This window comes from Leucobacter sp. wl10, from assembly GCF_003569785.1.
GTDB lineage: Bacteria > Actinomycetota > Actinomycetes > Actinomycetales > Microbacteriaceae > Leucobacter.
In genome coordinates this window covers 172,745-345,984 of sequence record NZ_KZ983988.1, presented here as the reverse complement: position 1 = coordinate 345,984, position 173,240 = coordinate 172,745, and the positions used below count along the sequence as shown (strand labels likewise).

The following is a 173,240-nucleotide window of genomic DNA, read 5'->3' as shown; positions in this document are numbered from 1 at the left end:
CTTACGAGGTCTTCGCTCTATCCGGGCGTACTCACTGCCCGCCCTACACCCTCGATTCCGATGAGCCGGAAAACAGAACGACGGTCGAGATCCCCCTCGGGTGAGATACTCAACAAATTAGGTAGAGTTCAGCTACACCGATTTGTCGTATACTCGGCGCATGGGGAATATCTCGAGACGCCAGGCCCTACGAGCCGGCGCGTGGTCAGTCCCGGTAATCGCTGTGGCTGTAACGGTGCCCGCGGCATCCGCGTCAACGATTGGCCCGTCCGTATCGCTGACCGTATTCGCGGCCGACGCAACCTTCGACCAGATCACCGTGACGACGAAAAACGCCGCTGGCGAAGGCGTCAGCGCGCCCTACGCACTCTCCGCCTTCTGGGAATCAAGCCAGCAATGGTACGACTACGGTGCAGCATCAACCTACGCGGACGGCACGTTAGTCATCCGGGTCCTCAGCAGCCCCAACGTCACGATGTACCGCGTCGTCGCAGTCATCGAGGGGCAGACCACGCAGGCCGTTATCCCTGCTCCCGCCCGCTAGAAACGGAAGCAGAAATACCTGGTCAGATCTTGCTTCTGCCCGGGTATTCCACTGGCGCGCCCCGAGGGATTCGAACCCCCGACCTTCTGATCCGTAGTCAGATGCTCTATCCAGCTGAGCTAGGGGCGCACGTCGGTTTCCCAACCCGAAAGACATTACACGACTCCACTCGAAAACAAAAATCAGCGCGGCCCGGGCGCGGCCCGAAACGAGGTACCCTGGAACGCGTGCCTGAGCAGAGCCCGCAGCCGAACACGCCCCTCGCCGGATCGAGCGCCGAGCTCCGGCGAGCGGAGTCTCTGATCCTCGAGATCCCGGACTATCCCGCGAGCGGGGTCCTGTTCCGCGACATCACCCCGCTCATCGCCGACGGACCCGCCTTCCGAGCCACCGTCGAGGCTCTCGTCGCGCCGTTCCGCGGCGCGTTCGACGTGGTCGCGGGCCTGGAAGCGCGCGGGTTCCTGCTCGCGAGCGCCGCGGCGTACGCCACCGGAGCCGGGCTCATGCCGATCCGCAAGGCGGGTAAGCTGCCGAGGCCCGCGGCGAGGGCGGGTTACTCCTTGGAGTACGGCGTCGCCGAGATCGAGGCGCACGCCGACTTCCCGCGCGGATCCCGAGTGCTGCTGATCGACGACGTGCTCGCCACCGGCGGCACGCTCGTCGCGGCGCGCGAGCTGCTGCGCACGCTCGGCTACGAGGCGGCGGGCGCCGCGGTGCTGTTCGAGATCGAGGGGCTTGGCGGGCGGGACAACGTGGGCGATCCCGAACTGCACACGGTCTTCCGCAGCTGAGGGGCGACTCGATGCTGCGCCGAGAGTGTCCGACCCCGGCGCTAGGGTCGAAGCATGAGCGATAAACGCGGCGGATCGGGCCCCACGGGCGGTCCGCCGCCCGCACCCGATTTCTTCGATCTCGAGGGATCGGATCCCGAGCTGCTCAACTCGGGGCGTCTTCCCGATCCGCAGCCGCAGCACACCCCGCTGTTCCGGTGGCTCGCGCGCCTGCTCACCTCGGTCGAGGCGCGGCTGCGGGCCCGAGGAGATCGCCTGCTGCGGAACGCCATCAGATTCGTCTGGGTGCTCGTGGCGCTCGCCGGAGCCTTCCTGCTCTTCGGCCCGATCATCAACAAGCCGCTCAACATCGACGACGTCCTGGACTCGGCCAAGGTGAGCGAGGTCGACTGGATCGCGACCGACGCCGTCATCGACTACACGCTCGAGCGAACCGCGGATCGCGGTTTCGCCGCCCGGGTCTCCGAGCGGTACACGGCCAACTTCACGAACGGGCCGGAGAGCGTCATCGAGCGGAAGTTCGTCACCGAATTCCAGGGGCACGACACCGGCTTCGAGGTGCGCTCGGCCACGATCGACGGCGTTCCCGCCGAGGTGACCGTGGATCGCGGCGCGACGGTCACCCGGGTGGCGATCTCGCGAGCGGACGGCGCGAAACTGGAGGGCGAGCAGGAGATCGCGCTCGACTACTCGATGCGCGACCTCGTTACGACCGAGGAGGACGCGGCGACGGGACGCCAGATCGACAGCTGGTCCTGGCCCGTCCTCGGACCGAGCTGGCCGCAGGGCACCAAGGGGGTCCAGGTATCGCTGACGCTGCCTCCGGAGCTGGACGATGCGCTGGTGCGCGCTCCCCGCGCCTACGTGGGCTGGCTGCTGCTGGGTGCAACCGAGTGGCTGACCCCCGAGGACCGGACGGCCCAGGGCGTGCGCTACTCCTTCAGCAACGACGATACGCTGCCGCCGTACCCCGATCTCCTCATCGACACGAGCTTCGAAGCGGGTACGTTCTCGCAGCCGCCCACCACGACGCTGTTCTGGTGGCAGACCTGGGGGCCGCTGTTCCCGCTCGCGCTGCTCGCCGCGATCCTGCTGTTCGCGCTCGCCGCCCGCCGCGTCGTCTGGGCCGACAGCGTCGGCGAGCCCTGGTACCTGGTGCGCGCCGAGGTTCCCGACGGTCTCTCGCCCGCCGATGCGGCCCAGCTGCTGGGCCGGCCGTGGCACGCCGAGCTGATCTCGGAGCTGGCGGGCGTAGGTGCGGCACCGAATCGGACGAGACCGACGAAGCCGGCTGCCGAGCGCAAGCAGACCAGGCTCGCCGCCATGGGCGCTCGCGCTCGCGAGCTCTGGTTGACGGCGGTGGCCCGGGCCGGCATGCGCGCGGGCAGGATCGGCAATCTCCCGAGCGTGGTGCTTCAGCGGCTGCGCTGGTCCAGGGCCGACCGGCCGGTGCAGGACGGGCTGCGCTGGGTGCCCGACAGCTACGTGCGAGACACCTTCATCTTCGGCCCCCTCGCGATCGCGCTGCTGCAGTGGGGACTGCTGCGGCAGCTCTCGCAGCAGGTGATCCTGAGCGTCGTGTGGTGGCCCGGCCTGTTCGTGCTCGCATCGACCGTTCTTGCGCTCTGCACCGTGGGAGTCGTGCTCCGCCCGCGCCCGCTGACCCGCGACGGCGCCCTCGCGGTGCAGCAGCTCAAGGGCATCGACGCGTACGCGCGGGCGACGCGGCTGCTCGACCGCGGGCCCGTCGACGAACCGCTGCTGCCGTACGCGGTGCTCTTCGAGGGTCCCCGCCGCGCGGGCCGGAAGGTCGCCGAGCACGCCGGGCGCGAGGCGGGAGACCGGCGGCTCGGGCGCGGCTGGCGCACCGAGCACTTCCTCTCGCTGCCGGCGATCCTCGCCCTCGTCGCGGCCATTGCACTGCTGGCGGGGTCGATCCTCACCGTCGCGACGCGGCCCACCCCCTACACCGAGGCGGACTTCGTCACGTGGCCGGGGTCAGGGCCGTCGGGAACGATCTGGTCGCAGATCGAGGGCTTCGAGGTCGACGCCGAGCTGCAGCGCGACAAGAGCGGAGGCGCGCGCCTGAGCGTCGTGGAGCGCGACACGGTGCGGTTCACGTCGGGCGGTGCCTCGGTTCCGCAGCTGGCCAGGGAGTGGCCCCGCGAACGGCTCGGCCAGGATCTGGGGCTCGAGGTCGAATCCGTGCGCGTCGACGGTGAGGACGTGCCGTTCCGAGAGATCGACGGCCCCCAGAGCGTCGCGATGACGACGCGGATGTCGGACGTGCTCGACGGGCTGTACGAGGTGGAGATCGCGTACACGCTGACGAGCCCCGTCGTCGACGCGCCGGGCGGACCCGACTCGCTGCAGCAGCTGCGGTGGACCGCCTGGTACGACTTCTGGAAGGAGACCTTCTACACGAACGCGGCTCGCCCGTCCGACGGCACCGCTCCCGTGCGTCCGATTCGCCTGCAACTCACGATCGCCCCTGAGATCGCGGACGAGATCCGGTCCGGGGGGTGGATCGACTCCGACGTCGACCGTGATCGGGTGCCGTACGAGCGCGGCAACTGGTACCGGCCCTGGCAGTACGAGAACCGCATCTACATCGGCGGCGACCTCGAGACGTCGCGAGCCTACGATCTGCGGATCGGCAGCGAGAAGAGGCTCGACGACGGCGCGCTCGTCGTCTCGGTCGACGCAAACACCGTCGAATCCCGCGAGGCGGAGGACTCCGCCGAGGGGAAGCCGGCGGGGCCGTGGCAGGTATCGGAGAAGATCAACGGCACTCTCGAGAAGTACGAGCTCAACCTGAATAACGACCTCGGTGCTGTGCTGAACTTCTCTCCCGGCACGTTCTCCGGGGTCGACGCCGGCGCCTACGAGCGGTACCGCACCGAGTACGCGCTGCCCTACGCGACGGTACTCGCGCTCGCGGGTGCCGTCACGGTTTCGTCACTCGGTGTGCTCGTGTTCGCGCTCCGAGTGCGCCGCCGGCCGAGCGCGTCGCTGCGCACGATCGCGTTCGGAGCGATCCCGCTCGCCGCCGTCGCGCAGAGCGTGCTGTTCGGCTGGGCCGTGATGAGCATGGACGGTGACGACGCCCGCGGCTGGGCCGCGATCGTGATCGGAGGGGTCATGCTCGCGGCCGTCACCGCCGAGATCATCGCGCTCGTGCGGCGGCGCAACGGCGGCGGCGCACGAGCGAATCGGAGGCGTTTCGCGAGGGGACGGGCAGAATAGAACCCATGACCCGCATCGACCCCACCGCAGCCTTCCTCGCCGCCAGGGACCAGCTGCTCGGATTCGCCGGAGATCCGGATCGCGCCCGCGCCGAGTTCCGCTGGCCGGACGTCGGCCCCGAGTTCAACTGGGCGCACGACGTCTTCGACCGCCTGGCCGACGGCAACGACGCGACGGCGCTGTGGATCGCCGAGGAGGACGGCAGCGAGCGCAAGCGCAGCTTCGCGCAATTGAGGCAGCGCTCCGATCAGGTCGCCAACTGGCTTCGCGGCATCGGCGCGAAGCGTGGCGACGTCGCCATGCTCATGCTCGGCAACCGGGTCGAGCTGTGGGAGATCATGCTCGCCGCGATGAAGCTCGGCGTCGTGATCCTGCCCACCTCCGTGGTGCTCGGCGCGCACGAGCTCGAGGACCGGGTCGAGCGGGGCCGCGTTCGGTGGGTGTTCGCCGCGGCCGAGGACGCCGTCAAATTCGCGGAGGCGCCGGGCGACTATCGCGGCGTCGGCGTGGGCTTCGACGCCGCATCTCAAGACCATCGCGCGCAGCTCTTCGACTGGCTGCGCTACGAGGAGTCGAGCGCCGCATCGCTGGCGCCGACCCCCAAGACCACGGCGAGCACCGACCCCGCGCTGCTCTACTTCACCTCCGGCACCACGAGCCGGCCCAAGATCGTGGTGCACTCCCACACGAGCTACCCCGTTGGGCACCTCACGACCCTGTCGTGGATCGGCGTGCGCCCGGGCGACGTCCACCTCGTCATCAGCGCGCCCGGCTGGGCCAAGCACGCCTGGTCGAGCTTCTTCGGCCCCTGGCACGTGGGCGCCACGATCTTCGTGGCGAACTACGCCCGCTTCGACGCCGAGTTTCTGGTCTCCGAGCTCGACCGGGTCGGCGTCACCACGTTCTGCGCGCCCCCGACGGTGTGGCGCATGCTGATCCAGAAGCGTCTCGACCGCAAGCCGCGCGCGCTGCGCGAGGTCGTCTCGGCCGGTGAACCGCTCAACCCGGAGGTCATCGCGCGCATTCGCGACTGGTGGGGCCTCGACATCCGCGACGGCTACGGGCAGACGGAGACCACCGCGCTCATCGGCAACATGCCGGGCGACCCGGTCGTACCCGGTGCGATGGGCAGGCCGCTGCCGGGCGTCGACGCCGTGCTCGTCGACCCGCTGACCGGTGAGGAGGTCGAGGAGGGCGAGATCTGCCTGCGGCTGGGTGGCGCCCTGCGGCCGGTCAACCTCATGCCGGGCTACTTCGGCGATCCCGAGGCGACCGCGAGGGCCACGGCCGGCGGCTTCTTCCGCACTGGGGACGTGGCGCAGCGCGGCGAGGGCGGCGTGCTCACGTTCGTGGGCCGCACCGACGACATCTTCAAGTCGAGCGACTTCAAGGTCTCCCCGTTCGAGGTCGAGAGCGCACTCATCGAGCACGAGCACGTGGCCGAGGCCGCCGTGGTGGGCGCCCCGGACGACACCCGCCTCAACGTCGCCAAGGCCTACGTCGCGCTCGCGGGGGGCGTCGAAGCGTCCGCGGAGACCGCCCGCGCCATCCTCGCCCACGCCCGCGTCGCCCTGCCGCCCTACATGCGCGTGCGCCGCGTCGAGTTCTTCGAGCTGCCCAAGACCACCTCCGGCAAGATCCGCCGCGTCGAGCTGCGGCAGCGCGAGGAGGCGGCGTTCGCCGCGGGGGAGCGCATCGGGGCGGAGTGGCGCGAGGAGGACTTCCCCGGGCTCAAGGGTTGAGCGGGCGCGCGCAACCCGGCGTCATGCGATTCACCGCCGCCCCTTCGCAGTGACTAGGATCCGGAGCATGATGCGCATCGAGACCACCACCGCAGGCAGCCTGCCCCGCACGCAGGCTCTGATCGAGGCCAACGCGGCCCGCAGCTTCGAGGACGACGGCTTCACCCTGAAGACGACGCCCGAGTTCGAGGCCCTCGTCGCGGAGGCCGTGCGCGACGTCGTCGAGCGCCAGCGCGAGCGGGGAATCACGCAACCCGGCGATGGCGAGTTCGGCAAGGCGATGTCGAACGCCGTGGACTACGGCGCCTGGTGGACCTACTCCTTCCAGCGCAACTCGGGGCTCTCGCTTACGGGCAAGGACATCTTCAGTCAGCAGCCGGTGCGCTCGCAGCCCGGCGACGTGCGTCTCACGACCTTCCCGGACCGCCGGGACTGGACGCTCTTCGCCGAGGCCTATCAGGATCCGGAGAGCGGAATCAGCGTCGGCAAGAACGCGACGGCCTTCCCCGCGACCACCGGTCCGATCGCCTACACCGGCCAGGATGCGATCGCCGCCGACACGCGCAACCTGAAGGCGGCGCTGCGGGAGGGCGAGCGCGGCTTCCTGACCGCGATCGCTCCGGGGTCGGCCGCCCGCATCGAGAACGACTACTACGCCTCGGAGCAGGATCACATCGACGCCTGGGTCTCGGCCCTGCACGAGGAGTACCGGGCCGTCACCGACGCGGGCCTCGTCCTGCAGCTCGACGACCCGTCGCTCGCCGAGAACTGGGATCAGATCAATCCCGAGCCGAGCGTCGAGGACTACCTGGCGTTCACGCAGATCCGCATCGAGGCGATCAACGCCGCGATCGAGGGCCTGCCGAAGGAGCGGCTTCGCCTGCACCTGTGCTGGGGCTCGTGGCACGGCCCGCACACGACCGACATCGAGCTCAAGCACATCCTGAGGACGGTGCTGGGTGCGAACGTCGGCCAGATCTCCTTCGAGGCGGCGAACGCGCGTCACGAGCACGAGTGGGCGGTGTGGGAGGAGCACCGGGATCTCATCCCCGACGACCTCATCCTGGTCCCGGGCGTCGTCGGGCACTCCACCAACCTCGTCGAGCACCCCGACCTCGTCGCGCAGCGCATTGAGCGCTTCGCGCGGATCGTGGGCCCGGAGCGCGTCATCGCCGCGACCGACTGCGGCCTCGGCGGCCGGGTCCACCCGCAGATCGCCTGGGCCAAGCTCGAGTCGCTCGGCGAGGGCGCGAGGCGCGCGGCCGCGAGGGTCTGAGCGCCGGGCGGGATCGGGCCCGGGGCGCGGTCGGGTTTCCGGCTGCGATGGTCCCCGACGTCCCGCCGTCAGCGGGGCGCGGGCATGGCCCGCGCGGGCGCGCTCGGTTCGGGCGCGGCCGGTGCGAGTGGCACGATCCGTTCTCCCGCGCGCTCCCAGGCCGCGATGAGCCTCGCCGACCCCCACGGGGCCTCGTACGGCAGCAGGTGCCCGCGCTCGGGGAACACGTGGAAGTCTCCCTCGGACAGGCCACTGCCCTCGGGCGTGCACGCGGCGACCGGGGAGAGCGGATCCCGATCGCCGCCGAGCACCAGCGTCGGGCGCGTGAAGGCCCCCGCGAAGTCGGCGACGGTCGATGTCGTCGACGCTCGGAACGCCTCGAGCACCGCGCGTCGGGAGGCGAAGGCGCCGGCCTGTCGTCGGTGCTCCCGCACGATCCACCGACGCAGCGCCGGGTCGCGGGTCGTGGTCATGAGGCGCCCGCCCGCGGCCGCGATCGCGCGGCTGCCGAGCAGCCGGATCGCGTGCCTCTCCGGGAGCAGCTCCGCCAGGGCGTAGTAGGCGCGGGCCGCCGCGGTGGCGATCCTGCGCGGCCCGTCGAGTGGCGGGCGCAGGATCGGATTGACGAGCACCGCGCCCGCGTGCGTCGCGCCGCGCGCGATCGCGGAGGCGACCACGACCGTGCCGAAGGAGTGCCCGAGCAGCAGCCGCGGCGCGAGCGCCCCGGCCAGCTCGAGCAGCCAGCGCCCATGCCCCGCGAGGTCGTGGGGCCCTCCCAGCGGGGAGGAGGCCCCGGCGCCCGGGAGGTCGGGGACGAGCACCCGGTACCCCGCTGTCGACAGCGCCCGCGCGAGAGGCTCGAGGCCGGAGTGGGAGCCCCGGAAGCCGTGCACGGCGAGGATCGCGGGATCCCCGTCGCGGCCGTACCGGTGCACGACCGTACGGGAGCCCAGGATCTCGACGATCAGCGGCGCCTCACGCCGCACGACGGCCTCCGACGAGGGCGGGGATCTCGCGCGCCGCGCCCCCGCGGGCGCGATCCCGCAGCAGACCCCGGTAGAGCGCCTCCGCGCGCGCCGTCAGCCGGCTCTGCGCGAACCGGTCGGTGGCCGTGCGCTCCGCGGTGCCGGGATCCCGAGCGGTGCGCGAGACGAAGGCGGCGAGCGCCGCGGCCAGGGCCCCGACCCCGGTGTCGGCCGCGGTGTGGCGCAGCGGCTCGGGCAGATCCCGCGCGAGACCCCGATCCCGCAGGATCACCGGCGTCCCGACCGACACGGCCTCGTACATCGTGAGCCCCTGCGTCTCGTACCCGACGGAGCTCTGCACCACGGCGTCCGCGCCCCGCATCGCGCGCAGCACGACGTCGTGCGGCACGCTGCCGAAGAACCGCACGCGCGGAGCGACGCCGAGCTCGTGCGTGAGCCGCCGCACCCGCGGGAGCTCTCTCCCCGAACCGTAGACGTGCAGCTCGGCGTCGGCGCCCGATCGGGCGAGGGCCTCCAGCAGTTCGCCGAGCCGCTTCTCGGGGCTGATCCGGCCGGGCCACAGCAGCACCGGTCGCGCGCGGGGCGCGGGTGCGGGAGCCCTCCGGATCGCCGCGAGCAGATCGTCGTCGACCCCGGTGGGCAGCACCTCGATGCGGCGCTCGACGCCGTAGCCGCGCAGCCGCTCGGCGAAATGCGTGCTCGGCGCGATGAGCAGGTCGGCCCGCTCCGCGAACGCGCGCGCGTACTCTGCGACGCTGCGGATCGGGCCCGTGCCGAGGAAGCGCTGGTGCGCGGCGAACAACAGGCGGAACATCGCGCCGGGGAACGGCAGGATCGCGGGCAGCCCCGCCTCCACGTCGGTGTGCATGGTGTGCACCACCGGCAGGCCGTGCCGCCGGGCGAAGCGGTAGCCGTTCCAGGCGCCCCAGACGTCGGCCTGCACGTGCACGACGTCCACGGGCGGGCGGTTGCGGCGCGCGGCGAACGCGGCGTCGATCACGCGGTCGAAGCGCTCGCCCGCCAGGGTGAAGGAGTGCTCGCCCGCCCGCGCGGCCCGCAGCAGCACGTCGTGGGCGCGCGCGTACTGCGGGGACGGCGTGCGCCGCGCGCCGGGCGCGCAGACGGTGACCGTGTGGCCGAGCCGCTCGAGGTGCTTGCGCTGCAGCCCCAGGGAGGCCTGGAGGCCGCCGAGCGTGGCCGGGTGCTGGTCGCTGAAGAAGGCGATGTGCATGGTGGGTCCTCACTGGTCGGGGATGGCGCGCGGGGCGGGAGCGTCGGGCGTCGGCGGAGGGTCGTGCTCTCGGGCGGGCGGCGCCCGCCGCCGGATGCGGCTCACCCCGACCACCCCCGCGCAGGCGGTCGCGCCGAACGCCAGCAGGCCGGCGGCCACGGCCCAACTCGGGCGCACCTCGCCGAGCACCGAGATCCCGATCACCGCCGCCGTCAGCGGGTCGACGATCGTGATCGCCGCGACCACAACCGGTGCGGGGAAGCCGCGGTGCGAGCGCTGCAGCAGCACGTTCGCGACGACGCCGCCCGTCGCGACGACCCCGAGGGCGCCGAGGGCGGCGGGATCGCCGAGCGCAGAGGCGGAGCCGCGATCCAGCACCAGTTCGACGAGCGTCTTGAACACCGTCGTGACGCTGCCGAACACCGCGGCGGCGGCGACGAGGCCCATCAGTCGCACCCCCTCGCCCTCGCGTCCCCGACCCGTGAGCGTCGCGGCGAGGCCGACGGCGGTGAGCGCGGCCAGGATCGCCGTGGTCGCGAGGAGCTGCGCTCGGGGATCCGCCTGGCCGCCGCCCGGAGCGCGGTGGGCGGCGACGAGCGAGACGAATCCGAGGATCCCGACCGCGCATAGCCCGATGGACAGCACGGCGCCGCGCGTGACGACGACCCGGCGGGTCGCGGCCCCGAACGCAGCCGAGGCCGCGAGCGCGACGATGCTCACCGACTGCACGGCGCTCACGGGCGTCAGTGCGAGAGCGGCGAAGTTCGTGCCGACGGCGGCGCCGAGCAGCGCGAGCCCGGTCAGCCAGCGCGGCGAGCGCAGGAACGACCGCCACCGCCCGCCGGCCGCGAGCACCGCCTGCGACTGCAGCTCCGAGCCCGCGGCCATCACCAGCGCGCCGCCGAGCGCGATCGTCAGCCCGAGCAGAAACGCGGGGCTCACTCGCCGCGCCCCGGAGCATCGAGCACCCGGCGCATGACGGGCGACGTCGCGGCGACGCCGGCGCGGATCAGCAGCAGCCCGAGCAGCAGCAGGACCACGACGGCCGCGACGAACAGCGGCGCCACGACGACCGCGATGAACAGCAGCGCGGCCCCGAGCACCGCGGCCGCCGTCGAGGCGCCGACGACGGCGACGTTCGCGGCACCGGTGACGCGCAGGCGGCGGGCGCGATCCAGCTCCGCGCGGGGCATCCCGATCCGGTCGAGGGCCACGTACAGCTCGTGCCGCTCCAGCACCGCGGCCGTCTGCGTGATCGCGACCTGGCAGGCCACCACCAGGAACGACACCGCCACGAGCGCGATCAGCATCGTGCGCGCGTCGCCGAACAGCAGCAGCTGGTCGCGGGTCATGATGGCACGGCTCTTGCTGCGCTGAATCGCGTCGAGGTAGCCCAGCAGGCTGCCGGCCGGGATGAGCACGAAGCTGGCGAGCGCGACCGCTGAGACCTGCCGCCACGCGGCGCGGGGGTCGTCGAGGATCCCGCGGGCCGCGACGAGCGCGGCCGCGTTCGAGGTGCGGGCGGCCCGGGACCGGGCGAACAGCGTCACCGCGAACGGCCCGGCGACCCCGAGCACGGCCGAGACGCCGATCACCGCGACGGTGAGCGCTCCGAAGACCACGGTGAGGCCCCAGTCCGGCGACACGAGCTGGGTGACCAGCACGGCGGCGGCCAGCACCGCTACCGCGGCCACGAGGCGCAGCCGGCTCATGCGGGGAGCGTCCTGCCGGGTGCGCACGCCGAGCGGGCTGAGCACCACGCGCCGCAGGCCGAGCAGCGCGCTCGCCGCCGCGACCGCGACGAGCAGCGGCGGGATCGCGGCGGAGGCCCACCACGGCAGCCACAGCTGCGCGGGATCGAGAGGCTCGCCGTAGACGGTGAGCGGAGCGCCGAGGACGCCGAGGAGGCTCAGCGCGAACGGCAGCCCCGACGCCAGGAGCGTGCCGGCCGCGACCCCGACGATCGCGAGGAGCGCGATCTCTGCGACTGCGGTCCTGCGGACCCGCCGGGCGGAGGCCCCGAGGAGCCGGAGGGTGGCGAGGCGGTCGTCGCGGCTGCGCGCTGCGAGGCGGGCGGTCGCCGTGCCGAGCGTGACGAGCGGCACGACGAGCACGCCGACGAGGCCGATCGCGAGCACCCGGTAGCCCTCCTCGGCGGAGGGCACGCGCCAGAACGCGGCCGCGAGCATCGCCACGGCGAAGGCCAGCAGCGCGGTGACGGCTGAGGCGGCGAGCTGCATCCAGGAGAGGGCTGCCGAGCCGCGGCGGGGCCGGACCAGCATCCACACGGCGCTCATCGGGGATCCCCGATCGGGATCGGGTCGGTGCCCGCCGTCTCCTGGATCCTCCCGTCGCGCAGCCGCACCACGCGATCGCAGCGCGAGGCGACGTGCTCGTCGTGCGTCACCACGACCAGCGCGCTCCCCGGCCCGCGGGCCGTCGCGAGCAGCGCGGTGAGCACCTCGTCGGCCGTGCGGGAGTCGAGCGCGCCCGTGGGCTCGTCGGCGAAGATCAGGCTGGGGTCGGCGATGAGCGCGCGGGCGATCGCGACCCGCTGGGCCTGGCCGCCGGAGAGCTGGCCGATCCGGCGCTCGCCGAGGCCCGCGAGCCCGAGCGCAGCCAGCCGCTCCTCGGATCGACGCGCCGCCTCGGCGCGGGGAACCGAGCGCAGCAGCAGCGGCAGCGCGACGTTCTCGGCGGCCGTCAGCTCCGGCAGCAGCAGCCCCTGCTGGAACACGAAGCCGAAGCGGCTCAGCCGCAGCGCGGAGCGCTCGTCGTCGCCGAGCGAGCCGATCTCGTCGGCGCCCGCAGCGCCCTCCCCGCGCCGCAGCAGCACCCGGCCGCCGTCGGCGGGGATGATGCCGGCGAGCACGTGCAGCAGCGTCGACTTGCCCGAACCGCTCGGACCCATGATCGCGACCGCCTCCCCGGCGCCGATCGTCAGCGAAGCGTCGATCAGCGCACGCGTCTCGCCGTAGGATTTGCCGACGCCCTCGGCGCGCAGCAGCCACTCGTCGGTCATCCGGTTCTCTCCGTCTCTTCCGTCCCTGCCGTATCCGGCCTCCGCAGGACCGAATCGCGCGAAACCGCCTACCCGATCGCGGACCTCCGACCGAAACCGCGCGGGCGGCGAATCGGCCCCGGAACCCAGCATCGAGGGGCCGCTGCTCCGGCGACACCATCCGCGGTACGAAACCCCTCCACCCGCGGGTGGTGGTCCGTGTCGCCGGCCCGCGAGAGAATGAGGACGGAGGAGGGAGGCGCGCATGAGCGGAGGCGATCGCACGGGCGGCGTTCGCGCGCGCGGCCTCGAGGCGCCGAGCGCCGTGCCCGGCCTCCGGTCCCGCCGCCCCCGCATCGTGCGCCGGCTCGCCGACCGACCCCGCATCGGCGACGCGCTCGTGATCCTCGCCTGCACCGTACCGATGGGGTTCGCGATCTACTTCCTGCGGCCGCAGCCCCTCTGGCTCGCCTGCGCCAGCGTCGCGGGCGTCGCGGTCGCGCTGTGGTGGCGCAGGCGGCACCCCTACCTCGTGCTCGTCGCCGTCATGCTCCTGGCTTCGGTCAACCCGGTGCTGACGCCGGGGGACTTCCCCGTCTTCGAGAACGCGTTCGTCATGTACACGATCGCCGCGCGGGACCGGTGGCCGCGCGTGCTCGCGGCCTACGCGGCGAGCATCGCGATCCCGGCCTGCGCGGGGATCGCGAGCACGCTGCTGACGGGTCGCGAGGCCGCCATCACCGGCCTGGTGCAGCCCGTCACGATCGCCGCCGTGGCGATCGGGATCGCCGTGCGCGCCTCGGCCGCGCGCCGCGAGGCGCTCGAGAGCGCGATCGCTCTGCGCGAGGAACGGGCGGCGCTCGCCGAGCGGGCCCGCATCACTGCCGAGATGCACGACGTGGTCGCCCACTCCGTGACGGTGATGATCGCGCTCGCCGGGGGCGCGCGGGTCGGCTGGGAGAAGCATCCCGAGCGCGCGCGGGCGGCGCTGGAGCAGCTGGGAGCGGTGGGCGCACAGGCGCTCGAGGAGATGCAGCGGATCCTGCGCGTGCTGCGCGACGGGGATCGCGATCTCGACGCCGCGCTCGAGACGTCGGGTTACAACCTGCCGCCGCTCGAGGACCTGGTCGAGGTGTTCCGGGTCGCCGGGCTGCCGGTCTCGCTGCGGCTGCAGGGGGAGGTTCCGCCCGACCCGGCCCTGCAGACGACCGTGTACCGGGTGGTGCAGGAGGCGCTCACCAACGTGCTCCGCCACGCCGCGGATCCCACCAGGGTCGAGGTCGAGGTCGTGTGCCGGGACGGCGAGCTCGCTGTGTCGGTGACCGACGACGGGACGGGAGGGCCGGGAGCCGGTGCGGGTGCTGGTGCTGCGGGTGCGGGTGTCGGTCTGCGGGCGATGCGGGAGCGGGCTAATGCGTTCTGCGGCAGTCTGGAAGCGGGGCCGGCGGCGGGGCCGGGCGCGAGAGGCCCGGGATCGGGCGGTCGGGCCGGGGACGGGTCAGGATCGCCCGGATCCGCCCCGCCCCGGCCCGGCTGGCGCACCCGCGTCTCGCTGCAGCTCCGGGCGGAGGCGTCCGCGTGACCGGCGACGAACACCGGATCGAGCCCCTTCGCGTCGTCGTGGTCGACGACCAGCCGCTCGCGCGCACCGGCAACGCGCTGATCCTGGACTCGGCCGAAGGCCTCGAGGTGATCGGCGAAGCGGGGAACGGGGAGGAGGCGATCGAGGCGGTCGCCCGCCTGCGCCCGGACGTCGCGCTGATGGATGTGCGGATGCCCGGCATGGGGGGCATCGAGGCGACGCGGATCATCGCCGACGCGCATCCCTCGACCCGGGTGATCGTGCTCACCACCTTCGACCTCGACGAGTACGCCTTCGGCAGCCTCCGGGCCGGGGCGAGCGCGTTCCTGCTGAAGAGCATCGGGCCGGAGGGGCTCGTGGACGCCGTGCGCACCGTCGCCTCGGGCGCCGCCGTGGTGGCGCCCCGGCTGACGGCGCGCCTCATCGAGCACTACCTCGCGGCACCGGCCGCCGCTGCGCCGCCGGCGCCCGCCGCGCCCGCGGCCCTCGACGTGCTGAGCCCCCGCGAGCGCGACGTGTTCGAAGCGCTCGTGCGCGGGCTCAGCAACGGGGAGATCAGCGCCGAGCTGCACCTCGCGCCGTCCACCGTGAAGTCGCACGTCAACGCGATCTTCGCGAAGCTCCACCTCCGCGACCGTGTGCAGGGCGTGATCCTCGGCTACGAGCTGGGCCTCGCCCGGTCCTGATCCCGACTCCGCTCGCGCGGACCGCGTCAGTGCGCGGCGCCGACGAGCCTCGCGTAGCAGCGGGTGATGCGGTCCCGCCACCAGGCCGCGCGCTCGGGGGACGCCGCGTGCCGGCGCAGCGCCTCCGGGTCGAGGGTCGGCCGGCGCATCGCGATCCCGCCGCCCTGCGGCACGAGCGGATCGGCGGTCACATCGCCGTCGAGCAGCGCCGCCGTGCCGAGCCCGCAGGCGCCGTCCAGCGCGCCGTCCGGCAGCGCCGCGGCGAGGTGCAGCCCCATCGCGATGCCCGCCGAAGTGTCGAGCGCGCTCGAGACGATCACCGGCAGCCCGGCCTCCGCGACGATCCCGAGCGCGCGCCGGATGCCGCCCAGCGGCTGCGCCTTCACGACGAGCAGATCGGCCGCGCCGGCCCGCGCCACGGCCAGCGGGTCCGAGGCCTTGCGCACGCTCTCGTCGGCCGCGATGCGGACAGCGCCCGCTTGGAGCAGAGCATCGCTCTGCGCGTGCGCTGTCCCCGGCCCGTCCTCGGGCCGGGCTCCCAGCCGCCGCCGCACCTCGACCAGCTCGTCCACGCCCGCGCACGGCTGCTCGGCGTAGTCGAGGTCGAACTCGGCGAGCGCCCGCAGCGCGGCGACCGCCTCCTCGACCGTCCAGCCGCCGTTGGCGTCGATCCGCACCCGCGCGTCGCCGCCCAGTGCCTCGCGCACGGCGCGCACGCGCGTCACGTCGTCGGCGAGCGTCTGGCCGCGCTCGGCGACCTTCACCTTCGCGGTGCGGCAGCCGGGGAAGCGGGCGAGGATCGCCGGTACCTCCTCCGCCGCGACCGCGGGCACGGTCGCGTTCACCTCGATGCGGTCGCGCAGGATCGCCGGCTGCTCGTGCCAGCCGAAGTCGAGCGCGGCCGCCAGCCAGGCCGCGGCCTCCGCGTCGCCGTACTCGGGGAACGGCGAGAACTCGCTCGCCCCGCGGGGCGCGTCGAGGATCGCGGCCTCCCGCACGGAGACGCCCCGGAATCGCGTGCGCGCGGGGATCGCGACGACCCGCGTCACGGCGAGCACCTCGGCCAGGGGCGGGAGGGCTGCGGGGCGAGGTTGCGGGTGGTGCGCGAGTCTCATGATCCTGCCCTGCTGCCCGGTTGCTGCGCCTGCAGAAGGTACGGGATCTGCAGAACATATGCCGGATCAGAGTCTATCTGCCATATCTTCTGCAGATCCCGTACCTTCGGGGAGGCCGAGAGGCGGGAGGCGGGAGGCGGGAGGCGGGAGGGGGCACGCGCTGCGAGCCCCGGGCGGAAGTAGGCTGGATCCCATGACGCAGCAGGTTTCAGAGCTCTTCGATCCGGCCGAGTGGGAGGTCGCCCCCGACGCGGAGGGATACACCGACATCACGGCGCACCTCAGCCGCGACGGCCGCATCGCGCGCGTCGCCTTCGACCGGCCGGAGGTGCGCAACGCCTTCCGCCCCCACACGGTCGACGAGCTCTCCGACGCGCTCGAGCGGGTGCGTGTCAACCCGCGGGTCGGCGCCGTGCTGCTCACCGGCAACGGGCCGAGCCCGAAGGACGGTGGCTGGGCGTTCTGCTCGGGAGGCGACCAGCGCATCCGCGGCCGCGACGGCTATCGGTACTCCGACGATGCGGATCCTGCAGAGAAGGCGAAGCCCTCATCGCAGGATGCGATGCGGTCGCAGCCGCATGCCGGGGCGCAGCCGGCCGCCCGGGCGCGCGCCGCACGTCTCCACATCCTCGAGGTGCAGCGGCTCATCCGCTTCATGCCGAAGGTGGTCATCGCGCTCGTGCCCGGCTGGGCGGCGGGCGGCGGCCACTCGCTCAACGTCGTCTGCGACCTCACGATCGCGAGCCGCGAGCACGCGAGGTTCAAGCAGACCGACGCCGACGTGGGCTCCTTCGACGCGGGCTACGGCAGCGCCTACTTCGCGCGCCAGGTGGGACAGAAGAACGCGCGCGAGATCTTCTTCCTGGCGCGCGAGTACGACGCGGATCGGGCGCGCGAGATCGGGGCGGTCAACGAGGTCGTGCCGCACGAGGAACTCGAGCGGACGGGCATCGAGTGGGCGCGCGAGATCCTCGGCAAATCGCCGACGGCGATCCGCATGCTGAAGTACGCGATGAACGCGGTCGACGACGGGATCGCGGGCCAGCAGATCTTCGCGGGAGAGGCGACGCGTCTCGCCTACGGCACCGACGAGGCCGTCGAGGGGCGCGACTCGTTCCTCGAGAAGCGCGAACCCGACTGGAGCCCGTTCCCGTACTCCTACTGAGCGCGGCTCCGCGGCCTGCGCGGCTCCGCAGATCGAAACGCCACGGAAGCTCCGAGACGCCACGATTTTCGCGCAAGTATCGTGGCGTCTCGGGAGAACGCTGCGTTATCGGCGTGCGAAACCGATGGGAGGGGGCGGTGACCGCGCGGCGGGGACTCGCATTCTTCGGGAGGGCGACCCGAGTACCCTGGAACGGTGACTGCGCCCAACGGACTCCGCGCCATCCCCACCGATGACCGCGCCTGGCTCATGGCCGCGCTCGCCGACGCACTTGCCGGCGGTGCCCCGGTGCTGCCGTTCGCCACGGAGACGGCGGGGGATCCCGCACCCGAGGCGGTCGCCGCTCTGCAGCGCGAGACGCTGCCCGAGGACACCGCGGTCGTGGTGCGCACGTCGGGTTCCGGCGGCGTGCCCAAGTCGGTCGCGCTGAGCGCCGAGGCGCTGCGGGCCGGCGCGGAAGCGACCCACGAGGCGTTCGGCGGCCCCGGCCAGTGGCTCGTCGCACTGCCGACCCAGCTCATCTCGGGGCTGCAGATGCTGGTGCGCAGCGAGACCTCGGGCATCGCGCCGGTCTTCTTCGACGGCGGGGACGGCGGCTTCGATCCGAAGCGCTTGCTCGAGAGCGCCGACGACCTCGAGCACGAGCGCCGTTACGTCTCGCTGGTGCCGGTGCAGTTCTCGCGGCTGCTCGATCTGGCCGAGCGGGATCGCGGAGCCGCCGACGCGCTGCGCCGCTTCGACGCCGTGCTGGTGGGCGGCCAGGGCGTGCCGCTGGGCCTGCGCCGACGCGCGCACGCGCTCGGCGTGGCGCTGAGGCGCAGCTACGGCATGACCGAGACGGCGGGCGGCTGCGTGTACGACGGCGTCGAGACCGGGGACACCCGCGTGCGGATCCGGGACGGCGAGGTGCAGCTGGCCGGCTCGACCCTCGCGCTCGGCTACGTCGGCGATCCCGCGCTCACCGCGCAGCGGTTCATCGACGACCGCGACCGCGACGGCTCCGCCACCCGCTGGTACCGCACCGGCGACGCGGGCGAGCTGCTCGGCGGCATGCTCACGGTCACGGGGCGCCTCGACCGCGTGATCATCTCGGGCGGGGTCAACGTGTCGCTCGACGAGGTCGAGCGGGTCGCCAGGGACTTCGCGGGCTGGGGCAGCGCGGTCGCGGTCGCGGCGGCGCACCCGGAGTGGGGGGAGCGCGTGAGCCTGGTCGTGGAGACCGAGGAGGGCGCCGCCGGGTTCGACGAGGTGCGCGCCGCGATCCGGGATCGCCTCGGCGCCGCCGCCGCACCCGAATGGGTCACCGAGGCCGAGGAGATGCCGCGCCTCTCGGGCGGCAAGCCCGACCTCGTCGCGCTCGACGAGTGGCTGGGGCGGCTGCGGGCCGGCTTCCGAGAGGTGCGACGGGTGCACGAGGACGCGAAGGAGGAGCGGTGAGCGCGAGGGATCGGCGCAGGTCGGGCAACCCGGCCGTGCGGGCCGCGGCGAAGCGGCAGGAAGCCGCCGGCGAGCCGCCGAGGGTCACGTGGCGCAACTGGGTCGCGGGCGCGCGCCTGCGCACGCTGCCGCTCGCGGTCGCGCCCGTCGCGGCGGGGACGGGCGTCGCCCAGATGGTGCGGGGCTTCTCGCTGCCCCTCGCCCTGCTCGCGCTCGCCGTCGCGGTGCTGCTGCAGATCGGCGTCAACTACGCCAACGACTACTCCGACGGGGTGCGCGGCACCGACGCGTTCCGGGTGGGGCCCGCGCGGCTCACGGGCTCGGGGCTCGTGAATCCCAAGCGGGTGCTGGCGACCGCGCTCGTGTTCTTCGGGCTCGCCGCCGTCGCGGGGCTCGCGGCGGTCGCGCTGAGCGGGCGGTGGTGGTTCCTGGCGCTCGGCGCGCTCGCGATCCTGGCCGCCTGGTTCTACACGGGCGGCAAGCGGCCGTACGGGTACGCGGGCCTGGGCGAGGTGATGGTGTTCATCTTCTTCGGGCTCGTCGCCACGGTCGGCACCGTGTACCTGCAGACCGAGGTGCAGACGCAGGAGGCCTGGTTCGCGGGCGCCGGCGTGGGGTTCTTCGCGGTGGCCGTGCTCGTCGTCAACAACCTGCGCGACATCCCGACCGACCGGCTCGCGGGCAAGAAGACGCTCGCGGTGCGCATGGGGCGCCGGGCCTCGCAGATCCTCTACATCGCCTGCGTGCTGCTGCCGTTCGCGGTGCCGGCGATCTTCGGCCTCGTGAACCCGGGCATGGTGCTCGTGTGGTTCGTGCTGCTGATCGTCGCACCGTCCGTGCTCATCGTGCTCACCGCCAAGACCCCGCGCGAGCTGATTCTCGTGCTGCAGCTCACGAGTCTCGCGGCGCTCGCCTACGGGGCGCTGCTGGGCATCGCGTTCGCCTTCTAGGAAGTACCCGCCGGGGCGGATCAACCGCGGCAGCAGTGGCCCTCTCCGCGCTGAGCTCGATCCCGTTCTCGCGCCGAGGCCGGGACGGTCCCGCGCGACCGTTCGCTCACCCTGGACAATCGATGACGATCCCGCGTTGCCGCGCCGCCCGGACCCCACCCCGGCCAGTAGTTCTGGCGTATCTCGCCGCCGTCCCAGGTCACTTCCAGCCCTGTGATGCGTTCGAGGAGCGATGCGGGGATGGGCAAGGCGCGCAGATACGTCTCGGCCTGCTCCATCCTCCACCACCCCGGGGTGCACTTGGACACGCTGCATGCGATGACACGGGGGGTCGAGTTTCACTCCGAGAGCCCGCGCCGGCCGGACCGTCCCTCGGCCCGATCCTGGCCTGGTGCTCGCCGGGATCGTGCTTGCCTCCCCGCGGCGGTCCGTTCAGATGCTGTTCATCGGCTTGAGCCGCTATCGAGGTAGTGTCCGTCGCTCCGGACGCGGTCTCGCATGGGGAGGGGATCCGTGAACCGCTCGTCATGTCCATGCGCCCGACCGGCGATCTCTAAGGAGACGAGGCCGTCATCCACCTTGATCTGCGGGTGACACGGCCCGATGGCACGACGTTCGATGCCGTGCGAGAGCCGCCGGTTTCGAATGCGGGGCCTCCCGGACTGCAGACCGCCTCGCTCGTGCATCGACGCGAAGCCTCCCGCCACTGCTACGGAGGGCGGGATCGGCGCACTAGGGTGGAGTCGACATGTCGAATTCCACTCGGGCGCTGCTGTGGCGCATGGCCCCGAGCATCTACGGGCCCACGATCCTGTTCTCGCTCGGCCAGTACGCGATGCTCCCGGTGATCCCGGTGATCGCGGTGGGCATGGGAGCCGGGCTCGGCATGTCCGGCTTCATCGCCTCGGCCGCCGTCGTCGGCCAGCTCGCGGGGAACCTGCCCGCGAGCTGGTTGGTCTCGCGGGTCGGTGAGCGCGTGGCGATGCTCGCCGCCGCCGGCGTCGCCGTGTTCGGCGCGGCGGGTGTGGCCCTCGCCCCGAACCTGGCGGTGCTGGGGCTCTCCGTGTTCGTCGTGGGTTTCGCGGCGGCCACCGTCGCCCTCGCACGGCACTCGTTCATGACGACTCGCGTGCCCGTCGCGTTCCGCGCCCGCGCTCTCTCGCTCATCGGCGGCTCGCACCGTCTCGGGCGTTTCGCGGGGCCCTTTCTCGCGGCCGGGCTGCTCGCCGCCACCGCCTCCTCGGCCGCGCCGGTATGGGCGTTCGCGGTGTGCCTCGGGCTCGCCGCGCTGCTGCTCGGCTTCGCTCGGGACCCGGAGCGCGTCATCGCGGTCGTCTCTGAGCGCGATCCTCGGCGCACCGAGGAAGCGACCGAAGACGTATCTGAGGCGCGGCGAGGCGGAGTCGTCGCCGCGATGCGGGCGGGCCGCGGGGGCCTGCTGCGGGTAGGAGGATCGGCGGCCGCGCTCGCCGGTCTGCGCGCGGCCAAGGACGTGCTGCTGCCGCTCTGGGGCGTCTCGATCGGAATGGACGCCGCGGGCGTCGCGCTGGTGGTCGGCATCTCGGGCACCGTCGACTTCGCGCTGTTCTACGTGAGCGGGCAGGTGATGGACCGCTTCGGGCGGTTGTGGGCCGCGCTGCCCGCGACCATCGCGATGGCGCTGAGCTTTCTGACGCTGGCGTTCACCCACGACCTGCCCGACGCCGAGGCGTGGCTGATCGGCTGCGCGGTGGCGATCGGCATCGGCAACGGGCTGTCGAGCGGCATCAACCTCACGCTCGGGTCGGATCTCGCACCGCGGGGCGATCCCGCCCCGTACCTCGCCGCGTGGCGCACCATCACCGACTTCGGCGGGGCGACGGCGCCGCTCGCGGTGTCGGCCATCGCCGCCGCGTCGATGCCGCTCGCCAGCGCGGCCACCGGGGTGCTCGCACTGCTCGGGATCGCGGGCTTCGCGCGCTGGATCCCGCGCTACGTGCCGAGAGAGCGGGACGGGCGCGAGCCCTAGCCGCGCTTCGCTCGCAATCGGTCATCGCTTGCGACTCTCGCGAGTCGTCCACATTCTTCGTTTCCGGCCGCGATCGGCGGTTTCTCGTCGAGCATCAGGACGAGAAATTCGCGCGCCTCGGGAAGCGGATCGAGGGGCTCGACCGCGAGGTGCGGGCCGTCTCCAAGCGGGCGTTCCCGGAGTGAGCCGTGTCGGCGTTGCCGGAGCAGCCGGGAGCGGGGAGGCGCGAAGCTGCGGCGCCCCGAGGCGGTTGCGCCTCCTTCCAGAGGCCGCTGCATAAACTAGACGGCGTCCGCCCACCGGCGCACGCTCCCCGACCGAAGGACTCCCGCACACCGTGAGCACCACCGATCGCCAGGCCCCCCTCCGCGTCCTGATCGGATGCGACACCTTCTTCCCCGACGTCAACGGTGCCGCGCGCTTCGCCGAGCGGCTCGCCGCCGGTCTCGTTCAGCGTGGGGAGGACGTGCACGTGGCGGCCCCGTCGGTGCGGCACAATCGCACGGGCAGCTTCGTGGAGACCATCGAGGGCGAGCACATGACGGTGCACAGATGGGCGAGCTGGCGCTGGTACCCGCACGACTGGCTGCGCTTCGTGCTGCCCTGGCGGGCCCGCGGCTACGCCCGCAGGCTGCTCGACCGGGTGCGGCCCGACGTCATCCACATCCAGTCCCATATCGTCATCGGGCGCGCGCTCGCCATCGAGGGGGCGAAGCGCGGTATCCGCATCGTCGCGACCAACCACGTCATGCCCGAGAACGTGCTCGACTTCACGCTGCTCCCCGAGCGGGCCAAGCGCGTCTTCGTGCGCTGGGGCTGGGGCGCCGCCGACCGCGTGCTGAAGCTGGCCTCCGCCGTCACCACCCCCACCCGGCGCGCCGCCGACTTCCTCGAGCGCAGCACGCACCGCCGCGGCGTGCTCCCCGTGAGCTGCGGGCTGCGCGCCTCGAACTACACGGCCGACTTCGCGCCTCGCACCGCGAACAGGCTCGTCTTCGTGGGCCGCGTGACGCTCGAGAAGCAGATCGACGTGATCCTGCGCGCGATCCCGCGCATCGATCCCGGCCTCGACGTCAGCCTCACCGTCGTCGGCGACGGCGACCAGCGCAGAAACCTCGAGCGGCTCGCCGGCGAACTCGGCATCGCGCAGCGCGTGCACTTCACCGGTCGCGTCACCGACGAGCGGCTGCGCGCGCACCTCACGGAGGCGAGCGTGTTCGTCATCGCGTCGATCGCCGAGCTGCAGTCGATCGCCACCATGGAGGCCATGGCTTCCGGGCTGCCGATCGTCGCCGCGAACGCCATGGCGCTGCCGCACCTGGTGCGCGACGGCGAGAACGGCCATCTGTTCCAGGCGGGCAACGACCGCGAGCTCGCCGATCAGATCGAGAAGGTGCTGCGGCGCTCGCCCGAGGAGTACGAGCGCATGCAGCGGGCCTCGCTCGAGGCCGTGCGAGTGCACGACATCGACCGTACGCTCGACACGTTCCAGGCGCTCTACCGCGGAGAGCCGGTCGCGCGCTGATGCACGTCCTGATCGTCACCGACCAGCACCCCGAGTCGCTCGGCGGCGTGCAGGTGGCGCTGCGCCTGCAGCGGCGCTACCTCGAGCGGCTCGGGCACCGGGCGACCATCGCCGCCCCCGCGATGCACCGCCGCCGGTACGCGGTCGACCCCGATGACAGCGAGGCCTACGTCGACCTCCCCTCGTTCCCCATCACCCGGGATCGCGAGTACGGGCTGAGCTGGCCGGGCGCGCGTACGGATCGCGCGCTCGCCCGGGCGCTGCGGGAGCTGCCGCCCGTGGACCTGGTGCACGTGCAGGGGGACTTCTGGGGCGCACTGATCGGGCTGCGAGCCGCGCGCGGGTTGCGGGCGCCGGTCGTGATCACGATGCACAACCACGTCGACGAGGGCACGCGGGCCGTGACCCCGCTGGCTCCGCTGGCGTTCCGGGGTCTGCGTCTCTGGCGCCGGCTGGCGCTGGGCCGCCCCCGGGGGCCGGTGGCGCGGGGCGCCCGGGGCGCCTGGCGGTACCTCGCGGAGCTGGCGGCCGAGGCCTCCGCGGTGACGGCTCCCTCGCGGCACTTCGCGGACGAGCTGCAGCGGCACGGGGTCGCGGCCGAGGTGCTCGTCACGCGCGGCGGGGTGGACGACGAGGCGATCGCCGAGGTGCGCGCTCTGCCGCGCTCGCCGAGGCGCCGGCCTCGGCTGGTGTGGCTGGGGCGCATGAGTCACGAGAAGCGCGTGCTGGAGTTCGTGGAGGCCGTGGGGGAGTCGGGGATCGACGCCGACGTCGTGCTGCACGGCGCGGGGCTGCTGCTGCCGCGGGTGCGGGATCGCGTCGCCCAGCTCGGGCTGGGCGATCGGGTGAGACTGGCCGGGCCGGTGCCGCACCGGGAGGCGCTCGCCGCCCTGCACGACGCCGACGCGCTCGTGCAGACCTCGGTCGGCTTCGAGACGCAGGGGCTCACACCGTTCGAGGCGGCCGCGCTGGGCACCCCGACCGTGTTCTGCGACCCGGAGATCGCCGACGATGTGGCCGTCTCGGCGGGGTGGCGGGTCTCCGACGGCAGCGTTTCCGCACTCGCGCGCACGCTGCGGGGGGCGGTCGCAGCCCTGGCCGCGGATCCGGCCGCGCACCGCGTCCCCGCTGAGGAATCCGGGGGATTCCTGCAGTCCGCGCAGACCGAGACCATGCTCGGCGTCTACGCGCGGGCGCTGACCGGGCGGTAGCCGGAGGGTTCTGCCCGCACCCGATCCGTCGCAGCCCGTTTCCGTCGCGAGACGATCCGCGGCCGGACCTGCGGGCCGTACGTCGAGCGGGGTGCCCGAGGGCGACGGTGGCTCGGGGCGCGGTCGTCTCCGCTCAGAGCACCTGGGACATCAGAGCACCTTGGACAGGAACTGCCGGGTGCGCTCGTGCTTCGGCGCGGTGAAGACGAGTTCGGGGTCCCCCTCTTCGATGATGGCGCCCTCGTCCATCACGACGACCCGGTCCGCCACCTCCCGCGTGAAGCCCATCTCGTGGCTCACCACGATCATGGTCATGCCGGCGGCGGCGAGGTCTTTCATGACCTGCAGCACCTCGCCCACCATCTCCGGGTCGAGCGCCGAGGTGGGCTCGTCGAAGAGCATGAGCGCGGGCCGCATCGCGAGGGCCCTGGCTATGGCGACGCGCTGCTGCTGCCCGCCCGACAGGGATCGCGGACGTGCATCGGCCTTGTCGGCGAGATCGATTCGTGCCAGCAGCTCCCGGGCGTAGGCGATCGCCTCGGACCTCCGTTCGCCCTTGACCCGCACCGGCGAGTGCCAGATGTTCTCGAGCACGGTCATGTGCGGGAACAGGTTGAAGTGCTGGAACACGAAGCCGATGTCGGCACGCTGCCTGGCGAGCGCTTTCTCGGAGATGGACGCCGTCTTCCCGTCGTCGCGCTCGCGCTCGCCCATGCGCTGGCCGTTCACGTAGATCTCGCCGCTGTCGACCGGTTCGAGACGGTTGAGCGTGCGCAGGAACGTGGTCTTCCCCGCGCCCGAGGGCCCGACCAGCACGACGACCTCGCCGCGTTCCACCGAGACCGAGACGTCGGTGAGGATGTGACGATCTCCGAACCACTTGTTGACACCGACCGTGCGAACGATCGGTCCGTCTGCGGTCGACACCGGCGCGGTGTACTCCATGCCGCTCATGCTGCGGCTCCTTCCAGATCACCGAGGGGGTTCTTGGGGGCGACTCGATCGCGCCTGCTGCGCATGCCGAAGAGGCGCTTCCAGACCGATTCGGCCCTGGGCAGGCCGGCCTTGGCGTTGAGCCAGTTCTCGATCCAGGTCTGGATCACGGTCCAGACCGTTGTGAGCAGGAGGTAGTAGAGCGCCACCACGATGAAGATCTCGAACGCCTTGAACGTGGACGAGGCCATCGTGCTGCCGATTTGGAACATTTCCGCGACGCCGATGATCGAGAGGATCGATGTGCTCTTCATGAGCCCGTTGAACGAGTTGCCGAGCGGGGGCACCATCACCCGCACGGCCTGGGGCACGATGATCCAGCGCATGGCTGCGAGCGGCGTCATGCCGAGCGATAGCGCGGCCTCCGTCTGCCCCTTCTCGATCGATTCGAGTCCGCCTCGCACGATCTCCGAGATGTAGGCGCTCTCGTTGAGCATGAGCCCGACGATCGCCGCCTGGACAGCGCCTTTGATGAGCACGCCGATCGTGACGTCCTCGAAGCGGAAGACGTTCGCTGCGGCGAATCCGGTGTAGAGGATGACCAGCTGGACCAGGAGCGGGGTGCCTCGGATGACCCAGATGTAGAGGCTCGCGATGACCCTCAGGGGGAGGAAGCGGCTCCGGCCCATCAGCGCGATGATGAGGCCCAGGATCAGCGCCAGCGCCATGGCGACGACGGAGATGAGGACGGTGAGGGAGAGGCCGTTGAGGAAGCTCCGGTTCGGGGTGAGCAGCGCCCCCCAGAAGTAGTCCCAGTCGAATATCATGTGGTGTTGTCCTTATGCTCTATCTAAGCGCGGCGGGACGCGCGGGGTGCCCCGCCGCATGGTGCGCTACTCGGGCTGGGTGACGTCGTTGCTCTGAACGCCCCACTTCTCGAGGATCGAGCGATAGGTTCCGTCGTCGATGAGCTTCTGGAAGGCCTTGTCGAGCGCGCTGTTGAGGTCGGCGTTGGCCTTCAGCGTCGCGGCGCCGATGCGGATCTTGCCCACCGGGTCGCCGGTCATCACGAATGCGCCGTTGGACTGCTTCTCGTAGAAGCTCATGATCTCCGAGGTGTCGACGAACACGTCCACCTGCCCGGCGAGCACCTGCTGCACGGCCGAGGCCGCGTCATCGACGAGCGTGATGTCGAGGGGTTTCTCGCCGTCGGCCTCGCACTTCGCCGAGAGCTCCTCGGCCGCGCCGCCGCCGGTCGCGCCGGTGATCGCGATCGCCTTCGTGCCGCAGAGGCTGTCGTCGAGGCCGGTGAACTTCTTCCGGTTCTCCTTGGCGACGCCAACGCCCGTGCCCGAGTAGAGATAGGGCACGAAGTTCGCGATCTCCTCGCGCTCGGGCTTGATGTAGAGCGAGCCCATGATGACGTCGCACTGCTTGGCTTGCAGCGCCGGGATCAGGCCGGAGAAGTTGTACTCCTCGAGCTTCGTCGTGATCCCCAGCTGCTTCGCCAGGGCGTTCGCGATGTCGATCTCGACGCCCTGCAGCTCGTTGTTCTCGTCGTAGAAGATGTTGGGAGGGCTGTCGCCGGTGCACACGGTGAGCGTGCCGTCCTTGATGATGGCCGGGGGCGCGACCGATGCGGACGGCCCCGAACCGCCGCCCTCGGGCTGCGACCCCGCGGAGCTGCAGCCGGCGAGGGCCAGCGCCATGCCTGTGAGGAGCGCGGTGAACGCCCCGGTGAGAATTCTGGGGGTGGAGTGAGAGGGAGCCACGGTGGTCTCTCCATTCGGTCGGGGATTGAGGTCGCTCCGCTGCGGCGGAGGAGTATGCTGTCGTCAGTGGTAGATGGTCTGACCAACCGACTAAGCTGTGATGGACGATACCCCGACGCCGCGGGTATCGTCAACTGCGTAACCGAACTGGAACAGAAGATTCCGAACCGCGAGTCGGTGAGGCTCCTGCTGTGGGGTTCCGGAGAGGGCAGAATGAAGACCCGGTGACCGAGCCGGTCGAAAGGAGCCGACATGGACTGGGAAGCAGTGGGGCGCGCGACGACCCTTTCAGTGCCCGACCGTCTGTCCGTCGATCTCGAACGATTGATCCTGGAGGGCAAGCTCGCACCGGGGGAGAAGGTGCCGCCGGAGCGCGAGCTCGCCGAGTACTTCGGAGTGTCCCGCCCGTCCATCCGCGACGCATTGCGAGAGCTCGAGAATCGCGGTCTCATCGACCGGAAACCGGGCCGCGGCACGATCGTGCTCGCCCCGGGCGAGCGTGCGAACCTGCCCGAGGATACGCTGGCGATCGTCGAGTCGCTGCGTCCGGAGCTGCACGACATCATGGAGCTTCGGGCGATCATCGAACCGCCGATCGCCAGGATCACGGCGGCCCGGGCCACCTCGCGAGACCTTGCGCAGCTGCGCGAGCTGGTCGAAGCGATGGAGAAGGACGTGACGAAGGAGCGCTACGCCGAGCTCGACCGCGCCTTCCACCAGGCCATCGCGCAGTACGCCCACAACCCGCTGCTCGCGCTCATCAACGAGCAGATCGCACAGCAGATCGCCCCGAGCCGAGCCAGTCGATACCAGACGAAGGCGCGCCGGAAGGCGTCCAGCGCCGCACACCGCAGCATCTACGAGGCCATCGCGGCGGGCGACGGAGAGCTCGCCGAGCAGCAGGCCCGAGCGCACGTGCTCGACATCAGCAAGCAGATCGCTCTCGCGGCGCTCGCCGCCAAGCCTCACGACGAAGGACCGAAATGAACTCCACCGTCAGGCCCCGCGGGGCGATCTCGACGTCGCACCACCTCGCCACCGAGGCGGGGGCTGCTGCCCTCGAAGCGGGCGGCACGGCCGTCGACGCGGCGCTCGCCGCGGCCGCGACGCTCTGCGTGGTGTATCCGAACAACGTGGCGCTCGGCGGCGATCTCGTCGCGCTCGTGCGCAGCCCGGAGGGCGAGGTCCGCTTTCTCAACGCCACAGGCACGGCGCCCGCGGCCCAGACGCTCGAGGCGCTCCGGGAGAAGCACGGCGAGCGGCTGCCCCTGCGGGGCGTCGACACGGTGACCGTGCCGGGCGGGGTGTGCGGCTGGAACGCGCTGCACGGGTACGGCGCCCGGCTGAGCTGGGAGACGCACTTCGAGGCCGCGATCCGGCACGCCGAGCGGGGCTTTCCCAACTCGCGCTCCGTGGCCGCCGCGCTCGTCGAGGACCGCGACTCCCTCTCGCAGGATCCCGGTGCCCGCGCCGTCTTCTACCCCGGCGGCGAACCGCTGGCCGTGGGGGCCCCGCTCGTGCAGCCGGCGCTCGCGGCGACGATGCGCCGTCTCGCCGACCGGGGCTCGGCCGAGTTCTACGAGGGCGAGACGGCCGACCGCTGGATCGCCGGCCTGCGCCGCCTCGGCTCGAAGATCGGGAGGCGCGACGCCGTCGACTACTCGGCGTACTGGGGCGAGCCGCTCGAGGGCGCGTTCGCCGGCCTGCGCGTGCTCACCGGACCTCCCAACACCTCCGGCTTCATGCTGCTGCGGGCGCTGAACGCGGTTGCGGCGGGCATCGAGGATCCGCTCGGCGCGGGCGCCGGGGAACTCGCCCGAGCCTTCCACGAGAGCAACTCGGTGCGCGCGGCCGCGCTCGCCGACCCGGCCTTCGGCGGGGCGTCGGGCGAGCGGCTCGTCGCGATGGAGACCCCCCGGCACCCGATCCGCGGCGCGGCGCGCGCGAGCGGCGACACCGTGGGTCTGAGCGCCGTGAGCTCCGACGGCTGGGCGGTGTCGCTCATCAACTCCGTCTACTGGGGGTTCGGCGCCCACATCCTCGAGCCCGACACCGGCATCGTCTTCCAGAACCGGGGCACCTCCTTCTCGCTCGACCCCGGCTCTCCCAACGCCTTCGCGCCGGGCAAGCGGCCGCGGCACACGCTCATGCCCGTGCTGATCCTGCGCGGCGACGAGCTCGCGTGGGTGCCGGCGACGATGGGCGGACCGGCCCAGCCGCAGATCCATGCCCAGCTGCTGCTGCGGTCCCTCGACGGCGCCGCGCCGCACGAGGCGACGCACGCACCCCGCTGGATCGTCGACGAGGCGGCGGGCGACGGCCCCGTCGCGGTGACGATCGAGGAGGACGTGCCGGAGGCGGCGCGCGCCGCGATCGCCGACGCCGGCTTCGAACTCGCGATCGTTCCGGCGTGCACCGAGGACCTCGGTCACTCGAATCTGATCCGCGTCACCGCCGAGGGGTACGATGCCGCGAGCGACCCCCGCTCCGACGGCTCCGCGATCGTCGTCGCCGATCCCGGCTGATCCCGATCCGCTCCGCCTCCCGATCATCCACGAACCGCAGAATCGATCGCTCAATGACTCACTCCGTCCGACCCTCCATCCTCGTGCTCGCGCTCCTCGGCTCCGCGACCGGGCTGCTCTCCGGCCTCTTCGGCATCGGCGGGGGCGTGATCCTCGTGCCCATGCTGGTGATGTTCCTCGGCTTCCAGCAGAGGCTCGCGGCGGGCACCTCCGTGGCGGCGATCCTGCCGGCAGCGGTGGTCGGCGGCATCGGCTACGCGGTGCAGGGCAACGTCGACTGGATCGCGGCGGCGCTGCTCGCCGCGGGCATCGTCGTCGGAGCGCAGATCGGCAGCTACCTGCTGTCGCGGGTGCCCACGGGCCTGCTGCGCTGGATGTTCATGGTGTTCCTGCTGGGCGTGGTCGTCAGCCTGTGGTTCGTGGTGCCGCAGCGCGACGCCGCTATCGACGTCACGCTGCTCACCGGTGCGCTGCTCGTGCTGACGGGCCTCGTGACGGGGGTGCTGTCCGGGCTGCTCGGGGTGGGCGGGGGCGTGATCGTGGTCCCCGTGCTGATGTTCTTCTTCGGCGCGAGCGATCTGATCGCCAAGGGCACTTCGCTCATCATGCTCGTCCCGGGCTCGATCTCGGGCACCTTCGGCAATGCGCGGCGCCGCAACGTCGATCTGCGCTCTGCGGCGGTGCTCGGGATCGCGGCGAGCGTGCTCTCGCCGCTGGGCTCGGTGATCGCCACCCGCATCCCGCCGTTCTGGTCGAACGCGGCGTTCTCGCTGCTGCTGGCCTTCGTGCTCGGCCAGATGCTCTTCAAGACGCTGCGCGGCTCGAAGAAGTAGCGGCGGGTCCGCCTCCGTCGCGAACCGGGGGACCGGGGCGCCGGATCAGGGCGCGGGGCCGGCGGGAGGCAGGACGACGTCGCTGCGCTTGTACATCGTGAGCAGGGGCTCGACGGAGAACTCGATCTCCGGCCCCGCGAACCGAGCTGTCAGCGAGGCGATGGTGTCGGTGACGTCGCGCTGATCGCGGAAGGCCATCAGCGCCCTCCCGGAGTAGTCGGTCGCCGTCTCCGCCGCCCAACGGCTGTGCGAATCAGCCGCGAGCAGTTCGGTCAGGTCGTCGAGTCGGTCGAGCGGTACGCGCGCCGTGACGTAGGCCTCGTAGGGGAAGCCGAGGAGCGCGGGATCGAGCACGGCGCGGATGCTCACGTGGTCCGAGCGCTGCATCGACTGGATGCGCTTGCGCACGGTCGCCTTCGCGAGTCCGAGCTGAGCGGAGATGGCGTCGATGCTCATGCGCCCGTCCTGCCCGAGCAGGTCGAGGATGCTGAGGCCGACCGCGTCGAGCTCGTGCGGCGGGCTCTGCTCCGAGGCGATGAGCGCCGACCGCTCGTCCTCTCCCAGAGCGGCGAGCTGCGCGTCGTCGAGGATCCCCGGCTGCCACCCGCGCACGGTGCGCCGGTAGTGGTGGATCGGCGAGAGCGAGAAGTCGCGGATCGGCAGCCGTGACAGCTCCCCCTCGATCAGCGCGGAGCGATCCTCAGGCCTGATGAAGCACTCCGCGAGCACCGCGCTCTCCGTCAGGAGCGTCGTCACCCAGAGCGTCTCGGGGCGGTGCGCCAGCCAGCCGGCGACCTCCGCGAGGTGCTCCGGCGCGCAGGAGAGGCGAGCGAGGACCGGGTCTCCCCGTCCGGCGAGCAGCGGGTGCGCGAGCGCGCTGACCCGGACGAGCCCCTGCTCGAAGAGCCGCGTCGCCCGGCGCGACACCGTCCGCTCCTGGAGCCCGGTCACCTGGGCGATCAGGCGCCACGGGGCGCGGCCGTTGCGGAGGAGCGCCGCGCAGATGTCGCGGTCGGTGGGCTCGAGTATCGGATTCATAAATCGGGGCCAGTGTATCGCGGCAGCGGTTGCGAAGGGTTCCGAGAGCGGGCGCGTCCGAGACGCGAGCTTGACAAGCTGGTCACATCGAGGGACTATTCTTTCTGTAATCGACAGTAATTCGATCTAAATATTTCTATCTACTCATTCAAAGGGGAATTGATGGCTGAAACCGACTCGACGGTCACCCGTTGGACCGCGCGCGAGCAGCTCGGCGCGATGCGGCGGGGGGAACTCGGTGCGGTTGAGTTGCTGCGGGAGACCCGGGCGGCCCACGAGCGCGTGAATCCGCGCATCAACGCCGTTGTCACCGTCGATTGGGATGCGGCGGAGCGCACCGCCGTCGAGTCCGATCGGCGCCGCGCCGCCGATGAGCCGGTGCGACCGCTGGAGGGTCTGCCGGTCGTCGTGAAGGACCTCGAGGACACCGCCGGCATGCGCACCACCTACGGTTCGAAGCTGCACGAGGAGCACGTGCCCCGGCGAGACTCGCTCGTGGTGGAACGGATGCGGCGAGCCGGCGCAGTGATCTACGGCAAGAGCAACACCCCTGAGTTCGGCACCGGATCCCACACGTACAACGGCGTGTTCGGCACCACGACGAACCCGTACGCTCCCGAGCGCAGCGCCGGAGGCTCGAGCGGCGGGGCCGCGTCCGCGCTCGCGGCGGGTCTCTGCTCGGTGGCCGACGGCTCGGACATGGGCGGCTCGCTGCGCAATCCGGCGGCGTTCTGCAACGTGGTCGGGCTGCGGCCCTCCATCGGACGCGTGCCGAACTGGCCCGTGAAGGACGCCTGGGAGTCGCTCGCGACGAACGGCCCCATGGCACGCACCGTCGACGACGTCGCACTGCTGCTCTCCGTGCTCTCGGGCGAGGACGCCCGTTCCCCCACCGCCTTCCCCGACGCGCTCGAGCCGGAGATCCCGGAGCTCGCCTCGCCGCTGCGCATCGGCTGGAGCCGCACCCTCGGCGGGCTCGACATCCAGTCGCGGGTCACCGACGTGCTCGACGGCGAGGGGCTTTCCGTGCTGCAGCGCCTGGGGCATTTCGTCGTCGATGTCGAACCCGAGCTGTCGGAGGCCGATCCCGCCTTCCGCGTGCTGCGCGGCCTCGGGTACGCGCGCGGCTTCGGCTCCCTGATCGACGAGCACGGCGACACCCTCAGCCCCGAGCTCGTGACCAACACCGAATACGGTCTCGGGCTGACGCTCGACGACCTCCACCGGGCGCGGGAGCAGCGCACCCGCGTCTACAGCGGTATGGTCGATCTCTTCGCGGGGATCGACGTGCTGGCGGCCCCCGTCACCACGGTGCTGCCGTTTCCGGCCGAGCAGCACTGGCCGCGCGAGATCAACGGGATCGAGCAGCCCGACTACCTCGAATGGATGCGGGCGAGCTGGCGCATCTCGGTCACGGGCTTCGCGGCGATCAGCGTGCCCTGCGGCTTCAGCCCTGAGGGCCTCCCCGTCGGCCTCCAGCTCATCGCCCCGCCGCGCGGCGAACGGATGCTGTTGTCACTGGCCCGCCGGTTCGAACGCGAGCACCCGGTCTGGCGCCGGGTGCCGGCCGTGCTCGCCGACTGACCGCCACCGCCACCCCTTGCAAAGGAGCAATATGAAAGCCAGACTACTGACGCCCGGACGGGCTGCGATCATCGGCATCCCGATGATCGGCTTCTTCTCGACCCCGTTCTGGCCTTTCGCCCAGGATCCCACCCTGTGGTTCGGGCTCCCCGCCGTGCTCGTGTGGATCACGATTCTGGTCGTCCTCACCGTCGCGAGCATTCAGATCGTGGAGACCCTCTACCAGCGGAACGGCGGCCGTGAGAGCGACCGTCTCGATCGCGAGCGGCTCGAGACGGAGCAGATCCAGCAGCTGCGCGCGGAGCGCCTCGCCGCCGAGGAAGAGGAGGGCATCCGATGATCGTCACCGTCGTCATCATTCTCGGGATCGTCGTCATCGGCGCGCTGGGCGTCGCCAGCCGGCGGCGCCAGACCAGCGCCTCGCACTGGGTCGTCGGAAAGCGGGACATCCCGAAGTGGACCACCTGGTTCCTGCAGGCGGGCGAGTCCCTCACCACCTTCAGCTTTCTGGGGCTCGCGGGCATCGCCTTCGGCGGCGGCGTCAGCGCGGTCTACGCGATCGGCTACCTCACGATGGCGTGGCCGCTCAACTACTTCGTCGCGCCGCGCGTGCGCGAGCTCGCCCAGCGCCGCGGCTACCTCACCATGGCCGACTACTTCGAGGACCGATTCCGGGCACGCTGGCTCGGCAAGGTGGTCGCGGTCATCGGCGCCATCACGCTCATCCCCTACCTGCAGCTGCAGATCACGGGCCTCGGCATGATCGTCGAACTCGCCACCGGCAGCTCGGAGGCCCGCGGCCTGAGCATGGTCATCGCGAGTATCCTCGTCGCGCTCTTCGTCGCCTGGTCGGGCATCAAGGGCATCGCGCGGGTCGCGATCTTCAAGGATGTGCTGATGGCCCTCGCGCTCCTCGTCGTGATCGCCGGGGTGGTCATCAGCTTCAACGGCATCAGTCCCGTGTTCGCCGAGATCGCCGACAAGACGCCGACGCTGCTCACGGTGAACGCCGAGGGCTTCGGCACCGTGTGGTTCGTCACCTCGATGCTCGTCACGGTCATCGGCGCCGGCTTCGCGACGCTCCCGCACCTGTGGCCCCCGATGCTCGCCGCGAAGAGCGGCGAGGTGCTGCGGAGCAACGCGAAGTGGCTGCCGATCTATCAGCTCCTGCTCTTCATCCCGATCATGGTGGGGATGGCCGCGGTGCTGAAGCTCCCTTCGGACACCGTCGGCAACGCGGTGCTGCTCACCATGACCGGTGAGACCGTGCCGAACTGGTTGCTCGGCGTCGTCGCGGTGGGCGGCGCAGCCGCGGCCATGGTGCCCGCGGCCGGCATCGTGATGGGCATCTCGACGCTCGTGAGCACCAACGTGCTGCAGAACGTGCGCCCCGCACGCAAGATGACGGTCAACTACGTGGTCATCGTGCTGGCCCTCGGGCTCTCGCTCGCCTTCGGTCTCGTCCGCTCGGACATCGGCGCCCTGCTGCTGCTCACCTACGGGGGTACGACGCAGCTCGCACCGGGGATCGTGCTCGCCCTCCAGAAGCGAGTGCGCGTCGGTGCGTGGCCGGTGGGTCTCGGCATCGTCGTCGGCGTGCTCACCGTCGCGACGATCACCTTCGGCAACATCCCCACCGGCGGCATCGACTCCGGGCTCATCGCGCTCGCGCCGAACGTCATCGTGCTCGTCGCGGCCGAGGCCGTTCGCCGCAGACGGGGCGGGAAGGATGTCGAGCAGGTCGAGTTCGAGGAGGACGCGATGACCCTGGCCGCGAAATGACCGCCGCGCCCGCGGCGGCGTCCGGAGACGGCGCCGCGGGCGATCCCCACCGCTGAACGAAGGAGCCCCATGCTGGACACGCAACTGACCGACGCCGAACGGGCGGCGCTGCACGACACCTACCGGCACCTGCATCGCAACCCCGAGCTCTCGATGCAGGAGCACCGCACCGCGGAGTTCATCGAGGAGCGGCTGGAAGCACTCGGCATCGAGCACTTCCGATGCGGCGGTACCGGTGTCGTGGGGATACTGCGCAACGGAGACGGAGCGGTCGTCGGATTCCGCGCCGATACCGATGGACTCCCGATCGAGGAGCAGACCGATGCGGAGTACCGCTCGGACGCGACCGGCACGCTGCCGAATGGCACGGTCGTCCCGGTCATGCACGGATGCGGGCATGACACCCACGTCGCCGTGGCGCTCGCTGCGGTCGCATCGATGGTGCGTCAACGCGCGGAATGGGCGGGCACTGTGGTCTGGATCTTCCAGCCAGGCGAGGAGACAGCCGCGGGAGCTGCGGCGATGGTCGCCGACGGAATCTGGGATCGAGCGCCCCAGCCCCGAATCGTTCTCGGGCAGCATGTGTTCCCGGCTGCTCCGGCAGGCAGCGTAGCTCTTGCGGAGGGAACGGCGATGGCGATGGCGGACTCGCTGCGGGTTACCGTGCTCGGCAAGCAGTCGCACGGCTCGCAGCCGCAGGACTCGATCGATCCGATCGTCCTCGGCGCGCACATGGTCACTCGTCTCCAGACCATCGTTTCCCGCGAACTCCGGCCGCAGACGCCTGCAGTCGTGACCTGCGGCACGTTCCATGCCGGATTGAAGGAGAACATCATCCCCGAAAGCGCGGAGTTCACGCTGAACATCCGAACACTCACGGAAGACGTGCGCGAGCAAGTGCTCGGCTCGATCACCCGGATCGTGAACGCGGAGGCTCAGGCATCCGGCGCTCCGCAGCCGACGATTGAGGAGATCTACCGTTTCCCGCGGCTCTATAACGATGACACGGAGACCGAGCGGGTGCGCGCTGCGCTGCGTGCGGAACTCGGGGACGAGCAGGTCCGTGACATCGCACCGGCGATGGGTTCGGAGGACTTCGGACATTTGCCCGACAGCATCGGCGTCCCCGGGGTCTACTGGTTCTTCGGCGGATTCTCGAGGGAGAATCCGCCGCCTAATCACTCACCGTTCTTCCTTCCCGAGCTCGAGCCGACTTTGAGCACCGGGGTCCGAGCTGCGTTGGCGGCCATCGGGGACGCCCTCGAACCGAACAGCATCGACGAACCCGACGAGGACTGATGACGTCCCCTCGAACAGGAGAGGAAGACATGATGAATCAAGGCTCGCTGGACGGCGTGCTGGTGGTGGATCTGTCGCGCGCGCTGGCGGGTCCGCACGCGGGGATGGTGCTCGGCGATCTGGGCGCCCGGGTGATCAAGGTCGAGGCCCCGGGATCGGGCGACGATACGCGATCCTGGGGGCCGCCCTTCGTGTCCGGCGAAGACGGTGAGCCGTATTCGACCTACTTCCTGTCGTGCAACCGCAACAAGGAGTCGATCGCGCTCGATCTGAAGAGCGAGGACGGCCGCCGGGTGCTGACGGAACTGCTCGCTCGGGCCGACGTGCTGATCGAGAACTTCCGCACCGGGGTGATGGATCGCCTCGGCTTCGGCACCGCGGTGCTCGCCGAGCTGAACCCGCGCCTCGTGCAGCTGTCGATCACCGGTTTCGGGCACGACGGCCCCGAGGGCGGGCGTGCGGGGTACGACCAGATCGTGCAGGGCGAGGCGGGACTGATGTCGATCACCGGCTCGGGCCCCGACGATCCGCAGCGCGTGGGCACCCCGATCGCCGACCTGTTGGGCGGTCTCCACGGCGTCGTCGGCGTGCTCGCGGCGCTGCACGAGCGGGAGCGCACCGGCAAGGGCCGCGTGGTGCGCACCTCGCTGCTGTCGTCCATCGTGGGGGTGCACGCCTTCCAGGGCACCCGGGTGACGGTCGCCGGGGAGACTCCGGTCGCGCAGGGCAACCACCACCCGTCGATCGCGCCCTACGGGCTGTTCCGGTGCCGCGACGGCGCCGTGCAGATCAGCGTGGGCAACGAGCGCCTGTGGCAGGCGCTCTGCGCCGAGTTCGATCTCGACCCGGCCGCACCGGGGCTCGCCTCGAACCCCGAGCGCGTCGCGAGCCGGGGCGAGACGATCGCCTTCGTGGAGGCCGCGTTCGCCGACTCCGACGTGGCGCCGCTGCTGGAGCGGCTCCGCGGTGCCGGGATCCCGGCGGGCAAGGTGCGCGACCTCGGCGAGGTGTACGCGTGGGACCAGGTCGTCTCCCAGGGGCTCGTCATCGATGTGGAGCACGCCGCGCTCGGGCGCATCGCGCTGCCCGGCCCCGCGATCCGGTTCTTCGATGTCGACGGCGGGGGCGAGACCGAGCGCTCCCGCACCGTGCACGCGGCCCCGCCCGTGCTCGACCAGCACGGCGACACGATCCGCGCCTGGCTCGAGGCGGACGCGTGAGCGGCGCGGCCCGAGGCCCGGCCGCATCGATCGCCGCGGCCGCGAAGCCGCGCCGCCTGTCGGCGCACGACCTGATCGGACTGATCGCGGATCCCGACAGTTACGTCAGCTGGGACGCCGCGCCCGTCGAACCCGACCTGGGCGACGCCTACCGCGAGGAGCTCGTGGCGGCGGCTGCCAAGAGCGGTGTGGACGAGTCGATCATCACGGGCGAGGCCGTGATCGACGGCCGCCGCGTGGTGCTCATCGCGTGCGAGTTCTCGTTCCTCGCCGGCTCGATCGGCGTCGCCTCGGCGGAGCGCTTCGTGCGGGCCATGGAGCGCGCCACGGCGGAGCGGCTGCCCGTGCTCGCCTCGACGGCGTCGGGCGGCACGCGCATGCAGGAGGGCACCGTCGCGTTCGTGGCGATGGTGAAGATCGCGGCCGCCGTCGCCGCCCACCAGGGGGAGGGGCTCCCGTACCTCACCTATCTGCGCCACCCCTCGACCGGCGGCGCGCTCGCCTCGTTCGGGTCGCTCGGGCAGGTCACCGTCGCCGAGCCGGGCGCGCTCGTCGGCTTCCTGGGCCCCCGCGTCTACGAGGCGCTCTACGGCGAGAAGTTCCCCGTCGGCGTGCAGTCGGCCGAGAACCTCGCCAGGCACGGCATCATCGACGGCGTACTCCCGCCCGAGGGGCTGCGCGACGTCATCGCCCGCACCCTGCGCCTGCTCGAGCGGCCCACCCACGCCGAGCTCGCCGCCCGCGCCGCCGATCCCGGAACCGCGAGCGATGATCCCGCCGGATCGGCCGACACATGGGCATCGATCACCCGCACCCGCGACCGGCGCCGCCCCGGCCTCCGCGAGCTGCTGCGGCACGCCGCCACCGACGTCGTGCCGCTCTCCGGAACCGGTCAGGGCGAGCGGGATCCCGGCCTCGCGCTCTGCCTCGCCCGCTTCGGCGGGGTCCCGGCCGTCGTCGTGGGCCAGGATCGCCGCGCCCAGCGCGCCCACGCGCCCCTCGGCCCGGCCGCCCTCCGCGCCGCGCGTCGCGCCATGCACCTCTCCGAGGAACTCCGTCTGCCGCTCGTCACGGTGATCGACACGCCGGGCGCGGCGCTCTCGCGAACGGCCGAGGAGGGCGGGCTCGCCTCCGAGATCGCGCACTGCATCGCCGACCTCGCCACACACCGGGGGCCGACGCTGTCGATCCTGCTCGGAGAAGGCACCGGCGGCGGTGCTCTCGCGATCCTGCCCGCCGACCGCACCCTCGCGGCCGAGCACGCCTGGCTCTCGCCGTTGCCGCCGGAGGGCGCCTCCGCGATCGTGCACCGCGATACCGACCACGCGGCCGAGCTCGCCGAGCAGCAGGGCGTCGCCTCGGCCAGGTTGCGGGCGAACCGCATCGTCGACCGCGTCGTCGCCGAGCGGCCCGATGCCGCCGATGAGGCCGTCACCTTCTGCCGGCGCATGGGCGACGCCGTCGCCCAGGAGCTCGCCGCATTGCAGCTCACGCAGCCCGATCGGCGGCGGGTGCTGCGGCACGAACGCTACCGGCGGCTCGGGCTGTAGGGCGCCGGCCGACTCGTCGTCGACCGGCAGACCGGTGCTGCCCGGGCCGCCGACCGCGGGCTCTACTCTTCGAAGACCTTCTTCGCGATGGCCTGCACGTCGCGGTCGAGGTTGTCCACCCGGGTTTCGAGACGCTCGAAGCGCACCCCCATCTCCGTGCTGAGGGCGTCGATGCGGGCGTCGAAAGTCTCCAGGCGCGCATCGAAGACGTCCAGGCGCGCGTCGAAGGCGTCCATGCGCGATTGCAGCTTGGCCTCGACAACCTCGACCTTGGTGGTGATCTGCGCCGTGTGCGCGGAGAGGGAGCGCATGAAGGACTGGCTCATGAAGGTGAGCATGCCGAAGAGCGCGGCGGCGAAGACGCCGATGATCGTCCAGATCTGCGGATCGTTCAAAGCGCTCACGCACCCATCTTCTCGTGGAATCGGCCGGGGGTACAGCCGATGTTGGCAGAGGTGTCGGGGTTGCGTTCGCCGGGAGGCAAATTTGTGGATAAGTGGCTGAACAGCCCTTTTAATTCGGGATTGTGAGCGAAGTTAGACGGCAATTCTGTCGTATCCGTGGGTGGGTAGATCGTGCTGGGTGCAGGACACGCCGCTCCCCACTCCAATGCACGATCGTGCAGCATCGTGACCGGATTCTCGCCGCGATCGAGCACAGGCTCNTCAGGCTCCTCACGAGGATCGCGTTCGGGTTCCGCTCCATCGATGCGTTGATCGGGCTCGCGATGCTCACCCTCGGCGGTCACCGGCCCGGGTTACCAGGGCGGTAACCCACGGATACATCATAAGAGCCCTTAATTATCTCATTTAGGGATAATTGTGGTTCAATGGGCGCATGACCGATGACGCCCACTCGCTGAAGATCGCCGTCTGGCAGGCCGCGAGCGCGCCGGCCGACGTCGAGGTCAACCTCGCGGCGCTCGACTCGGCCGCGAGTGCGGCGAGCAGCAGGGGAGCCGAACTGCTCATCACGCCCGAGATGTACGTCACCGGCTACAACATCGGCGATCGGGTGCGGCAGCTCGCGGCGGAGCGACCGCTCGAGCGTGTGCGTGGCATCGCGCGGCGCCACCGGATCGGGATCGTCGCAGGCGGGCCGGAAGCGCCGGGCGATCCCGGTCTCGCCGACGCCCCGGTGTTCAACGCCGCCTGGCTCATCGACGAGCAGGGCGAGGTGCTCGCACGACACCACAAGATCCAACTCTTCGGGGAACTCGACCGCGCGCTGTTCGTCGCCGGAGACGCACCAGCGACGATCGCGGACTTCCACGGTCACCGCATAGCCCTCCTCATCTGCTTCGACGTCGAGTTCCCCGAGACGGTGCGCGCAGCCGCGCGGGCCGGAGCCGACCTCATCGCCGTTCCCACCGCTCAGATGGAGCCCTTCGCGTTCGTCAACGAGCACCTCATACGCGTGCGGGCTTGGGAGAACGGCGTGTTCGTCGCCTATGCCAATCAGCACGGACCAGACGGCGCGTTCACCTATGTCGGCCGCAGCGTCGTCGCCGACCCGCTCGGGCGTCATCTCGCAGCGGCGCCGGCTGAGGGCGACGCGCTGCTCGTCGCCGAACTCGATCCGCGATGCCGCGCCGCCGCCCTAACCCAGAGCCCCTACCTCGCGGAGGTGCGCAGCTCCCTGCTCGCGCCGGGCCCCCTTCCCTAGCCGCCCGATCTCCGCAGACCCCCGGCGATCGGCGGTCGCGGGCCGCTTGGGCGGCGCAGCCGACGCCGAACCGAGAAGAACCGAGTGAGGAAGTCCCATGACACGAGAATCCACCCGAAAACGCGAGGCGGAGACGCAGCGGCAGTCCGGGCTCAGCGGCAACCTGGGCACCGGCAGCATCGCCTTCATGGTGATCGCGGCTGCCGCGCCCCTCACCGTCATCGGCGGCAACGCGCCGCTCGCCATCGGACAGGGCAACGGGGCAGGCGCACCCGTCGGCTTCCTGCTCGCCTCGATCGTGCTGCTCCTGTTCGCCGTCGGCTTCGTCGCCATGACGCCGTTCGTGAAGGAGGCGGGCGCCTTCTTCAGCTACGTCACCCTTGGCCTCGGCAGCCGGCTCGGCATGGGAACCGCCTACGTCGCGCTCGTCGCATACACCGCGATACAGGCTGGGATCTACGGCTACATGGGCTGGGCGATCATGGACCTCGTACGATACTACGGCGGTCCCGAGATCCACTGGTCGTTCTTCGCGATCCTCGCGCTCGTCATCGTCGGCCTGCTCGGCTACCGCCACATCGAGCTCTCGTCGAAGGTGCTCGGCGTCGCCCTGGTGCTCGAACTGCTCGTCATGATGGTCGTAAACGTCGCGGTCATCGTCGACGGCGGCCCCGAGGGCCGCTCACTCTCGTCCTTCGACCCTCAGGTGTTCCTCACCCCGGGCATCGGAGTCGCCGTGCTCTTCGCGCTCACGGGGTTCATCGGCTTCGAGTCGACGGCCATCTACCGCGACGAGGCGCGCGAGCCGAGCCGCACGATCCCGCGCGCCACCTACCTCGCCGTCGGCATCATCGGCGTCTTCTACACCCTCTCGGTGTGGGTCCTCGTCGTCGCAGCTGGCCCCGGATCAGTCACCGAGGTCGCCCAGCAGACGCTGTTCGGGTCGAAGAACATGCTGCTCGACACGGCGGGCGACTTCGCGGGCGGAATCACCCGCAGCGTCATGCAGATCCTGCTCATCACCAGCCTCTTCGCCTGTGTGCTCAGCTTTCACAACATCGTCGCCCGCTACCAGTTCGCCCTCGCCAGAATCGGCTCCATGCCGGCGCCTCTCGGCCGAGTGCATCGCCGTCACCGCAGTCCCGCCGTCTCCTCGCTCGTGCAGAGCGTCACCGCCCTCGTTCTCGTGGGAGTGTTCGTGGTCGTCGGTCTGGATCCGCTCGTCGAGGTCTTCGGCTTCATGGCGGGTGTCGCCACGATCGGCATGGTGATGCTGATGCTGTTCACCACGCTCGCCGCGTTGGTGTTCTTCCTCCGCCGTCCCCACCTGCGCAAGAACGTGTGGACGGGTACGGTGGTGCCGGCCGTGGCGGTCGCCGCGCTCGCCGCCTCGGCGTGGCTCGTGCTGTCGAACTTCACCATGATCACGAGCGGCAGCCTCGCCGTGAGCATCGGGTTGGCCCTCGTCCCGCCCGTGGCGCTCATCATAGGCGCAGCCGTGAATCGGAAGGACCGTGGCCGCGCCGTCGACGCCCAAGCGGCCGAGAGGTAACGGGCGAGCGACACGCCCGAGGTACGATCCGTCCCGTCCGCCTCCTGCCCCACTGCCCGGTCCGGGATCCGGCTTCGATGATCCCGGATCCCGGACCTGCTTGTCACCGAATCCGGATCTCTCACCGACTCGGGATCCTCGACCCCCGCAGAACGCCGAGACGGCGGAGGCGACGGATCCCGCCCCTAGACTGGGAGCATGGCCGATGCTGCGCAGCGCGGTGTGGCGACCGCGCGACCCGATCCGGCGACGATGCCCCGCGTCGCCGCGATCTCGCGGCTGAGCGCCGTGGACACCGTGCGCGCCCGGCTGACCCTCGCCATCAATCTCGGGCTGCTGCAGTCGGGGGAGCGGCTCCCGGCGGCAGACGAGATGGCTGAGTCGTTCGGAGTGAGCGTCGCCTCGGTGAAGCGCGGCCTCGCCGTACTGCAGCAGGAGGGTGTCGTCGTGCGGCGGGCGGGGCGCTACGGCGGCAGCTACGTCGGCGGATCGCAGCACGGCGGGCACCACGGCGCGGACGCCCAGGTGCGATCCTTCCTCGACGACGACTCCCACGTGCACACGCTCATCGACGAGCGAGCGGTGCTCGAGGCCGGATTCGCCGCGCTCGCCGCGGTCAGCCGCACCGAGGACGAGGTCGCCGAGCTGCGGCGTCTCACGAGCCGAATGGCTGGGACCCGCAGTTGGGCGGAGTTCCGCAATCTCGATCGGGCGTTCCACCGCAGCATCGTCGAGGCGGCGCGCACGCCCCGCGCCGAGGCGCAGGCCGCGCGCGTCAACGCGGCGCTGGATCCCTATTTTCTGCCCTACGGCATGGGGCTGCTGCACGACAGCAACCGGGAGCACGAACTCATCGCGGACGCCCTCGCGGACGGAGACGCCGGCGAGGCCGCGCGCCTCACGGCTGCGCACATCAAGGAGTTGCACGCCTCCATGTACGTCGGGCTCACGAACGCTGGCTGATCCGCGCGACGGCGCCGCGGGGTCGCGCGCTACGAGGAGGCGAGCAGGTCGGCCACCGAGGGCAGCACCTCGTCGGGGCGGAACGGGAAGCGCTCGATCTCGGCGCGATCCGAGATGCCCGTCATCACGAGCACCGTGTGCAGGCCGGCCTCCATGCCCGCGACGATGTCGGTGTCCATGCGGTCGCCGATCATCGCGGTGTTCTCGGAGTGCGCGCCGATCCGGTTGAGCGCCGAGCGGAACATCATGGGGTTCGGCTTGCCCACGATGTAGGGCAGTTTGCCGGTCGCCTCCGTGATGAGCGCGTTGATGGCGCCCGTCGCGGGCAGCGGCCCCTCGGCGCTGGGACCGGTCGCGTCGGGGTTGGTCGAGATGAAGCGGGCGCCGCCGATGATCAGTCTGATCGCCTTCGTGATCGCCTCGAAGGAGTAGTTGCGGGTCTCTCCCACGACCACGAAGTCGGGGTTCGACTCGGTCATCACGTAGCCGGCCTCGTGCAGGGCGGTGAGGATCCCCGCCTCGCCGATCACGAAGGCGGAGCCGCGGGGCTTCTGCTGCTTGAGGAACGCGGCGGTCGCGAGCGCGCTCGTCCAGATGCGCTCCTCGGGCACCTCGATGCCCGACGCGGTGAGGCGGGCGCTGAGGTCGCGGGCCGTGAAGATCGAGTTGTTCGTGAGCACCAGATACGGGAGCTCCTCGTCGCGCCAGTGCCGCAGCAGCTCGGCGGCGCCGGGAATCGCCCGGTTCTCATGCACCAGCACGCCGTCCATGTCGGTGAGCCAGCACTCGATGTCGCCGCGGCGGGGGTGGATCGTGCTCTCGGTCATGCCATCCAGGGTATCGCCGGCGTGTGAATGCCGGGTTTCGGGGAGCCGGGCGAGGGGGGCGGGGAGGGGCGCGTCCTCGCCCGGCGCAGACCCTCGCCCACTCGGCGTCGGTCTCTCGCCGCGACGCGCGCGGCCGTTACGCTCGGCTCTCGCGTCCGACGAGCTCCGGCACGGCGCTCAGCAGCTCCAGCGTGTAGCTCGCTTCGGGGGCCGTCCACACCCGCTCGGTCGGCCCCTGCTCCACGAAGCGGCCGGCGCGCATCACCGCGGTGCGATCCGCGATCGTGGCGACCACCGCGAGGTCGTGGGAGATGATCACCATGCCGATCCGCAGCTCGTCGACCAGCCCGCGAAGCAGCGCGCCCACGTGCTTCTGGGAGGAGGCGTCGAGTGCCGAGATCGGCTCGTCGGCCACGATCACCCTCGGCTTCGCGAGGAGCGCCTTCGCGATCGCTATCCGCTGTCGCTGGCCGCCGGATAGCGCGTGCGGATAGCGGCTGCGGAGCGCCGGATCGATGCCGACCCGTTCGAGCACGTCGGTGATAGCGTCGATCCCGGCCTCGGGGGCGCGGGCCTCCCCGCGGGCGCGGGCGGCAGCGTTCCACACCTCCTTGAGCTGCCGGACGATCCGGCGTCTCGGGTTCAGCGAGGCGTAGGGGTCCTGGAACACCATCTGCAGCGGGACGAGGGCGTCGGGCCGCCGCCTGATCGGCAGCGGCCTCACCTCCTCGCCGAGGAATCGGATCGATCCGCCGCTCAGCCTGTTGATCCCGACGAGCGCGCGGGCGAGCGAGGACTTGCCGCAGCCGCTCTCGCCGACGATGCCGACGATCTCGCCCGGGCGCACCTCGAGATCGACCCCCTGCACCGCGATGAAGCGGCCCTTGCCCTTCACGCGATAGCTCACGACCGCATCGCGGACGTCGAGCAGCGGCTCGGGTGTCTCGGCGCCCTGCGCCGCGCGGGTTGCGATGCTGTTCATGCTCGGATCTCCTTCGGCAGCGGCCACGGCACCCGTGGCACCGCGTCGAGCAGCACCCGCGTGTACGGGTGCTGCGGTGACCGGAACACCCGCTGGGCGTCGCCCGACTCGATGATCTCGCCGGTGCGGAACACGTTGAGACGATCGGCGATCGAGCTGAGCATCGCGAGGTCGTGCGTCACGAAGATGATCCCCATGCCGCTCTCGCGTCGCAGCTCGTCGAGCAGCCCGATGATGCCCGTCCTGATATTGGCGTCTAGCGCCGTCGTCGGCTCGTCCGCGATGAGCAGCCTCGGTCCGCAGGCGAGCGCGATGGCGATCGAGACGCGCTGCTTCATGCCTCCCGAGAGCTGATGGGGATACTGGCCGAGGAGTCTCCGGGGCTCCCGCAGATGCACGCGCTCCAGCAGCTCGACCGCCCTGGCCCGCGCTTCGAGCTTGCCGAGGCCGAGGTGGAGGCGCAGGTGGTCGGTGAGCTGCTCTCCGAGCTTCAGCATCGGATGCAGGCTCGACGACGGATCCTGCAGCACCATGGCGATCTCGGCGCCGCGGGTGCGCTCCCACGCCTTCGGGGTCTGGGTGAGCAGCTCCCGCCCGGCGAAGCGGAGCGAGCCCGTGGCCGTGAGCCCATCGGGGAGCAGGCCGAGCAGGCTGAGCCCCGTGAGGGTCTTGCCCGAGCCGCTCTCGCCGACGACGCCGACGACCTCGCCGGCCTCGACCGTGAATGACACGCCGGCGACGAGCGGATCGCCGACGCCGCTCGCCCGCTGGATGCGGAGGGTCTCGACTTCGAGGAGGGTCACTGCGATGCTCCGTTCTCGCTCAGGCGCGGTTCGAGATTGTCGCGGATCGCGTCGCCGATGACGTTGAACGCGAGTACCACCGAGACGATCGCGATGCCCGGCACGACCGCGAGCCACCACTGGTCGAAGTACTGCACCGCCCCCGAGATCTGCGATCCCCACTCGGGCATCGGCGGTGCCGCGCCGAGGCCGAGGAAGGACAGGCCCGCGAGGAAGAGGATCGCGGATCCGATGTCGAGCATCGCGAGGACCAGGACCGAGCCGCTCACGGCCGGGAGCAGGTCGACCAGGATCGAGCGGAACGGTCCGACGCCCGAGAGCCGGTTGGAGAGCACGAACTCCGATTCGCGGAGCGCGAGCACGATCGAGCGGACGGCGCGGGCGTAGGCGGGCCACCAGCTGATCGCCGCCGCGATGACCGCGTTGCGCACGCTCGGGCCGAGAGCCGCGGCGATCGCCATCGCGAGGATGATGCCGGGGAAGGCGAACACGAGATCGGCGATGCGCATGAGGATCTCGTCGATCCAGCCGCCGAAGAAGCCGGCGATGAGTCCGATCGCGGTTCCGAGGAGCGCCGCCGCGGCGACGATCATGAGGCCGTTCGGCACCGAGGTGCGCGCGGCCGCGAGGGTGCGGCTCAGGTTGTCGCGGCCGAGGGCGTCCGTGCCGAGGAGCGCGGTCCCGTCCGGCGCCGTGAGAGCCGGGCCCACGGTCGCGAGCGGGTCCTGCGGCGTGAGCGCGGGGATGGCGATCACGAGGAGCCAGGCGAAGAGCACGGCGAACGACACGATCATCGAGGGCGTGCGCAACCACTTCGGGAGGCGCCGGCGCCGGTGGTCGCCGCCCGGCTCGGCGATCATGGTGATCACATCGGTGCGGCTCATTGGAGTCGAATCCTTGGGTCGAAGGCCGAGGCCAGAAGATCTGCGAGGAAGTTCACGGCGAGGAAGATCACGGCGATCACCACGGAGATGCCGGTGATCGCGGTGACGTCCAGGTTCGTGGCGGAGCGGTAGGCGTACTGGCCCAGGCCGTCCCAGGCGAAGATCTGCTCCACGTAGACGGTCGCGGCGAGCAGGAATCCGAACGAGAGCGCCGTCACCGTGATGATCGGGCTCGAGGCGCTGCGCACCGCGTATCTCATGAGCACGCGAGTGCTCGGCAGGCCCTTCACGCGCGCGGCTTTCACCGCGTCGGTGTTGAGGCCGTCGAGTACGGCGCTCCTCGTGAAGCGGAGCACCATCCCGAGGTTCGAGAGCGCGAGGACCGTCGCGGGAAGGATCAGGTGGCTGACCGCGGAGCTCCACGCGCCGAGATCGCCGACGAGCAGGGAGTCGATCGTGAGGAAGCCGGTGACGGTCGGCGGGGCGGTCGCGGTGGCGTCGAGACGGCCGCTGCCCGGCAGCCAGCCGAGCTGGCGGAAGAACAGGGTCGAGCCGACGAGGGCGAGCCAGTACGTGGGGAGGCTGACGCCGAGCAGGGAGACGATGCGCGCGAAGTGGTCGGGCCAGCGGTTCCTGGCGTTGGCCGCGATGATGCCCAGCGTGACGCCGATGAGCACGGAGAGCACGGTCGCCCAGAGGACGAGCTCGAGGGTCGCCGGCGCGTACTTCGCGAGGTCCCGGGCGATCGGCTGCCCGGTCTGCTGCGAGATTCCGAGGTCGCCCCGGAGGAGACCCCCGAGGTATCGCAGGTACTGCTCCCAGATCGGGAGGTCGAGGCCGAATTTCTCCCTGAAGGCGGCGACGGCCTCCGGGTTGGCGAGGGCCTGCTGGCTGAGGTTCGCGGTCTCGGGGCGGAGCGGGACCAGCACGCCGAGCCCGAAGGAGACGAGCGTGATCCCGAACAGTGTGATGAGCGAGGTGCCGAGGCGCCGGAGGATGAAGCGGAGGTATCCGCCGCCGGCGCCCGATCCCGGGGCGGAGCGCTGCTGAGCCTCCGCGCCGGGATCGGTCAGTGTGCGCGTCACGGTGCTGCTTTCCTGCCTGTGATCGGCGGATCTCAGCGGATCTGCGAGAGGTTGATCGAGGCGAGCGGGTCGTGGCTCACGTACTCGACGCTCTTCGAGGCGACGAGGAAGAAGGAGGGCTCGAGCAGGTATGCGAAGGGCGCCTGCTCGTTCATCGCCCTGTTCCACGCGGTGAACGCGGCCTCGCGGTCGTCGCCGGTCGCGACGCGCGCCTGCTCGGCGAGCTCCGCCACCTTCGGAGCCGCCTCGGCGGGCCACTGCACGCGCTGGCCGATGAGGTTGCCCGCGGAGAAGACGAGCACGTCGGAGGGGTCGGCGGTGTCCGGCGGCCACGACCAGAGCGCCATCTCGGTCTCTCCGTCGACGTAGCGCTGCAGCGAGGTCGAGGTGGGTGCGGGGTTGAGCTTCACCTTGAGCCCGATCGCCTCCAGCTGGGTCTGGATCCCCTGCGCGAGCACGTTGTAGTCGATGCCCGCGAGGCGCGTGTAGTCGTTCGCGTAGTCGAGGGTGACCTGCGTGCCGGTCTTGCCTGCGTCGGCGAGCAGCTTCTTCGCGGCCTCGGGATCCGATTTCGGGCCTTCGCCCTCGGGGGAGGTGTACGCGCGCAAGTTCGTTGCGGGGGTGCCGGTGCGCTGCGCGGTCGGCGTCGCGGAGCTCGCCCGACCGAGCATGCTCGTCGAACTGACGGCGATCGCCGCCGTGCCCGCCGCCGGCTGATCTGCCGCGCCCCGCGGGTGCACTGGGGATTCGGGGGGTGCGAAGCGGGAGCGCGGATCCGCCGGGATCCTGGCAGACTGGAGGCATGCACGAGAGAGCGGGACGGCCGGCGCAGGAGCAGGATCTCATCGACGTGGAGGCGCTGCTCGCGGCGTACACGGAGCTGGTTCCGGATCCCGCCGACCCCGCGCAGCGCGTCGTGTTCGGCACATCCGGCCACCGGGGCTCGTCGGTGAAGCGCTCCTTCAACGAGGCGCACATCATCGCGATCAGCGCGGCGATCGCCGAGTACCGCGCGGCCCGGGGGATCCGAGGCCCCCTGTTCATCGGCGCCGACACCCACCCGCTGTCCTCCCCCGCCGAGCACACGGCCCGCGAGGTGCTCTCCGCCGCCGGCGTGCACGTGCTCGCGAGGGCGGGCTCGGGCGACGAGCTGTTCGTGCCCACCCCGGCCCTGAGCCACGCGATCCTCACCCACAATCGAGACCGCGCGGCCGACGATCCGGAGCGCGCCGACGGCATCGTGGTCACTCCGAGCCACAACCCGCCCGCCGACGGCGGCTTCAAGTACAACCCGCCGCACGGCGGCCCCGCCGACGCCGACACGACGAACTGGATCGCCGACCGCGCCAACGAGCTGCTGGCCGGCGGAGTCGGCGCGGTGCCGCGGGCGAGCGAGGACGGGATCGGCGGGGAGCCGGTGGGCCGCTACGACTTCCTCGGCGAGTACGTCGAGTCGCTCGGCGACGTCATCGACGTGGCCGCGATCCGCGAGGCCGGCGTGCGCATGGCCGCGCACCCCCTCGGCGGCGCGAGCGTCGCCTACTGGTCGGCCATCCGGGATCGCTACGATCTCGACGTCACGGTGCTCGGCCCCGGGGTGGACCCGCGGTGGGGGTTCATGCACCTCGACTGGGACGGCAGGATCCGCATGGATCCCTCGTCGGCGTCGGTCATGTCGACGGTCGAGGAGTACCGGCAGCTGTACCCGATCGTCACCGGCAACGACGCAGACGCCGACCGTCACGGCATCGTCACCTCGGATGCCGGGCTCATGAACCCCAACCACTACCTCGCGGTGGCGATCGACTACCTGCTCGCGCACCGCCCCGGCTGGTCTGCGACGGCGCGCGTCGGCAAGACGCTCGTGTCCTCGGGCCTCATCGACCGGGTGGTCGCCGCGCACGGACGGGAGCTGCTCGAGGTGCCGGTCGGGTTCAAGTGGTTCGTGCCCGGGCTCTCGGACGGCAGCCTCGTGTTCGGCGGCGAGGAGAGCGCGGGAGCCTCGTTCCAGCGCTTCGACGGCACGGCGTGGAGCACCGACAAGGACGGGATCCTGCTCGCACTGCTCGCCGCCGAGATCCGGGCCGTCACGGGGCAGTCGCCCTCCGAGCGCTACCGCGAGCTGGTGGAGCGCTTCGGCGAGTCGGCCTACGCCCGAGTCGACGCGACCGCCACCCCGGAGCAGAAGGCGCGGCTCGGCGCGCTCTCGCCCGACGACGTGACCGACACGGTGCTCGCGGGCGATCCGATCACCGCCGTGCTCACCGCCGCGCCCGGCAACGGCGCGCCCATCGGCGGCCTGAAGGTGCAGACCGAGCACGCCTGGTTCGCGGCGCGCCCCTCCGGCACCGAGGACGTCATGAAGATCTACGCCGAGTCCTTCCGCGGGGCGGAGCACCTGGCCGAGGTGCAGGAGGCGGCGCAAGCGCTCGTGGCCCGGGTGCTCGCCTGACACGTCGGGCCCGCAGGGCGCCCCGAGCGTCGCGTGAGCGGGTACGCTGGTGCCCATGCCCGAGAAGCCCGCCGCCAGCCGCCGCTACTCCTACCTCGGGCCGGCGGGAACCTTCACGGAGGCGGCGCTCAAGCAGGTGCCCGAGGCCGCCGGCCAGGAGTGGAATCCGGTCGACAACCTCGGCGAGGCGCTCGGCGACGTGATCTCGGGCTACAGCGACGCCGCGATGATCGCGATCGAGAACTCGATCGACGGCGGCGTGACGGTGGCGCAAGACGCCCTGGCCACGATCCCGGGTCTCAGGATCGTCGGCGAGTACCTCGTGCCGGTGCGCTTCGTGCTCGTGGCGCGGCCCGGCACGCGCCTCGAGGACATCGCGGTCGTCTCGGGTCACCCCGTCGCCTACGGTCAGTGCCGTGCGTGGCTCGACGATCAGGTGCCGCGGCACCGCCACCTGCTGGCGACCTCCAACGTGCAGGCCGCGGCCGACCTCTTCGACCCAGAGAGGGGTATCGACGCCGCGATCGCGCCGCCGGGCATCGAGGAGCACTACGACGTCGACGTGCTCGCCGAGGGCATCGCAGAGAACCCGGATGCCGTCACGCGCTTCGTGCTCGTCGGGCGCACGGCGCCGGTCGGCGAGCCGACGGGCGCCGACAAGACCTCGCTCATCGTCGAGCTCCCCGAGGACCGCGCGGGCGCGCTGCTCGAACTGCTGGAGCAGTTCGCCACCCGCGGCGTCAACCTGACGCTGCTCGCCTCGCGGCCCATCGGCGACCGCATGGGCCGCTACCGCTTCGTCATCGACGCCGAGGGGCACGTGATGGACGAGCGGGTCGCCGACGCGCTGCTCGGCGTGAAGCGGTTCAGCCCGCGCGTCGTGTTCCTGGGCTCGTATCCGCGGGCGGATCGCGTGGCGGCGACCATCCGCGACGCCCACGACGACGACACCTTCCGCGACGCGCGCGACTGGCTGCGCGAGGTGATCGAGGGCGTCGACCTCTCAGAGTGAAAAGCGGCGCCGTCCGCCCCGATCCGGCGCTGATGCGGTCGCGCCGGATCTCCGGCCGAGACCCCTGGCAGATGCGTCAGAGCCGGGGCGACCACTCCGGCAGCACCCGCACGACGAGGGCTCGGGGGTCCACCTCGCCGCTCGCGGCCACCGCGAGCCCGAAGTCGTCGCCGTCGAGCTGGATCGGCTCCGGCCGCGGCACCGCGAGCGCGTAGCGGGTGGCGCGCGTGTAACTGACGCTCCTCGTGTCGTTCGTGAGGTCGATGATGCGGCGCCCCGCCCTCGTCTTGCGCAGCACCCCGTTCTCCCAGCCGATCTTGTTCCAGATGCGCAGCCACGAGAACGGGCCGAGGGGGCGCAGCGCCACCACGTCGAGCTTGCCGTCGTCGAGCTTCGCCTCCGGGATCAGCAGCACGCCGCCGGGCATCAGGCCGCAGTTGCCGATCATCACGGTGTACACCGAGAGGGACTTCACCGGCGCGTTGTCCACGGAGTAGTGGATCTGCAGCGGCTTGTCCGTGAGCATGGTGCGCACGCCCGCGTCGACGTAGGCCAGCCAGCCGAGCCGCTTCTTGAGCGTGGCCTTCGTCGCCGATATCGCTCGGGCGTCGAGGCCCATGCCCGCGAGCACCAGGAAGACGTGCTCGTCGACGGAGGAGTCCTGGCGCACGATCTTGAGCACGCCCAGGTCGATCGCGCGGTTGCGGCCGAAGAAGGCGGCCCGCACGACGTCGTCGAGCCGGCCGAGCGGCACGCCGAGGTTGCGGGCCAGCAGGTTGCCGGTGCCCTGGGGCACGATGGTGAGCGGGATCCCGCTGCCGTGGAGCCCCTCCGCGACCGCGCGCACGGTGCCGTCGCCCCCGCTGGCCAGCACCGTGCTCGCGCCATCCGCGATCGCGCGCCTGGCGGCCGTCGCCCCGGCGTCGTCCTCGGAGGTCTCGTACCAGCGCGTGCGCGTCCAGCCCGCCTGCCGCTCCTGGAGGGCGACGGCGGCGCCGAGCGCTGCGAGGTCGGTCTTGAGCGGATGGTAGACCACGGCGGCGCCCGGCAGGGGGCGAGCGTGGGGGCCGGACATGGCTCCAGCGTAGCGGCGATGCCTGGCTCGGCGCCGTGGGCCGGGAGGCCTGCGGGCGGCGATCGAACCGGTGCGACGCGGGTGCGCGGCGGGCTTGACGCGGATCCGGCACAGACGCGCACCGCTAAGCTGGGAGCCGTGATCGATCCCGTACTGCTCCGCAACGATCCAGAAGCCGTGAAGCGTTCCCAGCGCGCGCGCGGAAACGACGAGGCGGTGGTGGATGAGGCTCTCGCCGCCGATGCCGCCCGCCGCTCGGCGCTGACCGAGTTCGAGACGCTGCGCGCCGAGCAGAAGGAGTTCGGCGGCCGCGTCAAGGCGGCCCCGAAGGAGGAGAAGCCGGCGCTCATCGCCCGGGCGCAGCAGCTCGCCGCCTCCGTCAAGGCCGCGGAGGCCCGCGCCAGGGAGGTGGATGGGGAATTCGAGGCGCTCGCCATGCGCATCGAGAATCTCGTCGTCGACGGCGTGCCCTCGGGCGGCGAGGAGAACTTCGTCACGCTGCGCGAGGTCGGTCCCGTGCCCGAGTTCGACTTCGAGCCGCGGGATCACGTCGAGCTGGGCGAGCTGCTGAGAGCCATCGACATGGAGCGCGGCGCGAAGGTTTCGGGGGCGCGCTTCTACTTCCTGCGCGGCGTCGGCGCGCGGCTCGAGCTGGCGCTCATGAATCTCGCGCTGGATCGGGCGCTCGCCCACGGCTTCACGCCCCTCATCACGCCGACGCTCGTGAAGCCCGAGATCATGCGGGGCACCGGCTTCCTCGGTGAGCACGCCGACGAGGTCTACCACCTGCCGGCTCAGGATCTCTTCCTCACCGGCACGAGCGAGGTCGCGCTCGCGGGCTATCACGCCGACGAGATCGTCGACCTGTCAGCCGGACCCCTGCGCTACGCGGGCTGGTCCACCTGCTACCGAAGCGAGGCCGGTTCGCACGGCAGGGACACCCGCGGCATTCTGCGCGTGCACCAGTTCAACAAGCTCGAGATGTTCGTCTACGCGGATCCCGCGCAAGCCGAGGCGGAGCACGACCGGCTCGTGGCGTGGCAGGAGGAGATGCTGCAGTCGCTCGGCCTGCACTACCGCGTGATCGACGTGGCCGCGGGCGATCTCGGCTCGAGCGCCGCGCGCAAGTTCGACATCGAGGCCTGGATCCCCACCCAGGGCGCGTACCGCGAGCTCACGTCGACCTCGAACTGCACCACGTACCAGTCGCGGCGTCTCGCCACCCGGTTCCGCACCGAGACGGGCAAGACGGCCCCGGTGGCCACGCTCAACGGCACGCTCGCGACCACGCGCTGGCTGGTCGCGATTCTCGAGACCCATCAGCGAGCCGACGGCAGCGTCGCGGTTCCGGAGGCGCTGCGGCCCTACATCGGCGGCCTCGAGGCGCTCGTGCCGGAGGGGGTGTGACGTGACGATCTCACTCGCGCCGAAGGACCGGCACATCATCGCGCTCGACGTCGACGGCACCGTGCTCAACAACGCCGTGATCGACGCCGACCACGAGGACGGGATCATCGATCCCGAACTCGCCTCGGCGATCCGCGGACTGCACGGCGCCGGCCACGAGGTGGTGATCGCGACCGGTCGGTCGGTCGACGCGACGCTGCCCGTCGTAGAGAGGCTCGGCATCCGGCCGGACTGGGTCATCGCGTGCAACGGCGCGATCACGCTGAAGCGGGATCCGCTCGCGAACCGCGGCTACCGCCGCGAGTACGTGGAGACCTTCGATCCGAGCGACGCCCTCGTGCGGATCCGCACGCAGCTCGTCACGGCTCGGTTCGCGGTCGAGCTGGCCGACGGCGGCTTCCTGTACACCGACCCGATCGCGAGCGGCACGCTGCCCTCGGCTCGACGTCACGTGGCCTTCGAGGATCTGCTCGGCGTGCAGGCGACGCGGGTCGTGGTGGTGTCGCCCGACCACCTGCTCGAGGAGTTTCTCGACGCCGTGGAGACGCTGGGGCTCACACACGTCTCGTACGCGGTCGGCCGCACCTCGTGGCTCGACATCGCCCCGCACGGCGTCACGAAGGCGAGCGCCCTGGAGGTGGTGGCGGCGAAGCTCGACATCCACCGCTCGCGGGTGTTCGCCGCGGGGGACGGGCGCAACGACATCGACATGCTGCGCTGGGCCGGACGCCGCGGCGACTCCGTCGCGATGGGCCAGGCCGTGCCGGAGGTGCGGGCGGCGGCCGGGCGCGTGACCGGCACCATCGACGAGGTCGGACTGCTCGCGGCGCTGCGCGACCGCTTCGACTGGCTGTAGGGTGCCGCGCGGAAGACACCCGAGGGGTCGCCGCCGTCCCGGCTCGTCACTCGCACCGATGCGGCTTTGGTAGGCTCGACGGCGGAGGGTTGTCCGAGCGGCCGAAGGAACTTGTCTTGAAAACAAGCAGGCGGTAACCCCGTCTCAGGGGTTCAAATCCCCTACCCTCCGCCACACCGGCCGAGCCGGCGCGCATCGACCCCGCGGGGCGTGCCCCCTCGGCCTCGGTCAGGCGACGATGTAGGGCCGTCGGCGTTCCACAGGTAGAGCAGCGTCGCACTCGAGCAGGAGAGGCCGTCTCGCTGCTCTCCGTGATCTCCTGCACGGTGACCTGGAGATAGTCGACCAGCCCCGGGGAAACCGAGGCGGCCGCTTGCGGAGCGGCCACGAGACCGCGCTGGGGGCCATCACCCCATGATTCTCCTGCACCGAGTGCCCGCTCGCAATGGGGGAGGGCAGAGGGGTGGTCTGCGGATCGCAGCCCCTCAGGCGCTGGTGAGCTCCGCCGCCGCGGGCGCGGACAGCCCGGTCGCCGGTCGCCCGTTGCCCTCGTAGGCGAGGTATCCGCGCTGGATCTCGATCTTGTCCGCGATGAACTTGGCGTCGTGCCAGACGCCCCAGATGAAGGTCGAGCCGCGGTGCGACTGCCAGGGCAGCCCCAGGAAGTAGACGCCCGGCTCGGCGGAGACGCCGCGCTCGTGCTTCGGCAGTCCGCGCTCGTCGAGGGCGTCGACCTGCAGCCAGCCGTAGTCGACGCGGAAACCCGTGGCCCACACGATGGAGGCGACGCCCGCCGCCGCGAGGTCGAGCTCGAGCACGGGGTCGGTGACGCAGGCCGGGTACGGGCCGAGGTCGCGCGCCGCAGGCTCCTCCGGCAGGTCGAGGCCCATGCGCGCGACGTAGGCGTCGGCCTCGTCGAGGATCGAGAGGTAGTTCTCGTCTCCTCGACGGATGTTCTCGGCGAGGTCGGCGCCGAAGCGCATGACGCCGTTCTCGTAGGCGCCGGCACGTCCCACGAGGGTGATGCCGCTCGCCGCGAGATCGCGGAAGTCGATGGTGCGCCCGCCATGGGTGCCGCTCACGGCGATGGTGACGTGCTCGGCTCCCTCGGCCGGGGTCGACTTCTCCCAGAGGCCGAGCGTGCCGAGCCACCAGACGAAGCTGCGGCCGCGGTAGCGCTGCGGCGGGCGGTCGTGCGGGCCGACGGCGAGGGTGACCTCCCGCCCGGCCTGGCGCAGCTCGTCTGCGATCTGCACGCCGGAGGAGCCGGCGCCGACGACGAGCACGGCGCCCGCGGGAAGCTGCTCCGGGTTGCGGTACTCACTCGAGTGGATCTGGCGGATGCCGGCGTCCTCGGGAACGATCGGCGGGAGGGAGGGCAGCTGGAAGGCGCCCGTGGCCGCGACCACGTAGCGCGCCTCGACGGGCCCCGCGCTGGTCTCGGCGACGAAGCCGGCCCGACCCTCGTTGCGGCGCACGGCGGTCACCTCGACGCCGGTGCGGATCGGCAGGCCGTACTTCTCGGCATAGGCCTGGAAGTAGGCGGCGACGCGTTCCTTCGACGCGAACTCGTCGGGGTCGATGTCGTCGAACTCCATGCCGGGAAGCCGGTCGTGCCAGGCGGGGCCGTTGGCCACGAGCGAGTCCCAGCGCTCCGACCGCCAGCGTTCTGCGATGCGGTGGCGCTCGAGGACGATGTGGGGGATGCCGCGTGCGGTCAGGTGCTCGCTCATCGCGATTCCGGCCTGGCCGGCGCCGACGACGAGGACCTCGGTGGCCTCGGCTTCTGGGCTGGACATACGTACTTCTCCACTCGGACGGCTCGATACGGGGAGCGGCTCCGAGGGCGCGAGGGGCATCGGGATCCGCTCCGGGGCGAGCGTGTGCTCGTCCCGCGGTCCCCAGCAAACCCCATGCGGGGCCGGCAAAGCCAATATGCATTCGCGGTGCAATGCATCGCCTTGATAGATGCAATGCGGAAACTGGATCGTTTTAACGCATCTATGGGCAGTGCTCGGAGAGAAGCTCGCGAATTACCGCCTCGACTGCGCGAGCGCGAGCGGAGCGCCTCGACTGCGCGAGGGAGCACACCGCGATGCTGAGGCTCGGCACCGGATCGCTGATCTCGATGGTCACGGTGCGGGCGCCCGTGTAGGTCTGCTCGATGCGCGGGCGCTGGTTGAGGATCGAGTACCCGAGCCCGGCTGCGACCATGGAGCGCACGGTCTCGTAGCTCGAGCTGCGGTACTTCGTCTTCGGTATGATCCCCGCTTGCAGGAGGATCCCCTGGAAGTACGCGCTGCTGCTCGGGAGGTCGAGCAGCACGAAGGGGTCCTCGGCGATGTCGGCGAGGGCGATCCGCTTGCGCGAGGCGAGCCTGTGCCCGGTGTGCACGATGACGTGCGGGCAGAACTCGCCCACGATCTCGCGGTCGACGCCGTCGACGTCGGTGAGGTTGTAGCTGATGGCCAGCTCGGCCCGGCCGCCGCGCAGCGCCGCGAGGCTCTCCTGGTGGTCCCCCTCGAGCACCTCGACCTCGAGCTCAGGGTGCCGCTGCTGCAGCGTGCTGATGAGCTCGGGGAGCAGAAACGGCGCGAGCGTGTTGAAGCAGGACACCGTGACCGAGCCTCGGATCTCGTTCTGTTCGGCGCAGATCGTCTCGATCGTGTCGTTCAGGTGGTCGAAGAGGTGGCGGGATCTCTGAAGGAGCGTCTCGCCCGCCGGTGTGAGCGCGAGGCCCTTGGAGCGCTGCCGGATGAAGAGCGGTGCGCCGAGTGCACGCTCCAGCTGGGTGATCGCCGTCGAGACCGCAGACTGCGCGACGTGGAGCTCTTGGCTCGCCGCGGTCATGTTGAGCGTTTTCGCGCACTCGGCGAAGTAGACGAGCTGCGTGAGCGTGAGCGGAAAGCGCTGCGGCACGGTGGGACTCCCTGCATGATCGATGGCCGGTCTCGCGAGCCGGAGCCATACATCTGTTTGTCAGATACTCTGCGTAACTTTTCACTATTTTACAGAATTCCTCGGACGTCCCGAGAATGGTGGCTGTAGCAGGCGACCATTCACCACTCGACGAGGAGGACACCGTGGCCGAGACGACTCACGTGCGGTTGAGGAAGTTCAACACGAAGGAGACCTACCCCGAGCAGAACCTCGACAACGACCTCTGCCAGGCCGTCGTGGCGAACGGGGTCGTCTACCTCCGCGGCCAGATCGGTCAGGATCTGGACACCCGGGAGTCGGTGGGTATCGGCGACGTGGTGGCGCAGACCGAGCAGGCGATGTCGAACATCCGGGTGCTCCTCGAGGAGGCGGGCAGTCGCCTCGAGGACATCGTCAAGGTGACGGTCTACATCATCGATCCGCGCTACCGCGAGGACGTCTATCGCACGATGGGCAAGTGGCTCAAGGGCGTCTACCCGGTCTCGACCGGCATCGTCGTGCAGGCCCTCGCCCGCCCCGAGTGGCTCGTCGAGATCGACGCGACCGCCGTGATCAGCGAGGCGTAGGCGACGTGACCTTCTCGCTCATCCTCCGCGATCCCGAGACCGGCGAGTTCGGCTCGGCGATCTCCTCGTCCTCGCCCGCGGTCGCCGCGCGCTGCCTCAACCTCGCCGACGGCATCGGCGGCGCCAACTCCCAGAACGTGACCGACCCGCGGCTCGGCCCGGCCCTCATCGAGCAGCTGCGATCAGGATCCTCGGCGCAGCAGGCGCTCGACGCCGTGGTCGCAGCGGCCGACCCCGGGACCATCGACTACCGGCAGCTGCTGGTGCTCGACAGCGCGGGTCGCGCCGCCGTCCACTCCGGCGGCCGCGCGCTCGGCATCTTCGGCTCGGCGACCCGTGAGAACGCGGTCGCGGGCGGAAACATGCTCGCGAGTCTCGACGTGCTCGACGCCCTCGTAGACACCGCGCTCTCCGCGAGCGGGCGCATCGAAGAGCGGCTGTACGCAGCCCTGCGGGCGGCGGTCGCCGCCGGCGGCGAGGAGGGCCCGGTGCACTCCGCCGGCATCTCGGTGGTCGCGAGCGCCGGCTGGCGGGTGACCGATCTGCGGGTCGACTGGGTGGACGAGGATCCGGTCGGCGCCCTCGGCCGCGTGCTGGAGGAGTGGCTGCCGCAGCGGGACGACTACACCGACCGCGGCATCGATCCGGCAGTGGCCCCCTCGTACGGCGTTCCCGGCGATGAGTGAGGCGCTGAAGCGCCGGATCGCCGAGCGCGTCTCGCGGGTGGACGGCGAGCTCGTCGCGCTCTCGAACCGGCTGCACGACGATCCCGAACTCGGCTGGCGGGAGCACCGCTCCTCGGCCGCCGTCGCCGGCCTCCTCGCCGAGCACGGCTTCGCCGTCGAGCAGCCGTACCTGGGGCTCGAGACCGCCTTCCGGGCGGTGCTCGGCTCGGGAGACGGCTTCACGGTCGGCTTCCTCGCCGAGTACGACGCGCTGCCGGGGCTGGGGCACGCCTGCGGGCACAACCTCATCTCGGCGATGTCGGCGGGCGGCGCGATCGCGCTCGCCGAGGTGGCGGGCGAGCTCGGCATCGCGGTCGAGGTGATCGGCACGCCCGCCGAGGAGGGCGGCGGCGGCAAGATCGAGCTGCTCGAGCGCGGGGCGTTCCGAGAGCTCGACTTCGCGCTCATGGCGCATCCCGCTCCCGTGGACGTCGCCGAGGCGCGCCCGTTCGCCGTGGCCCACTGGCACGTGCGGTACGACGGGCGGGCCGCGCACGCAGCCGCCTACCCAGAGCGCGGCATCAACGCCAACGACGCCTTCCTGATCGCGCAGCTCGCGATCTCGCTGCTGCGGCAGCAGCTGCCGGCCGGCGTACGCGTGCACGGCGTACAGACGCGCGGCGGCGAGGCGCCGAACGCGATCCCGGAGCGCACCGAGGGTCGCTGGTACGTGCGGGCCGATACGACGGAGCAGCTCCTCGAACTCGAGGAGCGCGTACTCAAGTGCTTCGAGGCGGGCGCGCTGGCGACGGGCGCGAAGCTCACCGTGACCCCGGAGAGCAAGCGCTACGCCGAGATGCGCACCGATGGTGAGGCGCTCGAGCTCTACCGTGCGAACGCCCTGGCGCTCGGCCGCGACTTCGATGTCGACCCCGTCGCCGCAAGCATGAATCGCGCGTCGACCGACATGGGCAACGTGTCGCAGATCGTCGCCGCCATCCACCCCTACATCGGGGTGGGAGGAGAGGCGAGCAACCACCAGCCCGCATTCGCCGAGGCCTGCGTCGGCCCGGTCGCCGAGCAGACGCTGCGCGACGGCGCCATCGCGCTCGCCTGGACGGCGCTCGACGTGGCGCTCGGCCGATCCGCTGCGGCCTCGCTCCCCTCGGGGAGCTCGGGGAACGAAACCGCCCCGTGAACTCGTACGCCGCCCCCGAGCCCGTCGAGGGACGGATCCCGAACCACACGAAAGAGGAACACATGACCCGCAGTTACGCAGACTGGCAGGCCGCCGCTGCCGCGCTCGAGTTTGACGGCCGCCCGGTTATCGGCGGCGCGCGCGTCGATGCGCGCTCGGGCCTGACCATCGAGAAGACCAACCCGGCGACGGGCGAGCTCATCTCCCGCATCCACGCCTGCGACGAGACCGACGTCGACGCGGCCGTCGCAGCGGCGCGCGAGGCCTTCGAGTCGGGCACCTGGTCGCGCGCCGGCGCCGGCTTCCGCCGCGAGCGCCTGCTCGAGTTCGCGCGGCTCATTGAGCAGCGCGCCGACGAGTTCGCGCTCTACGACAGCCTAGACATGGGCAAGCCGGTGCGCGAGTCGTCGACGATCGACGCCCCGGGATCCGCGGCCCTCTACCGCTTCTACGCCGAGGCGATCGAGAAGCAGGAGGATCTCATCCCGGTGACGCCGCCGGGATCCACCGCGCTCGTCACCCGCGAGCCCCTGGGCGTCGTCGCGGTGATCGTCGCCTGGAACTACCCGCTCGAGATCGCCACCTGGAAGCTGGCCCCGGCGCTCGCCGCGGGCAACACCGTCGTGGTGAAGCCGCCGGTCGAGGCCTCGCACTCCACGCTGCTGCTCGCCGAGCTGGCGATCGAGGCGGGCATCCCCGTCGGCGTGCTGAACGTGGTGACGGGCCGCGGCTCCACGGTGGGCCGGGCCCTTGGCACGCACGAGGACGTCGACATGCTCGCATTCACGGGCTCGACCGAGGTGGCGAAGCAGCTGCAGCAGTACGCGGGCCAGTCGAACATGAAGCGCCTCGCCCTCGAGGCCGGCGGCAAGAGCTCGAACCTGATCTTCGCCGACTGCGACGACCTGCGGCTCGCCGCGGAGAAGGCCGCGTTCGGCAGCTTCTACAACCAAGGCGAGGTCTGCTCCGCCAACTCGCGCATCTTCGTGGAGCGCGAGGTCTACGAGGAGTTCGTGCGCCTCTACGCCGAGGCGGCGAAGGCCTACGCGCCGGGGGATCCGCTCGATCCCGAGACCGGGATCGGGGCGCTCGTCTCCGAGGCGCACGCCGACACGGTGTGGGCGACGATTGAGAACGCGCGCCGCGACGGCACGATCCGCGCGGGCGGCACCCGTCCCGAGATCGGCGGATCCCGGGCCTTCATCGAACCCACGATCGTCACCGACGTGCCAGCCGACCACGAGGTGCACACCCGCGAGATCTTCGGACCCGTCGCCGTGGTGACGCCGTTCGACACCGAGGAGGAGGCGATCGCCAGGGCCAACGAGACCCCCTACGGCCTCGCCGCCTCGCTGTGGACCGGCAGCCTCGCCCGCGCGCACCGCGTCTCGCAGCGCCTCGTCGCGGGTACCGTGTCGGTGAATACGGTCGACGCGCTCGGCTTCACCACGCCGTTCGGCGGCTTCAAGCAGTCCGGCTTCGGCCGCGACCTCTCGGTGCACGCCCTCGAAAACTACACCGACTACAAGACCACCTGGATGCAGTGGGGCTGAGTGCCCCTGCGCGGCCCCTTCCGCCGAGGCCGCCTCCGGTCTCGGCGGAGTGCGCTCGTTCGACCGACGAGGTGCGCTTGCGGGGCTGGTGGGCAGACCGCTCGAGCCCCGATGCCGCTCGTCCAATTCGATCTGATCCACAGATGAACAAGACAGATTTTCACTATTTTACAGATGCTCAGACCGGTGTGACGATGAGTGTGCAACGGCTCCGTCGCCCAGTCAGAGCCGACTGAGAGGACACGAGGGAATCATGACTCTGCAGCAGGAAACCATCGACCTGGCCGATGCCGTCTCGGAGACTCCGAGCGGTCTCGCGGAGATCGCGAAGCGCCACCTGGTGATGAACTTCACCCCCGCGAGCAAGTACCGCGACGACGAGCTGCCGGTGTTCGTGCGCGGTGAGCACTGCTCGGTGTTCGACGAGAGCGGCCGCCGCTACTTCGACGGCCTCGCCGGCCTCTTCTGCGTGCAACTCGGCTACACCTACGGCGCCGAGGTCGGCGATGCGGTGCGCGAGCAGCTCGCCGCCCTGCCCTATCAGACCACCTGGAGCGTCACGCATCCGCCGGCGGCGCTGCTCGCCCAGAAGATCGCGAAGCTCGCCCCCGGCGACCTCAACCGCGTCTTCTTCGCCTCGGGTGGCGGCGAGTCGAACGAGGCGGCGATCAAGCTCGCCCGCCAGTACCAGCAGACCATCGGCCAGGGCAGCCGCCACAAGTTCATCGCCCGCCGCGTCGCCTACCACGGCACCAGCTTCGGTGCGATGTCGCTCAACGGCATGACCGCCGTGCGCTCCATGTTCGAGCCGCTCATGTCGGGCGTGCGCCACACGCACAACACGAAGCGCTACCGCCGCCCCGAGGGCGAGACCCCCGAGCAGACCACCGCGTTCCTGCTCGGCGAGCTCGAGTCGCTCATCGTGCAGGAGGGGCCCGACACGATCGCGGCGATTATCATGGAGCCGCTGCAGAACGCGGGCGGCAGCCTGAAGCCCCCGACGCCCGAGTACTTCGCGGGCGTGCGCGCCCTCTGCGACAAGTACGGCATCCTCATGATCGCCGACGAGGTCATCACCGGCTTCGGCCGCCTCGGCCGCTGGTTCGGCTCGCAGCACTACGACTTCCAGCCCGACATGATCGTCTTCGCGAAGGGCATCGCCTCGGCGTACATGCCCCTCGGCGGCGTGATCGCGAGCGACAGGATCATCGAGACCGTGCTCGACGGCCCGGTCGGCATGTTCAACCACGCGCTCACCTACGGTGGCCACCCGGTCGCCTGCGCGGCGGCGCTCAAGAACCTCGAGATCATGGAGCGGGAGGGCGTCGTCGAGAACGTCGCCGAGCTGAGCCCATACCTCGAGGAGCGGCTCACGAATGTCGCGCAGAAGCACGCGCGAATCGTCGGCGACTTCCGCGGCGACGGCTTCCACCGCAGTTTCGAGCTCGTCACGGATCACGCGGCGAAGCGCTGGGAAGCCGAGCCGATCAGCGCAGGCGACTTCGTCGGGCAGCACCTGAACCCCGCGCTCGTGGAGGTGGGGCTCATCTGCCGCGTCGCCATCGATGCCGAGGGCAACCCCCTCGTGCAGGTCTCGCCGCCGCTCGTGATGACGCGCGCCGACATCGACGAGCTGGCCGATCTGCTGGACCGCGCCTTCACCATAGCGAGCGCCGGCGCCGGCCTGTAGCCGATCCGTCGTCCGCGCGGGGCCCGCGCAACCGCGCGTCCGGTCCTGGCCCCGAGCCGTTCCGACGAGCGACGACCCGGCTGCGGGGCCGGACGGGCACCAGGCATCACCACATTCAAAGGAGATTGACGATGACCGAGCAGGCACTGGTGGAGGGGAAGGCCATCGCGGGACCACGGCAGCCCGCCGCCCTGTGGACGCTGTCCTGGACCGAGCTGTGGGAGCGCTTCAGCTTCTACGGCATCCAGGTGATCCTGGCCTACTACATCTACTACACGGCCACGGACGGCGGCCTCGGCCTGTCGGAGTTCGAGGCGCTCGCCATCACCGGAGCATACGGCGGCGCGGTCTACCTCAGCCAGCCCGTGGGCGCCTGGATGGGCGACCGGGTCTTCTCGGCACGGACCATGGTGGCCGGCGGTGCTGTCGTCGTCATGAGCGGCCACATCACGCTCGCGGTCACATCGGGGCTCGGAGGCCTGCTCGTGGGTCTCGGCCTCATCGTGCTCGGCACGGGCGCGCTGTTCCCGAACGTGCTCGCGATGATGAACTACGTCTACGAGCAGAAGGAGTACTCGCGCAAGCGCGAGGTCGGATTCTCCCTCTACTACGCGGGCGTGCTCATCGGCGCGTTCGCCGGTCCGATGGTCACCGGCTGGCTGCAGGTGGCCTACGGCTTCCACGCGGGCTTCTCGGCCGCCGCGTTCGGCATGCTGCTCGCGCTGGCCGGCTACGCGCTCGGTCTCCGCTCGCTGCCCGAGCAGGCGAAGCGCGTGCCGAATCCGCTGACCGCGCAGGCCGGAGTCCGCGCGCTCGTCGTCGTGATCGCCGCGATCGCGCTCATCGTCGTGCTCGTGCTCGTCGGAGTCATCACCACGACGAATCTCAACAACTACGTCATCGGCGCCGCGATCCTCGTGAGCATCCTCTACTTCGCGGTGATGTCCCGCTCGGGAAAGGTCGACGCCGTGGAGCGCGGCAAGGTGCTCGCCTTCATCCCGTTCTTCATCACCGCGACGATCGCCTGGACCCTGATCCTCCAGCTCTTCACCACCTTCGCGGTCTACGCCGATCAGCGCGTCGACCTCACGATGGGACCGATCACGATCCCGGCGGCCTACATCAGCGTCTTCCAGGTCATCACCGGCATCATCGCCGGCCCGCTCATCGCGAGCGCGTGGCAGCGGCGGGAGGCCGCCGACCCCGCAGGCGCGCCGAGCGCGGACCGGAAGCTCGGTGTCAGCATGCTGATCATGACCGCGACCTACCTGCTGTTCGCGCTGCTGCCGGTGGTCTTCAGCGGGCTGATCCCGCTCGTCGCGGTGATCGTCGGCATGGTGCTGCTGGGCATCTCCGAGGTGAGCTTCGCCCCCCTGTTCCTGTCCACCGCCGGCAAGCACGCGCCGCGGGCGTTCAACGCGCAGATGATGGCCCTCGCGGGCCTCACGCTCTCGCTCGGCGCGAGCCTCTCGGGGTATCTCGGCCAGCTCTACGTCAGCATGAGCGAGATCGGGTTCTTCCTGCTGTGCGCCGGGATCGCGGCCGCGTGCGCCGGGATCATGTTCGTCGCGAAGCCCGCGAAGGGGGCCTGAGGCCATGCCGCACGACGATGCCGTCGTCTGCAATGCGCAGCTGTGGCTGCCCGCGCGGAGCGGGCTCACGGCGCTCGCGATCCGGGACGGGCGGATCTCGGCGCTCGGGAGCGACGAGGACATCCTCGCACGTGCCGGCGACGGGACCGAACGGATCGACGCGGGCGGCGCGGCGGTGCTACCGGGCTTCCACGACGCGCACGTGCACCCGGTCGCCGGCGGGCTGGAGCTGCTCGGCTGCGACCTCGGCGACATCCACGACAGGGAGGACTACGAGCAGCGGATCGCCGGCTTCGCGGCGTCGTGCTCGGATGCCTGGATCGTCGGCTCGGGCTGGTTCGGCGACGTCTTCCCCGGAGGCTTCCCCGACCGGACGCTGCTCGACCGTCTCGTGCCGGACCGGCCCGCGGTGTTCACGAGCCACGACCACCACTGCGTGTGGGTGAACAGCCGAGCCTTGGAACTGGCCGGCATCGACGAGCGCACGCCGGATCCGCATGCGGGCTACATCGAGCGGGACGAGTCCGGCGAGGCCACGGGCATGCTCTTCGAATCGGCCGCGGAGCTGGTGACGAATCTGCTCCCGGCGATCGACGAGCGCGCAGTGGCCGAGGCGCTGCTCGCCTCGCAAGAGCATCTTCTCTCGCTCGGCGTCGTAGGGTGGCACGATGCGCTTCTCGGGAGCGCACTCGGGATCCCGGACGGGTTGTCGGCGTACCTCGACGCGCTGGCGGACGGGTCGCTGCGCGGCCGCGTCTCCGGCTCAATCTGGTGGCCGATGGGGGCCGGACCCGACCGCCTCGACGAGGTGCTCGCGCGAGTCGAGTACGCGCGCGACCGCGGCTTCGCCGTGCAGAGCGTCAAGATCATGCAGGACGGCATGTGCGAGAACTGCACCGCCGCGCTCGTCGATCCTTACACGGGCGTGCATCCCCAGATCTCGGGCGACTCGGTCATCGAGCCCGGCGATCTCGCGGATATCGTCATGAGACTGGATGCCGCGGGGCTGAGCGTGCACTTCCACGGGGTGGGGGATCGCGCGGTGCGCGAGTGCCTCGACGCGGTGGCCCGCGCGCGGGAGCGGAACGGCGCCGGACGGCCGCACCAGATCGCGCACATCGACGTGATCGACCCCGCGGATCTGCCCCGCTTCCGGCAACTCGGCGTGACCGCGAACCTGCAGCCCCTGTGGGCGCGCGACGACCAGGAGATCCTCGAGCGGAAGTTCCCGCTCATCGGTCCCGAGCGGGCGCGATGGCACTTCGCCTTCGGATCCCTTCACGCCGCGGGAGCCCACCTGGCGATGGGGAGCGACTGGCCCGTCACGAGTCCCGATCCGCTCTGGGGCCTGCACACCGCGTGCACGCGCACGGCTCCCGCGGCGGACGTCCACGCGCTCAACGCGGAATCGCGAGTGCCCGCTCAGCCGAACGAGCGCCTCGACATCGAGACCGCACTCAGGGCCTACACCCTGGGCTCGGCCGAGATCTCGGGGAACGCGACGGACACGGGGAGCCTCGAGGCGGGGAAGCTCGCCGACCTCGTGATCCTGACGGGCCCGATCGACGGCGAGGAAAGCTTCGACCGCCTGCGGGTCGCGCGCACGATCCTCGGGGGCGCCACCGTCTACGAACGACCCGGCGCCTCCTCATCCCGACAGAGCCACTCATAGGAGAGAGAACCATGTCCAACGAACCACCGGTCGTCACGAAGACCTTCAAGAAGTTCGAGCAGCAGCACATCCTGCCGATCCCCGAGAACGAGCGCAGCGGCACCAACTGGTCGCTCGCCGCCATATGGATCAGCCTCAACATGATGCCGCTCACCGTCATCACGGGCGCCGTCGCGAGCGGATCCTACGGCCTGCCGATCGGCTGGAGCATCGTCGCGATCCTCGCGGGCAACGTCATCGGCGCCTTCGGCTCGGCGCTGCACGCCTCGCAGGGGCCGCACCTCGGCATCCCGCAGATGCTGCAGGCCCGGGCGCAGTTCGGCTACCTGGGGGCGAGCCTCTTCGCGCTCATCGCGTTCATCATGTTCATGGGCTTCTTCGCGAGCATCCTCATCGTCGCCAAGGATTCGCTGCTCGCGGTCTTCCCCGAGTTCAACAGCACGCTGGCGATCATCGGCTTCGGGGCGGTCGGCGTGGTGCTCTGCGTGTTCGGCTACGAGCTGCTCAGCAAGACCATGGCGTGGCTCTCGATCGTCATCGGCCTGGCGGTGGCGGTTTCGATGATCCTCTTCTGGACGAAACCCGAGGTGACCTCGCAGCGGGCCGAGGCAGCCTTCACCTTCGAGGGGTTCTTCGCGATGCTCGCGATCGGCATCGTCTGGCAGCTGGCATACGCCCCCTATGTCTCCGACTACACGCGCTATCTGCCGAAGGGCACCGGCCCCAAGGCGGCGTTCTGGGGCACCTACCTCGGCCTGGTGGGCAGTTCGGTGTTCGTGATGAGCCTGGGCGTGCTGCTCGGCGCCGCCAACCCGGAGAACCCGCTCGCCGCGCTCGGAGAGTACCTCGGCCCGATCGGCATGGTGGTGCTCATCGTGTTCGCCGTGAGCTCGGCCCTCATCAACGGCGTGGAGCTCTACTCGGCCGTGATGAACGCGCTGACGGTGATGCAGTCGAACTTCAAGACCGTCATCACCTCCGGCACCCGGGTCTGGACAACGGTCGTGTGCGGTGCAGTCGCCACGGCGATCGCGCTGCTCGGCCAGGGCGACTTCATGACGATGTTCGAGAGCTTCCTGACGCTGCTGCTCTACGTGCTGATCCCGTGGTCGGCGATCAACCTGGCCGACTACTTCATCGTGCGCAAGGGCGAGTACTCGATCGGCGACCTCTTCGCCCCCGACGGCGGCAAGTACGGCAAGTGGAACGGCGTCGGCCTCGCCAGCTACGGCGTCGGCCTCGTCGCGCAGGTGCCCTTCATGATCACGCCGATCTTCACCGGTCCCCTGGCCGAGCCGCTGCAGTACATCGACATCGCCTGGTTGGTGGGCTTCGTGGTGACGGCGGCCGTGTATCTCCTGCTCGTGCGCTCCGCCGCGGCGAAGCGTGCCGTGCTGCAGGGGTAGGAACCCTGGAGCTCCGATCCCGGTCTACCTCGGGTCTCCCGCGGCGGAGGCCCTCTGCGAGAAGTAGACCGGGATCAGCGACAGCAGGATCATGACGGTCGCCACGACGTTCACCTGGTTGACCTCGTTGGGGCGCGCCATCTGGTTCATGATCCACAGGGGCAGGGTCTCGACGCCGGGCGGGGCGGTGAAGATGGTGACCACGATCTCGTCGAAGGAGAGCGCGAAGGCGAGCAGGCCGCCCGCGATGAAGGCGCTGCGGAACTGCGGGAAGGTGACGAGGCGGAACGTCTGGCCGATGCCGGCGCCCAGGTCCATCGAGGCCTCCTCGAGGTTGGGGCTCATGCGGCGCAGGCGCGCGATCACGTTGTTGAACACCATCACCACCGTGAAGGTCGCGTGCGCGATGATCATGCCCCAGTAGCCGACGGAGACGCCCATGGGCTTCAGCACCTGGTAGAACGTGTTCGACAGCGCCACGCCGGTGACGATGCCGGGCAGCGTGATGGGCAGCACGATGAGCAGGTTCACCGTGTGCCGGCCGAAGAACGCGAAGCGCTGCAGCGCGAACGCGGCGAGGGTGCCCAGCACGAGCGCGATGGCGGTCGCGACGGCTGCCACGACGACCGAGTTGAGCAGGGCGGCGTGCACGGCCGGATTGGTGAGCGCCTTGCCCCACCACTCGAGGGAGAAGCCCGGGATCGGCCAGCCCGCGACGCGACTCGAGTTGAACGAGTTCATGACGATCACGAACAGCGGGATGTACATGAACCCGAGCACGATCAGGGTGATGATCGCGAGCACGATCTTGGTGGTGCGGCTCAGTCGGAGCATGGCGGTTCTCCCTTGCGGCTTCCGGCTAGATGTTGTCGAGGGCGCCGGTGCGGCGCACGGCGGTCAGGTAGACGACGACGAGCACGATCGGCACGATCGAGAAGGCCGCCGCGAGCGGCGGGTTGAGGTTGATGTTCTGGGCGATGACGCTGCCGATCATCTGCGTGTCTGACCCGCCGACGTACATGGCGGCGATGTAGTCGCCGAGGCTGAGCGAGAAGGTGAAGACGGAACCTGCGATGAGCGAGGGCATCAGCAGCGGAGCGACGACGGTGCGGATGGTGCGGAAACCGCTCGCGCCGAGGTCTGAGGATGCGTCGAACAGATTCGCCGGGATCTGGGATACGGCGGCGTATACCGGAATCGCCATATACGGGAACCAGAGGTAGACGAGGGTGAGGATCGTGGCCGCGATCCCGAACCCCGGCCCCCTCACGCCGAACACGGAGAGCGACCAGTTGAAGAAGCCCTCCTCCGTCCAGACGAGCCGCATGCCGATGATCTTCACGAGGTACCCCGCCCACAGGGGCAGGGTGATGAGCACCGCGAGCGCGGCGCGCAGGGACGGCGCGGCGACCTTCGCCATGAACACCGCGAGCGGGATCGAGAACGCGGCGCTGATGAGGGTCACCGCGAGCGCGATCCCGAGCGTGCGCAGCGCGGTGGATACGAAGGCGGGGACGGTGAGGATCTGCTCGAAGTTCTCGAGCGTGAAGCCCGGCTTGACGCGGGAGGTGAAGGGGTCGGTGGTCCAGAACGCAGTGATGAGCATGAGCGAGAGCGACAGGATGTACACGCCCACCAGCCAGGCCATGGGCAGCGTCAGCAGAGAGGCGAGGCGCCCCCTCGGGTGGCGGTGGAGCGCTGTCGAGATCGGCTTCGGCCGGCGTTCCAGAACGGTCTTGGTGCTCACGGTGTGTCCTCGCTGACGGGTGCGGTGTGCGGTGGGAGCCGGTGGCTCGGGCGCGGACTGGACCGCGCCCGAGCCACCGGGCGGGGCGGGATCGGGGATCCCTAGCCCTTGACGGTCGCCCAGGCGGCCGTCCAGTCCTGGTAGCTGGTGCACTGCACGTCCTTGCGGCCGTCGAGGCACTGCTCGATCGGGGTGGTCCAGAACCACACTTTCTTGTAGTACTCCTCGTCGGTCGCGTTGTAGTAGTCGCAGTGGGCCCTGGCCTCGTCGCTGGTGTCGCAGAATGCGCCGTTGGCGGGCGCCATGCCGAAGTTCATCGCGATCTGGCCGTTGACCTCCGCCGAGCTGGTGTAGTCCATCCAGGCGTAGCCGCAGTTGGGATTCGCGGCGTCGGTCGCGAGCATCCAGGCGTCCGACCAGCCGGTCGAGCCCTCCTTGGGCAGCACGCCCTTGAACTTCTCGTCGCCGGTCGCCTTGCGCAGCACCTCCCACGAGGTGCCGACCACGGAGTTGCCGCCCGTGAAGGAGCTGACGTTGGTGGTGGGGTTCCAGTACTCGGAGACCATGCCGTTCTGCTGCTTCAGCAGGTCGACGGCCGCCGCGAGCTGCTTCTCGTCGAGGGCGTAGGGGTTCTCGATGCCGAGATCGGGCTGCGTGGCCATCAGGTAGATCGCGGCGTCGGCTATGTAGATGGGGCTGTCGTAGGCGGCGATCTTGCCCGCGTAGGGGCTGTTCTTCTCCCAGACGACGTCCCAGCTCGTGGGATCATCGGTCACGACCTCGCTGTTGTACTGCAGGATGTTGGCGCCGCGGCCGATCGGGATGCCGTAGACGTTGCCGTTGAGCGTGTCGTACAGCTGACCCTTCATGCCCTCGACGATGTCGTCGCCGAAGTTCGGGATCAACTCGGTGTTGAGCGGCTGCACGTTGCCGTCGACGATGAGGCGCAGGCTGGCGTCGCCCGACGCCGAGACGAGGTCGTATTCCCCTGTACGCATGAGCGTCACCATTTCGTCGCTGGTCGCCGCGACCTTGCGGTTCACCGTGCAGCCGGTCTCGGCGGTGAACCGGTCGGCCCAGGCGGGTTCGACGAATCCGGACCAGGCGACGATGTTGAGCTCTTTCTCGGTGGCTCCGAGCTTCTTCATCATGGGCACGTCGGGCACATCGATCTGGAGGCCTCCGGATGCGGCATCGCCGCCGCCTCCGTCGCCGCTGGCGCAGCCCGAGAGCGCGAGGCCCACCGCCGCAACGAGGGCCGCCGGCGCGAGCAGTTTCTTGTTCATCATTACTCCTTCGTAGTGCTGGTGCTGGGGTCTTCGAGCGGTGGAACGGGGTGGCGGCCGGAGCGGTATCCGGTCAGGCCGGGGCCTCCGCGCCGCTCGGCACGGCGACCGCGTGGTCGCGCGCGAAGCGGAGGCTCACCGTGTCGCCGCGTCGGATGCCGGGCTCGGTACGCGGGGTCTGGCTGTTCTGCCGCTCGGAGATGAAGCGCACGCCGTGCTCGGTCTCGACGAGATAGCGCGTGCGGGCGCCGGCGTACACCGCCTCGAGGACGCTGCCCCCGAGCGCCACGGTCCTCGCTTCGACGGGCGCCGTGGGCTCTACGAGGTGCACGCGCTCGGGGCGCACGCTGTGCGGCGTGCCGACTCCGAGGATGCGGCGCGCGTTCTCGCCGCTCAGCAGGTTCGTGATGCCGAGGAAGCCCGCCACGAACTCGGTGCGGGGAAACTCGTAGACGTCGCGAGGGCTGCCGACCTGCTCGATCCTGCCGTCGTTGAACACGGCTACCCGGTCGGAGAGCGTGAGCGCCTCCTCCTGGTCGTGCGTCACGAAGATGAAGGTGATGCCGACCTCGCGCTGGATCTGCTTGAGCTCGAACTGCATCTGCTCGCGCAGTTGCTTGTCGAGTGCGCCGAGCGGCTCGTCGAGCAGCAGTACTTTGGGGCGCAGGATCAACGCGCGTGCGAGCGCGATGCGCTGTCGCTGGCCGCCCGAGAGTTGCGAGGGGCGGCGCTCGGCGACGTGGGCCAGCTGCACCTGCTCGAGCGCCTCGGAGACCAGCCGGGCGCGCTCGGTCCCGGAGACCCCGCGAACCCTGAGCCCGTAGGCGACGTTCTCGGTGATGCTCAGGTGCGGAAACAGCGCGTAGTCCTGGAACACCGTGTTGACCTGTCGGTCGAAGGGGGCGGATCGGGTGACGTCCTGGCCGTGGAGCAGGATGCGGCCCGAGGTCGGCTCCTCGAATCCGGCGATCATGCGCAGCACGGTCGTCTTGCCGGATCCGGAGGGGCCCAGCATGGAGAAGAACTCGCCCGCGCGGATCTCGATGTCGAGTTCCTTCACCGCGACGAGGTCGCCGAACTGCTTGTGGACGCCTTGCACGCTGACGGCGATGTCGCCTGTGGCGCCGGTGCCCGCGGCGGGGTTGGTGTGGCGCATGATCTCGATGCTCCTCAACGTCGGTGTCGAATCGGTTCCTGAACAATAACATATGTGTTTATATGTTTTAAGGGCGGGGCGGTTTCCCACGCATTACATTTCGGTCACGCACGGCTCAGCGATTCCTCACGCCGGGCGTGACACACTCGATGCAGGCCACGGATCGGAGGAGCGCGTGAGCACAACCGTCGGGCAGGCGCCTCCGAGCCGCCTGCGCACCGCGGCGTTCGCGCCCATCGGCGAGGAGGGGCGGACCGAGCTCGTCGAGGCCCGGATCGTGCAGGCCATCTCGGTCGGCGCCTTCATCGAGGGCGAGCGCCTGCCCAGCGAAACCGAGCTCTCGGGGCTGCTCGGCGTCGCGGTCGTCACCGTGCGCGAGGCGCTCGGCTCGCTGCGCCACCGAGGGCTCATCGAGACGCGCCGCGGGCGCAACGGCGGAAGCTTCGTGCGGACGAGCCTCGGCGCGGTCGAGGAGGTGAACGCTCGCGCGCTCATGACGATGCCGCGCGTCGCGCTCGCCGACCTCGGCGTGCATTACGAGGTGATCGCGAGCGCGTGCGCCGAGTACGCGTGCATGCGAGCCACCTCCGACGAGCTGGCCGTCGTGCACCGTCTGCTCGGGGAATCGCGCGAACTCGCCCCCGACGTCTGGCGCCGTCGCATCACCGAGGTGCAGCTCGAGCTCGCCGCGCTCAGCCAGTCGGTGCGCCTCACCAACGAGCACGTGACCGTGCAGACCGAGTTCACGCCTCTGCTGGCGCTGCAGGATCTCGACGACCGGGCGCGCCTGGCGACGCACGACGCGCTCGTCGCCCAGACGGCCGCCACCCGGAAGGGGGACATCGCGGCGGCGCGCGGCGCGGTGCGGGAGAGCATTCGCACGTCGGTGCGCTGGCTCGTCCGATTCCGCGGCGAACTGCTCGCGGATCCTCGGGACGAGGCGTTTCGTGCCACACTTGAGTCACGACGGAGAGCCGGTAGGCCCGGCTCCGGCCTCGACGACGAGGGAGACAGGTGAGCACGCAGGCGGTTCGGGATCTCGGCGCCGCGATGGATGCGGTCGACGAGTTCTTTGACGGCGTCTTCGCCCCGCTCGAGGCGTGGTTGCCCCGGCTGACCGCCCGGATGGCTCGGCAGCTCGAGCAGGGGCGGCTGACCGGGGCGCAGCTCGCAGCGCTCGTCGAGCCCGACGCCCATCGGATCCTCGACACGGCCGACCGCCCGCTCTACGGCGCCGGGTACTGCGCCAGCGAACTCTTGGTCTCGGAGGGCAATCCGCTGGCCTGGTGGCAGGGGCCGGAGCGCAGTCTCCTCGCCTCGTCCACCTTCGGGCCGGGGCAGGCGGCGATCGACCTCGTGCGCCTCGAATGGTACCGGGTTCCGCGGGGAACGGGCCGACGGCACGTCGCCGGCCCCTTCGTCGATTACCTCTGCTCGAACGAGATCACCATCACGTCCTCGATCCCGGTACTGCACGAGAACCGCTTCCTCGGGGTGATCTGCGCCGACGTGCTGGTGGCTTCGCTCGAGAACGCCTTGCTGCCGCAGGCGGGCGAGCTGGCCGAGGCGACGCTCGTCAACGCGGGCGGCCGCGTCGTCGTCTCGAACGATCCGGCCTACGAGACCGGAGACCGTCTCGCGGAGGCCGTGTTCGACGGCGGCATTGGCGGCCTCCCGGGCTCGGCGCGCGTCGCGCGCTCCGACCGCTACCCGTTCGCGCTCGTCGCCTCGGAGTGATGTCCGGCGAGGCGCCGTCGGTTGACCGAGGCGCAGTCGTCTCGGGACCGCTCCCGAGAATGTCGTCGGCTACGCATAGCATCGTGACATGGAAACTCCTGCATGGAGCACGAACCAGTTGAAACGACTGGGCTACTGGATTCGCGACGGAGGCGATCCCACGGGTGATTTTCCGTCGTACAGCGAAGTAGAACTCTGGTACTCCGAGCTCGCCATGGAGGTGCAGCGGAAGCTTTCGAGCTACGACTGGCGTAAGCTGCTGGGCCATCGCAAACTGGAGGTCTCGGCGCGGGCGAAGACCGTCGACACGCTGAGGGACAAGCTTCGGAGAGACCGGAGTACCCCGCTCTCGAGTGTGCAGGATATCGCGGGAGTGAGATTTGAAGCCGAGATGACCTTGTCCCAGCAGACGGCGGTCGCAGCGGAGATCGCGCGGATGTACGGGCAGGAGTCGGAGCACGCGATCCATGACCTGCGGTCGAGCCCGCACAGTGGATATCGGGCAGTGCACGTCTGGCTGCGGCTGCCCGCGAGGGTGGAGGTGCAGGTGCGCACGAGAAGCCAGGGCGTATGGGCGAACGCCTACGAAAGTCTGGCCGACCTTGTCGGGCGGAACATCAGATTATGAGGAACTTCCGGAGGATGCCTCAGGGCGGAACCTGACTGAGCAACTGCGCAACACCTCCGTCGATGCGATCACACCACTCGATCAGGCGAAGGATGCCTATGATACCGATCTGGTGAATGGCTCTGCGAAGGATCCTGACGGATCCTTTCAAGCGCGTGATGCGCGTCTCAGCGAGGTCGAACGGTCATGGAAGCAGCTGAAGGACGCTGAACTGGAGATCATCCGGACCCTACAGGAACTCGACGCCGATCTGCGTAGAATGAAGTTGGAGAGAGGAGGCGCGAGATGACTGGTTTTCTGGTCGAGTACCATCGTCCGTCGGGCGACTGGTATGTGCGAGCCTTCGAAGGGGAGAACGGAGCGAGGGAAGCGATGCTCGAGCGGTTCCGGCTCGAGGAACTTCGTGCGAGTGCGGATTTCGAGATCGCGGTGCTCATCGCGGACTCCCTTGAGACGATCAAGAAAACCCACTCGCGCTACTTCGGTGGTCGTGAGCGAGAAGCGGAGTTCTCTCTCCTGCCGATTGCCGCGTGAGTTCTGCCGTCGCAGATCAGAGCAGGTGACCGCCGCCGGCCAGCTTCATCCGGTTCACGAGGTTCTTGACGTCCTGAGCGCGGCTCTTCGAGGTGACCAGCAGCACGTCGGCGGTGTCCACCACCACGACGTCCTCGACGCCCACGAGGGCGACGATGCGGTCGCTCTCCGAGACGACGATGCCGCTCGAGGCGTCGGAGAGCACCTGCGCTCCGTCGCCGAGCACGGCGAGGTCGCTGCCCCGGCCCCGGGTCAGCAGGTTGGCCACGGAGGCGAAGTCGCCCACGTCGTCCCAGTCGAAGTGGGCGGCGATGCACACCATCTTCCCCGCGGCGGCCGCGGGCTCGGCCACCGTGTAGTCGATCGCGATCTTCGGCAGCGTCGGCCACAGCCGTTCGCGCACCTCGGCGCCCCGCTCGGTGTCCCAGGCCGCGGCGATCTCGCGCAGCGCGCGCACCAGTTCGGGCTCGGCCTGGGCCATCTGGTCGAGCAGCACGGTCGCGCGCGCGATGAACATGCCGGCGTTCCAGAGGTAGCCGCCGCTCGCCAGGTACTCGCCGGCCTGTGCGGCGTCGGGCTTCTCCACGAACTCGTTCACGTCGTAGACGTCGAACGGCGCCAGGTCGCCGCGGGCCTTGCCGCAGGAGATGTAGCCGAAGCCGGTCGCGGGGTGGGAGGGGTGGATCCCGATCGTTGCGATGTAGCCCTGATCCGCAGCCTGCACAGCGGTGGTGACGGCCCGCTGGAAGAGCACTTCGCCGCGGATCACGTGGTCGGCGGCGAAGGACCCGAGGATCGCGTCGGGGTCGCGCAGCTCGAGGAGCGCCGCGGCGAGGCCGATGGCGGCCGAGGAGTCCTTGGGCTCGCTCTCGGTGATGAGGTTCTCGGGCAGCAGTTCGGGCAGTTGCTGCGCCACGGAGTCCCGGTGGGAGACGCCGGTGACGACCAGCACGCGCTCGGGCGGGGCGACGGGCGCGAGGCGGTTCCACGTGGCGCGCAGCAGGGAGTCGCCCGAGCCGGTGAGGTCGAGCAGGAACTTCGGGGCGTTGGCGCGCGACAGCGGCCAGAGCCGGGAACCGACGCCGCCCGCGGGAATGACGCAGGTGAAGCGGTTCATGGAGGTCGCGTGATCAGCACTCTCGGTCATGACTGTCAGCCTACTGTCCGGCCCGGGCCCGAGGCGAGGCGGGCGGGGTCGCACTCGCCGAACTATCCCGGCAGGGCGAGCTTTCCCCACGACAGGGAGTCGCCCGCGGCGCTTCCGCGCCGCTGAAGCCTGGGCGGGGCGTCATCGCGCAGCTCCTCCGGCAGGAATCGTTCCGGGGCGTTCTGAAAGGCGACGGGGCGCAGGAACCGGCTCACCGCGGCGGTCCCCACCGATGTGCTGGAGTCGTTCGTCGTCGCGGGCCACGGGCCTCCGTGCTGCTGAGCAGGGGTCACGGCGACACCGGTCGGCCAGTCGTTGAAGAGCACGCGCCCCGCCCGCCGAGCCAGGGCCTGCACGAGGGCGGCGAGCCCCTGCGCGGGCCAACCGTCCTCGGCCTCTCGACGGCCGAGGTGCACCGTGCCGGTCAGACTGCCCTCGATGAACTCATCGACGAGCGGCGCGAGCTCGGTGCCCTCGGGAACCTCGATGACCACGGAGAACGGCCCGAAGAGCTCCTCGGCGAGCAGCTCGCGGTGCGCGCGAAGCGTCTCGAGCGAGACCCGCGCGACGGTCGGAGTGACCCACCCCTGCTCATCTCCGTCGACGCGGATCGCACCCGGCACGAGCAGCTCCACTCCGTCGAGCGCGAGTACCGCGTCCAGACCGGAGGCGTAGGCGGCGGCGATGCGGGGGCCGAGCAAGCGGTGCTCGGAGGGGGCGGCGCCCGATGCGAGCACCGCGACCGCCTCGCCGAAGCCGCCGCCGGTCGGCGCGAAGACCAGCCCCGGCTTCGTGCACAGCTGACCGGCCGAGCCGCCGACGCTCGCCAGATACTCGCTCGCGAGAGCGGCGGCGCGCTCGTCGAGGGCCGTGCGCGTGATGAACACCGGGTTGATGCTGCCGAGCTCTCCGTAGAACGGGATCGGCGCGGGCCGCGATGCGGCGATGTCGGCGAGGATGCGGCCGCCGTGCGTCGAGCCGGTGAAGGATCCCGCGCGCACGCGGGGGTCGCGCAGCGCCGCGACTCCCGACTCCTGGCCGTGGATCACCTGGACGGTACCCTCGGGCAGCCCGGCCTCGGCGACGACGCGCCGCGCGAGGGCGGCCGTCGCGTCGGAGAGTTCGGGGTGGCCCGAGTGCGCCTTGACGATGAGCGGGCAGCCGGCCGCGAGGATCGATGCCGAGTCGCCGCCGAGCACGGAGAACGCGAACGGGAAGTTGGACGCGGAGAAGTTGAGCACGGGGCCGACCGGAATCTGCGTTCGGCGCAGCTCGGGGCGCACCCCGAGGGCGAAGTGCGGGTCGGCCTCGTCGATGCGCACGTCGAGGTGGGCGCCGGCGGCGACGGTCTCCGCGAACAGGCGCAGTTGCACCGCCGTGCGCGTCACCTCGCCGGCGAGTCTGGCCTCGGCGAGGCCGGTCTCGCGCTCGGCGATCGCGACGAGCGCGGCGCGCTCCGCCTCAAGCGCATCGGCGAGGGCGACGAGCAGCTCCGCGCGACGACGACGAGGTAGAGCGGCGAGCGCGGGAGCCGCGTCAGCGGCCCGCGCGAGGACTCGCTCGAGCGCGGCGGAGGCGGTCGGCGCAGCGTCGGCCGGTGCCTCGCGATCCTCGCGGAGCCCGACCACGAGGTCGAGCTCGACGGTCGCGTTCTTCGGCAGGCGGGGGACCCCGATGGCGGTGCGAGCGTGCCGGCCCGCGTCGCCGAGCACCGCTCCGAGCAGCTTCGACGCGCCCTCGGCGACGGCCGGTTGATCGTCGAACTCCGGGCCGCTGGCGACGTAGACCGTGAGCTTCACGATCTGCGCGACCCGGTCGAGTCCGACCGCCTGCTCGATCTGCGCGAGGGCGTTGAGCGCGCTGAGTTCGGCGGCCTCCTGAGCGCGTCCGACGCCGGAAGCGTCGGAGACGGCGCCCGTGAAAGCCACCCCGCCGTCGTGCTTCGGAATCTGTCCGGAGACGAATCCCGTGCCGTTGTGCGAGACGAACGGCGTGTACGAGTACTGCCCGCCCTCCAGCTCGGGGAGGGCGATCCCGAGCTCGGCGAGTCGGTCGTACGGGGAGGCGGCGCTCATCGGAGAGTCCTTTCGTCGGCGGGCGCGTGAGAGCACCCGCGTGGCGGTGTCCGTTCTCGCCCAGTGAAACGACTGGTACCGCACTCGTCCAGTATTGTTTTGGTTTTGAGTAATGCGCTTTCGGTATCATCGGGTGCGCAACCGAATAGTCGCCTGGGTAATGCCGCCACGGACTCAATGAATGCCGAAAGAGTGTTAGACAGGTATCTTCGATGGCTCCAATACTGAGGATCATGCTTCGTCCGCCTCATCGTCGAGGGCTCGTCGAGAGTGGATGCGCGTCCAACCCGACCTGCACCTGCGCACGTCACCACACTTCGAACTTGGGAAGGTCATGAACATCGATACTTCGAAGCCCGCCGCGGTCAGTAACCCGCAGAGCATCGCCGCTCCATCGAGTCTCACCGAGGCCATCGCCATCGCCCCAGCCCGCAAGCGGAGGGCGCTGCCCGGCGCGGTCGACAAGGGCGTCAAGGCCGTCGTCGGCATGCTCGGCATCCTCGCCGTCTGGGAGATCATCGTCCGCGTCTTCCAGATCCCGGCGTATCTGCTCGTCGGGCCCATCGCCGCCTTCGAGAAGCTCGTCGCGCAGCCCGACTACTTCGCGCTCAATGCGTGGGTGACCATCACCGAGGCACTCGCGGGCTTCGGGCTCGGCACAGGCCTCGGCGTGCTGTGCGGCGCGACGCTCTTCTACATCCCGCCGGTGCGCCACTTCCTCTACCCCGCGCTGATCGCGGTCGACACGATCCCGAAGGTCGCGCTGGCGCCCCTGTTCATCGTGTGGTTCGGATTCGGCTTCGAGTCCAAGGCGTTCGTCGCCATGGCGATCGCGTTCTTCCCGCTCGTGATCAACACGTTCGACGGCCTCTCGGCGGTGCCGAACGAACTCAGAGAACTCGCCCGCATCAACAACGCGAGCGCCTGGATGCGCATGCGCAAGATCGAGTTCTGGTACGCGCTGCCCTCGATCTTCTCCGGAGCCAAGATCTCCATCTCGCTCGCCGTCGGCGGTGCGGTGGTCGGCGAGTTCATCGCCGGCACCGAGGGACTCGGCCAGGTGATCCTGCGCGCGAACGCCCAGAGCGACCTCGCCACGATGTTCGCCGCCTTCATGGTGCTCGCGGCCATCTCCCTCCTGCTCTTCTCCCTCATCACGGTGATCGCACAGCGACTGCTGCCCTGGCGCAACCACGTCAAGTAGTCCTCGCGATCCTCTTCGATTCACAGCATCTCCGTTTCAGAAAGGAAGCACGCCCATGCGCGCAAAGAAAACAGTGGTCGCGGCAATGATCGCCGCCACCGCGCTCCTCGCCACCGGCTGCTCCGGTTCGGGCGCCACCGCCGACGGCGGCACCGACCGGGTCAGCTTCATGCTCGACGTCTCCGTCCTGCCGAAGCACGCCCCGTTCTACGCCGCGGTTCAGGCAGGGTTCTTCGCAGACCAGGGCATCGATGTCAAGATCATGCCGGGTTCGGGATCAGCCAACACCGTCGCGTCGGTCGACACCGGCCGCGTCGAGTTCGGCTGGGCCGACTACAACGTGTCGATCCTCAATCGCGCGCAGGGGGCGTCGATCCGCCAGATCAACCTCGTGCAGGGCAAGTCGGCCTACGCCGCCCTCGCCCTGCCAGGATCCGGCATCACCGGCTGGGAAGACCTCAAGGGCAAGACCGTCGCGACGGAGGGCAACGGCGCCATGGTGGCGATGTGGCCGGCGGTGCTCGACAAGCTCGGGTGGCAGGAGGGCGATGTCAACATCGTCTCGGCCGCCGGCGAGGCGAAGATTCCCGGCCTCATCGCGAAGCAGTGGGACGCGAACCTCGCACTCTCCGTCTCCGACGGCCCGACCCTCATCGCCGAAGGCTACGACCCGGTCATCTTGAACTGGGCCGACCTCGGCCTGCAGTACTACGGCAACGGCGTCATCACGTCGGAGAAGACCATCAAGCAGAATCCGGATCTCGTCAAGCGCTTCAGCACCGCGATGCAGCGGGGCTTCGCGTGGGCCTGCCAGAACCAGAAGGAGACGGCGCGGATCTTCGACCAGCAGGTGCCGGGCTTCAAGCCCAATGCGGTCGCGGACGCCGTGCAGGGCCAGTGCGACCTCATGTGGGACGACGAGAACACCGCGGCCGGCTTCGGCACGATGAGCGACGCGGGCGTGCAGAAGCAGATCGATCTCGCAGCCCAATACCTCGGCCTCGAGAACCCCGACCAGATCTCGCCCGCCGACATCTACACGAACGAGTTCCTCGAGCCCCTCGGCCCCGACGACACGATCGAGAAGCCGTCCGCGTGAGCGGTGCGGCAGGAAGGACACCGATCATGACGATCCCCGAACCGGTCATCAGCGTCCGCGACGTGGGCATGACCTACACCGCTCGCGACGGCGCGACCAACACCGTGCTGCGCGGCTGCGACTTCGACATCGCGCCCGGCGAGTTCGTCTCCATCGTCGGCCAGTCGGGCGGCGGCAAGACCACCCTCCTCAAGATCATCTCGGGCCTGCTCGAGAACACCGAGGGCGAGGTGCTCGTGCGCGGCCGAGGGGTGAAGGAGGCGCTGCGCGACATCGCGATGGTGTTCCAGAGCCCGGTGCTGCTGCCGTGGCGCAACAACCTCGCAAACGTGCTGCTGCCGATGGAGTTCCGCAAGCGCTCGACGAGGGAGGCGAAGGCGCACGCGCGCGAACTGCTCGAGCTCGTCGGCCTGGGCGACAAGGCCAAGAACTACTCGTACGAGCTCAGCGGCGGCATGCAGCAGCGCGTCTCCATCTGCCGCGCGCTCGTTTCGCACCCGGAGATCCTGCTCATGGACGAGCCCTTCGGCGCCCTCGACGCGATGACGCGCGATTCGATGAACTTCGAGCTGCAGCGCATCTGGCAGGAGACCAGGCGAAGCGTGCTGTTCGTCACGCACAGTATTCCCGAGGCCGTGTGGCTGGCGGATCGCGTGCTCGTCGTCGGCGACCGCCCCGGTCGCATCATCGCCGACATCGCGGTCGGCCTCCCGCGGCCCCGGTCGAAGGACACCCGCTACGCCGACGAGTTCGCCGAGCTGGTCGCGCAGGTCGAGGGCCTGCTCGGCGTCGAGGCAGGCATCAGCTGAACGAGTACAGGAAGATAAGGAAGGCACACACCATGGCCAAGATCATCTGCGACCCCCGCATCGTTGCCGAGCGCTACGGCTTCGTGCCGAACGAGCGACTGCTGTTCTCGGCGATCCGACTCGACTCGTTTCCGTTCGTGACGCCGCTCGTCTTCGAGGACGAGGGCGAGGAGATCCTGCTCGCCCGTCAGCAGGAGCAGGGCAACATCATCACGGGCGGCGGCGTCGACCCGGCGAAGATCCGCTTCTACGAGCCGTGGGTGACCATCGATCCGCGCCCGGTCGCCGACTATCCGGCCGCCGCGAACCTGCCGGCGCTCGTGAAGGAGCTCGTCGGCGAGCGCCCGGTCGACCTCGACCCGCGCGCGCCCTACGCGCACTACCTGAAGCTCACGGGCGAGGTCGACGTCCGCGTCGAGCTCGCCGAGGAGCGCCCGGTGCACGTCTTCGAGGTCGATCAGGCCTCGGTGCTCTCCCGCTTCGCCGGGTGGCGCGCCGCCGCCGTGCCGGTCGCCGAGCGGCTCATCGCGGAGGTCGACCATCTCGCCGGCCTCGAGCGCGAGCTCGCCGTCGAGGCCGACACCCGCTTCTCGGCGCTGCCGGAACTCGCGGAGGGGCTCGGAGCCGACGCGATCCTGTTCTCGTCGGCGCCCAACTACTCCGAGGCCACCGGGACCGTCTGGCAGCCGGGCGCCCTTGCGCTGTGGGCGGGCGGCTCGCTCTACGTCATCGCGGAGCGGCGACTGCGCGGGATCGCGGGGGCTCCGAGGGGCGCATACGGCTCCGCGGCGCAGGCGATCACCGCGCTCGCAGGCGGTCCGCGCATCGCCTTCGAGGAGCAGTGGGAGCAGAGCGCGCTCGGCATCCGCCTGACCGACGCCGGTGCGATGCTCGTGTCGGCGTCGCGCGCCCTCGGCTCGTGGCGCGACGAGCGCGACCGTGAGGACCTGCCGTTCCAGCTGATCGCGGCCCGCGCGTCGACCACCGCGATCGAGCAGGCGGTCGCGTGGGCGCACGAGCGCCTCGACGCCGGTGACGCGTTCACGGAGAACGCGCTCTACGAGCGGTACCTCGAGTTTCTCGACCGCTTCCGCCACGACGCGGGCATTCCGTTCGGCATCGAGCCGTACTTCACCAACCTGCACTCCTCGCAACGCATGCTGTTCCCCGGCCCGCCGACCGATTTCCCCATCGACGCGTCGACCACCTGCGTGCAGCTCGACGCGGGCGTCAAGGTGGTCGTGGACGGCGTCGTCGTCGCGACCTCCGACATGGCGCGCTCCGTGCTGCGCACCCCAGAGGGGCGCGAGGCCTACGGCATCCTGATGACGGCCGTGCGCGAGGCGATCATCCCGCAGCTGCGCCCCGGCGTCGTCTGCGAGGACGTGCACGCGAAGACGCTCGAGCATCTCGCGACCGTGCGCCCGCGGATGCGGGAGATCGGGCTGCTCGGCGACGAGGTCGACTTCGACGTCGAGTACAGCAAGCGCAACGTGGGGCACCTCATGGGCAAGCAGGAGTCGTTCGCGAACGAGCTGCGCCCCGGATACCGCTTCGTGCTGCGCGAGGGCTCGTACGGCGCCGCCGAGATCCCGTGGCGCTACGACCGCCACGCGATCGGCACCGAGGACCTCTGGTACATCGGCGCCGATCGCACCTACAACCTCACGCTGCGCGAGCAGTAGGGCCCCGACCCCGGTCGCCCTTGCGCGGGCCCGCTGCGGCCCGCGCAAGGGTCAGAGGCCGTCCGCCGCCTGGCTGAACTCGTGCACCATGCGACGGGTGAGCGGGCGGGTGTCATCCCCGCGCCAGACGGCGTGGAGCTCCACGGGACGCGGTTCGGTGGTCGCCAACGGCGCGTAGGTCACGCCCGCGAGGCCGAAGGCGGCCGCCGACTCGGGTACCAGGGCCACCCCGGACCCTGCTGCCACGAGGGCCACCATCGTCGGCACCTGGCTCACCGTGAAGCGGTGGCGCCAGCGCGAGATCGGCATCATGCGCGTGGCGATGTCGTAGAAGTAGCGGGCCTCGACGGGCGAGTGCATGATGATGTCCTCGTTCGCGAGGTCTTCGACGTTGATGGGGCTCGTGCGCCGCGAGAGCAGGTGCCCCTCCGGCAGTGCTACGAGCAGCCTCTCGCTGTGGATGCGTCGAGAGCCGAATTGCGCCGGGTCGAACGGCGGCCGTCCGATCGCCACGTCGATCGTGCTCTTCGTCAGCGCCTCCAGCTGGTGCTTCGTGACCATCTCGCGGAGTTCGATGGTCACGTCGGGGAGCGCCTCGGAGACGCGCGCGAGTATCGGCCCGAGCAGCCTGAACGCGCTCGATGCGGTGAAGCCGATGCGGACGATGCCGGAGAGCCCGGCGGCAACGGTCCGGGCGACCTGCGGCGCTCCGTCCGCGATGGACAGCAGGCGCCGCGCCTCTCCGAGAAACGCGCGACCCGCGTCGGTGAGCTCGACCCGGCGGTTGCTCCGGCGGAGCAGCTGCACCCCGACGGCCGCCTCCAGGCGCTGGATCTGCCTGCTGAGCGGCGGCTGGGTCATCTGCAGCCGCTCGGCCGCTCGTCCGAAGTGGAGCTCCTCGGCGACGGCGACGAGCGAGCGGACTTGATCCAGGGTGTAGGTCATGCGGTCTCCTGTGTCCGGGAACATGGCATCTCGGTACGAGGCTAGTGATGCCTTATGGGTATGTTCCAATCTATATTGAATGTTGGACAGGTATGGGAGGTCGAGCCTAGCGTTGGGGCATCGGACTACCGGCTCCGATCGCACCCGAGAAGCGGTGCGCTTGCTAAGAATCAGTGGAGGATGAACCCTTGCCCACGATAGAACCAGCCGAACTCGCGAACCGGATCGGCTCCGGGCTGCTCTCCTTTCCGGTCACCCACTTCGACGATCAGCTGCGTTTCGACGAGGATCGGTACCGCGAGCACGTCGAATGGCTGAGCGGCTATCCCGTCGCGGGGCTCTTCGCGGCGGGGGGCACCGGCGAGTACTTCTCGCTCACGCTCGAGGAGATCGAGCGCGCGGTCGGCGCGGCGGTGCATCAGGTGGCCGGCCGCGCGGCCGTGCTCGGGCCGGCCGGAGGATCGATGCGCGCGGCCATCGCGCAGGCCCGCGCCGTCGAGGCGGCGGGCGGAGACGGCGTCCTGCTCTTCCCTCCGTATCTGACGGAGGCCGGCCAGGAGGGCCTGGCGGCCTACGTCGAGGCCGTGTGCAATGCCACGGGACTGGGCGTCATCGCCTACCACCGCGCGAATGCGCAGTACTCCGCGGTCACGCTCCAGCGACTCGCGGATCGCTGCCCCAACTTCATCGGCTTCAAAGACGGCGTCGGGTCGATCGAGCAGATGACCCAGATCTACTCGGCACTGGGCGATCGCCTGACCTACGTCGGGGGGCTCCCGACCGCCGAGACGTTCGCGCTGCCGTATCTCGAGCTCGGGGTGACGACCTACTCCTCCGCGATGTTCAACTTCGTCCCGGACTTCGCGATCGACTTCTACAACGCGGTGCGTCGTCGCGATCACGGAGCGGTGTTCACGGCCCTCCGCGAGTTCGTGCAGCCTTACCTCGAGGTGCGCAACCGCGTTCCGGGGTACGCGGTCTCGATCGTCAAGGCCGGCCTTGACGCGGTCGGGCGCTTCGGGGGGCCGGTGCGGCCGCCCCTGCAGGAACTGACCGCGGCGGATCGCGAGGATCTCGCCCGAGTCGTCGAGCGAGCCGCGATGCCCGTGGTCGCCTGATTCGTGGTGACGAGGGGGTCGGGCGTCATCGTGCGCCCGACCCCCTCGGCGCTCGTGCGGATGGGGATCGGGCGGCCGAAACATCTGATGAACTGTTCCGCAGGGCGGGGCGTCCGTGTGCCGGGAGGCCCGGGGAAAGATGCCATAATGGATGCGGCGGATTCTCAGCAACGCTCGGTGACGGAGGGCGTCACGCGAAGAGAAGAGACCGTGTTGTCAGCCGTCGAGCAGCGCTCGTCGAAGCAGGACCAAGGAGGAAACTCGTGTCAGCCCACACGGCAGAGGTCGCACCGGCGGCCAAGCGGAAAAGCCGCCCGGGCGGTACGCTCTATCGCGGCAACGAGGGCATGTGGTCGTGGGTGCTGCACCGCATCACCGGCGTCGCCATCTTCTTCTTCCTCCTGGTGCACGTGCTCGACACGGCCCTCGTCCGGGTGAGCCCGGAGGCCTACAACGCCGTCATGTCGACGTACAAGACGCCCATCATGGGATTGGGAGAGGCCGCGCTGGTCGGCGCCATCGTGTTCCACGCCTACAACGGCATCCGCATCATCCTCGTCGACTACTGGCGCAAGGGCGCGCAGTACCAGCGCGTGATGTTCTGGATCGTTATCGCGGGCTGGGTCATCACCATGGCCGGCTTCCTGCCGCGTCACCTGATGAACGTGTTCTCGGAGTAGGCGAGGGAGAGACCAGACATGACGATGACGATTGAATCCCCGCGTTCCCAGGCGCCCTCGAAGAGGCGCACCAACTGGGAGAAGTGGGGCTGGATCTACATGCGCGTCTCGGGCGTGCTGCTCCTGGTGCTCGTGTTCGGCCACCTCGCCTCCAACCTCCTGATCGCCGAGGGCGGCGTGAAGGCCATCAACTTCGGATTCGTGGCGGGCAAGCTCGCGAGCCCGTTCTGGCAGGTCTGGGACACCCTGCTGCTGTGGCTCGCGCTCATCCACGGCTCCAACGGCATGCGCACGATCGTCAACGACTACGTGGAGCGGCCCGGCCTCGCGAAGACCTTCAAGGTGCTGCTGTTCCTCTCGGCGGCGCTGCTGATCCTGCTCGGCACCTTCGTGATCTACACCCTCGATCCGTGCCCCGCCGGCGCCGATCCCTCGCTCGTCGCCTCCTTCTGCAACGCGTCGTAGCGCATCACAGATTTTCCGGATCGAAGAATAGGACTCTTGTGACCACAGACACCCATCAGGGCGAGGAAGTGACCGTCAAGGACGGTGTCATCTACCATCAGTTCGACGTCGTGATCGTCGGTGCTGGCGGCGCAGGCATGCGCGCCGCGATCGAGGCGGCCCCGAAGGCCAAGACGGCGGTCATCACCAAGCTCTACCCCACCCGCTCGCACACCGGCGCGGCGCAGGGCGGCATGGCCGCGGCGCTCGCGAATGTCGAGGAGGACAACTGGGAGTGGCACACCTTCGACACGGTGAAGGGCGGCGACTACCTCGTCGATCAGGACGCGGCGGAGATCCTCGCCAAGGAGGCCATCGACGCGGTCATCGATCTCGAGAACATGGGCCTGCCGTTCAACCGCACGCCCGAGGGCAGGATCGACCAGCGCCGCTTCGGCGGGCACACCCGCGATCACGGCAAGGCCGCGGTGCGCCGGGCCTGCTACGCGGCCGACCGCACCGGGCACATGATCCTGCAGACGCTGTTCCAGAACTGCGTCAAGCTGGGCGTCAACTTCTACAACGAGTACTACGCGCTCGACCTCGTGATGACCGAGGTCGACGGCCGGAAGCGCCCCTCGGGCGTCGTCGCGTACGAGCTCGCCACGGGCGAGCTGCACGTCTTCCAGGCGAAGTCGATCGTCTTCGCCACGGGCGGGTTCGGCAAGATCTTCAAGACCACCTCGAACGCGCACACGCTCACGGGCGACGGCGTCGGCATCATCTGGCGCAAGGGCCTGCCGCTCGAGGACATGGAGTTCTACCAGTTCCACCCGACGGGCCTCGCCGGCCTCGGGATCCTGCTCACCGAGGGCGCCCGCGGCGAGGGCGCGATCCTGCGCAACGCGTCGGGCGAGCGCTTCATGGAGCGCTACGCCCCCACCATCAAGGATCTGGCGCCCCGTGACATCGTGGCCCGCTCGATGGTGCAGGAGGTGCTCGACGGCCGCGGCGCCGGCCCGCACAAGGACTACGTCTACCTTGACTGCACCCACCTGGGCGCCGAGGTGCTCGAGACCAAGCTGCCCGACATCACGGAGTTCGCGCGCACCTACCTGGGCGTCGATCCGGTGACCGAGCCGGTGCCCGTGTTCCCCACGGCCCACTACGCCATGGGCGGCATCCCCACGAACAACGACGCCGAGGTGCTGAGCGACAACACCACGGTCGTCCCCGGCCTCTACGCCGCGGGAGAGTGCGCCTGCGTGTCGGTGCACGGCTCCAACCGCCTCGGCACCAACTCTCTGCTCGACATCAACGTGTTCGGCAAGCGCAGCGGCAACAACGCGGCAGACTACGCGAAGACCGCCGAGTTCGTGCCGCTGCCCGACGACCCGGCGAGGGAGGTGCGCGAGCTCGTCGAGGGCTTCCGCACCGGATCCGGCACCGAGCGCATCGCGGACCTGCGCCGCGAGCTGCAGGAGGCGATGGACCGCGGGGCCCAGGTGTTCCGCACCGAGGAGTCGCTCACGGAGGTGCTCGGCGTCATCCACGATCTGCGCGTGCGCTACATGAACGTGGGCGTGCAGGATCGCGGCAAGCGCTACAACACCGACCTGCTCGAGGCCATCGAGCTCGGCTTCCTGCTCGATCTCGCCGAGGTGCTCACCTACACGGCCCGCAATCGCAAGGAGAGCCGCGGCGGGCACATGCGCGACGACTACCCGAAGCGCGACGACGAGAACTACATGCAGCACACGATGGCCTACCTCTCGGGCGACCCGCACTCGCCGAACCCGGAGGATCACATCCGGCTCGACTGGAAGCCCGTCGTGGTGACGAGGAACGAGCAGGGCGAGTTGAGATACCCGCCGCTGGAGAGGAAGTACTAGGCGATGAGCACCGCAACCGCTGAGGCGACGACCCCCGACGCCCCCGAGGCCCCGAAGCCCTTCACCGTCACCCTGCTGGTGCGCCGCTACAACCCCGAGTCGGGCCGCGACGCGTACTGGGAGGACTTCGACGTCGAGATGTACCCGACCGATCGCATCCTCGATGCGCTGCACCGCATCAAGTGGGATCAGGACGGCTCGCTCGCTTTCCGCCGCTCCTGCGCGCACGGCATCTGCGGGTCAGACGCCATGCGCATCAACGGGCGCAACCGCCTGGCCTGCAAGACGCTGATCAAGGATCTCGACATCTCGAAGCCCATCTACGTCGAGGCGATCAAGGGCCTGCCCCTCGAGAAGGACCTGATCGTCGACATGGAGCCGTTCTTCGCGGCGTACCGCGAGGTGCAGCCGTTCCTCGTGTCGAACACGGCCCCCGAGTCCGGCAAGGAGCGCGTGCAGTCGATCGAAGACCGGGAGCGCTTCGACGACACGACCAAGTGCATCCTCTGCGCGGCGTGCACCACCTCGTGCCCGGTCTTCTGGACCGACGGCCAGTACTTCGGCCCGGCCGCGATCGTGAACGCGCACCGCTTCATCTTCGACTCGCGCGACGAGAACGCGCAGGTGCGCCTCGACATCCTCAACGACACCGAGGGCGTGTGGCGCTGCCGCACCACCTTCAACTGCACGGACGCCTGCCCGCGCGGCATCCAGGTGACGAAGGCGATCGCCGAGGTGAAGGCCGCGATCCGCACCGGCAAGACCTCCTGACCGTGATCGCGCGGGCGGGTGCGCTGTGGCAACGGGCACAGCGCACCCGGCCCGTGCGGACGTTCTCCCACTTCACGGACGTCGGCGGCAGCGTCCTCTCAGGGGGCATGAGTTACCAGGCGCTGTTCGCGGTCTTCGCCGGCCTCTGGCTGGGGTTCGGAATCTTCGGCATCGTCCTCCGGGGCCGGCCCGAGCTGCTCGAGTCCCTCGTCACCCAGATCAACACCTTCGTGCCCGGCCTGCTGGGCGACGGGGGCGACGACGCCGCGGCCGTGCAGCTGACCACGCTGCTGCGGGCGCGCTCGCTCGATTGGACGAGCCTCGCGGCGGGCCTCTCGCTGCTGTGGGTGGCGCTCAACTGGTTCACCGGCACGCGGCGGTCGATCCGCATCATCTTCGGTCTGGAGGTGAAGCAGTACCGCAACCCCGCGCTGCTGAAGCTGAGGGACCTGGCGCTGGCGGCCTGCTTCTTCGCGGCGATCATCGTGTCGGCGGCGCTGACGGTGCTGAGCTCGAACCTCACGGGCACGGTGCTCGCGTGGGTCGGCGTGGATCCCGAGAACTGGTTCTTCGGCGGCGTGGGCGTGCTGTTGCGCTACGGCGCCATGTTCGTGTTCGACCTGCTCATCCTCCTGGCGATGCATCGCTTCCTCGCCGAGGTGCGAGTGCCGCGATGGCGGCTGCTCGGAGGATGCGCCCTCGGCGGGCTGGCTCTGCTGGGTCTGAAGGTCCTCGGCGGCGCGCTGCTGGGCGGCGTCTCGAGCAACCCGCTGCTCGCCTCGTTCGCCGTGCTCGTCGGTCTGCTGCTGTGGTTCAACCTGCTCTGCCGAACGCTGCTGCTGACCTCGTGCTGGATCGTGACGGGCGAGAATCGGGTGCTGGGGCTGCCCGAGCGAGCGGCGGCCGCCTGAAGGGGGCGCGCCGGCGTCTCACGGCCTACTCCCGCCGCATCCGCCCGGGGTCAGAGCCGGGAGATCGCGGCGGGGATCGCCTCCGCGACGTCGAGTGCGGTGATCGGGCGCCCCGCGCCGTTCGCCTCCTCGTCGCCCGAGGCGATGCGGGCGGCGAGGTCGTGCAGCAGCGCGGCTGTGATGCCGAGCGGTCCCAGCAGCTCGGGATCGGCCCGCACTTCCTCGGCGCGCGCGGCGACGAGGGCGCCGAGGATCCCGCCCAGCACGTCTCCCGTGCCGGCGCTCGCGAGCCACGGCGTGGCGGGCCCCCAGGCGAAGTCGCGGCCGCGCGGGGTCGCGACGACCGTCACCGACCCCTTGAGCAGCACCGTCGCCGCGAGGCGCTCCGCGAGGCGCAGCGCGGCGTCTCGGCGCGCGCCGGCCTCCGTCGGCGGCGGCTCGGAGCCGGCGCGCGGCGGGCGCGGCGCCCAGCCGCCCGGCAGAGCATCCAGATCCGCGTCCCGCCACAGACGCTCGAATTCGCCCGCGTGCGGGGTGAGGATCGCGGGTGCCGTCGGCCCCCCGCCCGAGCGGGCCTCCCGCACCAGGTCCAACGCGCCGGCGTCGATCACGGCGGGGGAGGGGCCGCGCAGCAGCCGCAGCAGGGCCTCGCGCTCCGCGAAGGGGCGCTCGGCCGGGTCGGTGCCGGAGCCGATCAGCCAGGCGTCGCACGGCCGCCCGCCGGGCTCGCCGAACACGGTCTCGGGTCGGGCCGCGAGCACGGCCGCGGCCGGCGGGGGAAGGCCCGGCTCCGAGGCCCGCTCCTCGATCGGCGGTGCGTAGCGCAGCAGGCCCACGCCGGTGCGCCAGGCCGCGCACACGCCGAGCACGGCCGCCCCCGGATAGCGGGCCGAGCCGGTGCGCACTCCGAGCACACCGCGCCGGTACTTGTCGTCGGCAGCGCACGGGCGCCGCAGCCGGGCGGCGGCGCGATCCGGGTTCCACCGCTCGGTCACGATCCCGACGTCTCCCCGGCGCTCATCGCCTCGGCGCGGCCGCGCTGCAGGCCCTCCAGATACGCGCGCACGGCCGACTCGAGCGCGCCGAGCGCGCGCTCAGCCGCCCTGCGCCTCCGCCTCGCCCGTCCCTGGTCGCTGAAGGTGTCGAGATAGACCTTGAGCTTGGGCTCGGTGCCGCTCGGCCGGATCATGACGCGGGAGCCGTCGTCGAGGTCGTAGCGCAGCACGTCGGCGGGAATCTCCGAGGATCCCGGCAGCAGCAGGTCCTGCGCCGAGGCCACGGCAACGCCGCCGAACTCGCGCGGGGGATCCTCGCGCACCCTCGTGGACAGCGCGGAGGCCGCGGCCATCGACTCCAGTCGCAGCGTCACCTGCGCGCTCGCGAAGTGGCCGAAGCGCTCGCTCGCCTCGTCGAGCAGATCCCAGACGGTGCGGTCCTCCGAGGCGAGCTCGCGCACCATCGCGATGGCATCGGCGCTCGCGGAGATGCCGTCCTTGTCGCGCACGATCCGGGGGTGCGTGAGGTATCCGAGCGCTTCTTCGAAGCCGAAGATCAGCCCGGGGACGCGCGATACCCACTTGAAGCCGGAGAGCGTCTCGACATAGCCGAGGCCGTACTCCCGGGCGACGGCTTTCAGCGCCGGGGATGAGACGATGGTGCACGCGAGAGTTCCCGCGACGGCTCGCGCTCCGAGCGCGGCGGAGGCGCGCTCGCGCTCCGCTGCGCGCCACCCGAGCAGCAGGCCGAGCTCGTTGCCGGTGAGGCGGCGGTACCCCGACCGCTCGTCGGGGTGGGGCAGCGCGATGGCCAGGCGATCGGCGTCGGGATCGTGCGCCACGATCAGGTCGGCATCGATGCCGCGCGCGGTGCGGTAGGCGAGATCCAGGGCGCCCGGTTCCTCCGGGTTGGGGAAGGCCACCGTGGGGAAGGCGCCGTCGGGGTGATCCTGTTGCGGCACCGGGGTGACCCGGGGGAGGCCGGCGGAGACGAAGACGCGGCGGGCGATCCGAGATCCGACCCCGTGCATCGCCGTGTAGACGACCCTGAGGCCGGTGTCGGCGCCGACCGTCTTCCCCGGGGCGTCGGGGCGCTGCGGCAGGCCGGCGAGCACGGCCGCCGAGGTCTCGGCCACGTAGGCGTTCGTGACGCCGGGGCCGAGTACGGTGTAGTCGGTGGACCGCGGGATGCCGTCGACGGGGGTCGCGGCGATCCGGTCGATGTGGGCGGCGATCTCGCCGTCGACGGGGGGCGCGATCTGGGAGCCCGAGTCGGCGTCGCCCAGATACACCTTGTACCCGTTGTCGCGGGGCGGGTTGTGGCTCGCCGTGATCATGACGCCCGCCGAGACGCCGAGGTGGCGCACGGCGAACGCGGTGAGCGGGGTGGGCCCGGGGTCGGGCAGCAGGAACGCGCGCACCCCGGTGCCCGCCATGACCTCGGCGGTGTCGCGGGCGAAGACCTCGGAATTGACGCGGCCGTCGTAGCCGATGACGATCGACGGGGGCTCGTCGGCGTCTCCGCGGGCGGCGCGCTCGAGGAGGTACGCGGCGAACCCGGTGCTGGTCTGGGAGACGACCACGCGGTTCATGCGGCGCGGGCCGGCGCCGAGGCGGCCCCGCAGTCCGGCCGTGCCGAAGGAGAGACGACCGCCGAAGGCGTCCTCGAGCTCGGCGGTCGCGTCGGTGCGGCCGTCGCGAGCCCCCGCGATGAGCCTGCGCGCTTCGGCTCGGGTCTCGGGGTCGATGTCCTGCGCGGCCCACTCGGAGGCCGCCCTCGCGAGCCGCTCGTGCGCCTCTCCGCGCGGTGACGCCGATCCCGTGCCGCCCGTGGACGTCGTCGCCATTCCGGGCATTCCCATCGCTGTCGCTCCCTTCCCGCGGCGTGCGTGCGCCGGAGTGCTCTCAAGCTACCATTCGCGCCTGGTGCCTCGCGCCTCGCGGTCCTCGGGCCGGGCGCAGGGCGCCGCCGGGCTGCGGGGGACTCTCCCTAACCGCCGGGGGGCCCGGGCGGGCGCGGGCCGGTATCGTTGGGCTCGAGGTCCCCGCAGCTGATGGCGGCCTGGACCGCGAGCCAGCACTCCGCGGTGTCCTCGATGGATGACAGATCGCGGTCGATGATCTTCTCGATGCGCGAGATGCGGGCGATGAGCGTCTGACGGTGCACGTAGAGCCGCTCCGCGGCGCGGACCCAGCTGCGATTCTCCTCGAGGAACACCCTGAGCGTCTGCGTGAGCGAGGTGCCGCGCTGCTCATCGTAGGTGCGCAGCGGGCCGAGCACCTGGCGCGCGATCCGGCGCAGCTGATCGGTGTCGTGGGGGAGGAAGAGCGAGGCGGTCGTGCTCTCCTCGAAGCGGAGCACCCGCCCGGACTGGTGATTGCGGATCAGGGCGCTGCGGGCCTGCCGCAGCGCCGCGGGGAGATCCTCGAGCTGGTGGAACTGGGCGCTCACCCCGATGCGGGCGGTCTCGTCGCTGAGGGCCTCGAGCACGCGATCCACCCGCTCGCTCGCGTGGGCGAGGACCAGGACCTGGCCCTCCTTGATGGTGGCGAGCGCCGTCGCGCGATGCGCGGAGAACCCGGCGTACACGCGGTCGAGCGTCGAGCGCACGTCGTCGTTCTCGATCACCGCGAGCAGGAAGGGGGGCTCGATGTCGTACGTCGCCACGAGCCGCGCCGCGGGTTCGGACGGGACCGATCCGCCGCACAGCTCGGCCAGCAGCAGCGAGCCGTGCAACTGCTCGGCCTGCTGCATCACGTGCTCGGCGTGCTCCGTGCGCACCGCATCGGCGACCGCCATCGCGAGCGTGATGAACGGTACCTCGTGCGCGGTCTGGAGCACCGGGAAACCGATGTGCGCGGCGTAGGCCAGCGCCGGTTCGGTGATCGGCGTCTCGAGCATCTCCTCGTCGACGGTGACGGCCGCGATGCCGGCGGCGTTCATGCCGGCCAGATAGGCGCACTGGTCGTCCGTGGTCGCGGGCACGCCCATTCCCGTCGTCATCACCAGGGCCCCGCGCCCCAGCCACTTCCAGGGCTCCCGCAGTTCGCACACGTGCGCCCAGGTGATGGCGCGTTCCTCGCCGACTCCCGGTGTCAGCGAGACCGTGCGCGCTGCGGGCAGTGCGAGGAACGACCCGACGGTGAAGGTCATGCTTCCAGCATAGATTCGGCCACCCGGGTCACGAGGGGATTCCGGCCTCGATCGCGGCGGCGGCCCGGTATCCCGAGGAGACCGCGCCCGAGAGGGACTGCGCGAGGCCGGTGTGCTCTCCCGCGAGCGCGACGCGGCCGGCCGGCCGCGCGAAGACCTCGGCGTCCTCCGCGCTCCAGTCGAGCCCCGGCGCGGTGTAGGCGCCGCGCGTCCAGGGGTCGTCGGCCCAGGTGGTGAGCAGCGCCTCTCCGTCGATCTCCAGCTCGGGGCGCATCTCGCGGAGCGCGCGCACCCAGCCCGCCGGCCCCTCCGTCACGCCGAGCGCCTCGAGCGCGAACGGGCCGCCCGCGAACGACGAGAGCGCGTCGATGCGGTGCTCGCCGTCGACGGAGAGGGATCGCCACGACCACCAGGTGTGCTCGGCGTTCTGCAGGGCGATGTCGTCGTCGGCCCGGCTGAGCGGCACGCCGAGCTTCGCCGCCACGCCCATGAACCGGTGGTCGAGGGCGCGCTGCTGCGCCTCGGGCAGCGCGAACCCCAGCTCGAGGTCGCGCAGGATCGGCAGGGGCACGGCCAGCACGGCGGCGTCCGCGTCGAGGCGGCCCCCGTCTCGCAGCCGCACCTGCACGCCGGTGGCCGACTGATCGACGCCCGAGACGGGATGCTCGAGCCGGACGCCTCCTCCGAGTCGGCGCGCCAGCTCGTTCGAGAGCGTCTGGTTGCCGCCGACGAATCGTCCGCCGTCCTCGACGTATCCGTTCGCGGTGGACGACTCGTGCAGCAGCACCGCCTCCGCGCTCACGAGCTCGGGATCCGCCGCCGCCGAGGTGGTGATGCGCCGGTACACGGGGTCGAGGCGGTACCCGGATCCGAGCGCCTCCGCGCAGGCCCGCTCGAGCGATACCCGGGTCTCCCCGTCGGCGAGCATGCGGGCGAGCGTCGCGCGCAGCCGCTCGCTCGTGGCGTCGAGCTCGTCGGACGAGATGACGCGCCCGTTCACGGTGCGGCGCCCGTAGCGCACGTTGTGCGACATGATCGGCACGCCGACCTCGGCCGAAAGCCTGCGGATCGCGAACTCGGTGGGGAAGACGTACTCGCCGCCCCGCTCGGTCACCTCGCCGTTGCCGAGCCGTTCCGACCAGGTGCGCCCGCCCACGCGATCCCGCGCCTCGAGCACGGTGCACCGGTGCCCCGCCTTTTCCAGCTCCCACGCCGCGGTCAGACCCGCGAGGCCGGCACCCACGACGACGATGTCCATGCGCGTTCCTCCTCGAACTGCTTGCACTGCACTGTTCCATGGTATGGTTGGCGGCCCGGTCGAGATGGTGGAAAGCGGCACGAGCGGCCGAATCCTTATGTTCGTACTACGGCCGGACGGGGCGATGTACGAATCTATGAAATATGTCCGCCGCGGTAACGAAGGAGTAACGGCAGCGGTATCCCCGTCGGCGGTTGCTGCTAGCTTCGATGACACCTGCCGGGTCGGGGGCGACCGGATCCCGAGGACGAGACGTCCGGGCGGTGGGGCCACAATCACGATGAAGTGAGGAACCATGTCCACTCTGAAGAACCCCAAGACCCGTCGCGGCATCGCGTTCATCGCGGGCACCGCGGCGCTGGCGCTCACGCTGGTGGCGTGCAGCGGAGGCGGCGGGCCCGCCGAGCCGGCCCCCGAACGCGACCTCGGCACCCCCGTCGCGGGCGAGGTCAAGGAGGGAGCGCTCGACGGCGTCACGCTCACCTTCGCCGGATCCGGCGGCGTCTTCCAGGACGGGCAGACCCAGGCGCTCTGGGATCCGTTCGCCAAGGCCTCGGGCGCCACCGTCAACCAGGACGCGTTCGACGCCGGCAAGCTCAAGGCGATGGTCGACAGCGGCAATGTGAGCTGGGACATCGTCAACACCACCCAGTTCGACACGGCCCGCGGCTGCGGCACCCTCTACGAGAAGTACGACTACTCCCAGATCGACACCTCGAAGATCCCGAAGGGCACCATCACCGACGACTGCATGGTCCCGCAGATCCTGTACGGGCTCGTGCTCGTCTACAACACCGACAAGTTCGGCGACAACCCGCCCACGAGCGCGGCCGATTTCTTCGACACGAAGAAGTTCCCGGGCAAGCGCACGGTCAGCCAGTCGACCTACGTCGATCCGCAGACCGTGGAGTTCGCGCTCACCGCGCAGGGCAAGGACATCAACAGCATCACCGTCGACGACATCGAGGGCGCCTTCAACATGTACCGGGATCTCGGCGACAACGTGATCGGCTGGACGACCGGTGCCCAGGCGCAGCAGCAGCTGGAGGCCGGCGAGGCGGTGATGGGGCTCGTCTGGTCGGGCCGCGGCTACGGGGCCGCCGCCGCGGGGGCGCCCGTCGCCCCGATGTGGAACGAGTGGATGATCATGGTCGACTCGAACGGCATCCCGAAGGGCGTCAAGGACAAGCAGGCGGCCTTCGCCGCGGTCAACTACTCGATCGGGGCCGAGCAGCAGGCGAAGATGACCGAGCTCACCTCCTACGGCGGGGTGAACGTCGACGCGAAGCCGCAGATGGACGAGCTGCTCAAGCAGTGGATGACCACCGAGAACCTCGACACCGGCATCGCGCCGAACGTGGATTTCTGGGTCAAGAACTACGACGCGCTCGCCGCCGCCTGGGCCGGCTGGGCGACCGGCAACTGATCGACATGACCGAGAGCACCGTCACCGGGGGCGTCGCGCAGGCGAGCGCCGTCGCCCCCGGTGCGGATGCCGGGGGGCCGAAGAAGCGGGGGCCGAGGAACTGGCGCCCGCTCCTCCTGCTGCTGCCGGCGTTCGTGATCGTCTCGCTGTTCTTCCTGGCGCCGCTCATCGACGTGTTCATCCGCTCGGTGACCGATCCGCGCCCGGGCGTGCAGAACTATGTGTGGCTGTTCACCACCGATGCCAACATCAACGTGGTCCTGCGCACCTTCGGCACCGCGATCCTCGTGACTCTCGTGTGCCTGGTGCTGGCCTACCCGTACGCCTACCTCATGACGATCGTCTCGGACCGAACGCGGGGCGTGATGCAGTTGTTCATCATGATGCCGCTGTGGACGAGCATCCTGGTGCGCACGCTGGCGTGGATGGTGTTGCTGCAGGACACGGGCCCCATCAACGGGTTGCTGGCCGCGTGGTTCGGGATCGGCCCGATCCCGCTGATCCGCACCACCTTCGGCGTGGCGCTGGGCATGTGCCAGGTGCTGCTGCCGTTCATGGTGCTGCCGCTGTACTCGTCGATGGCGAAGATCGACAAGCGCCTGATGCCGGCGGCTTCGAACCTGGGGGCGAATCCGGTGACCGCGTTCTTCACGATCTATCTCCCGCTGTCGCGGCCCGGCATCTTCTCGGGCGGGGTGACGGTGTTCATCCTCGGACTGGGCTTCTACATCATTCCCGCCCTGCTGGGGTCCTCGAGGGAGATCATGATCTCCGCCCTCATCCAGCAGCAGATCAGCGTGTTCCTGATGTGGGGGCAGGGGACCACGCTCGGCGTGTTCCTGCTGGTGTGCACGATCCTGATCCTCGTCGTCGTATCGCGGTTCAACAGGAGCGGCAGTCTGTTCCCGGGGGTGGACCGGTCATGATCACGAAGCGCCTGCTGGGGGTGTTCGCGGTGCTGATCGTGCTCTGGCTGATCCTGCCGACGCTCGTGATCGTGCCGATGTCGTTCAACGAGGCGCCGTCGTTCAACTTCCCGCCCAAGGGGTTCTCGACGCGCTGGTACGAGAACTTCTTCACCGACCCGAGCTGGGTCAGGTCGCTGCTCTCGTCGCTGCAGGTGGCGCTGCTGACGATGCTGGTGGCGACGACGGTCGGGGTGCTGGCCGCGCTGGGCCTGTCGAAGCTGAGGTTTCGCGGCAAGGGGCTGCTGGAGGGGTACTTCCTGCTGCCGCTGATCGTGCCGGGAATCGTGCTCGCGGTGGGGCTCTACTCGCTGTTCCTGCGGATGGATCTGCTGGGCACGCTGCCCGGGTTCGTGCTGGCGCACACGATCGTGTCGATGCCGCTCGTGATCACGAACGTCATGGCGTCGCTGCAGGGCATGGATCCGCGGCTGGAGCAGGCTTCGGCCAGCCTGGGGGCGGGCCGGACGCGCACCTTCTTCAGCATCACCCTGCCGCTGATCGCGCCGGGCGTGACGGCGGGCGCCCTGTTCGCGTTCGTGACGTCGTTCGACGAGGTGATCCTGTCCCTGTTCATCCAGAGCCCGACGCTGCAGACGCTGCCGGTGAAGATCTTCAACAGCACGACGCAGACCAACGACCCGACGGTGGCCGCGGTCGCGGTGATCACGATGCTCACCTCGGTGGTCGTCATGCTCATCGCGCAGCTCGCCACGAGGAAGAGAAAGCGACCGGTAGCGTGAACGCCATGACCCACAACGACATCCCCGTGCCCGACGGCCACGAGCGGGAGCTGCGTGCGGAGGGGCTGAACACCTCCGCGATCCACGCCATCGGCGAGGCCGGCATCAGCCTGAAGCAGGTGACCAAGCGGTACGGCGAGAAGGCCGTGGTCGACGAGATCGACCTCACGATCGAACCGGGCGAGTTCATGACCTTCCTGGGGCCGTCGGGATCCGGCAAGACGACCACCCTCAACATGATCGCGGGGTTCACCACCGTCACCGAGGGGTTCCTGCACATCTACGGCAAGCCCGTGGCCAAGCTCCCGCCGCACAAGCGCGACATCGGCATGGTGTTCCAGAACTACGCCCTGTTCCCGCACAAGACCGTGTGGGAGAACATCGCCTACCCGCTGCAGCGCCGCAAGCTGAGCAAGGCGCAGCAGCGGGAGCGGGTCGCCGCGACGCTCGCGATGGTGCGCATGGGCGAGTACGGCGATCGCTACCCCTCGGAGCTCTCGGGCGGCCAGCAGCAGCGCGTCGCGCTCGCCCGCGCCCTGGTCTACGAGCCCCGCGTGCTGCTGATGGATGAGCCCCTCGGCGCGCTCGACAAGAAGCTGCGCGAGTGGCTGCAGGGCGAGATCAAGCGCATCCACCGCGAGGTCGGCTCCACCTTCGTGTACGTGACGCACGACCAGGAGGAGGCGCTGTCGATGTCGGATCGCATCGCGGTGTTCAACAACGGCAGGATCGAGCAGGTCGGCACCGCCGAAGACCTCTACGAGGCTCCCCAGACCCTGTTCGTCGGCCGCTTCCTCGGCGAGTCGACGGTGCTGCTCGGCAAGGGCGCCGTGGTCGGCGAGCGGCAGACCGCGATCGACGTCTCCGGACACCGCGTCGTCGCGAACGGGCAGGGCAGCCAGGAGGATCTGGCGATCCTGATCCGGCCGGAGAACCTGCGCCTCGAGCCCGCGGGGACCGTTCCCGCGGAGAGCCAGAATGCCATCCCCGTGACCATCACCGACGTGACCTACCTCGGAGCCTCGCGCCGCTACGCGGTACGCCTGCCGGACGGCGGCGAGGGCGCGGTGCGCCTGGGGCAGGACGCCCGCATCCACAACCGCGGTGACCAGGTCGCCATGATGTGGGACATCTCCTCCGGTGTGCTGCTGGCCGACACGGGCGAGGCGGGGGAGTCGACGACGTAGGCGCGCTGAGGCGCCGCGTCGTCGCCGCGGATGGCCAAAGGCGGATATCGCACGTCGATCCCGAGGATCGCGTGCGATATCCGCCTTTCAGGGTGAGCGGGGCGCGCGTGCGCTACGCCTCGATGTCGACGTCCTTGGTCTCGGGGGTCAGGAGGAGCGAGACGAAGGTGAGCAGCGCCGCGCCGGTGAGGTAGAGCCCCACGTAGACGGGGCCGCCGTCGGCGAGGCCCCACAGCCACAGCGCGATGATCGGCGCGAGGGCGGCGCCCAGGATCGACGACACGTTGTACGCGATCGCCGATCCCGTGTATCGCACGTTCGTCGGGAACATCTCCGGCAGGAACGCGCCCATCGGCCCGAAGGTGAGCCCCATGAGCGTGAAGCCGAGCGCCAGGAAGAACATGACCGTCGCGGTGCCGCCGCCGAGCAGCGGCACGAAGGCGAGGCCGAAGAGCGCGATGGCGCCGGTGACCCGGACGAGCATGCGACGGCGGCCGAAGCGGTCGGCGAGCGGGCCCGAGACGAGCGTGAACACGCCGAAGAAGACCACGCCGAAGATCAGCATCAAGACGAAGCCGTTGTACGTGTAGCCGAGGCCTGGCACGTCGGCGTCGACGGGGCGCGTGCCCAGCGTGAGGGTGTACGAGGTCATGAGGTAGAACAGCACGTAGGTGGCGAGCATCGCGAAGGTGCCGAGGATCAGCGCCCTCCAGTGGTGCCTGAACGCCTCGGCGAGGGGCAGGCGCTTGACCCGGCCGGTCTGCTTCGTGCGCTCGAACGCGCTCGACTCGACGAGCCGGAGGCGCACCCAGAGGCCGATGATCACCATGACGGCGGAGAACAGGAACGGCACGCGCCATCCCCAGCCGAGGAACGCCTCGGAGGGCTGACCGGGATTCGCGGGGTCGGCGAGCGCGATGCTGATGCCGAGGAAGACGGTGTTGGCGATGATGAAGCCGAGCGGCGCGCCCAGCTGCGGGAAGGTGCCGTACCAGGCGCGCTTGCCCGATGGCGCGTTCTCGGTCGCCACGAGCGCCGCCCCCGACCACTCGCCGCCGAGCGCGAAGCCCTGCGCGAGGCGCATGATCAGCAGCAGCCCGGCCGCCCAGGCGCCGACCTGCGTGTACGTGGGCAGCAGGCCGATGAGGAAGGTCGCGATGCCCATGGTGAGCAGGGAGGCGACGAGGGTGGTCTTGCGGCCGAGCCGATCGCCGAGGTGCCCGAAGAAGACCGCGCCGACCGGTCGGGCGAGCATCGCCGCGCCGAACGTCGCGAAGGAGGCGAGGAGCGCGGTGGTCTCGTCGCCCGTCGGAAAGAAGAGGCGCGGGAAGACGAGCACCGCCGCGGTGGCGTAGGCGTAGAAGTCGTAGAACTCGATCGTGGTTCCGACGAGGCTCGCGACGATGACGCGGGATCGGGAGTTGCGGGGCGCGGCGGGGGCTGAGGTTGCGGTGTGGGACACGGACGGCTTTCGGTTGCGTGCGGCGCGCTGGCCGCCGCTGCGTCGGTGTGGCGTCGATGGCTCAGCGCCGTTGACTGCGTGGTTCCTTGTGGGAGGCCGTCGTCCAGTGTACGCCTCACGCGCGGTCGTCGCACCGCCGCCGCGTGCGACGAGCCGCCGCCGGGTCTACCGGCCCACCACCATGATCTCGTGGGGGAGCTTCGAGAGCAGGCTGGTCCGCTCCTCCTCGACCGCGAAGGTGTCGAGCAGGCCGATGCCGCACATGCTCTCGAAATTGGCGACCATGCCGGCTTCGAAGACCCGGTCGTCGTCCTCCCCGCCGACGACGGTGAACTTCCACTCGCCGACCCAGTCGGGCGGGAAGGCGATCCCCATCTCGTAGCCGCCGATCCAGACGCTCGTGTTCGATTCGAAGACGCCGGCGTCCCGGTAGTAGGCGAAGAGCTCGGCGCTGACATCGCCGATCCGCGCGCCCGGACGCGCTCGCTCGGTGAGGATGTCGAATGCGCCGGTGAGAATGCTCATCAGCTCGACGGCAGCCTTCGGCGGCTCCTTGAAGGCGTACAGCTGGGACCGGTTCGAGTGGTAGCGCTGGTAGACGCCGCAGGGGTCGACGTCGAGGAAGTCGTCCTCCGTGATCACCCGTCGCCCCGAGATCTCGTGGTAGACGCCCAGCGCGGCGAGCCCGACGAAGGCGACCTGGTGCAGGCCCGCGGGTTCTCCTCCTGCGGTGGACAGGCCGCGGATCAGCTCCCCGTGGGCCTCGAGCTCGGTCATCCCCGGCCGGAGGACGTCCGCGAGGTGGAGGAGGCCCGCGTCGCAGATCTCCGCGGCCTTCTTCACCGCCCGCATCTCGGCGGCGGACTTGATCATCCGCACGCGCCGCGAGGTGAGGGTTCCGTCGACGACGCGCGCTCCTGCGTCGAGCAGGGCGCCCTCCAGCATCTTCGAGACGGCGGGGTTCGGGATCGCGGAGAACATCTCGAGGCCCACGTTCGAGCCCCGCACCCAGCCCTCTTTCGTGATCTCGCCGATGATGAAGCGCAGCATCCCGCCGCGCTCGTAGCGGGGGAGCAGTCGCACGTCCGCGGCCACCGAGGTGCGGCGGATCATCTCGGTGTGCTCGACGCCCTCGAACAGGATGTAGCCCGCGTCGGCGCGGACGACCGTGCAGGTGAGGGGGCGCCAGTCGCGGGGGCCGTTGGCCTTGTACCAGCGCAGGGCGAGTCCGTGGAGCCAGTTCTGGGCCTCGGGCGAGGAGAGCACGAGCGTGTCGACGCCGTCCTCGTCCATCGCCCGCTGCAGTCGCGCGAGCCTCGCGGCGTACTCCTCCCGGGAGAACGCGATGTGGGGATCGGTGCCCGAGATCCGCTCCTGCTGCTCGGCAAGGAATTGAGTGATCGTCGAATCGAGCATGCTCACCTCTGAGTGTGGTTGACGGGCGGGCGGTGCGGGCCTCGGGCCGCGCTCCGAAGGTGATAATAACATATTATTATGGCGGCGGATCGGCGCCGCCTCCCGCGCCCGGACGCCAGGGGCGCCGCTACGGCGTCCGCTGCTCGACGAGCGCGGCCGCGACGACCTCCGGTGCGAGCGCCGTGGGTTCGGCGGCGTTGCTCGAGAGCGCCTCGAGGAGGCGCTCCGCCTCCGCCGGTGCGACGCCGAGCTGGGTGGTCGCCCACCCGTTGAGCACCTGGAGCATGAGATCCTGGGTGAAGACGTCGGGCTCGGCCAGCGTGCGGATGGAGAGCCCGTCCATGAGTGCGAGCATGCCGGTGGTCAGCAGCCCGGGATCGGCTCCGGCGGGGAGGCGGCCCTGCTGCTCGAGCCGTCGCAGGGCGTCCTCGAGCGGGAGCGCCCACAGCCGGTAGACCTGGGTCGCCACGCCGCGGAGATGATCGGAGCGTCCCGACCCCGCCCAGAGCTCGCTCCAGAGCCCCCATCGCTCCGGGAAGGCGACGGTGCCGAAGACGTGGAGGCGGATCATCTCGTAGATGGACTGCAGCGGGTCGTCGACCGCGTCCATTCGCCGCGCTCTCTCTCGGGCGACGACCTGCATCATCGCGCCGAAGGCGGCGTCGACGAGGTTCTCGCGCGTGTCGAAGTAGTGCTGCACGAGGCCGAGGCTCACCCCCGACTGGCGCGCGATGTCCTTGAGCTTCGCGGCCGCGACGCCGTCGCGCGCGATGACCCGGATCGTGCCGCAGAGGATCTCGGCTCGGCGACGAGTGGCGAGGTCGACCCCGGCGGGCCAGGGATCGCGGCGCGCTGCGGCCGCGGGGGCTTCCTCGATGGTGTGCACGTGCGCTCGGTCTCCTCGGGTCTCGGTGCGTTCAACTGTATGCCACGCGACTGGGTTTGCAGACTCACAATAATGCGTTATTATGATATTCCTGCTCGGATGAGACGAAGGGGTCGACGAAGATGCACCAGAGAACCTCGAGGCTGCTGACAGTCGCGGCCGTCGCGGCGCTCGCGCTCACCGCCTGCTCGTCCGGCGGCGCACCCGCATCAGGCGGCGGCGAGGGCGGATCGCTCGTCTTCGCGAGCTACGGCAGCGCCTACCAGGACGCCCAGAACGAGGCGTTCCTCACGCCCTGGGCGGAGGAACAGGGGGTGACCGTCCAGAACGACGGCCCCACCTCCTACCCGAAGATCCAGCAGATGGTCGAGTCTGGGAACACGATCTGGGACGTCGCGGACACCGAGCCCTACTTCCCGGTCGCCAACTGCGGCGCGCTGGTCGAGAAGCTGGACTTCAGCAACATCGACACCTCGAACTTCCCCGAGGGCACCTGGTCCGAATGCTCGATCCCGATCGCGCAGTACTCGACCATGATGATCATCAACGCCGACACGTACAGCGGTGCAGACGTTCCGAGCACTCCCGCGGACTTCTTCGACCTGGAGAAGTACCCCGGCACCCGGATGGTCCCGGGGTGGGCGGGCGCGGGCGCGCTCGAGTTCGCCCTGCTCGCCGACGGCGTGGCGCCCGAGGACCTCTACCCCCTCGACACCGAGCGCGCGTACGCGAAGCTCGACACGATCCGCGACTCGCTGACCTTCTGGAACACGAGCTCGGAGTCCCAGCAGTCGATGGAGGACGGATCCGCGGACATGTGGCTCGCCTGGTCGGGCCGCGGCTACGAAGCCGAGAAGAACGGGGCGAAGATCGCGCCGATCTGGGAGGACAACCTGCTCGCCTGGGCGAGCCTCAGCATCATCAAGGGCAGCAAGAACGCCGCGAACGCGCAGAGCTTCATCGAGTTCGCCGCGCAGGCCGGGCCGCAGGCGCGCTTCGCGGAGCTGCAGCCCTACGCGCCGGCAGACCTCTCGGCCGAGCCGAAACTCGACGAACTGCAGCAGAAGTGGAACGTGGCGAGCGAGGAGGTGCAGAGCCAGTCCATCGTGACGGACGTGCAGTGGTGGGCCGACAACTCGGCGGACGCGGAGGCCGAGTGGACCGCCTGGTCCACCGGCTGACCCGCGCGTTCGCGCGGAGCACCGGTTCCGCGGGAGCGCATCCCCGTCGATCGGCGCCCACCGCCCCATCATCCCGCCTCAGGAGGACCCATGCGTCAGTCGCGCATATTCGGCGGCCTCGCCGTCGCGCCAGCCCTCGCCGTGATCCTGATCTTCTTCCTGCTCCCCATCGGCGTCATCCTCCTCCGCTCTTTCACCGATCCGGAGCCCGGCCTCGGCCAGTACGCCGCGGCCCTCGCCGACCCGACGACGCTGCGCGTGCTCGGCCGCACCTTCGCCACGGCAGCGGTCACGGTCGTCGTCTGCGTCGCGTTCGGCTATCCGTTCGCGTACCTGCTCACGCTCGTCGGACCGACGGCGCGCACGCTCCTCATGGTGCTGGTGCTCGTTCCGTTCTGGACGTCGCTCATGGCGCGCACCTTCGCCTGGATCTCGCTCCTGCAGCGGGACGGCCCGGTCTCGGCGATCCTCGCCTTCTTCGGAGCAGAAGACGTCACCCTGCGGGGCACGGCGGCCGGCGTCGTGCTCGCGATCGTGCAGATCCTGCTGCCCTACATGATTCTCACGCTGTACACGGCTCTCGCGTCGATCGACCGTCGCCAGCTCGCCGCCGCGCAGAGCCTGGGCGCGAACCGCTACCGCGCGTTCCGGCAGGTCTACCTGCCGCAGTCGCTGCCGGGCCTCTTCGCCGCGAGCTCGCTGGTGTTCATCCTCGCCCTCGGGTTCTACATCACTCCGCAGCTCATCGGCAGCCCCAAGGAGGCAATGATCGCCCAGGTGATCGGGCAGCGCGTCGAGAAGATCGTGGACTTCGCCGGGGCCGGCGCGCTCTCGGGCATCCTGCTGCTCGCGACGCTCGGCCTCTTCTGCGTCGTGGTCCTCGCTGCGACCCCGCTGCGGCGGGGCGTCTCCCAGATGCTGTCGGGGGGTGAGGGCCGGTGAACGAGCGGACGAGGATCCGGCTGCCGCTCCGCCTGTGGGCCGCGGTCGTCGCGCTGCTGCTCGTCGCGCCGACGCTCGTCGTGGTGCCGCTCTCGTTCTCGGACAAGCGCAGCTTCGCCTTCCCCATCGAGGGCTGGTCGCTGCAGTGGTACGAGAACTTCTTCAGCGATCAGCGCTGGTTGGGATCGCTCGGCACGAGCCTCGGGATCGCGCTCGTCGTCGGGATCGTCGCGACCGCGCTCGGCACGCTCGCGGCACTCGGCCTGCGAGCGCTGCGCGCGCGATTCTCGGCGACGGCCCAGGTCGTCGTGATGCTGCCGATCCTGGTGCCGGGCATCGTGGCGGCGATCGCCATCTTCGGCATGTACCTGCGGTGGAACCTCGCCGGTTCGCCGCTCGGCATCGTGCTCGCGCACGTCACCCTCGCGCTGCCGTTCGTGCTGATCCCGGTGGGCACCGCCCTGCGCGGCCTCGACGAGACGATCGTGCGCGCGGCGGCGGTGCTCGGCGCGGGACCGGTGCCCCGGTTCCTGCAGGTGCAGCTGCCCATCCTGACCCCCGGCATCGCCACCGGCTTCGTCTTCGCCTTCGTCACGAGCCTCGACGAGGTCGTGGTCTCCTACTTCCTGCAGTCGCCCGCGCTGCGCACCCTCCCCGTGCAGATGTACAGCTCGGTCACCGTCGAGACCGATCCGAGCATCGCCGCGGCCTCCACGCTGCTGCTCGTGCTCTCCACGCTCATCATCCTCATTCCCCGCCTCGTGCAGGTCGCCCGGGAGCGACGCGCCGCGAAACGACTCGGAGACCCCTCATGACCGCGACCCCCGCTCCCGGCGCCGAGCTGCGCCTCGCCGGCCTCGTCAAGCGCTACGCCGGCGCCGCGGCGGTCGAGAACGTCGATCTGAGCGTCGGCTCGGGCGAGTTCCTCACGCTGCTCGGGCCGAGCGGCTCCGGAAAGACCACCACCCTCTCGATGATCGCCGGCTTCACCGAGCCGAGCGGCGGCAGCGTCGTCTGCGACGGCGTCGAGATCACCGCCGTGCCGCCGCACAAGCGAGGCCTCGGCATGGTGTTCCAGAACTACTCGCTCTTCCCGCACCTCTCGGTGCGCGAGAACGTCGAGTTCCCGCTCCGCCAGCGCGGCGTGCCCAAGCCCGAGCGCGCCAGGAGGGCGCTCGAGGCGCTCGAGCTGGTCGAGCTGCGGGCGCGGGCGAGTGCGAGGCCCGCGCAGCTCAGCGGCGGGCAGCAGCAGCGCGTCGCCCTCGCCAGAGCGCTCGTGTTCGAGCCGCGACTCCTCCTCATGGACGAGCCGTTCGGGGCACTCGACCGGGCTCTGCGCGAGCGGCTGCAGATCGAGCTGCGGCGCCTGCACCAGGAGCTCGGCGTCACCGTGGTCTTCGTGACGCACGACCAGGAGGAGGCGCTGACCCTCTCTGACCGCATCGCCGTGTTCAACGAGGGGCGGATCGAGCAGATCGGCACGCCCGAGGAGCTCTACGCCCGCCCGGGCACCCTGTTCGTCGCCCGCTTCATCGGCGAGTCGAACGCGCTGCGCGGGCGGGTGTCGGACGGCGTCCTCGCGAGCGAAGGCGGCGTGCGCGTACCGGCGAACGGGCTGCCCGACGGCCCGGCGGTCGCGATCGTGCGCCCCGAGCGGCTCCGGGTCTCCGGCGCGCCCGAGGCCGTCGACGGGTGCGCCCTCGACGGCCGGATCCGGGACATCACCTACCTCGGCGCGCAGCGCCGCGTCGAGATCACGACCGACGACGGCCCGGTGATCGTGCGATCCGGAACCGAGACGCCGGCCCCGGGGGCTGGAGAATCCGTGCGCCTGAGCTGGGCGGCAGCCGACACCGCGATCTTCCCCACCCCCGACGATGCAACGGAAACGAGGAACCCATGGACCGCGAGCCTCGCCCCGTCCACGTCAAGCTCGCCGCGCTGACGCCCGTCGCCGCGGATGCCGCCCCGACGAGGGTGCGCATCGCCCGCATCATCACCCGGCGCGATCATCAGAGCGAGCTGACCCAGGGCGTCTGCTGGATGGACCCGGGCGAGCAGACGAACCGCTGGTCGAGCCGCGAGGTCTTCGACCCGGGGCAGGCTGATCACTGGTACGGCCCGGTCGACGAGACCTACTACATCATCCGCGGCCGGCTGCGGCTGACCTGGGTGGGCGACGCCGACGAGGGGGTCTTCGAGCTCGGCCCCGACGACACGGTCTACCTCGCTCCCGGCTGGACCTACCACCTCGAGAACGTCGGCGACGAGCCGGCCTTCTTCGTCTACAGCATGACCCCGGCGCAGGAGTGACCGCCGCGACCGCGCCGGCCGGATGCCGGAGCACCGAGAGGAGCAGACGATGACGGGGATCGATCCGATGCCCATCCACTTCGACGCGGGCGTGCTCGACCACGACACCGGCGACGCCCTGCACGAGGCGGCGCCGAGCCCGTGGTTCGCCGCGAACGAGCCCCGCACCGAGGGGCGGCTGCGGATCGAGCGCATGCACGACATCCTCGAGCGCGGAGGGGGCTGGGTGACGGCCACGCCTCGGCGCCGGTGCCCGCGCTCTCCTGCGTTCGCAGCGGTGACGCGAAGCCCTGGATTCGCGCCGAGTTCACGTCGCCGTGCCGGCGTCCCCCTGGCCCGGGGTGTGCGCTCCGGTGCCGAGCAGCCGTTCGAGCAGCAGCGTGAGCGCCCGATTCACCCGGTCGTCGTTCCAGCTCACCGGATCCTCGACGTTCTTCACGTGGAAGCCGCGCGCGTAGAGGTACAGGATGTCCGCGATCTCCGTGGCGTGCGCGATGTTCGCGGACGCGGCGCTCTCCTGGAACGCGGTGTAGGTGCGGTCGGTGATGTCCATGACCACCTTGATCTCGCTGCCCGCGCCGGCGAGCACCTCGATCCAGAGGCTGCGGAGCGCGGTGTCGTGCTCGTTCGTGCCGCACATCCAGCGAGCCAGGTCGACGAGCCGATCCAGGCCCTCCCCGGCCGCCGACGCCCGATCCCGCTCCTCCACCCAGAGCCCCCGGGCGTAGTCGAGGGCGTTGAACATGAGCTGCGCGCGGCTCGGAATGTAGTTCGTCACGAACGCGGTCGAGCGGCCGAGCTCCTCGGCGACCGCGCGGATCGTCACGGCGTTCGCGCCTCGCTGCTCGGTGATGCGCAGCGTGGCCTCCGCGATCTCCAGGCGCCGCTCGGTCTCGTCGACTGCGTGGGGCATCTCGGTTCTCCTTCGCGGCAATCAAGTTTCGGTAACGGTTGAATGCCTGTCGTTGACCAGCATCGCTGCCTCTAGCGTATGATAAGAAAACATCGTTTTAATACAGCGTTGTATGTGGCGTGAATCGAGAGAGGCCCGACGATGAAGTCTGCAGCGATCCGAGGCATCCGAGCAACTGCCGTTCTGCTGGGAGGTGCCCTCGCGCTGACCGCGTGCGGGGGTGGCGCGACCGGTTCCGAGGGGGGCTCCTCGGGGTCGGACGGGTTCACGTTCGTGACCTTCGGCAGCGCGTTCCAGAAGGCCCAGGAGAAGACCTTCGTGGAACCGTTCGAGACAGACCGAGGCGTGACGGTCACCGTCGACTCCCCCACCGATCTCTCCAAGCTCAAGGTCATGGTGGAGACGGGCAACCCCGACTGGGACGTGTACCTCTCGGGGTCGGCCGAGTCCTTCGCCTACTGCGGCACGCTGTTCGAGAAGCTCGACTTCTCAGGCATCAACCGCGCCGACTTCGCCGAGGGCACCATCAGCGACTGCGGGATCCCGGTCGACACGTACTCGTACCTGCTCGTCTACAACACCGAGGTCTACGGCGACGCGCCGCCCACGAAGCTCGCGGACTTCTTCGACCTCGGGAGGTTCCCGGGCTCGCGCGCGATGGCGGGCGACCCTGCCGAGGGCAACCTCGAGATGGCGCTCCTCGCGGACGGCGTCGACCGCGCCGACCTGTATCCGCTCGACTTCGACCGTGCGTTCGCCAAGCTCGATGCGGTCAAGAGCGAGACCACCTTCTGGGCCTCGGGCGCCGAACAGGTGGAGATGATGGAGTCGGGGCGCGCGGACATGGCTCTCGTGTGGTCGGGGCGCGCCGCCGAGGCCGTGCGGAACGGCGCGACCTACGCGCCGGTGTGGGACCGGAACGCGTACCACTGGGCTTCGCTCTCGATCGTCAAGGGGAGCACCAACCGCGAGATCGCGCAGGAGTTCATCAACTTCGCGGTCTCGCCCGGCCCCCAGGCCGCCTTCGCCGAGGCCATCGACTACGGCGTCGCCAATCTCCGGGCCAAGCCCGAGCTGACCCCGGAATCCGCTGAGTGGGACCCGGGCGCGGCGGAGCGCCGGGCGCAGTCCTGGTCGATCGACCCGCAGTGGTGGGGTGACAACGCCGAGAACGTGCTCTCGCGCTGGACGGCCTGGACCGCAGGATGAGCGGGGACTTCGGAGGCGCGCGGCTCTCGGGGGAGGACCTGCTGCTGACCGGAGGGCGCATCTTCGCCGACGCCGAGGGGAGCGACCCCGCCGAGGCGATGCTCGTGCGCGCGGGCCGCGTGGAGGCGCTCGGCTCCGCCGAGAACCTCTGGGACCGCGCCGGTCCGAGCGCCCCGAGCATCGACCTCCGCGGCCGCGTGGTGCTGCCGGGGATGATCGACGCCCACACCCACGTCGAGTTCTCCGCGATGGCCCGCTCCGAGTGGCTCGACGTGCGGGGGCTCACCCCGGACGAGGTCTGCGAGCGAATCGGCCGCGCCGCCGTGCAGCGGACCGATCCCGACGCGTGGATCGTGGCGCAGGGGACGTTCCTCCAGCCGCTCCCGGGCCGGGAGCAGCTCGACGCCGTCTCGGACGGCGTCCCCGTGCTGGTGCGCGAGAGCATGCACCGGCTGCAGGCGAACACGACCGCGCTGCGGCGGGCGGGCATGGGCCACGCGGCGCCGACGGTCTCCCCGGGCGTGGTCGTCCACGTCGATCGGGCCGGGGTTCCCACCGGGGCTGTCGATGAGGGGTTCCACCTCTTCCCGGTCCCGGCCCTCCCCGGCCATCGTCTCGCGGCGATCCTCAGGAGCGAACTCCGGGACGCCTTCGCGCGGCACGGCGTCACCACGGTCTACGACATCCCGGCGAGCAGAGGCGCGGTCGACGCCTACGGGGAGCTGGCGACCCGCGGAGAGCTGCCGACGCGCGTGACGCTGACCCCGGTGGTCGCTCCCGGGCTCAGCCCGTTGCTGGAGCGGATCGACGACTGGGACCCGGCCTCGTTCGGGGACGGGATCGACTCACCGTTCATCGCCGCCGGGGGGATCAAGATCTTCATCGACGGCGACAACGATCACTCCTTCGACGAGTCGGGGCTCTCCGTACGGCCCAGGAACTGGGGCGCGGTCACCCGCACGCTCGGCGGGCTGCGCGAGGAGCTCATCTGGGCGACGCGCCACGATGTCCAGGTGTGGGTGCACGCGATCGGCGACCTGGCCCAGGACCTGGTGCTCGAAGCCGTCGAGCAGGCCGCGGCGCGCGTCGGGCCGCCGCGCCTGCCGACTCGGATCGAGCACGCCGGCAACCTGAAGCTCGACGCGGGGCTCGTCGCGCGCATGCGCGAGCTCGGCGTCGTACCCGTGCCGACCGCGAACTTCATGTCGACCGACGACGGGAGCGGACTCTACGCCTACCGGAGCCTGATCGACGCCGGCTTCCGGCCGCCGGGAAACTCCGACACTGGCGGCGCGATCGCCGAGGCGCCGAACCCCTGGTTCGGGATCGCGCTGATGCGACTGCGCCGGAACCGGCGGGGGAGGCCGGTGGCGCCCGACGAGCGGGCGACGGTGCTCGAGGGCGTCCGCGGGTACACCGCGGACGCCGCCGCGGTGGCGGGTCTCGACGGGATCATCGGGCGCCTGGCCCCCGGGTACGCGGCGGACTTCGCGGTCTACGACCGCGATCCGCGGTTCCTCGACCCCGAGTCGATGACGGAGGCGGAGGCCGAGATGACGTATGTCGGAGGGAGGAGGACATGGCAGAGGGGCTCCTGAGCTCGGGCACCACCACGGGGGTGTCCGCCGTGCTGAAGCGGTCCGCCGGGGCCGACCGCCTCGGGGCATGGATCCTCATCGCGCCCGCGGTCGTCCTCGTGGGGGTCTGCTTCATCTATCCGCTGGTGTCGCTGATCTCCCGGAGCTTCCTCGAACCGACCCCGGGGCTCGGGCAGTACGTCTCGGTGCTGACCGACGAGACCAGTATGACGATCCTGCTGCGGACCTTCCTCGTGGCCCTGCTCGTCACCGCGGTCACGCTGGTGCTCGGCTATCCCTACGCCTATCTGATGACGCTCGTGAAGCCGAGAACGCGCGCGTTCCTCATGTTCCTCGTGCTCCTCCCGTTCTGGTCGAGCCTGATGGCGCGGACGTTCGCGTGGATCGCGCTCCTGCACCCCGAGGGCGTCGTCGTGACGATGCTCCGCGCCGTCGGCCTCGGCGAGGTCAAGCTCCTCGGCTCGCAGCTGGGCGTGACGATCGCCATGGTGCAGGTGCTGCTGCCCTTCATGGTGCTCCCGCTCTACAGCACGATGAGCGGCATCGACCGCCGGCTGCTCGACGCCGCGCTCTCCATGGGCGCGTCCCGGCTCCGGGCGTTCGCGAGGGTGTATCTGCCGCTCTCGCTCCCCGGCATCGCTGCCGGCTCCGTGCTGCTGTTCATCATGAGCCTCGGGTTCTGGGTGACACCCAGGCTGATCGGCTCCCCGCAGGAGTCGCTCATCGGCCAGCTCATCGAGACGAGGGTCGGCAAGCTCCTGGACTTCCCGGGCGCCGGCGCACTCTCGACCGTGCTGCTGCTCGTCACCCTGGTGCTGCTGCTGATCTCCGCGGGTGCGCTGAGACGCACGCCCGGGGCGGTCGCGGGAGGCGCGCGATGAGCGGGCGGGAGCAGCGCGTCGGATTCGGGCTGCGCCTGTGGGCGACCCTCGTCGGCATCGTGCTCTTCGCTCCGCTGGCGGTCGTGGTGCCGCTCTCCTTCACGGCGAAGAAGAGCTTCAAATTCCCGCCCGACGGGTTCTCCATGACGTGGTACGCGAACTTCTTCACCGACCGCGCCTGGCTCCAGGCGCTCGGCAACTCCCTCTGGATCGGCGTGGTGGTGGCGGTGCTGTGCAGCGTGCTCGGCACGCTCTCGGCTCTCGGCATCCAACGGCTTCCCGCCCGGATCGGCGCTGTCGTCCAGGGCCTCCTGCTGGCCCCGCTGATCATCCCCGGCATCGTCTCGGCGGTGGCGATCTACTCGGTCTTCCTGAAGTGGAAGCTCAGCGGCAACCCCCTCGGCTTCATCCTCGCCCACGCCGTGCTCGCCCTGCCGTTCGTCGTCGTGACCGTCACGGCGAGCCTGGCCGGGTACGACCGATCGCTCGACCTCGCGGCGGCCAGCCTCGGCGCCGGGAGGCTGCGGACCTTCGTCCGCATCACGCTCCCGCTGATCGTCTCCGGCGTGGCTGCGGGGGCGCTCTTCGCGTTCGTGACCTCGTTCGACGAGGTGGTCGCCGCGATGTTCCTGCAGTCGCCGGAGATCCGCACGCTCCCGGTGGAGATGTTCGTCAGCGTGACGAACGAGGTCGACCCGACGATCGCGGTGGTCTCCACGCTCATCCTCGCCGTGACCAGCGCGATCGTGCTGGTCCCCGCGCTCACGCGATCTCAGCAGAGATGAAAGGTGCTCCGATGGCCGAAACGACCTCAGTGCTACGCGGCGGCGTCGATCTCGCCCGGGTCACCAAAACCTATCCCAGCGGCGTGGTCGGGATCGAAGACGTGACCCTGTCGGTGCGGCCGGGCGAGTTCGTCACGTTGCTCGGTCCGTCGGGCTCGGGCAAGACCACCACGCTCAACGCGATCGCCGGCTTCGTCACGCCCACCTCGGGAGCCGTGATACTCGACGGCCGGGACGTGACGGGCCTCGCGCCCAACAAGCGGAGCTTCGGCATGGTCTTCCAGAACTACGCGCTCTTCCCGCACATGACGATCGAGGCGAACGTCGCGTTCGGCCTCCACGGACGCGGGCTCGAGCGGGGCGAGATCCGCAGACTGGTGGGCGAGGCGCTCGATCTCGTGAGGCTGCAATCCTACGGAGCTCGCCGCCCGAAGGAGCTGTCGGGCGGGCAGCAGCAGCGGGTCGCCCTCGCCCGGGCCCTCGTCTACCACCCCCCGGTCCTCCTCATGGACGAGCCGCTCGGCGCACTCGACAAGCGGCTCCGAGACCAGATGCAGGTCGAGATCGCGCGCCTGCACCGCGACCTCGGGACGACGTTCCTCTTCGTCACGCACGACCAGAGCGAAGCCCTCGCGCTGTCGGACCGCATCGTGCTGTTCCGTCAGGGGCGGGTCGAGCAGGCCGGCACCCCCGAGGACCTCTACATGCGCCCGACGTCGCGGTTCGCCGCGGAGTTCCTCGGGGAATCGACGAGCTTCACCGGCCGGCTGACCGAGAGCGGCACGCTGGCGTGGGCGGGAGGAGAGCTCCGCGGCGCGAACCCGAACGGCGCGCCCGCGGGCAGCGACCTCGCCCTGGTCGTGCGGCCGGAGCATATGCGCGTCGCCGCCGGCGATGCGGACGTCTCGGCCGGCGAGAACCGCGTGTTCGGGCGGGTGACGGAGCTCGCGTACCTCGGCTCGCATCGGAGGATCGGGCTGCGTCTGGCGGACGAGACCCGCGTCGTTCTCGAGGAGCGATTCGGCGACGTGCCGGGGGTCTCGTTCGGCGACGAGGTGGCCGTGTGCTGGAGAACTGAGGACGGCGTGCTCGTGGGCGGCGGCGCCGCATGACCGCGCGTCTGTTCTCGGGAGGGGAGATCGTCACCCTCGGCGACGAGCGCGGGAGCGCCGTGCTCGTCGAGAACGGCCGGATCGCGGGCATCGGCGACCGCGAGCCTCTCCTGCGATCGAGCGCCTTCCGCGAGGTCGAAGAGGTCGACCTGCACGGCGCCACCCTGATGCCCGGCTTCGTCGACGGACACGCGCACCTCGAGATGAGCTGCATCGCCCAGACGGAGCAGCTCCTGATGCACGCTCCTCCCGTGACCCGCCTGAGCGAGATCTTCGAGGCGATCGCGAGGCGACGCGCTGAGCAGCCCTCCGGCTGGATCGTGGTCCGGAGCTCCTTCGCGCTCAACCGCCGCGTCGAGGAGCTCCGGATGCCGGATCGCGAGGAGCTCGATCGGGTGAGCCCCGGGGAGCCCGTCGTCGTCTTCGCGGGGCTGCACGTCGCATCCGTCAACACGGCGGCGATGCGCCTGCTGGGGATCGACGAGGAGGCCGGGCAGAGCCCCGGAATGACCGTCCACCGTCGCTCCGACGGCAGTCTCAGCGGCGTGTTCACTGAGATCTGGGACCGGCTGCCCACGGCGAGCGAGGAGGCGGCGGCTGCGGCGATCGATCGGTACGGCCACCGCCTGTTCGGTTCGATGGGCACCACGAGCATCAGCACGATCCCGACGTCCGCGGCCGATGTCCGCGCGCTGCAGGACCTGAACCGCCGGGGGCGCCTGCCGTTCCGCGTGCGCGTGTATCCGCACGTCCCCCGGGTGGGTTCGGTGGACGAGGTGCTGAGCCTCGGGGCGTCGTCGGGGTTCGGGGACGGGATGCTCCGCTTCGGGGGGATCAAGATCTTCGTCGACGGCGAGGGCGGCGACGGCCTGGGGGCGGTGTTCGACGACCTCAAACGGTCGCAGGCCGAGCTCCAGGACATCGTCACGCGTGCGACCGAGGCCCGCGTGCAGCTGTTCATGCACGCCGTCACCGGGGCCGGGATCCGCGCGGCGATGTCGGCCGTTCGCGCGCAGGACGCGCGGCTGCTCGCGAGACTCCCCGCGATGCACCGGATCGAGCACGCCGGCGACTACGCGCCGATCCCCCTCATCGGCGAACTCGCCGCGTCGGGGGTCGGCGTGGTGGCGACCCCGCACTTCGTGGGGTCGGAGGTCGTCGAGCCCGACTTCCAGCCCCTGCGGCGGCTCGTCGACGCGGGCATCCGGGTCATCGGCGCGACGGACTCGACCGGGACCGTGCCGCAGGGCGCGGCGCCCCTCTCCAACATCGCGTCGGCGGTCAATCGGCGGACCGCGGGCGGCGAGCCCTCCCCGCACCGCCTCGAGGTCGAGGAGGCCATCCGCATGTTCACGGATTGGTCCGCCCGCGGCCAGGGCGAGGGAGCCGAGAAGGGCGTGCTCAGGCGCGGTGCCCGGGCCGACTTCGTCCTTCTCGAGGAGAATCCGCTTCGGACGCGGCCGGATCGCCTCGCGGACATCGCGGTTCTGGGCACGTTCCTCGGCGGAACCCGCCCGGGGACGCTTGCTCGAGACCGCGGTTGACTGTACAGTGTTGATCACTTCACTGAACATGTCGTTCAGTGAAGTGATCAACATGTTCAGTCTCGCGAGGGAGCGATATGGGGCGGCCAGCAGCGGCAGTCGAGTCGAACGAGGACGAGGATACCGAGCTCGGTTTGCGGGTCGCGACGTTCAGGCAGTTGCGCGGCATGAGCCTGCGCACCCTCGCGGCGGCGGCCGGAGTGAGCTCGAGCTTCCTGAGCCAGCTCGAGAACGGGCGCACCAACGCCAGCATCGCCTCCCTGCGGAAGATCGCCGGTGCGCTGGGCGTCAGTCCGGCCCAGCTCCTCGACTCGGGCGCGGGCCACACCCGGGGAGTGCTGCGGGCCGCGGATCGACCGCACGTGCCGCTCGAGGGCGCCGAGAAGTACGTGATCTCGCTGCCCCCGCTGCGCAACCTCGAGGTCTACTCCGGGCTCTTCAGCCCCGGCAGCAGCACCGGCGCCGAGCCTTACGCGCACGGCAACGGGCAGGAGATCTTCGTCGTCGTCTCCGGCAGTGTGGTGCTGGAGCTCGGCGGTGAACGCTATTCGCTCGACAAGGACGACTCGATCGAGTTTCTGAGCTCCGTGCCCCACCGCGTGGTCAACGAAACCGACCGCACCGCGGAGGTCATCTGGATCTGCAGCCCGCCGACGCCCGTGGACCGGGTGGAGGACGCCCGGGCCCACCGGGCCGGGCAGGCGTGATCCGAACAGTCACCACCCATCATCAAAGGAGACGATGACATGAAATCGAAGATGGCGCGGCGTGCGGCCGCGGGCGCCCTCGCCGCGATCGCGGCCGGTGCACTACTCGTCGGATGCAGCGCGGGCGGCGGTCCGATGGAAGTGGACCTCGGAAGCGGACCGGCCGAGGCGGGGACGGTCAAGAAGGGCGCGCTCGACGGCGTGACGCTCAGCTTCGTATCGTGGGGCGGTTCCTTCCAGAAAGGGCAGATGGAGGCGGCGGGCAAGCCCTTCGCCGAGGCGTCCGGCGCCACCGTGCTCGAGGACGGCCCGACCGAGTATGCGAAGGTCAAGGCGCAGGTCGACAGCAACAACGTGACGTGGGACGTGGTCGACACCGACGTGATCTGGGCGCAGAAGCAGTGCGGCGAGAAGGGGCTGCTGATGAACATCGACACGTCGATCGTGGACGTCTCGAATGCCCCCCCGAACCTGGTGGGCGACTGCTACGTGCCGGCGATGCAGTACGGCTATGTGTTCCTGTACAACGCCGACAAGTATCCGGATCCGCCCACGGGCTGGGCGGACTTCTTCGACACCGAGAAGTTCCCCGGCAAGCGCGCCATCGCGGGCTTCGAGGACATCGGTCCCGGCATCTACGAGGGCGCGCTGCTCGCGGACGGCGTCGCCGAGGACCAGCTCTATCCGCTCGACATGGATCGCGCCTACCGGAAGATCGACACGATCCGCGACAGCCTCATCTACTGGAAGACCGGAGCCGAGTCGACCCAGATGATCGAATCGGGCGAGGCCGACATGGCGCTGGTCTGGTCCGGTCGCGGCTACGAGGCGGTCAAGAACGGAGCCAACTACAAGCCGGTGTGGAATCAGGCGCTGGTGGTCTACGAGGCGCTCACGGTGCCGAAGAACGCGAAGAACCCCGACGCGGCCATGGCCTTCCTCAACTACTACCTGGGGGCTCAGCAGCAGGCGCGCCTGACCGAGCTGACCTCGTACTCGCCCGTCAACGCGGACGCCCAGCCGCAGCTCGACGAGCTGGGCCGGCAGTTCCTCACGACCGACCCCGAGATCGCCGATCAGATGGTCAACACCGACACGAAGTGGTGGGCCGAGAACTACGACGCCGAACTCGAGCGCTGGCTGAAGTGGCTCCAGGGCTGAGCGGGTCCCCGTGACCACGACGAACATTCCGGCGGTGCGCTCCGCGAACACCTCGCGGCGCGCACCGCTCCGAGCGCTCCTGCTCCTGCTCCCGGCGTACGCCCTGCTGCTCGGAGTGTTCGCCTATCCCGTGCTCGAGAGCATGTGGCGCAGCGTCAGCGAGCCGGAGCCCGGCTTCGGCAATTACGCCTGGGTCTTCGACAACCCGCAGAACATCGACGTGATCCTGCGCACCTTCGGCAACGCGCTGACCGCCACGCTCGTCTGCCTGGTGCTCGCCTACCCCTACGCCTTCCTGATGACCGTCGTGGGGTCCCGCGCGCGGGTCGTGCTGGTCGTCATCTCCCTGATCCCGTTCTGGACCAGCCTGATGATCCGCACCTTCGCCTGGATCGTGCTGCTGCAGGACACCGGGCTCGTCAACTCGCTGCTCGGCCTCGTGGGGATCGGCCCCCTCCAGATGCTGCGCACCAACCTCGGGGTGCTCATCGGCCTCAGCCAGGTGCTGATGCCGTTCATGGTGCTTCCCCTGTACGCCGTGATGTCGGGAATCGATGGTCGGCTGGTAGCCGCCGCTCGCTCGCTGGGCGCACGCCCCTCGGTCGCCTTCCTCCGAATCTTCGTGCCGCTGTCGCTGCCCGGGGTCGCGGCCGGCTCCCTCATGGTCTTCATCCAGGCCCTCGGCTTCTACGTGACCCCTGCGCTGCTGGGGTCACCCTCCGACAGCATGCTCGCGCAGTCGATCTACGCCCAGGTGAGCAGTCTGCTGCAGTGGGGGCGCGGCGGCGCGCTCGGCGTGATCCTGCTGGTCGCGACGTTCGTCATGCTCGGCCTGGTAGCCCTGGTGCTGAGGGGGACCAGGCGCAAGGGGATCTCCGTGGAGGTGTTCTGACATGGATCGCATACGACCCCTCACGAGGAGCCTGCTCTGGGCCATCAGCGGAATCGTCGCGCTGTGGCTGATCGCGCCCACGCTGGTGGTGATCCCGCTCAGCTTCACGGGCAAGGCCTCCTTCGTGTTCCCGCCCGACACCTGGTCGCTGCAGTGGTACGAGTCGTTCTTCACGAGCCGCGAGTGGACGTCGGCGCTCATGAACTCGCTGCTGATCGGGCTGCTGGTCGCCCTGGTCGCGACGGTGCTCGGCCTGCTCGCCTCGCTCGGCCTGCGCGCACTGATCTCCAAGCGGCTCGCGAATTCGCTGCGGATCGGCCTGCTCGTCCCGATGGTGGTGCCCGGCATCGTCGTCGCGATCGGCATCTACGCCATCTTCCTCGGGCTCGGGCTCGTCGGCACGGTGCTCGGCTTCGTGCTCGCCCACACGGTCCTGGCGCTCCCGTTCACCGTGATCGCGATCACGGCGGGCTTCGCGGGCTTCGACGACCGCCTGGAACTCGCGGCGCTCAGCCTGGGGGCGAATCGGATCGAGACCTTCTTCAGGGTCACCCTGCCGAACATCGTGCCCGGCATGGTCTCGGGAGCGCTGTTCGCCTTCGTCACCTCGTTCGACGAGGTCGTGCTCTCGCTCTTCATCAAGAGCCCCTACCTCAACACGCTGCCGGTGCTGATGTACGCGAGCGTGACCCGCGACACCGACCCGACGCTCGCCGCCGCCGCGACCGTCATCCTCGTCTTCACCACGACGCTCGTGATCGGCGCGCTCGTGCTCAGCGGAAGGAAGAACCGTGGCCGAAAGAGCTGACCGCGCAGGTGCGGAGATCGTGCTCGCCGGAGTCTCCAAGCACTACCCCAAGTCGGTGGCCCTCGACGACGTCTCGCTCGTCGTCGAGCCCGGCGAGTTCATGACCCTGCTGGGGCCGTCGGGATCCGGCAAGACCACCACCCTGAACCTGATCGCGGGCTTCACCGACCTCACGACCGGATACATCGAGATCGACGGCAAGCGCATGGATGACGTGCCGGTGCATCGGCGGGGGCTCGGCATCGTGTTCCAGCACTACGCCCTCTTCCCGCACCTCACCGTGCTCGACAACGTGCTCTTCCCGCTGCGTCAGCGCAAGGTGGCGAGGGCGGAGGCGGGCCGGCAGGCGCGGAAGGCGCTCGAAACCGCGGGGCTCGCCGGCTTCGAGGACCGCTACCCGAAGGAGCTGTCGGGCGGTCAGCAGCAGCGCGTCGCGCTCGCGCGGGCGCTGGTGTTCGAGCCGCAGGTGCTCCTGCTCGACGAGCCCCTGGGCGCTCTCGACAAGCAGCTGCGCGAACGCCTGCAGCTCGAGCTGCGACGGATCCACCGCGAGGTCGGTCGCACCTTCGTCTTCGTGACGCACGATCAGGAGGAGGCGCTCACGCTCTCCGACCGCATCGCCGTGTTCGACCAGGGCCGCATCGAGCAGGTCGGCACCTCGAAGGAGCTCTACGAGAGGCCCGCGTCGCTCTTCGTCGCGGGCTTCATCGGGGAGTCCACCATGGTGCGCGGCGACGACGGCACGATGACCGTGGTGCGTCCCGAGCACGGCGAACTGTTCGCCGCCGCCGACCGGGTCGGCCCGGGCCGCGCCGCCGTGCCGGTCACGGTGCGACAGGCCATCTACCTCGGTTCGGGCTGGAAGTTCGAGATCGTGCTCCCCGACGGCAGCACCGGCGTGGTGCGGAGCGAGAACGCGGTCGACTGGCTGCGCGGCGAGAACGAACCTGCCGTGCTCAGCTGGGATCCCGCACTCGCCTCGGTCTTCCCCTCCTGAACCGCTCCACACCCCGCTCCTCGAACCCGAGAAGGAACCCCGAATGATCAACGGCAACGTCTCCCACTGGTGGCAGCAGGTCGGCGCCCCGAAGCAGCGCCCCGAGCTCCCGGGCAACCTGACCGCCGACGTCGCGATCGCGGGGGCCGGCTACACCGGCCTCTGGACCGCCTACTACCTCAAACAGGCGCGCCCGGAGCTGCGCGTCGTCGTCGTCGAGCAGCGGCACGCCGGCTACGGCGCGTCCGGCCGCAACGGCGGCTGGCTCACCGCCGCGATCACCGGAGGCCGCGCCCAGTACGAGCCGACGCACGGTCGAGACGCGGCCGAGCGGTTCCAGCGGGCCATGAACGAGACCGTCGACGAGGTGATCCGCGTGGCCGCGGCGGAGGGGATCGACGCCGACATCAAGAAGGGAGGCGAGTTCAACGTCGCCCACGCACCGGCGCAGGAGGCGAGGCTCCGCGCATTCGCGGCCGAGGAGCAGTCGTGGCGGTACACGGATCTCCGACTCCTCGAGGCCGATGAGGCGAGGGCCAAGATCAACGTCGCGGGCACGCGGGCGGCCGTGTGGCATCCGCACGCCGCGCGGATCCAGCCCGCCAAGCTCGCCGCGGGCCTCGCCGACGCCGTCGAAAGACTCGGCGTCGAGATCTACGAGCGCACCCGCGTGGTGGAGATCGAACCCCACCGGCTGCGCACCACGCACGGTACGGTGTCGGCCGAGTACATCGTGCGCGCAACGGAGGGATTCACGGCGGGGCTGAAGGGGCTCAAGCGGCTGTGGCTGCCGATGAACTCGTCGCTCATCGCCACCGAGCCGCTGCCTGGGGAGGTGTGGGACGAACTGCACTGGAGCGAGGGCGAGGTGCTCGGAGACTTCGCCCACGTCTACATGTACGCCCAGCGCACCGCCGACGACCGGATCGCGATCGGCGGCCGCGGGGTGCCCTACAGGTACGGATCGAAGACCGATACCGACGGCCGGACGCCCCTGGTCACGGTCGAGACCCTGAGCGAGATCCTGCACCGCTTCTTCCCGGCGACGCGGGGCGCCGCCATCGACCACGTGTGGTCCGGCGTGCTCGGCGTGCCCCGCGACTGGGCCGCGACGGTCGGGCTCGACCGCGAGACGGGCATCGCCTGGGGCGGCGGCTACGTCGGCACCGGCGTCACCTCCACGAATCTCGCCGGCCGCACCATCGCCGATCTGGTCCTCGGCGACGACAGCGAGCTGGTGTCGCTGCCCTGGGTGAATCACCGCGTGCGCAAGTGGGAGCCGGAACCGCTGCGCTGGATCGCGACCAAGGGGCTCTACGCCGCCTACGGGGTCGCCGATCGCGCGGAGCTCGGGGGTCGCGAGAAGACCTCGCCCATCGCGCACGTCGCCGACGTGATCACCGGGCGGCACTGATCGAGATCTCAGAACGAGGAGCACATGAGCACCATCCGCACACACTCCGCCCACGACACCGCCGGCGTCGAGCTCGGCGCGCACGCGCCGAAGCCGACGGCACTCGTCGAGGGGCAGACCGAGGCCGCCCTGATGGTATGGACGGGCGGTACCGACGGCAGGATCGCCACGGGCCTCTGGGAGTGCGCGCCCGGCGCCTTCACGGCTGAGCGCGACGGCTACACCGAGATCTGCACCATCCTCTCGGGGCGGGTGACGGTCGAGGTCGAGGGCGAGGAGCCCGAGGAGTTCGGCCCGGGAGACGTGATGGTGATGCCCTCCGGCTGGAAGGGCGTGTGGCGGGTGCACGGGCCGCTGCGCAAGCACTACACCACGATCGACGACTGAGGGTCTCGGGGCCGTCGGGTTGCGCGTCCGGCCGGAGGCACGTCGCGGGCCCCGTCCGACCGGGCGCCGATCCTCGACCGAAGGAGGGATGAAGACCATGAGAGACCGCGCGATCGTGGCGGGCGGCTGCGCCTGGAGGCTGCCGGCCGCTCTCGGGCGCACCCACCCCTCCGCGGTGCTCGCCTGCGGCGACTCCGGCGAGGGGTTCAAGTACGCTGCATTCATGGGCGAGTACCTCGCCGATCTCGTCGCGGGCGGGGACGGCGATCCCGAGTCCCAGCGCCGCTGGGACCCGCGCCGCTTCGGCGGCGCATCGACCCCGCGCGAGCACTTCGACGCCATCGGGCGTCACTGATCCGGAAGGAGCCCCCCATGCACGACCGCACCGCCACCGGAGGAGACCTCGCGCTCGTCGGGGCGCGACTGCGCACCAACACCGGCGAGCACCACGACGCCACCGCGATCCTCATCCGAAGGGGGCGCATCGCGTCGATCGGCGACGACGACGCCGTCCGTGCCGAGGCCTCGGCCGCCGCGATCCCCGTGCGAGACGTCTCCGGAGCGACCGTGACCCCGGGCCTCTTCGACTCCCATACCCACCCCCACTGGGCGGCCGAGGTCACGGATGGCGTCGACCTCGGCGGGCTCGGCACGATCGACGAGCTGCGCGAGGCACTCGCGGCCGAGCACGCGCGCCTGCCCGAGGGCGCCTGGCTGCGCGGCTGGAACCTCGAGTACGAGCCGTTCGAGGCGACCGGCATGCGCGGCGACCTGCTCGAGGACGCGGCCCCCGGCCGCCCGGTCGCGCTCATCTGCTACGACCTGCACACGGCGCTCGGCACCGCTCCCGCGCTCGCCGCCGCGGGCATCGCCGGGGCGCGCGACTTCGACGACGCCAGCGAGGTCGTGGTGGATGCCGACGGTTCGCCGACGGGCGAGCTGCGGGAGCCCACGGCCTACAATTTGCTGTTCGACGCCGCGCCGAAGCCCTCGCCCGACGAGGAGCGCGACGCCCTGCGCGACATGTTCCGCAGGCTGGCGGCGGCCGGGCTCACGGGCGGGGCCATCATGGACGGCAAGGATCGCACGGTCGAGCTGCTGGCCGAGCTCGAGGGCCGGGGCGAGCTGGATCACCGCGTCACCGTGCACCACTGGCACGCCGTCGGCGACACCGACGACGACGTGGCCCGTGTCGTCGCGGCGAAGGACCGCCGCGGGCGCCTGTGGCAGACGGGCGCCATCAAGCTGTTCAGCGACGGCGTGATCGACACGGGCACGGCCTGGCTGCACGCGCCGGACGCCTGCGGAGACGGGCGGGCCTCGTTCTGGCCGTCGTGGGAGCGATACGCCGAGGTGGTGCGCGCCTACCACGACGCAGGCATGCTCATCGCGACGCACGCGGTCGGCGACTACGCGGTGAGCCGCGTACTCGACGTCTACGCGGCGCTGCCGCCGCGCGAGGGCCTGCCGTTCCACTCCATCGAGCACCTGGAGGTGCTCTCGGACGCCGACGTCGAGCGGCTGCGGCAGCTCGCGGGACTCGGTGCCACCGCGTCCATGCAGCCGCTGCACATGCAGTGGCGGGCTGCCGACGGCAGCGACAACTGGGCCGTGCGGCTCGGCCCCGGCCGCGACGCGACGGGCTACCGCGCGCGTGACGTGCTCGACGCGGGGGCGACGCTCGTGCTCGGCTCGGACTGGCCCGTGGCGCAGTACGATCCGCGGCTGGGCATGGCGTGGGCCCGCGGCAGGCGTACGCCCGGCGACCCGTCGGCCCATGTCTTCGAGCCGTCGCAGCGGCTGACGGGGGAGGAGGCGCTGCTGGCGTACACGCTGTGGCCCGCCCGGGCCCGCGGGCACGGGGATCGCGGCGTCATCTCGGTGGGCGCCGTCGCGGATCTCACGGTCTGGGGCGCCGACCCGGTCGAGGCGACTCCGGACGAGCTGCCCGAGGTGCCGATCCGGCTCACCGTTGTCGACGGCCGCGCGGTGCACGAGGCGTAGCCCGCGGGCCGGTCGCGGGTCGGCGGCCTACAGCCGCGCGACGATGCGCGAGAGCAGCTCGGCGAGGCGAGGTTCGGCCGCTCTGCCCTCGGCGAGCACCTCCTCGTGGCTGAGCGGATCCTCGCCCAGGCCTGCGGCCGGATTGGTGATGAGCGACAGTCCCAGCACCTCCAGGCCCGCCTGCCGGGCGGCGATGGCCTCGAGCGCGGTCGACATGCCCACGATCTGAGCGCCGATGACGCGCAGGTACTGGATCTCGGCGGGCGTCTCGTAGTGCGGCCCCGGCAGTTGCGCGTAGACGCCCTGCTGCAGCGACGGCTCCGCCTGGTGCGCCAGCTCCCGCAGCCGCGACGAGTAGAGGTCGGTGAGGTCGACGAAGTTCGCGCCCTCGACGGGAGAGGCGGCGGTGAGGTTGAGGTGATCCGAGATGAGCACCGGCTCGCCGGCCCTGAACGCGGGATCGATGCCCCCGGCGCCGTTGCTGAGGATCATGACGCCGGCGCCGGCCGCGGCCGCCGTGCGAACTCCGTGCACGACCGCGCGCACGCCGCGGCCCTCGTAGAAGTGCGTTCGGGCCCCGATCACGAGCGCGTGCTCGCCGCTGGCCAGACGGATCGAGCGCAGGGTGCCGGAGTGGCCGGGCACCCCCGACGCGTGGAAGCCGGGCACCTCGTCCGCCGGGACCACGGCGACGGTCTCGCCGATCACGTCGGCCGCCCGCCCCCACCCGCTGCCCAGCGTGAGGGCGATGCCGTGGTGCTCCACGCCGGTGAGGCGCGCGATGGTGTCGGCGGCCTCGCGGGCGAGGGCCTGGGGATCCCGAATCTCCGTCATGCGACCAGCTTAGGACTCCGGCGGCGCCTGCCCCTCCGGAGCGGCGGCTTGCTGCGCGGTCTCGTCCTGCGGTTTGAGGACGCGGTAGCCGCGGCGCGCGTTGTAGCCGTGGATCTCGCGGGTGTCGAGGACGGACATGAAGTCGAGGACTTCGGCGGTGATGATCTGGCCGGGGACGAGCACGGGGAAGCCGGGCGGGTAGGGGGTGACGAAGCCGGCGGAGACGGGCTGCTCGTCGCGGGCGACGCGCTCGCGGAGTTCGTCGGGGAGGACGTGCTCGATGTTCTTGCGCCGCTGGCCGCGGAAGAACGCGGCGCGCATGTCGCCGTCGGGTCGTACGCCGTCCGTGGCGTAGCCGGGGGAGAAGGCGCTGAAGTCGGGGAGCGGGGGCATGGGGGTCTCGGGCCTGACCCGGTCGTCGGGGTCGCGCTGGGCCTGCATCTCCTCGAAGCGCTCGGCGAGTTTGACGAGCACCTCGATGAGGTAGGCGATGGCGCTGCGGGAGGTGCCGATGTTGGTCATGAAGAGCACGGTGTTGCGGCTGGTCTTGTTGACCTGGATGCCGTAGCGGTCCATGAGGTGCTCGTGCTTGAAGGTGTCGCCGTCGACGCCGGTGCGGCTGATCTCGATGGTGATGCGGCTGGGGTCGACGACGAACTCGTCGTGCGTCCACGCCTGCCACATGGTGGCGAGGCCGTCGCGCAGCGGCATGGGGCGGCCGACCTCGCGGTGGGCCGCGGGGATGAGGTCGTGGGCGGTGAGCACGCGGAAGGTGCGGCGCAGCAGCGGGTGGCGGGCGATGGCCTGGGAGAGGCTGGTGGCGAGGTCGAGCTGGCGCTGCACGAGCTCGAAGCCCTCGAGTTCGACCTGGCGGCGGCCGATGTCGAGGGAGGAGAGGATCTGGTAGTTGGGGGAGGTCGAGGTGTGCGTCATGTACGCCTCGTGGAAGGGCTCCTCGGCCTCGCGCACCCAGTCCTGGTCGTAGACGTGGATCATGGACCCCTGCCTGAGCGCGGTGAGGGTCTTGTGGGTCGAGTGCGTCGCGTAGACGCGCACGCGGGCCTCCGGGGCGGGGATCAGCCGCTCCCGCAGCCAGGTCTCGTCGTCGCCGGGGGTGCCGTCGGAGCTGAAGAGGCGCTGCTGCTGTTCGCGGTACGCGGCGGCGTGAGCGCCAGTCCTGAGGCGCTCCTGGAGGCGCTTGGCGGCTGCCATGGCGGTGCGGCGGCGGGTGACGGGGTGGAACGCGGCGAACGCGAACCATGCCTCATCCCAGAGGAACACGAGGTCGGGCTTGATGGCGAGGCACTCGGCCATGACGCGCTCGGGGTCGTAGACGACGCCGTCGAAGGTGCAGTTGGTGAGCGTGATCATGCGCACCTCGTCGAGGCGGCCGGCGGCGCGGTAGTCGAGCAGCATCTGCTTGATGCGGCTCAGGGGGACGGCGCCGTAGAAGGCGTAGTCGTTGAGGGGGTAGGCCTCGAGATAGGCCGGGCGCGCGCCGGTGAGCATGACGGCGTGGTGGTGCGACTTGTGGCAGTTGCGATCCACCATGACGACGTCGCCCGGGCCGACGAGGGCCTGGTGCACGATCTTGTTCGCGGTCGAGGTGCCGTTGGTGACGAAGAACGAGTGCTTCGCGCCGTAGGCGCGCGCGGCGAGATCCTGGGCCTTCTTGATGGCGCCGGTGGGCGCGAGCAGAGAGTCGAGGCCGCCCGAGGTGGCGCTGGTCTCGGCGAGCAGCAGGTTGAGTCCGTAGAAGTCGGCGAGATCCTTGATCCACTTCGAGCCCACGACCGAGCCGCCGCGCGCCACAGGCAGGGCGTGGAATACGCCGACGGGGCGGCGAGCGTGGTCCTGGAGCGCGGTGAAGAACGGGGTGTCGTAGAGGTGCGAGACGCGGCGCAGCAGCGAGAGGTGCAGCTCGAGCTGATCCTCCCTGCGGAACACGCGTCGGAAGCGGCGGGTGAGCGCCCCCGCGAGGTCCTCGATATGCGCGCCGGCCATGAGGTACAGGTCGAGTTCGGGCCGGATCGCGGCCAGCGTGTCGGCGAGGCCCAGCACCCGCTGCACCGACGCCAACGAGCTGCGGGCGGGGGCCGACCCCGTGTGCACCTCGGCGCGGGCCAGGTCGACCGTCTCGCGCAGGTCGCGGCTCAGCCGCTGGCGCGTGCGGTCGCTGAACCCCGGCCGCACCACGCAAGCGAGGATGTTCGGGTTCGTGAGCACCGCCGCCACGGCGTCGTCGGCCGAGGGGACGATGACGTACTCGTAGATGAACGAGTCGGCGGGCGCGCGCAGCCGCATGCCCTCCGCGCGCATCGTGTCCCGATCGGACGGCGTGGTCTCGTCGATCACCAGCACCTCGAAGCGCGGGCGCGGGTCGGCGTCGGCCGACAGCTCGGCCCGCTCCAGCTCCTCCAGGTGCTCGTCTCGCGGCTCGTCGGGCACCGTGTCGCCGCGCAGGCGGTTGACCACGCGCCCGATCCGATCGAGCGCCGCGCGGTAGTCGCCCAGCTCCAGCAGCTCGCCGATGTCCCGGACGTATCGCTGGCCGAAGCCGGCCCAGTACATCTCGATGGTCTCCAGGGCGCGCAGCGAGCGATGGATCTCGCTGTCCGCCGCCAGCGCCTCGACGTCGTCGCTGCCCAGCGCCAGGCGCTTCACCGCGAATCGCAGGTACTCCCACGCGTCGCTGCGCAACCGCCACGTGCTCGTCGGCATGCCGGGATCCCGTTCGAGGGCCGTCGCGCCGGTGACCGCGGATCGCGTCGGGTCGCCCCTCTCCTCGTCGCTGCGGGCGAGCGGGCTGCGGCCCTCGTCGGGGGCTGAGCTGCGGGCGGCTTCGATCCTCGTCATGTGCGGCGGTGTCCTTCCAAACGTCTTCGTTCCCCGGGGCCGGGCGCGAGCCTATGAATTATGCGTATCCTTTGAACGTTGATCTTAGGCGCTTCTGCATGCCCGAGCGGGCACCCGGGCGACCGCGGGATGCGCGGGCCCCGGTCGCACAACCTGATGATCTGCCGAGAGATCAGCCGACGAAGGTTAGGGCGCCCTAATATAGAGGGGTGAATCAGCCCGAGCCCTCGACTCCGGAACCGGCGGACGACCCGCAGATCGTATCTGTGATCGACCCGGCCGGTGTCGACTGCGTGCTCGCGGCGGGCGACGCCTCCGATCTCACCGAGCTGCGCGAGTGGTTGCGCCGGCTCCCGGAGGAGTCGTACGGCCAGGTGTTCATCGAGGTCTTCGCCGAGATGCAGATCGAGCCGCTTCCCGTGCCGCCGCACGTGGGCGTGACCTGGCTCTGCCGCGAGCAGCGGGAGATGAGCCCGAGGCCGGGTGCCGGGCGCCGCCGCGGAGAGGCGCTCGCGGGAGCGGTCGACGCGTGGTTCGACGAGTGGCTTTGGGCCGACAGCGAGGCCGTGCGCAACATCCAGCTGTGGATGGGCGCCCGCACCAGCTCGGTGATGCAGAGCTACTGGGCCGGGCTCGATCGCCGCCTCGAGAAGCGCTGGCCCGGATACTGCCAGAACGCCTGTCGCGACTCCTGCCAGCGCAGACACCTCTAGATCGCGGGTTCGCCCTCCGGTGCGCTCGGCGGTGCCGAACGGTCTTAGACTTGTGGGCATGGCGAAAGCGTATGAACGGAAGCATCGCATCGCGGTGCTCGGCGGCGGCCCCGGCGGATACGAGGCGGCGCTCGCGGGAGCCCAGCTGGGCGCCGAGGTCACGCTGATCGAGCGCGCCGGCGTCGGCGGAGCGGCCGTGCTCACCGACGTCGTGCCGTCGAAGAGCCTCATCGCCACCGCGGGCGGCGTGCAGGCCGTGCGCGATGCGGGGCGACTGGGCGTGCAGACGTTCGTCCCGGGAGGCGACGGCAAACCCGTGAGACCCGAGATCGCGCTCAACCTCGCGGCCGTCAACAAGCGCCTGCTGGCCATGGCCGGCGCGCAGTCCGTCGACATGCTGCGATCGCTCGAGGACGCGGGGGTCCGCGTGGTGCAGGGCGAGGGCCGTCTCGACGGCCCGGGCGCGGTGATCGTCTCGACGGCCGCCTCCGGCGGCACCGACTTCGACCACGTCGATGCGGACACGATCGTGGTGGCTGTCGGCTCCAGCCCGCGCGAGCTCGATTCCGCCAAGCCGGACGGCGAGCGCATCCTCACCTGGAAGCAGCTCTACAGCCTCCCGGCGATCCCGGAGCACCTCGTGGTCGTCGGCTCGGGCGTCACCGGCGCCGAGTTCGCCAACGCCTATCGCACCCTCGGCGCCGAGGTCACGCTCGTGTCGAGCCGCGAGCAGGTGCTGCCGGGCGAGGATCCCGATGCCGCCGCGGTCATCGAGCGCGAGTTCAAGCGCCTCGGCATGCGCGTGATGTCGAAGTCGCGCGCCGACGCGGTCGTGCGCACCGACGACGGCGTGCTCGTGACGCTCTCCGACGGGCGCACCGTCGAGGCGTCGCACTGCCTCATGGCGGTCGGATCGATTCCGAACACCGAAGGGCTGGGGCTGGAGAAGGCGGGAGTCGCCCTCACGGAGAGCGGCCACATCCGCGTCAACAAGGTCGCCCGCACCGCGATGCCCTCCATCTACGCGGCGGGCGACTGCACCGACTTCTTCCCGCTCGCCTCGGTCGCCTCCATGCAGGGCCGCACGGCCATCATGCACGCGCTCGGCGACTTCGTGCGCCCCATCGACCTGCGCAACGTCGCGGCGAACGTGTTCACCTACCCCGAGATCGCCACCGTCGGCTGGAACGAGCGCGCGCTCGCGGAGGCCTCCGGGCTGGCCCAGCACGTCACCTACACGGTGCCCCTCAGCGTGAACCCGCGCGCCAAGATGATCGGCTTCACCGACGGTTTCGTGAAGCTCTTCGCCTGGAAGGCGTCCGGCACCGTGATCGGAGGCGTCATCGTCGCGCACCGCGCGAGCGAGCTCATCTTCTCGCTCGCGCTGGCGGTGGAGCACCGGCTCACGGTCGACCAGGTCGCCTCGGCCTTCGCGGTGTACCCCTCGATGACGGGGGCGATCACCGACGCGGCCCGAGCGCTGCACATGCACTGAACCGGCCGCGCGTGCGAACGCCGCCGACGCCCCCAGTACCTCGCTCGCCATCCCCAGACCCCAGGAGTTGCCCGTGACCAGCAATGTTTCGCGCCGCGGAGTGGTCGGCGGCGCCATCGGCGCCCTCGGCGTCGGATCCCTCGTCGGCCTGACGGGCTGCTCGCCGTCGGAGAAGCCGGATCCCGTGCCCTCGGACGAGGACGTGCAGCCGGCAGTGACGGTGCGCGCTGTCGACAACGCCTTCGAACCGGCCGAGGTGGAGATCTCGCAGGGCATGGCGGTGCGCTGGGTCTTCGAGGGCGCGGTTCAGCACGATGTCGTTGCGGTCGACGGCAGCTTCGTCAGCGAACTCATGTCGACGGGCGGCTACACGCACCTGTTCGAGGAGGCGGGCGACTTCGAGTACGACTGCTCGGTTCACGTCGAGATGACGGGCGTCGTGCGCGTGACGGCGGCCTGAGCCGATTCGCCGCCCCCCTGCGCCGCGCGCGGCGGATGGGGTCTCGCGGTTACGTCCGCTGGAAGACCGCCAGGGTCTCGAAGTGGTGCGTGTGCGGGAAGATGTCGAAGGCCCGCAGCGAGGTGAGCTCGTAGCCCGCGTCTCGCAGGGTGCCGGTGTCGCGGGCCAGAGCGACGGGGTCGCACGCCACGTAGACGACGCCCGCGGGAGAGAGCTCGGCGATCTGCCCCATCACCGCTCCGCCCGCCCCGGAGCGGGGCGGATCCAGCAGCACGGTTCCGCGGCGCAGCCGCTCCCGCACGGGCGCCGCCGCCCGCAGCAGCTCGGCGAGATGGCGATCCACCCGCGCGGTGAGCGCGAGCGCGCCGACCAGCTCCGACAGGTTCTCCGCGGCGTCGTCGGTCGCGCCCGCGTCGGTTTCGACCGTGGTCACCCTGAGCCCCGGCCCCGCCGCCTCGGCCATCGCCGCGGCGAGCAGTCCGGCGCCGCCGTAGAGGTCGAGGTTGGCCGCGGCGGGGTCGAAGCGGCCGTCGTCGGCCAGGTCGGAGATCGCGTCCCTGACCGCCGTGAACAGCACGGCGGGCGCCTCGCGGTGCACCTGCCAGAAGCCCCCGGCGCGCACCACGAAGCCGCGATCCTCGACCAGCTCCCGGATCGCGTCGTGCTCGCCCGCGCGTCCCTTCTCGCCGCTCAGCGTGAGGAGCATGCGGGGGTCGTCGGCAGCGGGGGCGACGAGGTCGACAGCGTCGACGCCCGGCATGAGGTCATGCAGCGGGGCGATCTGATTGATGCCGGGCGTGGCGAGCGGCAGCGAATCGACCGTGATCACGCGGCGGCTGCGCGCCGCGTACGGGCCGACCGCACCGGTGCGCGGATCGACGTGGAGGCGCACCCGCGTGCGGTAGCCGAGGCCGGGAGCCGAGGCGTGGTGCGTGTCGGCGAGGCCGGGAGCCGAGGCGTGGTGCACCCCGGCGAGGCCCCCGGCCGCGTCGCCCGGTGCGGGCTCGACCAGTTCGGAGAGGGCGTCGGCGAGGTCCTCGCCCTCCTCGGCCGCCAGCCTGACGCCGCCGAAGCGGCGCATCGCGTCGGCGAGCACCTCGGCCTTCAGGGTCCGCTGGCGCTCGAGGGCGATGTGCCCGAACTCGGCGCCGCCGGCGCGGTCCTCGGGGTCGCGCGCCAGGTCGGCCTCGGCCCAGACGTGCGGGCGGCGGTCGCGGGACGCCTCGAGCACCTCGACGGTGGTGGCCCGCGCGAACGACTTCTTCTTCGCGTCGGTCACGCGGGCCCGCACGCTCTCACCCGGAACGGCGTCGGCCACGAACACCACGCGTCCGTCGTGGCGGGCGACGCTCACGCCGCCGTGGGCGATGCCGGTCACCTCGAGTTCGATCGTCTCCCCGATCTCGAGCGACGGGCGGGCGGATGGTGCGCGTGATGACATGCCTCCCATTCTCCCATCACGTGCACGCCGGAGGATGCGCTAGGCGTCGCGTCGGCCGCGCCCGACGACGAGGCCGTAGACGAGCAGTACGAGGATGGAGCCGCCGATGGCGAGCAGCCAGGTCTCGATCGAGAAGAACCTGCCGATGTCGGCTCCGAAGAGCAGCGAGCCGAGCCAGCCTCCGACGAGCGCGCCCACCACTCCGAGGATCAGCGTGGCGATCCAGCCGCCGCCCTGGCGACCGGGCAGAATCGCCTTCGCGATGGCGCCCGCGATGAGGCCGAGCAGCAGAAAAGCGAGGAAACCCATGACAACTCCCTTCGTCTCCGAACGGCAGACGCCGTCCGGTTTTCAAGTCACGCTAGGGTGCGGCGACCGGGGGGAGTAGGGGCTTGCGAACGGAGCGCGGCCCGGTGTAAGCGCGCGCCCGGTGGCGCGTCAGTGCTGCTGCCCCGGGTCGGGTTCCGGAAGAAGCCGCAGCCCGGCGGGGGCGTTGGCGACCGCCGTGAGCTCCTCGAGCCAGGCGCGATTGATGGCCGGCGTCTCGGCGGCCTCGAATTCGAACTGCAGCGGGACGGACGGCTGCAGCCAGATGCTGCGCTGGATGCCGGCGTCGTTCCAGGTGAACAGCAGGCTCTCCTGCTGCAGCAGCTTCGTCATGATGACCGTGCGCAGGTGCGCGAGTGCGCGGTCGTCGAATCGGAAGATCTGCGACGGTCCGTAGTGCAGGTATCCCACGGGGAGCCCTCCTCAGGGGTGCATGGACGGGAAACGGTGAACGGGTCAGCCCGCTGAGCGCTGCGCGGCGAAGGTCTCGGCCTCTTTCTCGGTGATGAGCACCAGGCCGCGCGGGGTGTGCGACAGTTCGCCGAGCACCTCGATCCAGATCTCGTTGAGCTCCGGGGTGCGGCTGCCCGAGAATCGGAAGATGAGCGGGATCGAGGGCGAGAGCCAGAGCGACACCCGCCCGCTGCCGCGCTCGACCGGATTGGTCCAGCTGAGGAAGAAGCTCTCCTGGCGGCGCAGCTTCATGCCGACCGCCACCTTGAGGTGGGCCAGTGCGCGGTCCTCGATCGGATACTCGACCGTCGCGGCGTAGACGAGGTGTCCCATCTCCCCATCATCCCACCCCGGGCGGTGGCGGCACCAGCCCCGGTAGGGTGGGGCGGGGCTCCCCGCGTAGACTCGATTCCATGCGTCTGTACCTCGCCTCGACCTCGCCCGCCCGCCTCTCGGTGCTCCGGGGAGCCGGCATCGAGCCCGTCTGCCTCGCCCCCGACGTCGACGAGGAGGCGGCGGTCGCCGAGCGCGAGTCGGAGCTCGGGAGGCCGCTCACGGCGCCGGAGCTGACGCAGCACCTCGGCCGGCTCAAGGCCGAGGACGTCGTGCGGCGCCACGGGGACCGGATCGACGGGCTCGTGCTCGGCGGCGACTCGATGTTTCTGCTGGACGGCGAGATCCTGGGCAAGCCGCACCTGCCCGGGGTGGCGCTCGACCGGGCCAAGCGGCATCGCGGCCGCACCGGGGTGCTGCACTCGGGCCACTGGCTCGTCGACTGCACGGGCGGTGCGGTGCGGGGCGCGGCCGGGGCGGTGGACACGGCTCGGGTGATGCTCTCGGCGGATCTCGGCGACGCCGAGCTCGAGGCCTACGTCGGCACGGGGGAGCCGCTGGAGCTCGCCGGCGGCTTCGCGATCGACGGCCTCGCGGGGGCCTTCATCGAGCGGATCGAGGGCGCCCCGAGCTGCGTGATCGGGCTCTCGCTGCCCGCGCTGCGGCGGCTGGTGATCGGGCTCGGTCACGAGTATCCGAGCCTCTGGGACGGCGAGGCGCGGGTGGATCGCCGGGGCGAGGAGGCGACGTGAACAGGGCCCCCGCGCCGGGGACGGCCCCGCCTCCGCGCCGGCGGTAGATCCGGGATCCGCGGAGGATATGCCGGATCCGGCTCTGAACTGCGTATCGTCTGCAGATCGCATGCGGTTCGCAGGCGCTCGGAGCGCTCGAGGGATCACCGCCGGGCGAGCAGCGCGACCGTGAGCGTGGCGATCACGGCGCCGTCTGCGAGATCGACGTCCAGCAGCTCCTCGATGAGCGCCAGGCGCTGGTAGAACACGGAGCGGGAGAGCCGCGCGCGCCGCGCGGCGAGGGAGCGGTTGGCCGGCTGCTCCAGGTAGGCCTGCAGCACCCGCAGCAGGTCGCCGCTGTGGCCCGGGCCGGTCGTCCCGTCGTGCTCGAGCAGCGGGCCGAGCGCTTCGGCCGCGAACTCCTGCACCTCCGGCGTGGCGGCGAGCCCTCGCACGAGGTAGGCGAGCGGCTGCCGCTCCGCCTGCTGTACGGTCACCCTCCCGACCGAGGCGGAGGGATCCAGCATCCCGGCCGCGCGCACCTGCTCGAGCGAGGTGATGAGCGCGCGGATCCGCGTGCCGCTCGGCCCGAGTCCGAGGTGCGCGCCCCAGGAGGCCGGTGCGGTCTCGGGGAGCAGCGCGTCGAGCTCCTGCGCGAGGCGGACCGCGAACGGAGGGGCGGCGGAACCGGCGCTCGCGGTCCGTCGGTCTCCGGGCGGAAACGAGAGCAGAGCGAGCAGGATCGGGCGGCCGTGCTCGGCTCCGGCGGATCCCGCAGCCCCGGCATCCGTATCGGGGGCGATGAGCACTCGGCCGTCAGGGGAGACGGCCCGCCGCAGAGCGGTTTCGAGCATCGTTCGCTCGGGAGGTCCGTCGTGGCCGAAGTCGGCCGGGGCGGAACCCCCGGTCGAGCACAGGGTGGCCCCCAGCAGCACGCGCCCCTCGACGGGAAGCCCGCTCGCGGCGAGCTGTGCCGCGAGCTCGTCGGCGCTCCGGTAGCGCCCTTCGAGCAGCACCTCGAACATGCGCTTCGAGCCCAGCTGCAGCCACTGCTCACCCTCCGGATCGGCCAGGCGGCCGAGCGCGAGCGCGAACGCCCCGAGCTCGAGCACCGTGCGCCGCCCGGCTGGATGCGGCGGGCCCTGCAGCGCGGTCAGGTGCCCCCACCGCCGCCCCTGCGCCTCGACCGGCACGCGGTCCCGGCCGTCGGGCAGCGACAGTGCCCGCGCATCGCTCCAGGCCGCGAGCACGTGCTCGGCGCTCGCCGATCCAGACCACGCGACCACGCGCCGCGCCGAGTCCTCGAGCACCACGGGCGCATCGAGGGCGCCGGCGAGGCGCTCGATCACGTAGTCGACCGGGCTGCGGTTGAGGCCCAGCTCGGTGAGCATGGCGTGGACCTCCGCGCGGGCCGCGAGCGCCTCGTGCTGGTCGGCGAGCACCCGCTGGTGGATGCGCTGCGTGATCTGCACGAAGCGCACCTCGCGACGCAGCACGACGAGGGGGACGCCGCGGGCCTCGCACGCGGCGGCGAGGGGCGCCGGCGCGGCGTCGAAGCTGTGGCCGAGCTCGAGCACCACCGCGGCGGGCTCGGCGTCGAGGAGTCGGGCGGCGAGCGTCTCGAGCCCCTCCGCATCGCGCGGCCAGGCCGCACCGGTGGTGAGCACGAGCTCGCCGCCGTCGAGCAGCTGCGCCGCGGCGGTCCCCGCGACGACGTGCGCCCAGCGGGCCGCACGTTCGAGGCCCGCCTCGCCCGCGACGAGCTCGGGCAGCCCCGCCCGCATCTCGGGCAGCTCGAGCGCCTCGCGCACCGTGATGCGCGCCCGATCGTGCTCCATGTCCCTCTCCAGATCCACTGACGCCGTGACCTTCTGATCCCCGCCGCGAGCCGAGGCTCAAACAAAGTGTATGCGAGGCGGGCGATCTGCGGATGGAGTGCCGGTGGTATCCCGTGAACATCGCTGTGATACTGGGATTCGTCGGGCTTCTGCGATCCCGCACACATTGATCGATTTGAGAGGATTGTCGGATGGCACTCATCCCCCACGTCATCGGCGGCGAGAAGATCACCGCGGCTGAGCGCACCCAGCCGGTGTACAACCCGGCGACCGGCGAACGGCAGCACGAACTGGCGATCGCGTCGCCCGCCACCGTGGAGCAGGCGATCGCCGCAGCCAAGGAGGCGCTGCCGAAGTGGCGGAGGACGAGCCTGACCAAGCGGGCCGACGTGTTCTTCAACCTGCGCCAGCTGCTCAAGCAGCGCACCCCCGAGCTGGCCGCGATCGTCACCAGCGAGCACGGCAAGGTGCTCTCCGATGCGGCCGGCGAGATCGCGCGCGGGCTCGAGAACGTCGAGTTCGCGTCGGGCCTGCTGCACCTGCTGAAGGGCGAGCGCGACGAGCAGGTCTCCACGGGTGTCGACGTGCACTCGATCAAGCAGCCCGTGGGCGTGGTCGCGGCGATCACCCCGTTCAACTTCCCGGTGATGGTGCCGCTGTGGATGATCGCCTCGGCGATCGCGTGCGGCAACACCGTCGTGCTGAAGCCCTCGGAGCGCGACCCCTCCGCGTCGGTGTTCATCGCCGACCTGTTCCGCGAGGCCGGCCTGCCCGACGGCGTGCTCAACGTCGTGCACGGCGACAAGGTCGCCGTCGACGCGCTGCTCGACAGCCCCGACGTGAAGGCGGTGTCGTTCGTGGGCTCGACCCCGATCGCGAAGTCGATCTACCAGCGCGCCGCGGCGAACGGCAAGCGCGTGCAGGCGCTCGGCGGTGCGAAGAACCACATGCTCGTCATGCCCGACGCCGACATCACCGTCACCGCCGACGCCGCGATCTCCGCCGCCTACGGCTCGGCCGGCGAGCGCTGCATGGCCGTGTCGGTCGTCGTCGCGGTGGGCGACGTCGCGGATCGCCTGATCCCCGAACTCACCAGCCGCATCGGCAACCTCACCATCGGCGACGGCACCGATCCCGCGTCCGAGATGGGCCCGCTGATCTCGCGCGAGGCCAAGGAACGCGTGGAGTCCTACGTGGCGGGAGCCGAGGCCGAGGGCGCGACCATCGTCGTCGACGGCCGCGAGCAGCGGTTCGCGGGCGAGGGTTTCTTCACCGGCGTCACCCTGCTCGACCACGTCAAGACCGACAGCAGGGTCTACCGCGACGAGATCTTCGGCCCCGTGCTCGCGGTCGTGCGGGTCGACTCGTACGAGGAGGGACTGCGGCTGATCAACAACCATCAGTTCGGCAACGGCACCGCGATCTTCACCCGCGACGGCGGTGCCGCCCGCCAGTTCGAGTTCGAGGTCGAGGCCGGGATGGTCGGCATCAACGTGCCGATCCCCGTGCCCGTCGGCTCCTTCTCGTTCGGCGGCTGGAAGGACTCCCTCTTCGGCGACGCCCACATCTACGGGCCCGAGTCGATCAACTTCTACACCCGATCCAAGGTCGTGACCACCCGCTGGCCGAGCCCCGATCAGTCGAAGATCGACCTCGGCTTCCCCAGCAACCACTGACGAAACGGCCTCCGAACTGAGAGAATTGCAGCATGACTGACTTCATCGACCTGAACGGTGCCGGGCAGAGCTTCGGCGACACGGCGGCGCAGCGCGAGGTGCGCGAGAACGACCGCCAGTACGTCTTCCACTCGTGGTCGGCGCAGGCGCAGATCAAGCCGCTGCCCGTGGCCAAGGGCGAGGGCGTGCGCTTCTGGGACTACGACGGCAAGGAGTACCTCGACTTCTCGTCGCAGCTCGTCAACCTGAACCTCGGCCACCAGCACCCCGGCCTCGTGAAGGCGATCCAGGAGCAGGCGGGCCGCCTCGCTTCGATCCAGCCGGCCGTGGCGAACGACGTGCGAGGCGAACTCGCCAAGCGGGTCGTCGAGCACTCCTTCGAGGGCGCCCGCTCGGTGTTCTTCACGAACGGCGGGGCCGACGCCAACGAGTACGCGGTGCGCATGGCCAGGCACCACACGGGGCGCCAGAAGGTGCTCGCGCGCTACCGCTCCTACCACGGCTCGACCGCGACGGCGATCACGCTTACGGGGGAGCCCCGCCGCTGGGCGAACGGCGTGCTCGACCCCTTCGTCGTGCACTTCGAGGGCCCGTACCAGTACCGCTCCGCGTTCCACGCCGAGACCCCCGAGCAGGAGGCCGAGCGCGCGCTCGCGCACCTCGAGCGGACCGTCCAGCTCGAAGGCCCCGACACGATCGCGGCGATCATCCTCGAGACCGTCACCGGCACGAACGGCGTGCTCGTACCGCCGACCGGCTACCTGCCCGGCGTGCGCGAGATCTGCGACAGGTACGGCATCGTCATGATCCTCGACGAGGTCATGGTCGGCTTCGGGCGCACCGGCGAGTGGTTCGCCTACCAGGGCTTCGACGTCGCGCCCGATCTCGTGACCTTCGCGAAGGGCGTCAACTCGGGGTATGTGCCCCTCGGCGGCGTGGTCATCTCCGAGGAGATCCACAACACCTTCGCCGACCGCGCCTTCCCGGGCGGCCTCACGTACTCCGGCCACCCGCTGGCCTGCGCCTCGGGTGTCGCGACCTTCGACATCTTCGAGGAGGAGCGGATCCTCGAGCGGGTCCGGGACCTCGGCTCGCGCGTCGTCGAACCGCGCCTCGCCGAGCTCACCGAGAAGCACCCCTCGGTAGGCGAGTTCCGCGGTCTCGGGCTCTTCTGGGCGCTCGATCTGGTGAAGGATCGCGAGACCCGAGAGCCGCTCGTGCCCTACAACGCCTCGGGCGAGGCCGCGGCCCCGATGAACGCCGTCACCGCCGCGTGCAAGAACGCGGGCCTGTGGCCGTTCACGCACTTCAACCGCCTGCAGATCGCCCCGCCGCTGATCATCGAGGAGGAGGACCTGGTGAGGGGCCTCGACATCTACGACGCCGCGCTCGACGTCGCCGACGAGTACTGCACCGGAGCGTAGGCGGGGCGCTCCCACCGGCCGTCGAGCTTGTCGAGATGCCCGGCCGCTGCTCGTGGGCTGAGACCGAAGGGGCCTCGACCTCGCATCGTCAGGTGCGGGATCGAGGCCCCTTCGTCGTGCGGAGGAAGGTTCGTGCGGGGCCTCGGGGCTGATGGACGGCCTCGAGAGGCGGAGAACTCGCCCGATCTTGCCGGAATCGTGTGACTTTTGCGCCTCTCGACGGGGGGAGGCCCGGGGCGGGAGGCCCGGCTGCGGAAGGTTCGGGAGTGCGGGGCTGGGGAGCCGGCGATTGAGCGAGTCTGCGAGCCGAAGTCACCCCCTGCGCCGGCGTGCGGGATCGGCGACGGCACTCAGGGCTGCGGTCCGGTCGCGACGGGGAGGCTCGGGTGGTTCGACCACTGCGACCAGGAGCCCGGGAAGAGGGCGCCGTCGCCGCCCGCGAGCGCCAGCGCGAACAGGGTGTGGCTCGCGGTGATGCCCGAGCCGCAGTACGCGCCGACGCGAGCGGCACCGAGCGCGCCCGCCGCCGTGAAGCGTTCGCGCAGCGCCTCCGCCGGAAGGAAGAACCCGCCGGCGTCGAGATTGCCGCCGGTGGGAAGGTTGCGCGCCGCGGGGACGTGCCCGGCCCTCGGGTCGATGGGCTCCTCGGAGCCCGCGTACCGCTCGGCCGCGCGCACGTCGAGCAGCAGGTGATCCTGAGCGAACGCGGCGACCTCACCGAGATCGAGGCGCGGCAGCCGCCCGGAGCCGAGAGCGACGGAGCCGGGGAGAGGCGCGACATCGCCGCTCTCGAGCGGCAGGCCCGCGTCGACCCAGGCCGGCAGCGCGCCGTCGAGCAGCCGCACCCGCTCGAAACCGGAGTCGCGCAGCAGCCACCACAGCCTGGCCGAGGCGAAGTTGCCGCCGCCGTCGTAGGCGACCACCCGGTCGTCCGGCCCGAGGCCCCAGCGCCGCGCGGCTTCGGTGAGCGAGGCGGGATCCGGAAGCGGGTGCCGGCCCTCGGTCGCGGGGCCGTGCCCCGACAGCTCGGCCTCGAGGTCGACGTATACCGCGCCGGGAATGTGCCCTGCGAGGTAGGCGGGGCGGCCGTCGGGCTGCGGCAGGGTCCATCGCACGTCGAGCACGCGCGTGCGGGGCGCATGCGCGGGCAGTCCGGCCTCCTCGCGCAGCGCGGCGCCGAGCTCGGCGGCATCGATGAGCAGTTCCGATCGTTCGGTCATGCCTGCGATGCTATCTGAGCCGCGCGCGGCCTCTCCGGATCTCCCCGACCGCCCCGGTCGCGTCCGCCGGAGCGGTGCAGCGCGAGGGCGACGGTGGACGGGCGGAGCCTGGGGCAGGCGGGCGGGTGCCCGGGCTCAGACGTCGCAGATCGCGGGAGGGCTGAGCCGAGAGGCGCGGGTGCGCTTCGGCAACACCTTCGGCGACACACGCCAACGCGGCCGGCCATCATCGCTCCGGCGGTCCCGTTCGCCTGCTGGGCGGGCAGAGAGGGCGTCGGTGGTCGTGGGCGCATCATGAGAGAACATGTCCTCGGATGTCGGAACGCCGTGCGGCGCAGGTGCACGCGAGGTCAGGCCAGGTAGGCCCCGGCCTCGCGCACCGCTTCCTCGATCGCGTCGTCGAGGCGCTGATGCGGCCACTCCGTCGACCGGTCGTACGCCCATATGTAGATCCACTCCGCAATCGCACTGATGAGATGCTGCAGCGCGGGGATCGTCGTCGCAGGACGCGGATACCGCGGAAGGCCGCCGAGGATGCCGCCGTTCGCACGATTCAGCGTCGCCTGCTTCCCCGCGGCGAACGGATCGGCGAGCTTCTCCCCGTTCTCGGGGTAGGCGATCATCTGCAGCGGGTACGCGGCACGATCGGGCTCGCCGGCCCGAGCGTAGATCCGCACTGCGGCGGCATACACGTTGCCGACCGAGTTCCACTGGAAGAAGTCGCCGGTGAACGGGATCCGATCGCACACCGCGTACAGCTCGTCGATGTCCAGCGGCTCCGCGGCGGCGGCGATCAGGATGACCGGCTCGAACAGGATCCGCGTGCCCGTCTCGCCCGCGAGGTTCGCCTTCTCCATGGCGCGGTCGGCGAACTTCCGCCCCTTCTCGCTGAGCACGTCACTGTGCCGGTCGATCCAGGCTGCCACCAACGGCACCAGCTCCGCATTCAGCGCCCGCCACTCCTGCGGCTTCAACTTCGTCGGCAACGGTCAGACCTCCAGCCGAGGGGCCGGGTCGCCCGGCTTCTGCTCGCGGGCGCGCTGCCACAGCTGCGCGAAGAAGGTGAGGTAGACGTCGACGTCGTTCAGCTCGAGGTTGCCGAGATCGACCTCGCCGCCGTAGAACCCCGGGACGGTCGCGCCCGCGCACTGCGCAAGCGTCAGCGGTGGCACGCCCTGCGCGGCACGCCACCGCGCGAACGGCTCCGGACGGAGCCCCTCCTGCACCGCGGGAAGCATGACCGCCCGTTCGAAGTCCTCCACAGCCATCCCCCACGGCTCGATCGCCATGTCGAACGGATCCAGCGCCACGATCGTGGCCGGTTCATCCCCGCCGGAGTATCTGCCATCCGCATCGAACGACGAGCTGATCGCGTACTGCCGCGCCCGCCAGTCGAACGCGAACACATCGGCCCGCACACCCAGCTTTCCGAACGTCGCCTCCACCGCCTCCTGCGCGATCGGGCCCGATTCGGCGTCGTGGAAGCGCAGGAGCCCGTCGTTGCCGGACACCCCGCACAAATCACGGTCGGCGAAGAACGAGCCGAGCAACGGCGGCGTCCACGCACCGCTCCCGAGCTGTTCGAACGTCTACTCCACCTCAGCCTCCTTTCCGGGTCACCGCCAAGCTTAGCTCGCGCGTCCCGATCGCCTAGGGCGCCGCGTCGACCACGGTGGTCTCGATCGCGGTGCTGCTCACGACCTCCTCCGGCCCGAAGCCGAACACGTTGACATCGGCCAGCGCGCGCTCGCCGATCACGAGGCCGGTGTCCGGGGAGACGATGATCTCGGTGCGCTCCCCGCCGCGCAGCGCCTCGGTGCGGCCGAAGGCCACGCCCGGCACGCCGTCGAGGCTTTCGACCCCCGGCGTGCTGGTGACGCCCGGGATCAGCGCGAGTGCCTCGAAGAGCGCCGCGCGCTGCGGTGCAGGGATGAGCCCCGAGCGCAGCAGCCTGGCGATCCGCTCGAATCCCTGTCGGGATATCGGCCGGATCGACCCCGATCCAGCCGGATCCCGGTGCCGGCACGGTCGCCGATCCGGGATCCCCCGACCCGGCGTAGAAGGCGCCGTGCGGGGCGCTCAGCCGCTCCACGTTCTCGCCGGACCCCTTGCCAGCGGAGGCGGCCTCGAGTTCGCCCCAGTCGCGCACGAGCACCCACTCGCCGGCGGGATCGGCCGGCATGTAGACGTCGATGGTCTGCTCGTTGGAACGGTAGGCGACCGAGGCGGGGCCCTGCTCGCCGCCCGTCTGGTGGCCCCAGTCGGTGCGCGTGCTCGAGAGGAGGTACTGACCGGGCGCCGGCTCGGCGTCGCTGAACGCGACGGCTGCCCCGGCGATCTCCCGCATGCGTTCGACGGCCCTCGCGTTCTCGACCGCCATCGCGACGTTGCCGCCCGCGAGGGTGAGCGCGATCGCCCCGTCCAGGGCGCCCAGGCTCCATCCGGTCCGGCGCACGGACCGGCGCCTGCGGTTGCCCACGTGGGAGATCGCGGGTACGGGGGCGGGGATCGCGCCGCCGGCACCGGCGCCCGTGGCCGACTGCTGCCCGGCCGCTGCGGCCATGGCTCGTTCGAGGCGCGCCTGGCCCGGTTGAGTCGTGAGCGGACCGTGCCGACGGGAATCTCCAGCGCCTGCGCGATCTCGTCGTAGGAGAGGCCCTCCCAGACGTACAGCAGCAGCGTGTCGCGAGCGGGATCGCGCGATCACGCTGCTGTCTGTGCGCACATGAGGTATTCGCCGCTCCGGGAAGAAAGTTCACGAAAGCCCTAGCAGCAGGATCAATTACATAGCTATCAAATGTAAATATGTATTAGAATGTTGGATATGAGCGGAGAAAAATCGCTACGAGCATCGGAAACCGATGTGCTCGCCCTCGACCTGACCCGCGCGAGCGGGCGCTTCTCCCGGATCGCGGGGCGAGTGCCCGGAGTCGGGTACTCGCTCGTCGCATGGCGCGTGCTCGCTGAGCTGGAGCAGTCGGGATCCGCGCGCGTGAGCGACCTCGCCCAGCAGCAGCGCATCTCGCAGCCCTCCATGACCGGCCTCGTGCAGCGGCTGGAGGGCGAGAGGTGGGTCGAGCGCCGGGCCGATCCCGACGACCGCCGCGCGTCGCTCGTGAGCATCACGGCGGCGGGCCGATCCGCCCTCGACGACTACCGTCGCATGGCGGCCGCCCGAGTGAGCCCCCACCTCGCCGAGCTCACCGATTTCGACCGGGCCACGCTCGCGCGCGCGGTCGAGCTCATGCAGCGGATCGGCGACCGGATCGGCGACCCGAGCGGCTGATCCAGCCGTCTCGCCCCTCCGCCCATCCGACATCCATCATCACTCGAGGAGCCATCACGTCCACCGTCACCGAAACCGACCCGGGCACGGACTCGATCCGCGTGCCGACCGCGGCTCCCGAGGCGCCCGCCGCGCCCGCCCGCAAGCCCTCGATCCTGCGCCAGCCCACGGCCGTCTGGGCGATCGCCTTCGCCTGCGCCATCTCCTTCATGGGCATCGGCCTCGTCGACCCGATCCTGCCGGCCATCAGCGCGGACCTCGGCGCGACGCCCGCGCAGACCATGCTCCTCTTCACCAGCTACCTCTTCATCACGGGCATCGCGATGTTCTTCACGAGCTGGGTCTCCGGACTCATCGGTGTGCGCTGGACGCTCGTCGCGGGCCTCGTGCTGATCGTGCTCTTCGCCGCGCTCGCCGGAAGCTCGGGGTCCGTCGGCGAGATCATCGGCTTCCGCGCCGGATGGGGCCTGGGCAACGCGCTCTTCATCTCCACGGCGCTCGCCGCGATCGTGGGCGCCGCCTCGGGCGGATCCCGCCAGGCGATCGTGCTCTACGAGGCCGCGCTCGGCGTCGGCATGGCCGTCGGCCCGCTCGTCGGCGGCGCGCTCGGCTCGATCTCGTGGCGCGGCCCCTTCTTCGGCACGGCGGCGCTCATGGCGATCGCGCTGCTCGCGATCCTGGTGCTGCTGCGCGCCCCGAAGCAGAGCGCGGCCGAGCGCGCCGCCGCCCGCGCCGCTCGCCCCTCGCTCGTCGCGAGTTTCAAGGCGCTCGGCAACCCGGCGCTGCTCGCGCTCGCCGGCGTCGCGATGTTCTACAACTTCGGCTTCTTCGTGCTGCTCGCCTACAGCCCCTACCCCATGGAGGCCGCGGCGAGGGCGTCGGGGGTGCGCGAGTTCGGCGCTCACGAACTGGGCCTCGTGTTCTTCGGCTGGGGCGTCGCCCTCGCCATCACCTCGGTGCTCGTGGCGCCCGTGCTGACGCGCCGCCTCGGCCTGCGCCCGGTGCTCTTCGCCATGCTGAGCGGACTGGCCGTCTGCCTCGTGCTGCTGGGCGCGTTCGTCGGCTCGCTGCCCGGGCTGATCGCGGTCGTGGTGGTGAGCGGCCTGCTGCTCGGCGTCATGAATACGGCGCTGACCGAAGCCGTGATGGAGGCGACCGACCTGCCGCGCAACGTGGCCTCGTCCACCTACTCGGCGGTGCGCTTCATCGGCGGCGCGATCGCCCCGGCGGTCGCCGGCCCGATCGCCGCGGCCCTGGGCGAGCCCGCCCCGTACTGGTTCGGCGCGGCGTCGATCGCGGCGGCCATCGTCGTGCTCGCGTGCGTCGGCCACCTGCTGCACCGCGTCGGCGCGACGCCCCAGGAGAGCGCAGAGGGCGAGGCGCAGGTCATCTCGGCGGGCGACGCGGCTTAGCGGGCGTCGGATCCTTCCTCCCGTCCGGGAGCGGCCACGAGGCGCTCGGGCTTCTGCGAGTCGGGGCACTCCTCGATCACTCGCCCGTATCCGGGGGCGAAGGGCGGGCCGAACCGCAGTTCCCCGCTATGCCGCGGCGCGCAGCCGGTCGCCGGGCGCCGGTCCCGTCGCGCGCGTGTCCGGCCCCAGCAGACGGTTCATGTGGCGGGTGGTGCGGAGCACGACCGCCCGGTCCGCGATCCTGACCCCCGCCAGCGCCCGCTCGAGCGCGAGCTCGAAGCGGTTGACGTCGGAGAGGCGCCGCAGCCACACAGCGAGCACGAGGTTGTAGCGGCTCGCGGAGGTGAAGGCGAGACGCACCTCGGGCACCGAGGTGATCGTGCTCCGGGCCGCCTCGATCACCGTCGAGGGGGCCTCGATGAAGTACCACGCGTAGACGGGCCAGTCGGTGGCGCGGCGCGCGATGTCGGTGCGGAATCTGAGCACGTCGTCGTGCCGCATCGTGGCCAGCCCGTCGGAGATGCGCTGGGGCGAGATCCCGCTCCGCTCGGCCATGACGGAGACGGGGATCCTGCCGTCTTCCCACACCGCGTCGAGGATGGCGCGGCGCACGTCGTCGGACACGTGCCGCGCCGCGCGCTGCCGCGGCGGCCGGGGCTCGGGGATCCTCGCCACCTCCTCGGGGAGGAGCGAGCGCAGCCGCCAGCTGCCACCCTCGATGAGCGTCTCGCCGGCGGGGTGGGTCTGCATGGTGCGCACCCCCACGACGCTCGCGAGGTCGTTCAGCACCAGCGATGAGAGCTCGTCGAACGAGCGCGGAAGCACGAGCGCGAGCAGGTCCCGCCCACCGGAGGCGTGATCGAGCACCATCACGCTGGGATCCAGGCTCAGCTGCTCGGCGATCGCCGGCCGGTGGACCGGCTCGCACTGGATCTCGATGAGCGCGAGCAGGCGATCCGCCGCGTAGCCGGTGATCCAGGCCAGCCCCTCCTCGCTGAGCCTGGCCCACCTCCTCGCGAGCGTGCCGGAATCGGATCCGAGCACCGTCGCCAGCCTGCTCCAGCTGACTCGGGGCTCGATCTGCAGGGCGTGCAGGATGCGGCGGTCGAGATCGTCGAGGGCCTCGGGATCGAGGCTGTGCATCGTTCCTCCCCCGTTCGTCGGCCTCTCCGCGAAAATTTCGAATACGAGGTCCGTTTTCCGCAGATGTATCTCGATGGTATCCGATAGGGCCTGTCGTCGGAGCACAATGGGGCAGCGAAATCCCACACCCCGATGAGGAGCAGGAATGACGACGACGTCGAGCAGCCCCGAGATGCGCAGCAGGGCGAAGGAGGTATCGCGGGCCGAGGTCGAGGGGCGCCGCGACCAGCTCATCGCCCTGAGCCACGCGATCCACGAGCACCCCGAGGTCTCGTGGGAGGAGCACGAGGCCGCCGCGCTCGTCGCGAAGACGCTCGGCGAAGCCGGATTCGACGTCGAGATCGGGGCCTACGGCGTGCCGACCGCGGTCGAGGCCGTGTACGGCGATGGCGACCTCACCGTCGCCATCTGCGCCGAGTACGACGCGCTGCCCGGCATCGGGCACGGCTGCGGCCACAACGTCATCGCCTCCGCCGGAGTGGGCGCGGCGCTCGGGCTGGCGCCGGTCGCGGAGGAGGCGGGACTGCGGATCAAGCTGCTCGGCACCCCCGCCGAGGAGCACGGCGGCGGCAAGGTGTCGATGCTCGAGGCGGGCGCGTGGGAGGACGTCGACATCTCCCTGATGGTGCACGGCATCACCGAGACCCCCGGCATGACCGCCGACAGCCACGGCGCGCGCGGCATGCGCTCGACAGCGGTCGACCGATTCGCCGTGACCTTCCACGGCCGCACGGCGCACGCCGCCGGCATGCCGGAGCAGGGCATCAACGCGAGCAACGCGGCCGTGCTCGGCCTCAACGCGTTCGCGATGCTGCGGCAGCACCTGCCCAAGGAGACGAATCTCAACGCCTTCATCTCGGAGGGCGGCGAGGTGACGAACATCATCCCCGACCGCTCGGTGGTGCAGATCGAACTGCGCGCCTACGATCTGGATATCTGGCGCGACATGAAGCAGCGGGTGCTCAAGTGCTTCGAGGGTGCGGCCATCGCGACCGGCTGCGAGTGGGAGTGGACGCCGACCGAGCACCCCTACGCCCCGCTGGTGCACGACGAGGCGATGGCCGACCTCTGGGATCGCAACCTGGCCGACCGCGGCCGCACGATCGACCGGGACGCCGTGCTCGGCGGGGGCTCCACCGATATGGGCAACGTCTCCCGGGTCGTGCCCTCGATCCATCCCATGATCACCTTCCGCGGCCACTCGGCTCCAGCGCACAATCCCGCCTTCACCGAGGTCGCGGCGAGCCCCGAGGGCGACGAGGCCGTGATCGACGCCGCGGTGACGCTCGCGGCCACCGTGCTCGACGTCGCGTTCGATCCCGGACTGCGCGCCGACTACCGGCGCAGGTCGGCCGAGCGCCCCGAGGGCGCGACACGGGTGACCCTCAAGGCCTGACCCCGCTCAGCCGGGCATCGCCCGGCTCACGCCCGGCGCTCCGGCGCCGGACCCTCACCCAGTGTCGGGCGACGATGCCCGCGAGACGAAAGAACCCACATGACCAAGAAGACAGCGGCCGCTCAGGCCCCCGCTCCCGCCGCGGGCGTGCGCAACGAGTTCGCGATCTCGTTCCGCAACCCGCTCCTCTGGCTGCTCATCGGCCTCATGGCGGCCGTCGCGGTCGCCGCCCAGCTCATCGGCCCGGCCGCCATCCCGGTCGGCGCGGCCTCGATCACGCTGCTGCCGATGATCTGGGCGCTGCTGCTCGGAGTGATCATCTCGGGCCAGCGCGTCAAGCCGCTGCCCGTCAACGTGCAGCACACGGCAAACGCGATCATGGCGGTCGCGGTGCTGCTGCTCTGCGCGCGGCTCTCGCTGACGCTGGGGCCGAACCTCCCGTTCCTGCTGGAGGCGGGCCCCGCTCTGCTGCTGCAGGAGCTCGGCAACGTGTTCGGCACGATCCTGCTCGCGCTGCCGCTCGCGGTGCTGCTGCGCATGGGGCCCGCGACCGTGGGCGCGACGTTCTCGATCGACCGCGAGCCCTCCTTCGCGATGGTGACCGAGCGCTTCGGCATGAACTCGCCGCAGTACCGTGGCGTGTTGTCGATGTACGTCTTCGGCTCGATCTTCGGCGCGATCATCGTCAGCCTCGTCGCCTCGCTCGCCTCCTCCGCGGGCGTCTTCGACTGGCGGGCGCTCGCGATGGGCGCGGGCGTGGGGTCCGGATCCATGATGGCCGCCGGAGCGGCCTCGGTCACGGCCGCGCACCCCGGGCAGGCGGAGCAGGTGCTCGCGCTCGCGACGACGTCGAACCTCATCGCGTCGATCTTCGGCGTGTATCTGAGCCTGTGGATCTCGCTGCCCCTCGCGGATCGCTTCTACCGCTTCCTCACGCGCGGCCGCGCGGCGAAGGCCCCGAAGCCGACCGGCGGCCTCGTCACGGAGCGCGTGCAGACCGTCGCGGCGGCCGTGCTCGAGGCGCCCCGGGTGCGCATCCCGCTCTGGAACGTGCTGCTCATCCTCAGCGGGGTCGGGGTCGCCGTGGCGATCGCGGCCGCGAAGTCGTTCTCGATCGACATGATCGTGACCTATGCCATCCTCAGCCTCTTCGTGGCGGGCGCGATGTGGCTCTCGAGGCTCACGCGCGGCAAGGTGCCGGCCCTCGTCATCATCATCACGGTGGGGACGCTGGCGACCTCCCCGATCTGCCCGATCGCGCCCTGGCTGCTCGAGGTGTCGGCGAGCGTCGACTTCCTCTCGGTCATCACGATGATGCTCGCCATAGCGGGCCTCAGCATCGGCAAGGACCTGCCGATGCTGAAGGAGATCGGGTGGAAGATCATCCCCGTCGGCATCGTGGTCATCGCCGCGACCTACCTCGGCTCCACGCTCATCGCGCAGCTGGTGCTCGGGATCATCGGGTGACCTCCCCTGCGGGATCGGCCGAGCGCGGGGTCTACGTCTCCGCGCTCGACCTGTTCTCCATCGGCATCGGGCCCTCGAGCTCGCACACGGTGGGGCCGATGCGGGCGGGGCTGGCCTTCAGGGAGCGCCTGGCTGCGCAGGGGCTTCTGCGAAGCGTCACGCGGTTCCGCTTCCGGCTGCAGGGATCGCTCGCGGCGACAGGGATCGGCCACGGAACCCCCGACGCGGTGATCGCCGGGCTGCGCGGGTACGCGCCGGAGACGGTCGATCCCGTCCTCGTCCACGGGCAGTGGGAGAGGCTCGCCGCGGGGGAGGAGCTGCGCGTCGACGAGGTGCCGCTGCGGGCGGAGGACATCGTGTTCGCCCCGCTCTCCCGTCACGAGGGGCATCCGAATTCGATGACGCTGAGCGCCGAGGTCGACGGCGTCGTCGTGGCCGAGGAGACGTGCCTCTCGATCGGCGGCGGATTCATCGAGCTCGTCGGACCGGATCCGGCCGGTGGGGGGCGGCGGGATCGCGAGGACGCGCGCGCCGGCCACGCCGTCCCGGCGCACCGCTACCGCAACGCGGCCGAGCTGCTGCGGCTCGCGAGCAGCCGCTCGATCGCCGAGGTCGCGTGGGAGGACGAGACGGCCCTGCACGGCGAGGAGCGTGCTCGCGAGGGCCTCGCGGAGATCTGGAGCGCCATGCGCGGGTGTATCGAGCGGGGGCTCCGGACGGAGGGCGTGCTGCCCGGCGGGCTGGGCGTCTCGAGACGGGCCGCGGCGGGGTGGCGCGCGCTCGCCGCGCGCGGCGTGCCGAGGGGTTCCGAGGAGTCGCTTGCGATCTACGCCCTGGCCGTCAACGAGGAGAACGCCGCGGGCGGGCGGGTGGTCACGGCGCCCACGAACGGCGCCGCCGGCGTGCTGCCGGCCGTGCTGTACTACGCGGTCGCCGAGAGCGGGTTCCCGTTCGAGCGGATCCGCGCCTTTCTGCTCACCGCGACCGCGATCGGCTCGATCTTCAAGGCGAACGCCTCGATATCGGGGGCCGAAGCCGGCTGTCAGGCCGAGGTGGGGAGCGCCTGCGCGATGGCCGCGGCCGGCCTCACCGCGGTGCGCGGCGGCACGCCCGAGCAGGTCGAGAACGCGGCCGAGATCGCCATCGAGCACCACCTCGGGCTCACCTGCGATCCGGTCGGCGGGCTGGTGCAGATCCCGTGCATCGAGCGCAACGCCGTGGCGGCGTCGACGGCGCTGGCCGCCAGCCGCCTCGCGCTGCTCGGCGACGGCAGCCACGTGGTGCACCTCGACACGACGATCGAGACGATGCGGCAGACGGGCGCCGACATGTCGGAGCGCTACAAGGAGACGAGCGCCGCGGGCCTCGCGGTGAACGTGGTGGAGTGCTGAACCGCCCGAGAAGGAGCGTCGATCCGGTGCGGCGCTGCTAGCGTCGGCGCATGGAGCAGTCCGATTACCGAACCCAGCACATCGAGGGGCCGCTCACCAGGGCGAGCACGACATCGTCCGTGACAACATGCCGTTCGCGAGGCCCGGCAGCGGAGAGCACGGCACCTACTTCATCGGCTACTCGCGCCACCTCTGGGTGATCGAGCGGATGCTGCAGCGCATGTTCATCGGGGATCCCCCCGGGAAGCACGACCGGCTGCTCGACTTCTCCACCGCGACGACCGGTAGCGCCTACTTCGTGCCGGCCCCCGCGATGCTCGCGAGCCTCGGCGACTGAACGCTCGTTCCCGTGGCCGGCGGGGAAGCTCCCGCGGCCGATTCGCGGTGAAACGCGAGCGCGGGGTTTCGGAGGCAGCCCGCGCTCCGGCCTTTCTCGAGCGGCACGTTCGACGGCAGACGGCCCCGATCGCAAAATCCGCAAAACGCGTTGTCGTCATCGACGCGGCTCCCTACAGTTGTCGATTGTTCGGTCGGCTGAAGGAGTGCAATGGAGCTATCTCATCGCGTGGCGACGATTCCCGCATCCGGGTCTCGCTCGAAGGATTCCGGGGCGGTGGTCGCGCCTCGCGCCTCGTCGGTCCGGGCGGGGGAGCTGATGCTCGGGCAGGGGGGCAATGCGGTCGATGCCGCCGTCGCCGCCGCGCTGGTCGCCGGGGTCGTCGAGCCGACCGAAACGACGCTCGCCGGCAGCGGCTTCATGCTGGTCGGGAACGGACAGGGCGAGGTGCGCTCGATCGAGTTCGGGCCTCGTGCTCCTCAACGGGCGAGCGAAGCGATGTTCCGGATCGAGGGGGACGGGCAAGCCTCTCGGGTGCTGGGTCTTGCGTCGGTGGAGGGGAATGCGAACATCGACGGGCCACTGGCCTCCGGGGTGCCGCGCACCATCGCGGGGCTGCTCTGCGCGCACGAGCGCTTCGGCAGGTTGCCGCGGCGGACGGTGATGGATCCGGCCATTCGCGCTGCCGAAGAGGGGTTTCCCGCAGATGCGTGGTTCGTGATGAACGCGCTCAACGACCTCGAGCGCCTCCGCGCGGATCCCGGAGCCCGAGCCGTGTTCCTCGACGACGACGGGCTCCCGCGGGGGCGGAGCCGCCAATCGTTCTACGGCTACTCCGTCGACACACCCGAACCCGTGCGGCAGCCCGTTCTCGCGCAGACGCTGGATCGGCTCGCCGACGAGGGGGCCGAAGCGGTGACGAGCGGACCGCTCGCGCAAGCCCTCGTCGAGACGTATCGCGAGTACGGAATGCTCCTCAGCGGCGAGGACCTCGCACGGTCAGCGCCGGAGATCCTGGAACCGCGTTCGCTGCGCTATCGAGACGCTCGGATCCACGTCCCGGTCGCCCCTGGCGGAGGGGTGACCGAGTTGCAGATCCTGAAGATCTGGCAGCGGTCGTTCCCCGGGGGGTCGCCCCGGGATGAATCGGGCGCACGGATCCGCCGATTGGCACTTGCCATGAAGCACGCGTTCGCGGACCGGTATCACTGGCTCGGCGATCCGGACCGCGTGCCGGTGCCCGTCGACGAGCTCCTTTCGGACGAGTACGCCGGTCGGATCGCGCAGGCCTGCGGAGCGCTCACCGTTCCGGAGTCGTTCGGCGACGGGTCGGCTCCCTGGTCCCATTTCTCGCGGCACGCCCTCCACCGTCCTACCGAGGACACGGACCGCGCGCCCCTGTGGCGACCCGGCGAGGCGACCGCACCGACCACGGGAACGACGCATATCACGACCGCCGATTCCGAGGGCCGTTTCGTGTCGGTGACCCACACCGCGGCGAACCACTTCGGCTCCGGAGTCCTCTGTCCTCGCACGGGCTTGCTCTTCGACTCCGCGATGGCATGGTTCAACGCGGTTCCCGGAAGCGCCAACAGCATCGGTCCGGGTGCTCGACCGCTCGCGAACATGGGCCCGGTCCTCGCGACCGGCCCGCGGGGGACGCTGGCGGCGGCGGGTGCCTCGGGCGGGAGGAGAATCGTCGGAGCGGTCGCGCAGGTCGTGATCAATCTCCTGGATCGCGGCATGTCGCCCCTTGACGCGCTACGCGCACCGCGCATCGACGCAAGCGGACCTCAGCTGCTCCTCCACGAGCATCTGGCCGAGTTCGCGTCGGAGGTCTCCGATCTCGCTCCGGTCATCGTACCCGCCGCGAGCAACTACTTCGCGATGGACTTCGCTCGAGCCAACCTCGTGGGCCGTCACGACGGCGGGTTCGAGTCCGCGATCGACGCTCAGGCTCACTCCCTCTGATCCGCCCATCCGCCCTTCGACGATGAAAGGTCCTTTTGTGAACACACCCGCTGCATCGCGCGGTATCCCCTCCGCACCCTCCCAGAAAACCTCCGAATCGCAGCCGACGCGGCCGACGTCGGCGATCAGGATATTCCTGGTCTCCGGAGTGGGGACCGCGCTCGAGTTCTACGACTTCCTCATCTACGGCCTCGCGGCGGCGCTTGTATTCGGAACGGTCTTCTTCCCGAGCGAAGACCCGCTGGTCGGTATTCTGCTCGGCTTCGCCTCGTTCGGCACCGGCTTCCTGGCGAGACCGCTCGGCGGGATCGTCATAGGCCACTTCGGAGACAGGATCGGGCGGCGCAAGATGCTCGTTCTCACGCTTCTCGTCATGGGTGCGTGCACCTTCGCGATCGGCTGTCTTCCGACGTTCGAGACGCTCGGCCCGATGGCCGCCGTGCTGCTGGTCGTGCTGCGCCTGGTACAGGGGTTCGCGGCAGGAGGAGAATGGGGCGGGGCCGCGCTCTACGGGATCGAGGCGGCTCCCCGAGGCCGGCGCGGGCTGTGGGGCAGCTTCACCAGCATGGGGATCGGTCTCGGCAGCCTGCTCGGCGTCGCCGTGTTCTCAGCGGTCAGTGCCGCCTTCGGCGGCGAGCTCGCGGAGTTCGGCTGGCGCATCCCGTTCTGGATCGGGGGCGTCGTGGTGATCGTGGGGCTCGTCGCCCGCTATATGGTCATGGAACCGGACACCGGGGCCCGGTCGCACTCCGCCCCGAGGCTTCCGCTCCTCGAGGCGATCCGGGTACGGCCTCGTGCCCTCCTGCTGAGCATGGGGGTGAGTTATGGGTACAACACGCTCGCCTATGTCGGGTTCACCTTCCTGCTGTCATACGTCACCCAGTTCGGTTTCGAGCAGACTCAGTCCCTGCTCGCTCAGCTCCTGTACTGCTTCGTGCTGTTCATCGTCGCGCCGCTTGCTGCGCTCGCATCCGATCGACTGGGCCGTCGTCCCGTCATGATCGTCGGTGCTCTCGCGGGCGCCGGGACGCTCTTCCTCTTCTTCGCGGTCGTGCAGGAGAAGAACGCGGCAGCGCTGCTGCTGGGGTTCGCCATCGTCGGCCTCGCGACCGCGCTCACCCAGGGACCCATTCCGGCGTTTCTCGCGGAGCAGTTCCCAGCCCGGATCCGGTACACCGGAGTTTCCACCGCCTACCAGATCGGGGCTGCGATCGGCGGGGGCACTGCGGCGTTCGTCTCCACGGCGCTCCTCATCGCGTTCGACGGCAACCCGTTCGCGGTGGCGGTCTTCGGCGGTGCGGCGATGCTCATCGTGGCACTCTGCTCGCGGGGACTGCGGGAGACGTCGCGCGAGACGCTCGCCGAGATCGATGCGAAGTAGCATTGGGATCGTTCGTCGTGGAAGACATGAGGAGTCGCACGTGGAATCTAGGCCTCGTCTGCAAGACGTGGCCGTCCGTGCCGGAGTCTCGCTCACCACGGCGTCGCACGCCTTCAGCGGTCGCCGCCCGGTTTCCGCTCGTACGAAGGCGGCGGTGTTCAAAGCGGCCTTCGACCTCGGCTTCGTAGCCGACGCACGCGCTGAGCATCACTCTGTGGGGCTGCTGCTCAGGCCGCCGGAGGCCGTTCCCGGCTTCGCATCGGGGACGGCCTCTTTCGCGGCGCTCTCCGGCGCGGTCATGGTCGCGCTTCTCGGGGCCGGCTTCTCGGTATCGTCGTTCCTCACGCTCGACGACATCGGTGATCAGGTCGGCAGGCTGGACGCATTCGTGCTCCTGCACCCGAACCGCCAGGACGAGGTGCTCCGAGCTCTCGTGCGGCGCGGGATCCCGACTGTCAGCTACGATCCGGATCCGGGAGAGGGGGCGTTTCCGTGGTGGGTCGGGCCCGACTACGCGGCCTCGACGCAGAGCATGCTCCGCCACCTCTCGGATCGGGGGGCCAGACGCCCGGCGCTGATCGTGGGCTCGACGCCCAACATGTACATGACGTCGATCGCCGGGCTGTATCTGCAGGAGATGAGGCGCCAGGGGCTGGCGCCCTTGATCCGGGAACTCGATCCGGAGAGCGCTCGGGCCGGAGGGCGCGCGGCCGCCGAATCGCTCCTCAAGCTCCGCGAGCCACCCGACGCGATCCTGACGTCGTCAGGAGTGTTCGCCGTCGGCGCCATCGAGGCCGTCCAGACCGCAGGCGGCCAGGTGCCGACCGACCTGCTCGTCGCCTGCATGATGGATGGTTCGGTGGCCGAGCTCTCCCGCGTACCCGTTACCGCTATGCGTCTCGACGTCCACGCCTCCGCGGATCACGTGACGGCTCTGCTGAAACGGAGACTCCGCGGCGAGCCGCCGCCGCCGCTCCGTCATCGGCTCGAACTCGAGCTCGTGGAGCGGGCATCCACGTTTCGCGAGGGCGCACCGGGGCTCAGCGGCCGCCGGTCGCGAGGCGCATGAGGTCGGTGTCGAGGGCGATGCCGAGCTCGGCGCCGCCGGCGCTGCCGTAGGAGTGCTGATAGCTGGCCCAGGCTCCGGCGCGGACGGCCGAGCGGAAGCCGCCCGACACGAGTGCGACGAGCTCCGTCGCCGCGCGCTCGATGCGCTTGCCGAGGTCGCCACTGTTCCAGTCCTCCGGCGCCGCGAAGAGCGACGTCGGTACGGTGACCGTGCGCAGATACGCGAAGAGCCCCCGCAGCTGATCGTCGACGACGAGCGCGTGGCGCGCGCTGCCGGCCGTCGCGGCGAGCGCCGCGGGCGTGCCGATGAGCAGGTCGTTGTCGAGCACCTGGAAGAACGAGGTGAAGAGCCCGCTGGGGCCGGCCTTGTAGACGGGCGTCGACACGACGAGGGCGTCGGCGTCGCGCAGCGCGTCGCCCGCCTCCTGCAGGGCGGGCGAGACGTGCTGCGCGACGAGCGCGGTGGTGACGTCCTGCGCGAGGGCCCGGAGGTCGATGAACCTGATCCGCAGGGAGAGGCCGCGCTGCTCGGCGAGGGCCGCCGCCTTCTCCGCGATGCGGCTCGCGAGCATCGAGGTGGTGGAGGGGTCGCTCGTGCCGGCGCTCACCACGGCGAGCGTGCGGGATTCGAGACGCTGGGTATCGGGGGTCTGCAACATGGGGTCCTCAGATGGCAGCTGGTGGAATTCGGTGGAGATGCATGGACGCGAGCGACGCGATGCCGGTCGTTACGCGGAGGCGAGCTTGCGGCAGAGCTCGCGCAGGGTGCGCATCTCGTCCGGCGAGAGCGCGGCACCGAGCTCGCGCCCGACGCTCCTGGCGTGGGCGCGGCCGGTCTCGCGCTGCACGCGCACGCCCTCCTCGGTGAGTGAGATGCGCACAGCCCGGCCGTCGTCGGGGTCGGTCTCGCGGTGCAGCAGGCCGCGCGCCACGAGGCGGTCGATCATGCGCGAGAGGGCCGGCTGGCTGAGCAGCACTCCGTCCTGGATCTGGCAGAGGCGCATGGGTCCGTCGCCCTTCGCGAGCGTGTAGAGCACGTCGTACTCGCGCATTCCCGCTTCGCTCCACATGTCCTCGGCTGCGAACACGGCCGTGAGGCGCGCGTGCGCGGTCATGACCGACTCCCAGGCCTCGTTCGCGAGCCTGAGGTCGACGCTTTCGGTGCTCATGGGTTCTCCGATCGATGGGAGGGACGCGGATCAGCGGAGGCCGAACGCGGCCCCGGACCCGCCGGCGCTGTCGAGGTAGGGTGATCCGCCCGTCACGTTATCACCGCGGTTGGCGCGCGGTCGCGGCTGACGCGGCTGCTCGTCGCCGTACTTGGCGCGCACGAGCTCTGCGTGCGTCGGGGCGGCGGCGGGAACCTCGGGATCCCGGTCCCTCGCCATCTCGCGGCGCAGCACGGGGACCACCTCCTCGCCCAGCAGGTCGAGCTGTTCGAGCACCGTCTGGAGCGGCAGGCCGGCGTGGTCGACGAGGAACATCTGGCGCTGGTAGTCGCCGAAGGTCTCGCGGAATCCGAGGGTCTTGTCGATGATCTCCTGCGGGCTGCCGACCGTGAGAGGGGTCTGGGCGGTGAAGTCCTCGAGCCGGGGGCCGTGGCCGTAGACGGGCGCCTCGTCGAAGTAGGGGCGGAAGCGGTCGATCGCGTCCTGCGACTTCTTCGCGATGAACGCCTGGCCGCCCAGGCCCACGATCGCCTGCTTCGCAGCGCCGTGCCCGTAGTGCTCGTAGCGCTCGCGGTAGAAGCGCACGAGGCGCAGGAAGTGCTCGGAGGGGGCGAACAGGTGGTTCGCGAAGAATCCGTCGCCGTAGTAGGCGGCCTGCTCGGCGATCTCGGGGGTGCGGATCGAGCCGTGCCACACGAAGGGCGGTACGTCGTCGAGCGGGCGAGGGGTGCTCGTGAAGCCCTGCAGCGGGGTGCGGAAGTTGCCCTCGGAGTCGACGACGTCCTCGCGCCACAGACGGTGCAGCAGGTTGTAGTTCTCGAGCGCGAGGGGGAGCGCGCTGCGGATGTCCTTGCCGAACCAGGGGTACACGGGCGCGGTGTTGCCGCGGCCGAGCATGAGGTCCATGCGGCCTCCGGCGAGGTGCTGCAGCATCGCGTACTCCTCGGCGATGCGCACCGGGTCGTTCGTCGTGATGAGCGTGGTGCTCGTGGAGAGTTTGAGCGTCTTGGTCTGCGCCGCGAGGTAGGCGAGGAAGGTGGTGGGGCTCGAGGAGAAGAAGGGCGGGTTGTGGTGCTCGCCGATCGCGAAGACGTCGAGGCCGGCCTCCTCCGCGTGCACGGCGATGCGCGCGAGGCCCCGGATGCGCTCGGCCTCGCTGGGGGTCTCGCCGCTGACCGGGTCCCGGGTCACGTCGCTGACCGAGAAGATCCCGAATTCCATGGTGTGCTCCGTTCTGCAGCGGGTGCGCTGGGGACCGCCGACTCGTCCAAGTATATGCGTATGCATATAAATCTAACGCGCGCCGAATCGCGGTATTCCCGACGGATCGAGCGGGCTCGCGGGCGTGCCGGGATCGCGCAGCCCTCACCGCGAGCCGACGAGGAGGGCGGCCTCGTGCGCCCGACCGGACCGTGCGCTCGGGCGCTTACTCCGAGAGCAGGGCCTGGATGCGGCGGACGCCCTCGACGAGCGCCTCGTCGCCGAGCGCGTAGCTGAAGCGCAGGTAGCCGCTCGGGCCGAAGGCCTCGCCGGGAACCGCGGCCACCTCGGCCTCGGAGAGGATGAGGTCGGCCAGCTCGAGCGAGGTGGCCGGGGTGACGCCGCGGAAGGTCTTGCCGAGCGCCGCGGTGACGTCGACGTAGGCGTAGAAGGCGCCCTGCGGGGTGGGGCAGGCGAAGCCGGGCACCCGGTTCAGCTCTTCGACGATGAGCTTGCGGCGGCGGTCGAAGGCCAGGCGCATCCGCTCGATCGGCTCCTGCGGGCCGTTCAGCGCAGCGATGGCCGCGCGCTGGGCGATGTTGTTGACGTTCGAGCAGAGGTGCGACTGCAGGTTCGCGGCGCCCTTCATCACGTCGGCCGGGCCGACCATCCAGCCCAGGCGCCAACCGGTCATCGCGTAGGTCTTGGCCACGCCGTTGACGAGGATCGTGCGATCCCGCAGCGCCGGAACGGCCTCGACGATCGAGACGGCCCGCACGCCGTCGTAGACCAGGTTCTGGTAGATCTCGTCGGCGACGATCCAGAGGCCGTTGGCCTCGGCCCACTCGCCGATCGCCCGCGTCTCCTCGGGCGAGTAGACGGCGCCCGTGGGGTTCGAGGGCGAGACGAAGAGCAGCACCTTGGTGCGCTCCGTCCGCGCGGCCTCGAGCTGCTCCACGGTCGCCTTGTAGCCCTGATCCGACCCCGCGAACACCTCGACGGGCACGCCGTCGGCGAGCCGGATCGCCTCGGGGTAGGTGGTCCAGAACGGCGCGGGTACGATCACCTCGTCGCCCGGATCGAGCAGCACCTGGAACGACTGGTAGACGGCCTGCTTGCCGCCGTTCGTGACGATCACCTGGCTCGCCGGGGCGTCCCATCCCGAGTCGCGCGCGGTCTTCGCGGCGATGGCCTCCCGCAGCTCGGGCAGGCCGATGGCCGCGGTGTAGCGGAAGTTCTTGGGGTCGTCGAGGGCGGCGCGCGCGGCGTCGACGATGTGCTCGGGGGTGGAGAAGTCGGGCTCGCCCGCGGCGTAGCTGATCACGGGGCGGCCCTCGGCCTGGAGCGCCTTGGCCTTCGCGTCGACCTTGAGCGTCGCGGACTCGGCGATGGCGGCGATCTTCTTCGAAAGACGGGAGATGTCGGTCACCCCTCAAGCCTATCGGCTGCGCCGTCGCCGCGCCGCCCGGATCTCTCCGCGAGCGGTTCGGCTGGTTCGACATTCGCAGCCGGATCGCGTAAAGTGATCCGAGGTGATTGACTTTCACCAAAATTTCCTATGCCCGCAAGGCGCGGTGAAGGTCGCGAGATCCCATAGGGCGGTGGCGCAATTGGTAGCGCAGCGGTCTCCAAAACCGCAGGTTGCAGGTTCGAGTCCTGTCCGCCCTGCCAATCCCGTTGGGCGTCCCGAGCGCCGGGCGGGGGAGTTGAAAGGACGTGCGTGTGAGCAGCAGCGAGGTTGAGGAGAGCGGCGGCGTGGTCGAGCGCGCCAAGGCCGATCGTGCCGCGAAGCGCAACTGGTTCAGCCGGATCATTCTCTTCGTGCAGCAGGTGATCGCCGAACTGAAGAACGTGGTCACCCCGACCCGCAAGGAACTCATCAACTACACCCTCGTGGTGATCGCGTTCGTGGTGATCATGATGGCCCTCGTGTGGGTGCTCGACCAGGCGTTCGGCTTCGTCACCGTCTTCATCTTCGGAACGCCGCTCCGCTGACCCCGGTCGACGAGCCCGATCCCGAATCCCGAGCAAGGAAAGCAAGAGCAGATGACCAGCGAGAACAGCAAGACCCCCGAGGCCGACCTCGAATCGGCGCTCGACGCGCTGGTGCAGTCGGTCGACCCGGTTGCCGACGCCGCTGTGGAGGAAGCGCTCGAGATCGACAACGCCGAGGAGGCCGCTGCGGCCGCCAACGCGATCGTCGACGAGGAGACCGAGGACGAGGCCGAGGCCGAGGATCCCTACAAGGCGTTCAAGAAGGATCTGCGCCGCCGTCCGGGCAAGTGGTTCGTGATCCACACCTACGCCGGCTACGAGCGCAAGGTGAAGTCGAACCTGTGGAACCGTCGCGAGACGATGGGCGCGGTCGACGACATCTACGAGATCCAGGTCCCCATGGAAGAGGTCATGGAGGTCAAGAACGGCCAGCGCAAGATGGTTACGCGTGTGCGCATCCCCGGCTACGTGCTCGTGCGCTTGAACCTCAACGAGCACACCTGGTCGGTTGTGCGCCACACCCCCGGCGTGACGGGCTTCGTCGGCAACGCCAACAACCCGGTGCCGCTGCGCCTGGGCGAGGCCTTCGAGATGCTGAAGAGCACCGTCGAACTCGAGCCGGCCGCCACCGCGAAGGGTAAGGCGGCGGCCAACGCCGCCGCGCAGGGCAACGTCGAGATCGACTTCGAGATCGGCGAGACCATCACCATCAAGTCGGGCTCCTTCGAGGGCCTGCCCGGCACGATCAGCGAGATCAACGCTGCCTCGGGCAAGCTGACCGTGCTCGTGTCGCTCTTCGAGCGCGAGACCCCGGTGGAGCTCAGCTTCGACCAGGTCACCAAGATGCTCTGAGCGATTCCGTCTGCGAAGGGCCCCGCTCCCCATTCGGGGAGCGGGGCCCTTCGCGTTTCCGGGGGCGCAGATCTGCAGTGCGGCACATGGAACTCCCGATGCGGGTGTGCGGTACGGCAGATCTCCGTCTGAGAGGCGTTCATGGCGCAAGATGGAGTCCGCGGGCGATCGCGCCGAGCACAAGGTCCTCGACCTCGTGCCACCGATGGACCACCTGCTGATAGCTCACGCGGATGACGTGGTAGCCGCGTATTGCGAGTTCCGCATCGTGGACGTTGTCCGAGTCGCGCTGAGCCCCGGTGTGAGTGAGGCCGTCGATCTGGATGATCAGGCGGTCTCCGATTCGAATGTCCACTCTGCGGCCGTGCGCGCGAGACTGCTGCCGGATCGGTAGCCGCAACCAGCCGAAACGGGTGCGGAAGAGCGTCTCCAGGCCGGAGTCGGCGAAGGGCGTGCACTCTTCGAGCAGCACGCGGGCGTTCCCGCGCAGAGGCAGCGTGGTGAGCGCGGGATAATCGATCAGGCCCCGTTGCAGGGCCGAGTCCCACACCGCGAGCGCGGCGTCATGCGGCTGGCAATGAGCGATCTGGTCGAGCACGTTCTCGATCCGGTCCGCGACTGTGCCGGGCGGGCGCAGGATCAGCGGACGGCGCCAGTGTACGGTCCCTATTCCCACCTCGATGTGTGCTCCGGGTTTGGCGGCGACGTGCAGCCGCTGATGCTCGAGCACCCAGAGGCCCAGACGCTTGGCCTGCGTGACGCAGGTGAGCACGACGCCATGATGGGCCGCCATCACGAGGCCGGGGTCGGCGCTGCGCAGCGCGATCCACCCCCGCCGCGGGCGGGTGAGCCGACCTTCGGCGACGGCGACGGCGATTCGGTGCCTCGAATGCCCGAGGCGGAGGAGCTTGGCTGTCGGGGCGACGCCGTGCATCTCGCGGAGGTCTTGTTCGAGGCTCATGCGCATCAGTTTGTTCGAGTTTTCCGCCGCTTTTAGCCGGCGAAGGGTGAATGCGGATAACTCGGCGGGATTCTGGTGGATGCTCGAATTGTGAGCGACGGAGGAGCATCGCGCGCGAGCACAGATCGAGAGTGAGGCACATGAAATAGGCGAAGAGGATGTGCCTCACGGCAGATATGTGCGGCGGGCGGGCGGCGGGCGCCGCGGCAGCACCGCAGGGGTGCGGGATCCGCCACCGTCGTGTAGAATCGACTGGTTTGCGTCTGCGACCATATATGGGCGTGCGCGCGAACGGCACCGCATCCGGATCGGCCGGAATCGCGGGAGAGCGGGGAGACCCGTTCGAGGAAAGGAAACAGTCATGGCAAAGGCCAAGAAGGTTACCGGTCTGATCAAGCTTCAGATCGCAGCCGGCGCCGCCAACCCGGCACCCCCCGTGGGGCCCGCGCTGGGTCAGCACGGCGTCAACATCATGGAGTTCTGCAAGGCCTACAACGCGGCCACGGAATCCCAGCGCGGCAACGTGGTCCCCGTCGAGATCACCGTGTACGAGGATCGCTCGTTCACGTTCGTGCTCAAGACCCCCCCGGCGGCCGAGCTGCTGAAGAAGGCGGCCGGCGTGCAGAAGGGCTCCGGCACCCCGCACACCGTCAAGGTCGCGAAGGTCACCGCCGAGCAGGTGCGCCAGATCGCCGAGCAGAAGCAGGCCGATCTCAACGCGAACGACCTCGACGCGGCTTCGAAGATCATCGCGGGCACCGCTCGCTCCATGGGCATCACGGTCGAGTAAGGGGCACGGATATGGCACAGAAGTCGAAGGCGTACCGCGCCGCTGCCGAGAAGATCGCGGCAGGCAAGTTCTACACTCCCGCCGAGGCCGTCGCCCTGGCGAGGGAGACCGGTTCGACCAGGACCGACTCGACCGTCGAGGTCGCCGTCAAGCTCGGCGTGGATCCCCGCAAGGCCGACCAGATGGTGCGCGGCACCGTCAGCCTCCCCCACGGCACCGGTAAGACCGCGCGCGTCGTCGTGTTCGCGGTGGGCCCGGCCGCCGAGGCCGCCCTGGCCGCCGGCGCCGACGAGGTGGGCGGCGACGAGCTGATCGAGAAGGTGGCCGCCGGTTACACCGATTTCGATTCGGCCGTCTCGACCCCCGAGCTCATGGGCAAGGTCGGTCGTCTGGGCAAGGTGCTCGGCCCCCGCGGCCTGATGCCCAACCCGAAGACCGGCACCGTGACTCCGGATCCGGCCAAGGCCGTGACCGAGATCAAGGGCGGCAAGATCGAGTTCCGCGTCGACAAGCACGCCAACGTGCACTTCATCGTCGGCAAGGCCTCCTTCACCGCCGAGCAGCTCACCGACAACATCAACTCGGTGCTCGACGAGATCTCGCGCCTCAAGCCGTCGTCGGCCAAGGGCAAGTACGTGCAGAAGGGCGCCGTCTCGACGACCTTCGGCCCGGGCATTCCGCTCGACGTCGCGAACCTCTAGAGCCCGCTTGCCGGGCGGCCGCCGAGGCGGCTCCCGGGCGGCGTCGCACCCGCCTCGAACGGCCTCTCCGCAGTGCGCGGAGGGGTCGTTCGTGCCTTAGGCTATGGGGTATGTCTGCGGGTGGGGAAGTTCGCGCGGAGCGATCCGATGGCTAAGGTTTCATCGGTGAACCCTCCGCGCATTTCGGGCTTCAGCTATGTGCGCCCCCTCGGTTCCGGCGGGTTCGCCCAGGTCTACCAGTACGAGCAGGACATGCCGCGTCGCGTCGTCGCGATCAAGGTGCTCGGCGAGGACTTCACGGTGGCGAGCGACCGCTCCGCGTTCGAGGCCGAGGCGGACGCCATGGCGCGTCTGTCGAGCCACCCCTCCATCGTGTCGATCTTCAGCGCGAGCGTCTCGAGCGACGGCCGCCCCTACATCGCGATGGAGTACTGCCCCGAGTCGTTTCGCAACCGTTCCCGGGGCGACCCCGTGCCCCTCGACCGGGTGCTCGACGCCGGGGTGCGCCTCGCGGGCGCGCTCGAGACGGCGCACCGGTCGGGCGTGCTGCACCGCGACATCAAGCCATCCAACGTGCTCCTCGCGACGACGGGCAGGCCCGTGCTCGCCGACTTCGGCATCGTCTCGCTGCGGGGGCAGATGCGCGGAGAGGGCACCAGCCAGGCCATGTCGATTCCTTGGGCCGCGCCCGAGGTCGTCTCGGGCGAGACGAGCGGCACGGTCGCGAGCGAGATCTGGTCGCTCGGGGCCACCCTCTACACCTTCGCCGCCGGGCGGGCGCCGTTCGCCAACGTCGACGGCTCGAAGCAGTCGCCCGAGAGCCTGAGGGAGCGCATCCGGCGCGCGCGCTACACCCCGGTGCCGGGCGCTCAGGGGTACGAGGCGTTCGACGGGATCATCGCTCGAGCGCTCGCGAGGCGGCCGGAGCAGCGCTTCGCCTCGATGCGCGAGTTCGGGGCGGCCCTGCAGCAGTTGCAGAGCCACTACCGCTTCCATGTGACGCCGCTCGACGTGATCGCGTCGGAGTGGGTTCCGCCGCCGGCGGTCGCCGCGGGGGTTCGCGGGCCGAGCATCTCGACCGTGCAGGCCTCGGGCCGCGCTCAGAGGCGCGCCGAGCTCGCGCAGCGGGGACCCGGCTCGCCGACCCCGAAGCGACGTCCTGCGTCCTCGTCGGTGAGAGCCGCGCTGATCGGAGCGGGCTCGGCGCTGGCGGTGGTGGCCTTGGCGGCCGTGATCTTCGCGCTAGCCGGAGGCCTGTGATGGCGCGCCCCGGCGGGGCCCGAGGCGCGGCGGCGCGGCGGCAGGCCGGTGCGCGGCGTCGGCGGACGCGGGCGATCACCTGGGTCTCGGGCGTCGCCGCTCTCGCGATGATCGCCACCATCGCGGTCGTCGCCGCGGGCTACGACGCCCGGGAGACGCCGCGCGAGGAGCCCTCGGTGTGGGCCGTGCGCAGCTCTGGGCAGTACGCGCGGGTGAACACGCTGACCGGCGAGATCGATACGGTGCGCAGGGTGGAGGAGCCGAGCGGCCTGCTGCAGTCGGGGTCGCGGGGCGTCGTGCTGAGCCACGGCAACGGCCGGGCCTGGGGCATCGACCCCGCCCTCCCGCGCGACCTCGTGGAGGAGCCGGAGGAGCCGGGCGAGCCGGGCTCCCCCGACGGCGGGGACGCCGCGCCCGCCCGAGCGGCTGCGGGCGCGGCCGCCGAGGGGTCGCCCGGCGACGCGATGCGCCTGCCCGACGGCACGCGCGACACCATCGTCGCCGGCGACACGGTGCTGATGCGCACCGAGAACGGAGACGTGTACCTGAGCGGGTTCGCGGGCGGGGCGGACGGGGGCGACGGCGCCTCCGCGCAGCTGACCGAGCCCCGGCTGCTCGACCCGTTCGCCGACGACCGCGCCGGACGGGAGGCCGGGGCGGGCGACCCGCGGCGATTCGTCGCGACGGCCGCCGCCGTCGACGCGGAGGGCACGGTGGCCCTGTTCTCGGCGGACGATCAGGAGGTGCGCTGGTACTCGGCGGATCGGGGAGCGTTCACGGGCGTGGCTCGGGTGCCCGAGCGGGTGACCGATGAGAACGCGCAGCTGGCCGTCGTCGCGGGAAAGTGGGTGATCTTCGAGCCCGCGGCGGGCCTGCTGTGGCGGGAGGGATCCGCCGACCCGGTGGCCGTCGAGACGACGGGCGACGCGCGGCTGCAGGCTTCGAGCCCCGAGAGCACGGGCGATGCGGTGCTGCTGGCCGACGGTGCGGGGCTCTGGGAGCTGCGCGATGGCGAGGTGCGCCGGATCGCCGAGGCCGAGGGCGTGCCCGCGCAGCCGGCGGCGGTCGGCGAGGAGCGCTACGCCGCCTGGCTCGGGCAGACCGGTGCGCAGCTGTGGTCGGCGGGGGGCGGCGTGCGGCAGCTCGAGCTCGACGGCAGCGTCGACATGCCCGGCGACCCCGAACCGGTGATCCGCAGCAACGGCACGAGCGCGCTGCTCTCCGAGGTGGGCACCGGCATGCTCTGGACCGTGCCGGACGGCAAGCTGATCCCCGTGGAGCAGTGGTCGCTCGTCGATCCGCCGAAGGAGCGCGACGGCACGGTGGTGGTCTCCGACGTGACGAAGCAGGAGCCCCCGGTGGCGGTCGACGACGCCTTCGGGGTGCGCCCGGGCGAGCCGGCCCAGCTGCCGGTGCTGCTCAACGACTACGATCCCAACCGCCGCGACGTGCTGACGATCGTCCCCGACGGGCTGGGAGACGGATTGCCGCCCGAGTTCGGCGCGGTGTCGGTGCTGCCCGATGGCCAGGCGCTCGTGATCCAGCCGGCTGCGGGGGCCTCGGGCACCTCGCGCTTCACCTACCGCATCACCGACGGCGTGACGGTCTCGGAGGCCGCGACGGTGACGCTGCGGGCGGTGGATCCCGGTGAGAACTCCGCGCCGCAGTGGTGCCCCGTCGAGGGCTGCCAGCGCGACTGGCCGAGCCCCGAGCTCGTACCGGGCGGCACGCTCGTGCTCCCGGTGCTCGAGGGCTGGGTCGATGCGGAGGGCGATCCGATGATGCTCGCTGCCGCGGCCCCCGCCAACCCCGACGACCCGGTTCGCGCGCTGATCACCGCCGACGGCCGCCTGGCGTTGCGCCACGTCGACCCGAACGCGCCCGACGGCGACATCGCGGTGCGCGTGCGCGTGGCAGACTCCCGCGGCGAATCGACGGAGCGCGAGCTGACGGTGCAGATCCGACGCGGCGCGCAGGCCGTGCTGAGCGCGATCGCCGCGACGGCGGACGCGGGGCGGCCGACCGTCGTGCGCCCGCTGAGTCGCATCGTCGGAGGTTCGGGATCGTATGCGCTGGTGGACGCGACGGTGCAGAGCGGCAAGGCCGAGGCCACCGTGAGCGCGGCGTCCGGCACCGTCGAGGTGCGCTCGGCGGAGGCCGGCACGAGCGTGATCTCGATCACCGCGCGCGATACGGGAACGGACACCGAGATCGACGGCGTGCTGCGCGTCACCGCGTTCGAGGCCGCTCCCCGGTTGGCGCTGCCGCCCATGCGCGCCTTCGTGCGCCCGCTCGCGGACACCACCGTCGACGTGCTCGACGCGGTGCCGGGGGCGAACGGGCGCGAACTCGTGGTGCGCGGCGCCGAGGTGGTCGACGGCGAGCTGCGCGCGGATGTCGTGGAGCACGCGCGGGTTCGGGTCTCCGGCAGCACGGCCGACGGCGCCCCGGGGCGCATCGGCGCCGTCGACGTGCGAGTGGGCGAGGGCGAGCAGGCCGCGACGGGGCGTCTGACGGTGTTCCAGGTGCCCGAGTCGGGAGCGGCCGGGGCGATCGCGGTGGCCGACAACCTGACGGTGCGCGCGGGGGCTGTCGCCGACATCCCGGTGCTCGACAACGACGTCTCCCCGCCGGGGCAGCGCCTCGTACTGAACCCGGAGGTCGGCGGGTCCGGCGCGAAGGGGGAGCTCGCCTTCGCGTCGGGAAACGTGCTGCGCTACCTCGCGCCGAGCGAGCCGGGCACCTACACGCTCAGCTACACCGCCTACGGCGCGAGCAGCCCCGAGGCGAGCGACGTCGGACTCGTGCGCGTGACCGTGCTGCCGCGCGACGGCAACCGCGAGCCGCAGCCCGAGCCGCTCACGGTGCGTCTCGCTCCGGGGGAGCGGGCCTCGGTATCGGTGCCGCTGTCCGGTGCGGATCCCGACGGCGACCGCGTGCGCCTGGTGGGCGTCGGCGCCTCGGACGACGCCCAGGTCTCGGCGACGCTCGCGCCGCGCAGCTCGGCCATCCGGGTGGCGGCGTCTCGGCAGGCCGAAACGGGGGTTCGACTGCTGAGCTACTCCGTGCGGGACGAGTTCGGCGGCGAGGCCGAGGGGAGCCTGCGCGTGATCGTGACCGATCCCGATCCGGGCGCGGGAGCACCGATCACCTACAGCGACTACGTGCGCACCGTGCAGAACAGCGGGGATCCCGCCGCCGTGCGACCGCTCGACAACGACATCGACCCGGCGAACGGCAGACTGGAACTGGTCGAGGTCGTGCCGAACGTGCCGGGCGGCGCGGAGTCGGCGCAGTACCGGCGACTGGTCGACCGGCTGGATCTCTCGCAGATGAGGCAGGGCCGCGTCACGGTGCGGAGCGGCTCGGACCTCGGCACGGTCTCGTACCGCTACACCGCGCGCTCGCCGCAGAGCAAGAGCACGGCAGAGGGGCTCATCGTCGTGCAGGTCTCCGCCCGCGTGGGGCAGCAGGCGCCCGCGGTGCAGGACACGGTGCTGTCGGCTCGGGATCGCACGGAGCTCGAGCAGGGCGGCATCGACGTGGTCACCGATCGGGTGCAGTGGAACGCCGGCGACACGCGCACGCTGCAGCTCTCGGTCTGGGGGAGGGCCTCGGAGCGCTTCACCGTGAGCGGCACGCGCATCTCGGGTGCGTACCGCGCCGAGGGCGACCTGGTCCCGTTCCGGCTGGCGGGAACCGACCTGACCGGGAAGAAGGTGGAGACCTTCGGGTTCCTGGTGATCCCGCCCCTCGACGAACTGCGGCTCACGCTGGTGCCCGGGCTCGCCCCTCTGCGGGTCGACGAGGGCGGGTCGATCGACGTGTCGCTCGCCGACGTCGTCGACCTGGCGCCGGGCGACGACGCCGAGCTCAAGGTCGGCCGCCTGCCCGTGCAGCGGGGCCAGGCGCGCTGCGAGGCGACGAGCGCGACGGGCCTGCGCTACAGCGCGGGCAGGGGGGAGCCCTGGGCCGACAGCTGTCTCGTCTCGGTGAAACTCGTCGAGCAGCGGACGTGGACGCGGCTGGCCCTGCCCGTGCAGATCGTGCCAGATGAGCCGGTGGTCGAGCTGGAGCCGCTCACGCGGACGATCTCGCCCGGCAACTCGGAGACCATCGACCTCCTCGACATGGTGCGCTGGCAGGGCGGCCGGGCGGGGGACACGGGCGCGCTGAGCTTCCGGGTGAGCGGCGGCGGGGCCAGTTTCGAGGTGAGCCCGGCGGGATCCCGGCTGACCGTGCAGGCGCGCGCCGACGCCGTGCCCGGCGGTCAGGACGCCCTCACGGTGAGCGTGACGGGCTCGGGCGAGGGCCAGGCTCTGCTCACGCTGCGCGTGGGCCAGGCGGCGAGGGACGCGCCGCGCGGCGCCACGGTGCAGCTGAACTGCACGGTCGGATCGGACTGCCGCACGCAGGTGATCGGAGCGGAGGGGGAGTACGACCCCTTCGCGGGCCGCAGCGGCGGCGGGCTGACGCTCGTGTCGGTCGACGGGAACTCCTGCGCGTACGGGTCGCTGCGGGCGGAGGGCGGCTCGGTGCGCGTCGCCTGGCCCGACGGGGCGGGAGGATCGGGCGGGCGGTGCACGGCGGCGTACACGGTGCGCGACGCGCAGGGCCGCACCGGCACCGGCGTCATCGAGCTCGACGCGCGGGGGCTGCCCCGGGCCCCGGTCGGCGTCACCCCCGTGAGTGCCGACGCCAGCAGCGTCACGCTCTCCGTCGCGCTGAGCGCCGAGGCCTCGTACCCGGCCGTGTCGGGCGTCGAGCTGGTCTCGGGCGGCCGCGCCGTCGGCAGCTGCGCGCTGGCGGGCGGGCAGGCCTCGTGCACGCTCGCCGGCCTCGCCCCCGGCGAGCGGCGCACCTACACGGCGCGAGCCGTCAACGCCGTCGGCGTCTCCGAGACGAACGCCAACGGCGCGGAGACCTGGGCGTATGTGCCGCCGCCGGCTCCGTCCCTCAGCGCGACGACCGTGAAGTGGCCCGACAACACCCGTCCCGATCTCGGGCGCGTGGAGGTGCGCATCGGCGAGAGCGATGCCGCGGCCCGGGTGCTCTCGATCGACGGTGCGGAGACGAGGATCGACCCCGACGGCGTCTACGAGGTCGCAGCGGGCCGGTCGCTCGACGTCAGTGTGGTCGCGGCCGACAGCGCGGACATGATCCCGCCCGGGTACTCCGGTTCGGACGGTGGCCGAGGCGCGGCGAGGACGGTCTCGGTGACGCCCATCGGGGCGCCGATCGCGGGCGGTGCGACGCTCACGCTGAGCGGGCCGGCCGAGACGGACTGGAGCATCGGCGTCGCGGGCTGGGGCAGGAACGGCGGAGACGAGCTGCGATACCTGTACGGGCTCGAGCAGCAGAAGACGGCGCCGGGCTGCGGCGACAAACCGTCGAGCGGATCCGGGCTCGCCCCGTTCAGGTACTACACGGGGTCGGCGTGCGCCTCCAACTCCTACGGGCGCACCGCTGCCGTCGGCACGGGCACGGTGTTCACCGGCGGCATCGTGCCGCCGCCTGCCGAGGTGAACTATTCGATCAGCAGCACGCCGAGTCCCTCCACGACGAGCTCTTCGGTCTTGTACGGCGCAGTCGCACCCGACGAAGCCGACATGACCACGGTCGAGGGCGGCAGTATCGTCTGGGACGTTCCCGTCTCGTCCGTGACGCCCGGTGATCCCGACGCAAAGGCGCGGCAATGCGTCGACGAGGGCAAGCGCTGCTCCGTCCCCGTCACCATCGGGCCGCCGAACGGCGTCACCCCGTTCACCGTGGCCTGGAACGGCGCGTGCATCGACCCGGCCTCCGACCCGAGCGGCTGGGGCTCCTTCTTCGTGATCGACGGCAGCCCGGGGGCGATCCCGTCGTTCGCCCGCTCCGGCGCCACGAGGGACGTGGCTATGAGCTGGCCCGGCGCACCCTACCAGCCGGCGATCTTTACGGGGCTGCTCTGCGAACCGCCGCCCGAATCGGGGCCTGCGCCCTGAGGCGGGCGGCGATCCCGAACCGAACCGCCCCGACGACAAGGAAGCTGCAGATGACCCCCGAGCCGAAGCTCACCGCCGACCGCACCCGTTCGCGCCACACCCGCGACGTGATCACCGACGAGCGCGCGCGCTGGGCGAGCGACGCCGTGCGCACGGCCGCCGACGCGATGGAGCACGCGATCCAGGGCAAGCGGCGGGTGATCGAGCTGGTGCTCGCCACCGCCATCGCGGGCGGGCACGTGCTGCTCGAGGACGTGCCGGGCACGGGCAAGACCGCTCTGGCCCGAGCGCTCGCGAAGACGATGCACGGCACCTCCTCGCGCATCCAGTTTACTCCCGACCTGCTGCCGGGCGACGTCACCGGCATCACGGTGTACGACCAGAAGCAGGGGGTCTTCGAGTTCCACGCCGGCCCCGTCTTCGCCAACGTCGTGCTCGCCGACGAGATCAACCGCGCCAGCCCCAAGACGCAGTCGGCGCTGCTCGAGGTGATGGAGGAGCACCAGGTCACGGTCGACGGGCGCAGCCACGCCGTGGGCGAGCCCTTCCTGGTCATCGCCACGCAGAACCCGGTCGAGCAGGCCGGCACCTACCGGCTGCCCGAGGCGCAGCTCGACCGCTTCATGATCAAGACCTCGATCGGCTATCCGGATGACGCCGCCATGATGCGCATCCTGCAGCAGATCTCGGTCACGCCCGAGGTGCCGACCGTGATGAGCGCGGGCACGCTCACGCAGCTGCAGCAGTTCGCGCGGGCCGTGCACGTGAGCCCGCTCATCGCGGAGTACGTCTCCCGCCTGATCGAGGCGAGCCGCCGGGCGGGCGAGGTGCGTCTCGGCGCGAGCGTGCGCGGCGCGCTGGCCCTCGTGCGGATGGCCGCGGCGTGGGCGCTCGTGGCGGGGAGGCCCTACGTCACTCCCGACGACGTGCGCGAGTTGGCGATCCCCGTCCTCGCCCACCGGCTCGTGCTCGAGCCCGAGGCCGAGTTCGACGGCGTCACCGCCGAGGCCGTGATCGGGCAGATCCTCATCGACACCCCGATCCCGCAGGAGAACGGCACCGCGTGAGCACGGAAAGCACCCGCGGCCGGCTGTTCCGCACGGGCGCCCGGGACACCACGCGCGGGTCGCGCACCGGCTCCCGCCTGGGCGAGACCCGCACGTCGACGCGCGCGCTGGGCGCCACGCAGCGCCGGCGCGTCGCCGTGCTGCGCTGGTGGCGCAGCTGCAGGCGCCGGTTCGCCCGGACGTGGCGCGGAGCGCTCCACGCGGTCACGCCTCTGGGCTGGTTCGTCGCGGCGCTCACCGCGGTCGGCGTCGGGCTCGGGGCGGGCCTGTCGTGGATCGAGGCCTGGTTCGTCGCGTGCGTGGGCGGGCTGCTGCTGCTGCTCGCGCTGCCCTTCCTCGCGGGCAGCCGCGCCTACGGGGTCGACATCGAGCTCGACCGGGCGAGCATCGTCGCCGGGGGAGAGGTGCGGCTGCGGCTGCGCGTGCAGAACGAGGGTGCCCGCCCGGCGCTGCCGGCCGTCGCCGAGCTGCCCGCGGGCGAGGCGCTGCGGGAGGTCGCGATCCCGTTCATCGGACCGCACTCCGGTGCCGAGCTGCCGATGAGCATCCCGGCGCCGCGGCGCGGCGTCATCCAGGTGGGGCCGCTGACCATCGCCCGCCGCGACCCGCTGGGGCTGCTGCGCCGCGAGGTGACCTGGCCCGAGCGGCACCTCGTGCACGTGCACCCGGCCACGGCTCAGCTGCCGCCGAACTCCGCGGGCCTGGTGCGCGACCTCGAGGGCGCGGCGAATCGCCGGCTCACGGACTCCGACCTCTCGTTCTACGCCGTGCGCGAGTACGCGACGGGCGACGCCATGCGCCACATCCACTGGAAGTCGACGGCGAAGACCGGCGCGCTGATGGTGCGACAGTACGAGGAGTCCCAGACGGCGCGCGTGGCAGTGCTCTTCGACGCCCGCCCCGACGAGTACCGGAACCCGGAGGAGTTCGAGCTCGCCGTGAGCGCGGCGGCGTCGATCTCGGTGCAGGCCGTCCGCGAGGGGCGCGAGCGCTTCGTCGCGTCGGCCTGGGCCCCGGGTCGGGTGCGTCCCAGCATCGACGGCCTCGAGGAGCTGCCGTCGCAAGACCCGCAGCAGCTGCTCGACGCGTGGTCGGAACTGGAGGCGTCGCCCGAGGGGCTGCCGTTCGAGGCGCTGGCGTCGGGCCTCGCGCACTCCCGCCGCCCGCTCTCCGTCGTGGCGATCGTCACCGGTTCGGCGCCCGACCCGACGCGCATCCGCCGCGCCTCCGCGGCCTTCACCCCCGATGTGCGCGTGCTGGCGGTGCGCTGCGAGTTGCACGCCGCGCCGCGCGCCCAGCGCATCGACCCCCTGACCGTGTTCACGATCGGCGCGCTCGTCGACCTGCCCCAGATGCTGATCCGGGGCGCGCGTTGAGCCGGCCGGATGCGATGATCCCCCCGGCCCGCGGCGCCCCGCCGTCGAGCGCGCGCCTGGTCGCGGGCCTGGCCGCGGCGGCGCTTGCGCTCGCCCTCGGGGTGCTCGCGGCGTGGCCCATCTACCGGACCGCCTGGCTGTGGCTCGCGGCGGCGGTCGCGCTCGTGCTCGGCGGCGGGATCGCCTGGGCTCGGGGGCGGTGGCGGATCCCCTTCCCGGTGCTCGCCGCGATCGTGCTCGCGTCGTTCGCGCTGACCGTGGTGCCGGTGGCCGTGCCGCAGTCGCTCACGTCCGGGCCGCTGCGGGGCCTGCTCGACGGGCTGGCCTCCGCCGCCCTCGGCTGGAAGCAGCTGCTCACGCTCTCGCTGCCCGTCGGCACCTACCGCACGGTGCTCGTACCGGCCTACATCGTGCTTCTCCTCTCGGCGCTGCTCGTGGTGGGCGTCGCCCAGCACCCCGGGCGGCGGTCGGCGCTCGCCGCGATCCCGATGCTCGCGCCGGTCGCGTTCGGCACCGTGTTCGGCGCCTCCGAGGTGAGCGCGACGTGGCGCCTCGGGCCGCTCTCGATCGCGGCTCCGCGCGAGATCGGCCTCTGGCTGACCGCTGCAGCGCTCGCCGCGGTCTGGGTGGCCTGGATTTCCGGCGCGGGCCGCCGCGCGGCCCTGCGCCTCGGCCGGGCGGCCGGGGACCGCGGCGGCGGGGCCGCTCGTGCGCTGGCCGGCGCGGGCATTCTCGCCGTCGCGCTCGCCGCCGGATTCGCCGCCGCCCCGGTGCTCGGCTCCGATGCCCGCGCGGTTCCCCGGGATCGCGTCGTCCCGGAGATCGTGGTCCGCGAGCGCCCCAGCCCGCTCGCCGCCTACCGCAACTCCAAGCGGGACGACGCGATCGACCGCGTCATGTTCACCGTGACCGGGGACCGGGGACTGCCGCAGCGGCTGCGCCTCGCGGTGCTCGACAGCTACGACGGGTCCGACTTCCACGTGAGCCGGGCCGAGGCCGGGCGCTTCACCCGCTTCCCGAGCGGCGAACCGCTGTCGGCTCCCAGCAGCGTGACCGTGGAGGTGGGCGAGGGCTACGCAGACATCTGGGCCCCGACGGCCATCCTCGGCTCTCCGCCGAGCTTCAGCGGCCCGCGAGCGGAAGAACT

General features: G+C 70.8%; 154 protein-coding genes and 3 tRNA genes (1 of these 157 cut by a window edge). 102 read left to right on the top strand and 55 right to left on the bottom strand.

Going from position 1 to position 173,240, the window contains the following annotated elements:
- Positions 1-160: 160 nt before the first annotated feature.
- Entirely contained in the window at positions 161-544 is a 384-nt protein-coding gene (locus D1J51_RS03800; RefSeq protein WP_162903649.1) for a hypothetical protein, read from the top strand.
- A 52-nt stretch (positions 545-596) separates the two neighbouring features.
- Here the strand turns inward: D1J51_RS03800 and D1J51_RS03795 are convergent.
- A tRNA-Arg gene (locus D1J51_RS03795) sits at positions 597-673 on the bottom strand.
- Positions 674-771: 98 nt separating this feature from the next.
- Here D1J51_RS03795 and D1J51_RS03790 point away from each other — a divergent pair.
- From D1J51_RS03790 to D1J51_RS03775, 4 genes are all read left to right on the top strand, one after another.
- Entirely contained in the window at positions 772-1,335 is a 564-nt protein-coding gene (locus D1J51_RS03790) for an adenine phosphoribosyltransferase (RefSeq protein WP_162903648.1), read from the top strand.
- 54 nt (positions 1,336-1,389) lie between these two features.
- The gene (locus D1J51_RS03785) at positions 1,390-4,581 is read left to right on the top strand and encodes a DUF2207 domain-containing protein (RefSeq protein WP_119073829.1); all 3,192 of its coding nucleotides are present in this window, start codon (positions 1,390-1,392) and stop codon (positions 4,579-4,581) included.
- A 5-nt stretch (positions 4,582-4,586) separates the two neighbouring features.
- Complete coding sequence (locus D1J51_RS03780) at positions 4,587-6,323, top strand: AMP-binding protein (protein ID WP_119073828.1); 1,737 nt, start codon at positions 4,587-4,589, stop codon at positions 6,321-6,323.
- A gap of 67 nt (positions 6,324-6,390) precedes the next feature.
- A complete protein-coding gene (locus tag D1J51_RS03775) occupies positions 6,391-7,599 on the top strand; it encodes a cobalamin-independent methionine synthase II family protein (protein WP_119073827.1) in 1,209 nt (402 codons plus the stop codon).
- 68 nt (positions 7,600-7,667) lie between these two features.
- On the opposite strand, the gene D1J51_RS03770 is transcribed toward D1J51_RS03775, so the two are convergent.
- From D1J51_RS03770 to D1J51_RS03750, 5 genes are read right to left on the bottom strand one after another with little or no spacing between them, the layout of a single operon-like run.
- Entirely contained in the window at positions 7,668-8,585 is a 918-nt protein-coding gene (locus tag D1J51_RS03770) for an alpha/beta fold hydrolase (RefSeq protein ID WP_162903647.1), read from the bottom strand.
- Positions 8,575-9,816: a glycosyltransferase gene (locus D1J51_RS03765; protein ID WP_119073825.1), complete on the bottom strand. Its 1,242-nt coding sequence runs from the start codon at positions 9,814-9,816 to the stop codon at positions 8,575-8,577. The genes D1J51_RS03770 and D1J51_RS03765 overlap by 11 nt, the downstream gene beginning before the upstream one ends.
- 9 nt (positions 9,817-9,825) lie before the next feature.
- Positions 9,826-10,758: a hypothetical protein gene (locus D1J51_RS03760; RefSeq protein WP_119073824.1), complete on the bottom strand. Its 933-nt coding sequence runs from the start codon at positions 10,756-10,758 to the stop codon at positions 9,826-9,828.
- Positions 10,755-12,113 carry an FtsX-like permease family protein gene (locus D1J51_RS03755; RefSeq protein ID WP_119073823.1) on the bottom strand — a complete coding sequence of 453 codons (1,359 nt, stop codon included), beginning with the start codon at positions 12,111-12,113 and terminating at the stop codon, positions 10,755-10,757. The genes D1J51_RS03760 and D1J51_RS03755 overlap by 4 nt, the downstream gene beginning before the upstream one ends.
- Positions 12,110-12,838, bottom strand: a complete 729-nt coding sequence (locus tag D1J51_RS03750; protein WP_119073822.1) for an ABC transporter ATP-binding protein — start codon at positions 12,836-12,838, stop codon at positions 12,110-12,112. The genes D1J51_RS03755 and D1J51_RS03750 overlap by 4 nt, the downstream gene beginning before the upstream one ends.
- Before the next feature lie 244 nt (positions 12,839-13,082).
- Here D1J51_RS03750 and D1J51_RS03745 point away from each other — a divergent pair, with 244 nt between their 5' ends.
- Together D1J51_RS03745 and D1J51_RS03740 are read left to right on the top strand one after the other, a co-directional pair.
- Complete coding sequence (locus D1J51_RS03745; protein WP_119073821.1) at positions 13,083-14,399, top strand: sensor histidine kinase; 1,317 nt, start codon at positions 13,083-13,085, stop codon at positions 14,397-14,399.
- A complete protein-coding gene (locus D1J51_RS03740; protein ID WP_240422850.1) occupies positions 14,396-15,085 on the top strand; it encodes a response regulator transcription factor in 690 nt (229 codons plus the stop codon). Before D1J51_RS03745 ends, D1J51_RS03740 begins: the two co-directional genes overlap by 4 nt.
- A 26-nt stretch (positions 15,086-15,111) precedes the next feature.
- Here D1J51_RS03740 and D1J51_RS03735 read toward each other — a convergent pair whose 3' ends face one another.
- The gene (locus D1J51_RS03735; protein ID WP_119073820.1) at positions 15,112-16,200 is read right to left on the bottom strand and encodes an o-succinylbenzoate synthase; all 1,089 of its coding nucleotides are present in this window, start codon (positions 16,198-16,200) and stop codon (positions 15,112-15,114) included.
- A 193-nt stretch (positions 16,201-16,393) separates the two neighbouring features.
- Here D1J51_RS03735 and D1J51_RS03730 point away from each other — a divergent pair, with 193 nt between their 5' ends.
- The 3 genes from D1J51_RS03730 to D1J51_RS03720 all read left to right on the top strand — a co-directional run bounded on the left by D1J51_RS03730 (position 16,394) and on the right by D1J51_RS03720 (position 19,752).
- The gene (locus D1J51_RS03730; protein ID WP_119073819.1) at positions 16,394-17,365 is read left to right on the top strand and encodes a 1,4-dihydroxy-2-naphthoyl-CoA synthase; all 972 of its coding nucleotides are present in this window, start codon (positions 16,394-16,396) and stop codon (positions 17,363-17,365) included.
- 195 nt (positions 17,366-17,560) lie between these two features.
- Complete coding sequence (locus D1J51_RS03725; protein WP_240422848.1) at positions 17,561-18,802, top strand: AMP-binding protein; 1,242 nt, start codon at positions 17,561-17,563, stop codon at positions 18,800-18,802.
- On the top strand, positions 18,730-19,752 hold the full coding sequence (locus tag D1J51_RS03720) for a 1,4-dihydroxy-2-naphthoate polyprenyltransferase (RefSeq protein ID WP_119073818.1): 1,023 nt from the start codon (positions 18,730-18,732) through the stop codon (positions 19,750-19,752). Before D1J51_RS03725 ends, D1J51_RS03720 begins: the two co-directional genes overlap by 73 nt.
- A 20-nt stretch (positions 19,753-19,772) precedes the next feature.
- On the opposite strand, the gene D1J51_RS18610 is transcribed toward D1J51_RS03720, so the two are convergent.
- On the bottom strand, positions 19,773-20,030 hold the full coding sequence (locus D1J51_RS18610; RefSeq protein ID WP_371414072.1) for a hypothetical protein: 258 nt from the start codon (positions 20,028-20,030) through the stop codon (positions 19,773-19,775).
- Positions 20,031-20,500: 470 nt separating this feature from the next.
- On the opposite strand from D1J51_RS18610, the gene D1J51_RS03715 reads away from it, so the two are divergent.
- The 3 genes from D1J51_RS03715 (at position 20,501) to D1J51_RS03705 (ending at position 24,496) form a co-directional block, all read left to right on the top strand.
- Positions 20,501-21,760 (top strand): MFS transporter, encoded by a 1,260-nt coding sequence (locus D1J51_RS03715; protein WP_119073817.1) that lies wholly within the window; start codon positions 20,501-20,503, stop codon positions 21,758-21,760.
- A 337-nt stretch (positions 21,761-22,097) separates the two neighbouring features.
- Complete coding sequence (locus D1J51_RS03710; protein ID WP_119073816.1) at positions 22,098-23,285, top strand: glycosyltransferase; 1,188 nt, start codon at positions 22,098-22,100, stop codon at positions 23,283-23,285.
- A complete protein-coding gene (locus D1J51_RS03705) occupies positions 23,285-24,496 on the top strand; it encodes a glycosyltransferase (protein WP_119073815.1) in 1,212 nt (403 codons plus the stop codon). Before D1J51_RS03710 ends, D1J51_RS03705 begins: the two co-directional genes overlap by 1 nt.
- 150 nt (positions 24,497-24,646) lie before the next feature.
- Here the strand turns inward: D1J51_RS03705 and D1J51_RS03700 are convergent, their stop codons facing one another.
- The 3 genes from D1J51_RS03700 to D1J51_RS03690 form a co-directional block, all read right to left on the bottom strand.
- The gene (locus tag D1J51_RS03700; RefSeq protein ID WP_119073814.1) at positions 24,647-25,450 is read right to left on the bottom strand and encodes an amino acid ABC transporter ATP-binding protein; all 804 of its coding nucleotides are present in this window, start codon (positions 25,448-25,450) and stop codon (positions 24,647-24,649) included.
- Positions 25,447-26,256 (bottom strand): amino acid ABC transporter permease, encoded by an 810-nt coding sequence (locus D1J51_RS03695; protein WP_119073813.1) that lies wholly within the window; start codon positions 26,254-26,256, stop codon positions 25,447-25,449. Before D1J51_RS03695 ends, D1J51_RS03700 begins: the two co-directional genes overlap by 4 nt.
- Positions 26,257-26,322: 66 nt before the next feature.
- Entirely contained in the window at positions 26,323-27,201 is an 879-nt protein-coding gene (locus D1J51_RS03690; RefSeq protein ID WP_119073812.1) for an ABC transporter substrate-binding protein, read from the bottom strand.
- A gap of 252 nt (positions 27,202-27,453) precedes the next feature.
- Here D1J51_RS03690 and D1J51_RS03685 point away from each other — a divergent pair, with 252 nt between their 5' ends.
- Genes D1J51_RS03685 through D1J51_RS03675 form a run of 3 tightly spaced genes read left to right on the top strand, consistent with a single transcriptional unit; the run spans position 27,454 to position 30,559 of the window.
- On the top strand, positions 27,454-28,188 hold the full coding sequence (locus tag D1J51_RS03685) for a FadR/GntR family transcriptional regulator (RefSeq protein ID WP_119073811.1): 735 nt from the start codon (positions 27,454-27,456) through the stop codon (positions 28,186-28,188).
- Positions 28,185-29,726, top strand: coding sequence for a gamma-glutamyltransferase family protein (locus D1J51_RS03680; RefSeq protein WP_119073810.1), 1,542 nt, complete (start codon positions 28,185-28,187; stop codon positions 29,724-29,726). Before D1J51_RS03685 ends, D1J51_RS03680 begins: the two co-directional genes overlap by 4 nt.
- 53 nt (positions 29,727-29,779) lie before the next feature.
- Positions 29,780-30,559: a sulfite exporter TauE/SafE family protein gene (locus D1J51_RS03675; protein WP_119073809.1), complete on the top strand. Its 780-nt coding sequence runs from the start codon at positions 29,780-29,782 to the stop codon at positions 30,557-30,559.
- 45 nt (positions 30,560-30,604) lie between these two features.
- Here D1J51_RS03675 and D1J51_RS03670 read toward each other — a convergent pair whose 3' ends face one another.
- Positions 30,605-31,597, bottom strand: a complete 993-nt coding sequence (locus D1J51_RS03670) for an Lrp/AsnC family transcriptional regulator (protein ID WP_119073808.1) — start codon at positions 31,595-31,597, stop codon at positions 30,605-30,607.
- 162 nt (positions 31,598-31,759) lie between these two features.
- Between D1J51_RS03670 and D1J51_RS03665 the strand changes: the two genes are divergently transcribed.
- The 6 genes from D1J51_RS03665 (at position 31,760) to D1J51_RS03640 (ending at position 39,032) form a co-directional block, all read left to right on the top strand.
- On the top strand, positions 31,760-33,181 hold the full coding sequence (locus D1J51_RS03665; RefSeq protein ID WP_119073807.1) for an amidase: 1,422 nt from the start codon (positions 31,760-31,762) through the stop codon (positions 33,179-33,181).
- Positions 33,182-33,212: 31 nt separating this feature from the next.
- Positions 33,213-33,521: a hypothetical protein gene (locus D1J51_RS03660; protein WP_119073806.1), complete on the top strand. Its 309-nt coding sequence runs from the start codon at positions 33,213-33,215 to the stop codon at positions 33,519-33,521.
- Positions 33,518-34,963 (top strand): sodium:solute symporter family protein, encoded by a 1,446-nt coding sequence (locus D1J51_RS03655; protein ID WP_119073805.1) that lies wholly within the window; start codon positions 33,518-33,520, stop codon positions 34,961-34,963. Before D1J51_RS03660 ends, D1J51_RS03655 begins: the two co-directional genes overlap by 4 nt.
- 69 nt (positions 34,964-35,032) lie before the next feature.
- Complete coding sequence (locus D1J51_RS03650) at positions 35,033-36,262, top strand: amidohydrolase (protein WP_119073804.1); 1,230 nt, start codon at positions 35,033-35,035, stop codon at positions 36,260-36,262.
- A 29-nt stretch (positions 36,263-36,291) separates the two neighbouring features.
- Positions 36,292-37,482 (top strand): CaiB/BaiF CoA transferase family protein, encoded by a 1,191-nt coding sequence (locus tag D1J51_RS03645; protein ID WP_119073803.1) that lies wholly within the window; start codon positions 36,292-36,294, stop codon positions 37,480-37,482.
- Positions 37,479-39,032, top strand: coding sequence for an acetyl-CoA carboxylase carboxyltransferase subunit alpha/beta (locus D1J51_RS03640; RefSeq protein ID WP_240422846.1), 1,554 nt, complete (start codon positions 37,479-37,481; stop codon positions 39,030-39,032). Before D1J51_RS03645 ends, D1J51_RS03640 begins: the two co-directional genes overlap by 4 nt.
- A 62-nt stretch (positions 39,033-39,094) precedes the next feature.
- Here D1J51_RS03640 and D1J51_RS03635 read toward each other — a convergent pair whose 3' ends face one another.
- Positions 39,095-39,436 carry a hypothetical protein gene (locus D1J51_RS03635; protein WP_162903645.1) on the bottom strand — a complete coding sequence of 114 codons (342 nt, stop codon included), beginning with the start codon at positions 39,434-39,436 and terminating at the stop codon, positions 39,095-39,097.
- Between the two features lie 433 nt (positions 39,437-39,869).
- On the opposite strand from D1J51_RS03635, the gene D1J51_RS03625 reads away from it, so the two are divergent.
- From D1J51_RS03625 to D1J51_RS03615, 3 genes are all read left to right on the top strand, one after another.
- Entirely contained in the window at positions 39,870-40,697 is an 828-nt protein-coding gene (locus D1J51_RS03625) for a carbon-nitrogen hydrolase family protein (protein ID WP_119073801.1), read from the top strand.
- A 97-nt stretch (positions 40,698-40,794) separates the two neighbouring features.
- The gene (locus D1J51_RS03620) at positions 40,795-42,249 is read left to right on the top strand and encodes an APC family permease (RefSeq protein WP_119073800.1); all 1,455 of its coding nucleotides are present in this window, start codon (positions 40,795-40,797) and stop codon (positions 42,247-42,249) included.
- 198 nt (positions 42,250-42,447) lie between these two features.
- Positions 42,448-43,212 (top strand): FadR/GntR family transcriptional regulator, encoded by a 765-nt coding sequence (locus tag D1J51_RS03615; protein ID WP_119073799.1) that lies wholly within the window; start codon positions 42,448-42,450, stop codon positions 43,210-43,212.
- A gap of 29 nt (positions 43,213-43,241) precedes the next feature.
- Here D1J51_RS03615 and D1J51_RS03610 read toward each other — a convergent pair whose 3' ends face one another.
- From D1J51_RS03610 to D1J51_RS03585, 6 genes are all read right to left on the bottom strand, one after another.
- Positions 43,242-44,039: an HAD-IIA family hydrolase gene (locus D1J51_RS03610; protein WP_119073798.1), complete on the bottom strand. Its 798-nt coding sequence runs from the start codon at positions 44,037-44,039 to the stop codon at positions 43,242-43,244.
- 136 nt (positions 44,040-44,175) lie between these two features.
- A complete protein-coding gene (locus D1J51_RS03605) occupies positions 44,176-45,021 on the bottom strand; it encodes an ABC transporter ATP-binding protein (protein WP_119073797.1) in 846 nt (281 codons plus the stop codon).
- Positions 45,018-45,824: an ABC transporter ATP-binding protein gene (locus D1J51_RS03600; RefSeq protein WP_119073796.1), complete on the bottom strand. Its 807-nt coding sequence runs from the start codon at positions 45,822-45,824 to the stop codon at positions 45,018-45,020. Before D1J51_RS03600 ends, D1J51_RS03605 begins: the two co-directional genes overlap by 4 nt.
- Complete coding sequence (locus D1J51_RS03595; protein WP_119073795.1) at positions 45,821-46,708, bottom strand: ABC transporter permease; 888 nt, start codon at positions 46,706-46,708, stop codon at positions 45,821-45,823. The genes D1J51_RS03600 and D1J51_RS03595 overlap by 4 nt, the downstream gene beginning before the upstream one ends.
- Entirely contained in the window at positions 46,705-47,793 is a 1,089-nt protein-coding gene (locus D1J51_RS03590; RefSeq protein WP_240422844.1) for an ABC transporter permease, read from the bottom strand. The genes D1J51_RS03595 and D1J51_RS03590 overlap by 4 nt, the downstream gene beginning before the upstream one ends.
- 32 nt (positions 47,794-47,825) lie before the next feature.
- A complete protein-coding gene (locus D1J51_RS03585) occupies positions 47,826-48,533 on the bottom strand; it encodes an ABC transporter substrate-binding protein (protein WP_119073794.1) in 708 nt (235 codons plus the stop codon).
- 62 nt (positions 48,534-48,595) lie between these two features.
- On the opposite strand from D1J51_RS03585, the gene pgm reads away from it, so the two are divergent.
- Both pgm and pheA read left to right on the top strand, forming a co-directional pair.
- On the top strand, positions 48,596-50,245 hold the full coding sequence (pgm, locus tag D1J51_RS03580) for a phosphoglucomutase (alpha-D-glucose-1,6-bisphosphate-dependent) (RefSeq protein WP_119073793.1): 1,650 nt from the start codon (positions 48,596-48,598) through the stop codon (positions 50,243-50,245).
- 55 nt (positions 50,246-50,300) lie between these two features.
- The gene (pheA, locus tag D1J51_RS03575) at positions 50,301-51,257 is read left to right on the top strand and encodes a prephenate dehydratase (protein ID WP_119073792.1); all 957 of its coding nucleotides are present in this window, start codon (positions 50,301-50,303) and stop codon (positions 51,255-51,257) included.
- 76 nt (positions 51,258-51,333) lie between these two features.
- Here pheA and D1J51_RS03570 read toward each other — a convergent pair whose 3' ends face one another.
- Positions 51,334-52,332, bottom strand: a complete 999-nt coding sequence (locus D1J51_RS03570) for a diacylglycerol/lipid kinase family protein (RefSeq protein ID WP_119073791.1) — start codon at positions 52,330-52,332, stop codon at positions 51,334-51,336.
- A 138-nt stretch (positions 52,333-52,470) separates the two neighbouring features.
- On the opposite strand from D1J51_RS03570, the gene serS reads away from it, so the two are divergent.
- The 3 genes from serS to D1J51_RS03555 all read left to right on the top strand — a co-directional run bounded on the left by serS (position 52,471) and on the right by D1J51_RS03555 (position 54,769).
- Positions 52,471-53,739: a serine--tRNA ligase gene (gene serS, locus D1J51_RS03565; RefSeq protein WP_119073863.1), complete on the top strand. Its 1,269-nt coding sequence runs from the start codon at positions 52,471-52,473 to the stop codon at positions 53,737-53,739.
- 1 nt (position 53,740) lies between these two features.
- On the top strand, positions 53,741-54,595 hold the full coding sequence (locus D1J51_RS03560; RefSeq protein WP_119073790.1) for an HAD family hydrolase: 855 nt from the start codon (positions 53,741-53,743) through the stop codon (positions 54,593-54,595).
- A gap of 83 nt (positions 54,596-54,678) precedes the next feature.
- Positions 54,679-54,769, top strand: a tRNA-Ser gene (locus D1J51_RS03555).
- A 311-nt stretch (positions 54,770-55,080) separates the two neighbouring features.
- Here D1J51_RS03555 and D1J51_RS03550 read toward each other — a convergent pair.
- Both D1J51_RS03550 and D1J51_RS03545 read right to left on the bottom strand, forming a co-directional pair.
- Positions 55,081-56,394, bottom strand: coding sequence for a flavin-containing monooxygenase (locus tag D1J51_RS03550; RefSeq protein WP_119073789.1), 1,314 nt, complete (start codon positions 56,392-56,394; stop codon positions 55,081-55,083).
- A 202-nt stretch (positions 56,395-56,596) separates the two neighbouring features.
- Entirely contained in the window at positions 56,597-57,514 is a 918-nt protein-coding gene (locus D1J51_RS03545; RefSeq protein WP_119073788.1) for a LysR substrate-binding domain-containing protein, read from the bottom strand.
- Positions 57,515-57,678: 164 nt separating this feature from the next.
- Here D1J51_RS03545 and D1J51_RS03540 point away from each other — a divergent pair, with 164 nt between their 5' ends.
- The 8 genes from D1J51_RS03540 to D1J51_RS03505 all read left to right on the top strand — a co-directional run bounded on the left by D1J51_RS03540 (position 57,679) and on the right by D1J51_RS03505 (position 67,877).
- Positions 57,679-58,101, top strand: a complete 423-nt coding sequence (locus D1J51_RS03540) for a RidA family protein (RefSeq protein WP_205547678.1) — start codon at positions 57,679-57,681, stop codon at positions 58,099-58,101.
- Between the two features lie 5 nt (positions 58,102-58,106).
- On the top strand, positions 58,107-58,787 hold the full coding sequence (locus D1J51_RS03535; RefSeq protein WP_119073786.1) for a DUF1028 domain-containing protein: 681 nt from the start codon (positions 58,107-58,109) through the stop codon (positions 58,785-58,787).
- Positions 58,780-59,964, top strand: a complete 1,185-nt coding sequence (locus D1J51_RS03530; protein WP_119073785.1) for a M20 family metallopeptidase — start codon at positions 58,780-58,782, stop codon at positions 59,962-59,964. Before D1J51_RS03535 ends, D1J51_RS03530 begins: the two co-directional genes overlap by 8 nt.
- Before the next feature lie 62 nt (positions 59,965-60,026).
- Positions 60,027-61,517 (top strand): aldehyde dehydrogenase family protein, encoded by a 1,491-nt coding sequence (locus D1J51_RS03525; protein ID WP_119073862.1) that lies wholly within the window; start codon positions 60,027-60,029, stop codon positions 61,515-61,517.
- Positions 61,518-61,770: 253 nt separating this feature from the next.
- Complete coding sequence (locus tag D1J51_RS03520; protein ID WP_119073784.1) at positions 61,771-63,207, top strand: aspartate aminotransferase family protein; 1,437 nt, start codon at positions 61,771-61,773, stop codon at positions 63,205-63,207.
- A gap of 131 nt (positions 63,208-63,338) precedes the next feature.
- Positions 63,339-64,799, top strand: a complete 1,461-nt coding sequence (locus tag D1J51_RS03515; RefSeq protein ID WP_119073783.1) for a peptide MFS transporter — start codon at positions 63,339-63,341, stop codon at positions 64,797-64,799.
- A gap of 4 nt (positions 64,800-64,803) precedes the next feature.
- Positions 64,804-66,471, top strand: coding sequence for an amidohydrolase (locus D1J51_RS03510; RefSeq protein ID WP_119073782.1), 1,668 nt, complete (start codon positions 64,804-64,806; stop codon positions 66,469-66,471).
- 11 nt (positions 66,472-66,482) lie between these two features.
- Positions 66,483-67,877: a purine-cytosine permease family protein gene (locus D1J51_RS03505; protein WP_119073781.1), complete on the top strand. Its 1,395-nt coding sequence runs from the start codon at positions 66,483-66,485 to the stop codon at positions 67,875-67,877.
- 24 nt (positions 67,878-67,901) lie between these two features.
- Here D1J51_RS03505 and D1J51_RS03500 read toward each other — a convergent pair whose 3' ends face one another.
- The 4 genes from D1J51_RS03500 to D1J51_RS03485 form a co-directional block, all read right to left on the bottom strand.
- Positions 67,902-68,711 carry an ABC transporter permease gene (locus tag D1J51_RS03500; RefSeq protein ID WP_119073780.1) on the bottom strand — a complete coding sequence of 270 codons (810 nt, stop codon included), beginning with the start codon at positions 68,709-68,711 and terminating at the stop codon, positions 67,902-67,904.
- Positions 68,712-68,736: 25 nt separating this feature from the next.
- The gene (locus tag D1J51_RS03495; protein WP_119073779.1) at positions 68,737-69,624 is read right to left on the bottom strand and encodes an ABC transporter permease; all 888 of its coding nucleotides are present in this window, start codon (positions 69,622-69,624) and stop codon (positions 68,737-68,739) included.
- A 101-nt stretch (positions 69,625-69,725) separates the two neighbouring features.
- Entirely contained in the window at positions 69,726-70,910 is a 1,185-nt protein-coding gene (locus tag D1J51_RS03490) for an extracellular solute-binding protein (RefSeq protein ID WP_119073861.1), read from the bottom strand.
- Positions 70,911-70,983: 73 nt separating this feature from the next.
- A complete protein-coding gene (locus D1J51_RS03485; protein WP_119073860.1) occupies positions 70,984-72,066 on the bottom strand; it encodes an ABC transporter ATP-binding protein in 1,083 nt (360 codons plus the stop codon).
- 175 nt (positions 72,067-72,241) lie between these two features.
- Between D1J51_RS03485 and D1J51_RS03480 the strand changes: the two genes are divergently transcribed.
- The 5 genes from D1J51_RS03480 to D1J51_RS03465 all read left to right on the top strand — a co-directional run bounded on the left by D1J51_RS03480 (position 72,242) and on the right by D1J51_RS03465 (position 74,965).
- Positions 72,242-73,084 (top strand): FadR/GntR family transcriptional regulator, encoded by an 843-nt coding sequence (locus D1J51_RS03480; protein ID WP_119073778.1) that lies wholly within the window; start codon positions 72,242-72,244, stop codon positions 73,082-73,084.
- Positions 73,081-73,803 (top strand): cache domain-containing protein, encoded by a 723-nt coding sequence (locus D1J51_RS03475; protein WP_119073777.1) that lies wholly within the window; start codon positions 73,081-73,083, stop codon positions 73,801-73,803. Before D1J51_RS03480 ends, D1J51_RS03475 begins: the two co-directional genes overlap by 4 nt.
- Positions 73,804-73,891: 88 nt before the next feature.
- Positions 73,892-74,431 carry a hypothetical protein gene (locus D1J51_RS03470; protein ID WP_119073776.1) on the top strand — a complete coding sequence of 180 codons (540 nt, stop codon included), beginning with the start codon at positions 73,892-73,894 and terminating at the stop codon, positions 74,429-74,431.
- Positions 74,406-74,720: a hypothetical protein gene (locus tag D1J51_RS17815; RefSeq protein WP_162903643.1), complete on the top strand. Its 315-nt coding sequence runs from the start codon at positions 74,406-74,408 to the stop codon at positions 74,718-74,720. The genes D1J51_RS03470 and D1J51_RS17815 overlap by 26 nt, the downstream gene beginning before the upstream one ends.
- A gap of 83 nt (positions 74,721-74,803) precedes the next feature.
- Positions 74,804-74,965, top strand: coding sequence for a hypothetical protein (locus D1J51_RS03465; RefSeq protein WP_240422842.1), 162 nt, complete (start codon positions 74,804-74,806; stop codon positions 74,963-74,965).
- 16 nt (positions 74,966-74,981) lie between these two features.
- Here the strand turns inward: D1J51_RS03465 and D1J51_RS03460 are convergent, their stop codons facing one another.
- Together D1J51_RS03460 and D1J51_RS03455 are read right to left on the bottom strand one after the other, a co-directional pair.
- Positions 74,982-76,112 carry a mannose-1-phosphate guanylyltransferase gene (locus D1J51_RS03460; RefSeq protein ID WP_119073774.1) on the bottom strand — a complete coding sequence of 377 codons (1,131 nt, stop codon included), beginning with the start codon at positions 76,110-76,112 and terminating at the stop codon, positions 74,982-74,984.
- A 62-nt stretch (positions 76,113-76,174) separates the two neighbouring features.
- Complete coding sequence (locus D1J51_RS03455; RefSeq protein ID WP_119073773.1) at positions 76,175-78,187, bottom strand: aldehyde dehydrogenase family protein; 2,013 nt, start codon at positions 78,185-78,187, stop codon at positions 76,175-76,177.
- A 334-nt stretch (positions 78,188-78,521) separates the two neighbouring features.
- On the opposite strand from D1J51_RS03455, the gene D1J51_RS03450 reads away from it, so the two are divergent.
- The 4 genes from D1J51_RS03450 to D1J51_RS03435 are packed head-to-tail and all read left to right on the top strand — an operon-like array spanning position 78,522 to position 82,984.
- Positions 78,522-79,391, top strand: coding sequence for an ABC transporter permease (locus D1J51_RS03450; protein ID WP_119073772.1), 870 nt, complete (start codon positions 78,522-78,524; stop codon positions 79,389-79,391).
- Between the two features lie 55 nt (positions 79,392-79,446).
- Positions 79,447-80,490, top strand: a complete 1,044-nt coding sequence (locus D1J51_RS03445; RefSeq protein WP_119073771.1) for an ABC transporter substrate-binding protein — start codon at positions 79,447-79,449, stop codon at positions 80,488-80,490.
- A 26-nt stretch (positions 80,491-80,516) separates the two neighbouring features.
- Positions 80,517-81,299, top strand: coding sequence for an ABC transporter ATP-binding protein (locus tag D1J51_RS03440; RefSeq protein ID WP_205547676.1), 783 nt, complete (start codon positions 80,517-80,519; stop codon positions 81,297-81,299).
- Positions 81,300-81,331: 32 nt separating this feature from the next.
- Complete coding sequence (locus tag D1J51_RS03435) at positions 81,332-82,984, top strand: M24 family metallopeptidase (protein ID WP_119073770.1); 1,653 nt, start codon at positions 81,332-81,334, stop codon at positions 82,982-82,984.
- 51 nt (positions 82,985-83,035) lie between these two features.
- Here D1J51_RS03435 and D1J51_RS03430 read toward each other — a convergent pair whose 3' ends face one another.
- Positions 83,036-83,929: a LysR family transcriptional regulator gene (locus D1J51_RS03430; RefSeq protein ID WP_119073769.1), complete on the bottom strand. Its 894-nt coding sequence runs from the start codon at positions 83,927-83,929 to the stop codon at positions 83,036-83,038.
- 188 nt (positions 83,930-84,117) lie between these two features.
- On the opposite strand from D1J51_RS03430, the gene kdgD reads away from it, so the two are divergent.
- The 6 genes from kdgD to D1J51_RS03400 all read left to right on the top strand — a co-directional run bounded on the left by kdgD (position 84,118) and on the right by D1J51_RS03400 (position 89,745).
- Positions 84,118-85,047 (top strand): 5-dehydro-4-deoxyglucarate dehydratase, encoded by a 930-nt coding sequence (gene kdgD / locus D1J51_RS03425; RefSeq protein ID WP_119073768.1) that lies wholly within the window; start codon positions 84,118-84,120, stop codon positions 85,045-85,047.
- Between the two features lie 263 nt (positions 85,048-85,310).
- Positions 85,311-85,727, top strand: a complete 417-nt coding sequence (gene sdhC / locus D1J51_RS03420; protein ID WP_119073767.1) for a succinate dehydrogenase, cytochrome b556 subunit — start codon at positions 85,311-85,313, stop codon at positions 85,725-85,727.
- Between the two features lie 18 nt (positions 85,728-85,745).
- On the top strand, positions 85,746-86,192 hold the full coding sequence (locus D1J51_RS03415) for a succinate dehydrogenase hydrophobic membrane anchor subunit (RefSeq protein ID WP_119073766.1): 447 nt from the start codon (positions 85,746-85,748) through the stop codon (positions 86,190-86,192).
- 38 nt (positions 86,193-86,230) lie between these two features.
- Complete coding sequence (gene sdhA / locus D1J51_RS03410; protein ID WP_119073765.1) at positions 86,231-88,063, top strand: succinate dehydrogenase flavoprotein subunit; 1,833 nt, start codon at positions 86,231-86,233, stop codon at positions 88,061-88,063.
- Positions 88,064-88,066: 3 nt separating this feature from the next.
- A complete protein-coding gene (locus D1J51_RS03405; protein WP_119073764.1) occupies positions 88,067-88,834 on the top strand; it encodes a succinate dehydrogenase iron-sulfur subunit in 768 nt (255 codons plus the stop codon).
- Positions 88,723-89,745 (top strand): YihY/virulence factor BrkB family protein, encoded by a 1,023-nt coding sequence (locus D1J51_RS03400; protein ID WP_371414071.1) that lies wholly within the window; start codon positions 88,723-88,725, stop codon positions 89,743-89,745. The genes D1J51_RS03405 and D1J51_RS03400 overlap by 112 nt, the downstream gene beginning before the upstream one ends.
- Before the next feature lie 50 nt (positions 89,746-89,795).
- Here the strand turns inward: D1J51_RS03400 and D1J51_RS03395 are convergent, their stop codons facing one another.
- From D1J51_RS03395 to D1J51_RS03380, 4 genes are all read right to left on the bottom strand, one after another.
- Positions 89,796-90,740: an ADP-dependent NAD(P)H-hydrate dehydratase gene (locus tag D1J51_RS03395; RefSeq protein WP_119073763.1), complete on the bottom strand. Its 945-nt coding sequence runs from the start codon at positions 90,738-90,740 to the stop codon at positions 89,796-89,798.
- Entirely contained in the window at positions 90,737-92,596 is a 1,860-nt protein-coding gene (locus D1J51_RS03390; RefSeq protein WP_240422866.1) for a phospho-sugar mutase, read from the bottom strand. Before D1J51_RS03390 ends, D1J51_RS03395 begins: the two co-directional genes overlap by 4 nt.
- Before the next feature lie 134 nt (positions 92,597-92,730).
- Positions 92,731-93,894, bottom strand: a complete 1,164-nt coding sequence (locus tag D1J51_RS03385; RefSeq protein WP_119073761.1) for a PucR family transcriptional regulator — start codon at positions 93,892-93,894, stop codon at positions 92,731-92,733.
- A gap of 28 nt (positions 93,895-93,922) precedes the next feature.
- On the bottom strand, positions 93,923-95,152 hold the full coding sequence (locus D1J51_RS03380; RefSeq protein WP_119073760.1) for a flavin monoamine oxidase family protein: 1,230 nt from the start codon (positions 95,150-95,152) through the stop codon (positions 93,923-93,925).
- A 295-nt stretch (positions 95,153-95,447) separates the two neighbouring features.
- Here D1J51_RS03380 and D1J51_RS03375 point away from each other — a divergent pair, with 295 nt between their 5' ends.
- Genes D1J51_RS03375 through D1J51_RS03360 form a run of 4 tightly spaced genes read left to right on the top strand, consistent with a single transcriptional unit; the run spans position 95,448 to position 99,473 of the window.
- Positions 95,448-96,578 (top strand): extracellular solute-binding protein, encoded by a 1,131-nt coding sequence (locus tag D1J51_RS03375; RefSeq protein ID WP_119073759.1) that lies wholly within the window; start codon positions 95,448-95,450, stop codon positions 96,576-96,578.
- A gap of 5 nt (positions 96,579-96,583) precedes the next feature.
- Positions 96,584-97,504 (top strand): ABC transporter permease, encoded by a 921-nt coding sequence (locus tag D1J51_RS03370; protein WP_119073758.1) that lies wholly within the window; start codon positions 96,584-96,586, stop codon positions 97,502-97,504.
- Positions 97,501-98,286: an ABC transporter permease gene (locus D1J51_RS03365; protein ID WP_119073757.1), complete on the top strand. Its 786-nt coding sequence runs from the start codon at positions 97,501-97,503 to the stop codon at positions 98,284-98,286. The genes D1J51_RS03370 and D1J51_RS03365 overlap by 4 nt, the downstream gene beginning before the upstream one ends.
- Before the next feature lie 5 nt (positions 98,287-98,291).
- On the top strand, positions 98,292-99,473 hold the full coding sequence (locus D1J51_RS03360) for an ABC transporter ATP-binding protein (protein ID WP_119073857.1): 1,182 nt from the start codon (positions 98,292-98,294) through the stop codon (positions 99,471-99,473).
- Between the two features lie 112 nt (positions 99,474-99,585).
- On the opposite strand, the gene D1J51_RS03355 is transcribed toward D1J51_RS03360, so the two are convergent.
- The 3 genes from D1J51_RS03355 to D1J51_RS03345 form a co-directional block, all read right to left on the bottom strand.
- Positions 99,586-100,935 (bottom strand): MFS transporter, encoded by a 1,350-nt coding sequence (locus D1J51_RS03355; RefSeq protein WP_119073756.1) that lies wholly within the window; start codon positions 100,933-100,935, stop codon positions 99,586-99,588.
- Between the two features lie 165 nt (positions 100,936-101,100).
- Complete coding sequence (locus tag D1J51_RS03350) at positions 101,101-102,351, bottom strand: M24 family metallopeptidase (RefSeq protein ID WP_240422864.1); 1,251 nt, start codon at positions 102,349-102,351, stop codon at positions 101,101-101,103.
- A gap of 127 nt (positions 102,352-102,478) precedes the next feature.
- Positions 102,479-103,237 (bottom strand): TetR/AcrR family transcriptional regulator, encoded by a 759-nt coding sequence (locus D1J51_RS03345; RefSeq protein ID WP_119073754.1) that lies wholly within the window; start codon positions 103,235-103,237, stop codon positions 102,479-102,481.
- 122 nt (positions 103,238-103,359) lie between these two features.
- On the opposite strand from D1J51_RS03345, the gene D1J51_RS03340 reads away from it, so the two are divergent.
- From D1J51_RS03340 to D1J51_RS03320, 5 genes are all read left to right on the top strand, one after another.
- Positions 103,360-104,418: an extracellular solute-binding protein gene (locus tag D1J51_RS03340; RefSeq protein ID WP_119073753.1), complete on the top strand. Its 1,059-nt coding sequence runs from the start codon at positions 103,360-103,362 to the stop codon at positions 104,416-104,418.
- A gap of 90 nt (positions 104,419-104,508) precedes the next feature.
- Positions 104,509-105,360 (top strand): ABC transporter permease, encoded by an 852-nt coding sequence (locus D1J51_RS03335; RefSeq protein WP_119073752.1) that lies wholly within the window; start codon positions 104,509-104,511, stop codon positions 105,358-105,360.
- Positions 105,357-106,175 carry an ABC transporter permease gene (locus D1J51_RS03330; RefSeq protein ID WP_119073751.1) on the top strand — a complete coding sequence of 273 codons (819 nt, stop codon included), beginning with the start codon at positions 105,357-105,359 and terminating at the stop codon, positions 106,173-106,175. Before D1J51_RS03335 ends, D1J51_RS03330 begins: the two co-directional genes overlap by 4 nt.
- Positions 106,172-107,305, top strand: coding sequence for an ABC transporter ATP-binding protein (locus tag D1J51_RS03325; protein WP_119073750.1), 1,134 nt, complete (start codon positions 106,172-106,174; stop codon positions 107,303-107,305). The genes D1J51_RS03330 and D1J51_RS03325 overlap by 4 nt, the downstream gene beginning before the upstream one ends.
- Positions 107,260-107,673, top strand: coding sequence for a cupin domain-containing protein (locus D1J51_RS03320; RefSeq protein ID WP_119073749.1), 414 nt, complete (start codon positions 107,260-107,262; stop codon positions 107,671-107,673). The genes D1J51_RS03325 and D1J51_RS03320 overlap by 46 nt, the downstream gene beginning before the upstream one ends.
- 307 nt (positions 107,674-107,980) lie before the next feature.
- On the opposite strand, the gene D1J51_RS03315 is transcribed toward D1J51_RS03320, so the two are convergent.
- The gene (locus D1J51_RS03315; RefSeq protein ID WP_119073748.1) at positions 107,981-108,586 is read right to left on the bottom strand and encodes a TetR/AcrR family transcriptional regulator; all 606 of its coding nucleotides are present in this window, start codon (positions 108,584-108,586) and stop codon (positions 107,981-107,983) included.
- Positions 108,587-108,727: 141 nt separating this feature from the next.
- Here D1J51_RS03315 and D1J51_RS03310 point away from each other — a divergent pair, with 141 nt between their 5' ends.
- The 15 genes from D1J51_RS03310 (at position 108,728) to D1J51_RS03240 (ending at position 124,085) form a co-directional block, all read left to right on the top strand.
- The gene (locus D1J51_RS03310) at positions 108,728-109,795 is read left to right on the top strand and encodes an ABC transporter substrate-binding protein (RefSeq protein ID WP_119073747.1); all 1,068 of its coding nucleotides are present in this window, start codon (positions 108,728-108,730) and stop codon (positions 109,793-109,795) included.
- Positions 109,792-111,393 carry an amidohydrolase gene (locus tag D1J51_RS03305; RefSeq protein ID WP_119073746.1) on the top strand — a complete coding sequence of 534 codons (1,602 nt, stop codon included), beginning with the start codon at positions 109,792-109,794 and terminating at the stop codon, positions 111,391-111,393. Before D1J51_RS03310 ends, D1J51_RS03305 begins: the two co-directional genes overlap by 4 nt.
- The gene (locus tag D1J51_RS03300) at positions 111,375-112,274 is read left to right on the top strand and encodes an ABC transporter permease (protein WP_205547674.1); all 900 of its coding nucleotides are present in this window, start codon (positions 111,375-111,377) and stop codon (positions 112,272-112,274) included. The genes D1J51_RS03305 and D1J51_RS03300 overlap by 19 nt, the downstream gene beginning before the upstream one ends.
- Complete coding sequence (locus tag D1J51_RS03295) at positions 112,271-113,059, top strand: ABC transporter permease (RefSeq protein ID WP_119073745.1); 789 nt, start codon at positions 112,271-112,273, stop codon at positions 113,057-113,059. Before D1J51_RS03300 ends, D1J51_RS03295 begins: the two co-directional genes overlap by 4 nt.
- Before the next feature lie 11 nt (positions 113,060-113,070).
- A complete protein-coding gene (locus tag D1J51_RS03290; RefSeq protein WP_240422839.1) occupies positions 113,071-114,171 on the top strand; it encodes an ABC transporter ATP-binding protein in 1,101 nt (366 codons plus the stop codon).
- On the top strand, positions 114,168-115,715 hold the full coding sequence (locus D1J51_RS03285) for an amidohydrolase (protein ID WP_119073743.1): 1,548 nt from the start codon (positions 114,168-114,170) through the stop codon (positions 115,713-115,715). The genes D1J51_RS03290 and D1J51_RS03285 overlap by 4 nt, the downstream gene beginning before the upstream one ends.
- 77 nt (positions 115,716-115,792) lie before the next feature.
- Entirely contained in the window at positions 115,793-116,422 is a 630-nt protein-coding gene (locus tag D1J51_RS03280) for a helix-turn-helix domain-containing protein (RefSeq protein WP_119073742.1), read from the top strand.
- A gap of 39 nt (positions 116,423-116,461) precedes the next feature.
- Complete coding sequence (locus tag D1J51_RS03275) at positions 116,462-117,583, top strand: ABC transporter substrate-binding protein (RefSeq protein ID WP_119073741.1); 1,122 nt, start codon at positions 116,462-116,464, stop codon at positions 117,581-117,583.
- A gap of 10 nt (positions 117,584-117,593) precedes the next feature.
- Positions 117,594-118,475, top strand: coding sequence for an ABC transporter permease (locus D1J51_RS03270; RefSeq protein ID WP_119073740.1), 882 nt, complete (start codon positions 117,594-117,596; stop codon positions 118,473-118,475).
- Between the two features lies 1 nt (position 118,476).
- Positions 118,477-119,283 (top strand): ABC transporter permease, encoded by an 807-nt coding sequence (locus tag D1J51_RS03265; protein WP_119073739.1) that lies wholly within the window; start codon positions 118,477-118,479, stop codon positions 119,281-119,283.
- Positions 119,267-120,280 (top strand): ABC transporter ATP-binding protein, encoded by a 1,014-nt coding sequence (locus D1J51_RS03260; protein WP_119073738.1) that lies wholly within the window; start codon positions 119,267-119,269, stop codon positions 120,278-120,280. Before D1J51_RS03265 ends, D1J51_RS03260 begins: the two co-directional genes overlap by 17 nt.
- Positions 120,281-120,323: 43 nt before the next feature.
- On the top strand, positions 120,324-121,694 hold the full coding sequence (locus D1J51_RS03255) for an NAD(P)/FAD-dependent oxidoreductase (protein ID WP_119073737.1): 1,371 nt from the start codon (positions 120,324-120,326) through the stop codon (positions 121,692-121,694).
- A gap of 24 nt (positions 121,695-121,718) precedes the next feature.
- Positions 121,719-122,081: a cupin domain-containing protein gene (locus tag D1J51_RS03250; RefSeq protein ID WP_119073736.1), complete on the top strand. Its 363-nt coding sequence runs from the start codon at positions 121,719-121,721 to the stop codon at positions 122,079-122,081.
- 88 nt (positions 122,082-122,169) lie between these two features.
- Entirely contained in the window at positions 122,170-122,436 is a 267-nt protein-coding gene (locus tag D1J51_RS03245) for a hypothetical protein (protein ID WP_240422837.1), read from the top strand.
- Positions 122,437-122,453: 17 nt separating this feature from the next.
- The gene (locus D1J51_RS03240) at positions 122,454-124,085 is read left to right on the top strand and encodes an amidohydrolase (protein WP_119073735.1); all 1,632 of its coding nucleotides are present in this window, start codon (positions 122,454-122,456) and stop codon (positions 124,083-124,085) included.
- 27 nt (positions 124,086-124,112) lie between these two features.
- On the opposite strand, the gene D1J51_RS03235 is transcribed toward D1J51_RS03240, so the two are convergent.
- Complete coding sequence (locus D1J51_RS03235) at positions 124,113-124,919, bottom strand: purine-nucleoside phosphorylase (RefSeq protein ID WP_119073734.1); 807 nt, start codon at positions 124,917-124,919, stop codon at positions 124,113-124,115.
- 9 nt (positions 124,920-124,928) lie between these two features.
- Positions 124,929-127,775, bottom strand: a complete 2,847-nt coding sequence (locus tag D1J51_RS03230) for an aminotransferase class I/II-fold pyridoxal phosphate-dependent enzyme (protein ID WP_119073733.1) — start codon at positions 127,773-127,775, stop codon at positions 124,929-124,931.
- A 209-nt stretch (positions 127,776-127,984) separates the two neighbouring features.
- Here D1J51_RS03230 and D1J51_RS03225 point away from each other — a divergent pair, with 209 nt between their 5' ends.
- The 3 genes from D1J51_RS03225 to D1J51_RS03215 all read left to right on the top strand — a co-directional run bounded on the left by D1J51_RS03225 (position 127,985) and on the right by D1J51_RS03215 (position 130,443).
- Positions 127,985-128,488 (top strand): SIP domain-containing protein, encoded by a 504-nt coding sequence (locus tag D1J51_RS03225; RefSeq protein WP_119073732.1) that lies wholly within the window; start codon positions 127,985-127,987, stop codon positions 128,486-128,488.
- Positions 128,489-128,546: 58 nt separating this feature from the next.
- Positions 128,547-129,983: an NAD(P)H-quinone dehydrogenase gene (locus D1J51_RS03220; protein WP_119073731.1), complete on the top strand. Its 1,437-nt coding sequence runs from the start codon at positions 128,547-128,549 to the stop codon at positions 129,981-129,983.
- A gap of 73 nt (positions 129,984-130,056) precedes the next feature.
- On the top strand, positions 130,057-130,443 hold the full coding sequence (locus tag D1J51_RS03215; protein ID WP_240422835.1) for a cupredoxin domain-containing protein: 387 nt from the start codon (positions 130,057-130,059) through the stop codon (positions 130,441-130,443).
- 49 nt (positions 130,444-130,492) lie between these two features.
- Here D1J51_RS03215 and D1J51_RS03210 read toward each other — a convergent pair whose 3' ends face one another.
- The 4 genes from D1J51_RS03210 to D1J51_RS03195 all read right to left on the bottom strand — a co-directional run bounded on the left by D1J51_RS03210 (position 130,493) and on the right by D1J51_RS03195 (position 132,997).
- Complete coding sequence (locus D1J51_RS03210; protein WP_371414070.1) at positions 130,493-131,884, bottom strand: class I SAM-dependent RNA methyltransferase; 1,392 nt, start codon at positions 131,882-131,884, stop codon at positions 130,493-130,495.
- 39 nt (positions 131,885-131,923) lie between these two features.
- Positions 131,924-132,193 (bottom strand): GlsB/YeaQ/YmgE family stress response membrane protein, encoded by a 270-nt coding sequence (locus D1J51_RS03205; RefSeq protein WP_119073728.1) that lies wholly within the window; start codon positions 132,191-132,193, stop codon positions 131,924-131,926.
- 129 nt (positions 132,194-132,322) lie between these two features.
- Entirely contained in the window at positions 132,323-132,622 is a 300-nt protein-coding gene (locus D1J51_RS03200) for a DUF7882 family protein (protein ID WP_119073727.1), read from the bottom strand.
- 45 nt (positions 132,623-132,667) lie between these two features.
- Positions 132,668-132,997: a DUF7882 family protein gene (locus D1J51_RS03195; RefSeq protein WP_119073726.1), complete on the bottom strand. Its 330-nt coding sequence runs from the start codon at positions 132,995-132,997 to the stop codon at positions 132,668-132,670.
- Positions 132,998-133,077: 80 nt separating this feature from the next.
- Between D1J51_RS03195 and D1J51_RS03190 the strand changes: the two genes are divergently transcribed.
- Positions 133,078-133,749 (top strand): Maf family protein, encoded by a 672-nt coding sequence (locus tag D1J51_RS03190; protein WP_119073725.1) that lies wholly within the window; start codon positions 133,078-133,080, stop codon positions 133,747-133,749.
- 143 nt (positions 133,750-133,892) lie between these two features.
- On the opposite strand, the gene D1J51_RS03185 is transcribed toward D1J51_RS03190, so the two are convergent.
- Positions 133,893-135,566 (bottom strand): PucR family transcriptional regulator, encoded by a 1,674-nt coding sequence (locus D1J51_RS03185; protein WP_119073724.1) that lies wholly within the window; start codon positions 135,564-135,566, stop codon positions 133,893-133,895.
- A gap of 191 nt (positions 135,567-135,757) precedes the next feature.
- On the opposite strand from D1J51_RS03185, the gene D1J51_RS03180 reads away from it, so the two are divergent.
- Entirely contained in the window at positions 135,758-137,242 is a 1,485-nt protein-coding gene (locus D1J51_RS03180) for a CoA-acylating methylmalonate-semialdehyde dehydrogenase (protein WP_119073723.1), read from the top strand.
- Between the two features lie 32 nt (positions 137,243-137,274).
- Positions 137,275-138,666: an aspartate aminotransferase family protein gene (locus D1J51_RS03175; protein ID WP_119073722.1), complete on the top strand. Its 1,392-nt coding sequence runs from the start codon at positions 137,275-137,277 to the stop codon at positions 138,664-138,666.
- 350 nt (positions 138,667-139,016) lie between these two features.
- Here D1J51_RS03175 and D1J51_RS03170 read toward each other — a convergent pair whose 3' ends face one another.
- The 5 genes from D1J51_RS03170 to D1J51_RS03150 all read right to left on the bottom strand — a co-directional run bounded on the left by D1J51_RS03170 (position 139,017) and on the right by D1J51_RS03150 (position 142,562).
- On the bottom strand, positions 139,017-139,886 hold the full coding sequence (locus D1J51_RS03170; RefSeq protein ID WP_119073721.1) for a sulfurtransferase: 870 nt from the start codon (positions 139,884-139,886) through the stop codon (positions 139,017-139,019).
- Positions 139,887-140,236: 350 nt separating this feature from the next.
- Positions 140,237-140,872: a hypothetical protein gene (locus D1J51_RS03165; protein WP_119073720.1), complete on the bottom strand. Its 636-nt coding sequence runs from the start codon at positions 140,870-140,872 to the stop codon at positions 140,237-140,239.
- Between the two features lie 3 nt (positions 140,873-140,875).
- Positions 140,876-141,397: a hypothetical protein gene (locus D1J51_RS03160; protein ID WP_162903641.1), complete on the bottom strand. Its 522-nt coding sequence runs from the start codon at positions 141,395-141,397 to the stop codon at positions 140,876-140,878.
- 139 nt (positions 141,398-141,536) lie between these two features.
- The gene (locus D1J51_RS03155; RefSeq protein WP_119073718.1) at positions 141,537-141,728 is read right to left on the bottom strand and encodes a hypothetical protein; all 192 of its coding nucleotides are present in this window, start codon (positions 141,726-141,728) and stop codon (positions 141,537-141,539) included.
- Positions 141,729-141,965: 237 nt separating this feature from the next.
- Positions 141,966-142,562 (bottom strand): RNA polymerase sigma factor, encoded by a 597-nt coding sequence (locus D1J51_RS03150; protein WP_256385993.1) that lies wholly within the window; start codon positions 142,560-142,562, stop codon positions 141,966-141,968.
- Between the two features lie 148 nt (positions 142,563-142,710).
- Here D1J51_RS03150 and D1J51_RS03145 point away from each other — a divergent pair, with 148 nt between their 5' ends.
- Complete coding sequence (locus D1J51_RS03145; RefSeq protein WP_240422833.1) at positions 142,711-143,172, top strand: MarR family winged helix-turn-helix transcriptional regulator; 462 nt, start codon at positions 142,711-142,713, stop codon at positions 143,170-143,172.
- A gap of 95 nt (positions 143,173-143,267) precedes the next feature.
- Positions 143,268-144,584 (top strand): MFS transporter, encoded by a 1,317-nt coding sequence (locus D1J51_RS03140; RefSeq protein WP_371414073.1) that lies wholly within the window; start codon positions 143,268-143,270, stop codon positions 144,582-144,584.
- Between the two features lie 126 nt (positions 144,585-144,710).
- Here the strand turns inward: D1J51_RS03140 and D1J51_RS03135 are convergent, their stop codons facing one another.
- Entirely contained in the window at positions 144,711-145,727 is a 1,017-nt protein-coding gene (locus D1J51_RS03135; RefSeq protein WP_119073716.1) for an Lrp/AsnC family transcriptional regulator, read from the bottom strand.
- 145 nt (positions 145,728-145,872) lie between these two features.
- On the opposite strand from D1J51_RS03135, the gene D1J51_RS03130 reads away from it, so the two are divergent.
- From D1J51_RS03130 to D1J51_RS03100, 7 genes are all read left to right on the top strand, one after another.
- Positions 145,873-147,123 (top strand): M20 family metallopeptidase, encoded by a 1,251-nt coding sequence (locus D1J51_RS03130; RefSeq protein ID WP_119073715.1) that lies wholly within the window; start codon positions 145,873-145,875, stop codon positions 147,121-147,123.
- Between the two features lie 99 nt (positions 147,124-147,222).
- Entirely contained in the window at positions 147,223-148,590 is a 1,368-nt protein-coding gene (locus tag D1J51_RS03125; RefSeq protein WP_119073714.1) for a DUF3100 domain-containing protein, read from the top strand.
- Positions 148,587-149,981 (top strand): L-serine ammonia-lyase, encoded by a 1,395-nt coding sequence (locus D1J51_RS03120; protein WP_119073713.1) that lies wholly within the window; start codon positions 148,587-148,589, stop codon positions 149,979-149,981. The genes D1J51_RS03125 and D1J51_RS03120 overlap by 4 nt, the downstream gene beginning before the upstream one ends.
- A 34-nt stretch (positions 149,982-150,015) precedes the next feature.
- Positions 150,016-150,318 (top strand): Dyp-type peroxidase, encoded by a 303-nt coding sequence (locus tag D1J51_RS03115; RefSeq protein ID WP_119073712.1) that lies wholly within the window; start codon positions 150,016-150,018, stop codon positions 150,316-150,318.
- 276 nt (positions 150,319-150,594) lie between these two features.
- Positions 150,595-152,289: a gamma-glutamyltransferase gene (locus D1J51_RS03110; RefSeq protein ID WP_162903640.1), complete on the top strand. Its 1,695-nt coding sequence runs from the start codon at positions 150,595-150,597 to the stop codon at positions 152,287-152,289.
- 148 nt (positions 152,290-152,437) lie between these two features.
- On the top strand, positions 152,438-153,670 hold the full coding sequence (locus D1J51_RS03105; protein ID WP_240422829.1) for an MFS transporter: 1,233 nt from the start codon (positions 152,438-152,440) through the stop codon (positions 153,668-153,670).
- A 40-nt stretch (positions 153,671-153,710) separates the two neighbouring features.
- Entirely contained in the window at positions 153,711-154,739 is a 1,029-nt protein-coding gene (locus tag D1J51_RS03100) for a LacI family DNA-binding transcriptional regulator (RefSeq protein ID WP_162903639.1), read from the top strand.
- On the opposite strand, the gene D1J51_RS03095 is transcribed toward D1J51_RS03100, so the two are convergent.
- The 4 genes from D1J51_RS03095 to D1J51_RS03080 form a co-directional block, all read right to left on the bottom strand.
- Positions 154,711-155,397 carry a CE1759 family FMN reductase gene (locus D1J51_RS03095; protein ID WP_119073708.1) on the bottom strand — a complete coding sequence of 229 codons (687 nt, stop codon included), beginning with the start codon at positions 155,395-155,397 and terminating at the stop codon, positions 154,711-154,713. The genes D1J51_RS03100 and D1J51_RS03095 overlap by 29 nt on opposite strands.
- Positions 155,398-155,466: 69 nt before the next feature.
- Positions 155,467-155,907: a MarR family winged helix-turn-helix transcriptional regulator gene (locus tag D1J51_RS03090; RefSeq protein ID WP_119073707.1), complete on the bottom strand. Its 441-nt coding sequence runs from the start codon at positions 155,905-155,907 to the stop codon at positions 155,467-155,469.
- Positions 155,908-155,937: 30 nt separating this feature from the next.
- Positions 155,938-157,128 (bottom strand): CE1758 family FMN-dependent luciferase-like monooxygenase, encoded by a 1,191-nt coding sequence (locus D1J51_RS03085; protein ID WP_119073706.1) that lies wholly within the window; start codon positions 157,126-157,128, stop codon positions 155,938-155,940.
- Between the two features lie 205 nt (positions 157,129-157,333).
- Complete coding sequence (locus D1J51_RS03080) at positions 157,334-158,536, bottom strand: pyridoxal phosphate-dependent aminotransferase (RefSeq protein WP_119073705.1); 1,203 nt, start codon at positions 158,534-158,536, stop codon at positions 157,334-157,336.
- A 166-nt stretch (positions 158,537-158,702) separates the two neighbouring features.
- Between D1J51_RS03080 and D1J51_RS03075 the strand changes: the two genes are divergently transcribed.
- The 3 genes from D1J51_RS03075 to nusG all read left to right on the top strand — a co-directional run bounded on the left by D1J51_RS03075 (position 158,703) and on the right by nusG (position 159,954).
- Positions 158,703-158,778: transfer RNA gene (locus D1J51_RS03075), tRNA-Trp, on the top strand.
- A 51-nt stretch (positions 158,779-158,829) separates the two neighbouring features.
- Positions 158,830-159,102 (top strand): preprotein translocase subunit SecE, encoded by a 273-nt coding sequence (gene secE / locus D1J51_RS03070; protein WP_119073704.1) that lies wholly within the window; start codon positions 158,830-158,832, stop codon positions 159,100-159,102.
- A 51-nt stretch (positions 159,103-159,153) separates the two neighbouring features.
- Positions 159,154-159,954, top strand: coding sequence for a transcription termination/antitermination protein NusG (gene nusG, locus D1J51_RS03065; RefSeq protein WP_119073703.1), 801 nt, complete (start codon positions 159,154-159,156; stop codon positions 159,952-159,954).
- A gap of 139 nt (positions 159,955-160,093) precedes the next feature.
- Here nusG and D1J51_RS03060 read toward each other — a convergent pair whose 3' ends face one another.
- Entirely contained in the window at positions 160,094-160,915 is an 822-nt protein-coding gene (locus D1J51_RS03060; RefSeq protein WP_119073853.1) for an endonuclease domain-containing protein, read from the bottom strand.
- Between the two features lie 361 nt (positions 160,916-161,276).
- Between D1J51_RS03060 and rplK the strand changes: the two genes are divergently transcribed.
- From rplK to D1J51_RS03025, 7 genes are all read left to right on the top strand, one after another.
- Positions 161,277-161,705, top strand: a complete 429-nt coding sequence (gene rplK, locus D1J51_RS03055; RefSeq protein WP_119073702.1) for a 50S ribosomal protein L11 — start codon at positions 161,277-161,279, stop codon at positions 161,703-161,705.
- Between the two features lie 11 nt (positions 161,706-161,716).
- A complete protein-coding gene (gene rplA, locus D1J51_RS03050) occupies positions 161,717-162,406 on the top strand; it encodes a 50S ribosomal protein L1 (RefSeq protein ID WP_119073701.1) in 690 nt (229 codons plus the stop codon).
- A 147-nt stretch (positions 162,407-162,553) separates the two neighbouring features.
- Positions 162,554-163,666: a serine/threonine-protein kinase gene (locus D1J51_RS03045; protein WP_119073700.1), complete on the top strand. Its 1,113-nt coding sequence runs from the start codon at positions 162,554-162,556 to the stop codon at positions 163,664-163,666.
- Positions 163,666-169,650, top strand: a complete 5,985-nt coding sequence (locus D1J51_RS03040; RefSeq protein ID WP_240422826.1) for an Ig-like domain-containing protein — start codon at positions 163,666-163,668, stop codon at positions 169,648-169,650. The genes D1J51_RS03045 and D1J51_RS03040 overlap by 1 nt, the downstream gene beginning before the upstream one ends.
- Before the next feature lie 50 nt (positions 169,651-169,700).
- Entirely contained in the window at positions 169,701-170,717 is a 1,017-nt protein-coding gene (locus D1J51_RS03035; protein ID WP_119073699.1) for an AAA family ATPase, read from the top strand.
- Positions 170,714-172,093, top strand: coding sequence for a DUF58 domain-containing protein (locus tag D1J51_RS03030; RefSeq protein WP_119073698.1), 1,380 nt, complete (start codon positions 170,714-170,716; stop codon positions 172,091-172,093). Before D1J51_RS03035 ends, D1J51_RS03030 begins: the two co-directional genes overlap by 4 nt.
- Before the next feature lie 14 nt (positions 172,094-172,107).
- On the top strand, positions 172,108-173,240 hold the 5' end (the start) of the coding sequence (locus tag D1J51_RS03025; RefSeq protein ID WP_119073697.1) for a transglutaminase domain-containing protein. Its footprint extends 1,321 nt past the window's final position; only the first 1,133 of its 2,454 coding nucleotides appear in the window; the start codon lies at positions 172,108-172,110; its stop codon lies off the right edge, out of view.

Coding starts and splice junctions, on each gene's coding strand:
- D1J51_RS03800 (WP_162903649.1), top strand. CDS start 161: ATGGGGAATATCTCGAGACGCCAGGCCCTACGAGCCGGCGCGTGGTCA.
- D1J51_RS03785 (WP_119073829.1), top strand. CDS start 1,390: ATGAGCGATAAACGCGGCGGATCGGGCCCCACGGGCGGTCCGCCGCCC.
- D1J51_RS03780 (WP_119073828.1), top strand. CDS start 4,587: ATGACCCGCATCGACCCCACCGCAGCCTTCCTCGCCGCCAGGGACCAG.
- D1J51_RS03775 (WP_119073827.1), top strand. CDS start 6,391: ATGATGCGCATCGAGACCACCACCGCAGGCAGCCTGCCCCGCACGCAG.
- D1J51_RS03765 (WP_119073825.1), bottom strand. CDS start 9,816: ATGCACATCGCCTTCTTCAGCGACCAGCACCCGGCCACGCTCGGCGGC.
- D1J51_RS03755 (WP_119073823.1), bottom strand. CDS start 12,113: ATGAGCGCCGTGTGGATGCTGGTCCGGCCCCGCCGCGGCTCGGCAGCC.
- D1J51_RS03750 (WP_119073822.1), bottom strand. CDS start 12,838: ATGACCGACGAGTGGCTGCTGCGCGCCGAGGGCGTCGGCAAATCCTAC.
- D1J51_RS03745 (WP_119073821.1), top strand. CDS start 13,083: ATGAGCGGAGGCGATCGCACGGGCGGCGTTCGCGCGCGCGGCCTCGAG.
- D1J51_RS03735 (WP_119073820.1), bottom strand. CDS start 16,200: ATGAGACTCGCGCACCACCCGCAACCTCGCCCCGCAGCCCTCCCGCCC.
- D1J51_RS03730 (WP_119073819.1), top strand. CDS start 16,394: ATGACGCAGCAGGTTTCAGAGCTCTTCGATCCGGCCGAGTGGGAGGTC.
- D1J51_RS18610 (WP_371414072.1), bottom strand. CDS start 20,030: ATGGAGCAGGCCGAGACGTATCTGCGCGCCTTGCCCATCCCCGCATCG.
- D1J51_RS03715 (WP_119073817.1), top strand. CDS start 20,501: ATGTCGAATTCCACTCGGGCGCTGCTGTGGCGCATGGCCCCGAGCATC.
- D1J51_RS03705 (WP_119073815.1), top strand. CDS start 23,285: ATGCACGTCCTGATCGTCACCGACCAGCACCCCGAGTCGCTCGGCGGC.
- D1J51_RS03700 (WP_119073814.1), bottom strand. CDS start 25,450: ATGAGCGGCATGGAGTACACCGCGCCGGTGTCGACCGCAGACGGACCG.
- D1J51_RS03695 (WP_119073813.1), bottom strand. CDS start 26,256: ATGATATTCGACTGGGACTACTTCTGGGGGGCGCTGCTCACCCCGAAC.
- D1J51_RS03685 (WP_119073811.1), top strand. CDS start 27,454: ATGGACTGGGAAGCAGTGGGGCGCGCGACGACCCTTTCAGTGCCCGAC.
- D1J51_RS03680 (WP_119073810.1), top strand. CDS start 28,185: ATGAACTCCACCGTCAGGCCCCGCGGGGCGATCTCGACGTCGCACCAC.
- D1J51_RS03675 (WP_119073809.1), top strand. CDS start 29,780: ATGACTCACTCCGTCCGACCCTCCATCCTCGTGCTCGCGCTCCTCGGC.
- D1J51_RS03670 (WP_119073808.1), bottom strand. CDS start 31,597: ATGAATCCGATACTCGAGCCCACCGACCGCGACATCTGCGCGGCGCTC.
- D1J51_RS03665 (WP_119073807.1), top strand. CDS start 31,760: ATGGCTGAAACCGACTCGACGGTCACCCGTTGGACCGCGCGCGAGCAG.
- D1J51_RS03660 (WP_119073806.1), top strand. CDS start 33,213: ATGAAAGCCAGACTACTGACGCCCGGACGGGCTGCGATCATCGGCATC.
- D1J51_RS03655 (WP_119073805.1), top strand. CDS start 33,518: ATGATCGTCACCGTCGTCATCATTCTCGGGATCGTCGTCATCGGCGCG.
- D1J51_RS03650 (WP_119073804.1), top strand. CDS start 35,033: ATGCTGGACACGCAACTGACCGACGCCGAACGGGCGGCGCTGCACGAC.
- D1J51_RS03645 (WP_119073803.1), top strand. CDS start 36,292: ATGATGAATCAAGGCTCGCTGGACGGCGTGCTGGTGGTGGATCTGTCG.
- D1J51_RS03625 (WP_119073801.1), top strand. CDS start 39,870: ATGACCGATGACGCCCACTCGCTGAAGATCGCCGTCTGGCAGGCCGCG.
- D1J51_RS03620 (WP_119073800.1), top strand. CDS start 40,795: ATGACACGAGAATCCACCCGAAAACGCGAGGCGGAGACGCAGCGGCAG.
- D1J51_RS03615 (WP_119073799.1), top strand. CDS start 42,448: ATGGCCGATGCTGCGCAGCGCGGTGTGGCGACCGCGCGACCCGATCCG.
- D1J51_RS03610 (WP_119073798.1), bottom strand. CDS start 44,039: ATGACCGAGAGCACGATCCACCCCCGCCGCGGCGACATCGAGTGCTGG.
- D1J51_RS03605 (WP_119073797.1), bottom strand. CDS start 45,021: ATGAACAGCATCGCAACCCGCGCGGCGCAGGGCGCCGAGACACCCGAG.
- D1J51_RS03595 (WP_119073795.1), bottom strand. CDS start 46,708: ATGAGCCGCACCGATGTGATCACCATGATCGCCGAGCCGGGCGGCGAC.
- pgm (WP_119073793.1), top strand. CDS start 48,596: ATGCACGAGAGAGCGGGACGGCCGGCGCAGGAGCAGGATCTCATCGAC.
- pheA (WP_119073792.1), top strand. CDS start 50,301: ATGCCCGAGAAGCCCGCCGCCAGCCGCCGCTACTCCTACCTCGGGCCG.
- D1J51_RS03570 (WP_119073791.1), bottom strand. CDS start 52,332: ATGTCCGGCCCCCACGCTCGCCCCCTGCCGGGCGCCGCCGTGGTCTAC.
- D1J51_RS03550 (WP_119073789.1), bottom strand. CDS start 56,394: ATGTCCAGCCCAGAAGCCGAGGCCACCGAGGTCCTCGTCGTCGGCGCC.
- D1J51_RS03530 (WP_119073785.1), top strand. CDS start 58,780: ATGAGTGAGGCGCTGAAGCGCCGGATCGCCGAGCGCGTCTCGCGGGTG.
- D1J51_RS03525 (WP_119073862.1), top strand. CDS start 60,027: ATGACCCGCAGTTACGCAGACTGGCAGGCCGCCGCTGCCGCGCTCGAG.
- D1J51_RS03520 (WP_119073784.1), top strand. CDS start 61,771: ATGACTCTGCAGCAGGAAACCATCGACCTGGCCGATGCCGTCTCGGAG.
- D1J51_RS03515 (WP_119073783.1), top strand. CDS start 63,339: ATGACCGAGCAGGCACTGGTGGAGGGGAAGGCCATCGCGGGACCACGG.
- D1J51_RS03510 (WP_119073782.1), top strand. CDS start 64,804: ATGCCGCACGACGATGCCGTCGTCTGCAATGCGCAGCTGTGGCTGCCC.
- D1J51_RS03505 (WP_119073781.1), top strand. CDS start 66,483: ATGTCCAACGAACCACCGGTCGTCACGAAGACCTTCAAGAAGTTCGAG.
- D1J51_RS03500 (WP_119073780.1), bottom strand. CDS start 68,711: ATGCTCCGACTGAGCCGCACCACCAAGATCGTGCTCGCGATCATCACC.
- D1J51_RS03490 (WP_119073861.1), bottom strand. CDS start 70,910: ATGAACAAGAAACTGCTCGCGCCGGCGGCCCTCGTTGCGGCGGTGGGC.
- D1J51_RS03485 (WP_119073860.1), bottom strand. CDS start 72,066: ATGCGCCACACCAACCCCGCCGCGGGCACCGGCGCCACAGGCGACATC.
- D1J51_RS03470 (WP_119073776.1), top strand. CDS start 73,892: ATGGAAACTCCTGCATGGAGCACGAACCAGTTGAAACGACTGGGCTAC.
- D1J51_RS03465 (WP_240422842.1), top strand. CDS start 74,804: ATGCTCGAGCGGTTCCGGCTCGAGGAACTTCGTGCGAGTGCGGATTTC.
- D1J51_RS03460 (WP_119073774.1), bottom strand. CDS start 76,112: ATGACCGAGAGTGCTGATCACGCGACCTCCATGAACCGCTTCACCTGC.
- D1J51_RS03455 (WP_119073773.1), bottom strand. CDS start 78,187: ATGAGCGCCGCCTCCCCGTACGACCGACTCGCCGAGCTCGGGATCGCC.
- D1J51_RS03450 (WP_119073772.1), top strand. CDS start 78,522: ATGAACATCGATACTTCGAAGCCCGCCGCGGTCAGTAACCCGCAGAGC.
- D1J51_RS03445 (WP_119073771.1), top strand. CDS start 79,447: ATGCGCGCAAAGAAAACAGTGGTCGCGGCAATGATCGCCGCCACCGCG.
- D1J51_RS03440 (WP_205547676.1), top strand. CDS start 80,517: ATGACGATCCCCGAACCGGTCATCAGCGTCCGCGACGTGGGCATGACC.
- D1J51_RS03435 (WP_119073770.1), top strand. CDS start 81,332: ATGGCCAAGATCATCTGCGACCCCCGCATCGTTGCCGAGCGCTACGGC.
- D1J51_RS03430 (WP_119073769.1), bottom strand. CDS start 83,929: ATGACCTACACCCTGGATCAAGTCCGCTCGCTCGTCGCCGTCGCCGAG.
- D1J51_RS03415 (WP_119073766.1), top strand. CDS start 85,746: ATGACGATGACGATTGAATCCCCGCGTTCCCAGGCGCCCTCGAAGAGG.
- D1J51_RS03405 (WP_119073764.1), top strand. CDS start 88,067: ATGAGCACCGCAACCGCTGAGGCGACGACCCCCGACGCCCCCGAGGCC.
- D1J51_RS03390 (WP_240422866.1), bottom strand. CDS start 92,596: ATGCCCGGAATGGCGACGACGTCCACGGGCGGCACGGGATCGGCGTCA.
- D1J51_RS03385 (WP_119073761.1), bottom strand. CDS start 93,894: ATGACCTTCACCGTCGGGTCGTTCCTCGCACTGCCCGCAGCGCGCACG.
- D1J51_RS03380 (WP_119073760.1), bottom strand. CDS start 95,152: ATGGACATCGTCGTCGTGGGTGCCGGCCTCGCGGGTCTGACCGCGGCG.
- D1J51_RS03375 (WP_119073759.1), top strand. CDS start 95,448: ATGTCCACTCTGAAGAACCCCAAGACCCGTCGCGGCATCGCGTTCATC.
- D1J51_RS03370 (WP_119073758.1), top strand. CDS start 96,584: ATGACCGAGAGCACCGTCACCGGGGGCGTCGCGCAGGCGAGCGCCGTC.
- D1J51_RS03365 (WP_119073757.1), top strand. CDS start 97,501: ATGATCACGAAGCGCCTGCTGGGGGTGTTCGCGGTGCTGATCGTGCTC.
- D1J51_RS03360 (WP_119073857.1), top strand. CDS start 98,292: ATGACCCACAACGACATCCCCGTGCCCGACGGCCACGAGCGGGAGCTG.
- D1J51_RS03350 (WP_240422864.1), bottom strand. CDS start 102,351: ATGCTCGATTCGACGATCACTCAATTCCTTGCCGAGCAGCAGGAGCGG.
- D1J51_RS03340 (WP_119073753.1), top strand. CDS start 103,360: ATGCACCAGAGAACCTCGAGGCTGCTGACAGTCGCGGCCGTCGCGGCG.
- D1J51_RS03335 (WP_119073752.1), top strand. CDS start 104,509: ATGCGTCAGTCGCGCATATTCGGCGGCCTCGCCGTCGCGCCAGCCCTC.
- D1J51_RS03325 (WP_119073750.1), top strand. CDS start 106,172: ATGACCGCGACCCCCGCTCCCGGCGCCGAGCTGCGCCTCGCCGGCCTC.
- D1J51_RS03320 (WP_119073749.1), top strand. CDS start 107,260: ATGGACCGCGAGCCTCGCCCCGTCCACGTCAAGCTCGCCGCGCTGACG.
- D1J51_RS03315 (WP_119073748.1), bottom strand. CDS start 108,586: ATGCCCCACGCAGTCGACGAGACCGAGCGGCGCCTGGAGATCGCGGAG.
- D1J51_RS03310 (WP_119073747.1), top strand. CDS start 108,728: ATGAAGTCTGCAGCGATCCGAGGCATCCGAGCAACTGCCGTTCTGCTG.
- D1J51_RS03305 (WP_119073746.1), top strand. CDS start 109,792: ATGAGCGGGGACTTCGGAGGCGCGCGGCTCTCGGGGGAGGACCTGCTG.
- D1J51_RS03300 (WP_205547674.1), top strand. CDS start 111,375: ATGGCAGAGGGGCTCCTGAGCTCGGGCACCACCACGGGGGTGTCCGCC.
- D1J51_RS03295 (WP_119073745.1), top strand. CDS start 112,271: ATGAGCGGGCGGGAGCAGCGCGTCGGATTCGGGCTGCGCCTGTGGGCG.
- D1J51_RS03290 (WP_240422839.1), top strand. CDS start 113,071: ATGGCCGAAACGACCTCAGTGCTACGCGGCGGCGTCGATCTCGCCCGG.
- D1J51_RS03285 (WP_119073743.1), top strand. CDS start 114,168: ATGACCGCGCGTCTGTTCTCGGGAGGGGAGATCGTCACCCTCGGCGAC.
- D1J51_RS03280 (WP_119073742.1), top strand. CDS start 115,793: ATGGGGCGGCCAGCAGCGGCAGTCGAGTCGAACGAGGACGAGGATACC.
- D1J51_RS03275 (WP_119073741.1), top strand. CDS start 116,462: ATGAAATCGAAGATGGCGCGGCGTGCGGCCGCGGGCGCCCTCGCCGCG.
- D1J51_RS03265 (WP_119073739.1), top strand. CDS start 118,477: ATGGATCGCATACGACCCCTCACGAGGAGCCTGCTCTGGGCCATCAGC.
- D1J51_RS03255 (WP_119073737.1), top strand. CDS start 120,324: ATGATCAACGGCAACGTCTCCCACTGGTGGCAGCAGGTCGGCGCCCCG.
- D1J51_RS03250 (WP_119073736.1), top strand. CDS start 121,719: ATGAGCACCATCCGCACACACTCCGCCCACGACACCGCCGGCGTCGAG.
- D1J51_RS03245 (WP_240422837.1), top strand. CDS start 122,170: ATGAAGACCATGAGAGACCGCGCGATCGTGGCGGGCGGCTGCGCCTGG.
- D1J51_RS03240 (WP_119073735.1), top strand. CDS start 122,454: ATGCACGACCGCACCGCCACCGGAGGAGACCTCGCGCTCGTCGGGGCG.
- D1J51_RS03235 (WP_119073734.1), bottom strand. CDS start 124,919: ATGACGGAGATTCGGGATCCCCAGGCCCTCGCCCGCGAGGCCGCCGAC.
- D1J51_RS03230 (WP_119073733.1), bottom strand. CDS start 127,775: ATGACGAGGATCGAAGCCGCCCGCAGCTCAGCCCCCGACGAGGGCCGC.
- D1J51_RS03220 (WP_119073731.1), top strand. CDS start 128,547: ATGGCGAAAGCGTATGAACGGAAGCATCGCATCGCGGTGCTCGGCGGC.
- D1J51_RS03210 (WP_371414070.1), bottom strand. CDS start 131,884: ATGTCATCACGCGCACCATCCGCCCGCCCGTCGCTCGAGATCGGGGAG.
- D1J51_RS03205 (WP_119073728.1), bottom strand. CDS start 132,193: ATGGGTTTCCTCGCTTTTCTGCTGCTCGGCCTCATCGCGGGCGCCATC.
- D1J51_RS03195 (WP_119073726.1), bottom strand. CDS start 132,997: ATGGGACACCTCGTCTACGCCGCGACGGTCGAGTATCCGATCGAGGAC.
- D1J51_RS03190 (WP_119073725.1), top strand. CDS start 133,078: ATGCGTCTGTACCTCGCCTCGACCTCGCCCGCCCGCCTCTCGGTGCTC.
- D1J51_RS03185 (WP_119073724.1), bottom strand. CDS start 135,566: ATGGAGCACGATCGGGCGCGCATCACGGTGCGCGAGGCGCTCGAGCTG.
- D1J51_RS03180 (WP_119073723.1), top strand. CDS start 135,758: ATGGCACTCATCCCCCACGTCATCGGCGGCGAGAAGATCACCGCGGCT.
- D1J51_RS03175 (WP_119073722.1), top strand. CDS start 137,275: ATGACTGACTTCATCGACCTGAACGGTGCCGGGCAGAGCTTCGGCGAC.
- D1J51_RS03170 (WP_119073721.1), bottom strand. CDS start 139,886: ATGACCGAACGATCGGAACTGCTCATCGATGCCGCCGAGCTCGGCGCC.
- D1J51_RS03145 (WP_240422833.1), top strand. CDS start 142,711: ATGAGCGGAGAAAAATCGCTACGAGCATCGGAAACCGATGTGCTCGCC.
- D1J51_RS03135 (WP_119073716.1), bottom strand. CDS start 145,727: ATGCACAGCCTCGATCCCGAGGCCCTCGACGATCTCGACCGCCGCATC.
- D1J51_RS03130 (WP_119073715.1), top strand. CDS start 145,873: ATGACGACGACGTCGAGCAGCCCCGAGATGCGCAGCAGGGCGAAGGAG.
- D1J51_RS03125 (WP_119073714.1), top strand. CDS start 147,223: ATGACCAAGAAGACAGCGGCCGCTCAGGCCCCCGCTCCCGCCGCGGGC.
- D1J51_RS03095 (WP_119073708.1), bottom strand. CDS start 155,397: ATGTTGCAGACCCCCGATACCCAGCGTCTCGAATCCCGCACGCTCGCC.
- D1J51_RS03090 (WP_119073707.1), bottom strand. CDS start 155,907: ATGAGCACCGAAAGCGTCGACCTCAGGCTCGCGAACGAGGCCTGGGAG.
- D1J51_RS03085 (WP_119073706.1), bottom strand. CDS start 157,128: ATGGAATTCGGGATCTTCTCGGTCAGCGACGTGACCCGGGACCCGGTC.
- nusG (WP_119073703.1), top strand. CDS start 159,154: ATGACCAGCGAGAACAGCAAGACCCCCGAGGCCGACCTCGAATCGGCG.
- D1J51_RS03060 (WP_119073853.1), bottom strand. CDS start 160,915: ATGAGCCTCGAACAAGACCTCCGCGAGATGCACGGCGTCGCCCCGACA.
- rplK (WP_119073702.1), top strand. CDS start 161,277: ATGGCAAAGGCCAAGAAGGTTACCGGTCTGATCAAGCTTCAGATCGCA.
- rplA (WP_119073701.1), top strand. CDS start 161,717: ATGGCACAGAAGTCGAAGGCGTACCGCGCCGCTGCCGAGAAGATCGCG.
- D1J51_RS03045 (WP_119073700.1), top strand. CDS start 162,554: ATGGCTAAGGTTTCATCGGTGAACCCTCCGCGCATTTCGGGCTTCAGC.
- D1J51_RS03040 (WP_240422826.1), top strand. CDS start 163,666: ATGGCGCGCCCCGGCGGGGCCCGAGGCGCGGCGGCGCGGCGGCAGGCC.
- D1J51_RS03035 (WP_119073699.1), top strand. CDS start 169,701: ATGACCCCCGAGCCGAAGCTCACCGCCGACCGCACCCGTTCGCGCCAC.